A 222,345-nucleotide genomic window follows, 5' to 3' on the forward strand; every position below is an offset into this window, starting at 1 on the left:
CTCGATCGCGGTCTGATCGGGCTCCGGGTCCCGCCGATCGACGGTCACTCGCCGTCGTCGTCTCGGGGCAGCGCGATCACCGGGACGGTCGCGTTCGTCACGAGCTTCGCCGACAGATCGCCGGAGAGGAACCGCATGAGGCGGTTCCCGTCCCGCGATCGGTAGGCGATCGCGGTCGCGCCGACCTCGTCGGCGGCGTCGAGGATCGCGCTGACCACGTCACGATCGTACGCGGTGTGGTCGCCGGCGTCGGGAAACACGGTCCGGACCGCGGCGTACGACTCCGCCGCCAGCTCCTCCGACTGCTCGACGGGCGTCTTGTCCGGGACGCCGCCGCCCTTCTCGACAACGTGTAGTGCCGTTACACGTTCCGGGGCGTACGGTTCGAGCGCCCGCGCCGTCGACAGCGCGTCCTCTTCGTTGGCGATCGGGAGGAGGACGTGACCGAGCAGGTCGGTAGCCTCGCCGTCGTCGAGTGAACTCATACGACGACGTTCGGCGTCGCGGGTTAAGAAGGTGCCCGCCCGTCACCGGTCGTCGAATCCGGCGACGAACAGCGCGAGCACCGGAACGATCTCCAACCGACCGATCCACATGAGGCCGATCATCAGCAGCTTCGTCGTGTTCGGAAGCAACTCGTAGGTTCCGAAGGGACCGAGCGGACCGAACCCCGGTCCGATGTTCCCGATCGTGGCGAGCGACGCGGCGAGCGCCTGCGTTCCGGTGAGCGACACTCCCGCGACTCGGCTCGTATCGATCTCGATGAAGACGGCCGAGAGCGCGAACAGGAGGAAATACAGCAGCGTGAACACGAAGATACCGCGGATCACGTCCTCGTCGACGACCTCTCCTCCGAGCCGGACGGGACGGACGACCTCCGGGTTCGCCGTGGTGTACAGCTCGCGGTACAGCGCCTTCGCGACGATGAGCCACCGGATCACCTTTATGCCGCCGCCGGTCGATCCCGCCGAGCCGCCGATGAACATCACGAACAGGAGGAAGAACTTGGTCTGGGTGTCCCACTCCGCGAAGTCGGCGGTCGCGAACCCGGTCGAGTTCATCAGCGACGCGATCTGAAAGGCCCCCTGTCTGAGCGCGTTCTCCCCGACGCCCTCGGTGGCCCCGCCGATCGCCGTCGCGGGCGCCCCGCCGTAGAACAGGCCGGCCGCGAGAACGGCTGTCAATCCGGTCACCAGCCCGAGGTACATGCGGAACTCGGTGTTCTTGTACATCCGCATCGGATCGTCGCGGAGCACGAACCAGAACAGCGCGAAGTTCACGCCCGCGATGACCATGAACGGGACGAACACCCACTGGACGACGGGGCTGAACGCCGCGATGCTCTCCGCTTGCGGCGAGAACCCGCCAGTCGGCAGCGTCGAGAAGCCGTGCGCGATCGCGTTGTACAGGTTCATCTCCGGCGCGAGCGGCGTGAGCCCGAGGCCGAACAGGATCGCGATGAGGGCCGCCGTGAATCCGGCGTAGATGATCCAGAGGGCCCGCGCGGTCTGGGCGATCCGCGGGGTGAGCTTCTGAAGCCCGGGGCCGGGGGCCTCCGACTTCATCAGCTCGGCGCCGTTGACCGCCAACTGCGGGAGGATCGCGACCATCAGCACGATGATCCCCATCCCGCCGAGCCACTGCGTGAGCTGACGCCACATCAACACCGCGTGCGAGTGCTGCTCGAAGCTGATCTCGGTGGTCACGGTCGCCCCCGTCGTCGTGAACCCGCTCATCGATTCGAACAGCGCGTTCATCGGGTGACCCAGCGCGGAGGCCGTTCCGTATCCCGCGATGATGTACGGGATCGCACCGACGACCGCCGCCGCGAACCACGCGAGCGAGACGACCGCGAGCGCGTCGCGGGGACCGAGGTCTGGGTCGTCGTGAAGCCGTTCCATCCCGGCGCCGATCGCGACGGCGATGATCATCGAGACGGCGAACGCGAGCGCGTCCTCGCCGTAGATCAGCCCCACGACGAGCGGAACGGCCATCGACGCCGAGAGGATCTTGACGATGGTTCCGGTGTAGCTGAACACTGCCCGGGGGTCGATCGTCCGCGTCACGGCGCCACCTCGTACATCACGATATCCGTCGTAGCTTCCCGACGCGGTAAGAAGCCGTCGATAGACGGAATCGCCCGATCGCGTATGGCGGCCTCGGTTCCGACGTCACGACGTCCAGAACGCCTTCGTGAACAGCACGAGCACCGGGATGATCTCGATCCGGCCGATCCACATTAAGACGATCATCACGGCTCGGGTGCTCATCGGGAAACTCGCGAACGTCCCGTAGGGGCCCGCGTCGCCGAAGGCGGGACCGATGTTGAGGAACGTCGTCGCCGCCGCCCCGAGCGCTTCGAACTCGTCCACCCGGAGGTTCGCTCGCTCGGCGTCGACGACGATGAACACGGCGAGCAGGAAGAAGATGATGAGCGACAGGAGGAGATACGCGTAGATGTCTCGGATCGCGCCCTCGTCGATCGATTTCCCCGAGATCCGGACCGGGCGCACCGCTTCCGGATGGATCGCGGTGTAGAGGTTCCGCCGGAACGACTTCAGCGCGACCAGCCACCGGAGCGACTTGATCGAGCAGGTGGTCGATCCCACCATCCCGCCGATGAACATCCCCATGAACAGCATGTGCTTCGCCGCGGGCGCCCACAACACGTAGTCGGTGCTTGCGTACCCCGTGGTCGTCACGATCGACGTGACGTTGAACACGGCGTGGCGTATCGTCCCCTCGGCGCCGAAGTTGGTACCCGGATCGAGGAAGAGGCCGACGGCGACGATCGTCGCGAGCGTCCCCATCACGCCGAGGTAGAAGTGGAACTCCTCGTTCCGGAGGAGTCGCATCGGCTCCCCGTTGATGGCGAAGTAGATGAGGACGAAGCTGGTCGAGCCGATCACCATGAACGGGACGACCGCCCACTGAATGATCGGATGGAACGCGCCGACGCTCAGCGGCTCCGGTGAGAACCCGGCGGTCGCGACCGACGTGAACGCGTGTGCCACCGCGTTGTACAGGTCCATCTGCGGGTCGAACGCGAGCCCGAGCAGGAAGTAGACGACGACCGCGAGCCCCGTGAGCCCGAAGTAGATTCCCCAGATGAGCTGCGCCGTCTGCGAGATCTTCGGCGTGAGCTTGTTGACGTCCTGCGTCTGCGACTCGGTCTCCATGAGCTGTGCCCCACCGACGCCGACTTCGGAGAGCACCGCGGTCGCGAGAATGAGAATACCGAGCCCCCCGAGCCACTGGATCACCTGCCGCCACATCATGACGGACCGGGAGTGGATCGAGAACTCCTCCAGCACGGTCGCCCCGGTGGTGGTGAGCCCGCTCATCGACTCGAACATGGCATTCACCGGGTGTGCAACCGTCCCGACGCCAGCGACCACGAACGGGATCGCACCGATTGCGGCGACGAGGAACCAGATCAGCGCCACCGCGAGGAACGCCTCACGCGGCCCGAGGTCCACCGACGGGTCCTGCACCCGCCGGAACGCCGCCCCGAGCGCGAGCGAGACCGCGATCGCCGCGAGGAACGGCAGCGGCGACTCGCCGTAGTAGATCGCGATCAGCAGCGGGAACGCCAGGGGGACGGGAAGGGCTGCGAGGACGTCGCCGGTGAGTCCAACGCTCGCCTGCCAGCCGACCCGGATCCTCGTGTTCGTGGGCATCTCACGCCATCGACGTGATCGCGCCCACGGAGTCGGACTCCACGAGCAGGATCACGTGGTCACCGGCTTGGAGCACGGTGTCTCCGCGGGGGGTGACCAGTTTGTGATCGCGGGTGATGGCGCCGATGACGAACCGCGCGTCGGTATCGGCGACGATCTCCGAGATCGGTCGGCCGGTGAGCCCGCACCCCTCCGTGAGTTCGAGTTCGAGGACCTCGGCCTGATCGTTTTCGAGCACGGCAATGTTCTCGGCGACGCTCTCGTAGGTGAACCGCGTGATCTCCTCGGCGGTCACGGTGCGGGGGTTGATCGCGATATCGATCCCGATCTCCTCGAAGACGGTGACGTAGTCGGGGCTGTCCACGACCGCGATAACGCGGTCGACCCCGAGCCGTTTGGCGAGCACGGAGACGAGCAGGTTCTTCTCGTCGGACTGGAGCGCGGTGACGAGAATGTCCGCGTCGTCGACATGCTCGCGGGAGAGAAACTCGGTGTCCGTGGCGTCGTGTTCCATCACGACCGTATTCGGGAGATTCTCCGCGAGCCACCGCGCGCGGTCGGTCTCCCGCTCTATCAGCCGCGGCTTGAAGTCGCGTTCTTCGAGTAGTCGGGCGGTCTGATACCCGATCTCGGTCCCACCGACGACGACGATCTCGTCGGCGCGACCGGGGGTCGTATCGGGCGCGACGTCGGTCGCGAACGCTTGGACGCTCTCCGGACTCCCGATCACCACCGCGCGATCGCCGGCCTCGATACCGGTATCCCCGCGCGGGATCGTCATCTCGCCGTCGCGGAACAGTCCCACGAAGGTGAGCGACTCGAAGCGATCGGCTTCCAAGACCGTCTGTCCCGCAACCGGACTCTCTTCGTCGATTTCGAACTCGGCCATCTGGACGAGCCCGCTGGCGAAGGGGTCGACGTCGATCGCGGCCGGCAGACCGATGACCCGAACGATGTTCTCGGCAGTCAACAGATCGGTACACACCATGAAGTCGACACCGAAGGCGCCCTCACTCCCCTCCCACGTCCGGAGGAAGTCCGTGCTCTTCACGCGGGCGATCGTGAACCCGTCACCGAGCGTTTTCGCGGTCCCGCACGCGACGAGGTTCGTCTGGTCGTTGTCCGTGCAGGCGATGACCATGTCCGCGCGGCCGACATTGGCAGCGGTCTGGATCTCCGAGGCGGTCCCGTCGCCGGCGATCGTGAGCACGTCGAGCTCGTACTTGAGCTGGTCCGCGCGGTCCGGATCGACATCGATGACGACGACCTCGTGGTCCGAGGCGAGGCTCGCAGCGATGCTCGTCCCGACCTCGCCGGCCCCGATGATGACCACATGCATGGGGACAACGAGATACCCGACCCTCAAGTTCGTTACTATCGATGTTGTCGCGAGTTCAGCGGCGTCGGCCTACGAGTCTCCGCCGACGCCGGCCTCCGCCATCGCACTGAACGACGAGGGCTCAGCCCACTCGTTCCGCCCCGAGACGGTGCGCTGCGGGAACGGGATCGAGATACCTTCCTCGTCGAACCGCTCCTTAACGGCCTTCACGTAGTCAGCGCGCGCCTTCACGAAGTCGGCCCGTGAGGGGTCGTCGATCCAGATCCGCGACTGGAGCCCGACGTACGAGTCGGCAAGCTCGGTCAGCCGCACCGAGGGAGCGGGATCGTCCAAGATCGCGTCGCTGCGCTCGGCCTCCTCGACGATGATCTCGGTCGCTTTGTCCACGTCGTCCTCGTAGTCGATCCCAAAGACGAACTTCAGGCGCAGCGTCTTCTTCGCGACGGGGTTTTTCACCACATCGCTCGTCAGGGTGTGGTTCGGCACCGTGAGCAGTTCGTTGTCGAACGTGCGCACGCGAGTGACTCGGAAGGAGATGTCCTCCACGACCCCCGAGTTCCCCTGCCACTCGATCCAGTCGCCGATGCGGAACGGCCTGTCCGTATAAATAAAGACGCCCGCGACGAAGTTCTTGATCACGTCCTGGAGCGCGAAGCCGATCGCGAGCGTCGCCGCGGCGGCGATCGTCGCCAGCGAGCGCAGGAACCCCTGATACCCCGCCGCGCCGAACGCGGCCGTGACGCCCGCGAACAACACGAGGAACGCGACGATCTTCTGGAGCGGGCGCCGCGCGTGCTCGTCGAGACCCTGCCTGTCGAAGAGTCGTCCGACAAGCGGTGCGATCGCCGCCTTATAAAGCACGTATGTCGCGACGACGACGACGAGGAAGATCGCGGCGTCGACGACGAGACCGGTCAGCGGGCCGAGGAACGGTTCCAGCGTGCCCGCGACTGCGACGGTTCCGAGCGTCCCTGCGTGGGCTCCCATCAGTGCAGCACCGCCGTGTTTCCGCGCGTTTCGATCAGGTCGGCATTGACGGCGTCGGCGAGTTCCGCGGCGAGCTCGTCGGTCGTGGTTCCGCCCCGGGCCGCTCGGAGGAACTTCACCTTCACGAGCTTGGCGTCGGCGAGCTGGTCGGCCGTTTCGTCGATGACCGAGTCGATGCCGTGTTTCCCGACCCAGACGGTGACGTCGAGGTCGTGCGCCTCCTTGCGAAGCTGTTGGTCGCTCATACACGGTGGAGTCGGCCGCGCGCATTGAAGCTTGAGGTTCGCGGGTCGGCTGAGAGGGGTTGCGGCCCACGAAAGGGAGCAGGGGTGATCCGGGTCGCTCTGTCTCGGGTCAGCGCTCGCGCTCGATGTCGCGCTCCGAGTCCGGTCTGTGCCGGCGGCTCCGTTCGACGAACTCCGCCGCGTCTTCCGGCGTCTCCGTCTCTAACAGCCGATCGAGCTTCTGCTCGAACTGCGTATCGGTGAGCTCGCCGTTCGCGTACCGAGTTCGGAGTCGATCGAGCGCGTCCTGCACCTGCTCAGGCCCTTCCTCGACCTCGGTCTGGCCGGGCGATTCGCGCTTGACCTTCTCGACCCGCTCCTCGTCCTCGTCGAACAGCATCGCGACTACCGGCACGATCACGATGTAGCCGAACAGCATGAACGGCAGCCACCAGCCGAAGTCGAGCAGCAGCGCCGCAAGCCACGTCCCCGTCACCACCGTCGCGGCGATGCCGCTTGCGTTCTGTCTGAACTGCTGTGTTGAATAGGTGCTGAGTCACGGTTACAGCGGTTCACACAGTGGTTCTATGTTGGTGATGGCGAACATCAAGACGATTTCACGGAACTGTCGATACCAGCCCAGCGCTCGCACGGCGTCGCCGAGCGAGCGCTTCGTTGTCGAATACGATGTTTCGGCCATCCACCGCTGAGAGTAACCTTTTGCCCGGTTGAGAGCGTTTTTCGCGGCTGCGTTCGCTGACGAGCCGCGATAATGAACGAGGTAATCGATGTCGTGTGCGGCGATCTCGTACTCGGTGTGCCAGTCTTGGAAGCCGTTGTCGGCGGCAACCGACTGCAGGTCGTCCGCGTTTCGGCGGACGACCTGCGGTCCCGTCTTCGTGTCGTGCTTCCACCGAGCTGCAATGTGCACGTCAAGAACAGCCAGCGATTCCACATCAGTCAATGTCGTCACTTTTAGCGTCTGTATCGTTCGTCCTGCCCGCTGACGAAAGTACGATGACGCACGTCGCCGGTCGAAGAACGTGCTGTCGAGCGCAGCGTGTTCGGACTGCGGGTGCTGCTGCGCGGAAACGCGCAGCAGCGCCCGCCATACCCACATTTTCAGCCGATCAAACGACTTGTAGATCGTGCTGTAGTCTGGGAGATCGTCTGGATCTAAGCCGAGTGCGTCACGAATCTCGGCCATATACTTCAGCCGATTCGGCGTTTCTCGGTAGCTGTGGCCGTCTTCGAGCCGAAGACAGTGTAGCACAACGTGTTTCCAGCGGGCGAACCCGCCGCTGGCGGGCTCGCCCGCGTGCTTTCCCAACGCTTGTTTGACTAGGCGACGACACTGCTCAACGAAGTCGAGGAGATCGACTTCCATGGACAGAATCGATTTCCTCGGCTTCGTCCTTCTGCCCCGTGATAACAGCTGATTAGATCGCTATTCAACACAGCAGTCTGAACCGCTCTCGCGTGGAGGTGTCCGCCATCGATGTATCAGTCCGCGCGGGGTCACAAAGTCGTGTCGGCGCGTCGAGTCGCTGCGTCGAATCGACGCGCTGGGTCGGTTAGCTCCCTCCCCGCCGAAGCGATCGCATTGGATTAGACAAGTCTAATCTTTTTCTTCGACCAAAAGGGTATTATATACTGACACACTAAACACCGCCATGCACACGGACGCGAACGGCTTGTCACGGGTCTCACGTCGCCGGTTCGCTGCGCTCGGCGCCGGCGCTCTCGCGGGAGGGCTCGCGGGTTGCACCGGGAACGCGACCAACGCGGGCTCGACCGGAGATGGGGACGGCAACGGCGACGGCTACACCGTCGTCGCCTCGTTTTTCACGTTCTACGACTTCGCCGACTCGCTCGCCGAGGGAACGGACGTTACGGTCGAGAACTTGGTCCCGACCGGGCTCCACGGGCACGGCTGGGAGCCGGACCCCTCGATCCAGCGCCGAATCACCGACGCCGACGCCCTCGTCCACGTCGGCCCCGATTTCCAGCCGTGGGTCGACCGCGCGATCGACGCGCTCGCGGCCGAGTCGACCGAGACGGCGCTTATCAACGCCCGAGCGGGCGTCGACCTCATCGATCTCGCCGACTCGCTGACGGAAGACGAGGCGGTCGAGGGGGCGAAGGACCCGCACTTCTGGCTCGACCCGCAGCGCGCGAAGATTGCGGTCGAGAACATCGCCGACGGGCTGGCCGCCGTCGATCCCGATCACGAGGCGACGATCCGGGAGAACGCGACCGCGCTCAAGGCCGAACTCGACGCCCTCGACGACGAGTGGCAGGCGGTCTTCGACGCGGCCGAGCGCGACGTGGCGTTCCTCGCCGCACACAACGCCTTCGCGTACGTCTCTCACCGATACGACGCGACGATCGAGCCGCTCGTGGTGAACCTCGCGGCCAGCAACGACGTCCGACCGGCCGACATGCAGCGAGCGCAGGAGACGATCGCCGACCACGGCATCGAACACATCGGCGCCGCCGTCTTCGAGCCGATTCGGCCGGCACAACAGCTGCTGGCGCAGACCGATGTCGAGGCGTACTACCCCGTGACGCCATACGCGGGCACCGCCGAGTCATGGGTCGAGCGCGGGTGGGGGTACTTCGAGATCGCCCGCGAGGTGAACCTCCCGACGTTCCGGATCCTTCTCGGCGTCGACGACCCCGAGGACGTAACGTTCGCCGACTACGGTCGGAACTTCCAGCCATGAGCGGGGAACCCGAACCGACCGACACCGACCGATCCCCCCTCGTCGAGGCCCGAGATCTGACGTTCGGGTACGCCGCGGTGCCGGTCGTCGAGGACGTGAATCTCCGGGTCGAGCGCGGCGAATACGTCGGAATTGTGGGGCCGAACGGCTCGGGGAAGAGCACGCTGCTCCGGCTCCTCTTGGGGCTCCATGAGCCTGATTCGGGGACTGCGGAGCTGCTCGGACATCCAGCTCGGGCGTTCGCGGAGCGCGAGCGCGTCGGCTACGTCGCACAGGACGTGACGGAAGACGAGAAACGGATGCCGATCACGGTGAGCGAGGTCGTCTTAATGGGCCGGTTCCCGCACGCCGGGTTCGGTCGCGTGACCGAGGACGACCGCAAGCGCACGCGCGAGGCGCTTCGGACCGTCGGGATCGAGCACCTCGCCGACCGCAAGATCACCGCGCTCTCCGGCGGCCAGCGCCAGCGGACCTACATCGCCCGGGCGCTCGCCGGCGAGGCGGAGCTACTCGTCTTGGACGAGCCGACGGTTGGCGTGGACGCCGAGTCCGTCGACGCCTTCTTCGAGCTCCTCGACGGACTCGTCGCGGACGGGATGACCGTCCTGCTGGTCGAACACGACATCGGCGCCGTCATCGAACACGCCTCGCGGGTGATCTGTCTCAACCGCGAGGTGTACTTCGATGGCGACCCGGTGGCGTTCGCCGAGAGCGACGCGTTGGACCGCGCCTACGGGACGAACGTCCGCCGCGAGGAGGGAGGGATCGTCACGTGACGCTCCTGCTGTCTCTGTTGACCGCGTCGATTCTCCTCCTCTCCGCCCCCTACGATCTCCTCGCCCGCCTCGTCGGGCTGTGGAGCGACGGGCTCGGCTGGGTCGGCGAGCAGCTTGGGATCGCGATGCTCGACTACGTGTTCATGCACCACGCGTTTCTCGTGGGCGCGCTCATCGCGGTGATGGCGCCGCTTATCGGCACGTTCCTCGTTCACCGCCAGCTCGCGCTGATCGGTGATGCACTCGCGCACACCGCGTTCGCGGGCGTCGCCGTCGGGCTGTTCGTCAACTCGCTTCTTGGGACCGGGATCTCCCCGTACGTCACGGCGATCGTCGTCGCCGTGATCGCCGCGCTGGCGATCGAGCTGATCTCCGAGACCACCGACGCGTACAACGACGTGTCGATGGCGATCGTGCTCTCGACCGGGTTCGCGCTCGGCGCGGTCCTCATCAGCCTGAACACCGGTGGGCTCGCGGTCGGCATCAACCAGTACCTGTTCGGCAATCTCTCGACGGTCTCGCGGGAGAACGCCGTCCTGTTGGTCGTCCTCTTCGCGGTCGTCGCGCTGGTCGTCACGGTCACGTACAAACAGCTGCTGTACGTGACCTTCGACGAGACCGCGGCCCGCGTCGCCGGCGTCAACGTCCCGTGGTACAACCGCCTGATGACGACGCTGACGGCCCTCGTCGTCGTCGGCGCGATGCAGATCATGGGCGTCATTCTGGTCGCGGCGATGCTCGTCGTCCCCGTCGCGGCCGCCGCTCAGCTTGCGCGCGGGTTCCGCGAGGCGCTGCTCGCCTCCGTCGTGCTCGCGCAGATCGCCGTGCTCGCGGGAATCACGCTGTCGTTCCACTACAACACGACCGCGGGCGGCACCATCGTACTCGTGGCCGTCGCGGTCTACATCGCGGCGGTGCTCGCCGGGAAGGCGCAGTCGCGGCGGGGCGAGGACGGAGCGCCCGCCACGACAGAATAAGTCGCTACTCCGCCCGCCTGCTCGTCGACCCGCGGAGGTTCCCGTCGAGCCCGAGTCCGACTCGGTCCCCGTACCGGTCCCAGACGACGACGAGCGAGGGGACGAGCAGGATCGAACAGAGGTACGCGTACAGCACGCCCAGCGCGAGCAACACGCCGAAATCTCGCAAAAGCGGGATCACGGCGAGCCACAGGACGCCGAGCCCGCAGACGGTCGTGAGCATGCTCCCGGTGAGCGCGCCCCCGGTGCCGGCGATGGTGATGTCCAGCGCCTCGTCGATCGCGTGTCCCGTCTTGAACTCGTCGACGAACCGGTGGACGAAATGGACGGTGTAGTCCACCCCGAGCCCGATCGACACCGAGAGGATCGGGGCGTTGATCGGCGTCAGCGGGATGTCGAACAGCCGCATCGACCCCACGAGCAGCCCGACCGTGACGAGCACGGGCACGAGGTTGAGGAGCCCGTACACGGCTTTCCCCTCCAGATAGGCGTACGATAGCGCGAGGAAGACCGCCGTAAGCCCGAACGCGGCGAAGAGGCTCCGGATCGCGGACTCCGTGAGGAGGTCGATCACGGCCTCGTTGACGACGAGACTCCCGGTCGGTACCGCTTCGAGCGGTGTGCGCTCGGCCAGTTCGCGCACGTCGGCGACCGCCTCCGAGTTGTCGACGTCCGGCCGGATCGTGTAGTCGATCCGCGCGCTCCCGCGGTCGGCGGCGAGGTAGCCGCGAGCCTGCCCCTCGGCCGGGGAGTCGAGCAGGGCGTCGTACACCTCGTCGACGTTGCGGTCGGGCACCCCAGTGCCGAGTCGGTCGTTACGGTTGACGACGGCAGCGAACTCGGGATCCCGCGCCGCCTGATCTTCGATGACGGTGACGACGCTCGTCGAGGCCGCCCGCCGCTCGTCGGTCGTCTCGAAGGTGTCGGGCGGGTTGCGCGTGGTCCGGTCGATCAGCTCCAAGGAATCGTCGTCTCTGACCGACTGATCGACGTACAGCGTCACGCTCCCGACGAAGCTTTGCTCGAACTCCTCCTCGAACAGCGTGAGCACCCGCAGGAACGTGTAGTCGGTCGGCGCGAACGGCTCCGGGAGGTTCGAGTACGTCTCCAGCCGGTCCTCGTCGGGGAAGAACGCCTCCTCGGAGAACTCCGTGTTCACGCCGGTACCGTACGCGCCCCCGACCGCGCCACCGACGAGGAGCACGACGACGACCGCGACGGGCGCGACCTTGGAGAGGTCGACGCCGACGCGTAGCACGCGGCCGAGCCGCGAGCCGCCAGTCCCGAGCGCGGTCGTTCCGAATGCGGGGATCGGGAGCCGCTCACGCCAGCGGTCCGCGAGCACCTTTGCAGCGGGGAGGAACGCTCCAAAGACCACGAGCGTGAACACGATCCCGGCGGCGGCAACGATCCCGAAGTCCCGGTTGGGATCGAAGGGGCTCACCACGTTCGAGACGAGTCCGAAGACGGTGGTGATCGTCACGAGCAGGAAGGCGATGAGCAGCTGGTCAGTCGTCGTCCGCATCGCGTCCCCGATCCCCAGTCCTTCGCCCCGCTCTTCGCGATACCGGTTGACGATGTGAATCCCGAAGTCGATCCCGACCGCGAGCAACAGCGGGAAGACAGTGATGAGGGAGTCGGAGAAGGGGATTCCCGCGTATCCCATGAACCCGAAGGTCCACAGCAGCGCCATCAGGAGCGACACGAGCCCGATCGTCATGTCGATCGGGTCGCGGTACGCAAACACGAGGAAGCCGAGGATGAGCAGTAGCGCCGCGGGGAACACGATGATCGCGGTGTCGCCGAGCAGCGCGGTGATCTCCGACTGGAGCACGCCGTCACCGAAGAGGATCGCGTTGTCGCCGGCCTCGTTGCCCGGCACCGAGTCGACGACATCGACGCTGCGCGTCTGCAGCTCCGTCACCCGGGCGCTCGTCGCCGCGTCGGGAACGTCGTAGGTGATCCCGACGATGGCGGCGCCGGCGCGCTGGGCGGTCGGGTTGTAGTCGACCGACACCTGCGCCTCGATCGCTCCCGTCGCGTCCGCATCAGCGATGGCCGCTTGCAGCTCTCGCGGCGTCGACTCGGCGACTGCGTCGCGGCGTTGGGCGGCCGTCTCCGCTGTCGGGTCGAGCTGGCGGGCGATCGCGTCGGCGTGGCTCGACGTCGATCCCACCCGAAGCGTCGACCGCGACTCCAGCCGGTCTTGGGTCTCCAAGATTCGGATCAGCGTCGACCGGGAGAGCACGTTGTCGTCGGTGACGATCACCTGTGCGGCGGTGGGCGACCCGCCGATCGACGTCTCGAACTCCTCGTCGATGTCATCTAACGCCTGCTGAGCCGGGATGTCCTGCGTGAACTGGTCGGCGCCCGCGCTCGTCTCGATCCCCCCGATCCCTCCGACGGCGACGACGCTCACGAGGAGGAAGACGACGATCACCGCGACCGGGCGCTCGGTGACGAACTCGTCGACGCGCTCAACGAACCGATCGGCGGCCGTCACGGTCGCCTCCGGTGGTCGAACCGTGGTCGCCTCCGGCGGTCCAGGCGGGGACCGTCGGCGATCGGCGGGCTCGGCTTGCGCGGTCGTTCGGACGTATGGTCCGTCATCCGGTTACCGCCGCCGGTACCAGACCACTGTGCCCGCGACGCCGACCACGACGAGCAGGCCGACGACGAGCGCGGTGATGGGGAGCCCGCCGTCGTCGGTGGACTCGGTCACGTCGATCGGGAACTGCGTCACGTCCGAAATCCGGTCGTTGCCCCGCTCGTCGTTGTACCGGAAGTCTAACTCGACCGGGTGGGTCTCGACGCTGGCGCCGGGCGCGGCCGACACCTCGAACCATATCTCCGTCGACTCGCCCGGTTCGAGCTCGTCGACGAACGCCTCGTCGTTGGGAGCGGACAGCGGACTGTCGGCGTACAGCCCGGCGTTGATCGACGAGAGCGTCTCCGGTCGCTGGTTCGTGATCTCGAAGGAGACCCGGCGCGTCTCGCCGGCCGGCACCGTCGTGTTGTCGGCGACGAGGTCGAACTCGGGCTGGCGCGGCGCCACCTCGATCCGGCGCGTCTCGTCGACCGCGATCGTCGAGTCGCCGCTCGTGTATTCGGTCGTGAACCGGAACTGCCGCGGTCCGGGGTCGGCGTTGCCGTTCACGTCCGCGTCGAAGGAGAACTCGACCGACTCGCCGGCCGGGATGTCCGGGAGCGCGTACCGGCTCTCCCCGAGGCTCACCCGCTGGCTCTGCGGGTCCGCGACCAGCACCGCGTCGTCGACATCGAGCGGGCCCTCGTTCGTGAGCGTCCCGGAGACGGTCCCCGAATAACCGACTTCGAGGGTTCCCTCGACGTTCTCGACCGAGAACGACTGCTCGGGTGCCGGGACGACGCCCGCCCGCGAGGACGGCGCGGTCTCCTCGATCCCGTCGCGGTCGCGGTAGTCGACCGTCGAGACGAACGCGTACGCCCCCCCGCCGAAGTCGGGCGAGATCGTGGAGTCGAACGTCACGGTCCGGTTCTCACCGGGCTCCCAGTTTCCGACGAACGTCTCACCGCTGCCGTCGCTGCCGATTACGGCCCCGCTCCCGGTCGTGGTCCCCGTGACGATCGCGTCGCGGGCGACCTCGTCGCCGACGTTTCGGAGGGTCGCAGTTACGTCACCGCTCCCGCCGACCTGCGCGTCCGTCTCGGTGTCGAGGATCGCGAACCGGGCGCCGTCGTCGACGACGATCGTGACGTCGAAGCGGTCGATTCCGCGGTAGTCCTTGTGGTTGTTGAACTCGGGGATCACCTCGTAGGTGTACCGGTAGCGGGCGGTCACCTCGACCTCGTACTGCCCATCTGGCACGTCGTCGGGGACCGTGACATCGAGCGGGACCTGAACGGGACTCGCGTCGGTTCGAACGTCGCCGACCACCGTCGTGCCGTCGCCCACCTCGATGGGCACGTCGCCGTCGTCGACCTCCAGCGTGAGTCCGCGGGCGGTCGTCACGCGGTCGTCGAGGTCGTTGCCCATGTCCATCTCACCCGTGTTGAGGATGTCGACCATCACCTGCGACTCGGTGCCGCTCGAGACGGTTCGCTGCGAGAGGAAGAGATCGAGAACGGGCGAGCCGCGGACCTGTCCATCGGTCGTCTGAGCGGCCACGTCGACCCCGACCGCATCGCCGCCGATCGCGTTGCTCCCGACCAGCGCCGCCTGCCCCCGATCGAGCGCGTCGCCGGATCCGGGCGCGGCGGCCCCGGAGAGCGCGACGCCGGCGACGAGCGCCCCGGCCGCGACGAACGCGAGAACCAGCGTGCCAATCTTCGCGGCCCGGCTCATCTCCGTCCCCCGACACCGGGTCCACTGACCGCGGCGCCGTAGCAACCACCGGATCGTCCACCGACCGCGTCGAGTCGAGTCATACGTTCGTGTCGGATGCTCTCAACATAAGCGTATTGAATGAACGTTCAATCAGGAGCGCTATATACGCGGCTCCGGTATGTGGCGCATGAAGGACCCGTTCGCGGAGCCGGCCGACACGCGTCAGGCCATCCTCGGAGCGGCGTTCCGCGCGCTCTGTGAGCACGGGTACGCAGATCTCACGATCAAACGGATCGGCGAGGAGTTCGACAAGAGTCCCTCGCTCGTCTATCACCACTATGACGGAAAAGACGAGCTGTTGGTCGACTTACTCGAGTTCCTGCTCGACGGTTTTGAGGAGTCCGTCTCCTCGGACGCGTTCGACTTGACACCCGAAGAGCGGCTCGACGCTTACGTCGCGGCGACGATCGACCCCGACTCGATCGCCGGCGAACACGGCCCCGACGGCCGGTTCATGACCGTTATCGTCGAGCTCCGCGCGCAGGCAGCGACCGACGACGCGTACCGCGACCACTTCGACCGCAGCGACCGGGTGTTCGGCTCGTTTCTCGAACGCGCGGTCCGTGAAGCGGCGGCCGAGGTTCGGGAGGGGGCGCAGTCCGAAGCGCCGGCCGGGGCCGAAGCGCCGTCACCCGGTGACGATCCGATTCCTCCCGCCGAGGTGGCGTCGACACTCCAGACGCTCGCGACCGGCGGGATGTTGCGGTGGGCGACGACGACCGACCGCGAGTGGATCGACGGTACCCGGAAGGGGATCCGCCGATACCTAGAGTCGGTACTGCCGAAGGTCGATCCCGACGGCTGAGCGGGGACGCTCGGATCGACGGGATCGGCGGAATCAGCGATCGGTGACGCCGTCGGCGTCCATTCGCGACACTTCCTCTTCGAGCCACTCCCGGAGCCACTTCACGCGCTTGATGCGCTGGTGAGCGATGCCCTCGGCGGTGTCGGAGACGACACGTTCGGTGTGGTCGTTGGCACGCTGGAGCACCCGATCGACCATCTTCGCGGAGTCCATGTGGGTCCGTGACTCGTAGCCCATCCGGAGTAACATTAACACCGCGCCGTTCGCACCGACCTTGTCGAGCAGGTCGGCTTCCATCAGACACCGGCTCTCCAGGGGCACGTCCGTGAGATCGCCGGTGTAGGAGTGGTCGACGACCGCGCCGCACACCTCTTCGATGAACGATTCCGGGTAGTTGCCTCGGCTCTGTAAGTACTCGCGGGCGACACGCGCGCCGGCCTCGGCGTGCACGTCCTGTTCGGCCTCCAGTTTCGCCACGTCGTGGAACACTGCAGCCACCCGGACCACGTCCACGTCGGCGCCCTCCGCCTCGGCGATGTCGGTCGCCAGATCGACGACGTTGAGGATGTGGTTGAACCGGTAGTCCGACGAGTGCCACGGGTACCAGCGCATCCGACCGCCGTCCTCCTCGCTCTCGACGCTGGCTGCGAGGTAATCTCTCACAAACCCTTTCATCTCTTCGAAGTCCTCGTCGCTCACCTCCGTTTCCTTAATCTCGACGCCCACGGGAACCACCTCGGGCAAAAAACTCGTCGTTCATTAGCGTAACCGAGGAGCGTTTCGTTCTTAGTCGTTACGACGGGGCTACCGACCGTCGATCGCTCGGATCGGTCGCCGATTCCGGTAGTCTCACGAGTCCAACGAACCGACGTCGGTCTCACCGATCGAAATCAACCTCGACCACGTTCTCGCTCACGTGGAGGTAGGTGATGGGATTTTGCCCCGATCCGCCGGTGATCCGGATCTCCAGACCCCTGAGGCTCTCGTCGTACTGGACCTTCGCGTTCCCGCCGGTCGAGAGCGACTTCGTGACGAATGCGCCTCTGAGCGTCGGGTTTCCGTTGGTCACGACGTTCGCGTTCGGGGCGTAGACGATCGCCTCGATGGTCGGGTTTCCGTCCCCCGCGCTTCCGTCGAGGAACCCCCCGTTGACGTAGAACACGTTCCGGCTCGCGGAGTCGACACTGACGGTCGGGCTCCCCTGCAGATCGAGCGAGCCGTTGATGTAGTAGGTGACGTTGTTGCGTCCGTCTTCAACGGTGATGTCGTTGTCTCCGATATCGAAATCGCCGTCGACAGCGACGACGATGTCGCCATCGGTAGTGTTGAACGTGAGGTCGCCGATGACCTCGGCGTCGCCGCCGAAGTAATACACCCCGGACCCGACCGTCCCGGATCCGACCGTCCCACACCCGTTGAATCCGCTCGCGGTTACACAGGTCTCCGTGCCGTTGTCGTTGTCGTCGGCGGCTGCGGCGATCTGATCGGCGATCAGCGATCCCGGGGACGGGAAGCTCTCTCCCTCGACGTAGTCGCCCTCACTCAGTTCGTTATTTTTGTTCCCGGAGTGGGAGTAGCCGTCAGCCTCGCTGACGGCCAGCGTCCTGTCGAAGCTCACCTCCTCCGGGACCACCAGTCGGGCGGTCGTCGTCTGGTTCGCGTCGTCCTTCGTTACGGTGCCGTCGGCGCGCCGGGTGAAAAAGTCGTACCACCCCTCGTAGTACTCGCTTTCGACCTCGACGACGACGGTCCCGTTCCGGAGCGGGTTCGCGGTTTCGGTGACTGCACCGGGATCGTTTGCAGTCCGGCGGACGATGCCGGTTCCGCTCGTGGGCGACGACTCGTCCCCGATCAGCCGAACGATCGGGAAGGTGAGTGTCTCACCGCGGTAGTGGTACTCCGGCGGTGAGATCATCCGCCCGCGGCCGCCTTCCATCGCCCAGACGCCGCCACCCTGCATCGCGACGTTGCGCCGGTCGCCGACGTACTCCAGCGTTCCGATCGAGCCGTTGTACGTGGTGATGGTGTCGGTCCCGTTCTCGATGCGCACCTCGACGCGCCCCGCCTCCTCGTCGAGGCGGAGCTGTCCGCCGTCGACGGACCCGAGGTCGAACCGGCGCGCGTCCGTCCCGCCGAGCGCGACGAGACTCGACTGAGAGCTGAGCTGTGACATCCCATTTTCCACGCTCGCCGAGCGGGCCTCGTCGGTGACCAACCCGAGCGCCGCGCTTCCGGTCGCCACCGTCACCGTCACGGCGGCGATCGTTATCCCCAACAGGAGCACGACCCCGATCACCTCGCTTTGGCCGCGCTCGCTGCGTTTCATACCGAAACGTTCGTCGCCGAGGTATTTAAGCGTCGACCGCTAACAATCAGTTCTGATACCCGACGAGACGGCGTCGATCCGGCTCATTGTGAGCCGGACGACGAGGTCCTTAAGGTCGGGCGGTGACCACCGACACGTATGTGGCGCCCCTGGGGGAGCGACGAGAAAGCGCGGTTCCAGCGCACCGCGGGGGTGAACGTCATCGGTAACGCGGTGAAGATCATCGTCGAAGGGTCGGTGGGCGTCTACTTCGGGAGCGTCGCGCTGGTGGCCGACGCTGCCCACTCTGTCGCCGATCTGGTCGCCAGCGCAGTCGTCTTTGTCTGGGGCGGGTCGCGGTACGACGCCGCCGACGAGACCCATCCGCACGGCCACCAGCGGATCGAGCCGCTGACCGCGTTACTCGTCGGTGCGACTATCGCCGTTCTCGGGCTCGTATTGCTACGCGAGTCGATCCGCGGACTGATCGGCGCCCACAGCCCCCCACGTCAGAGTCTCCTCCTTATCGGCGCGCTGCTGTTCGCGATGGCCGACATGTACCTGCTGTACTGGTACACGGAGCGGGTGAACGCCGACCTCGGATCGACCGCGCTCGATGCGCTTGCCGTAGACTGTCTCAACGACATCTACACCACGATTGCCGCGCTCGTCGGCGTGTTCGGCGTGTTCTTAGATGTCCCGATACTCGATCCGATCGCCGGCGCGCTCGTGAGCGTTTTCGTCGTCTATCAGGGGATCGATATCGGCCGCGAGAACGTCACGTACCTCGTGGGCGCGGCGCCCCCGGTCGGCGACCGCGAACGTATCACCGCCGCGCTCCGCGAGAACCCCGCCGTGGAGGGCGTTCACGACCTAACCGTGTACTACGACGGAACCGACCTCGAGGTCGAGGTCCACGTCGAGGTCGACGGCCAGATGACGCTCCGGGAGGCCCACGATATCGAGACGGAACTGGTCACGGGGCTCCGGAACCTAGAGGATGTCGGCGACGTTCACGTCCACCTCGACCCGTCGGGGCTCGGCGAGTGGAAAGAGGCCGCGGACGGCGGCGACAGGGGCGATAAGGACGGCGACGACGAGGCCTAACACCCTGTCCGATCCCGGCCCCGTCCCGCCCGATCTCGTCCCGTTCCGGCGTGCGGATTAACCCACTAGCGTCCCTACCGGTTGTATGCTCGAACGGCGCGTACTGGAGATGACGTGGCGCGACGGGCTGTTCTGCCACTGGCCGGTCGATCCCGCCGTCGTGTCTGGGACGCTTCCCGACAGACTCTCGGTCGCCACCCATGGGGGCGACGCGTACCTGAGCGTCGTCGCCTTCGTGATGGACGATATCCGCCCGCGTGGGGCGCCTGTCGGGCTCTCGTTCCCGGAGCTCAACCTCCGGACGTACGTCGAGGGGCCCGACGGTCCGGGCGTGTACTTCTACAACCTCGACGCGGACGACCGGATCGGCGTCGAACTCGCGCGGCGGCTGTTCGCGCTCCCGTACTACCGCGCGGAGATGGACGTGTCGCACCCCGCGACCGCCAAGCGCTCCGAAAGCGCGGGTGGCCCCGTTCGGTTCACCAGCCGCCGGGCTCACCCCGGCGTTCCTCACGCACGGTTCGACGCGACCTACGAGCCGACGGGCGAGGCGCTCGCCGCTGAGCCGGGATCGCTCGACGCGTTCCTCGTCGAGAACTACCGGTTCTATGCCGAGGGGAACCGGCTGTACCGCGGTGAGATCACGCACGAGCCGTGGACGCTTCGGGCGGCGACCGTCGATCTCCGGGCGAACACGCTGTTCGAGGCGAACGGGTTCGATCGACCCGACGGCGACCCGATCGTCCGCTACGCGGAGCCGATCGACGTGAGCGCGGATCGGATTCGATCGGTCTGTTGAGATCGCATTCAGCGGACGTATTCTCGTCCGAAACAACCGGCTTCTGAAGGCTGCCTCTCGATCGACAGCGGGAGTGGGTATTGCAGTTTGTTGGCAACGATACGATATTTAAACATCTGTGAGCGACGACGACGATTGCTTATAAATAAACGAGGCGGTGGGCGCGTGCCTCCGAGCGCCCACGGGGCGCGAGTAGTGAGGGACCGAAGGTCCCTCTGACAGCCGGCGGCGAAGCCGCCGGCGAGAGCACCGCGCGAGGGAGTCGTGAACAGAGAGGGACCAGAGGTCCCTCATGCAGCCGGCGCGCAGCGCCGGCGACGAAGTGAGCGACGAGGCTGGGGAGGCGTGAGGCTGTGCTGTGCGGGCGGGTGGGACTCAAAGGGGCAGTCGGCGGCGGAGCCGCCGGCGACACCGCAGCGAGCAGCGCGAGCGAGGAGCGCACCGAGCCGCACGAGTCCTCGCGACTGGGGCTTTGGAGGCGTTCACCATGCTGTCTGAGACTTATAAACAGCCGACAGCAACGCCACTCGATCACTTATAAATGGTCGATCAGTCAACCTACTTCACCCACTCCCGCTATTATTCGTCGCTCAGGGGAACAGCCCGCGGTATTCGTGGGCGCTCGCGGTGCGTTCGAGCGCGAGCGTGTACGCCGCGGTCCGGAGGTCCGGCAGGTCCTTCTGGTCGTACTGGTCGATCGTCTGGTCGAACGCCGTGCCGATGCGGCGCTCCAATTCGGCGTTGACGGTCTCCAGCGGCCACGAAAACTCCTGCGCGTTCTGGACCCACTCGAGGTACGAGACGATGACCCCGCCGGCGTTCGCGAGGATATCGGGGACGACCTGGATGTCCCGCTCCGTGAGCACCTCGTCGGCGGCGACCGTCGTCGGCCCGTTGGCCGCCTCGACGATCGCGGAGGCTCGCAGGTCGCTGACGTTGTCCGCGGTGATCACGCCCTCGACGGCGGCGGGGATCAGCACGTCGACGTCGAGCGTCAATAGCTCCGCGTTCGAGATTGCGTCCGGGTCATCCCAGCGGGATCCGTCGTCGACACGCCGCTCGTCCGGAGTCGCTCGGATCTCACCGCCGACGTACTCATCGATCAGGCCGCCGGCGTCGACGTGGGCGGCCAGTGTTGCCACGTCGAGCCCGTCGGGATCGTAGGCTGCACCGGTCACGTCGGAGGTGGCGACGACCCGCGCGCCCGCCTCGTCGAGGAGCTTTGCCGCGTTCGACCCGACGTTCCCGAATCCCTGAATCGCGACAGTCGCATTCGAGAGGTCGCGATCGAGGTATTCGAAGAGACGCTCGGTGACGATGGAGACGCCGCGGCCGGTGGCTTCCACCCGCCCCGGCGTCCCACCGATCTCCAGCGGCTTCCCGGTGACGACCTGCGGGACGGAGTGCCCCTCGTACATCGAGTAGGTGTCCATCATCCACGCCATCGTCTGCGGGTTCGTGTTCATGTCCGGCGCGGGCACGTCGGTCTCGGGTCCGATCATCCGGCGGATCCCCTCTGTGTACCGCCGGGTGAGGCTTTCCAAGTCGTTCTGAGTGAGGTCCTTCGGCTCACAGATGACGCCTCCCTTCGCGCCGCCGTACGGGAGATCGACCAGCGCGGTCTTCCACGTCATCCACCCGGCGAGCGCCTCGACTTCGCGCTGTGTGACCGACGGGTGGAATCTGACGCCGCCTTTAAAAGGTCCGCGAGCGCTGTCGAACTGGCAGCGATACCCCTCGAACACCTCGACCTCGCCGGAGTCCAGCTCGACCGGGAGCGTGACCTTCAGCGTACGTTCCGGGTGTTTGAGCCGCTCGAAGATGCCGTGATCCACGTCGGCGTACTCCTCCGCGCGGTCCATCTGTGCGAGCATGTTCTCGAACGGGTCGTCTGCCATGATCGGCTCGACTCGACCCCACGTGATATCGGTTTCGGCAATTATGTCCTCTGGTAGTAAATGACACGCATACAGGGGTGACGTGGCGACTGCGCGGCGACGGTTGTCGAGCTCTCGTCGGTGAGCCCGTTCACGGCCGAACTCGAGCGGCGATCGAGACGGCCCGTGACGAACCCTCGACACATTTTTCGTCTCACTGACGACAATACGGGATGGAGATCATGTTGGGGCTGGAGTCAATCACACCACGCGCGTTCCTGTACCCACTGGGCGTCTGGGCGGTGATGGCGGTCGTCGCGGTCATTAACGGCGGCCTTCGAGAAACCGTCCTCATTCCCCGTGTCGGCGAACACACCGGACACGTAGTGAGCACGGCGCTACTGGTCGCTGCGATACTCCTCGTTTCGTTCGCCTACTTCTCGTGGACGCCCATCGACTACGCGCAGGCCGAACTCGTCCTCATCGGAGTTCTCTGGACGGTACTCACCGTCGGCTTCGAGTTCGTCGTCGGGTACGTCGAAGGAACCCCGGTTTCGGTCACACTCGGGCAGTACAACGTGCTCGCGGGAGAGGTGTGGATCGCAGTCCCGTTTGCGCTGCTGGTCTCCCCGCTGCTGTTCGGCTGGTATCTCTCCACCTGACTCAGTGTTGGCACCGCCGCTAGACTGGCCAATCCGAGTGTCTAGAGAGGGATCTAATGAGCGAGGGCTCTCGCTGCGGACCTCCTCCATTTCGCCCGGACTTATACGTCGGCGCCGACAACGACGGCGCATGACACTCGGATGCACGCCGGGGGTGCGCCGATGACGATGCAGACGCTTCACCCCCGCGTTCAGGTCGTGTGGGTCCTCCGTGCGGTTCTCATCGCCGCGGTGTTGACGGTGCCGTTCGCCGGCGGGGTATACCTCAATCGGCTCCCGGAGTGGGCACCGGTTGTCGCCGGCGCGGTCTTCCTCGTGCTTGGCGTAGGGCACGCGCTCCTCCGATACCGTCGCTGGAGCTACGAGATCCGCGAGGACGCGCTGTACCTCGACCGCGGCGTGATCACGCAGGTCCGGACGACGGTACCACTGGTCCGGATTCAGCACGTCGACTCCCGTCGCGGTCCCGTCGAGCGCGGCGTCGGGCTCGCCTCCTGCGTGGTGTACACGGCTGGCTCCCGCGGCGCAGACGTCCGAATCCCGGGACTCACGCCCGACGGGGCGAGCGACCTCCGCGAAGAGCTGAAGCGACTGGCCATCCGCGCGGACGGGGAGGACGCGGTGTGAAGCTCGCGCCCCAATCGGTCCCGTACCGTGCGCTCCAGAAAGTGTCCGGGATCGTCGTCCTCCTCTTTTTCATCGTGAACAACAACCCCGACTGGGGGTTTGCGGTCGCGGCCGCCATCGTCGGCGCTGTCGTCCTCGCCGCGATCGCGTACGAGGTCGCGTACTACCGGCGGTTCGACTACGAGCTGACCGAGGATACCCTCGATATCTCTTCCGGCGTGATCTCGCGGCGCGAGCGGGAGATCCCCTACCGCCGGATCCAGAACGTCGACGTGAGCCGGAGCGTGATCCAGCGGGCGCTCGGCGTCGCTGCGGTGGATCTGGAGACCGCCGGCGGCTCAAGCACCGAGGGGTCGATCCGCTTCGTCACCCCCGACGAGGCGACCCGGCTCCAGCGCGAGGTCCAGCGCCGCAAGTCGGCCGGATCGACCGGGCCGAACGGCGAGACCGGAGCGGGAGCCGAGACCGGAACCGGCGACGAGACCGGGAGAAGAACCGGCAGTGAGGCGGGCGCCGGGCCGGGCAGGGTCGGTCCCGCAGAGGAGGAGCTGTTCGCGATCTCGCCGGGCGAACTCGCCTTAGTGGGGGCGCTGTCGTTCGACGGCCGCCTCATCGGATTGCTGGCGTTTTTGGGCTCCGGGTCGGTCCCGGTGCTTTCCAGCTTCGTCCCGGACGCGTCGGCGATCGCGCTCACCGCGACCGCGATTGTCGGCGTCGGCGCGCTGTTCCTCGTGTCGTGGGTGCTCGGCGCGGGGGTCGCCTTCTCGAACTACTACGGGTTCCGGCTCTCCCGCGCCGGCGACGAGCTTCGGTACGAGCGCGGGCTGTTTCGCCGGTACAGCGGTTCGATTCCGACGGAGAAAGTGCAGGCGCTCCGGATCGCTGATAATCCGGCGAAGCGGGCGCTCGGCTACGCGAGCCTCTCGATCGAGACCGCCGGCTACGCCCCCGGACAGGGTGGCGAACAGGGAAGTCAGGCAGCCGTCCCGATAGCGACGACGGACCGGGTGTACCGGCTGGCGCGCGAGGTCGAGTCGTTCGGCGACCCGCGCTTTACCCGCCCGCCCAAGCGGATCCGATGGCGGTACGCGTTCCGGTACGCGCTCGTCATCGGCGTCGTCGTCGCGGTCGCGTTCGGGATCGACTGGTTCCTCGGCACCGGCGCCCCCTGGTACGCTCCGGCCGCACTCCTGCTCGCCGTGCCGCCGGCGGCCCACCTGAAGTGGAAGCACCGCGGCTACTGGCTCGGAGAGGACCACCTCCTCACCCGAAACGGGTTCTGGAGCCGCACGGTGACCGTCGTCCCGTACTACCGGATCCAGAACGTCATCGATGCCCGGACCATCTTCCAGCGTCGCTGGGACGTGGCGACGATCATCGCCGACACCGCCGGAAGCAGCTCTATCGCCGGCAACGACGCCGCCGCCGTCGACTTCGCGACCGACGAGGCGGTCGACCTCCGCGAGACCCTCCGAGAGCGGCTCCGCGTCGCCGTTGCGAAGCACCGCGATCGACGGGACCGGTTCGAGTGGTTCGACGGCGACGCGGAAGGATCCGGTGAGATCGACGATTCGACTCCCGGTGTTGACGAGCCGACAGCCGACGACGAGACGACCTCCGACGAGGACGACGAAAGCCGGTCGGATGTTCCGGACGACGGCGTGATCCGCCCCAATTTCTCGGGGAGCGACCGCGACTACTCCGAGCCGGCCGAGCGGATCGACACCGGCGAGTACGCGGTGGACCGCAGCCCGTCGGACATGGACGGAGAGAGCGGAAGCGGAACTGAAGAGGCAGGTAGCGGCAACGATGAGAGAGACGAAAAAGACGACATTGACGATGCCGAGGACGGTGCGGACAGCGCTGACAACGACGCGAACGACGCCGAGAAATAGGCGTCGCTTGCGGCGGTCGCGCCGTTCGCGTCGCCCTATTCGTCGAGGAGCTTTTGAGCGATCGTGTTCCGCAGGACTTCACTGGTCCCCTCGTAGATCTCGTTCAGCTTCGCGTCGCGGTAGAACCGCTCCGCGGGGAAGTCCTTCGTGTAGCCGTAGCCGCCGTGGATCTGGATCCCCTCGTTAGCGACCTCACGGGAGATCTCGGAAGCGTACAGCTTCGCCTGCGCGGCCTCCTTGATGTAGTCCTCATCGCGTATCTTCAGGTCGGCCGCCTCGTGCATCAACAGCTCCGCGGCCCGGGCCTTCGTGTCCATGTCGGCGAGCTTGTGCTGGATCGCCTGGAAGTCGGCGATCGGGCTGTCGAACTGCTCTCGCTCCTGCGCGTACGACTTTGCCTCGTCGAGCGCGGCCCGCGCGATCCCGACCGAGCGCGCCGCGATGGTGATTCGGCCGCCGTTCAGCGTCTTCAGCGCCTGCACGAACCCCTCGCCCTCCTCACCGAGCCGGCGCTCCTCGGGGATCCACAGGTCGTCAAACCGGAGCTCGGCGGTCGGGCACCCCTTGTCGCCGAGCTTGTCCTCCGTACCCTCCACGATGAATCCGTCGTCCTCCTCGGGCCGGACGACGAACGAGGAGATTCCCTTTCGGCCCGCGTCGGGGTCGGTCTTCGCGAACAGCGTGACCGTGTCGGCGACGGAGCCGTTCGAGATCCACAGCTTGCCGCCGTTTACGAGGTAGCCGTCGCCGTCGCGCTCCGCGGCGGTACTCATCGCCGGCACGTCAGATCCAGCCTCAGCCTCAGAGAGCGCGAAGGCGCCGATGTCCTCGCCGGTGTTGAGCGCGGTGAGATACGTCTCCTTCTGGCGCTCATCGCCGAACTCGTACAGCATGTTGCCCGCGAGCGACGTGTGGGCGGCGACGATCGTTCCGAGCCCGCCGGAGCCGCGCGCGATCTCCGCGAGTCCGATCGCGTAACTGTGGTAGTCGAGCCCGGCGCCCTCGTACTCGACCGGGAACGGCATCCCCATCAGTCCCAACTCGGCCATCTCGTCGATCAGGTCGGCCGGGAACTCGTCGGTCTCGTCGATTTCGGCGGCCCGAGGAACGACCTCCTCGTCGACGAACTCCGCGACTGTGTCCCGGATCTGACGCTGCTCTCCGGAGAGAGTGAAGTCCATGATCGTGAGTGTTCGTACGGAAACTTAGCCGTTTCCACACGATTGTACACGGGTCCGGTGTTGGGCGGAGCACGGAATGGGTGAACCGCCTCGGGGTCAAGCCCCGAGGCACTCGGCCTGCTCAGCCTGTAGAAACGCACACCGCGAAGCCACGATCGGCTCCGTGAGCACTCCCGTCGTTCCACGAGGCTTTTTATGCGTTGTGCCGTAAGTGTTGGTAACTGAATGAGCGGACGAGCACACGGTCCCGCTGAGCCCGACCTCTCGTGGTGTCACGAGGCGGTTCAGGGCGTTTCTCGGACCTTCGCGCTGACGGTCGACGTGTTGGAGGAGCCGATGGCCTCGCATATCTGCGTGGGATACCTCCTCTGTCGGGTCGCCGATACCGTCGAGGACGCCGGACACATCCCTCCTGAAGCTCAAAGCGACGTGTTGCGGACGTACCGGCGCGCGATCGACCCCGACGACGACACCGACATTGTGGCGTTCCGCGACGCGGTCGACGAGTGGCTCCCGGCGCCCGCCGACCGCAACGACGACTGGGAAGTCGTCGCCGAGGTACCGACGATCGTGGCGACGTTCGCGGAGTTCGAGCCCGAGGCCCGCGACGCGATCGTCCCACCCGTCTTGGAAATGGTTGACGGGATGGCGATGTTCGTCGATCGGCACGCCACCGAGGGCGGGCTCCGTATCGACGACCGCGACGAACTAGAGCAGTACTGCTACTACGCTGCCGGCACGGTCGGGAACCTCATCACGAACCTGCTCACCCGTGGCGACGTCACCGAGGACCGCGCGCGGCAACTACGAGACACAGCCGAGGAGTTCGGACTCCTCCTCCAACTCGTGAACGTCTCGAAAGACGTGTACGACGACTACACCGAGGAGAACAACGTCTACCTTCCCGCCGAGTGGCTCGCCGACGAGGGGGTCGACCAAGAGCGCGTCGTCCACCCGGAGAATCGGGAGTCGTCCGCCCGCGTCGTCAGCCGGACCGCCGAGTACGCCCGGTCGTTCCTCGACGACGCGCAGGCGTACTTAGAGACGATGCCGCTCTCGAACGGAAACACGATGGAGGCGTGGACCGTCCCGTACCTGCTCGCGGTCGGTACCCTCCGCGAACTCAGTTCCCGTCCCGAGGACGCGCTCACCGAAACCGGCGTGAAAATCTCCCGCCAGGAGGTGTTCGCGGTGATGGCCGTCGCCGGCGACGCCGGCCGCGACTCCCTCGCAGATCTCCGGCAGACGATCGCGCGGACTCCCTTCCACCGGGCCGTCGAGCCTGCGGACTGACCGGCACGCTCACTGCGTCCCACTCTCTCCGTCTCTCTCGCTCTCTCGCCCGTCACAGTCGCGAGCGCGCCCTCGTGATCGCCGGTACGCGCACGCCGATCGTCTCGGCGAGCGCCTCGGCCGCGCTCAACAGCCACTCGGCGCGCTCAACGCGGGAGTCGAGGTCGCCCGGGCCGATCCGATACGACTCCACCAGTTCCTCGACGGTCGCACCGCCGATCCACTCGTCGAGGATCCGCGCCGTCTTCACCGACTCCAGCCACTCCTCGAAATTATCTGTCTCGTCCATCGCCGTCGTCAGCGTCCCCGCGTTCGCCCGCGCGAATCGATAGATTTCAGCACGCTCTGCGTTGCCGAGGTAGGTGTCCTGCATGTCGGGCGTGTCGCAGATCACCTCGAAAACGGTGAGCGTCGTCGCGTTCGACATTCCCGCCGCAGTCCGGAGCCCGGAGACGATCCGTTCGGCGGTCTCCGGCCTAACGTACTGCTTCGAGGCCGTCTCCCCGACCGGCGTGGCGACAAGCCGGTACGCCTCGACCCCGCCCGTCTCCCGGCGGACCAGCTCGGCCGCCGCGAGGTCGTCGACCGCGACGCCGACGGCGTCGGCCAGCCCACCGGCGCCGGCCTCCCGGGCGTAAAACGTCCCCTCGAACACATCGAGGATCTCGGCCTCCGTCTCCGCGAACCCGGTCGCGACCGCCGAGAGGACGTGGGTCCGCAGCGACGCCGGGTCGGCGAGTTTCGACTCGACCGCCTCCGGTTCCCCGTCGAGGTACCGTTCGACGAGGTCGCCCTCGGTGTCCCGGTTCCCAACGAGCACGGCCTCCCCGTACGGATCCAACCCCGGACGCCCGGCGCGCCCGCACATCTGGTGGACCTCCAGCGTAGGGAGCCACTCCATCCCCGACCCCGCGTACCGCTTCTGGTCGCGGACCACGACCCGCCGCGCGGGGACATTGATGCCGGCGGCCAGCGTCGGTGTCGCGCAGATACAGGCGACCTCACGGTCGCGGAACGCTTCCTCGACGACCGTCCGGTGGCCGGCCCGGAGTCCGGCGTGGTGGAACGCGACGCCGGACCGCAGGCAGTCGGCTAGCTGGCGGCCGGTGGCGGTGCCGTCCACGTCGGCGGCCTCGTCGCCCGCGGCCGCGGCGGCCGACTCCACCCCCAGCCGCTCGGCGAGCCCGTCGGCCGCGAGCCGCTCGGCCAGCCCGACCGCCTCAGTCCGCGACCGAACGAATGCGAGACACTGTCCGCCCTGATCGACGGCGTCGGCGACGAGGGCGGCGGTGATCTCGGTGTCGTCGGGGGGATCGTCTGCGTCACCGCTGTCGCCGTCGTCCCCGTCGCCGCTCCCGTCCACAGCGACGCTCCCGACATCGACCGTCATCGTCGTTCCGTCGTCGAACGTCACGTCCCCATCGACGGCGACTCCGGTGCGAAGGTCGACGGGGCGCCACTCGGATTTCACGAGAGTCGCGTTCAGCCACTCCGCGATCGCCTCCGGGTTATCGACGGTCGCCGACAGCGCGACGACCTGTAGCTCGGGGTTCCGTCGGCGGAGCGTCGCGAGAGTCACTTCGAGGGTCGGGCCGCGCCGCTCAGCGCCGAGGAGGTGGACCTCGTCGACGGCGACGCAGGCGAGGTCGTCGACCCACGACGCGCCGTTGCGGATCGCGGAATCGACCTTCTCGCTCGTGGCGACCACCACGTCGTTGCCCGCGAGCGCCTCGCCCGACGCGTCGAAGTCGCCGGTCGAGATAGCGGCGTCGACGCCCGGCAACGCCGCGAACGCCTCGTACTTCTCGCGGGCGAGCGCGCGGAGTGGACAGACGTACAGCCCGGGTCCGTCGGCGGTCAGCAGCGCTAGCTCGGCAATAAACGTCTTTCCGGAGGCGGTCGGCACCGCCGCGACGACGTTCTCGCTCTCGCAGACGCCGGCGTCGACCGCGGCCGCCTGCGGCGGGTACAGTTCGCGGATCCCCTGTTCGGCGAAGTGATCGACGAACTGCTCCGAGAGCGGGAGATCGCGAACGCGCATTTGATTTGCGGGTTCGACGGGATCACACTTAAAAAGTCGCGCGGAACGTCGTTATCCGCCGGCGTCGGTGTTGGCGTCACTCGTCGGCGTCACTCGTCGGTGTCGACATCGGCATCGGTGTCGAACTCCTGAAACAGCTTCTCAAAGTCGTCGTCGTCTTCGGTCACCGCCTCCAGCGACTGGTCGGCCTCCGACCGGAGTTCCTCGATCCGGTCGGTGAGGCGCTGGTACTCCTCGTTGTCTGCGAGCTCGGTGGCGCTCTTTTCGGTCTCCAGCATCGCCTTCTTCGAGGTCAGCGAGAACAGCTCCTGCATCTCGGTGTCGTACTCGCCGCGCCGGAGGAGCCCCTCGACCGTCTCGCGGAGGGTGTCGCTGGTGACCGGTTTCACGAGGTAGTCGTCGAAACCCATCTTCAGGATGTCGAAGTCGGGCTTAACCGCGGTCACCATCGCGACGCGACAGTCGATGCCGCGCTCGCGGACCGCGGCGAGAACCTCGTCCCCGGAAAGCCCCGGCATCCGCCGGTCCAACAGGATCGCGTCGACCTCGTCGTCGGCCTCGTCGAGTTCGTCTAACGCCTCCTGGCCGCCGTACGCGGTCCGGACGCGATACTCGTCGCCGAGCCACGCGGCGTACAGGTCGGCCAGGTCGGGTTCGTCCTCCACCACGAGGACCAGCGGCGGTTGCTCACTCATGGATTCTCGGAGCGACGACGTGTTCGCTCACACGTTTCGTCTCTGCGCGGACTATATTAAAATACCTCTTCGGGTTCACGTCACCGGTTTCGGATCGGGTTAGACTCGACGCGGGATCGGCGCGGATTCGTGATCCGGCCCCGCTACCGCGGCGTCACTCGTTCGGGCTGTAGTTCGGCGCCTCGTCGGTGATCATCACGTCGTGGGGGTGTCCCTCAGTCTGTCCGGCGCTGGAGACGCGGATGAACTCGGCGCGATCGTGGAGCTCCGGGATCGTCTCGGCGCCGACGTACCCCATCCCGGAGCACATGCCGCCCGTGAGCTGGTGGAGTTCGGAGGCGAGGCTCCCCTTGTAGGGGGTCGCGGCCTCGACGCCCTCCGGGACGAACTCCTCGTCTTCGTCCTCCTCTTTGAGGTAGCGGTCGCCGCCGCCGGACTTCATCGCGCCGACCGAGCCCATCCCGCGGTACTGCTTGTACTTCTTCCCCTGCATCGTGATGACGCGGCCCGGTGCCTCGTCGGTGCCAGCGAAGTAGGAGCCGAGCATGACCGCGCTTGCGCCCGCGGCGAGCGCCTTGATGGCGTCGCCGGAGTAGCGAATCCCGCCGTCGGCGATCACCGGGACGCCGTGTTCGGCGGCCACATCGGCCACCTGCGAGACCGCGGTCATCTGGGGCATCCCCGCGCCGCTCACCACGCGGGTGGTGCAGATCGACCCCGGCCCGATACCGACCTTCAGCCCGTCTGCGAAGTCGACGGCGGCCTCGGCCGCCTCTCGCGTCCCGACGTTGCCGACGACCACGTCGGCCTCGACGGTCTCTTTGATCGCCCGCGCCGAGTCGAGTACGTTGAGGTTGTGGGCGTGCGCGCAGTCGATGAAGATCACGTCGACGTCGGCTCCGTCGGCCGCGACGGCACGCTCCTCCTCGAACGGACCGACCGCGACGCCGGCGAGCAGGCGTCCGTCCTCGTCGCGGGCGGCCTCCTCGTGCTCGCGGCGCTGGAGGATTCCCTGCATCGTGACGAGACCGACGAGTCCGTCGTCCCCGTCCACGATCGGGACGCGCTCGATCTTGTGGTCGTACATCAGCTCTAACGCCTCGCGCGCCTCGACGTTCTCCGGCGCGGTGATGACCTCGTCGGTCATGGCCTCGCTGACGGCGTCGTCCTCGCCGACTTCCAGGTACGGACGGATGTCAGTGCCCGAGATGATCCCCAAAACTGCGTCGTCCTCGTCGACGACCGGGGCGCCGGAGACGCCCTGACGCTCCATCACGGCGTCGGCCTCGCGGACCGTGTCGTCGGGCGAGACGGTCACGACGTCCTCCCGGCGAATGACGAGCTCGTGTGCGCGCTTGATGCGCTCGACCTCTTCAGCTGTCTCTTCGACGGTCATGTTACGGTGAAGGACGCCGAGCCCGCCCTCGCGGGCCATCGCAATCGCGAGGTCGCTCTCGGTGACGGTGTCCATCGCTGCAGAGAGGACCGGGACGGTCAGTTCGACGTTCTTCGAGACGCGCGCGGAGAGGTCCGCGTCGTCGGGCTCGACACGGCTCTCTTTGGGCTTTAAGAGTACGTCGTCGAACGTTAACGCTTCCGGGACGTCGAGTTTCGCTGAGAATCGACCGGAGTCTGTCGCCATATAAACCGTCATGAGTGGCCGATAAAAAGCGTTGCGAGTCAGCACAGACGTGTACGTCGTTGTCATCCAGATTCACGCAATATGCAGCTTTGTGGATCAATAACGGATCGGCGTCGGTTTGTGTGTCAAGGTCTCGGCGTCCGGAGTCACTGTTTGTTCGACACGCCACCAGCGACATCGACGAGCAGTGTCTGGACAAGGGTAGAACCGATCGCTCGTTCGCATAACTGCCGAATTCACGCGATACGATCGCCGTTCGTGGTTCGCTTGCTCGCTCTCGAAACGATCGTACACGAATTAGCTATTGCGACCGAGGTATCTCCGACAAATTGTCACCAGTTCCGTCGTTCATCCGGCACATCTACGATGGGTATATAAATGTTGTCTGCTGATCTTTCGTTCCGTGCGGACACACCTCACACAACCTTTAACGCAACCGAAACGCATATATGAGGTATGGACTCCGACAGTCCCGTGAACACGCGCATCGCCGGTCAGCCGATTCTCAACCTCGGCACCCGCTTTACAGCCGGCAGTCCGCGTAAACCCTTTACATGGACTCGTCGGGCCGCTCGCGGATTCGACTCCGTACGCCGGACCCTCGGCTATCACGGGTCGCCCGCTTCCTACCGTGTACCCGTTGGTCAGGGTTATCGCCCCTGAATGAGCGTCTCTCGTCATCCAGTCGCTCTCCGACTGGAGCAGCGGGTGGGCAGCGCGACGAAGCTGCTCGCGACCGTGATGGTGCTGCCGCTCGTCGACGGAATCTTTCCCGCCTTAGTCGTCGCCGGCGTCCTGACGACCGCGACGGGCGTGATCGAGACGGGCATCCTCATCTTCGGTGGCTCCGCGACCGCCGCAGTGATCCTCGCGGAGATGGACGGCAGCCGCCGGCAGATGGCCGGATCCGTGCTGCTGATCGGCGCGATCATCATCCCGCTCGCCGCACTGGAGGCCGCATTCGCCCCCACGTTCAGGGAATTCCTGAACCTCCTCGTCTTCGAGCGCTTCGCCGGACTGGTGATCCTCACGATCGCCGCCAAAACCGCGAGCTCGGAGATCGGCGAGTACCTGCCCAGCCCCGGTGTCATCATCTCGCTCGGACTTGTCGCCAGCTTCGAGCCGTCGGGGTTCGCCCTTCGAACCTCCCCGGAGTACGTGCTCAACGGCGCCGCCGCGGCCGGTGTCGGTGTCGCGTTCGCGTTGGCGATCGCGCTGCTGTCGCCGCATCTCCGCGGGCGCGTGGACATCGATCGGTTCCGGTTCGGCTCGGCCGTCGCGCTGGGCGTACTCGCACTGCCGATCCTGCTCGGTCCCTTCGATATCATGCAGACCGAAGCGCCCATCGCGCTGGCGGTACTCGGCGTGACGACCCTGTTCGCCTACGATCCGAACGCCGGGCCGGCCGGCGATTCCGCGGATGACGGGGCCGGCGACGACCCCGACGGCGATGACGCCCCAGACATCGACGACGCGGACGAGATCGACGACGGGATCGTGACTGACGACGACGCAGAACGCGACGGGGACACGGAGCCGACCGAGCCGCCGCTCGACGCGCCGACCGCGCCCGCCCCCATCGTCGACGACGACGTGGCGGTGATCGCCAACGGCGGCGATCCCTCTGGAAGGAGCGACGACGCGGACGACACTGACCCCTTTGCGGATGACGACTCCCGGGCGCCCTGGCTGTAGCAGCGGAGGCGGACCCGGGATCTGAGAAAGGGAAGTGGCTGTCTCTGTCTCCACGTGTCGCCGGGGTTTAGGTACTCGGCGGTAAACGGCGGGTATGTCCAATCGCGTCGTGCAGGGGCGGATGGTAACTCCCGAGAAGCTCGCGGAGCTGATCGAGGGCGATTCAATCCTCGAAGCCGAATCGATCACGAATGCCGACCGCGACTGCCCGGAGTGCGGCGGCGACGTCATCTCCGTCGGGTATATGCCGAGCGTGACCGAGTTTATCACCGGCTACAAATGCCAGGAGTGCGACTGGAGCGCCGACGATCGGGAGGAGTGACCTCGCGACGTCGCTGTCTCCTCCCCATCCCGATCCACCGCCCCGTCGCCCGATCGTTCGCGATCGAAACCCCTTTATCCGCGTTTCGGCAAGCACCTGATGCGAGATCACGCGGGGCTGTGGCCAAGCCAGGCATGGCGACTGACTCCAGAGGCTTGCGCCCGGGACGACACTCCAGACTGATATACCGAGCGGCCGACTGATCATCGGTCGTGTTGACGACCCTCTGGAGTTCCGAGGCGCGCCGGAGATATCAGTCGATCGGGGGTTCAAATCCCTCCGGCCCCACTACCTTGTTCCTCAACCGCTGAGCGTGCCGAACAGAAGGGTCTTAGCGGGTGACTTATAAAGAAGTTTCGGGATATCAAGAATTGACTTGTACCCCTCATCGATTGCACCCCGACGCCGTGTTGCGGTGAACCGGGTTCCACTTTTGGCAATTATTGCTTGTAGTTAGTGCGGGTGCTGTTGACGGACGATTCGCGCTCGGAACGTTCGGAAAGCAGACAATATTGACCGTCCATGAGGGTGTCATAGAATAGTTCTCATAGCGTGATGACGGTGCTTCCTGGATTGTCTCCGCGTTCGTCGTTGGTGATCGCAATAACGAGACGAAGGCACAGCGCGAGGAACACTTGTGCTCGTGCGTGGACGCGGCCTCGGGCGCGAACGTGCCCGAGGCCGCAGTCCTTGACGGCGTCGTTGGTTCGTTCGACTCCACTCCGGCGGTTGTACGTCTCGTCTAGCGTCGATTGCTTCAGCTGAACGTCCTCGCTGTGTTCGTCGATGCGGGCTTCGACCCTGTACTCGATGTCTTTCGGATCGTCGGTGTTTCGTGCGTTGTACGGAGCGACTGGCACGACCCCTGCGGCCAGCAGGTGGTCGTGCCAGCCGAGCGTGTCGTAGGCGCTGTCTCCAAGCATCCAGATCGGTTTCTCGACGGCGAGCGCGTCACACGTGACGCGCATCGCCGTCTCCTCTGGCGCTTGCTTGCTCTCGGTGAACTCCGCGGCAATCGGGATCTTTTGCCCGGTCGAGACGATCGTACAGCCGTAGCCGTGGTAGTACTCTTCGGCGGTTGGATCGTAGCCTTTCGACGCGTCTTGGTCGGCGGGCATCGTCCTCACGTCGGTGGAATCGATGGAGTAGGTCAAGTCGAGCAGGCCGCGGCAGGCGGCCTGCTCGACGAGGCGGTCGAAGACCTCGTCGACGACGTGTTCGAGGTCGGTGAGGAAGCGATCGACCGCGTCTCTCGACGGCGGTCGATCGAAGCCACAGCTGAGCCAGACGACCGTGTTCTGGAGTTCTCGCGTGACTGGACGGATGCCGTAGACGTTCTTGTAGTAGCAGTGCAGGAACGCTCGGAAGAGTGCTGGTGGGTGATGATCTCGTGTTCGCCCCCGGCGAGCGGGGGCGAACACATCGAATTCTTCGAGAAAGTCGAACTCAAGATGCTCGAACAACGCGAGCGTCTCGGTCGCCATTACATTGAAGAACTCGTCGATAGAAGTCTCCTCTTGCAGGATGCTGGCGCTCGTAGACACAGTTCCAACATCCTGCGTCTTCGTGTGTGACGCTTTCTATGACACCCTCCGTCCATACCAAACAAGAAGCGCAGCTCGGAGAGATATATTTCGGCAAAACAGTTTGAGGTTCGAATTAGAAGGCGTTTTTTGTCGTTCGGTCCTGTTGTCGGGAGCCCTAAGATGAGGAACTCCGCCTCTCCTGACCGGAATCTCGTAGAGTGCGAGGCTATCTCTTGGAACGCCTCGTGCAAGTGTCCCGGCCCGGTCAGCCCGCTCGCCCTGAGTCTGGGCTACGTCACGGCGGCACGGAACGCGGGACAGCCCAAGGACGTGACCGGGGAGCGAGTCAATATGAGTGAGAAGGCTCTTGTCAAAGGTTATCGCGTGGAGTCAAGCGCACAAAATGCCGATAATATCAAGATTGTATTATGCCTACCAATGGTGGAAGCATCTATAGACTGTCTAACAATTTTTGTCTCTTTTCCTCAAACTCAGCATTAGTTATCAGTCCTTCGTCATTAAGTTGCTTGAGCTTCCGGATGAGTTCAATGGGGTCGCTTTCATCACTTTCCCCATTTGACGAGTTGGTGTCATTACCCACCCGTAATACAATCCGTTGTTTATTGCGCTTCTTGGACAACTTTCCGTAGGCAACGTTCCCCAAGCCAGCGGTCCATATTGTGAGGGCCCCGGTTAATGCGTACTGGAGCGGGGAAACCGTCCGCGTCACGAAGCAGGGAGACCGGCGTATCACGGATCACCGGCTAGCGGCAACCGAGAGCGGAAGCATCGTCTGTACAGCCCAAGATATTACCGGAGAGCGGACGACTGCGTCGACACAACACGGAGAGTTTTACTTCCTCTTCGAGGGGGAAGACGAGAGCGCGTTCTATACCCTCGACCACGAGGGCTACGTGACCCGCTGGAACGACCGGGTTGAAGACGTGCTGGGGTATTCGATCGAAGCCAGTCTCGGGACACATCTCGGGGCACACCTTTCCGGAGACCCAGCCGGCAAACAGCGTGCAGAAGAGCTCACCGAGGCTGCCGAAGCCGAGACGGAAGTCACGGCAAATCTGAAGTTCCAGCGAGACGACGGGAGTACGTTCACAGCCACAACGACCGTCGTCGCCAGTTACACGTCGGCAGGGACTCTTCGCGGGTTCGGTGTCGTGCTCGCATCGGCCGACGCACCAACGACACCCGCGTAGCGGTCAGTCAGCGAGTTTGACGCCGCGTGACGACGACCCGGACTTCCTTATAAGGGCGGAGCCGCACATGCCACCGTCGCTGTCCGTCGAATCCGGCAGTGTTTCCGTCTCAATCCGCGGCGTCCGGCGCGCTGGTCGACCCCTCGAATCCGTCCTTGAGTGTCGGCGGTAGCTCGCCGTCGTATCCGTCGGGCACGTACGGGCAGAGCGGATCGCTCTCCAGCGGGTCCCCCGTCGTCGCGAACGCTCGCGATCGGCTCCCGCCGCATACTTGGCGGAACTCGCAGGCACCGCACTTCCCCTTCAGCCGGTCCGGCTCGCGGAGCGACTCGAACAGGTCCCCGTTCCGGTAGATATCGACGATCGACCGATCGTGGACGTTACCGGCGGACTCCGGGAGGAATCCGGACGGGTACGCCTCTCCGGTGTGGCTCACGAACGCGAACCCGCGGCCGGCGGTGATCCCGCCGCGCCGCCGGGTCGCCTCCTCGTCGCCGTCAGACTGAAGCCCGACCCGGCGGTAGAACGGCGCCTCAGTCGTCTTGACGCCGAACGGCTCTGACTCGGCGACACCGTGGAGCCACTCCATCACATCTTCAGCACGCTCCGGTGCGATCGGCTCCAGGATCCGCCCTCGGCCGACGGCGACGAGGAAGAACACGCTCCAGAGGACAGCGCCGAGGTCCCGCACGCGGTCACGGATTGCAGGGAGTTCGTCGACCGTCTCCGCGCAGACGGTTGTGTTGATCTGCAGCGGCAGCCCCGCCTCGGAGGCGGCCTCAGCCGCTTCCAGCGTGCTCTCGAAGCTCTCTTCGCCCCGGAACCGGTCGTGGCTCTCGCGCGTCGCGCCGTCGAGGCTGAGCGCCATCCGCCGGATCCCGGCGTCAGCGAGATCCTCGATCCGGTCGGCCGTCAGCGACTGCGTCCCGCTGGGGGTAATCGTCATGCGGAGTCCCTGATCGTCGCCGTACGAAACCAGCTCTAGCAGGTCGTCTCTGGCGAGCGGATCGCCGCCAGAGAGCACGACGAGCTGGCCGTCCCCGAACGTCGCCGCATCGTTGAGGAGCCGCTTCCCCTCCTCGGTCGACAGTTCGTCGGGGTGACGCGCCGGCTTCGCGTCGGCGCGACAGTGGCGGCAGGCGAGTCCGCACGCCTGCGTCACCTCCCAGATGAGAACCAGCGGCCGCCGGTCCGTGTCGAGGTTGTCGAACATCGGCTCACTCAGTCCTCCCCGTCCTACCCGCTTGGGTCCTCTCCCGAACGTGTTCACGCACGCGGTAGAGCGGTGAATGTCGCCACCGCGTCGCTGAAGCCGTCCTCTGGGAGACCACGATCCCGACGACGCTGGTGAAGTGAACAAATCAGATCGACGCCTGCGCGACGACACCGACGTAGAGCCATCGTCGTCACCACAACCGTCGGTACTGAGGGCGCCCCTCCACCCGATTGGGAGAACCGGTCGATCGCGAGAAGGGGAGTTATTGATATAGCGGCATGGGGTTTATTTGGCTACTATCGAACACGGAATCCGTCGTACTATCGACGACGAAACTGTACTAGAGCCGACTCGCGCCCAATCGCTACCTCAACAGCTGGTACACGTTCGCTTCGTACGTCTCGCGGACCTGATCACCCCAGTTGTGGGTGTACGTGTCGATTACGTCGTCGGCGACATCACCGCGTAGGTACTTGACGACGCCGCGATCGCCCGTCCGGTCCCGGAGATGCGTCGTGAAGAAGTGCCGGAAGTAGTGGGGCGTGACGTTCTCGGCGGCACCGCCACCCGTACGGTACCACCCCGCCTCGCGGGCGTATCGTTCGACAACGTGTCTGACCGCTTGCGGGTCAAGCCGCTCGCCCCATCCCTCCGCGGTGCCGACGAACAGTGGATCCGCCGAGGAGGGACCGTCCGGGCGCACCGCAAGCCACCGTTTCAGCGTCCCCATCAACTCGTCGTCGATAGGGATCACGGTGGCGCGCTTGCGCTTGTTCGACGCGGTACGGGCCTCCCCGTTCAGCTCCTCGCCCACCGTCGCGTCCGGTGTGACGTACAGCGAGTTCGGCCGGTCCGCGAGGGCCGGTCGCGTTCCCAGTGCGAACGTCTCCCTGACCTCCTCGTCGTCGATCGCGAGATCGCGGAGATCGAGGTTACAGAGCTCACCCACCCGCATTCCGGTCTTCAACAGCGCGACGACGAGCGCGCGGTGGAGCGGATGCCGAATACCGGCGACAAATTCGCGCATCGCGGGGATCGAAACATCTCGCCGCGCCGGGTCCTTATCGACCGTCTCGTCCATCTCTTCCATCACGAGCGTCATCGGGTTCCCCTCAAAGACACCGACTTCAGTCATATACCCGTAGAACCGGTGGAGATACGCCGCGTACGTCGCCACCGTGCTATCGGCCGCGTCGCCGCGAAGCGAGTGGACGAACGCCATGCAGTCGCGGTGGGTAGCCGACGCCGGCGTCATGTCGTGATCGAGAAACGACTCGAACCGGCGGAGCACACGCTCGTAGGAGTCGCGAGTTCGTTCGGTCTTCCCGTGGTAGGTGAGGTCCTCGATGAAGTATCCGATCGGGTCGTCGACCTCGTCGGGGGCTCGCGTGCTACTCATCGATCAGCGTGTACCCTCCCTCCCGTCCGTTGTACCGGACGCGGTTGCGATCCTGGAGCGAATCGAGCGCGCCCTCCAGTCGTCCCTCGAAGTCGTCGAACACGGCGTCGACGAGTTCCTCCCACGAAAGCACTCCGTCGGAGAGCGCTGCTTCCACCCGCCTTTCGAGGTCGCTACCCCCGGGGTCAGACCCCGACGGATCGGGTTCGACAGGGTTATCGGCTCCGTCGATCGAAAAACCGCGTCTCCCGGCCTGTACCATCGTTCTAACGAACTCGCTTTGCGACATCCCCAGATCGTCGGCGTGATCCTGCCAGATCGCCTTCTGGTCTTCGGGGACATACGTCTTCACCGAGCGGCGGTCGTCGCTCATCTCTCGTCCGAGGCTTCTCGGGCCGCCATCTTCAATCTATCCCACAATTCGGGATAAGGTCACTTATACAGTACTATAGTACTATCAAAGCCGGGGAAGACGTAGAATATATGGTTTTCTGGTACCAAATATATCTGAGTGTAGTACTAGAAAAGCAGATATAAATACTACCGGTCGATTCGATCGATCCGGTTCTCCCCCTTCGTCGGCGGGTGGTGTACCGGGCGGTATCACGTCGATCGAGATGGTGGCAGCGAGGGGTCGGGGTGGTTTTCCCGGACCACTGGCGATCGATGTTCGTCTCATCCGGTACCGTCATCGATCGAATCCGATCGACAGCCACCGCCTCGCGTGTACAGTGACCGACACCCACTTTCTGTGGTCCGGTTGCCACGGCTCCGTCGAGGCGGATCGAGACATCGGGATCGACGGTGCGGTATCTACTGCAGAACAGTCAGAACAACGCGTCTCATCTCACATCTCTTCGGGGCGTTGAGGGCGATCGATCGCAAACGCGTATATCTCATACCGCTATAGAAAGCGCCGAGAGTCAGACTCGGATCTCGGAGGACGATTTCTCGACCGCAATCGCATCGAGCGCGCGCCCGACGGCTGGGTCGTGTTCGGCGGCGTTCCGCATCAGCACGGTTTCGCTCGGGAACAGGTGCTCGCCGACGTCGAGCCCGTGTTCGCGGGCCGTCGACCCGGTGACCGTGAGGTAGACGCCGAGTCCAGTCCGGGCGATGGCGGCCTCCTCTTCCTCGTTCGCGTTCGGATAGACGAACTCGACGCCCTCCAGCGCGTCTGTTCCCAGCACCGCGGTAACGAGCCGTTCGTATCGCGGCGAAATACACAGCGACCCCTCGTACTTCGCGACGAAATCCCGATCGAAGTCAGTCCCCGGCTCGATTCCCTCCGGTCGCCCCATCAACGTGTGATAGACGGTGTCTCCGAGCCCGTTGACCACGCGCACGTCGGTGTCGACGGGGTCGATCCGCTCGTTGATGTCGGCGATCTGTCCGAGGCCGCCCGGTCGGATTCCGACGACCTCCTCCAAGACGAGGTCGGCGGAGTCGAACCCGACCGCGAACTCGTGGGTTCGGAGCGCTCGGAACGGCTCCTCACGGCCGACGAGCTTCAGCGTTACCTCGCCAAGGTCGACGGTGGCCGCGTCGAAGACGATCCGTCGGGGTTTGCCGTCGCGGTCGTCGCGCAGCAGCGTGAACTCGGGCTGGCGCGGGTTGTCGGGATCCGAGTACTCGATCAGCCGCTCGTACGGGCCGTCTTCGGCGTCGACGCGCCCCTTCGTGACGGCCTTCTCGTACCGGAGCGTGTTGCTCACGCGGTCCGCAAGCCCGTCAAGCCGGTCGTCGGGGCCGACGGCCGCGATCCGTTCGAGGACTGCTTCGAGCGGTCGGCCTTTCCGCGGCACGGCGACCGGTACCGGTTCGCTCATTGTCGGATCTGGGTCACCGCGGGTAAAACGGGTTGCGCTTTTCTCTCGGGGGGATTTCGATGCTGTCGTCGCGGTCCGCCGTTATGGACCGAAAGCCTCGTTGAGCCGCTTTCTGAAGGCTTCGAGCTCTTCGAGGTGATCGTTGATCGCGTCGAGTTCCGCCTCCACGTCGTCGAGGTCCTCGCCGAGGCGGTCCTCGATGTCGGTCAGGCGGGTGTCGACCTCCGCAAGGTCGTCCCAGAGGTCGTCGAATTCCTCGTCGAACCGTCCGATCCGGGCCTCCACGTCGTCCACCCGATCCTCGGTTGCCTCCAGCCCCGCGGCGGCGTCGTCGACCTCCTCGTACAGCGTCTCGACGTCGTCGCCCAGGTCGTCGACCGCCTCGTCGAGGCCGGTCGTCTCGTCGTCGAGTCGAGACACATCGTCGGTGACCCCGTCGACGGTTTCCTCGACGCTAACGACCGTATCCCCGAGGTCTGCGACAGTTCCGTCGAGATTCGTGACCGACTCCTCGACGTTCGAAACGTCCGTCTCCACGCCTTCGACCCGGTCGTCGACGCCCTCGATCTGGCTGTCGACGCCATCGACGCGCTCGCTGACAGCATCAATCTCGTCGGTCGCGGCCGACACCGACTCGTCGACGCGCGAGACCTCCTCGCGCAGGTCGTTCCGGTCCGCGTCGGCGGAGATGACCCGGTCGTCGATTGCAGCCATCTCGGACTCGACGGCATCGACCTTCTCATCGAGGTCGTCGAGGATCTCGCGGGCGGTCCCCTCGCCGTCGATGAACTCCGCGAGCGCGTCGGCGTACGCCTCGATATCGGCGACGCTCGACTGGAGGCGGGCGATCCGCACGTCGACGCTTCGGGGAACGCCCACGTCGAGTTCGGAGCGGAGGGTTTCGAGGTCGGCGTCGTCTACTCCGCCTGCGCGGATCTCCGCGGCGAGCGCCGCGGCGAGACCTTCGTCCGGGGCCGTGGCGGGCGCTGCGTCCATCGGTTCGCGGCTCTCCCCGGTGGCGTCGGGATCGACCTCCTCCGGTTCGGCGGACTCATCCGACTCGCCTTCTTCGTCGGCCTCGATCGTCGCATCTTTCGGCTCGTCGACGGCTGGCTCGCCCGCATCCGGTTCGTCCGCGTCCGGCCCCTCGGTGTGTGAGGTGACCGCTGCGGTTCCCGCAACGACCTCTCGCGGTTCGGGAGACTCCGTGTCCTCGGATTCTTCGTCGGCTTCGGCGGCTTCCGGGGGGTCGTCGATCACTTCCGGTTCGGCAGTCGGTTCGTCGTCGACCGCCGCGGGCTCCGAGTTCTCGCCCTCGGCCGTGAGCGGCTGCTCCATTCCGGGGAGCGTCGCGCGGTCGCCCGAGAGCACCTCCCTGACGGCGTCGGTGTCGCCGGCGCCAAGGACGTCTTCGATCTCCTCGCCGACCGGGACGTGCTCGATGACCGGCGTTCCGAGGAAGCCCTCGAGGTCGGGGTCGTCGTCGCGGATGCCGAACACGGTCTCGATCTCGTCGCCGGGGTCGACGACGCGCTCGAACTCGACGCGGTGGTCCTTGTAGGCGGTCCAGTTCTCGCTCTCGTACTCCGGGTGGAACCCGATCCGGTCCATCGGGAACGACTCGGGGATTCGGTCGACGATGCGCACGCGCACGGGGTCCTCGCGGGTCGAGGAGAGCTCGTACATCACCGCGGGTACGGGGAACGCGTCGTCCGTGAAGGACTTCTCGACGCGAATACCGTCCTCGTCGACGGTCGTCGTCGCTTCTGCCGTCCGTTCGCTCATACGGAGACCCTCCCGGAGCAGGGGCTTAAATTCCACGGGCCGGGTTTCGGTGTTGATAACCACCTGCCGGCGAAAAAACGCGGATCGGCTCTACTGAGGCCGAAATTCTACAGATCGATCCGGTCGCCGATCTCGACTATCTCCAGTTGGTTCGGGTGCGAGCGGCTCCGAACGTGCTCGTGGAGCGCGGTCGGGTCCGCGGTCAGCCCCTTCCACATGTCCCAGTGAGTCGGGATGAGTCGGTCGAGCGCGAGGTCCTCGGCGGCCGCCGCGATCTCGTTTTCGTCGCTGTACCACTTCGTTTCGACCGGTTCGCCCGTCTCCTTGTCCGGGACCCTGCCGACGGACCCGAACGCTAAGATTCCGAGGTCGATGTCGAACTCGTCGGCCAGCGCCGGGAACGACGCCGAGGGCTTGCTGTCACCGGCGTGGAACAGGGTACCCGAATCGTGTTCGATCACGTATCCGACCGGGTGCGTCGCGTCCGCGTCCTCCGTTTCAACGACGTGTACGGTGAACTCGCCGATCTTCAGCTCGTCGCCCTCGGTCACTTCGAGGAACGCCTCCTCGTCGACCTCCCACTCCTCCGTCCACCGCTCCTCCTCGCGGGCGACCGCGAGCGAGTCGTCGGGCGCGACGAAGTCGGCGTCGGTGTTTGCGAGGATCGGCGCCTGTGAGGGACCGTGGACGTGATCCGTATGCTCGTGGGTCGCCAGCACCGCGTCCGCCTCGTCGATGTCGTCGGGGTCGAACGGGACCGGGATCATCCGGACCGTGCGCGGCGGGTCGCCGGTCCCGACGTACGGGTCGATCCAGAGAACAGTGCCCTCGCTCCCCTTGATCGCGAAGCCGTTGCAGCCGAGGTACCACAGCGCCACCGTGTCGGGGTCGGCGTCCGCCACTGCGCGCGGCAGCCAGTCGCTCCAGTCGGAGTCGGTCATGTCCGACTCTTGCGAGTGCATATGGGGTAATCGTTCCGGAGTTGGTGAGAATTAGGTCGTATTTGAGACAACACAAGAGTACTCGAAATCGGACGTATAAACCGCATATCGCAATACAGAATTTCCACTCGGCAGACCCTCACAATACCGCACTACAGCACTCAATACCGCTTTGAAGCAACGACTATAGCCGTACCTCCCGCACAACGGGTTGTGACCCGACACAGCGAGCAGACAGACCACCGGATCGCGTTCGTCTGCGTTCAGAACGCGGGACGGAGCCAGATGGCAGCCGCGTTCGCCGAGCGCGAGCGCGACCGTCGCGACGTGGGCGATCGGATCGAGATTGTCACTGGTGGGACGCGGCCGGCCGATCACGTCCACAACGTCGTGGTCGAGGCGATGGGAGAGCTGGACATCGACCTCAGCGACCGAACGCCACGAGAGGTGACGCCCGACGAGCTACAGGCGGTCGATCTCGTCGTCACGATGGGTTGTTCGGCGTCGGACGTGTGCCCGGCGACGTGGAACGGGGAGAATCGCGATTGGGGGCTCGACGACCCTCACGGCCGTCCGATCGAAGAGGTTCGTGCGATCCGTGACGAGATCGAAGGGCGAGTCGTCGCACTGTTCGACGAACTCCTGTCGGAGACGCCGTCCGCGGAGTGACGCGATTGGGAGGGTAGTCAGCCGGCACAGCCCTACCGAACGCCGCTAACAGCAGCCGTTGTCGTCGGCGCCACAGACGCTGCCGTAGTCGATTCCGGTTTCGTCGCTGATCGCGTCGTTACACTGCATTACCATCGTCGTGAACGCGAACTCCGACGACGACTCCTTCGCCGCCGCGAGTTCCTCGCTGAGCGCCTCGGCGACCGCGACGATCTCGTCGTCTGTGACCTCGCTCTCGACGGCGTCCTGATCGGAGGCGCTCAACAGCAACCACCCCCGGTTGATCGCGCGAACTCCTCGTCGATCTCGTCGCTGACCGCGTCGTTCGTCCGCTGGAGGACCTCGACCAGTTCTGTCTGTGCGGCCTGCTGACGCTGGATCGTCTCGTTGCTGGACAGCTCCGTCTGGAGCTGTTTCAGCTCCGCCATCACCGACTCGTCGAAGCCGCCGCGTTGCATCTGCTGTTGCTTCCGCTGGTACTCGCGGAGTAGCGCCATCGCGTCGCTGTCGTCCTGTAACGCCTCATCGGCCTCGACGAACCGCCGGTACGTCTCCGACTCGCCGAGGGCGTCGAGGAACTCGCGGAGCGCCGTCTCGACGTTCGCTTCCACGTCCTCCTCGACAGATGCGCTGGTGTTACCCTCGGCCATATCGTCCGCGTCCTGTGCGTCGCTCATGAGGGAGTCACCTCCGGCGCATCCGCCTCAGCGATGTCCGCCAGCCCAGTGATCTCCTCGCCGAATGCGCTCTGCTCGTCGAGTCCGATCGGCTCGTCTTGCCGGAGTGGCGCCAACATGAGCGGCGCGTCGAACCGATCGCGGATCTCGTCGAGGTACTTCGCCTGCTGAGCGCGCCGATTCGCGAAGAAGGCGTTGTTGCCGTACTCCTCGGGAAGGAGATAGTTGGCGACGACCAACGAAGTCTCGATGCCGACTTGGTCTTCGAGGTCGGCGGCGGCCCGGTACGCCTCCATCATGGGGGTGTACTCGGGGTACATCACGAACGCGAAGGTACTTTGGTTGGGATCTTTCATCGTCTCGATGACCTCGTCATACTGGTCGCCCTTCGCGGGCGCGGCACCCTTCGTCAGCGAGCCGAGGTCCATGAACCCCTTCCAGTCGGACGGGAGTTCGAGCAGCCGAAGGGTGTGCCCCGTCGGGGCCGTGTCGAAGACGACCACGTCGTAGCCGTCCTCGTCGAAGTAGCTCACGAACTTCTCGAGGGCGGCCATCTCCTCGGCACAGGGAGACTCCAGTTCCTCTTCAACGTTCGCGATCGCAGCGTCGACGTCGATCTGCGTGTTCTCCTTCTCCTCGTACATCTCCGTGACGTGGTCGAGGACCTGCTCACGGTACTCGGCGAGCGCCTTCTCCTGGTCGATCCGGGCCGCGTCGAGGTTGTCCTGCCCGACCGAAGTCGGCTCGTGGCCCACGGGCTCGCCGAAGATGTCCTCCAAGTGTGCGGCCGGATCGGTCGTAACGACGAGCGTTTCGTGGCCCGCTTCGGCGAGCTTCGTCGCCGCCGTTGAGGCGACCGTGCTCTTCCCGACACCGCCTTTCCCGGTGAAGAAAAGGTACTGCGTCTCCTCGCCCGGCGTCAGTTGGTCGACGACCGCGTCGGCGTCCGCCACCGCGTCGAAGTCGGTCGCACCGTCGGCGTCAGCGTGGCCCGCGCCATCAACGTCGGTCGCCGTCCCGACGTCGAGTTGCTGTCGGCGCTCGGGAACGAGACGCGGTACAAGATCGTTCGGATGCTTCATGCGGCCGACGGCGACGAATTGTGCGTCTGCGAGCTCTCGCCGCTTCTGGACGTGAGCGACAGTGCGATCAGCCACGCCCTCTCGAAGCTCACCGACGCCGGTCTCGTTACGCGCCGGAAGGAGGGGAAGTGGCGGATGTACCGAGCCACGCCGCGCGCGAACGCCGTCCTCGTCGCGCTCGACGGCTCGCGGTCGCTGTAGAAGAGCGAGGAGCCAGCGCAGGCGTTCCGCGAACTCGCCGATCGGACGATGGATCAGGTCGGTCGAGAGCGGCGACGCTCGCACGCCGACGGTGCCGCCGAACTCGAACCGGAGCCGTAGTCACACGGGACAGTCTCAGGACTTCGATCGGCGGTCGATGGCCGTCCGACTCGTTGCCGTAATCGGACTCGATAGCACGTGACGTGGATTTTGTTGATGATGTAAGTCTAAAGCATTACATCTCAGAAGATAGTAACGAGAGTAGGTTATATCCCGCTGGTAGCTGAAGCATTCTACATGCAATCGCGTTCCCGACGGTCGGTCCTCGCGGCGCTCTCTGCCGGGAGTGGACTCGGGATCGCCGGCTGTCTCGGCGACGACGAATCCGTCTCGGTCCTCGCCGCCGGGAGCCTCGCGGTCGTCCTCGACGATCACGTCGGGGGGCAGTTCGAAGCCGAGACGGGGATCGCCTGCCACGCGGAATACTACGGCACAAACGCGGTGATGCGGATGGTAAGCGACGGCCGGAAGTACCCCGATGTTGTCGTGAGCGCGGACGCCGGCCTCTTGCGCGACCGGCTCTACGACACGCATACCACGTGGGATGTCTCGATCGCGTCCAACGCCGTTGGGATCGCCTACGCCTCCGACACGCGGTTCGGGGAACGCCTCGAGGCGGGCGATCCGTGGTACGAAGTCGCCCGTGATGCCGACCCCGGTGCCCTCGCGATAAGCGACCCCGACCTCGACCCCCTCGGATACCGTGCCATCCACGCGTTTCGACTGGCAGAGCGGGAACACGGACTCGACGGCTTCGCCGAGGCCGTCACCGACGCCGCCTATCGGGAACCGCAGGAGCCGCAGTTGCTCGCCGGCGTCGAAACGGGAAACCGCGCCGCCGCGGTCGTCTACCGGAACATGGCCGCGGACCACGGGCTTCCGTTTCACCCGTTCCCGGAGGCGTACGATTTCTCGAACCCGGAGTACGCCGATCGCTACGCCGAGGCCTCGTACACGACGGACGGGGGGTACACGGCGACCGGTGCGCCGATCGTGTACAACGCGACGGCCCTCGAGAGCGCAGATTCACCGGACGCCGGACGCAAGTTCGTCCGGTTCCTCGCGAACGCCAGCGATCTCCTCCGCGAGAACGGGTTCGAGACGGCGGGATTCCCGAGGACTCACGGCGACGTTCCCGCCGAGGTGACGGACGGATGAGTCTCGTCGATGCGACCCGCTCGGCCACGAGATCTCGGCGACTGTCGCCGCTGTTGGTCTTCGGCGTCCTCGGGGGAATCCTGCTCGTCTACTTCGCGCTCCCCTTCGTGGTGTTTCTCGGCAGAACCGGATCGGTTCCCGTCGCCGAGACCCTCTCCCAGACAGCGAGCCGGACGGCGGTCCGGAACTCGCTTCTCACCGCGCCGGTCGCCACCGCGATCGCGACCGTCCTCGGCGTTCCACTCGCGTACGTCCTCGCTCGCGAGACGTTCCCGGGGAAGCGGCTCATCGAGGCGCTCGTCGTGCTCCCGCTCGTCGTCCCACCGGTCGTCGGCGGGGCGATGCTGCTCAGCGTGGTGGGCCGGTTCACGCCGATCGGGGCCGCCGCGACGCGCGTCGGAGTACCGCTGACGGACAGTCTCCTCGGCGTCGTCCTTGCACAGACGTTCGTCGCCGCGCCGTTCGTGGTGATCACCGCTCGCGCCGGGTTCGGCGCCGTCGACGAGCGCCTCGAACAGGCGTCCCGATCGCTCGGATACGGGCCGTTAGCCACCTTCAGACGCGTGTCGCTTCCCCTCGCGAGCCGAGCGATCGTCGCCGGCGTCGTACTCACGTTCGCGCGAGCCATCGGCGAGTTCGGCGCCACGATGATGGTCGCGTACAACCCTCGGACGATGCCGACGCGCATCTGGGTCGACTTCATCGCCGGCGGTATCGACGCGATCGTCCCGCTCGCGCTCGCCCTGCTGGCGATCACGCTCGTCGTGGTCGTCACGGTACAACGGTTCGCCGGGGTTCCGACCGTGGTGGAGCGATGACCCTCGAACTCGACGGACTGAGTCATCGGTACAGGAGCGAGCGTGCCCTCGACGACGTGTCGCTCGCCCTCAACGATGGAGAGCTCGTCGCGCTGCTCGGGCCGAGCGGCTGCGGGAAGACGACCGTCGTCCAAGCGATCGCCGGGCACCTCGACCCGACGGCCGGTCAAGTATCACTCCGCGGGGCCGATGTCACCGGTGTCCCGCCGGAGGACCGGAACGTCGGGATCGTCTTTCAGCGATCGACGCTGTACCCGCACATGACCGTCGGCGAGAACGTCGCGTACGGACTGCAAAGCGGAGATCTCACGGCAGACCGAGTGAGCCAGCGTGTCGACCGGTACCTCGAACTGGTCGAACTCGCCGACCGACGTGATGCGTCTCCGGAGTCACTGAGCGGGGGCGAGGCCCGCCGCGTCGAACTCGCCCGCGCCCTCGCTCCCGAACCGGACGTCCTCCTGCTCGACGAGCCGTTGTCGGCGCTCGACAAGGGGCTCAGAGCGCGACTCCGCGAGGAGATCGTCCGCATCCAGCGGCAGACCGGCGTGACGACGCTGTTCGTCACCCACGATCAGGAGGACGCGATGTCGGTCGCGGACCGGCTCGTCGTCCTCCGCGATGGGGCGATCGTCGCGGCTGGAGCACCTCGGCAACTCTACGAATCGCCGCCGGCCCGCTTCGTCGCGTCGTTTCTCGGGCGCTCGAACGAGCTCTCGGCGACTGTCGACGGCGACGGGTCGACGGCGATGAGGATCGGCGGGACCGAAGTCGATCTCGACGCCGTACCGGGCGAGGTTGCCGACGCGCCTCGAGCCATCGTGCACATCCGACCGGGCGACCTGACGGTCAACCCCGCGACGCTGTCCAATAGGAGGTCGAACGACGCCGGTACCGCGCCAGATCGATCGGACGCGTCGGCTGATGGGGAGCGGTCCGACAACCGAACGAAAACGATCGAGATGCGAGGGACGGTAACACACGTTCGTGACGTGGGACGCCGCTACGACGTCCGCGTCGAGGTCGACTCCGGCGAGGAGGTGACCGTCGAGCGGCATCGCGACGGGCTCGGTGAGGCCGATCGCGTGACCGTTGCCGCCGCGGCGAGCGACCTCACGGTGTTTCCCGTCTCGAAGTGAGTTGTCGAAGTAAGTCGTCGAAGTGAGAGCCAGACTGCGTCCCGAGCGGGCGCGTGCCGGTCGCGGTCGACAATCAGGAGCTACCGACGACGGCTCACACCGACTCGTACAGCGACCGGTACCGCTCGGCGATCGCGTCGAGGGAGAACGACTCGCTGCGCGCGGCCGCGTTCGACCCGAGTCGCTCTCGGAGCGTGGGATCCGTCAGGCGACGTATCGCGTCGGCGAACGCCTCGGTCTCGTCGTCCGCGGCGGCGGGATCGACTTTTAAGCAGTCCTCGTCGTGGTCGAGCCACGAGAACGTCTCGATGTCGCGGACGACGACCGCCTTGCCGGCGGTCATCGCCTCCAGTAGCGCGATCCCCTCGTTCTCCTCGTGGGTCGGGAACAGGAACACGTCGCCGGCGGCGAACGCGCCCCGAATGTCGTCGACGAACCCGGTGAACGTGCAGTTCTCTGGCGACTCCTCGATGAGCCGGGTGGTCTCGCGGCCTTTTAAGGAGAGGTCGAGCGGCCCGAACCACGCGAAGTCGATGTCGGGTAGTTCGCGGGCGAGGTCGACGAACGTCTCCAACCCCTTCCGCTTGATCACGTGCCCGACGAGGAAGACGGTCGGCGGGGACAGATCGTAGCGCTCGCGGTACTCGTCCTCCAGCGACTCGAAGCCGGCGAGCTTCTCGCGGTCGACGCCGTTCGAGATGACGGTCGTCGGAGTGTCGGTGTACTCCTCGATCACGCCGCGGTTGTACTCGGAGGGACAGACCAGCGCGTCGGCGAGTCGATACGCCCGGCTCAAGTAGGGCTTGAGCGGCTTCGCGAGCGCGTTGGTAAAGCGGAAGCTGTCGCCGAAGTCCTCCGCGGTGACGTGGGTGTGCGCGACCACGGGAATCCCGCGGTCGCTCGCGCGCTTCGCGTACCAAACGGAGCGCGGCCCCATCAGGTTGCAGTGGAGCACGTCGGCGTCGAGTGTCGCCTCGGTCGTGTACTCGATCCCCTCGCGGTCGAGCATCTTCCGCTGGTGGACGACCGACTCGTGGATGCCGCCGGTGACGTGATCCTCGAACTCGAAGTAGTGGCTGACCTTCATCGCGGGGTCGTCGCGGAGTCGCGATTGGGGGCGGCGACGATCACTCCACTTCCAGCCACGGGACCTCCATCAGCGGCGGGATGTGCGTCTCGATGTGGTGTTCCCACACGCCCTCCTCGCCGAACGCCTCGCCGTGGTCGGCGGTGACGACCACCGTCCCGTCGAGCTCGTCGGCGAGCTCGGCGACGGACTCCAAGGCGATCCGGAGGTTCTCCTCGTAGAGCTTGAGCGCGGTCACGCGAGTGCCGTCTTTCACGAGGTCCTTGGGATCGAGTTCGAGCCACAGCCCCGCCTTCTGGGCGAACTCGCTGTCGTCGAGCCGGCTCTCGATCTTCGGCCGGACCGAGTCGCTAAGCGACGAGAGGAGGCCGCCGCCGTCGTCGTTGTCGCCGTTCTCGGCCTCCTCCTCCTGCCGTTTGATCCCCTTCTGGATCTGCTTGAGCTTCTGGCCCTTCCCGCGCGAGAGGTACGGCGCGTGCGGCTGCATGTAGTGCAGCACGGTCCGGTCGGCGCGCTCGACGGCGTCGAGGTTGTTCCGATACGCCTCCGCGAGGCTCTCCGGCGGGACGGTACCCAGATCGTCGTCCCAGCCGGTCTTCCAGACGTCGTGGATGTCGCTGATGTGGTCGGAGGCGGTCCACTCGTAGTCGCAGCTCGCGCCCCACTTCAGCTCGTTCAGCGGGATCCCCAGATCGTTGATAAAGGGGTTCCCCGAGAAGTAGGCGATGTCGTGGTCGCCGGTGAACGTCCGGTAGGCCCACTCCGGCGTCGACGACCCGACGCTCCGGCGCTTTTCGAGGTTGCCGTCGAGGTACTCGTCGTACACGTCCTCGAACACGTCGTAGCGGCACGCGTCCAACACCAGACAGTAGTCCCACTCCGATTCGAGGAACCGCTGATCGTCCATAAGTACGCCACCGTTCCCAGCCGACGGTTGTATTCTTGTTGATGCCGTCTCAAGAGACGAATCCGGCATATATCCGGTTTAAATGCCGGATTTGCGGCTATCTCATCTTCTGTTTCCCGGTCGAATCTGTGCTCGTCCGGGGGTGAGAACGATCAGACATTTAAAGTCCGCCAGCGCGTCATCTTCCCTATGGACGGGCGCCAGCGGCGGGGGCTGATCATCGGCGGGATCGCGGCGATAGTGATCCTCGCCGTCCTCTTCGTCGTCGTCGGAGCGGACCGCGTGATCGAGACGCTGCTGGCGGCGGATCCCGCACTCGTCGCGGCAACGTTCGGGCTCGCGCTCTGCTGGCTGATCGCGTGGAGCCTCATGCTCCGGACCGTACTCGGGTCGCTCGATGTCGATCTTTCGGTCACCACGTCCTTTCTCGTGTACTCTGGGGCCGTCTTCGCCAACAACGTCACCCCGTTCGGGCAGGCGGGCGGCGAGCCGGTGGCGGCGGCGCTTATCTCTCAGGCCTCCGGGTCGCGCTACGAGACGGGTCTCGTCGGGATCGCCAGCGTCGACGTGCTCAACGTCGTCCCATCCATCTCGATCGTGTTCCTAGGCGTCGGCTACTACGCGACCACCGCCGCGATCGGCGAGCGCCTTGAAGTCGCCGTCACGGTCGCCGTCGCGCTGATTGCGGCGATCGTCACGGCGATCGGCCTCGGCTGGCGGTACCGGCGGGTCGTCGTCGACCGCCTCCCGAGCGCGGTCGGCGGGCTGGCCGGGCGGCTGGACCGGTTCGACGCGGCGACGGTCGAGGCCGGGATCGCCGATAGACTGCAGAACTTCTTCGAAGACATCGAGCGCGTCGGAACGAGCCCCGGGCGGCTGGCCGCCGCGGTCGGCCTCTCGCTTTCCGGCTGGCTGTTCCAGGCGGCCGCACTCACGGTCGCGTTCGCCGCCGTCGGTCACGAGGTGGCACCGGTGGTCCCGCTTTTCGCCGTCCCGCTGGCGTACGTCGCGGGCGCGACCCCCCTCCCCGGCGGGCTCGGCGGAATCGAGGCGGCGTTCGTGGCGCTGCTCGTCCCGACGACCGGTGTTCCGGCATCGGCGGTCACCGCTGCCGTGCTCGTGTTCCGCGGCGGCGTCTACTGGATGCCGATGGCGATCGGCGGCGTGTCGGCGTCGGTGCTCGGCGTCCGGACGGTCCGGTAGCGGCGACCGATCGCAACAGCGCCACTTTTATCTGGGGAGCCGCTACCTCAGACGTTATACATGGGTGACGACGCTCTCAGCGCGATGGAAGCCAGAGAGCGGCTCTACGAGGTGATGGACCGAGATGTCCCTTTTGAGGAGAAGGCGACGCTGGCGCTCTCCATCGGGGAGGCGTACCTGGGCGTGGAGAACGGACATCTGACGCGGATCGACGTCGAGAGCGACTACTGGAAGGCGATCGCCAGTACGGACTCGGTGGACGGACGGTTCCCGGTCGGGCTCCAGTTAGACCTCCAGAACACGTACTGCCGGCGAACGATCGACGGCGAGAGCCCGGTTCGACTGTACGACGCACCGAACCAGGGGTGGGACGACGACCCCGCGTTCGAGCGGCACGGACTCCACTGTTACCACGGCAGTACGATCACCATCGACGACGGGGTCTGCGGAACGCTGTGTTTCGTCTCCACGGAGCCGCGTCCAGAGCCGTTCGCCGACGAGGAGACGCTGTTCGCTGAGCTTATCGCGCGGCTGTTGGAAACGGAGCTCCAAGCGGAACGGACGGAGGCAAAGATCGACCGGCTCGATCAGTTCGCCAGCGTCGTCTCCCACGACCTCAGAAGCCCGTTGAACGTCGCACAGGGCCGCGTCGATCTCGAACGATCGACCCGCGACAGCGACCACTTGGGGATCGCCGCGAGATCGTTGGACCGGATGGAGGACCTGATCGCCGACGTTCTCACGGTGGCCCGACAGGGACAGGAGATCGGGGACACGGAACTCGTCTCGCTCGACGCGATCGTCACAGAGTGCTGGGACGCAGTGCAAACCGACGGCGCGAACGTGACCGTTACCGACGATCTGTGGTTTAAGGCGGACCGAGGGCGCGTCCGCCACCTCTTCGAGAACCTGTTCCGGAACGGTGTCGAGCACGCGGGCCCGGACGTGTCGATCCGCGTCGGACCGCTCGACAACGGAGACGGATTCTACGTCGAGGACGACGGCCCCGGAATTCCGGCGGCCGATCGGGAGCAGGTCTTCGAGTCGGGGTACACGACGGGCACGGACGGGCTCGGACTCGGCCTCTCGATCGTCGGGGGCGTCGTCGACGCTCACGGGTGGACGATCGCGGTCGGAGCGGGCGCCGACGGCGGCGCGCGATTCGAGGTTTCCGGCGTGGTCGTTCCGTAGATCGCCGTTCCGACCTAACTTCTATATCCGAGGGTGTCGTATGTACTCATTCGCCATGGGAACTACTGTCAAAACAATCGAACTGATCGGTAACTCCCCAAAGTCGTGGGAGGACGCCGCTCAAAACGCGCTTGACGAAGCGAACAAGACGATCGAGGACATCAGAGGTGTCGAGATCGAATCGCAAACCGCAAACGTGGAGGACGGCCAGATCGAGCGATACAAGACGACTCTTCACGTGGCGTTCGAACTACAGGGTCGGTAACACTGGCTACAGTCGGTGGGAACCGACTGTCGCCGAGATGAGCCGATCAGTACGCCGTTTTTTAACTGTCTACCGTCTGTGTATCTTGCAGGCTATTCCCGTCCGATCTAAGAATTTCAACAGAGCCGAATACAGAAACCCAGTCGTCAGAAGAACAGCCAGATGACGAGCAGCGCGTACAGCATCGCGAGCGAGATGACCGTCAACCGGATCAGGATGTTGACGCTGAACACGAGCCCGTTGTAGTCGTTTTTCAGTAGCTTGAGCGGGCGGGTTGTCCGGCTGGTCAGGCCGATCGTCGCGGGAGCCACCGCGTCGGTGGCGTGTTCGATCGCCTCGGTCAGCGACTCGGTGTCCGACCGCGTCGTGTTCGCGAGCTCGTGGATGGACGCATGGGTGTCCGTCGAGAAGACGAGCACCTCATCGAACGACTCGCGGTAGTCGGCCGCTAGCTCCCGCACGTCTGGCGTGATTCCGTTGGTGTCGATCCCCATTAACAGGACCTCCTGTCCGTCGACCGACTCGACGATCGCCGCGACATCCTGATCAGTGCGGCGAACCGCGAAGCCGGCCGCGTAGTCGTAAAGCGGCGCGTCGTCGAGGAGATCACGGAAGTCGTCGAAGTGCCGTTTCAGCAGATCCGCCTCGGACGAGCCGTACAGCACCTCTTTTTCGGGCCCGTTCTGGAGGTCGTGTTTGTGGAGGTCCACGAGCAGCACCTCGGACTCGTCGACATCGCTCATGAACACGCCCGTGTCGTAGTCGTCGATCCCCTCGCCGTGAAGGAAGATCACCTGCTTGTCGCCGATTCGTCGGCCGTGGAACTCGATCTCTCCGTAGTCGTGGCTCACCAGCCGCGACGCGCGGTCGACGCGCCCGGGATCGGCGACGGCATCGAGGATCGTCTCGGCGTCGCCCGGGTTCGAGAGGTCCTCCTTGTGCGTGCACGGGACGTGGAGGAAGAACCCGCTATCTCCTTCATCGCCGTCGTTCAAGGCGTCGATCACGTTCCCGCTCAGCTGGCCGCCGCCGAACCCGCCGAGCGGGCCGGGGTGGACCCACGGCGCGGCGAGCGTCAGCTGGTCGCCGTTGTCGATCGCGAGCGTCTCGACGGCGGGTTCAGCCTCGATGCCGAGATCGAGCGAGGCGCGGTCGTTCTGCAGGATTCCGGAGGTGAGTTCGAACGCGGAGACGTCGGTGTTGCTCCTGATGAGGTAGTCGACGATGGCGAGCACCAACACGAGGAACGCCGCCGCGATGAGCAGCGAGGCGAACGCGAACACGTGTCGGTACGTCGTGAACCCGAGGTCACCGCCGGCGAACGCGTAGAACGCGACGATCAGCGCCGCCGGCTCCGCGAGCGCGACGAGGAGGATGCGCTTGTAGCGGTCGATCCCCGTCGAGACGACGAGCACGAGGATGTTGATCAGGTAGATCGTGATAAACAGGAGCCAGACAATGCTCCACGCGTTTCCCACGTCGTTGGCTCCGGAGAGAACCAAGGCGTGGACGAACAGGACGAACTGGTTGAGCAACGCCAGAAAGAAGCTCCACGTCCGCGGATACTCCGGGAGAACGCGGTGGAACAGCTCCCCGGCGAACAGGAAAGGGAGCAAGAAGAGCAGCACCGCGATCGGAAGGAGGGTCGACAGCTCCGGGGACAGCGGCGTGAACGCCGAGAAGGCGGCGAACGCGAGGACGCTGTAGGCGACAGCGAGAATCACCATCGCGGGGAGCTGTCGCGAGAGCGGCGGCACGCTGAACACCAGCCGCTGGAAGACGTCGACGTTGTCCGCGCCCATCTACGACACCCCGTATATCTCCTCTAAGTCGTCTATCGTCCGCTCGACGGAGAACCCCTCGACCGCCGCACGGGTCGGCCTGTCGCCGTCGAGACAGTCGACGACGGCGCGCTCCATGTCGTCGAGGTCGCCGTGGTCGAACCGGGTGCCGTTGTCCGGCCCAATGGTCCGGTCAAATGGGGGCACGTCGGCGGCGGCGACCGGGGTCCCGCAGGCGTTCGCCTCCAGCGTCGAGAGCCCGAGCGTGTCGCAGGTCGAGGCGGTGACGAAGACGTCGAGCGCGGAGTAGAACGCCGGAAGATTCTCGCGCGGGAGGAAGTCGCGGAACCGGACGTTCCCCGGGGCGCCCCGTTCGAGGTCGTCCCGGACCGGTCCCTCGCCCACCAGTTCGAACCGCACGTCGGGCAGCCGGTCGGCCAGCCGGAGGATCTCGTCGACGTGTTTTTTTCGAGTCATCCGACCGCTGTATCCCACCGTCGGCTCGTCGCTTGCGAACTGCGAGTCCGTCACCGGGCGGAACGTGTCCATCTCGATGCCGACCGGGAGCTTCCGCGGTGTCACGTCCCGCCGGATTCGCGAGGTGGACGCGGTGACGCAGTCGAACGACTGGAGGAACCGGTTTTCGTAGGCCACGTACGCCCGGCCAGCGATCCCGGCCAGCAACTCCAGTTTCAACCCCTGGACGAAGTAGTCTTCCACGGGCGTGTGGTGGGTGTACACCGACTTCACGTCGCGCTTCTTCGCGTATCGGCGGCCCATCAGACCGGTCGACGCCGGCCCGTGGCAGTGGACCACGTCCAGATCGGGAAGCGTCGAGATCCGGCGGTACAGCGGAACGCGGTACTGACTGTAGAAGAGATTCGGCAGCGACGGCACGGGAATCTCTCGATCGTCGGGCTCGTGGCTGCTCGCCGGGTAGACGACGTACACCTCGTGGCCGCGGTCTTCGAGCCGATCCCGCCACGCGCGGATCGTGTACGTTACCCCGTCGATACCGGGGAAGTAACTGTCGGTGAAGAATCCGATGTTCATGCGAGGGCTTGCCGTCGCCGTGTCGTCTGTTTCGCGCCGCCGGAACACTCGCCGGGGTCGGGTTGCTGCGCCGATCCGCCGCGGACCGTGTCCGCGACCGCTACCGTGCCCGCGACGGCAGTCGCACCGCCGTCGCGCTCGGATCGCCCCGCAGCGCCGTTGTCGTGTCCAGGCTGTGCCACGGTTGTCAAGTCGCGGGTTCCCCTCGGACGTGCATCAACATTTTCATTCCGAGCTGCACTCATCCCGAGCCTCTGTCGGCGGGCACGGCCCCACAGTTAATCATCCGGCGTGCGAATAGCCGGGCATGATAACCACCGACCGAATGGCGGCGGTCGACGCTAACGCGGCCGCCCTCGGCGTTCCTCGGAAGCAGCTGATGGAGTCGTCCGGCAACGCCGTCGCCCGCGAGGTCCGAGCGATCGCGGACCCCGGCGCGAGCGTCGAACTGCTCTGCGGACGCGGGAACAACGGCGGAGACGCGTTCGTCGCGGCGCGCTTCCTCTCCGCGTACGACGTGACCGTCCGCCTGCTCGGGCGCCCCGAGTCGATCCGGACCGAGATCGCTCGCGAGAACTGGGACGCCCTCAAGAGCGCCGCGATCCCCACCGAGACCGTCGCCGACGCCGCCGACCTCGCGCTCGACGATCCGGACGTGATCGTCGACGCGATGCTCGGAAGCGGAATTACCGGCGCGCTCCGAGAGCCGGAACGGACCGCGGCGCGGCTGGCGAACGAGAGCGACGCCGCGGTCGTCGCCGTCGACGTGCCCTCCGGGATCGACGCCGACACCGGCGAATCGACCGGGAGCGGCGACGACGACGTGGTCCGTGTCGAGGCCGACCGCGTCGTCACCTTCCACGACGAGAAGCCCGGACTGACGGCGCTCGACGCCGACGTGACCGTCGCGGACATCGGTATCCCGGCGGCCGCCGAGCGGTTCACCGGTCCAGGCGACCTGCTCGGGATCGCGCGCGACCCGAACTCTCACAAGGGCGAGAACGGCGAGGTGCTCGTGATCGGCGGCGGCCCGTACACCGGCGCACCCTCGCTTTCGGCCCGATCGGCCCTCCGGACCGGCGCCGACCTCGTGCGCGTCGCCTGCCCGGAGACCGTCGCAAGGACGGTTCAGGGCTACTCCGCAGACCTGATCGTTCGCGGGCTGCCGGGCAACCGTATCGGCCCCGCCCACGTCGACCGCGCGCTAGAACTTGCCGCCGGCAACGACGTGGTCGTGCTCGGCCCGGGGCTCGGCGACAGCGACGGCGTGAGCGAGTTCGTCCGTGAGTTCCTGTCGCGGTACGACGGGCGGGCGGTCGTCGACGCCGACGCACTCCGGGTCGTCCCCGAGATCGACACGGACGCCGAACTGATCTGCACGCCGCATCAGGGCGAACTGGTCGGGATGGGCGGCGAGACCGCCGACGACCCCGACGAGCGCGCGGCGCTCGTGCGGTCGTTCGCCGACGAGATCGGTCACACGCTGCTGGTGAAGGGCGCGGTCGACGTGGTTAGCGACGGCGACGGGGTCCGGCTGAACCACACGGGGAACCCGGGGATGACCGTCGGCGGGACCGGCGACGTACTCGCGGGCGCGGTCGGCGCGCTCGCGGCCGTGACCGACTCGTTCCACGCGGCCGCGGTCGGGGTGTACGCCAACGGGCTGGCGGGCGACGCGGCGGCCGACGATATGGGGTACGGCCTCGTGGCGACGGACTTACCCGACCGGCTTCCCGAGGCGATGCGTGATGAGTGACGACCCCGAAGACGGCTCCACCGGCGAGCCCACCGACGAGCTGACTCACACCGACGCGTCCGGCGAGGTCAGGATGGTCGACGTGGGCGACAAGCCCGACACGAGCCGGCGCGCGGTCGCGCGCGGCGAGATCCGGCTGACACCGTCGACGATCGAGGCGGTCGAGGCCGACGAGGTCGGGAAAGGCGACGTGCTAGCGACGGCGCGGGTGGGCGCGGTGCAGGCCGTCAAACACACGTGGGAGACGATCCCGATGTGCCATCAGATCCCGATCACGAACGTCGACACCGACTTCTCCGTTGGCGACGACGGGATCGAGCTAACGGTCGCGGTCGAGACGACCGGGAAGACCGGCTGCGAGATGGAGGCGCTGGAGGGCGTGACGACCGGCCTCAACGTGGTCTGGGACATGGTGAAGGCCGCGGAGAAGGACGACGACGGTCAGTATCCGGACACCGGAATCACGGATGTTGGTGTCGTCGAGAAGGAGAAGCGGGCGCTCGGCGAGTAGCCGAACCGCAGGCAGCGCCTCAGAACAGCCCGCTCAGGTTCCCGTCTGCGTCCACGTCAATTTCTTCGGCGGCCGGCTCGGCCGGGAGCCCCGGCATCGTCATCACGTCCGCAGTCTTGACGACGACGAAGCCGGCGCCCGCCGACGGCGACACCTCCCGGACGGTGAGCGTCCACCCCTCCGGAACGCCCGTCAGCGAGGCGTCGTCCGAGAAGGAGTACGGCGTCTTCGAGACGCAGACGGGGAGGTCGCCGTACCCCCACGCCTCGACGCGGTCGATGTCCTCGTCGGCGCCGTCGACGTACTCGACGCCGTCGGCGCCGTACACCTCGCGGGCGACGGTCTCGACCTTCTCGCGGAGCGGTGCGTCGAGGTCGTACAGCGGCGCGAATTCGCCGGTGCCGGCACGTTCGCGGACCAGCTCCGCGAGCGGCATCGCCCCCTCGCCGCCGTCGCGGTAGGCGGTCGAGCGCGCGACGGGAATCCCCGCGTCGGTCAGCGTCGACTCGAGGGCCGCAAGCTCCGACTCCGCGTCGTCGGGGAAGACGTTGATACCGACGACCGCGGGGATCCCGAGCGATTCCACGATCTCGACGTGCCGTGTCACGTTGTCGACGCCGGCTCGCACCGCCTCGGGGTCAGTCTTCGCCAGCGCGTCGAAGTCGGCCGGCCACATCTCCAGTCCGTGGCGCTTCGCGCCGCGGACCGTCGCGACGACGACCGCTACGTCCGGGACGATCCCCTCGCGCGCGACGATGTGCGCGAACTTCTCGGCACCGAGGTCCGCCCCGAAGCCGGCCTCGGTGACGAGGTAGTCGGCCAGCGAGGCACCGACGCGGTCGGCCACGAGCGTGTTGGTCCCGTGCGCGATATTGGCGAACGGACCGCCGTGGACCAAGGCGGGAACGCCTTCGATAGTCTGGACGAGGTTCGGGCGGAACGCGTCGCGGAGGAGCGCCGCCGCGGCCCCCGTGACGCCGAGGTCGTCGGGTGTGACCGGATCGCCGTCGGCGTCTTCGGCGAGGACGATCCGTCCGATCTGCGTCTTTAGGTCCGACAGGTCCTCAGCGAGCCCGAGGACGGCCATCAGCTCCGAGGCGGCGGTGATGACGAACTCGTCTTCCCGCGGCACGCCGCGCGCGGGACCGCCGAGTCCCACGACGGTCTCGCGGAGCGCGCGGTCGTTGACGTCGAGCGCGCGCGGCCAGTCGACGCGGCGCACGTCGACACCCTCCTCATTCCCCTGATGGAGGTGGTTGTCGAGCGCCGCGGAAAGCAGGTTGTGCGCGGCCGTGAGCGCGTGGATGTCGCCGGTGAAGTGGAGGTTGATCGACTCCATCGGAAGCACCTGCGAGTACCCGCCGCCCGCGGCGCCGCCCTTGATCCCGAAGACGGGGCCGAGCGAGGGCTCTCGGACCGCGACAGCCGTCGACTCTCCCAGTCCCGCGAGCGCCTGCCCGAGCCCCACCGTCGTCACGGTCTTCCCCTCGCCCTTCGGCGTCGGGGTCATCCCCGTGACGAGCACGGTCGTCCCATCGGGTTCGCTCGCAGTCGCCGAGCGAACCGCCGACTGCGTGAGCTTCGCGACCCCGTCGCCGCGGGGTTCGATCTCGTCGGGGGCCAGCCCGAGGTCGGCCGCGACCTCCTCGATGGGACGGGGAGTCGCGGCGCGGGCGACGGCGAGGTCGGACTCCGGTGCGTCGGCCGTATCGGCTCCGTCGATTGCCGGATCTGCATGCACCATACCGGAGCCTTCTCTCGGGGTGCTAATCAGTCTTGGAGGCGTTCTCGGCACCTAAAAAACCGTCCGGGGTCGCCGATCAGTCGTCGCCCGGCTCCGAACCCGCGTCGGGCTCAGCGTCGTCCACGCGTTCCCCGCCGTCAGAGACGGTGACCGCGATGTCCGCCGCCGCGGCCTTGTACTCGGGTATCTTCGCCCGCTCGTCGAGCACGTCGTTCGTGAGCCGGTTCGCGGAGGCGGCCGCGAAGTGCGGCGTCGTCCAGACGACGCCCTCCTTGATGTCCTCGGTCACCTGCGCTTTCACTTCGATCTCGCCGCGTCGCGACCGGAGCGTCACCATGTCGCCGTCCTCGATCCCGTACTCTTCGGCGTCGTTCGGGTGCACGTCGACGAAGTTCTCCGGGTGCTGTCGCATCAGCGTCGGCGAGCGCCGGCTCATCGTCCCCGTGTTGTAGTGCTCTTCGAGCCGCGCAGTGGTGAGGATCAGCGGGTACTCCTCGTCGGGCACCTCCGCCGGTGGCTGGTGGCGGACGCCCTCGATATGTCCGAGCCCGCTCTCTGTGTCGAAGGAGTCCTCGTAGAGGTACTGGTCGCCCTGGTCGCCCTCCTCGTAGCAGGGCCACTGGATCCCGGTCTCGCCGAGCGCGTCGTAGGTCATCCCGTGGTAGATCGGACACACCTCGCGCAGCTCCTCGAAGACGGCCTCCACGTCGTCGAAGCGGAACTCGTCTTCGCTAAAGAGGCGGCTCCCGACCTCCATCAGGATGTCGAGGTCGTGTTTCGTGTTCTCGTGGACCATCTCGGCGCCGCGCATGCGTTGGACTCGGCGGTCGGTGTTGGTGACTGTGCCGCCGCGTTCCGCCCACGTCGTCGCCGGGAGGACCACGTCCGCGAACTCCGCGGTCTCGGTCATGAAGATGTCCTGTGCGACCATGAACTCCAGCGACTTCAAGCGCTCTTCGACCTCGTTGCCGTCGGGCTCGCTCATGATCGGGTTCTCGCCCATCACGTACAGCCCCTTCACCGAGTGACCCGCCTCGTGGGAAATCTCCACGTTGGTGAGCCCGGGCTCGTCGGGCACCTCGAACCCCCACACGTCCTCGACGCTCCCGCGGGCCTCGTCGTCGTTGACGGGCTGGTAGCCGGGGAGGACGTTCGGCATCGCACCCACGTCGCTGGTCCCTTGGACGTTGTTCTGTCCACGAAGCGGGTTGACGCCGGTGCCGGGCTTCCCGAGGTTCCCAGTGATCAGCGCGAGGTTGATCTCGTTCTGCACGTTGTCGACGCCGCAGGTGTGCTGGCTCATCCCCATCCCGGTGAAGATGGCGGCGTTGTTCGCCATCGCGTACTTCTCGGCGGCGAGTTCGATGTCTTCGAGGGGGACGCCGGCCTCCTCCGCGGCCGCCTCCTTGTCGAAGTCTTCGAGGGTCTCTTTCAAGTGATCGAACCCCTCGGTGCGCTCGTCGATGAACGCCTCGTCGATCCAGCCCGCGTCCGGCTCTTCCTCGTGGCGTTCAAGGATCGTCTTCAAGACGATGTTGAGCAGGGGAATATCGGCGCCGGGGTTCACCTGAAGGTGCATGTGCCGGTCGGTCTCGCCGATCTTGAACGACCGGGTGGTCTTGTTGGCGTGCGGGTCGACCTGGATGACGGTCGCACCCTCCAAGACGGCCTGCCGGAAGTACTGGCTGTTGGCGATCGGGTGTTGTTCGCCGGGATTCGCCCCTTGGATCCAGAACACGTCGGCCGATTCCTCTAGGTCGACCATGCTGTTCGTCATCGCGCCCGCCCCCAAGCTCCTCCGGAGCGCCCACACCGTCGAGGCGTGGCACATCCGCGTGCAGTTGTCGACGTTGTTCGTGCCGTATCGGCGCGCGATCTTCTGGAGGAGGTAGTTCTCCTCGTTCATCGTCTTCGAGGAGCCGAAGAATCCCATCGCGTCTGGGTCGTTCTCGTCGCGGATCCGCTCCATCTCCGAGACGATCCGCGAGTAGGCTTCCTCCCACGTCGCCTCGCGGAACTCGCCATCTTCCTTTATCAGCGGCTCCGTCAGGCGGTCCTCGTGGTCGACGACCTGCGTCGCCGCGCCGCCCTTGATACACACCCGCCCCTCGTTGACCGGCGCCTCCCCCCACGGCATGAAACTCACGTCGCCGGGGTCGTCGCCCTGGTTCACTTTGATCCCGCAGCCGACGCCGCAGTACGGGCAGATGGTCTTCACCGGCTCGTCTCCCTCAGTGGACATCGCGCTCACCCTGGTGTGCGTTCATGTGTCATGATTTGTGACGCCTGCTGCAAGAGTGTATCGGTGGTTCTCGGCGTCGAGCAGGCTTACACCGTTGAACGGGCGAGACGCGAACGAGCGTCGATCCGCCGAACCGTTTTGTCGCTCCCGACCGTTCGACGGGCATGGACCGCTCGCTCGCCGACATCGAGGACCGAACGGCCGAACACGTCGAGGCGTACCGCGATTCGGCCCCGTTTTACCCCGTCGAGGAGGAGGCGATCGGCTCGCTGTCCGACGCGTTCCGCGCCGGCGAGTACGGCAAACGCGACGTCGAGTGGGTCGTGCGGTGGTACTTCCGTCGACGGGTCGGCGACGTCGACCACGGGGGCCGTCGCGAGGTCGAGGAGGCAATCGCCGACGCGGACCGACGGGAACTTCGGGGTCGGCTCTGGGACGCGATCGACGCGCTGGACGGGACCGACGGCGAGACCGGCGCCGGCGACAGCGCAAGCGACGGTGCGGTCGATAGTGATCGCGCGAGCAAGGGAGACGGTGCGAGCAAGGGAGACGGCGCGAGCGAGAGTAACAGTGCGTCGCCCGCCCATCACCGGGCCCTCGACGCGCTCACGGAACTGCCGGGCGTCGACGTTGCCGTCGCCTCCGCGCTGCTCTGGTTCCTCGATCCGGACCGGTACATGGTCGTCGGCGACCGGGAGTGGCGGGTCGTCGCGGCGCTCGCCGATGACGAGCGCGGTGTCGACCTCGACGACGACTACCCCGAGCCGATGACCGTCGACGCCTACGACCGGTATCTGGACGCGGTCCGAGCGCTCGCGGATCGGCTCGGTGTCAGCCACTGGGAGCTGTACATGGTCCTCCAGCGGGTGGCTGCGGAGACGATCGTCGAGGGGTGACGGCGGCGTCCTCGTCGAACCCTACCGGTCGATAAAGGGCGGGATCACGACCTCGGCGCGCTTCTCGTCACCGCGCACGACGACGCTCACCTCGGTGCCCGGTTCGACGTAGCGCTCGTGGAGGTACCCCAACCCGATCGGCTCGTCGAGGGTGGGGCTCATCGTACCGGAGGTCAGCTGGCCGATCCGCGTGAGATCGCCGTCGGTGACGGCGTATCCGTTTCGGGGGACGCCGCGTTCGAGCAGGCGGATCCCGACGAACTGCTCGTCGACGCCCTCCTCTTTCTGGGCTTCGAGGGCGTCACGGCCGACGAACTCCGTGTCGAGCTTCACGATGAACCCGATCCGGGCCTCGTAGGGGCTCCGCGGCTCGGTCTCGGGGTCGAAGTCCTGCCCGGAGAGGAGAAAGCCCATCTCGATCCGGAGGGTGTCGCGCGCGCCGAGCCCGCAGGGCTGGGCGTCGCGCGGCGCATCAACGAACGCCCCCCAGACGGTCTCGGCGTCGCCGGCCGGACACATCACCTCGAAACCGTCCTCGCCGGTGTAGCCGGTCCGGGCGACCCAGCTGTCGACCTCGTCGACGGCGGCGACCGTCGCCTCGAACTTCGAGAGGTCGACGACTCGGTCAGTCGGGGTCGCGTCATCGAGGGCGTCGGCCGCGTCCGGCCCCTGCACCGCGAGCATGGCCCAGTCGTCGGTCGCGTTCGCGACCGCGGCGTCGATCCCCTCGCTGTCCCGGTAGTCGACCCACCGGTCGTACATCTGCTCGTCGTGGCCGGCGTTGGGCACGAAGAGGTACGCGGGGTCGCCGGCGCCGGCGTCGAGGTCGCGGTCGAGTCCGGCGAGCGCGCCGGCGCCGTCGCCCGCCTCGATCCCGTCCGGGAGTCGGTAGACGACCGTGTCGTCGAGCATGACGCCGTCCTCGTTCGTGATCGCGGCGTACTGGGAGTCGCCCGGGTCGAGCGCGGTTACGTCGTTGGTCGTGAGGCGGTTCATCAGCCTCGTCGCGTCCGGCCCCGATACCTCGATCTCGCCCATGTGCGACACGTCGAAGACGCCGAGCGAGTCGCGGACCGCCGCGTGTTCTTCGCTGATCGACGCGAACTCGACGGGCATCTGCCACCCGCCGAAATCGGTGAACTTCGCGCCGCGTTCCTCGTGGACCTCGTGGAGAGGGGTGCGTCGGTCTGACATGCCGAAACCGTCTCTCGGCCCGACCTAAGGTCTTGCCATCGGGCCGCCTTTTGGGGGATTGATCGCCGAGAGATCGCCGTCGCGAACCTCACCCACCGGCGACAACCTCAAGCCGTTTCCATCCCCGATACCGTACGTGACGCGGAACCTCTCCGGCCTGCTCGCGCCCGCCGCCGCGGTCCTGTTGGTCGCGGTCGTCGTCGCCGCGGTCGCTGGAGCGTGGCCTCCGTTCGTCGCCGTCGAGAGCGGGAGCATGGCTCCGGAAGTCGAGCGCGGCGACCTCGTCGTCGTCACGTCGACGGACCGGTTCCCGTGGGGCGGGCTCGTCGGCGCGGCCGAGTCCGGCGCGCCGACCACGTTCGGCAGCGCCGGCGACGTGATCGTGTTCGACCCGCCGGACGACGGCCAGCGACCGATACTGCACCGGATCGCATTTCCGGTGACCGACGGTGAGGACTGGACGGACCGGGCCGATCCCGCGCTGCTCGACGGCGACTGTTCGACGATCGCGGCCTGTCCCGCCCCGCACGACGGGTACATCACCTACGGCGACGCAAACGGCGAGTACGATCAGAGCGCCGGGATCGCGCCCGTCGTCCGCGAGGAGTGGATCACCGCCAAAGCGCTGTTCTCCGTCCCGAACCTCGGCTGGTTTCGGATCGGCGTCGACGCCGCGATAGCCCGGTTGGGAGTCCTCCCAACCGCCGTGGGGTTCGGCGGTCTCGCCGCCGTCACCGGCGGATTCGGAGCGGTCCTTCTCGGTCGGATCACCGCGCGACGCGACCGGTCCGACCACGGTGAGCGCGGTGGTCGGAATCGCTAGGGACAGTTGCGAGGGGCCGTTGGTCTCACTCCGCCGACGCGGCGGTTTCATCGTCGTCGTTGCCTCCGTCGCCGTTTCGGTCGCCGTCGAGCGTCACCGAGTCGTTCGTGGCGTTTCGGAGGGCGTCGGACCGGCCGAACTCGCCGGGCGCGATCGCGAGCGTCCGGATCCCGTAGCTGTTTGCGATCTCGACGACCGGCTTGAAGTCGGTATCCCGCGAAGCGATCGCGAGCGTCGACATTCGGCCCTCGGCCGCGAAGCGCGCGGCGTCGACCGCGAGCTTCACGTCGACGTCGCCGCTCGTGACGACGACCTCGAAGCCGCGGGCCTCCGCGGCCTGTATCAGTCCCGGAGTCGCGTGCTCGTCGAGGTAGAGCCGCGTCGTCACGAGTTGGCCCTCCGCTTCCGCCGCGATCCGCACGTCGTCGAGGTCGACGTCGAACTCCTCGCGCAACACGTTCGGCCCGTCGACGAACAGCGCCACGCCGACTGGGTCGTCGTCCGCCCGGCTGGATTCCATGCCTCCCGCTCCGGGATCCGCGGAGATATGCGTGCTGGTCTGGCGCGGCGGTGTGTGTCCCGGTCGGGTATGACGCTCCCGGTCGGGTATGACGCAGCGTCCTGTCTGTAACGGCGACGAGGGAAGGAGACGATTGATCTGTGAGGGCAGGTCACTTATCACCCCGTCGAGCATAGATCAACCATGATCTCTCGCGTGCTGGTACCGATGGACGAGTCGGAGATGGCGGAGCGGGCGCTCCGGTTCGCGCTGGAAGCGCACCCGGACGCAGAGATAATCGTGCTCCACGTGGTGGGCCAGCCGTCGTCGATGATGGGGGGCGCGGCCGGACTCGCGCTCGCCGACGACACCGAGGAGGCGGCGCGGGAGCAGGCGAGCGACCTGTTCGAGCGCGCCCACGAGATCGCCGCTGAAAGCGGGACCGAGATCAAAACGGACGTGATGGTCGGCCACCCGGCGCGGGCGGTCGTCAACGCGAGCGGGGAATTCGACACCGTCGTCATCGGGAGCCACAGCGGGAGTCTCGCGGACCGACTGCTCGTCGGTAACATCGCCGAGAAGATCGTCCGGGGCTCTGCGGCGCCCGTGACGGTCGTCCGGTAGGTCACCGGTGGCCGTGCCCATCGTTCGGTGAGCTACCGAGGTTCGACGAGCGGAGTCGGGAGAGTGGGTGACGCGCCGCCGTCGGTTCGATTTCTAAACACCTTATATTCGTATTACCACCTGATCGACGACTGTAGTGAATATACGGAGTATTGAAGTAGAATATCCAAGAATAACGGAATATGATGTCGGGACCCAACGTATACACCGTCATTTCCGAACAGAACGATCACGATTGTACCACGGTACGTGCGCATCCGCGCAACGAGACGTTCCACGTCGTCGAGTACGCCGACGAGGACGCGCGGGAGCGCGTCGCGGACCTGCCGGTGGGTTCGGTGGTCAAGTTGGAACTGTCGCGCGCGGGCCGCCGGAGCAACGTCTGGCGCGCCGAGTCCGTCCGGATCGCACACACCGACGGCGGGGTAGCGGGAGAGTAGGAGCGAATCGGCCAGAGGAGCGAATCGGCTAGACGACGATCCCGTCACCCTTCGGCCGTTGCCTTTTGCCTCCCAGTTCTCGGCGTCGACCGTCGCTGTATGCCGTCCCGAGGCGAGCGGTGAGGCCGTTCAAATCGCACCGAAATAGCTATATTAGAGAACCCTTATATTAGCAGATATAAATATGACTGACAAACTGTCCAGCGCCGAACCGAACGAGGGTTCCACGGCGCAACGCGGGTGCTGTGCGGGTGTCGATCACTCGCTGTCCGACCGCGATCTCGAGGTCGACGTCGAAACCCTCGCTGCGGTCGGCAGCGAGACGCGGTACGGGGCGCTCAGACTCGTCGCCGCGTCCGAGGGCGGCACCTGCGGCTGCGAGCTGGAGCCGGCGCTCGGCGTGAGTCAGGGAGCAGTCAGTCAGGCGCTCTCGCGGCTGTACGACGCCGGGCTCCTCACGCGGCGCAAGGAGGGTCGCTGGCGGTACTACGACGCGACCGGGCGAGCCGAACGACTGCTGGCGCTCCTCGACGAGACGCGATCAGCCGGTGAGACAGGATCCGCCGACGAGAGGCGATCGACCGACGAGATCGAAGCGGGGTCGCAGTCGTGACCGACGACGTCAGTGCGGAGGGTGGCGAGATCGACGCGGCAGAACAGCGACACGCCGTTCGCGAGCGGTACAGCGACATCGCGACGGAGGGATCGTCGTCATCGTGTTGCGACGGCGACGTCGACGCCGCCGGAGACACAGGCGGCTCGACGGCCTGCTGCGGCGACACGGCACCGGAGTCGATGACCCCCGAGGACGAGTCCCGCAGACTCGGCTACGACGAGGACGACATCGACGCCGTCGCGTCCGGGGCGAACCTCGGACTCGGCTGCGGGAACCCGACGGCGATCGCGAGCCTCGAACCCGGCGAGACCGTCCTCGATCTGGGCTCGGGCGGCGGGTTCGACTGCTTCCTCGCGGCGCGGGAGGTCGGGCCCGACGGCCGCGTCATCGGCGTCGACATGACCCCCGAGATGGTCGAGCGGGCTCGCGAGAACGTCGAGAAGAACGACGCCGACACCGTCGAGTTCCGCCTCGGCGAGATCGAGCACCTCCCGGTCGCCGACGAATCCGTCGACGCGATCATCTCGAACTGCGTGATCAACCTCTCGCCGCGGAAGCCGCAGGTGTTCCGCGAGGCGTTCCGCGTCCTCGGTCCCGGCGGACGGCTCGCGGTCTCCGACGTCGTTCAGACCGCACCGTTCCCCGACGACGTACGGCTCGACCCGTCGTCGGTCTCGGCCTGCGTCGCCGGCGCCGCGACCATCGACGAAGTCGAGTCGATGCTCACGGACGCGGGGTTCATCGAGATCGCGATCGATCCGAAAGCCGAGAGCGAGGCGTTCATCCGTGACTGGGACGACGACCGCGACCCGAGCGAGTACGTCGTCTCGGCGACGATCGAAGCGCGAAAACCGCGGTGACCGAACGACGATCGGTCGTGCGTTTATAAGGATTCGAACGCCGCTTCGTCGATCTTTATAAATCCCGCGTGAGCCGCGGGTTCGTCACCGCGCCGTCGGAGGCGGAGGCGAAGTCGCGCGCGTACTTCGCGAGGACGCCGCCCTCGTACTGGGGCGCCGGCGCCTCCCACTCCTCGCGGCGCTCGGCCAGTTCCTCCTCGGAGAGGTCGACCGTGAGGTCGCGCTCCGGGATGTCGACGGTGACGTGGTCGCCGTCCTCGATGAGCCCGATCGGGCCGCCGTCGGCCGCCTCGGGCGCGATGTGGCCGATCATCGGGCCGCGGGTCCCGCCCGAGAAGCGGCCGTCCGTGAGCAGCGCCACGTCCTCCTCGTGGCCCGCGCCGACGACGGCGGCGGTGACGCCGAGCATCTCGCGCATTCCCGGGCCGCCGGTCGGCCCCTCGTTGCGGATCACGATCACGTCGCCGGAGTCGATCGCGCCCGACTGAACGTACTCCATCGCGTCCTCCTCGTTCTCGAAGATCCGCGCCGGCCCCTCGTGGTAGAAGGCGTCGTCGCCGGTCACCTTCAGGACGGCGCCCTCGGGCGCGAGGTTGCCGTCGAGGATCTTGATGGCGCCCTCCGCCTGCTTGGGGTCGTCGACGGTGTAGAGGAAGTCCGCCTCGATCTCGTCGTCGTCCGGGAGCGCGCCGCGGTCCTCCAACTCCGCCAGCTCCTCGGCGAGGGTGCGTCCGGTGACGGTCATCGCGTCGCCGTGGAGCAGGTCGGCCTCCAAGAGGCGTCGGAGTACAACGGGGACGCCGCCGATCTCGTGGAGGTCGTTCATGACGCGGCTCCCGCCGGGCTGGAGGTTCGCGATCTTCGGCGTGCGCCGCGAGATCTCGTCGAAGTCCTCGATCGAGAGGTCCACGTCGGCCTCCGCGGCCAGCGCGAGGAGGTGGAGGACACCGTTTGTGGAGCCGCCGATGGCGGTCTGGAGCGCGATCGCGTTCTCGAACGACTCCCGCGAGAGGATGTCGGAGGGACGGCGGTCGTTCTCGATGCAGTCCACGGCGAGTTCGCCGGCGCGCTCAGCGACCTCGTAGCGCTCCCGGTTCTCGGCGGGCGCGGAGGCGGAGCCGAGCGGGGCCATCCCGAGCGCCTCGGCGATAGAGGCCATCGTGTTGGCGGTGAACATCCCGCCACAGGAGCCCGCGCCGGGGCAGGCGTGCCGCTCCAGATCGTCGAGCTCCTCGCCGCTCATGTCGCCTTCGGCGTAGGCGCCGACCCCCTCGAACACCTGCACGATGGTCACGTCGCGGCCGTCGTGCTGGCCGGGCATGATCGAGCCGCCGTAGAGGAACACCGACGGGAGGTCGGTGCGGATCGCGGCCATCAGCATGCCGGGTAGGTTCTTGTCACAGCCCGCCACCGTCACCAGCGCGTCCATCCGCTCGCCGAAGGAGACCAGCTCGACGGAGTCGGCGATCACCTCGCGGGAGATGAGGCTCGCCTTCATCCCCTCGGTCCCCATCGAGATGGCGTCGGAGATGGTGATCGTCCCGAACTCGATCGGCATCCCGCCCGCCGCGTCGATCCCCTCGATCGCGGCGTCCGCCACGTCGTCGAGGTGGACGTTACACGGCGTGATGTCGGCCGCCGGGTTCGGCACGCCGATGATGGGCGAGGAGAGGTCCTCGTCGTCGAACCCCATCGCCCGGAACATCGCCCGGTGCGGGGCCTTGTCCGCCCCCTCCGTCACGTCTCTGCTCCGCAGGTTCTCGTCCTTCTCGCCCGCGAACCGGTCCGCGTCGTCGCGGCCTCGGGAGCCGTCTCCCTCCGACCGCGGCTGCTGTTCGCTCATACTCGATCCTGTCGCTCGGGGGTCTTAAACGGACGCAACGAAACAAGGGTTGCTCGGTGGGGCGAACCGGTTCGGTGTGGGTCCGATCCAAGGCCTTCGTGCGCTCACACCGCCGTTTTCAGCTCCACCCGGTACCCGAACGGGTCCCGAACGTACACCGCGGGCGACTCGCCGGTCGCGCCGAGCGGCGCGTCGAGCGACTTCTCGATCTCGATGCCCGCCGCGTCCAGTTCGGCCTCGATCTCGTCGGCCGAACCCTCGACGACGACGGCGACGTGGTCGTAGTTCGTCGCCGTCGGCGGCTCGAACTCTTCGCTCGGCCAGCAGTGGATCACGGCGGTCGGGGACAGCCGCACGTCGAAGAACGGCTTGTCTCCGGCCACGTACGGCGCGTCCTCGATGCCGAACCCGAGCTTCTCGCCGTAGAACTCCTGGGCGTCGTCGACGCCGTCAGCGGGGATCCGGAGGTTGACGTGATCGATGTGGCGTGCCTGCATGCGGTCGGATTCGGCGGCAGATCGCAAAAAGGTAGCAGTCAGACGAAGGCGCGCAAGATTCCCGCACCGTCCGTGCTCCGGCCGAGGTCGGGGAGCGTCGCGCGCTCGGGGTGGGGCATCAGGACGGCGACCGACTCACGCTCGCCGAGGACGCCGGCGACGTTGTCGGTAGAGCCGTTGGGGTTGGCCGCGTCGGTAACGTTCCCGTCGGCGTCGCAGTAGCGGAAGAGCACGCGGTCGTCGGCGACGAGGTCGGCGTGGGCCTCCTCGCCGATCTCGAAGCGCCCCTCGCCGTGCGCGATGGGGACCTCGATCACGTCGCCCTCGTCGTAGGCGGCGGTCCAGGGTGTGTCCGCGCGCTCGACGCGCAGGTGGACGGGTTCGCACTGGAACCGCGCGGAGGCGTTGGTGGTGAACGCGCCGGGGGTGAGCCCGGACTCCGAGCCGATCTGCGCGCCGTTGCAGACGCCGATCACGGGGACGCCGTCGGCGGCGGCCTCGCGGACCTCGGCCATGATCGGGGCGCGAGCGGCCATCGCGCCGGCGCGGAGGTAGTCGCCGTAGGAGAACCCGCCGGGGAGGACGATCCCCTCGGTGTCGGCGGGGAGCCCGTCCTCGTGCCAGACGCGCCCGGCGTCGACGCCGACGTGTTCGAGCGCGCGGACCGCGTCGCGGTCGCAGTTCGAGCCGCCGAACTGGACGACGGAGACCGTCACGCCGACCACCTCGAGTGGGCGGCCGCGAGAGCCGTGCCGGTGACGATCGGCGTCGTCTCGACGACGGAGACCGTCATCGCTCCGCGACCGCGACTTCGTAGTCGTGGATCGTCGGATTCGCGAGCAGCCGCTCGGCCATCTCGTCGGCGCGATCGGCGGCCTCGTCGGCGTCGGCGGCGTCGAGGTCGACCTCGAACCGGTCGGCCGACCGGAGGTCCGACAGCTCGAACCCGAGCCGTTCGAGGGCCTGCTGGGTCGTCTCGGCCTCCGGGTCGAGGACGCCCCGCTTCAGGCGGACCGTCACCGTCGCGGTGTATGCCGTCATGTCCGGTAGTGCGGAGTCGTGTGTAAAAACCGTTTTGGAATGCCTTTTATATCCATATTCGTGGATATATATCGGTCGATCGTGTACGTGACAGGGCCGGCACGGAGCGAAAGGGGCAAACCCCTCCGCGTTCTGGATGGGATGTATGCAGCCGCTCGAACCCCTGGAGGTGATCGTCGCATGACCCGCGAACTGACCGAAATTACGGTCGTCGGAGGAGACAAGACCGGACTCATCGCGCGGGTCACCTCCCTGCTGTTCGAGCGGGGAATCAACATCGAGGACCTCGATCAGGCGGTCCGCGGGGGCGTCTTCCGGATGACGACCCGCGTGGACGCCTCGGAGATGGAGACCTCCCGGGGCGAGCTCCGGCGCGCGCTCGCCGAGCTCGGGCGCGAGCTCGACGTGGACATCCAGGTCCGGTTCCCGAGCGACCGGGACGCCCGCCGGATCGCGCTGTTGGTCACCAAGGAGACGCACGCGCCCGAGGCCCTCCTGGAGGCGGAGGCCGCGGGCGATCTGGCCGACGACGGCGAGGAGGCCGAGATTCCGGTCGTGGTCGGCAACCGCGGCGACCTCCGGTCGCTCGCGGAGCGCTACGACAAGCCCTTCTACGACGTGGGCGACGGCAACGGCAACACCGACGAGGAGCGCCTGCTCGACCTGTTGGCCGAGTACGACGTGGACCTGATCGTCTTGGCCCGCTACATGCGCATCCTCTCGCCGGAGGTCGTCTTCCGCTACGAGGGCCGGATCATCAACGTCCACCCCTCGTTGCTGCCGGCGTTCCCCGGCGCGGAGGCGTACCGACAGGCGAAGGACGCGGGCGTCCGCGTCGCCGGCGTCACCGCCCACTACGTGACCACCGACCTCGATCAGGGGCCGGTGATCGCTCAGCGTGCCTTCGACGTGCCTCCGGGCGCCGACGTCGCCGAGATCAAGCGCCGCGGGCAGCCCCTCGAAGCCGACGTGCTGCTCAACGCGGTCCGGCTCCACCTCGCAGACGCGATCGCGATCCACCGCGGCACGGTCCACGTGCGCGAGGACACCACTGTCGACGCCCAACTAGGGCTGAGCGAGGCCGCGGTCGACGCGAACCCGGACGAGCCGGTCGACGGGGAGCCGCTGTCGCAGTCGGGGGCGTCGACCGCCGAGAGCGACTGAGTCGGTTCGTTTTGAGTGCGTCGGCGGGAAGCGCCCGCCTTTTTAAGCGCTCGCGAGACGTATCGTCGTCTATGCAGTCGCACAGGGCTTTCCGGCGGTTCGTCGCCGACGCCAGCGCCGCGGTGCGCAGCGACGAGCGGCTGGTTCTGCTCTTTTTACTGCTCCTGTCTGTCGCCGCGCTCGCCGTGTTCCTCCACTACACCGTGTCCCTCCTCGACGGGCTCCCGGAGGTACTTCCCCTGGAGATGCCGCGGCCGGGGAGTTCTACGCCGTCAGATTTCCCTCTTCAGACAGAGTTTTGACTGACTCCCCGCGAGGCCTCTTGATAAAAAAATATTATCCAACCAGTGAACAAATCAATATAAATGGACCCACGGCTAGTATCATTTCTTCTAGGGAAGTCGTTGAAACTATCCCTTCGGTATCTCGGGTACTCGGTCATTCTCATGGCCTTGTTCTTCGGTCAACTCTATCTTGCTGGGAATTTCGAGATGGGAAAATCATCTATTTTATTTATGAGTCCACTTGGTGTCACAGTATTAGCAATTATCCTGGCAGGAATACATACATATCGAAATGACGGAATACTGACGAGCATCGCCGTCGCCGTCATTATCATGAACGGCTATACCCTGTATGGTGTCATTTCGCTTAATAACCCCCAACCTGACTATAGGCTTTTAACCAGTGTGGGGACAGCGATTATGTATGGTGCACCAATTGGGATTATAACATCCACTATTGCGTATGTGTTACGGCGATTTGCCCGAAGCCCATCACCTGCAGCATCTAAGGAAAAATAGGATATAGGTACTCCTCTACTGAGTAAACTCTGGGTACCGTTCTAGTTCACTTGTATTGATCACAGCCGCGGCAGTATGTATCACTTTAAATATATTTCAACAGCGCTGAGAGCCCTTAAGAATCGTCGATCGCCGCCCGCACCCGGTCGTGGAACTTCCGGAGCGTCGCCGACTCGTCGCCCGCGAGCACCGCGTCCGAGTCGACGAGCGTCGCGAGCCCGAACGCGAGGGGAGTCGGCGAGTCGACCGTCTGGTCGGCGACTGCGAGGTCGCCGTCGTCGATCCGCTCTGCCACCTTTCGGATACGGGGCGCGTCGAGCCGGTCGTCTAACAGCTCGCGGTACGTCTCCTCGATCACCGCGAAGTCGTCGAGCCCCTCCGCGAGCGATAGCAGCGTCTCCGCGGACACCTGCTGTTCGGCGGCCGACTTCTCGTACCCCTTGTACCGCTTGAGGATCATGAGCGAGCGCGTCGCGTTGATCCGGAAGTAGCGCTGGAGGAGGTCGGTCCCCCGCAGCGCCGCCCGGAGGTCCTCGCGGACCGTTTCGGGGTCCAGCTCGCGGATGACCCCCGCTACGTCGACCTTGCGGTTCAACGGGAGCGCGAGGCTGAACCCACGGTCGGCGACCGCGACCGTCGGATCGGCGTCGGTTCGGGCCGCGCATTCGGCGGCGACCAGCCGCGAGAGCCCCTCGTTGAACCGCCGGCCGTACGTCGCGTGGACGTGGAACCGACGCTTGTACGCGTCGCGGTCGAGCACCTCCTCGACGGCGAGCCGCGACGGGGTCGACACGCTCTCCGCGCCCGCATACGCGACCTGCTCGTCGTAGGTCCGAGTGATCGCCCGCACCGAGTTCCCGTCGATCGGAAGCTCGCGCAGCCACGCGCGGACCGCGGGGGGACCGCCGCGCTCCAGTCGGTCGAGCAGGTCGGCCTGAAACGCGAGCACCTCCGCCGCCAGATCGGCCGACAGCGGGAGCCGCTCGGCGTACCACGTGGGGACCGTCGGGCGCTCGCCGGTCCGGTCGACGTACACCTTTGAGCCGCGGCGGTAGCGGAACGCGAACCGCTCGCCGCCCAGCGCGAACACGTCGCCCGGCGCGAGCGTGTCGAGGTAGTTCTCGTCGAGCGTCCCGACCGCCTCGCCGTCGCGGGTGACCACGTCGCAGCCGAACGAGTCCGGGATCGTCCCGACGTTGGTCATGTAGATGACCCGCGCGAGCCGGCCGCGCTTCCCGACGAGCGTCTCCCCGACCGGATACTCCTCGTGGTGGTGTTCGCCGTCCGGCGGGTCGTTCGCATCGCGCCACACCTTCGGGTAGACGTTCCGCTCCGCCAGCCCCTCGTAGTCGCCGGTGAGGTACCGCATGAGTCGCTCGTACTCGCCGGTCCCGAACTCGCGGTACGGGTGCGCGCGCCGGAGAACTTCGCGGATCTCCCGGTCGGGGCGGATCTGATTGATCGCCATCCCGTAGACGTGTTGGGCGGCCACGTCGGCAGCTCCCTCGGGGAGCGACACGCCGTCGACGAACCCCTCCTCGGCGCGGGCGAGCATCGCCGCGCACTCGACCAGCTCGTCGCGGTCGAGCGCGAACATCCGCCCCTCGACGGTCTCGCCGGGGCTGTGGCCCGCCCGCCCGACGCGCTGGAGCAGCGCCGCGACCGACTTCGGCGACCCCACCTGCACGACCAGATCGAGGTGCGGCATGTCGATACCGAGTTCGAGGCTCGTCGACGTGGTCACCACGTCCAGCGTGCCCGCCTTCAGCCCCTCCTCGATCCGAGTACGCTGGGCCTCGCCGAGGCTCCCGTGGTGACAGCCCGAGTCCGACTCGTCGTAGCCGAACCGCTCGCGAAGCTCTCGAAGGGTGCGTTCGGCGCCCGACCGCGAGTTCGCGAACACTAGCGTGTTCTCGTGGTCCTCGATCAGCCCGTGGAGCGCGTCGTAGAACCGGTCGGTGACGACCGAATCAGGTGTGTGGATGAGGTCGGCCGCCGGCGTTCGGAGTTGCAGATCGAACTCGCGGCCGAACCTGGCGTCCACGACCTCGCAGTCGCGGGGGGCGAAGCCGTCCGGGTCGCCCACCTCGCCGGCGACGCGCTCGCAGCCGACGAGGAAGTCGGCGACCTCGTCGAGCGGCTCGACCGTCGCGGAACAGCCGATCCGGGTCGGAGAATCGTCGGCGATTTCCGTCAGTCGCTCCAGCGAGGCCGAGAGGTGGGTCCCGCGCTTGTTCCCGGCCAGCGCGTGGATCTCGTCGACGACGACGTACTCGACGGTGCGGAGCTTCTCCCTGAACCGTGGGGCGTTGAGCAGGATCGCCAGCGTCTCCGGCGTGGTGTTGAGCACGTGCGGCGTCTCCTCCAGCATCGCCCGCCGGTCGGCCTTGCTCGTGTCGCCGTGGCGGATCGCTTGGCGGACGCCGGGATCGACTTCTTCGTCTTCGTCGCTCTCGCTCGCAGCGGTCATTTCCGCTGCGATCCCATTGAGCGGCGCTTCGAGGTTCCGCTCGATGTCGTTCGCGAGCGACTTCAGCGGGGAGACGTACAGACAGTAGACGGAGTTGTCCAGCGTTCCGGCCCGATCGCGCGCGAAGAGGTCGTCGAGGACCGCGGTGAAGGCGGCGAGCGTCTTCCCGCTCCCCGTCGGCGCGGCGACGAGGCAGTTCTCCCCGTCGTCGACGCGGGGAATCGCCCCTCGCTGTGGCGGCGTGAACAGACCGCCGTTCTCGCCGACGTGCGCCGCGAACTCCGAGACCCACCAGCGGCGGACCGGCGGCGAGAGCCGGTCGAGCACGTCGGCGTCGGATATCGGGACCGTCTCCGGGTCGAATTCGACGGCGGGCGCGTCCTCGCCCGCGAGCGCCTCGCGGAGGAGCGCTCGCGCCGACGGCTCGGCACCACCCTCCCCGTCCGAGCCGCTGTCCGTGAGTTCGCTCACTGTCGGTCTCTGGGCGCGGTGCGGGAAATCGGTTACGTCGGGTTCGACGCGGAGGCGCTCCGCGTTCGCGCGAATGCGGGTCAGTTCGCGTGAACCGGCCCGTTTATCCGGAGTCCGCCCGTGGCGGGGCACATATGAGTGGAACCTCGGTGGCGGCAGAACGGGAGATCGACCGAAACCTCTTCGTCACCGTCTCGGGGCCGCCGGGCTGCGGCGCGACGACGCTGGTGGAGGGGATCGCGGCCGCACTCGACTGCGGCTACGTCTCCGGCGGCGAGCTGTTCCGCGAGATCGCCGCCGAGCGCGACATGAGCCTCTCGCAGTTGATCGCGAAGGCCGGCGAGTCCGAGGAGATCGACCGTGCGCTGGACAAGCGGCTCCGTCGGATCGCCGAGAAGTGGGGGGCCGCGAACAAGGCCTTCGTCCTCGAATCGCGGCTCGCCGGCTGGATCGCCGGCAACCGCGCCGACATCCGGATCTGGCTCGACGCGCCCGACGGGGTGCGCGCCGACCGTACCCTCGACCGCGAAGAGATGACCTCGGAGATGCAGGTCCGCGAGGTGATCGAAGAGCAGCGCTACCAGTCGTACTACGGGATCGATCTGTCCGACCGCTCCATCTACGATCTGGCGATCAACACCGGTCGCTGGAACACCGAGGCGACGCTGGACCTGGCGCTCACGGCGATCGAGGGGTACGACGTGGAGTCCGACGAGGGGGCGTTCGACACGCCCGACTTCGAGATCTAGTCGGGGTGGAGATTCGGCCGGATAAGCCGGCGGCCGCTCAGAACGTGATGATCTCGTAGTCGTCGTCGACGAGCGAGCGGACGCTCGGGTGTCCGTCGTACTCGTCGAGGGTGACGAGTCCGGAGTCGGCGACGGCGTCTTCGACGCCGAACGCGCCGGAACAGTAGTCGCAGACCGCGGCGTCGTCGCGGACCGCCTGATACAGCTCGTGGTAGTCGCTCTCCTCGTCTTCGAGCTCCGGGATCCACTGGGTCCCGGCGCCGTCGAAGATGAGTTCGAGTTCGTCGCCCTCGGTCTCGGCGAACTCCTTGGCGGCCTCCAGTCCGTTCGCGAGGCGACCGTAGTCGGCGTGCGATTCGTTGCCAGCGAGAATCACGATTGCTGCTTTTGCCATCGTACTCTCTTATAAACGCCCCCCGTACAAAACCCACCCGCGGATGTGTGTCGCCGACGCCGAGTCGCCATGCGATGACGTGTTACGAATGGTGGTGGTGGTCGTGTCCGCCGCCGCCGCGCGAGAACTGCCCGGAGAAGGCACGGTCGACGACCTCGGAGAGGGCGGGATGGATGTGGACCGCGTCGCGGATGTCCGCGACGGTCCCCGATCCCGCGGTCATCGCGACGACGACCTCCTCGATCAGGTTCGACGCCTCGGGGCCGACGATGTGACAGCCCTCGATGTTGCCGTCCAGATCGATGAGGACCTTCACGAACCCCTCGGCGTGCATCGCGCTCCCGCGGGCCGTCTCGTCGTACGCGTAGGTGCGGGTGGCGTACTCAGCGTCCGACTCCCGGAGATCCTGCTCGCGCGCGCCGACGCCGGCGACCTCGGGCGAGGCGAACACCGCGAACGGCATCGCGCTGTAGTCGACCGGCTCCGGTTCATCGCCGAGCAGGTTCCGGATCACGGCTCTCGCCTCGTGGTTCGCGCTGTGTTTCAGCAGGTACTCGCCAACCACGTCGCCGAGCGCCCACACGCCCTCGGCGTCCGTTTGCAGGTACTCATCGGTCTCGACGAAGCCGTCCGCGTCGGTTTCCACGCCCGTCGCGTCGAGGTTCAGCGCGTCCGTGTTCGGGCGGCGACCCGCCGCGACCAGCAGCGCGTCGCCCGCGACGGTCACGTCCTCGGCATCCTCGGGAGCGCCGACCGTCTCGCCGCCCGCGCGTACCGATTCCGCCTCGGGGTACGGCCGAGCCTCGACGGTCACCTCGCCGCCGGACTCGTCGGCCGCGACGGCCTCGTACCCGGAGTACACGTCGAAGCGGTCGGCGTAGCGGTCGGTGAACGCCTCGCCGACCGCCTCGTCCGCCTCGGGGAGGAGGTTCTCGCGCCGGCCGACGATCGTCACGTCGCTGCCGAAGGTCCCGAAGAAGTGGCCGAGTTCGGCCGCGATGTACCCGCCGCCGACGATGACGAGGTGGTCCGGCGCCGTCTCCAGCCGGAGCGCCTCCGTGCTCGTGAGGTAGTCCACGTCCTCGATCCCGTCGATCGGCGGGATCGAGGGGCGCGTGCCGGTGGCGATCAGGACGGTGTCGGCCCGCAGCGTCGCACCCTCGTCGTCGCCGTCGACGATCTCGACCGTGCGGTCGTCGACGAACCGCCCGGTCCCCGAAAACAGGTCGTGGGCGTCAGAGGACGTGAGGCCCTTTCGGATCGACTCGGAGCTGCCCGAAACGTCCTCGTTGACCGTCCGGACGATCTCCGCGAAGTCGACGCCGTTCACCTCGGCGTCGATGTCGAACTCCCCGGCCCGCTGGACCGTCTTCATCACATCCGCGTGGTACAGGAGCTTCTTCGAGGGAATACAACCGCGGTTGAGACAGGTGCCGCCGAGCCGCCCCTCCTCGACGATCGCGACCGAGTTCCCCTGCCCGGCCATCGCGTTCGCCACGTCCAGTCCCGATCCCGACCCAATAACGAGGAAGTCGAACTCCTGCATGGGCCGAATAACGGGATCCGTCGTCATCAAACTCCGCACTGACGGACGAGACGCACGACCGGGCCGGAGAACGGCTCGCGCGACTCCGGTAGGGCTCCCCACGATCGGTGACGCTCAGCGAATGCAAGGTGGAGCCTCCGACCTCAACGAAGCGAACGGCGAAGCCGTGAGCGAGTAGGGCGGGGGAGTTCACACCACGACCGATCCGAACGGGTACGCCGGCGATTTCGCCGTCCAGACGGTCCCTGACTCGACGTCGACGAGAGAGACGCGGTCGTCGTCGTAGTGCGAGATGGCGATTCGACCGCCACTCACAGGGGTTGCGACCAGTCCGGGCGCCGACGTCTCGACGACCGCGCCGTCGAGCGACCGAAGTCGCGGGGCGCTCGCGTCAAGCACCCACCAGTCGTCGGCGACTTCGAGAACGTCGACAGGGCGGGAGAACCCGTCGTGGACCGCGATCGGATCCAACTCCCGGTCGAACTCGTGGACGACACCGTCGCCGCGGCCGGGGACGAACACCCGGTCACCGGTCGCGACGAGGTCGTACGGGTCGGCGCCGACCGCGGCCTCGGCGTGGATCGGCTCTTCGACGGAGAGAGAACCCGAATTGTCACCGGTCTCGAAGGCGACAACCCGCGCGCCGCGCTGGTCGACCGCGTATCCCCTGTCCCCGTCCGGCGAGAGCGCGACGCCCTGCACCCGGGCGTCCGGGCCGGCGTCGATCGCGCCGATCCGCTCGTGGCGCTCGGTGTCGACGACGTCGACGACGCCCTCGCGGCGGCTCCCGGAGTAGAGCCGGTCGCCGTCCGGGGCGACCGCGACCTCGTGCGGCTCCGCGCCGACCGCGACGCGGTCGACGAGCGTCAGGCGCTCGGAGTCGATAACGGCGAGGGCGTCGCCGGCGGAGCAGGAGACGTACAACTCCCCGTTCGCGGCCGCGAAGTGCGACGGCCCCAACACACCGGTCTCAATCTGGGTCACCTCGCCGCTCGCGTCGACCGCGGTGACGGCTCGGTCGCCCATGGTCGCGACGACGGTCCGCCCGCGGCACGTCGTCGCGTGGACCGGATGGCTCCCGACCGGGACTTCACCGAGCCGCTCTCCCGTGTCGAGCGCGAACAGCGCCAGGAGGTCGTCGCCCTCGCAGGGGACCGCGAGAACGCGGTCGGCGGGGGAGGGGGCGTCGCTCTGCTTGTCCCACCCGGTCATCCCGTACAGGAGAAGTCGCCGCCGTCGTCATCGCCGCCGACGCTTCCCTCCGTCTCGATCACGACGTTCGTCGCCGTCTCGACTGGGTATCGGCCGCGGTCGCCCTCGACGTTCGCCCACTCGCCGAAGCCGCCGTCGTACAGCCGCACGTCCTCGAAGCCGATCGCCTTCAGCGTCAGCCACGTCGAGGTCGGGTCCACGTTGTCGTCGCCGTAGACGACGACAGGCTCGCTCCGGTCCAGTTCAGCGTCGACCTCGTACAGCCGGACGAGCCGGCCCGGATCGGTCATCCGCCGGCCCGCGACGTTGCCGACCCAGTGCACGTCGACCGCGCCCGGGAGGTGGCCGTGTCGGTCGTGGTCGGCGTTGAGGGCGTCAGAACCCGCGGCGGCGAGGTACGCCTCCGGCACGCGCACGTCGACGAGCCCCGGACCGTCCCCGTTGAACGTCCCGATCCGGTCGGCGAGCCACTCGCGAGTGACCCACGTCGACGCCGCGGGGTCCGGCTCGTACTCTGTCGGCGAGACGCGATCTCGCGACCCCGTCCCGAGTCGACCGTTCCAGGCGGAGAGCCCGCCGTTGAGGACGCGGATCGACCCCTCGTGGCCGACCGCGGCGAGCGCGAACGCGACGCGAGTGACGCGGGACCCCACGCTCGCGCCGTAGACGAGCACGTCGTCGTCCGGGGTCACGCCGATCTCGCCGAACGCGGACGCGATCGCGTCGGTGTCTGGCACGTCTCCCTCCCCGACATCGTCGGTCGCCTCGCGAGCCGTGATCGCGTCGAACGGCACGCGCCGAGCCCGGTAGATTCGCTGCTCACGAAACCGCTCTGGGTCGCGCGCGTCGAGGACGACGGTGTCTTCGCGGTTGTCGGCGAGCCAGCTCGGCCCGACGAAATGCGCCACGTTCCCCGACACGTCGTTTCGCGCCGCCACGTCTGCGGGGGTGGTGACACTGAGACAGCCGGCCGTGCTCGCCGCGCCCGCGACGGTCGCGCCCGCGGCGGCTCGAAGCAGGCCGCGGCGGGTCGCGTTCTCCGCGTCGCCGTCGGCGTTCGGTGTCTCTCGCGTCATCTATCCACAGTAGCAGTGGTCGTCCATGCACCACGACGCCTCCATCTCACCGAACGTGATCCCGAGCGAGGCGAGCGACGCCTGCACCCGCGACACCGCGTCGCTCTCCGGGCGGACGGTACCGGCGGCGGCACCCGTGGGCGCCTCGCCGACCCCGATCGTCTCGACGACCTCGCGGCTCGCGTGGTCGATCACGGCGACCTGGTTGGCGTCTTGAACCGGGACGTACAGCTTCTCGCGGTTCGGCCCCCACGACGCGGAGATACTGCTTCCGCCTACGTCCAGCGTCGCCTCGTACTCGAAGCTCTTCAAGTCGATCACACCGACGCCTTCGCCGGGGATGAGGAGGTACGCGGCCTCGTTGTCCGGGGACACCTCGCTCGTGACCGGCGCACCGGGCAGTCCGTCGTCGCGGGTGATCTTCCCGACCTCCTCGGGGTTCTCGGGGTCGGAGATGTCCCACAGGCTCTCGGAGCCCTCGCGGGGCACCTCGGGGTCGCCGCCGAGCGTCCCCTCCCCGTTCTCGACGAGGAGGTACTCGCCGTCGAATGCGGCGGTACACATGAACGGGAGGACGTTCCCCTCGGTGACCGGTTCGCCCGAGCCGACGCGCGCGACCGTCTCGAACGGGTCGACGGTCAACACGCGGATCGCCTCGTCGGCCACGTCGACGACGAACGCGTAGTCGCCGTCGGGCCCGAGCGTCATGTCGCAGGGGCCGACGTAGCCGGTCTCGATCTGCGCGGTCACCTCGCCGAAGGTGTCGCTGTCGCGGTCGGCGTCGACGCGGAAGATCGCGTGGTTCTCGTCGCCCTCGGGCTCCATCCCGGTGGTGCCGCCCGAAGCGATCAGCAGGTGGTCGCCGTCGGGAGTCACGTTCGGGTAGTTCGGACCGTAGCCGGTCTCGACGTACGCGACCTCCTCCAGCGTTCGCTGGTCGATCCCCCGGACGCCGCCGGAGACGTTGAGCCAGAGCACGTCGTGGTCGGCGTCGATCCCGGTGGAGTACTGGTTGGCTGGAAACGAGGCGGTCGTCCCGAGAAACGCGGAGGTGACCAGCTCGTCCGACTCGGTGTCGATCACGCTGACGGTTCGGTCCCCGTTGTTGAACACGAACATCGTCGGCTGGGGGTCGTCTCCGTCGCCTCCCCCACCTCCGCCCCCGGAACAGCCCGCGAGCGCGGTCGTCGCGCCGACGACGCCGGACGTTCGGAGCAGGCGCCGCCGGTCGATCCCCTCGGCGAAGGGGTTTCGGCGGTCGTCGTTCGCCAGGTCACTCCCCTTCGCGGGACGCGGACCCACCGCCCCCTCCGAGGGGCGCGAGTCCGCGTCGGTCGTCCCGCAACCGCAGTCGTCGCTCATACCCGGGCGACGCGTCTCGCGGCTAAAGGCCCCCCGGACGCCCCGTTCGTTGCCCCGTGTGTCGCGTAGCGGCGAGTGTTGCGTCTTCCTCCGACCCGAGGGAGCCGTTACCGTCTCCAGCGACGCTTTACGTGCGGGTGCGGTGAGTTCCGGTAATGTTGCTGTCGCCCGTCGCCTACGTCGGCGTCTCCATCGCGGTCGGGTTGTCCTTCGGAATTCTGCTCCAGAAGGCGCGGTTCTGTTTCGTCAGCGCCTTCCGCGACTTCGTCGCGTTCAAAGACACCCGCGTGCTGAAGGGGCTGCTCGTCGGGATCGCGGTGATGACCGTGTTCTGGAGCGTGCAAGCGACGTTCGGCTACTTCCGCGGCTTCTGGACGCCCGCGTGGGGGCTCGGATCGCTGTTCGGCGGGTTCGTCTTCGGGCTCGGGATGACCCTCGCCGGCGGCTGCGCGTCCGGGACCCTCTACCGCGCGGGACAGGGGTACCTCCAGTTCTGGCTCGTCCTCCTGTTCATGTTCGTCGGCTACGTCCTCTTCGCGTTCGCGTTCCCCGTGGCCGAGACGTACTACTTCCAGACGCTGAACCCGTTCGAGGGGCAGACGCTGTACCTCTCCCTGCCGTTCTCGCCGGCGGTTATCGGGGTCGGCGCCGTCGCGCTCGGCACCCTCGCGTACGCGTTCGTGAAGGGTCGCAGTCAGCTCCCCGACGACCCCTCCGGCGGGACCGGCGTGGGGACCGACACCCGCGCACAGGCGGCGATCGGCGCCTCCCGGACGCTCTCGGCCGTCTCGCTCGGGCTGCGCGGCATCGCCGACGGCACCGTCGAATACGGTCGTGCGCTCGCCAGCGACGACCGGCCGGTGACGGTCCGGCTCCGCGACTCGTGGGACGCGCGGACCGCGGGCGTGGCGATGGCGCTCGTCGCGAGCCTCTGGTTCTACGTGCACGGCCATTGGGCGATCACCGGCAGCGAGGCGCGCTGGGCCGGCTACCTGTTGGCGGGGGCCGGATTCGACGTGGCGAGCGTCGACTACTGGGGGTCGATCCTGTTCCGCGACGGCAACATCTCGCTGACCATCGACATGGTGATGATCGCGTCGCTGATCGTCGGCTCGTTCGTCGCCGCGTACGCCTCCGGCGACTTCCGGATCCGGAAGCCGAAGCTGAACCGGGTTCCGAACTACGCGATCGGCGGGCTCCTGATGGGCGTCGGCTCGCGGCTCGCGGCCGGCTGCAACATCGCGAACCTCTTCTCGGGGATCGCGCTGCTGTCGGTACACTCCTTCATCGCCGGCGCGGGGATCATCCTCGGCGTCTACGTGATGACCCACTACATGTACCGCGAGGTCGGCTGCGCGATTTAAATAGGACTCGCGATCGGGTTCAGATTCGTCGACTGAGACGGTAACACGAGGTGTTCCAGGGCTGTAAGGTTACTTGAAGCACTAGCCAGCCACTTATAAACGATTACCGGAAGATCGACGCTGAAGACCTCCAAAGCCCCAGCCGGCGGCAAAGCCGCCGGCGACTGCCCCTTTGAGTCCCACCCCGCACCGCACAGCACCGCCGGAAGACGATCCTGCTCGCTTCGCTGCGCGGGCTGCGACTTCCATGCTCCCGCTCGCGTTGCTCGCGGGACCGCAGCCTCACACCTCCCCAGCCTCGTCGGCCGCCCTCTGCGTTGCTACGGGCGACCGACTCCCTCGCGGGCTCCTCGCGGGCTCCTCGCGGCTGTCGGCCGCTCGGAGGCGCGCCACCGTACCGCGTCTCACTAATAAACCAGCGTCGACGCCGCTCGACCACTTATAAACATCCGGCTCTCAAGGGTTCACAGCATCCCGCTATGAAGCCACTCCAAAATGGGTCAGCTGCGAAAAAACCGATCGCCGCTCAGGCGTCCGCGGGCGCGCCGGTCTCCAGTTCGAAGTCCCACTCCTCGTAGCCGCCGGCCATGCTGGCGACGAGCACGTCCTCTTCGACGCCCTCGTAGCTGCTGATCAACATCGCCGCCTGCTTCGACGACTGGCCGACTGGACACGCACAGACCACGTCGGTGTCGTCCCACTCGATGTCGGGGACCTGGGAGGGGAGATCGCCCAGCGGGACGTTGATCGCGCCGGGGATGTGGCCCTGCTCGTACTGTGCGGGCGGTCGCGTGTCGATGACGCGGATGTCGCCCGTCTGGACTCGCTCGTTGACTTCGTCGGGGGTGAGTTCTTCGACCATGATTACTCCTTCCGCAGGAAGATGCGGTAGCGACCGTCGCCCGATTTCCACACCTTCGCCGTCGCGTCGTCGCCGACCGCCTTCGGGACGTTCTCCGTGCTCGGGACGTGGTCGGTCTTCTGGACCAGCACGTCGCCCGCGTCGAGCCCCGCGATGCCCTTCTTCGCCTCGACCTGCGGGTACGGGCACACCTCGCCGGTCATGTCCTGTACCTCGGTCGCGTCTGCCAAGAGCGCCTCGGCGGTCTCGTCGTCGAGCTCGTCGGGCATCTCGACGACGTCGTCCCACGATGGTTGACTCATGGGCACGGGTACGTCCGTGACGGGGTAACGGCTTTCGTGACCGGCAGACATCTCCCGTATCTCTGACGGGGATCGTCGCGCACGACCGCGGTAGCCACCGAGAACGCCGTTTCCGTCGGACTCTTATCGGACAGCGATCTACGGGACGCATGAGCGAGTACGCCGTCGACGAATCGACGATCTTCGAGACGCCCCTCGTGAAGCTCGATCTCGACATCGAGTCGGACGCGGACGTGTACGCGAAAGCCGAGTGGTTCAACCTCTACGACGCCCCGCACGGCGGGGGGTCGATCAAATCGCGGATCGCGAAGGGAATGATAGACGGTGCCGAGGAACGCGGCGACCTCGATCCCGGCGTCACCGTGATCGAGCCGACCTCCGGCAACACCGGCAGCGAGATCGCGCGCCTCGCAGGGTCCCGGGGCTACGACGTGGAGATCGTCATGCCCGACAACGCCGCGGGCGGGAAGGTCGACGCTGTCCGCGACGCCGGCGCGGAGATCCACTTCGTCGACGCCAATCTCGGCTACGACGCCGTCATCGAGCGCTGCGAGGAGATCATCGCCGAAGACCCCGAGGCGTACTTCCGGCCGAACCAGTACGAGAACCCCGACAACCCCGGTACCCACGAGCGCACGACCGCTCGAGAGATTTACGGGGCGACGGACGGCGAGGTGACCCACTTCGTCGCCGGCGTCGGTACCGGGGGAACGATCACCGGAACCGGTCGCGGGCTGACCGACCTCAGCGACGGCGCGGTCGAGATCGTCGGCTTCGAGCCCGACGAACAGCTCCACGCCATCGACGGGCTGAAATACCTCAAATCGGGCGACCACTACCACCCCGACACGTACGACGAGTCGGCCCTCGACCGGACAGAGTACGTCACGACCTCGGACGCGTACGACCGCGCTCGGGCCCTCCGCGAACGCTACCTGAACCGCGAGATCGAGATCGCGGATCCCGGCCAACACGACGAGGCGACGATCCGAGAGCATCTCCGGGTCGACGACCAGTTCGTCGTGGGCACGTCCGCGGGCGGCGGTGCGGCGGCGGTCGCGGGACTCGACGAGGCCGGCGCCCTCGCGGACGACGACGTGGTCGTGTTCATGCTGTGTGACCGCGGCGACAAGTACGCGGACATCCCGCTCTGGGAGGAGTACTTATAAGCGAAGAAACCTCGTCGCCGCAGAGCTTCTACTGCCCGCCGCTGGCCGCCGGGATGACTCGGACCTGCGCGTCGTCGGGCACTTCCGCATCGAGGCTGTCGACGGGCGTTCCCTCGACGTACACGTTGATGAACTCCTTGATCTCGCCGTCTTTGATCACGCTGTCTCTGAGTTCTGAGCCGTGTTCGTCCGCGTGGTTCTCGAACAGCTCGCGGACCGTCTCGCCGTCGACGTCGACCTCGGAGGTCGAGGACCCTCCGACCAGCACGGCCGGCAGTTTGATCGTTGCCATACGCCCGATTCGCCATCCATCTCAAAAAGGAACCCGCCGACGGCAAGCTCCACCCCCGTCTAATACGCGTTCTGAGAGGCGATGAACGGATCAGTTCGGGTGTCGCCGTCGTCTGGGCGATGGCAGATGAAGGGGTCGGCCGGTCGTGCGCCGCGCTCGCACCTCCGAGAAGGCGGCAGTACCTCCGGTGGACGGCCGGCTTATGCGTTCCCGGCGGTAAGGGGCGACAATGAGCGATCTCGACCTCGATCCCACCCAGCTCGACCGCTACTCCAGACACATCATCATGGACGACGTGGGCCCCGAGGGCCAGAAGGCCCTGCTCGACGCCGAGGTGCTCGTGCTCGGCGCGGGCGGGCTCGGTGCGCCGATCATCCAGTACCTCGCGGCCGCCGGCGTCGGCACCATCGGGATCGCCGACGACGACGAGGTGGAGCTGTCGAACCTCCAGCGACAAGTCATCCACGGGAACGACGACGTGGGGCGCAAGAAGGTCGACTCCGCCGCCGACTTCGTCGCGCAGCTCAACCCGGACATCGACGTGCGAAAACACGAAATGCGGGTCACCGCCGACAACATCGAGGAGCTCATCTCCGGCTACGACTTCGTCGTCGACGGGACGGACAACTTCGCGACCCGGTACCTCGTCAACGACGCCTGTACGCTCGCCGGCGTCCCCTTCTCGCACGGCTCCATCTTCAAGTTCGAGGGGCAGGTGACGACGTTCGCGGGCGGCGAGGACTCGCCGTGTTACCGCTGTCTGTTCCCCGAGGCGCCGCCGGCGGGGATGGTTCCGAACTGCTCGACCGCGGGCGTCCTCGGCGTCCTCCCGGGTACCGTCGGCTGCCTGCAGGCGACCGAGACGGTCAAACACATCATCGGCGAGGGCGAGACGCTCGACGGCTCCATGCTCTTCTTCGACGCGCTCGACATGGAGTTCGACAAGGTGGAGATCCCCAAGCGCGACGACTGCCCCGTCTGCGGTGACGACCCCGCCATCGAGTCGGTCCACGACGTGGAGTACTCCGCCTCCTGCGCCATCGACATCGGCGACGACGACGAATCCGAGCCGGAGATCGAAGCGAGCGACTGAGCGATCACGACCCGACATCGGCTCGGCCACGTCTGCTCAACCGCCGCCTCGCCGCTAACGCTTATCAACCGACTGTCCGAACCCAGACACATGACCGACGAGCCGAGCGGTCGCAACCTCGACGGTGACGCTCCGGTCGCGGAGACCGTCGTCGAGACCGACGAGGCGACGATCACCGAGGGCGCCGAGCTCGAACGCACCATCGGGCTGACGGGGGGCCTCGCAATCGGAATCGGGACGATGATCGGGGCCGGGATCTTCGTGTTCCCCGGGCTCGCCGGCGGGGAGATTGGGACGGCAGCGACCGCCTCGTTCGCGGTCGGCGGGGTGATCGCGCTCCTCGTCGCGCTCCCGACCTCGGAGCTGGCGACGGCGATGCCGCGGAGCGGGGGCGGCTACTACTTCATTTCGCGAGGGCTCGGGACGCTCCCCGGAACCGTCATCGGGCTGTCGCTGTGGCTCGGGCTGGTGTTCGCGACGGCTTTCTACCTCGTCGGGCTCGGGTTCTACGCGCTCGACGCGCTCGCTCAGATTGGGATCACGGTCGGCGTCGGTCCGAACGCGATCGTCTCCGTCATCGCCGTCCTCGCCGGAGTCGCGTTCACGGTCCTGAACGTCACGGGTACCGAGAACGCCGCGAAGCTCCAGAACGGCATCGTCGCGCTGCTGCTCTCGATGCTGGTCGTATTCCTCGGGTTCGGCCTGTTGGAGGCGTTCGGGGTCGTCGCCGTCGACACGCCGCCGGGACAGGCCGCGGACGTCTGGGAAGCCGTACCGATCCTCTCGGTCGCCGCTCTCGTGTTCACCTCCTACCTCGGGTTCGCACAGATCGCGACGGTGGCCGGAGAGATGAAGGACCCCGGACGGAATCTCCCGCTCGCGATGGTCGGCTCCGTGGTGATCGTTACGGTCCTCTACGTGCTGACCATCTTCGTCGCGACGAACATCTTCACCCGGGACACGCTGCTGGCCGCCGGCGAGACCGCGATGGTCGAGGTCGGCCGAGCGCTCCTCGGTCCGGCCGGAGCGCTCGTGATCATCGTCGGCGGGCTGCTCGCGACGATGTCGTCGGCGAACGCGTCGATCCTCAGCACCTCGCGGGCGATCTACGGAGTCTCGAAGGACGCGCTTCTCCCGCGGCGGGCGAGTCGGATCAACCTGCGATACGGCACACCACACGTAGCGCTCGGCATGGCCGGCGGACCGATCGTCGTCCTGGCGGCGACCGGACAGGTCCAGCTGCTCGCCGAGGTTGCCTCCTTCCTCCACCTGATCATGTACGGGCTGATGTGCGTCGCGCTCGTCTCCATCCGCCGGGACCGACCCGAGTGGTACGACCCCGACTTCAGGGTGCCCGGCGGCCCGGTGATCCCCGTCCTCGGCGCGCTCGCCAGCTTCGGGCTGATCGCGTTCATGAATCGGCTCTCGATCGCCGTCGGGATCGCGGTCATCGCCGTAACGGCCGGGTGGTACTTCTATTATGCCCGCGACGTGGAACTCAAGGGGGCACTGTAATGACACACGTACTCGTACCCGTCGCGGTACTGGAGGGAGAGACAATCTCGCCCGGCCTCATGTCGCTGCTCGGCACCGTCGACGTGACGGTGCTCGGCTACCACGTCCTTCCGGAACAGACGCCGCCGGATCAGGCTCGGCTCCAGTTCGAGGAGCGCGCGACGTCTGCGCTGGCGGATCTCAGCCAGGAATTCCGTGCCGCCGGCGGTGCGGCCGACCACCGCCTCGTGTTCACGCACGACCGCGAGCAGACGATCCAGCGGGTCGCCGAAGACGTGAATGCGGATGCGTTCGCCATCTCCGGAACGACTGGCGACGTCGACCGGATCCTCGTGTCGCTCTCCGGTGACGTTGACGTCGACCGAGTCCTCTCGTTCGTCGAGGCGCTCGTCGGCGATCTCGACATCGGCGTCACGCTGTTCCTCGCGACCGGAGAGCGAACTCCCGCCGCCGACGCCACCGCCATCGACGCCGCCGACACCATCGATGCCACCGACGCCACCGCCATCGACGCCACCGACGCCACCGACGCCACCGATGCCACCGATGCCACCGACGCGGCCAACGGACGGCTAGAAGCCGCAGCCGACCGACTCCGCGAGGCAGGGATCGACGTGGCCACGGAGCGGGCGACAAAAGGGTCGGCGTTCGACGCGCTGATCGACGCGGTCCCCGGCCACGACGCAATCGTGATGGGGGAACGCGCGCCCTCGTTCCGATCGTTCGTGTTGGGCGACGAGAGCGACCGAGTCGCGACCGCCTCGGTCGGCTCGGTTCTCGTGGTCCGAGACCGTCGGGAGTCCGACGGGGACGACGCGAACGCGACGCCCGGCACCGAAGAGTAGCGCGGACGTCGTCGCGTTTCCGAGCCAGCGTCGCGTTCCCGAAGCGAACGCCTACCGCTCACTCCGCACCGCGACCGTCTCCTGTTCAAACCCGTCGTCGTCCCCACGCCAGCGCCACGAGCCGACGAACGGGTAGCCGTCGAGCGCGCAGATGACGTACGAGTGGCCGGGCCACGTCGCCCGCGCGGCGTCCGTCTCGCTCGGGTGGGTCGGCCCGGTCGGGTGCGAGTGGTAGAACCCAACTACGTCGAGTCCGTCGTCCTCGACCCGCTCGATGAGTTCGAGCTGTTCCTCGGGATCGATCAGGTACCGTATCTGGGGGGTTTCGGCGACGTTCTCCGCCTCGTAGGTCTCCGTGACGACGCTCGCCCCTCCGTCGGTCCCGTGGGTGCCAGCGAGGACGCCACAGATCTCCGCCTCCCCACCGCCGTACGCGCGGTATACGATGTCGTCGTAGGCCGCTCGGCTGAGTTCGATCATGGTCGGTGACAGGCGGGTCCGACCGATAAGTCCGTCTCGTCCGGCAAGGGGTGCGTTCCGTCCGAGGTAGCGGCAGCGGTTGGGCAGCGCGGATCATTTTTACCGGCGCCCCCGGAAGCGCCTCCATGAGCGACACAGCGGCCGAATCGCCCGCGCCGACTGCCGACGAGGCGCTCCACACGACCCTCGACGTGCCCTTCGACGACGCGGTCCCGTTCGTACAGATCGAACACGAACTCGCCGACTTCGAGACGGTCCGCGTCACCCGACTCGATCAGATGATCGAGGGCATGCTCGGCCACGACAACGTCGAGCGGACCGCCCTGATCGTCGTCTGCCACCCCGAGATCGCGTACGACGCGCTCTCGATCGACCCGACGCTCGCAGGGATGTTACCTTGTACCACGATCGTCTACGAACGCGAAGGTGACGATCTCGTCCACGTCCATCACGTGTCGGCGACGAAGGCGATCCGCGATCTCGGCTGCGCGCCGGGCGACTGTGACGACGCCGTCGAGGATCTCGTCGAGAAGACCGGCGAACTGATGACCGTCGTCTGGGAGAACATCGAGGAACACGGTCAGGAGTAGCAACACACTGACCGCCCGCCAGACCGCTACAGCCCTTCGACGCGCCGAAGCTCCGCCCGAACCTCGCCCGGCGTGGCGTACGGCCCGCCCTGCACGCGGTGGTCCGGGAAGAGGATCGGGATAGGGTTCTCTCGGAGGGCGTCCGTCACCAACTCCAGATCGTCCGGATCGTCGGCATCGAGCGCGGCCAGCCCCGTCAAGCGACTGACCGACACCTCCTCGCCGTACGGAATCGTTTCGAGCGCTTCGAGGACCTCCCGGCGGTCGGTCGGCACCGTGAGCCCGGTGGCGACGCCGTCGAACGCGTCTCGCTCGCCCGCGAGGTACGCCTCGATCCGGTCGAGCAGGTCGTGGTCCGCAGCCGCGTCCGCCGGCGCCGTCGTCGGGAACGACACCGAAATGACGCGGCCGCCGGCGAACCCGACCTCGACCGCCCGTCCGATCTCGTCGACCTCGCGGGCGAAGACGCCCGACGTTCCCGTCGTATCCATACCTGCAATCCGTGACCGCGACGGTTAAATCGACGGGACCCGCCCGGGTCGAGGGCCGCGATCGAGAGGGAATTCGTCGGGGGTTCATTGCAAGGTTCGTCTCGCAGCGGTGACCCCGCCCGCAAGTCTTATGAACAGATACGTGCATTAGTGTACAGTAATGGACGATCAAACCGAGCTGGCCCCGGCGGTCAGATCGATCCTGTCGGCTGCACGCAACCGCGCGACCGAGGGCCGATCCGGCGAGGTCGCCGTCGAGCCGCGCGATCTGCGGGCGGCGTTCGACCGCGCCGAGGCGGACGGGCGCGTCCCGCTGATCGCCGAGGTGAAACCCACCAGCCCGACGACGGAGGGCACCCGCGAGGACGACCCGGTCGCGCTCGCACAGGGAATGGTCGCCGGCGGCGCGGCCGCGCTGAGCGTGCTCACCGAGCCGGCGCACTTCGGCGGGAGCACCGACACGCTCGAACGCGTGCGCGAGGCGGTCGATGTGCCCGTCCTCCGGAAGGACTTCCTCGTCGCCGAATCGCAACTCGACGCCGTCGAGAGCGACGTCGTCCTGCTGATCGCCCGGTTCGTCGGCGACGACCTCCCCGACCTGCTCACCGCTGCGCGCGACCGCGGCTTCCAGGTCCTCGTCGAGGTTCACGACCGCGACGAGCTAGAGCACGCACTCGACGCCGGCGCGACGATCATCGGCGTGAACAACCGCGACCTCGCGGAACTGGTCGTCGACCTCGGAACCTTCGAGTCGGTGGCGCCCCATGTTCCCGACGACGTGACGCTGATCGCCGAAAGCGGGATCGGCTCGCCCGCCGACGTTCGGCGGATGCGCGCGGCGGGCGCCGACGCCCTCCTCGTCGGGAGCGCGATCATGGACGGCGACGTGGAGGCGAACACGCGCGAGTTGGTGCGGGCGGAGGCAGACGACGAGAGCGACACCCGAGACACCACGGAGACACCCACATGAGCGAGACGGAACCCACGACGAACGAGGCGACGAGCGCGAGAGACGGAGCCGACGCGGCGACGCCGTCGCGACGCCCCGGCCGCGAGCGCGGCCGCGACGACGGGAAGTTCGGCCGCTACGGCGGCCAGTACGTCCCCGAGGCGCTGATGCCCGCCATCGAGGAGCTGACGGACGCCTACGAGCGCTACGTCCTCGGCAACGAGGACGGATTCATGGACGAGTTCCGCGATCGGCTCGCGGACTTCGGCGGCCGACCGACGCCGCTCCAGCGCGCCGACCGGCTCTCGGAGCGCTACGACCGCGAGGTGTTCCTCAAACGCGAGGACCTCCTCCACGGCGGCGCGCACAAGCTGAACAACGCCCTCGGGCAGGTCCTCTTGGCGAAGTACATGGGCAAAGAGCGCATCATCGCGGAGACGGGCGCCGGCCAGCACGGCACCGCGACCGCGATGGCGGCCGCCCACCTCGACATGCCCTGTGAGATCTACATGGGCGAGCGCGACATCAACCGCCAGCGCCCCAACGTCTTCCGGATGAAGCTCAACGGCGCCGAGGTGAACCCGGTCACGACGGGCCGAGGCACCCTGAAGGAGGCCATCTCCGAGACGATGCGCGACTGGGCGACCACCGTCGAGAACACCCACTACGTCATCGGCTCGGTCGTCGGCCCGCACCCGTTCCCGGTGATGGTCCGCGACTTCCAGGCGGTCATCTCCGAGGAGGCGCGCGAGCAGTCGATCGAGAAGACCGGCGACCTCCCGACCGACGTGGTCGCCTGCGCGGGCGGCGGCTCGAACACGATGGGCGCGTTCGCCGACTTCGTCGACGACGAGGCGGTCGATCTGCACGCGGTCGAGGCGGGCGGCTCGACGCTGGAGGTCGACGAGGAAGCGGGCGTCGCCCCGAACTCGGCGTCGCTGTACGCGGGCGACGAGGGGGTACTCCACGGCGCGCGCACGAAGCTCCTGCAGGACTCCGACGGCCAGATCATGGAGAGCCACTCGATCTCCTCCGGCCTCGACTACGCCGGCGTCGGCCCAGAGCTCGCGTACCTCGTCGACGAGGGGCGCGTGGACCCGGTCGCCGTCGACGACGACGCGGCCTTGGAGGGGTTCCACCGGCTCTCGCGCACGGAGGGGATCATCCCCGCCTTGGAGACCGCGCACGCGTTCGGCTTCTTGGAAGAGTTCCACGAGGAACTGGGCGAGAGGGTGATCGTGAACGTCTCCGGGCGCGGCGACAAGGACCTCGACGCCGCCATCGAGGAGACGGACAAACGGGACATCGCCGGGGCGCCGGACATGTCGATGTTCACGGGGGGGATCTGAATGGCGGACCGGACCGCGGAATCGGCGAAGACGGGCAACTCCGAGGCCATCGCGGCCGCCTTCGCCGACGGCCCCGCCTACATCCCGTACCTCGCGGTCGGCGATCCGGACTACGAGTCCTCGAAGGCGTACGTCGAGGCGCTCGACCGCGGCGGCGCGGACATCATCGAACTCGGACTCCCGTTCTCGGAGCCGATCGCGGAGGGGTCGACCATTCAGGGGGCGCTGGTCCGCGCGCTCGACGCCGGGATGACGCCGGACCGGTTCTTCGCGTTCGCGGAGGAGGTGGACGTTGAGGCGCCGCTCGTCTGCATGACGTACTACAACCTCATTTACCAATACGGCGGCGAGGCGCGGAGCGCCTCGGATGCGAGCGGTGAAACCGCGAGCGCCGGCCCCCGTCCCTTCGTCGAGCGCGCCGCTGCGGCCGGCATCGAAGGGCTCGTCGTCCCCGACCTCCCGGCCGAGGAGGCCGACCCCCTGCGAGAGGCGTGCGACGAGTTCGGGCTCGACTTGGTCTTCATCGTCGCGCCCACCACGGTCGACGACCGGCTCGATCGGATCATGGACAGGGTGTCCGGCTACGTCTACGTGCAGGCGCGCCTCGGGACCACCGGCGCGCGCAGCGACGTGTCCGACCAGACCACGCAGAGCTTAGATCGGCTCCGTGAGTACGACGTGCCGAAGGCCGTCGGGTTCGGCATCTCATCGGGCGAGCACGCGGAGCGCATCGTGGGCGGCGGCGCCGACGGGATCATCGTCGGCTCGGCGCTCGTCGACATCGTCGCCGAGGGCGTCGAGGACGACCTCTCGACCGCCGAGGTCGCCGACCGGCTGGAGGCGCTCTCACGGGAACTGAAGGCGGGCGCCGAACGCGGCTACGCCGCGCGCATCGAGGCGGCGGAGTCGCGGTGATCGCGGCTTCGAGCCAATACGTCCCCGAACGAAACCCACTTACCTACAATTGCCACACTCTCACACAACGACCGACACCATCATGACAGCAGGACTCTCGGCACGACTCAACCGCATCTCCACAAATGACCGATACCTCATCGTCCCCATGGACCACGGGCTCACGATGGGCGCCGTCGACGGCCTCGTCGACATCGAGTCGACGATCGACGGCGTGACACGCGGCGGCGCGGACGCGGTACTCACCCAGAAGGGGATCGCGCCGCGGGTTCATCCGAACAAAAACGACGCGGGCTACATCGTCCACGTCAACGGATCGACCACGATCGGTCCCGACGAGAGCGACAAGCGCGTCACCGCCACCGCCGAGGATGCGGTTCGAGCGGGCGCTGACGCGGTCTCATTCCACATCAACGTCGGCTCCGATCACGAGCCGGACCAGATCGAAGAACTCGCGGAACTGACCGCCGACGCCTCGCGGCTCGGGCTCCCCGTGCTCGCGATGGCGTACGCGCGCGGCCCCGGCGTCGACGAGACAGATCCTGAATCGCTCGGACACGCGGTGCGGCTCGCCGAGGAGCTCGGCGCCGACGTGGTGAAAACCGGCTACTCCGGCGACGGCGACTCGTTTGCCCGCGTTACGGAGTCGACCCGGCTCCCGGTCGTCATCGCCGGCGGCTCGAAGGGAACTGATCGCGACACCGTGGAGATGGTACGCGGCGCGATGGACGGCGACGCCGCCGGCGTATCGATGGGACGGTCGATCTTCCAGCACGAGGACCCCGAGGGGATCGCTCGGGCAGTGTCGGCAGTCGTCCACGACGACGCGAGCGTCGACGAGGCGCTCACCGCGGGCGGATTCGTCGAGGCCTGAGGGCACCTCGCCTCGTAACGGTCACCTCGCCCCGACGTTCTGCTCCCCTTCGAACGAGTCCGGATCGGGCTCGATGTCGGCGTACTGCACGGCGCGACGCCCCAGCGTGAGCACTCGCCCGTCGAGGTCCTCGTCGACGAGGTCCCCGTCGTCGAACTGCGCGTGGGCGCGGGGGACGGCCACCTGATGGGGGATCACCCACGCGTTGAGGGCCCGACAGACGGAGCGGAGGTGCTCTAACGCCGTCACCGGAAATCCGCCGCCGGCGACCGCGAGGAGCCCGACGGTCTTGTCCTCGAACTCCTCGAAGCCGCAGTAATCGAGCGCCGTCTTCAGCGTGGACGAGTACGAGCCGTGGTACATCGGCGTGCCGAGGGGGACGGCGTCGGCCTCACGGATCCGCGTCTTGAACGCGTTCGCGTCCCCCGCCTCGTCGTGATCGGCGTCGTACGTCGGGAGGTCGTACTCCCGGAGGTCGAGCAGCTCGGCGGTGCCTCCCGCACGGCGAACGCCGTCAAGCGCGCGACCGACGCCGAGTCGGGTGTAGCTCCCGTCTCGAAGGCTGCCGACGACGCCGACGACGTGTGCTGAATCGGACATGTTCCACACGACACGCCACCACCACTAATACGATCGGGCCGATCCGGCCCCAGATACGCCCTCGCCCGCAACGCCCGACCCGTTCGCAGATTCCGATTTTCCGCTCGGACGTCGTCGGAGCGAGCAACGCGAAGCGGAGTGCCACCGATATCAGCAGGCGGCGCTGATCCGCTCGTGCGCCTCAGGCTCCCCCACCGGTCCGTTCGGATCGACCGCCTGCTCGACGTGGAAGACGGTCACGGACTCCAGGCTGCGGTCCGATCGCTCACAGACGTACGCCGCCACCGGTCGATACCGAGACTCTCCGGCGTACCGCATCCTGAATCCGAACTGATGCCACAGTGTCGTCGGATACGTCTCCGCCGCGTCCGGCGGTCGGTCGTACGTGGCCGCCTGCCCGCCGCGCACGTCGATCGATTCGCCCGATTCGAGCGTCCCCCGAACGACGTACCAGCTGGAGGAGTCCGGCGGGTTCGGCGCGAAGAACGACCAGCTCACCTCCGACAGCTCGCCGGCCGATTCCGACGCCGGGAGGTCGACGAGCCCGACTCCCGCGGCCTGCCACCACACGAGCGCGAGGAAGAAGCCCACGAGCAGCAGGGCGGCTCCCGTCCAGATCACACGGCGAACCCGCGACGGCGACGGAATCGGAGACGCACTCTCGTTCGCGCTTCCGCCGTCACTTCGGTACGCGCGCTCCGTGGGTCGAGAGGAGCCGTGGAGCTTCGACGTGACGGCCTCGACGAGGTTCCAGACTCCGGTCGGGAAACACAGGAGAAGGATCGTGATCATAATAAATGGGAACACGCCGAGTCGCATCGTCGCGGCCATGCCGAGGTGTGCGGAGACGAACGCGAGGGCGATCCCAGCCCTGAGCCAGCCAGTCGTGGCGATCAGCAGGACGGACGCTGACAGGAGCGCAATCCAGAGCCAGTTTATCGTCGCGAGAACCACAGTGTGTTCCGAGACGAACGGTCCCAGTCGCACGATAAACTCCTCCAACTGGAATATTTGAGGGACTGCGCCGCCCGACATCCACGTGTCGCTCCGGTACTTGGAGATCGCGTTCGCCGTGTATATCGACACGAGCGTCAGGAGCGTGACAGCCGTCCCGAGCGAACAGACCCGCCGATCGGCGCCGCCGTCTCGCTCGGCGGCTTCTCGTCCGTCGACGTCGTCCCGACCGTTACTGTTGCTCCAGCGGCCGGCATCGAGCGACCAGCGGGCGTCAAGCGGGAGAAAGAGGCTCAAAAAGAGGAACACGGCCAGAATCGTGTTCCCCCCGTTGATCACGTACGGGTTCCGAGCGTATAGCGACGCGAGCAGGACGAGGGAGACGCCCGTCGACACTCGCGTTCGATAGCCGACGAGCAGGCCGACGGCGGCACAAGCCGCGACCGCGAGCAGTCCCGTTTGCACCCACGCCGAACCGGATATAGCGTGGATCGAGACGGCCTCTAACAGTGGGGAAATCTCAGCGAGCGTCGAGCGCGGAAGGACGCCGTCGTCCGTGTAGAACGCGCTCACACCCGGAAGCCGGTAGAACAGCAGATCCCCGAGAAGGAAGAGTGCCAACGCGATTCGGAACGCGCCCAGCGCTCGCGGATCGATCCCAAAATACGGTGTGGCGCGCTCGCGGAGGGACTCGCGTGCTGCCGCGTATCGGGAACCAGCTTTCGAGAGCCGCTGAGGTAGTGGCGTCATTCGGTGGTGTACGTCGAACGATGTGATCTCAGTGATAAGTGCTTTGTCGTCTTCCGCGTCGTCACCCGCAACGCCCGACCCTTTCGCAGTTTTCAAGCCCGCCCGCCGTGAGGTTCCGACAATGACACGCACGGTCTGGGTGAAAGCCGACGGGGATGTCGGCGACTGGGAGGCGCGCAAGAGACGGATCACGGCCGCCATCGAGGCCGGCGCGGACTGGGTACTGGTCGACGAGGCGGACGTGGGCCGCGTCCGCGACCTGGGCGACATCTCGGTCGCCGCATTCCGCTCGGAGGCGGACGTGATCGACGACGCCGAGAGCGACGCTGAGGCCGACGCCTACTTCGTCGGGAAGGGCGGCGAGGGAGACGGCACCATCGACATGCCCGAGGATCTGTCGGGCTCCGCGGACCTCACGACGGTTCGCCGGCGCGACGACCGCGCGCAGGGCGTGTACGTCCGGGTGCTCGGCACCGAGTACGAGCGCTTCGCCGAGGAGGCCGCCAACGACGCCGAGTTCACGATCGTCGTCGGCGAGGACTGGTCGATCATCCCGCTTGAGAACCTGATCGCGCGGGTCGGCGAGGAGACGCACCTCATCGCGGGCGCGACGACGGCAGCGGAGGCGCAGACGGCCTTCGAGACGCTGGAGATCGGCGCCGACGGCGTCCTCCTCGATTCTAACTCGCCCGACGAGATCCGCGGCGCGGTGGAGGCTCGCGACGCCGCCGACCGCGAGACGCTCGACCTCCGGCACGCCGAAGTGACCGCGGTCGAGCGAACGGGAATGGCCGACCGCGTCTGTATCGACACCGGGTCGCTGATGGACGACGACGAGGGGATGTTAGTCGGGTCGATGTCGCGCGGGCTGTTCTTCGTCCACGCCGAGACCGCGGAGTCACCGTACGTCGAGTCGCGCCCGTTCCGCGTGAACGCTGGTGCGGTCCACGCGTACGTCCGCAACGCCGAGGGCGGAACGAACTACCTCGCGGAGCTGTCGAGCGGCGACGAGGTGCAGGTCGTCGACACCGCGGGCCACACCCGAGAGGCGATCGTCGGGCGCGTGAAAATCGAGAAGCGGCCGATGTTCCGGATTCAGGCGGAAGTCGAGACGGAGGAGGGAATCGACCGCATCGAGACGCTCATTCAGAACGCCGAGACCGTGAAGATCGCGACGAGCGAGGGCCGGAAGGCCGTTACCGATCTGGAGGAGGGCGACGAGGCGCTCGTCTACTACGAGGACGTGGCGCGCCACTTCGGCGAGGCGGTTGAAGAGAGCATCATCGAGAAGTAGCGGGATCGAGCAACGCGAGATCCCGTATGCGAACGGCGAAGCCGCGAGCCGAGTCGTCGATCGTGCTCGGCGCGGGCTGGGGGCTGTTCGAGGCCGTGACAATGCTCGACCTCATCGTCCTGATGACCGGGTTCCGACTGGGGGTGTAACGGCGCTGTTGACGGTATGAGTTAAGAGTGCGTTACAGCTGTAGCCAACGAAAAGCACCTCAAAGCGTGTCGGGCAGTTGGTTAATCCCGATGGACGACAAAGGAGTTGTATGAGACCGCTCGCGAAAACGATACTCGTTGGGGGTGGTGTGGTATTTGCTGGCTGGGTTGGGTGGGGCATCTACTCGACCAGGAAGACAAAATCAGTACCGTATGAACAGCTACGAACGCTAAACGGCAGTGAACTTCGTCGCTATCCCCAGACGATTCTTGTCGAAACGACGGCACCAAATCAGCGGATCGCATTTCGACGACTCTTCAACTACATCTCGGGAGCCAACCAAGCTAACGAGTCGATCTCGATGACGGCCCCTGTCGAAACTCAATCCGGGGAATCAATCGCGATGACGACTCCTGTTCGGTCAGAGGCGTCCGAGACTGAAGCTGAGACGATCCGGATGGCGTTCTATCTGCCCGCAGAGTATACTCCTGAAACGGCACCAGAACCGACGGAAGCGGATGTCACACTCGTCACCGAACCACAGAAGACAGTCGCTGTGGATCAGTTTTCTTGGTACGCCCCAGAGTGGCGGGTCACGCGACGGACGCAGAAGCTTCTTTCCACACTCGATCGTGAAGGCATCGAACCGGAGGGAGATCCCTATCTCCTCCGATATAACGACCCGTGGACACCGCCGTTTATGCGGCGAAATGAAGTGGCGGTAGCGGTGGTTAACGAGGACTGACTGTTGGTATGATCGAGTCGTTCAGAATAGGATATCAACAGATAATGAGTAACAGAGCCGAGACGACTTATATACCGTACAGCTCGCCGTACTTCTCCTCGACGTAGTCGGTAAAGGCGTCCGCCGAGAAGTCCTCGCCGGTGGCGCGTTTCACCAGCTCGTTCGTCTCGTAGCGGGAGCCGTGCTGATGGACGTTCTCACCGAGCCACTCCCGAAGGTCGTCGAACTCGCCCGCGGCGATCTGGTCGTCGAGGTCGTCGATCTCCGATTCGGCGGCCGCGAACAGCTGGGCGGCCATCACGGAGCCGAGCGAGTAAGTGGGGAAGTAGCCGAAGTTGCCGTGGCTCCAGTGGATGTCCTGCAGGCAGCCCTCGGCGTCGTTGTCGGGGCGGATTCCGAGGTACTCCTCGTACTTGTCGTTCCAGGCCTCGGGTACGTCCTCAATCGCGAGGTCGCCGCGGACCAGGTCGCGTTCGATCTCGAACCGGACGACGATGTGGAGGTGATAGGTGAGTTCGTCGGCCTCGACGCGAATGAGGTTGTCCTCGTGGACCTGATTGAACGCCTGATAGGCGTCCTCGACGGTGGCGTCGTCGGTCTCCGGGAAGTGCTCTTGGAAGGTCGGGAGGAACAGCTCCCAGAACGCCCGGCTGCGACCAACGTGGTTCTCCCAGAGCCGCGACTGCGACTCGTGGACCGACAGATCACGGGATTCCCCGAGCGGGGTCCCGAACTGCTCCTGCGGGAGCCCGAGGTTGTACTGCGCGTGGCCGAACTCGTGGATCGTCGAGCCGATCGCGCCGAGCGGGTCGGACTCGTCGAATCGGGTGGTCACCCGGCAGTCGAACTGGTTTCCCGCGGTGAACGGGTGCGAGGAGACGTCGAGCCGGCCGCGGTCGAAGTCGTAGCCGACCAGTTCGAGCGTCTCGCGCGCCAGCGCCTCCTGCTCCGCTTCTGGGAAGGTTCCCTCGAAGGTGTCGACGGCGAGGTCGGCGTCGGACTCGCGGATCGCGTCGATCATGGGGACGAGCGTCTCGCGGAGCTCCTCGAGGATCGACTCCGCGCGCTCCATCGAGAGGCACGGCTCGTAGTCCTCGAAGAGCACCTCGTAAGGGTCGCGGTCGGGGTCGATGTGCTCGGCGTACTCGCGTTTCAGTTCGACGTGCTTCTCCAAGTAGGGTGCGAACGCGTCGAAGTCGTCCTCGGCTTTCGCCTCCTCCCACGCCTGTAGCGCTTCCGTGCCCGTCTCGGAGATCTCCTCGACGAGCTCGACGGGGACGGCGTCGGCGCGTTCGTAGTCGCGGCGGATCTCGCGCACGACCGCCGCCCGCTCGTCGGTGAGGTCGGCGTCGGCGAGTTCGTCGAGCAGGTCGCCCGTCTCCTCGTCGGTGACCATGTCGTGGCGGATCGAGGAGAGCGTCGAGAGCTGCTTCGACCGCGCGGGAGTGCCCCCTTCGGGCATCATCACCTGTTGGTCCCACCCGAGCACGCCGGCGGCGCTCCCGACCGCGTTCCAGCGTCGAACGCGGTCCAGGAGGGCGTCGTACGCCTCGGGGGCGTCGGCTGCGTCGTCGGCCGCGGCTTCCGTTGCCATACGCCGCAGATCGGCCGCGTCGGTTAAGAAGGGACCGGACGCGGAACCCGCCCCTCGACCGCCACGGGGGGGCCAGCGCACGAGCCTCATGTCGGAACCGGACGAACCGGCCCCCGAGCGCGACCTATTTCCGGCCGGCCGCCGAACCGCCGGCAACGAATGGAGATCGACGAGGACACCATCGACCTGCGATCCGACACCGTCACGACTCCCTCTGAGGCGATGCGCGAGGCCGCCCGCGACGCCGAGGTCGGCGACGACGTGTACCGGGACGACCCGACTGTCAACGAGTTAGAGCGCCGCGCCGCCGATGCGGTCGGCACCGAGGCCGCGCTGTACGTCCCCTCCGGGACGATGGCCAACCAGATCGCCGTCCATGTTCACACCGAGCCCGGACAGGAACTCCTCTTAGAGCGCGAGTCTCACATCTACCGGTGGGAGCTGGCGGGCGCGTCGAAGCTCTCGGGCACCCAGACCCGAACGATCGATGCGGGCGATCGCTGCGTCCCGACGCCCGAGTCGGTCCGAGAGGGGCTCGTCGAGGAGGACCTCCACCGGCCCGGCACCGGACTCCTGTCGCTGGAGAACACCCACAACTACCGCGGCGGGACGGCGATCCCCGTCAACCAGATCACCGCAGCTGCCGAGGTCGCTCGCGACGCCGACGTGCCGGTCCACCTCGACGGCGCGCGCGTGTTCAACGCCGCGGTCGCGCTCGGCGTCGACGCGAGCGAAATCGTCGCGCCCGTCGACACCGTCACCTTCTGTCTCTCCAAGGGGCTCGGCGCGCCCGTCGGCTCGATCGTCGCCGGCGACGAGGCGTTCGTCGAGGACGCCCGACGCGTCCGCAAGCTGTTCGGCGGCGGGATGCGACAGGCCGGGATGATCGCCGCGCCGGGTCTGCTCGCCCTCGAAAACGTCGACCGGCTCGTCGACGACCACGCCAACGCCGAGCGACTCGCGACCGGCCTCGACGCGCTCGACGGGATCCACGCGCCCGAACCCGACACGAACATCGTCGTCGCGCACACCGAGGACGCCGGAATCACGGCATCCGACCTCGTGACGGCCTGTAAGGATGCGGGCGTCGGCTGCGTGGAGTTCGCCGAGTACACGACGCGATTCACCACCCACCTCGACGTCGACGGCGATGACATCGACGCCGCGATCGACCGGATCGGCGACGTGATCGCGGAGCTGGCGTAGTGACGAGTTTATAGGCCTCTCTACGGTTATTTATAAGCAGCTTCGGAGAATCAATCGACGAGCCGACGGCTCAGCACTGTAGGGCGACCGCCGCTACGGTGCGGACGTTGAAAGGTGACCGCCCCGCGCGAACGCGAGACGACCAGTGTGTCGCACACCGGCGGCCGGTCGAGTAAGCATCAGCCGCTCCGGTACTTAAACCCTCGTTCGTGCGGCTCCGATCGTGTCGGTCGGGTCGACGGAGTCGGTTCGGCCGATGGAGTCACTCCGGCCGGTGAACCTCGCCCTCGCGCGCGTCGGCGTCTTTCCGACGCAGCGCAGCGGCTGCGTTGTTGGCGTCATAGCCGAAAAACACGTCTTTCGCGTACGTCTCCGCGACCTCCGCAGCGTGAATTAGGTCGTCGACCGCGACGTCGACCGCGTACAGCTCCAGCGAAAACGGGGTCTCCGGCGGCGCGCCGTGCACGTCGTAGTCGCCGCCGAGCCGCGAGCGGAACCCGCGGGCGATGGTCTCCAGCCAGTAGGTCGTGGCGTACTCAGTGTCGTACAGTGGGACCACGAACTCGTCGACGTGCTCGGCGAGGCGGTCGAGGTCGAGGCCGGCCCGCGCCCGAAGATGGCCGGGGTAGGGATCGGGGTACAGCGTGAGCAACACCCGACCGGGGACCCGATCGGCGGCGTCGGCGACGAACTCGGTGATTACGTCTGCTCGCCAGTCGCCCCGGTCCTCGCGGTCGCTCTCGGCGAACAGTCGCTCGCAACGGTCACAGCGACAGAACCCCTCTCGCGGGAACCCCACGTCATCGAGGCGCACGTCGTCGTTTTCGGTGGCGCAGTCCTCGATGATCTCCAAGAGTCCCTCGCGGTACTCCGGGTGGGTCGGGCAGATGTACGCCCAGTCGAAGTAGTCGCGGTCGCGAGTTGCCGGCTCACCGCGCTCGTCGACCGGGACGAGGTCGGGATTTTCGCTCGCCGCGGCGTTGTCACCGAAACACGACACCATGTTCACGGCGTTCGGCAGGGGAGCGGCCGCCCGCCCCGTGACGTCTTTGACCTCGTAGAAGCCGAGATCGAACGGCTCCATCTCGACCTCGTCCGCGTTGCGCGTGACGACCCCGTACATACGCGCCACTACGGGAGTGACGGGTAAAAACGGCGGGCATCCGCCCGCGAGGAGTTCGTCATCAACGGCGGAAATGGTTGGCAAGCGATTCAGCCGAGGAGTGCGCGGCGATCCGGTTACTGGACTTCGACCGGCTCCTTATCGCCGGCAAACAGGAAGTACGCGAGCGCGACCAGCGACAGGACTACGACGAGCTTCAGTTTCTTGCTCATATCCGACACGTCGGGCGGCGGGCGCTAAAATCTACCGGAGCCCTCGTCGATCGCTGACGGTGCCCTCCCCCGTCAGACGTCGATGTAGTCGGCGATGTCGCTCCGGAGGATCGTCGAGCAGTAGTCGCAGCGGACGCCGTCGGCGACCACGTCGAACCGGGTGTCGATCGGCTCGCCGGCGTTCGTGATGCAGTTGCGGTTCGGACACGAGAGCACGCCAGTTACGCTGTCGGGGCGGGTGACGCGGTTCTTCTCGACCACCTCGAAGTCGCGGACGATGTTGATCGTCGCCTCGGGCGCGATCAGCGAGAGCACGTCGACCTCCGACTGCGAAAGTTCCCGTTCCTCCACCTTCACGATGTCCTTGCGGCCGAGTCGGTCCGAGGGGACGTTCATCCCGACCGAGACGCCGTACCCCTCGGAGCCGTCGATGCCCAAGATCGCGAGTACGTTGAGCGCCTGCCCGCCCTCGACGTGGTCGATCACGGTGCCGTCGCGGATCTTCGAGACGCGCAGCTCGTGGTCGCTCATCGGTCCACCTCCATCCCCTCGTCGCCCTCGGCGTTCTCGAGGAGGATGTCGAGCAGCGCCATCCGCACCGGGATCCCGTTGTGCGCCTGCTCGAAGTACGTCGCGTGATCGGTCTCGTCGACGTCGGGCGCGATCTCGTCGACGCGGGGAAGCGGGTGCATCACGGTGAGGTCGTCGGGCGCATCTTCGAGCGTCTCGGCGTCGATCTGGTACTCGCCGGCGACGCGGTGGTACTCGTTTTCGTCCGGGAACCGTTCCTTCTGGATCCGGGTGACGTACAGCACGTCGAGCTCGCCGAGCACGCCCTCCAGATCGGTGTGTTCGCGCACCTGTGCGCCGGTTTCGTGGAGGTCGAAGCGCACGGAGCGTGGGAGCCGCAGCGACTCCGGACTGATGAAGTGCTGGTTGGCGTCGAACTCCGTGAGCGCCGCGGCCAGCGAGTGGACCGTGCGGCCGTACTTCAGATCGCCCATGATCCCGACCGTGAGGTCGTCGAGTCCGTGGTTCTCGCGGATCGTGTGGAGATCGAGGAGGGTCTGTGAGGGGTGTTGGCCCGCGCCGTCACCGGCGTTGACGACGGGGACGGAGACGCGCTCCGCGGCCAGTGTCGCGGCGCCCTCGCTGGGGTGGCGGAGTACCAATGCGTCCGCGTAGCCCTCGATGACGCGAACGGTGTCCGAGAGCGACTCCCCTTTCGAGACCGACGAGGAGTCGACGTCGCCCATGCCGATCGTATTCATCCCGAGGCGTTTGGCCGCGCTGTCGAAGCTCATCCGGGTGCGCGTGCTCGGCTCGAAGAAACAGAGCGCGAGTACGCTGCCGGCGTGCCGGTCCGCGTAGGCGGCGGGGTCGTCGGCGACCTCCCGGGCCCGGTCGAGCACCGCCTCGATGTCATCCCGCGAGAGCTGGGTCGCGGTGATGAGGTGGTCCTGACGCATTGTCGAAGAAGGGGGTCGGCAGTATCTTGAATCCCTCGGCTCGGCCGCCGACAAGGGTGTTCACGTCTGTGTGGATCGTCACGAGCGACCGTTTCGAGATTCGCAGAACGTGAGGCGCGTCAGCACGTTTCAGGTCCCGCCTGCCGTCGGCCGCGCTTATAAACCGATCCGCGCCCAACAGACAGATATGTCCGCCAACGATCCCGCCGACCTGCTCCCGAACGATCGCGTGAAACAGGCTGCGCTCGACGGCGACGTGACCCAGCTCCACCGCGGGAACCGGTACGGCGAGGAGGGCGACGCCTTCGAGGTCGACGGCGTCACCTTCGAGCTGACCGAGGTCACCGAGCGCACCCTCGGCGACATGACCGACGAGGACGCGAAACGAGAGGGGTCGCCGTCGCTAGAGGCGTACAAGGAACGAATGGTTCACGCGCACGGCGGGAGCTTCGACTGGGACGACGACGCCGACGTAGTCCGACACCGGTTCCGGCGGGCGGAGTGAACGGATGAGCGGCGGGAGAACTCGACGCGTCGAGAGTCACCCGCCGAACGCGCCCAAACTCGACTGGAGCTCTCGATCCGGCACTTCCTCGGTGAGTTCGTAGCCGACCAGATCGCGGGCGTCGACCGCGTAGGTCGACCCGCCGCGATCGAGCACGAGCACGCGCCCCTTCCAGCCTCGGACCGTCCCGGCCGCCATCGTCTCCGCGACGGGACGGTCGTCGAGGTCGAGGCCGTAATCGAACGCGAACCGCTCGATCGGATCGAACCCGTCCAGCAGCGACTCCCACGCCGCTGCGTCCACGCTGCGACCGAATCCCCTGAGCTTCGTCGGGACGCGTACCCGATCGACGAGATTGTCGCGCTCAGCCAGTTCGGCCTCGACCTCGCGCGCGATCTGCCCGTCCGGGTACGTCCGGATGTGAGCCGCGCGGTCGGCGCCCTGCTCGCGGAGCCGGGTCTCCAGCCGCCACAGGCGCGTGACGCCCACCTTCCACACGTCGGGCGCGAACGCCGCGAGGTACACCGCGTGCTCCTCGTGGCAGTCCATCTCGTCTTTTAAACACGTCCCCGTACAGCGGGCGCAGACCCAGACGCTCCCATGGGCATCGCAGTAAGGGGTGTCGGCGGCGTCGCAGGCGATATGTTCGCCGTTGTGGACGGTTCCCGCACAGCGGCGGTCGCCGAGCCCGAAGGCGAGCTCCGTACCGGCGGTCGCCTCGACGAACTCGACCGCGCCGCCGCTGGCGACGGTGAACCCTTCGCCCGACTCGTAGCCGACGACCTGCACGCGATTCCCTACGGGGAGCCGCGACTTAGGCACGTCGTCGGAGCGATCGAATCGGCGGCGGCCCGTCGTTCGACGAATCGGCGCCGACTACCACCCGTCCGAATCGCCCGCGAACGACCCTCTCGAGATCCTCGGCAGACGAGACAGTTCGGATCGATTGACCAGTACGGGCCGAGGCTATAACAGCGGTGAAGCCGATGAATTCCGCACGAACATGTTCCCAGAGGGCCGCAGTATCGGAGTCACCGAGGCGCTCCACGGGTCGGTACCGGACCCGGTTCTCGTGCTCTTCGCACTGCTCACGCAACTCGGTGACGTTTGGTTCCTCTTTCTGCTCGGGGGCATGCTCTACGTCGCCGGCGACGAGCTCCCCCGGTGGGGAATCGACCGGCGGCGCGGTCTATTCATCCTCGGCCTCCTGCTCACGTACGTCGCCCTCATCGGGGTTCTCAAAGGGTTCTTCCTGTTTCCGCGCCCGGTCGGAGCGGGTGACCCGCCCGTTGTACGGTGGGTTCCGTCCGTCCTCCAATGGGTGTTCGCCGATATCACCACGGCGGACGGGCCGGGGTTCCCGAGCGGTCACACCTTCGGAAGCACGCTGGTGTGGGGCGGGTTCGCGCTCATTGTTGGAGAGGGAAAACGGTCGCGTGCGTGGCTGGCATTCGCGGGCGCCGTCGTCGGGATCGTCTCGCTCTCGCGGCTCGTCTTAGGGGTCCACTACCTCGTAGACGTCGTGGTCGGAGTCGGTCTCGGGCTGGTGGTACTGGGGGCGCTCTACGTCGTCGCCGACCGCGGTACCGTCCCCGGTCGGGTGCTCCTCGTTAGCGTCGGCGTCGGGGTGTTAGGGTTGCTGCAGGGGGCCTCCTTCGAGAGCGTGGCCGCGCTCGGAAGCGCCGTCGGCGCGTGGCTCGTGTGGCGCGGCGTCGCCGATTCGACGCCGGCCCACCCGTCGAACCGCCGAGAAGTCGGTGCCGGATCCGTCATCCTCGGACTCGCAGGGGGTTTCTTCGCGCTCCTGTACGTCATCGAACCACCGCTGCTGGTCGCGTTCTTCGGTTCCGCCATCGCCGTCGGCAGTACGGTCGCCGCCCCGCTGGCCGGTGAGAAACTCGGCGGGGAGTACGGTGCTTGACCGCACAACAGTGAGGGGACCACGGAGGTCGTATCCACCGACTCTCACGGACTGGAGAGACCGGACGCGGTTTTAACTCACGTCGTGTGCGATCCGATCGCATGCTCGATGCAGCGTTGACGACCGCCGCGGGCAACGAAGGGGTCGACCTCGTGCTTACCGTGGCGAACGCGGGCGACGATCCGGTTACGCTCCGGTTCCGAACCGGACAGCGCGTCGACTTCGCGGCCTACCGGATCGGCGGGAAGGACGGGAGAGACGAAGCAGATAGCGACGCCGACCCGGTCTGGCGGTACAGCACCGGCCGGATGTTCACGCAGGCACTCGGCAGTGAGACGCTGGAACCGGGTGATTCGGCCACTTACGAGGCGAGGTGGCGGGATCCGCCACCGGGTCGGTATCGATTCGTCGGCGAGGTGATCGCGGAGGAATGCGACCTGACCGCGACGGGGGCCGCCGAGGTCGACTGAACCGCGTCCGGCTATTCCGCTTCGTCGCCGTGGACCGCGCGATCGACGGCCGCTTCGAGGCGCTTGCGGGTGCGGTGGCTCGACTCGGCGTCCGTCCGCACCTCGATCAGGTGCGAGCCGTCAGCGTCGCGGGCTCCCGTGTACGCATCCGCGAGGTCGTCAGCGACGTTCCCAGCAGACTCCACGGAGTCCGGTCGCGCGTCGATCCGAGTGTACGCCAGCCCGTGGAGATCGGCCATCGGCTCGAACTCGATGCCGTGCGGCGTTTTGAACGACTCCGTGAACTCCGGTTCGAACGACTCGATCGGGAGCTCGTGGAAGATCCCGCCGCCGTCGTTGTTGATCAGCACGACCGTCGCGTCGACGTCGCAGCGATCGAGCGCGAGGAGGCCGTTCGTGTCGTGGTAGAGCGCCAGATCGCCGACGACGAGCGTGAGGTCGTCGGTCGTCGCGGAGCCGGCGCCGAGCGCGCTGGAGACGATCCCGTCGATCCCAGAGACGCCGCGGTTGCCGAGGGCGGTGACGCTCGTCGTCGTCGGCCCGACGAAGCGGTCGAGGTCGCGCACCGGCATCGAGTTGGAGACGAACAGCGTCGCGGGGTCGGGAAGCGCGTCGGCCACCACGCGGAGCGCGTCGCCTTCGTGGAACTCGACCGGCTCGTCGTCGGCCGGGATGTCCCCGTCTCGCTCTCGACCGTGGATCTCTTGGGCGACTCGGTCAGCGTCCTCCCACTGCGCGCGCCAGTCAGCGTCGCCGTCGCCGCCAGCAACGAGCCGGGACAGGCGAGCGCAGAGGCGGCTCGGCTCGGCGACGACGAGGTCGGTCGCCGCGAACTCCGCCTCGCGCCAGCGCCCGGCGGGATCGACCTGGTACTGGTCGGCGCCCGTCTCGGCGAGGTACTTTCGGAGGCGCTTGGAGGTAGGCGACGCGCCGAGTCGGAGGACGACTTCGGGGTCGTTCCAGCTATCAGACGCATCGGCGTCGCCCGCCTCCCCAGCGACTTCCGCCGAGAGGTACGCGTCGTAGGCGCCGATCACGGGCGCGACACGGGTGTGGCCGCCGAACCGGACGCCGGAGAGCGGGTCGGCGAGGATCGGGAACCCCGTCGCGTGCGACAGCGCCGTGACGGCCTCGGCGTCGAGCCCCGGCGGGTCCGCGGGGCCGGCGACGATCAGCCCGCGGTCGGTCGTCATAAGCTCGTTGCCGAGCCGCCGGAGTGCGTCGTCGCCCGGCTCGGGCGACCCGGGCGTCACGTCGACGTAGGGGCCGTCGCGACCGCGTTCGGCGACTGGATCGAGGTCGGCGGGCACGTCGTCGAGGACCCGGGTCGGCTCCAGCGGCTTTTTAAAGGGAACGTTGAGGTGGACCGGCCCGGGATCCGCGCCCTCGGCGGTCCCGACGGCGCGGGCGACGGTGGTCCGGAGCGAGCGGAGCGCGCGGTCGTTGGGGGCGGGCTCCGGCAGATCCTTATAAAACCGGACGGCGTCACCGTACAGCTTCTCCTGATCGGCGGTCTGGTTCGCGCCCGAGTCGCGGAGCTCCGGCGGGCGGTCGGCTGTGAGCGCGAGCAGGGGGACGCGGGCCTCGCTCGCTTCCATCACGGCCGGATGGTAGTTGGCGGCGGCGGTGCCGGAGGTGCAGATCAGCGGCGTCACCTTCCCGGTTCGGCGCGCGCGGCCCAGGGCGAAGTAGGCGGCCGAGCGCTCGTCCAGTTGGGAGAAGACGCGCAGGTCGTCGGTGCGCGCGGCGGCCACCGTCAGCGGCGTCGAGCGGCTCCCGGGCGAGGCCACGACGGCGTCGACGCCCGCGGCGACGAGCTCGTCGATCAGGGCGCGCGCCCACAGCGTGTTCCGGTTCGGCGCGGTCATGACGACCGCTTGGGGGTGCCGATTTAAATACTCCCGCGGGTCGGCGGTGACACCGTCGAACGCATTTTTGATCGAGGTTGAGGCGGGCCCGTTACGTTCTGCAACGCTTATGCACGCCGAACGACTTCGATCGGACATGAGCGACGACGACGCCGTCGACGTCGAGGTCGAATCCCCCGACGCCGCCGCCGACGCGGCGAGGACGAACGGCACCGCGGACGCGGCTGCCGAGGAAGCGAGCAGTGACGCCCGCGCCGACGGTGAGGCGCTGGCCGCCGCCGTCGCCGAGCACGACGAGGCCCTTGCTCGGGAGGTCGCGGCGCTGGAAGCCGATTTCGCCGAGACGCGCGACGAACTGCTCGCGGCCGAGGAAGAGGTCGAGGAGCTGACGAGCAAGCTCGCCCGCGTGAAGGCGGACTTCAGCAACTACAAGCAGCGCGCCAAGCGGAAGCAGGACGAGATCCGCGAGCGCGCCTCGGAGGCGCTCGTCGAGCGCATCACACCGGTCCGCAACGACCTCCTCCGCGCGCTCGATCAGGAGGAGGGAAGCGATCTCCGCCCCGGCGTCGAATCGACGCTGGAGAAGTTCGACGAGGTGCTCGCCGACGAGGGCGTCGAGGCCATCGATCCCGAACCCGGCGAGGAAGTCGATCCCGCCCGCCATCAGGTAATGTTGCGGGTCGAAAGCGACCAGCCCTCGGGGACTGTTCACGAGGTGTACGAGCCCGGCTACGAGATGGGCGATCGCGTGGTCAGCGAGGCGAAGGTCACCGTCAGCGCCGACGAGGAGTAGTCTCGGAGCAGTTAGTCATCGAACGTTCTCGGTCACGCGTCCGTACGCCGCCGCCAGCTCGTCGAGCCCCGCGTCTGGCTCGGCCGCGTGCGGCACCGACAGCGGGGAGACGGAGACTTCCCCATCGATGACCGCCCGGCGATCGGTGCCGACCGAGTCGGGCACATCGCCCTCGTTCATTTTTCCCCAGATCGGGTCGGAGAAGCTCACGCGACCGTTTCCGTCGTGTGCCGCCTCCATCCCGTACCATGTCGAGGGCGCGGTGACGCGCATCGGCGCTGGGGTGTCGCGCTCTCCGTCCGGATTCGCGATCGGGGCGTTAACGTTGAGGTAGTCGGCGCGGTCGAACGCCCCCGACGCGGTCGCCTCCGCGACGAGGTACCGGGTCGCGCGGGTCGCGTTCGCGAACTCCGCCGGCTCCAGCTTCCGCTTCCACCAGTCTTCCCCGCCCGGGACGTACATCGAGGTCGCCACCGCGGGCACGTCGAAGAAGGCCGCCTCGACCGCGGCGGAGACGGTCCCGGATCGCCCGAGCGTGTACGCGCCGAGGTTCGCCCCCTTGTTACAGCCCGCGACCACGACGTCGGCGTCCGGGACCAGCGCGTCGAGCCCCGCGACGACGCAGTCGACCGGAGTGCCGTCGACGGCGTAGCCGAGCTCGTGGTCCGCGATATCGACGCCGTCCGAGAGCGCGCGCCCGGCCGACGATCGGTCGCCGGTCGGTGCGACCGTCACCACGTCGTAGTCGGCCGAAAGCCCGTCGTAGAGCGCTCTAAGTCCGACGGCGTCGATCCCGTCGTCGTTCGTCAACAGGACGCGCTCGACGCTCATACCGTTACCTCGGGCGGTTCGGCCAAAAGTCCACCGTCCCGCTTAGGCGCCGGGAAATGCCAAGGAGACCGCGAGCTCACCGCGCCGAACGGAAAAGCCCACGTATCTCGAACCCAATCGCCCGATATGGGATTCGGGGACACGGCGAAGAAGATCCAGACGCTCGCCGACAAGGCCGAGCGAACGTACCAGAAGATAAACGAGCTCCGCAGCGAGGTCGAGGAGACGCAGACGACCGTCCTCGACACCTCCGAGCGGATACAGAAGCTGGAAAACGAGATGGCCGAACAGCGGGCCGTTCTCGACGCGGTCGCGACCGAAGTCGGCGTCGACTTAGAGAGCGTGAGCACCGAGGCGCACATCACCGACGCCGAGGAAGTGACCACGTCCGAGGGAGGCGACGCCGGGGACGTGAGTGGTACCGAGAACGCGGGAGGCGCCGCCGAAAGCGACGGCGGCGAGTCCGCGGACGCCGGAAAGTAAGTCCGAGACGGCCGGATTAGTCGTTGTCTTCTCTCCGTTCTTCGCGCTCTGCATCCGCCTGCGAGACGACCTCGGCCGGCACGCCGGCGACCGTCGTCCCGGGCGGCACGTCCTCGGCGACGAGCGAATTCGCGGCGACGCGGGCGCCCTCGCCGACCGTGACGCCCGGGAGGACGATCGCGCCCGCGCCGATCATCGCGCGGTCCTCGACGACCACGTCGCCGAGGCGGTACTCGTCTTGGAGGAACTCGTGGCAAAGCAGCGTGGCGTCGTAGCCGATGATGGCGTCATCTTCGACCGTGATCCGCTCGGGCCAGAACACGTCCGGGGTCGACTCCAACCCCCACGCGACGCCGGCGCCGACGGTGACGCCGATCCGGCGCAACAGCCAGTTTTTCAGTCGGAGGCTCGGGCAGATCCGCGCGAGCACGATCACGACGTAGTTGCGGACGACCGCGAGCGGTGACTTCGCGTTGGGCCACGACCACAGGGAGTTGCGTGGCCCGGGCGTCGGGTGGCGCTCCAGCCGGTCGCCGCGGTGGCCGTCGCTCTCCGTGGCGTCAGTCTCCGCGGCGCCGAGACGCTCGTCCTCGTGAGTCACGGGAGAGCGTTCGGGCGGCTCCGGTAAAAGTATCGCTGACGGCGCGAGCTACTTTCGGATCTCGGCCATGTGCTCGATCCGCCGCTCGACGAGGTCGGCCGTCCCGATGTCGTGACGGATGCGGACGCGGTCGCCGGCGGCGGCGAGCGCGTCCTCGGCCTCAGCCTCTGCGGCCGCGATGGAGTCGCCGCGACCGACGACCGCGAACGCCCGAGAGGTGGTGGTGTAGAGCCCGTCGTCGCGCTCGTCGACGCTGGCGTAGTAGAGGAGCGCGTCGCCGACGCTCTCCTCGTCGACCGCGATCTTCGCACCCGCGTCGGGGTCGGTCGGGTACCCCTCCGGCACCGCGTACTTACAGACCGTCGCCTCGCCGGTGAAGGAGAGTTTGGGGAGGTCGTTTCCGTCACGCGCGGCCGTGAGCACGTCGATGAAGGGCGTCTCCAAGACCGGGAGCGTGTTCATCGCCTCCGGGTCGCCGAAGCGCGCGTTGAACTCGACGACTTTCGGGCCCTCGGCGGTGAGCATGAACTGGCCGTAGAGGACGCCCTTGTAGTCGGGGAGCGCGTCGACGACTGCCTCCAGCACGTCGACGGCGTCGTCGTAGTCGCCCTCGGCCATGAACGGCAGCGAGAGGCCGGTGTCGGTGTACGAGCCCATCCCGCCGGTGTTCGGTCCCTCGTCGCCCTCGTAGGCGCGCTTGTGGTCCTGCACTGCGGGGGTCGTGCGGAGGTCGCCGTTCGCGACGAACGCCTGCACCGTGAACTCCTCGCCGACGAGCCGCTCTTCCAACACGACCCGGTCGTAGTCGGAATCGCGGAGGTACGTCTTGGCCTCCTCGGCAGTCACCTGATCGCCGATCACCTTCACGCCCTTGCCGCCGGTGAGCCCGGCCGGCTTCACCGCGAGGTCGCCGTCGTACGCGTCGATGTGGTCGCAGGCGGCCTCGATGTCGTCGAACACCGCGTAGTCCGGACAGCCGGGGATGTCGGCCTCGTCCATGAACTCGCGCTGGTACGCCTTGTCCGTCTCTAAGCGCGCCTCCTCGGCCTGCGGGCCGAAGGCGTACACGCCGGCCTCGTCGAGCGCGTCGGCGACGCCCGCCGCGAGCGCGGATTCCGGTCCGATCACAGCCAGATCAGCGCCGACCGCGGTCGCGTAGTCGGCGACCGCCTCGGCGTCGGTCTCATCGATCGTCTCGAACCCGTCTGCGAGTCGGCGGATTCCCGGGTTTCGGTTGCTCGCGCAGGCGTACAGCGCGCAGTCGTCGGCGACGGCGCGGGCGATCGCGTGTTCGCGCCCGCCGCCCCCGACCAAGAGTACGGTCTCCGTCATGTGCGACCGATCACTACACGGTAGTGTAAGCTTTACTCTCTATCTGCACAGAGATGAACACGTTCGTGGACACATGCGGCGGCCGTCGCTCGTGTGACGGGTTTTTGCCGCACCGGATCGAATCGGGCGTATGTCACAGCCGACCGAGCGGAACCGCCTCGACGGGGAGGCGAGTCCGTACCTCCAACAGCACGCCGACAACCCCGTTAACTGGCAGCCGTGGGGCGAGGAGGCCTTCGAGCGCGCCCGCGAACACGACGTGCCGGTGTTCGTCTCGATCGGCTACTCCTCGTGTCACTGGTGTCACGTGATGGCCGAGGAGAGCTTCGAGGACGAGTCGATCGCCGCCGTACTCAACGAGAAGTTCGTCCCCGTGAAGGTCGACAGAGAGGAGCGGCCCGACGTCGACAGCACCTTCATGACCGTCTCACAGCTCGTCACGGGCGGGGGCGGGTGGCCCCTGTCGGCGTGGTGTACGCCGAAGGGGAAGCCGTTCTATGTGGGGACCTACTTCCCGCCGGAGCCGCGCCGGAACCAGCCGGGGTTCCGCGACCTCTGTGAGCGCATCGCCGACTCGTGGGCAGATCCGGAGCAGCGCGAGGAGATGAAGCGGCGCGCCGACCAGTGGACGACGAGCGCCCGCGACGAGCTGGAGTCGGTGCCGGAGCCGGACGCTGCTGGCGACGCGAGCGGTACGGGCGGCGCGGGCCCCCCGGGCCCCGACCTCCTTGACGAGGCCGCGGCCGCGGCGATCCGCGGATACGACGACGAGTACGGTGGGTTCGGAAGCGGGGGCGCGAAGTTCCCGATGCCCGGTCGGATCGACGTCCTCCTGCGGGCGTACGCGCGGAGCGGCGGCGACGCCGCCCTCACGGCCGCAACGGGTACCCTCGACGGGATGGCCCGCGGCGGGATGTACGACCAGATCGGCGGGGGGTTCCACCGGTACGCGGTCGACCGCCAGTGGACGGTCCCGCACTTCGAGAAGATGCTGTACGACAACGCGGAGCTTCCGATGGCGTACCTCGACGGCTATCGGTTGACGGGCGACGCTTCGTACGCCCGCGTCGCGAGCGAGACACTCGGATTTCTCGACCGCGAACTCCGCCACGACGACGGCGGATTCTTCAGCACGCTCGACGCTCGGAGCCGACCGCCCGAGAACAGGCGGGGGAACGCGGGATCCGACGAGAGCGACGACGCCGACGACGTCGCCGACGTCGAGGGCGCGTTCTACGTCTGGACGCCCGCCGAGGTCGACGCGGTCCTCGACGAACCCGCGGCGTCGCTCGCGAAGGACCGGTACGGGATCCGCTCGGGGGGGAACTTCGAGCGCGGGACGACCGTCCCCACGATCGCGGCGTCGATCGCGGAGCTCGCCGATGAGCACGACATGTCGACGGAAGCGGTCCGAGAAGCCCTGACGGCGGCCCGCGTCGCGCTCTTCGAGGCGCGCGAGTCGCGGCCGCGCCCCGCTCGCGACGAGAAGGTGCTCGCGTCGTGGAACGGTCGAGCGATCTCCGCGTTCGCCACCGCCGGGCAAGTCCTCGGCGAGCCGTACGCCGACATCGCGAGCGACGCGCTCTCGTTCTGCCGCGAGCGCCTGTACGACGAGGAGACCGAGACCCTCGCGCGGCGCTGGCTCGACGGCGACGTGCGCGGGCCGGGCTACCTCGACGACCACGCGTTCCTCGCGCGCGGCGCGCTCGACGTGTACTCGGTCACCGGCGACCCGGAGGCGCTCGGATTCGCGCTCGATCTGGCGGCGACGGTCGTTTCGGACTTCTACGACGAAGCGGACGGGACGATCTACTTCACGCGGGATCCGGACGGAAACGCCGGTCACGGCGGCGACGATACCCTCTTCGCCCGGCCGCAGGAGTTCACCGACCAGTCGACCCCGTCGAGCCTCGGCGTGGCGGCGGAGACGCTCGCGCTCCTCGACGGCTTCCGGACCGACCGCGAGTTCGCCGAGGTCGCAGAGACGGTCGTGACGACCCACGCGGACCGGATCCGCGCGAGCCCGCTGGAACACGTCTCGCTCGTGCGCGCCGCCGACCGCGTCGCCTCCGGCGGGATCGAAGTGACCATCGCCGTCGACGCAGTGCCGGACGCGTGGCGCGAGACGCTCGGGGAGCGCTACCTGCCGGGCGCGCTCGTCGCCCCGCGCCCCCCGACCGAAGACGGGCTGGCGGCGTGGCTCGACCGACTTGATATGGACGAAGCGCCGCCGATTTGGGCCGACCGCGACGCGGTCGACGGCGAGCCGACCGCCTACGTCTGTGAGGGGCGCACGTGCTCGCCGCCGGAGACCGACCTCGACGCGGCGCTGGAGTGGCTGGCGGCGCGGCGCAGATCTGAGTAGCGACGCCGGAACGTCCATCGTTCGAGCGGGAGGCGGCACGTTTTACGCACCTCGGTTCGGAGGGGCGATCATGGAGCGGCACGATCTTCTCTATCGCTTATACGACGAGTTCGACGTGGAGACCCTCCGAGAGTACCAGTCGCTCGTGGACCTGTTCCCGCCGGTCGACTCGCGGGTAGCGCTGGAACACTGGGAGGACGCCGGCGAAGAGCTCGCTCGGCTGAAACGCGAGATTCGCGAAGCGCTGCCCGCGGGCGCCACCTTCGCGGAGGTCGCGGCCTACGCTGACCGCGAGGCGGCGTTCACTGCGCTCGATCTGCACGCGCGCTACGACCGCGCCGTCAACGCCCTCGTGTTGGACGTCGACGAGACGCTCCGGTCCGCGGGCGGCACGGACAACGAGATCCCCCGCGAGACGCTCCACATGCTGACGGAGCTGCACGACGCCGGCGTGCCGATCGTTATCTGCACCGGTCAGACGCTGGAGAATGTGAAGGGGTTCATGATCCAGGGGCTCGGCAACGAACTCGTCCACTCCGGGCGCTTCTCGATCGTCTACGAGGCCGGCAACGGCGTGTTCACGGCCGGGCACGGATCGCGCACGAAGTGCCTGCTGTACGAGGACCTCGACGAGGCGGTCCGGGGGGTCTTCGGCGCGGTGCGGTCGCGCGTGCTCCCCGATGCGCCCGAGAACGTCCGACGCGGCTGTCACCTTCAGGGCAACGAGTTCAACGTCACCCTGAAGCCGAACTTCGAGACCGGCGGCGCGGACGCCGAGGCCGTGATCGACGACGGGCTCATCCACCTGATCGACCTGCTCGGCGAGGTGGTCGTCGATCGGATCGCTGAGGACCTCGACCCGAGTGACTTCGACACTGAGGGCGACGCGACCAACGCCGACCTCGCGGACCGCGGCGCGGCGTGGGCGCGCGCTCATTACGCGGCGGCCGACCCCGAGATCCGAGAGGTGATCGAGGCGACCGCGGTCGATAACCCGATCGACGACCCGGCCGAAATCGAGGACGTGCCGGAACCGGTCGCCGCGCTGTTCGACCGGATAGACGTCGGTTACTACCGCGCGGACGCCGCGGAGATCAGCTCGCTAGAGTTAGACAAGGTTGCAGGCGTCGAGGCGGCGCTCGACGTGCTCGATGTGCGGGATCCGTTCCTACTCGTGATGGGCGACAGCAAGTCTGATCTCCGCGTGATGGAGTGGGCTGCCGAGCACGACGCGGGGATCGCCGCGGCGCCGGAACACGCCTCTGCGGACGTGCTCTCGCACGTACTCGACCGCGACGAACTGGTGTTTGGCAGGGGCCAATCCGCGACAATACTTCGGACGGTCTACGTCCTCAACCTGCTGGCTCAACTGGAGTAAGTCACATCGTAATTATAAGTCCCCGTCACGACGCTGCGCCCATGCATGATTTCGTCGTCGTGGGCGCGGGGCCGCCGGGGTCGCGGTTCGCCCGCCGCGCGGCCGCGGCCGGTCGCGATGTCGTCGTTTTCGAGAAGGGGTCGATCGGGACCCCGCTGGCCTGCTCCGGACACGTCTCGGACGACGTATGGGAGTACGTCCCGGACGACGCCCGCGACGAACTCCTCCAGAACCGGGTGTACGGCGCGCGCTTCCACGTCGGTGGCCCCGGGTCGAAGGCGTACCCGTTTTATAAGTCCGAGCCCGTCTCGAACGTGATCGACCGCGTCGGACTCGATCGCACTCTCGCCGACTGCGCGCGTGAGGCCGGCGCCGATGTCCGAGAGAACCACACGGTCGTCGGCGTCGACGAGCGTGACGACCGGGTCGTCGTCGAGGTCCGGACGCCCGCGGGCGACGTGGAGACGGTCGAGGCGCGCATGGTCGCCGGCTGCGACGGCCCCACGTCGCGCGTCCGACGGTCGCTCGGTCTCCCGGAGCCGGACGAACTGCTCCACGGTGTGCTCGCGTTCGACGAGGCTCCCGACGACGGCGACCTCGTCGACGTCCACCTCACCGCGCCGACGTTCTTCGCGTGGCGGATCCCCCGCGGTGACGCCGGCGTGGAGTACGGGCTCGCGGCGCCGCCGAGCGACGACGTGTCCGCGATGTTCGACCGGCTCACCGACGCGTACGACGTGACGACCGACCACTTCTGCTCCGGAGCGATCCCCGTCGGTCCGCCGGAGCGCGTGACGACGGACCGGGCATTTCTCATCGGCGACGCCGCCGCGCAGACGAAGCCGTTCACCGGCGGGGGGATCCTCTACGGGATGACCGCGGCCGACGTGGCGGCCGAGGTGATCGACCCGAGGGATCCGGCGACGCTCGCCGACTACGAGTCGGGGTGGCGGGACGCAATCGGCACCGAAATCCGGCTCGGCTCGGCGATCCGCCGGTGTTACTCCCTCCCCGAGCCGGTCCAGCGGACCGGGCTGTGGGCACTATCCGGCGAGATCGGCGTCCACATGGACCGGCCGAGCTCCTTCTTCTCGCCGGCGCATCTCAAAAAACTGTTCTCGCGGAGCAACCGCGAGAATGCGCCGCGGTAGTCGGCGTCGGCAGGGAGAACTACTCCTCGACGATGTCCGCGAACGAGACGTTCTCGCGGACGCTGGTGATCTCGACGGTCGGCTCGTCGCCCGGCTGAGAGTCCGGAACGATGACGACGTACCCTCGCTCGATCTTCGCGATCCCGTCGCCCTTGTCGCCGAGCGTCTCGATCGTCACTTCCCGTACGTCGCCCTCGGAGACCGGCGGGCCGGACGCTACGGGGTCGTTCGTCGGCCGCGTCGTCGTCGACGTGGGGGTCCCGCCGGTACCGTTACCGGCGACGGTTCGGTCCGCGGCGCCGTCGGTCGCGACGGTCGCGCCGTCGCCGTCCCCCTCGCGTTTGATAAGCGCCACGCGGTACGACTCGCCCGCCTCGATCGTCCCGTGTTCGATCTCCGTGGCGGGGATCTGAACGACGTGCTCGTCGCCGCGCTCCTCGATAGTCCCGGTAAACAGACACTTCAGCGAATCCGTGAGTTCGACCATACTGACAGTAATGAGTACGCCAATGAAAAACTCCCTATTTGTGCAGCGGCGAACCGAAGCATTCCCACCGCTGCGAACCCCTCCCCAGAAGAACATAAACGTTTACCCTGTTCCGAATGAATCGGGAGCCATGAGCCGAAACTACGAGTCGCTCCACGATCCGAACGCGGAGTACACGATGCGAGAACTCTCCGCCGAGACGATGGGAACAACGGGCTCGCGCGGCGGCGGGCGCGACGTCGAGATCACGGACGTGCAGACGACGATGGTCGACGGGAACTTCCCGTGGACGCTGGTTCGCGTGTACACGGACGCGGGCGTCGTGGGTACCGGCGAGGCGTACTGGGGCGCCGGCGTGCCGGAGCTCATCGAGCGCATGAAGCCGTTCGTGATCGGCGAGAACCCGCTCGACATCGACCGGCTGTACGAACACCTCATCCAGAAGATGTCGGGCGAGGGCTCCGTCGAGGGCGTCACTGTCACCGCGATCTCCGGGATCGAGGTGGCGCTGCACGACGTGGCCGGCAAGATCCTCGACGTGCCCGCCTACCAGCTGCTCGGTGGCAAGTACCGCGACAAGATGCGCGTCTACTGCGACTGCCACACCGAGGAGGAGGCTGACCCCGAGGCGTGCGCCGACGAGGCCGAGCGCGTCGTCGACGAACTCGGCTACGACGCCCTGAAGTTCGACCTCGACGTGCCGAGCGGCTTCGAGAAGGACCGCGCGAACCGCCACCTGCGCCCCGGTGAGATCCGCCACAAGGCGGAGATCGTCGAGACGGTCACCGAGCGCGTGAAGGACAAGGCCGACGTGGCCTTCGACTGCCACTGGACGTTCTCGGGCGGCTCCGCGAAGCGCCTCGCGGACGCCATCGAGGAGTACGACGTGTGGTGGCTCGAAGACCCCGTGCCGCCGGAGAACCTCGAAGTGCAGGAGGAAGTGACGAAGAACACGGTCACGCCGATCGCGGTCGGCGAGAACCGCTACCGCGTCACGGAGCTTCGCCGCCTCATCGAGAATCAGGCGGTCGACATCGTCGCGCCCGACCTGCCGAAGGTCGGCGGGATGCGCGAAACCCGCAAGATCGCGGACGTGGCGAACCAGTACTACGTCCCGGTCGCGATGCACAACGTCGCCTCCCCGATCGCGACGATGGCGGCGACCCACGTCGGCGCCGCGATCCCGAACTCGCTCGCGATCGAGTACCATTCCTACGAGCTCGGCTGGTGGGAGGACCTCGTCGAGGAGGACGTCATCGAGGACGGCTACATCGAGGTGCCGGAGAAGCCCGGTATCGGCCTCACACTCGACATGGACACCGTCGAGGAGCATATGGTCGAAGGCGAGACGCTGTTCGATCCGGCGTAAGCCGGAGCGAGCTCGATAGACGAGCGCAGCGAGTCTATCGGTGTTTGACGAGGCGTAAGCCGAAGTCAAGCGCGGAAATCGAAGATTTCCGCAGTTCGACGAAGCGTAGCGTCGCTTCGTCGGGCGCTACTCCTCGGGCATCCACGCTGGCCGGGCCACCGTCGCGTTTCCGAACTCAGAAACGCCGTATCTCGTCTGCCGGGAGAACTCGTCGTTTCCTCTCGTGATGTTGAATTCCGCGATGTATCCCGTCTCAGTAACGACGACGTGCCCGGTCGCGTTATTGGCTGGAACGCGGATGGGGTCTCTGATGCCGGTCACGTTGTACCTGACAGCTGTCGTCCCCTCAACGGTGACCGTCTCAGTCGCGTTTACATCGAGTTCCAACAGGGGTCGTTGCAGCTGCAACCGCTCGTGCGAGGCGACGCGAGCTTGTGTCCAATTTTCGTCGGGATTCCGATTCAGCTCTCCCGTCGTTCGATCGTACTCGAACACGCCCTCGGCGCTGAAGTAGTAGTGAACGTCACTACCGAATAGCGTATCGCTCCATCGCACTGAGGCGGTGCCGGCATCGGTGTCTACCGTTCTCACTGTCGTGCGATTGCTGTCCTCGTCGGTTATGCTCAACCGACTTCTGCGGGAGGTGTTGTTCACTGTCTCATCGTGCGTTTGCAGCGCAACGGAGAGATCTGCGATCTCCTCCTGTGACCACCCCGATGGATACGAAAAATTCTCCACTGTCGGTTCGGGGGTCGGTTCCTGTTGGTCTGTGGCAGGCAACCCAGAACAGCCAGCCAAGAGGATGACAAGGGCCAGCGTTATCGCGGGGAGGGGGCCTCGGATCCGGCGGACCATACCAACACTGACTGGCGTCCGGTGAAGATGTTTGTGGCTACTCTCGCCGCGCAAGCGACGATGCCGACCACGGAAACGTTCAATTCGGCGGGTGGCCTACCGGGGCGTATGGAGGCGACAGCCACGAAACCGGAGCAGAGTCCCGATCGAACCGAGGTGGCAGGCGCCCGTCCCTGAGGTCGTCGGCGTCGACATCAGCGGCCGCCACGAGGAGGCGGGTGAGTACCTGATGGTCGCGGCCGCGGTCCACGCGCGGATCGACGCAACCCGAATCCGATCGGTCGAGGGGGTGGGCTTCGCCGCCGTGCGCGGAGGGCCGACCCTCGATGCGACCGTCGCACTCACGGCCGAGGCGGTCGGGAACCTCCCGGAGCCGCCGGACGGACCGATCGTCGCGGAGGGCGGTGAGTTCTACGAGGAGCCGGCCGGGCGAGTGGGACTGAGCTTCCAACCCGAGTTTAAATACGTCGAGAGCATAGGGGAACGCGAAACAGTGCAGGCAGCACACCACGCCGCGTACGCCGCTCGCGATCTCCTGTTATGACCGGGAGCGTCGAGGGGCGGGACACCGACACCGAGCCGACCGCCGCCGAGCGGCGCGCGGTCGTCGCCAAGCGCGTCGAGTCCGGATCCGCGGACTTGACGGAGATCACCCAACTCGCGGCCGCCGCGGGCTACGACGTGGTCGGCGAACTCACCCAGACTCGCACCGAGGACGCCGCGTTCATGTTCGGAGAAGGGAAGGTCGCGGAGCTCCGCGATCTGGTCCGCCGGACCGACGCCAACGCCGTGATCATCGACAACGACGTTGGGCCGTACCAGACGTTCAACATCGGCGGCGAGCTTCCCGAGGGCGTCGAGGTGATCGACCGGTTCGCGCTCATCCTCGAGATATTCGGACAGCGCGCCAACACCCGGAAGGCCCAGCTCCAAGTCGAACTCGCGGAGCTGCGGTACGAACTCCCGCGCGCCGAGGCGAAGGCGAGCCTCGCGAAGCGCGACGAGCGGCCCGGGTTCATGGGACTCGGCGAGTACGACGAGAGCGTCGAGCGCGACATCAAACGCCAGATATCGGAGATCCGCGACGAGCTGGCGTCGATCGCGGAGAAGGAGGAGGCGCGCCGCGAACAGCGCCGCGACTCAGGGTTCGATCTGGTCGCGCTCGCGGGCTACACCAACGCCGGCAAGTCGACGCTGATGCGGCGGCTCGCCGCCGAGATTGACGTCGACGAGAACGCCGAGCGCCACCCCGACCTCGACACGACCGCCGAGTCCCAAGACATGCTGTTCACCACTCTCGGGACGACCACCCGCCGGGCAGAGATGGAAAAGCGCGATGTCCTCCTCACCGACACGGTCGGATTCATCGCTGATCTCCCCCACTGGCTGGTGGAGTCGTTCGAGTCGACGCTCGATTCGGTGTACCGCGCCGACCTTGTACTACTCGTCGTCGACGCCAGCGAGCCCGTCGAAACAATGCGCGAGAAGCTCGTTACGAGCCACGACACCCTCTACGAGCGCAACGAGGCGCCGGTCGTCACCGTGTTCAACAAGGTCGACCGGCTGGCGCCGGGCGAGCTGGCGGACAAGCGCGCCGCGCTCTCGGGTGTCGCGCCAGATCCCGTCGCCGTTTCGGCAAAAACGAGCGCCGGCGTCGCGGAGCTCCGCGACCGCGTCGAGGCGGAGCTACCGGACTGGGAGCGCGAGCGGCTCGTCCTCCCCCTCTCCGACGACGCGATGAGCCTCGTCTCGTGGATCCACGACCACGGCCACGTCGAGGCGGAGACGTACGCGGACGATCAAGTCACCCTCGACTTCGAGGCGAAGCCGTCGATCGTGGCGCGCGCTCGGTCGAAAGCGGCCGGGCTCGCGCCCGCAGGGTCGACGTAGGCTCCTCCCGCACGCCGGAGTTTCGGACAAAGTATACGTTCCTTCGCTTGCGTGGTAGTATCATGGATTACGCCGGAGTTGACGGCCGGCGGACGAACGGGCTCGAAGACGGCGACGACGCCGTCGAGCCGCCGGCCGGGTTCAGCGATCGGGCCGTCGCCAGCGACGCGGGACTGTACGAGGCCTTCGCCGAGGAAGGACCTGAGGCGTGGCGCCGCGCCGCCGACCTGCTCGACTGGGAGCGTCCCTCCGAGACCGTCCTCGACGACAGCGATCCGCCCTTCTACGAGTGGTTTCCGGACGGGCGGCTCAACGCCGCGGCCAACTGCGTCGACCGCCACCTCGACGAGCGCCGGAACCAGCTCGCGATCCGCTGGTTCGGCAAGCGCGGAGAGCGCCGGTCGTACACCTATCTCGACCTCCACCGCGAAGTGAACGCGCTCGCGGCCGGCCTCCGCGATCTGGGGGTCGAAGAGGACGACGTGGTGACGCTGTACCTCCCGATGGTTCCCGAACTGCCGATCGCGATGCTGGCGTGTGCCCGGATCGGGGCGCCTCATAACGTCGTCTTCGCGGGGCTGTCGGCGGAGGCGCTCGCGACCCGGATCGACGCCGCCGACTCGGAGTACCTCGTCACCTGCGACGGCTACTATCGCCGTGAGGACGCGTTCAACCAGAAGTCGAAGGCGGACAACGCCCGACTCCGGGCCGACGTCGACCTGTCCGAGACGGTGGTCGTCGACCGGCTCGGCGACGCGCTCGACGTGCCGCTGGGCGACGACGAACACGAGTACGAGGCGATCGTGGACGCACACGACGGAGAGACCGTCGAGCCGGTCGCGCGCGACGCCACCGACCTCCTCTTCGTGATGTACACCTCCGGGACCACGGGTCGTCCGAAAGGCGTCGAGCACGCGACCGGGGGGTACCTCTCGCACGTCGCGTGGACGACCCGGAACGTGCTCGACGTGCGCCCCGACGACACCTACTGGTGTGCGGCCGACATCGGCTGGATCACGGGGCACTCCTACGGCGTGTACGGTCCCCTCTCCGTCGGGACCACGACCCTCCTCTACGAGGGGTCACCCGACTACCCCGACCGCGACCGCGTGTGGGACCTGATCGAGCGCAACGCCGTCAGCGTCTTTTACACCTCGCCGACCGCGATTCGCTCGTTTATGAAGTGGGGCGCGGAGTACCCCGAGGCCCACGACCTGTCGTCGATCCGCCTGTTGGGGACCGTCGGCGAGTCGATCACTCCGAAGGCGTGGCACTGGTACCGCAAGCACGTCGGCGGAGGCGAGGCGCCGATCGTCGACACGTGGTGGCAGACCGAGACGGGCGCCATCTCCCTCGCGACCCTGCCGGGGATCACGCCGATGAAACCCGGCAAGGTCGGCCCGCCGCTGCCGGGGATCGACGCGCGCGTCGTCGACGAGGACGGCGATCCGGTCGAGCCCGGCGAGCCGGGGTACCTCACGATCGCCGCTCCGTGGCCCGGCATGCTCCGCGGGCTCCGCGAGGGCGACGAGCGGTACCGCCGGGAGTACTGGCTGGAGGGCGACGACGGGTGGCGGTACCGCACCGGCGACGGCGCCACCGTCGACGAGGACGGCTACGTGACGATCCTCGGCCGCGTCGACGACGTGATCAACGTCCGGACGCACCGATTCAACACCGCGGAGCTGGAGTCAGCCATCGTCGGGGCCGACGGCGTCACCGAGGCCGCGGTCGTCGGCGACGACGACGGGAAGATCGTCGCGTACGTGACGACTCGGGGCGACATCGACCCCGATGAATCCCTCCGCGAGACGATCGGCGAGCGGCTGGCGCAGGCGGTCGGCGACGTGGCGCGCCCCGACCGGATCGTGTTCACCCCTGACCTCCCGAAGACGCGGTCCGGGAAGATCATGCGCCGCCTTCTGGAGGACATCGCGCGCGGTGACGAGTTTGGCGACGTGAGCGCCCTCCGCAACCCCGAGGTCGTCGGCGAGATCGAGTCGGCGGTTCGCGAGGAGTAATCACGAGCGCCTGTGGGACCACGTCGCGTGGGGCGTTGCCGAGACGGGGTGAGCCGGCCAGCACGATAGCGGACCTGCGTTCACAAGGGGATCCGGTGATAGATTTTCGCCTTCAAATACATCCCCGAAATCGATTCGTGGGTTTCGGGGGAAAGAATGATGGAGAGACGATGGCAAAGAAACGAAATCGAACTAATTGAGTCGGTTATAGCCTTTTCGGGGGAAAGATTTATTTCGTTTTTCTAAGTGTATACGAAACGAATGGTCGAGGGACTTGACGCCGAGGAGTATGAGGCGCTCGTGACCGGGGCGGAGACGTACCGCGCCGCGCTGGTCGTCCGTCTCGGCGGCGAGGCGGGGCTCCGAACTGGCGAGATTACGTGCGTCACCCCGGGACACCTCCGTGAGACGGAAGGCGACGCGGATCTCTCCCTCCTCGCGGTTCCATCGGACGACACGGAAGGGGAAACCAAAGCGGGCGACGATCCCGAGACGGAGGGCGCACCACGGGACCACAGCGGGATCGACCGCGAAACGGCGATTCCGGCGTCACTGGCAGCCGAGCTGCGGCGGTACGCAGAGAGCGCCGACCTCCGCGAGTCGGAGCCATTCGTCGACGTGTCGCCCCGCCGCGTCCAGATGATCGTGAGCGAGACCGCAGAGCACGCGGCCGCGCGGACCGACGGCCTCGTCGACCCCGACGTGACCCCGCGAGATCTCCGACGGACCTTCGCGCGACGACTCCTCGTCGACCGCGGCGTCGACCCCCACGCGGTTCGCGAGGCCGGCGGCTGGGAGACGATGGCGACGCTCGACGGTTACCTCGGGGCGCTCGACGGGGACGCAATCGCCGAGGCGATCGCCGGCGATCGGGCCGGGTCCTCGGACGGACCGGCGGCAGAATCTGCGCCCACCACCCTTGGCGGGTTCGAGGCGCTCGCCGACGGAGACGACCGGAAGACGCCCCTCGCGACGGTTCCCGGCGGCGTAGTTGAGGCCGATCGCTGGGCCGAGGCGTGGGTCGCCCGCGGGATGGGGGACCGAGACCGCGTCGAGATCGCGGGCGCGGCCGGGGCCGACCGAGAGACCCTCGTCGATCGCGGTGCGACCGCCGACGGTCCGTGTCGTGACGCGGTCGAGGCGGGAGAGCCGGTCGCGACCGAGGGATCGCCCGCGACCGCGGGTCGACCGGCGATCGCGGTTCCCGTTCGGTACCGCGACGTGACGCACGGCGCGCTGTGCGTCGTTGCCGGCGGAGAGCCGCCAGTCTCTCCCGTCTCGCCGGCCGAGCGCCGGGAGATCGCGGCGCTCGGCCGGTGCCTCGGGTGGGCCGTGACTGCGGGGCGCTGGCGCGACCTGCTCCACTCCGACGCGGTGACCGAGGTGGAGTTCCACACCGGCGACGAGGGTGCGTTCCTCTCCCGCGCGAGCGCGGCGCTCGGCTGTCGGATCGATCTGGCCTCGACGGTGGCGGTCGACGACGACGCCTCTCGCTTCTACCTCTCCGTCGAAGGGGCGCGCCCGCAGGCGCTGGCCGACGCAGTCGCGGGTGCGTCCGGCGTCTCGGATCTCCGCGTGATCGAGACCCGAGAAGACGGTTGCGACGTGTCCGTGCGCGTGGAGGGCGGGTCGGCGGTCCGAGCGCTCACCGAGCACGGCGCGACCGTTCGCGACGCGACCGCGGAGGACGGGCGGGTCAGGGTCGTCGCAGACCTTCCGGAAGGCGCCGATGTCCGCCCCGTCGCCGACGGGTTCCGGGCTACCTTCGCCGACGCGCGACTCGCGAGCAAGGAGTCTGTCGCGCGGCCGGCCCGTAGCGAGGACTCGTTGCGAGACGGAGTCGCGGAACGGTTCACCGACCGCCAGTGGGCCGCGCTGTCGGCTGCGTACCACGGCGGATATTTCGACTGGCCGCGCGGGAGCACCGCCGAGGAGGTCGCCGACGCCATGGACGTCTCCTCGCCGACGTTTCACAATCACCTCCGGAAGGCCCAACGCAGACTGCTCGACGAGCTCTTCGAGGACGGCCGGCGGGCCCGTCGCCTCGATCAGGGGTGAATTAGCCCAGAGCGATTGGAACCCTCCAAATCGCAGGCCAAATCTATCACGATTTTTCGTATTTAGCGCCAGCGTTTATATGGTGAGATCGGTTGGGTATGCCCGTACCATGACAGAGGGAGACGGTCAACTTGAAGCGAGATTAGCAGAGCAGGAGGTGTTCGAGCCGCCGGAGTCCTTCGTTGAGCAGGCGAACGTCTCGGATTCCGGCGTCTACGACGAGTTCGAGGAGAACTGGCCAGAGTGCTGGGAGGGGGCGGCTGACCTGCTCGACTGGGAATCCGACTACGACCAGGTGCTCGACGACAGCAACCCTCCCTTCTACGAGTGGTTCACGGGCGGCGAGCTGAACGCGTCGGCCAACTGCCTCGACCGACACCTCGACGACCGCGGCGACGAGGTCGCCATCGAGTGGATCGGTGAGCCCGTCGACGAGGACGACCGGTCGTACACCTACGCGGAGCTGCACCGCGAGGTAAACGAGTTCGCGGCCGCGCTCCGCGATCAGGGCGTCGAGGAGGACGACGTGGTGACGATGTACATGCCGATGATTCCGGAGCTGCCGATCGCGATGCTGGCGTGCGCCCGAATCGGCGCGCCCCACAGCGTCGTGTTCGCCGGATTCTCGGCGGACGCGCTCGCGACGCGGATGAACTCCGCGGAGTCGGAGTACCTCGTCACCTGCGACGGCTACTACCGCCGCGGCGATCCCCTCGACCACCTCGACAAGGCGAACCAAGGGCTCGCGGGCGTCGAGCACGACACGACCACGGTCGTCGTCGACCGGCTCGGCCCGAACGGCGACGACTTCGGCCACGACCTAGGCGACGATCAGATCGACTACGGCGACCTCGTCGCGGACCACGAGGGCGCCGAGGTCGACCCGGTCACGCGCGACGCCGAGGACATGCTGTTCCTGATGTACACCTCGGGAACGACCGGGAAGCCGAAGGGCGTGAAACACACGACCGGGGGCTATCTCTCGTGGGTATCGTGGACCTCGCAGTCGGTCCTCGATATCAAGCCGGATGACACGTACTTCTGTTCGGCCGACATCGGCTGGATCACGGGTCACTCGTACATCGTCTACGGGCCGCTCTCGCTCGGGACGACGACGATGATGTACGAGGGGACGCCCGATCACCCGGAGCGCGATCGCCTCTGGGAGATCGTCGACGAGTACGACGCGACCCAACTGTACACCGCACCCACCGCGATCCGCGCGTTCATGAAGTGGGGCGCGAAGTACCCCGACGCCCACGACCTCTCCTCGCTGCGGCTGCTCGGCACGGTCGGCGAGCCGATCAATCCGCGCGCGTGGAAGTGGTACTACAAGCACATCGGCGACGAGGAGTGCCCGATCGTCGACACGTGGTGGCAGACCGAGACCGGCGGGATGATGATCACGACGCTGCCCGGGATCAAGGATATGAAACCGGGCGCCGCGGGGCCGCCGCTCCCGGGCCTCGACGTACAGATCCTCGACACGCTCGGCGACGAGGTCGAGCCGGGGAAGGCCGGCTACCTCACGGTACAGAAACCGTGGCCCGGCATGCTCCGGACGCTGTACAACAACGACGAGCGCTACATCGACGAGTACTGGGCGGAGTACTCCGACACCGACAGCGACGATCCCGACGACTGGGTGTACTTCCCGGAGGACGGCGCCAAGATCGACGAGGACGGGTACATCACCGTTCTCGGCCGCGTCGACGACGTGCTCAACGTCTCGGGCCACCGGCTGGGGACGATGGAGATCGAGTCCGCCATCGTCGGCGTCGAGGGCGTCGCCGAGGCGGCCGTCGTCGGCGGCAACCACGACATCAAAGGTGAGGCCGTCTACGCGTACGTGACCACCGAGGACGGGTACGAGGGCAACGACGAGCTCCGCGACGCGATCATCACGGGCGTCGAAGACGCCATCGGCCCGATCGCCCGGCCGGAGCAGGTCGTGTTCACGCCCGACCTGCCGAAGACCCGATCCGGAAAGATCATGCGCCGCCTGCTTGAGAACATCGCCGACGGGGAAGAGCTGGGTAATACCAGCACGCTCCGGAACCCGGAGATCGTCGAAGAGATCCAGCAGAAGGCCAAGGGCGAGTAGCCGAACGGCGGCTCCGTTTTCGAGGTGCCAGACGAGAGACGAAGCGCGCGGCACCACGAATAAATATCACGATAAAATCGTACAAATATACCACGATAATACACACCACAACACATGACAGATAATAACTCACGAAATTCGGACGACGCGGTCACCGATGGGGGCGTCGCCTCGGGCGCGGCACAGAAGCACCGACAGACCGACTACCTCGGAGCGGAAGTGAACATCCTGAATCCGAGCACGCCGTACATGCGTGATCACCTCCGAATCGTCTGGACGGGATTCGCCATCTGGGTCCTCGCGGTATGGGGCCCGGTGACCCTGACGCGGCTCGCACCCGATGTGATGACGACCCAGATGCCGATCCTTGCGTTCCCGCTCCACTACTTCCTCGTCGCGTTCGGAGCGCCGACCAGCGCGCTGATCCTCGCGTTCTGGTACTCGCGCAAGCGGGACGCGCTTGACGAAAAGTACGGTATCGATCACGCCACTGTCACGGAGACAGAGAGCGGTGCTGAGGTCGCAGCGGCCGACGGAGGGGTAGACGAATGACGGGGAGTTCGGCCCTCCTGCAGAGCGAGCTCCTTCCGGAGGCGCTCGACATCTCGTTCAAGCTGGTGCCGTCGATCCTCGTGATCGGGATGTTGGGGCTGTTCCTCACGATCGGCTACGTCTTCCGCGTGGCCGACACCGATAACATGTGGGTCGCGGGCCGGTCCATCGGGAACGTCGAGAACGGGATGGCGATCGGCGCCAACTGGATGTCGGCGGCGTCCTATCTCGGGATGGCCGCGTCCATCGCGCTGGCCGGCTTCTACGGACTGGTGTTCGTTGTCGGCTGGACGACCGGATACTTCATCCTGCTCATCTTCCTCGCCGCGCAGCTGCGCCGGTTCGGGAAGTACACGGCGCCGGACTTCGTCGGCGATCGATTCAACTCCGACACCGCGCGCGCCATTGCGGCGGTGACGACGTTCCTCATCGGCTTCGTCTACGCCATCGGGCAGGCGAAGGGGATGGCGCTCGTCGGCCTGTACATCTTCGGCAATTACGGGGCGTACGTCCCCGGCTTAGACGGGTACCAGGTGATGGTCGTCGCCATGATGGTTGTCACCGTCGGCTACCTGACGCTGTCCGGCATGCTGGGCGCCACGAAGAACCAGACCGTCCAGTACACCATCCTCATCTTCGCGTTCGTCCTCGGGCTGTTCGCCGTCGGCTACACCAACGGCTACTCCACGGTGTTGCCGCAGCTCGAGTACGGTGCGCTGATCAGTCAGCTCGGCAGCGAGTTTTCCGAGCCGTTCGCGTCCTCGAGCTACTACCTGTGGGTCGCCACGACGTTCTCGCTGATCGTCGGCACCTGCGGGCTGCCGCACGTGCTCGTGCGATTCTACACGGTTGAAAGCGAACGGACGGCCCGCTGGTCGACGGTCTGGGGGCTGTTCTTCATCTGTATCCTGTACTGGAGCGCCCCGGCGTTCGCGGCGTTCGGTACCGACCTCTACTCGCAGAACGTCAACCCGACCTACGGCGATCCCGGGATGACGGGCGCGGCCAGTGAGGTTATCGTCGTGCTGGCGGCGCAGCTATCGAACCTCCCCGAGTGGTTCGTCGGCTTCGTCGCGGCGGGCGGTATCGCCGCCGCGATCGCGACTGTCGCCGGGCTGTTCATCGCCGGCTCGTCGGCCATCAGCCACGACATCTACACGAACATCATCAACGAGGATGCGACACAGCGCCAGCAGATCTTCGTCGGCCGCCTCTCGATCGTCGCGCTGGGCGCGCTGACTACGTTGGCCGCACTCAATCCCGCATCCTCGATCGCCGCGCTCGTGGGATACGCGTTCTCGCTCGCCGGCTCCGTTCTGTTCCCGATGTTCTTCCTGGGTATGTGGTGGGAGAACGCCAACCGACAGGGGGCACTCGCCGGCATGACGACCGGACTGACCCTCTGGTCCATCCCGATGATCAACCAGATCGTTCCGACGTACATCGGCTCGCTTGAGGCGCCGCTGTCGGCGGGGCTGGCCCAGTGGATGCCCGCCATCGGCTCGGCGCTCATCACGCTCCCGATCGTGTTCATCGTCACCATTGCCGTTTCGATGGCGACCGACGAACCGTCGCTCGAAACGAAGCGGATCGTCCGGCAGTGTCACAGCCCCGAGCCGATGGGGCAACAGGAGACTGCCGAGGATGTCGTCGCCGACGGCGGCGAGGAGGTGGCGACTGATGGTGGCCGCGCAGCGGACGACGCGGGCGCCGATGGTGGCCGCGCAGCGGACGACGACGCGGCCACGGAGGAGTAATCCATGTACGAACACATCCTTGTTCCCACAGACGGAAGCGATGTCGCAGAGGCCGCCGTCGACCACGCGCTCGACCTCGCGGAGAAGTACGATGCCGAGGTCCACGCGCTGTACGTGGTCGACATCGACTCCGTAAACTACAGTCTCGGAACCGAACAGGTCGACCGGCTCAAACAGGGCCGGTTTGACGAGATGGGGGAACTGAAAGAACAGGCGGACGAGGCGACCGGCGTGGTCGCCGAGCGCGGAGCCGAACGCGGCGTTGCTATCGTCGAGCACGTCTCGGGCGGTCGGCCGCACAAAGTGATCGGCGACTACGCCGAGAATCACGACATCGACCTCATCGTAATGGGGAGCCACGGGCGCGCCGGCGTCCGGCGAGCGCTGCTCGGGAGCGTCACCGAACGGACGCTACGTTCGACACACGTTCCAGTTCTCGTCGTCGACTACCTCGACGAAGACTGAATCGCCGCCGAACGCGCACCCCACCCGGGCCCGTTCGAGAGCTGAACCGTTCCGGAACACCGACGTATTTCGACGCTGACGTTCATCCATGACCGACGCCAATCAGATCGACGAGCCCGATGCGGACGAGAGCCTCGCTGACCGGGTCCGGTCTCACATCAAGGGGAACCGGACCGGAATGATACAGGATCTCGCGTTCGCGGTCGTCTGGGTGACGATCGTGTCGGTGCTGTACGATTTCGTGTTTTCCGCCTCGCCGCGATGGGTGTTGTACATGTTCATGCTCGCCGGTATTCCGGCGTACTTCGGCTTCTTCATCTCGCTAGAGATGGCGAGAGCACAGTAGTGATCTGACGCGTAGTGGACGCGTATTGGCTCGCAACGGGCACGTATTGTCTCGCAGTGGACACGTACTGGAGTTTCACTGACCGAGTTGCCGAATGTCTTCGACATCGAGAATCGACGCCCCCGGGTCGATCGTCGCCCGGTATGCGGCCCGCGCGACCGTTTCGACGGGGAGCGGCCGCGACTCGCCGAGACGATCCGCTATCGGAGAGGCGGAGTCTGCGAGTCGGAGTCCAGCGTTCAACAGCCGAGAGCCGTGGGACCGATCGGCACCGTACACGGGCCCCGGACGGAGCGTAACCTGAGCGAACGCTAGGTCAGCGATTGCTGCCTCGGCGCGTCGCTTGGCGGTTAGGTACGCGTGGCGGGTTCGCGGCGGCGCCACCGCCGCCGAGAGGAACACGTACGTCTCGACGCCCGCGCGTTCGGCTTCCAGCGCGGTGATAATGGCGCTGTCACCGTTGAGTCGCTCGAAGGTGACCCCCGAAGCCGGTGTTTCGTCCATCGTACCGACTGCGTGGATGACGGCGTCGACATCGACGAGCCGATCACGCCAGGCGTTCGGTCGGAACAGGTCGGCGCTGGTCCACGAGACGCTATCGACCCACGGCGCGTCGGTGGCGGGACGGCCGCCACGAGAGACGCTCCGGACGTCGTGTCCGTCTCGGACCGCGAGCCGGCAGATCTCGCGACCGATGAACCCGCTACCGCCGACGACAAGGAGGGTCGACATGGCTACCCGTTGTCGCGCATCATCCTTGCCGTTTCGGTCACTGGGCACAACTGGGCGACCCACACAACACTTATGATGCAGTCGGGAGTTTGTTGAAGTGCGATGGCGACAGGCAAGGTCGATTTCTTCAACGACACTGGCGGCTACGGATTCATCGAGACTGACGACGCTGACGATGACGTGTTCTTCCACATGGAAGACGTCGGCGGCCCGGATCTCGAGGAGGGACAGGAAGTAGAGTTCGAGATCGAGGAGTCCGATAAGGGCCCGCGCGCGACGAACCTCACCCGACTGTAATCGGTCGGCGTCGACGCCCTCGGACAGCTCTCGAAATGTGTTCTGCGTATATCACACGCACTAGCAACGGCGCCGTCGAGTGCGGTGGTACTGATCGGGTTTAAAACCGATGGCGCGCGCCACCGCTCCTTTTAAACCGAAAAATCGACGCCGGTGGCCTCTGTCGAGTATTCCCAGAGTTCCCGCGCGTCATCGCGGTCGTAGGAGGCGTCGTTCGACCGACCCACGGTCGGGTGCCCGCGCATGTTCATCAGCCCGCCGGGCTCGATGTAGGCGCCGCCGTCGACGTCGGCGGTCGCGGCGTACAACATCGGTTCGGCCCCGATCGCGGCGTCTTGTCCGAGCACAGCGTTCGCCAGCCGCATGCCGATCTTCAGCAGGGGGTTCCCGCTCTCCGCGGCGGTGCGCAACTGGAGATTGGTGTCGGTGTAACCCGGGTGGCAAGCAGCGCTGCGGACGTTGACCCCCGTGTCGGCCTCGCGGTTCGCGGCGTCGATCCGGTGCTGGAGCTCGTAGGCGAACAGCAGGTTCGCGAGTTTGCTCCGACCGTACGCCTTCCACTTGCCGTACGACTCCTCCCAGTTGAGGTCTGAAAAGTCCATTTCACCCTGCTCGTGGGCACCCGACGACTGCGTGACGATGCGCGCGTCGCCGTCGATACCCTCGGCACCTTTTAAAAGGGAGAACAAGCGACCGGTGAGCGCGAAGTGCCCGAGGTGATTGACGCCGAACTGCGTCTCGAAGCCGTCCTCGGTCTCGCTCCGGGGGATCGCCATCACGCCCGCGTTGTTACAGAGCACGTCGACCGCGTCGTAGTCGGCGGCGAGCCTATCGGCGAAATCTCGCACCGAGTCGAGCGACGCGAGGTCGCACTCTCGCACGTCGAGTTCGCCGTCGATGTCGCCGCCGGCGTCGGCGCGGATCTCGTCGGCCGCGGTCTCGGCGCGTTCGGCGCTCCGACACGCCATCACCACCGTGGCGCCCTTCGCGGCGAACGCGCGCGTACCCTCGTAACCGAGCCCGCTGTTCGCGCCGGTGACGACCACCGTCTTCCCGTCCAGTCGCGGCATCTCCTCGGCGGTCCATTCTGCCATAGATCACGAAAGGGGCGTCGCGGGGAGAAACCTGTCGACGGGATCGAACGTTTCCGTGTTGTGCGATTCGTTCCCGAATAGGGCGACGAGACGCGTTCTCACGTCGGGATTCACTTTCACTTCGCCGGCGGTGCGTTTTTAGGTGCCTCGGTGGAAGGGGAGGGTACCGAATGACGTCCTTCCAGTCGACGATCGGCGACGAGGAGGGGATCGCGGAGGAGCTGGCCGAGGGCCAGCGCGAGATCTCCATCGCCGAGTTCTTCGAGAAGAACAAACACATGCTCGGGTTCGACTCGGGCGCCCGCGGGCTCGTCACCGCCGTCAAGGAGGCGGTCGACAACGCCCTCGACGCGACCGAGGAGGCCGGCGTCCTCCCCGACATCTACATCGAGATCGAGGAGGTGGGCGACTACTACCGGCTCGTGATCGAGGACAACGGGCCGGGCATCACGAAAGAACAGCTCCCGAAAGTGTTCGGGAAGCTCCTGTACGGGAGTCGTTTCCACGCCCGCGAGCAGTCTCGCGGTCAACAGGGAATCGGGATTTCGGCGGCCGTGCTGTACTCGCAGCTCACGTCCGGCCAGCCCGCGAAGATCACCTCGCGCCCCAAGGGGCAGTCCCGGGCGCAGTACTTCGAGCTGATCATCGACACCGACACGAACGAGCCGGAGATCAAGGCGGACGAGGAGACGACGTGGGACCGCCCCCACGGCACCCGCATCGAACTGGAGATGGAGGCGAACATGCGCGCCCGCAACCAGCTCCACGACTACGTGAAACACACCGCGGTCGTCAACCCCCACGCGCGGTTCGAGCTGCGCGAGCCGGGACTCGACGAGCCGCTGAAGTTCGAGCGCGCGACCGACGAGCTGCCGGCCGAGACCGAGGAGATTCGCCCGCACCCCCACGGCGTCGAGCTGGGCGCGCTGATCAAGATGCTGGAGGCGACCGAGTCGTACTCCGTCTCCGGATTCCTCCAGGAGGAGTTCACGCGAGTCGGCAAGAAGACCGCCGACAGCGTCATCGACAACTTTCGCGACGTGTACTACGGTCGCGAACTCGCGTGGTCGCCCCCGCGCGCCCACGACGATCGCGACGTCGCGGCCGCGGTCGCGGGCGCGGTCGCCAACAAGGGCAAGGCGGCGACGACCGACTTCGCCGACGGCATCGCCGAGACGGTCGCAGGCAACGACCGGCTCTCCCGGTCCGAGCTCGCGACGATCGTCGACAACGTCGCGGAGACCGTCGAGGACGACACCGGCAAGACCTTCGGCGGGACCGTCCGCGAGAACGCGGTCGACGCCGCGTGGCAGGCGATTTCCGGCGCCGGAGATGACGACGGAGCGGGCGACAGCGAGGACGGCGAGAACGTCGATCCGAGCGAGTCGTCACTCGTCGCCGACGCCTACGCCTTAGTCGACGACGCCACCTCGACCCGGAAGGACGACGCCGCGGTGCGGGCGATGGCCGAAGCGCTCGCGCGCCGGTTCGAGAACCTCGACGGCGACGCGTTCCGGATCACTCGCGACGACCTCGAACGCCTCGTCGCGGACGCCGCCTCGTTCGTCACCGAGCAGCACGACGTGACGTTCGGCGAGACTGCCCGCGAGAACGTCGTCGAGACGTTCTGGTCGCGGGCGCGAACGGTCCCGGACGACCCCCCGAAAGTAACGGCGATCGCGGGCGACCGCGACGCCTCGGCCGACCTGCTCGAAGCGATGCGGACGACCGACATTCTCGCACCGCCGACCGACTGCCTCGCGCCGATCACGGCCGAGCTGGTCGAAGCCGGGCTTCGGAAGGAGTACGACGCTGACTTCTACGCGGCCGCGACCCGCGATGCCGAGGTCCACGGCGGCGACCCGTTCATCGTCGAGGCCGGCATCGCCTACGGCGGCGAGATCCCGGCGGAGGGGTCGGTGGAGCTGCTCCGGTTCGCGAACCGCGTCCCGCTCGTGTACCAGCGTGGCGCCTGCGCGACGACGGACGTGATCAAGTCGATCGGGTGGCGCAACTACGGGCTCGATCAACCCGGCGGGTCGGGGCTGCCCAACGGCCCGGCCGTCATCAGCATCCACATCGCGTCCACGAACGTCCCCTTCACGAGCGAGTCGAAGGACGCACTCGCGAACGTGCCGGCGATCGAAGACGAGATCGAACTCGCCGTTCGCGAGGCGGCCCGCGAGCTGAAGTCGTACCTCAACAAGCGGCGCTCGATGCAGCAGCGCCGGGAGAAACAGGACGTGCTCGGCCGGATCCTCCCGGAGATGGCGGACAAGGTTTCGGAGGTCACGGGCCGGCCGCGCCCCGACATCGACAGCGCGCTCGCGCGGATCATGAACAACGTCAGCGTCGAGCGCGAGGTGAACGACGAGACGGTGACGCTCGTCGTCGAGAACCACTCGGACGTGAACGAGCAGCTGGAGATCACGGACATCGTCTCGGCGGAGCCGACAGACCTCTCGGACGGGACGGTGGTGGACATGGACGGCGAGTGGTTCGTCCAGTGGAAACCCGAGGTACCCTCGGGCGACGAGCGGGAACTGACGTACGCGATCGACGGCGACGCAGACTTCGAGGTCAGCGTCGGCGGCGTCGAAACGGAGAAACTCACGGTGAACGCGTAAATGACGACAGAAAGCGACGCACGAGACGAGCTGATCGACCTGGCGGCCGACTTCTACGACCAGTTCGCCGACGGGAAGATCCCGGAAATGAAGCTTCCCACGCGGACGAAAAGCAACATCGAGTACGACACCGAAAGCGGCGTCTGGACCTACGGCGACCGCACGTCGACGCGAAGCGCCAACTCGGTTCGGGGCGCGCGCAAGCTGCTGAAGGCGGCGTACACGATCGAGTTCCTCGCGGACCAGCTCGACGAGGACCGCTCGTCGACCCTGCGGGAGCTGTACTACCTCTCGGAGTCGTGGGACAACGACGAGGCGCAGTTCAAGAGTCAGGACGAGTCGAACGACCTCGTGGAGGACTTGGAGATCGTCACGGGCGTCACCCGCGAGGACTTCCACATGCGCCCGGAGGAGTCTGGCGCGACCCTGATGGGACCGCTGTTGATCCGCGAACAGACCCGACGCGGGGAGCGCGAGATCCACTGTCAGGAGGACGTTGGCACGGGCGGCTACCAGATCCCGAACAACCCGGACATGATCGAGTTCCTCGACGACGACATCGACTTCGCGCTCGCCGTCGAGACCGGCGGGATGCGCGACCGACTCGTCGAGAACGGGTTCGACGAGGCGTACAACTGCCTCGTCATCCACCTCAAGGGCCAGCCGGCGCGGGCGACTCGCCGGATCACGAAGCGCGTCCACGACGAACTGGACGTTCCGGTGGCCGTGTTCGCCGACGGTGACCCATGGTCCTACCGGATCTACGGCTCCGTGGCGTACGGCTCGATCAAGTCCGCGCACCTCTCGAAGTATCTCGCGACGCCGGAGGCGCAGTTCGTGGGGATCCAGCCGGAGGACATCGTCGAGTACGACCTCCCGGCTGATCCGCTCGCCGACTCCGACATCAACGCCCTCGAATCGGAGCTGGAGGATCCCCGATTCCAGACCGATTACTGGGAAGAACAGATCGAACTACAGCTCGACATCGGGAAGAAGTCCGAACAGCAGTCGCTCGCGAGTCGCGGGCTCGACTTCGTTACCGACACCTACCTCCCCGAGCGGCTCGACGCGATGGGCGTGATCTGAGCCCTCCCGGAGATACCTCGCTACTCGTCCGCTTCGTCGAGTTCGCCGATCTCGCGGCGCTCACCGTCCGCGTCGTCGTTCACGTACTTATAAATGACCCCGTCCTCCTCGTCGGCGGTCGCGTTGTGCGAGCCGTCACAGAGCGGCTTCGAGTCCGAGAGGCCACACTGACAGACGTAGATCATGCCGTCGTCACCCATGTCGGACTCGTCGAGTTTGGCCGGTCCGTTCTCCTCGTGTGTGACTTCGCGTGCCATGGTCGTCAATCGACGCCCACCCGAATACGGTTTGTGGCCGCAGATCGGGAGCGACCGGTGCGGGCGTGACCGGTCTCCGCGTGACCGCCGCAACCGCCTTGAGCGTGGGCGCCGTGTATCGGGTATGAGCGAGACCGACGGGCACGACGAACTGACCGACGAGGAGTGGCGAGAACGACTCTCCGAGGAGGAGTACCGCGTGCTCCGCGAGAGCGGCACGGAGGCCAAGTTCTCCGGCGAGTACGTCGACCACCACCCCGAGGACGGGGAGTACCGCTGCCGGGCCTGCGGGACGGTACTGTTCGAGGCCGAGACGAAGTACGAGTCCGGCTGCGGCTGGCCGGCCTTCTACGCCGCCGAGGAGGAGTCGGTGACGACGACGACCGACACGAGCCACGGGATGCGCCGCACCGAAGTCCGGTGTGCGAACTGCGACTCGCACCTCGGCCACGTGTTCGACGACGGTCCCGAGCCCACCGGCAAGCGGTTCTGCATCAACTCGGTCGCGATGAAATACAACGAGGAGTGATCGGTCTCAGCGAATCCGGCCTCATACCCCCTCGTCGAGGAGTTCGCGGGCGATGATGTTCTTCTGGATCTCCGTGGTCCCCTCGTAGATCTGGGTGATCTTCGCGTCGCGGTAGAGCCGTTCGACGTCGTGGTCGTTGACGTAGCCGGCGCCGCCGTGGACCTGGACCGCCTCGTTGGCGACCTCCACCGCGGTCCGGGAGGCGAACTCCTTGGCCATCGACGCGAGCGCAGTGAGATCGCCCGATTCGTTGTCGACCGCCCACGCGGAGCGGTAGGTGAGCCAGCGAGCGGCCTCGGTGTTCGTGTGCATCTCCGCGAGCTTGTGTTTGATCGCCTGGAAGTCGCTGATCGGGCGGTCGAACTGCTCGCGCTCCTCCGCGTACTCAAGCGCGCGCTCGGCCGCGCCGCGGGCGATCCCGACGCCCTGCGCGGCGACCGCGGTGCGCGTCTCGTCGAAGAACTGCATGAGCTGGAGGAATCCCATCCCGCGCTGGCCGATCAAGTTCTCGTCAGGAACGCGCACGTCGTCGAACCGCAGTTCGGCCGTGTCGCTCGCCCGAATCCCGAGCTTGCCGGTGATCTTATCGCGGGTGAGCCCGTCGCGGTCGCCCTCGACGAGGATCTGCGAGTAGCCGGAGTAGCGGTCGTCGATCTCGGGGTCGGTCTCGCAGACGACGACGAAGTAGTCGGCGACGGTCCCGTTCGTGATCCACATCTTCGACCCGTTGATCACCCACTCGTCGCCGTCCTTCTCCGCGCGTGTGGCGACCGAGGTCACGTCAGAGCCCGCCTGCGGCTCCGAGATGGCCGAGCCCATCACCGCGTCGCCGGCGGTCACCTCGGGCAGGACGCGCTCCTTCTGCTCGTCCGTGCCGAACTCCATCAGCGCCTCCGCGCCGAAGCCGGCGCTGGAGACGCAGAGGCCGATCCCGGGGTCGGCGGCGAACAGCTCCTCGGTGAGGATCGCGTTCTCCACCGACGAGTAGCCGACGCCGCCGTATTCGACGGGGACGTGCGGCGCGAGCAACCCCATGTCGGCGGCCTTGTCCATGACCTCGTAGGGATACTCCTCCTCGACGTCGTACTCGGTCGCGACCGGGCGAATCTCTTCTTCGGCGAACTTCCGTACCTCCTCGCGTAGCTGCTTCTGTTCGTCCGTTAGCTGGAACTCCATACGTCGCTCTTCCGCAGAGTTGTTAATAATCGTTCGTAAATGTTCAAGAATTTGGATCGCGTTTACCGTTTCTCCACTTGGCGAAGTGAGCGATAGCGGGAGTACGTGAATCGATATGACTGAGCGATTGTTTATAAGTGAGAGAGTGGTGTTGCTGGCGGCTATTTATACGTGATCGACGACTCTACGATGAACTCCTCCAAAGCCCCAGCCGCGAGGCGCGAAGCGCCTCTGGCAGCCGGCGGCAAGGCCGCCGGCGACTGCCCCTTTGAGTCCCGCACCGCAACCGCAGCCTCACACCTCCCCAGCCTCGCCGCTCGCGCTTAAAAGCGCTCGCGGCGTCTCTCGCGCGTGCGACTCGCAGCCTGACGACTGCTCGTCGGCACGCAGGGCGAGAGCGAAGCTCTCGCTTGCAGCCGGCGCGTAGCGCCGGCGACGCCACCGCGCCGGTTGTTTATAAGTGAACGTCGGCGTCGCTCACGGCTATTTAAATAGTGTATCGTCGCTGACCAACTGCAACACCCACCCCGCTATCGATCACGCGGCGGGCCCGATAGCGGCCGCTACGACCGATATCGGTCGCGGTTCCCCCGATCGAGCAAAATTCGACTGCGTCCCGTCAGTCCCGTCCTTCCACGAACGTCGCGATCCGGTCGGTGGCCTCCTTCAGTTCGCGCATCGAGGTCGCGTACGACACCCGAAGGTGTCCCTCGCCGCCTTCACCGAAGACGGAACCGGGGACGACCGCGACGCCCTGCGCCTCCAACAGCTCCTCGGCGAAGGCCTCGTCGTCGCCACCGCAGTCCGGGAACGCATAGAACGCGCCACCCGGTTCGAATGTGTCGAGGCCCATCTCGTTGAACCGGGAGACGACCAGCCGTCGCCGGCGGTTGTACTCATTGACCATCTCCGCGACCTCATCGTCACAGCGGTCCAGCGCCTCGCAAGCGGCGTACTGCGGCGTCGTCGGTGCCGACAGCATCGTGTACTGGTGGATCCGGTTCATCGCGTCGATCGCGTCTGTGGGCCCCAGCGCGTACCCGAGTCGGAGTCCCGTCATCGCGTACGCCTTCGAGAACCCGTTGACGACGACCGTGCGCTCGCGCATCCCCGGCTGGGTCGCGATCGAAGTGTGCTCAGTCCCGTAGGTGAGCGCGGAGTAAATCTCGTCGGCGATCACCCGGAGGTCGTTGTCGCGACAGAACGCGGCGACCTCGGCGTACTCCTCCTCGGTCATCGTCGCGCCGGTCGGGTTGTTCGGGTAACAGAGGACGAGGAGATCCGCATCGGCGGCGCCCGACGCCTCCAGCGACTCCCGAGTGAGCGCGAAGTCGTCTTCGGCCCGCGTTGGGACCGTCAGTTGCTCGCCGCCCGCCAGCTCGATCCCGGGGCCGTAGGAGATGTACGTCGGCTCGTGGACCGCGACCGTGTCACCGGGGTCGACGAGCGCGCGGAACGCCAGATCGACCGCCTCGCTCGCGCCGGTCGTGACGAGGATCTCGTCGGTCGGGGCGTACGTCTGGTCGTAGCGCTCGTGGTGGACCGCGATCCGCTCGCGGAGCGCGGCCATCCCGCGGTTCGAGGTGTAGGAGGTCTTCCCGCGTTCGAGCGAGTCGATCGCGGCGGTGCGGGCGGCCCACGGCGCGGAGAAGTCGGGCTCGCCGACCCCGAGGGAGATCACGTCGTCGCGCGCCTCCGCGAGCTCGAAGAACTTCCGGATCCCCGACTCGGGGAGGTCGCGAGCGCGGTCCGAGAGTCTCATGGCGAGACGGAGAGGCGGTCGTCGTCGTCGCCGTCCTCGAACCGTATCCCGCCGTCCTTGTAGGTCTCCATGATGTAGTGGGTCACCGTCTGGGTGACCTCCGGCATGGGCGCGACCTGCTCGGAGATGAACCGCGAGACGTCCTGCATCGTCTCGCCGAGCACCTCGACGGCGAAGTCGTAATCACCGGAAACGAGGTGGAGGGCGTCGACCGCGGGGAACTTCGCGATCCGGTCGGCGACCTGCTCGTAGCCGGTCTCGCGGTCGAGTTCGACGTTGATCTCGACGAGCGCCCGGATCTTCCCCTCGTCGACGCGGTCCCAGTCGACGACCGCTTGGTAGCCGTGAACCACGTTATCCGCCTCCAGCGCGTCGATCGCTTCCGCTACCGCTGCCGCGTCGAAGCCCGTCTGGGCCGCGATGTCGTCGATGTCTTCGCGGGCGTTCCGCGCCAACACGTCGAGTACCTCGCGCTCGGCGTCCATACCTCATGATCACGCGGGGGCGGTTTATCAGTAGCGACGGGCGCAAGACGGGCGAGACCTCACGGCATGGAAGAATCACGGTCGACGCACACCCCCCTTCCGCCACCCCCACCGCTTTCCGCGTGGCGTGCGATCGGTCGACCATGGCTTCAGACACCACCAGCCGGAGTGACACGTTCGACATCGGCGGCGACCTGACCGTCAACCGACTCGGCTTCGGCGCGATGCGGATCACGGGCGAGGACATCATCGGCCGACCCGACGACGAGGTCGACGCGAAGGCCGTCCTCCAGCGCGCGGTCGAACTCGGCGTCGACTTCGTCGACACCGCCGACTCCTACGGCCCGGGCGTCTCGGAGCGCCTCATCGGCGAGGCGCTCGGCGACCCCGACGACGTGGTCGTCGCCTCGAAGGCCGGCCTGCTCCGCAACCGTGAGGGCGAGTGGCTCCCCCACGGCGACCCGGACTTCCTGCGGAATCAGGTGCTGTGTAGCCTCGACCGGCTCGGGACCGACACGATCGACCTGTACCAGTTCCACCGTCCCGACCCGGACACCGACTTCGAGGAGTCCGTCCACGCCTTTGCGGAGATGAAGGACGCCGGGCAGATCGCCCACGTCGGGCTCTCGAACGTCACCGTCGAACAGCTTGAGACCGCGATGGAGATCGTCGACGTCGCGACCGTCCAGAACCGCTACAACGTCGGCCATCGCGACGACGAGGACGTGCAGCAGGCCTGCGAGGGCAACGACGTGGGGTTCATCCCGTGGGGGCCGATGTACGCGATCGATGGAGACGAGACTCCCGGCGCGCTCGACGATGTCGCCGACCGCCACGACGCGACGGCCCGGCAGGTCGCGCTCGCGTGGCTGCTCAACCACTCCGACGTGACGCTCCCGATTCCGGGCACGTCGAGCGTCGATCACCTCGAATCGAACCTCGCGGCCGCGGAGCTGTCGCTGACGGACGAGGACATGACCGCGCTGAACGAGATCGATTCACAGTAAGAACGGAAGGCTCGCCGTACTGCGAACGGTCACTCGACGGTCTCGATGTCGGCCATTTTAGCGACTTTCAGCGCGGTCGCGACGTTGAACGCGAGCCCGATCGGCGCGGCGACGACCGCGGCCAACACCGCCCCGATCGGCCCGGCGTGTGTCAGGAGACTCAGGGGGACGGAACAGACGGCAGTCACGACCGCGACGAAGAGGAAGAACCCGAGCGGCTGGTGGCGCCGCACGAGTTCGCGCGCGCGCCGCGCCGCGGACTCGATGCCGCGGTCCTCTAACACGAGGATATACACCGTGGGGAAGAACAGATAGGAGAGTACCAACGCCGCGAGGATCGCAACCACGAACAGCAGTGGGACCACGAGCAGCGGGAGGAAGACGGCTGCCAGCGCAACGATGACGAGCGCCTCCAGCGCGATCATCCGAACAGCGAACCGGCGGACGCCGGCGACAAAATCGAACCGACCGGTCGTGAGCCCGTCCGCAATGCTACCGAAGTACCCCGCGCTCAACGCCCCCGAGACGACGACGTACGCCCCGAGCAGCGGAACGAGGAGAACTAGCGACTCCAGCGTCCCGAACGGGACCGACACCGACAGCCCGCCGCCGGTGGGCGATTCGACGAAACTCCAGAGGTCGTACCGGTAGATGGGGAACGACGCTCGGATCGATATCCCGTCGGTCCGCGCCGCCGCCAGCAGGTCGCTGGTGTTTAACAGGGCCGTGGCGAGCGGGACGAGCGCGAGTGGGAGCAACCGAGAAAGGTGCGCGAAGGTACGTTCGAAAATCGGTTCCGTCGGAGACGGCGCGCCGTCTGACGGGCCATTGGAGGGCTGGGCCATATCGGCGATTCGCGTTCGACTGTCAAAAAAATCACCCGAATCTCTGGATATCCGGGCTCGCGTCGCCCCGCCCCGACTTCCCGGGTAGCTGCCTCCCTTCTCGGGCGACCCTACTCGTCGAACGGGTTCGTCAGTTCGACCGTCTCCTCGCGGTCGGGACCGACGCCGACCGCGTAGATCGGGGTGTCGATCTCGTCGGCGACGAACTCCAGGTACTCGCGGGCCGCTTCCGGCAGCGCGTCGTAGCCCCCCTCAGCGACCGCGGCCGAGTCGAACGACTCCCACGTGTCGAGGGTCTCGAACACCGGCTCGCAACGCTCCCACCGCTCGGTCGTCGTGGGAACGGTGTCGATCTCCTCTCCATCAAGCTGGTAGCCCGTACACACCTTCAGATCGTCGAGCCCGGCGAGCACGTCGACGTGGTTGACCGCGACGCCCGTGAACCCGGAGACGCGCGCGGCGTGCCGGAGCATCGGGAGGTCGAGCCAGCCGATTCTGCGGGGGCGCCCGGTGACGGTGCCGAATTCGCCGCCCTTCTCACGGATGTCGTCAGCGAGCGCTTCCTCGTCGGCGTCGCCGTCGAGTTCAGTCGGGAGCGGTCCCTCGCCGACTCGCGAGAGGTACGCCTTCACGATGCCGACGACTTCGCCGTCGCCGACCGTGGTGACGCCGAGCCCGGAACCGACCGACGCGGCGCCGGCGGTCGGGTTCGAGGAGGTGACGAACGGGTAGTTCCCGTGATCGATGTCGATGTGGGTGCCCTGCGCGCCCTCGAAGAGGATCTCGTCGCCCGCCTCGTGGCGGCGGTGGAGGTAGTCGGAGCAGTTGACGGTCATCCCCTCGTCGGCGAGGCGCTCGCCGATCGCGGCGAACTCCTCGTGAAGGGCGTCGACGTCGAACGCCGCGGCGCGATCGTCCTCCCCCTCAAGCTTGAGCCCGTACACGTCCTCGACGAGCGCGCGCTTCTGCGGGACCGCGTACTCGAGCTTGTCGCGAAGTACGTCGGGATCGAGCAGGTCGGCGACCCGGATTCCCCGACGCCCGGCCTTGTCCTCGTACGTCGGACCGATGCCGCGGCCGGTCGTGCCGACCTCGTCGCCGGCGTCGTCGTCCGCCTTGACCTCCTCTTCGATGCCGTCGAGCACGCGGTGATACGGGAGGATGACGTGCGCCCGGCGGGCGACCCGCACGTCGGGGTCGAGCCCGCGTTCGCGCAGGTCGTCGATCTCGGTGAACAGCGTCTTCGGGTTGACGACGCAGCCGTTGCCGAGGATACCGGTCGTCCCCCGGACTGCGCCGCTCGGCACTAACGACAGCTTATACTCGACGCCGCCTTCGACGACGGTGTGGCCGGCGTTGTCGCCGCCCTGATAACGGACTACGACGTCCGCGTCCCCTCCCCACCGGTCGACGAGCGCGCCCTTCCCCTCGTCTCCCAGCTGGGAGCCGACGATGGTGAGTGTCATACGACCCGGTGGTTCCGGGCGAGAGGTAAAACCGATTACGGTCCAGCGTCGAGAATACACCACGAAGGTGCATTAGACGCGTGGCGTACGCGCGTAGCTATCGTCGTTCGTGCAGGTACTCTCGCGTTCGGCGACGGAGCGGCTTAATCGGCATGACACCGCCGCGATCGAACGCGTTAACTACTGCCACGTCAAAGCGTCGGGTCGAGCGATTCCGGGTCGGCCCCGACAGCAACTTTTAAACCGGGGCATGACTAGTTAACATGTGCCATGATAGATCGATTAGAGAAGGAGGTAGACATGCTGGAACGTCACCTCCAGGTCCTGCGGATGGTCATCGAAAACGAGCCGATCGGCATCGTGAAAATGTCGAACGAGACTGGCTACCCCCATCACAAGGTCCGCTACTCGCTGCGCGTGCTCGAAGAGGAGAACCTCATCGAGCCGTCCAGCCAGGGCGCGATCACGACCGAGCGCACCCACGAGTTCGTCGACGAACTCGACGAGAAACTCGACGAGACGGTCGAGAAGCTCGGCTCCATGCGGATCGACGACGCCGCAGAACTCGAGAACTGAATCGGTTTGACTTCACGCGAGGCGAGTACGGTATCACGTTAGGCTGCGTTTAAGCCGCGTTTAGACGCGTTTGAACCGTATTCGAACGGTGTTTGCTCAGTTCTTCCGCGTTGCCCGTACTGCCTCGTTCACTCTCCTAACTTCCTCCCGACATCCTCCCGAGTCGTTCCGGCCGCATTTCGAGAGCCTTCCAGCGATCGCTGGCCAGTTCAGGAGATCGCGCGAAAGCGGGAGCGGACCGATCGGCCCGGCGGTTACAGGTCCGGGACCGTCATGTGGAAGCCGCCGTCGCGGGCTTCGACGAGACAGAGGTGGTACCCCTGCTTGCGTGAGAGCTTCACGAAGCTCTCGCGCTTCGACCGGCTGAACAGTCCGCCACCGACCGCGTCGCTCGCGGTCTCTAACGCGCCCGGCTCGAAGAAGCTCTCCGTTACCGCGAACGCCGCGGCGAACGGCTCGTTCGACTCGGCGATGTCGCGACCGTTCTCGACAAGCGACTCCAATGCCCCCTCGGCGGTCGGGTCGCGGCTGTCGTTCAGGTCGGCGACGAACAGCGGGTTCCCCATCCGGTCGCGCAACACCAGATCGAACGAGCGCTGCTCGCGGGTCTCCTCGCCGTTCTCTCGGATCACGATCGACACGGAGCCGCCGATCTCCGCGCGGTCGATCTCCGGGATCGCGTCGTAGAGGTCGCGGAGCACGCTCTGGTTGCCGGTGCTGCTCACCTCGAACGGGAGGTCCTCGACGAGCCACCGGGTGAAGCCGTGTTCGATCGTGTCCTCTAAGAACTCCTCGTACGGGCGACCGTCGACGGCCAGCCCATCCGTCTCGAAGCTGGTGTGGTGCTCGATCCGGAGGTTCTCGCGGAGCGCGTCGCGGTCGACCGCTCCGTCGTGGGCGTCTTCGAGCGTCGCGCCGCCCTTGGACTCGTACCTGACGAAGAGGTTCGTCCCGCTTCGCGCCTCCGCCGCCGAGATCGTCCGATCGCTCTCCGGGAGCCGGTCGCGAGCGGCCGACAGCTCCGACTTCAGCCGGTCGCGCTCCTCACGGAGCGTCGATAGTTCCGACTCCAGTCGGTCGACCTCGGTCGCGAGTTCGTCCCGCTCGTCGGCTATCTCGTCGCGGTCGGTCGCGAGAGTGTCGCGTTCCGCCTCCAGCGACTCCCGTTCTCGTGTGGCGGCTTCGAGTGCGGCTTCGAGTTTTTCGACGCGCTCGTCGACCCGCTCGCTCGCGCCCGATCCCGACGCGCGCTGCGAGACGGCCGACCGGTTCGACCGATCTCCCTCAGTCGAACGCGGCTCGGGGGACCGGTCATCGACGGGCGCGGCGGCCGAGCCGGTGTCTCCGCCCCGGCCGGCACTTCTGGAGCGCCGACGGTCGCCCGCCTCGCTCGTGGATCGTCCGCCCGCATTCGGATCGGTCTCATCGCGGCTCCGGCTACCCGGCGGATCGCTCGCCTCTGACGGGTCGAGCGCGGGGATCGACTTCTGCTCGCGCCACTGCTCCTCCTCGGAGAACACGTCGTCGTTTGGATGGTCAACATCGGACTCGGGCGCGTCGGAGGCATCGTGTGCGTCGGGGGAATCAGATCTGTCGGATACGTCGGATCGATCGCCGACTGACTGGGGTGACGGCGCGTCGTCGGTTCCGTCGTCGGTCGACCGCGCCCCAACCCGTCCGGCCGGCCCGCGCCCGGTCGAGGCGTTTGTCTCGGTGCTTGCTTCCGATTCCCCGGTAGCCGCCGTCTCGGCCGTATCCGTGGCCCCTCCGATTTTGCTCGGTTCGTTCGGCTCGTCGGGCTCGCCCGCTCGTTCTCGGGACGGGGACGGTGCCTCGTCTCCTCCTTCGCCGTCGTGTACGCCTCGTGCCGGCTCTCCGCCGTCGTCGTCCGTCTCGCTCTCGAGAGTTGCGTCGCGGACGAGATCGTCATTGACCGGGTCGTCCTCGGTGGGATCGTCTTCGGGCGTTTCGTCCTCGGAGGCCTCGTCCTCGGCAGTTCCCTCGTCAACGACCTCATCTTCGACGACGACCGCATCCCCGGCGGCGGTCACGTCGCCGGTCGCTTCGGGATCTGGAATCTCGCGCACGTCTAGATCAACCTCGTAGACGGTGTATATTCCGACCTCTTCGTCGGCCAGTTCGAAGGCGTCGTCGTCGGTTTCGAGCCGGCGCGAGTTGCCGACGTACGCCGCGGCCATCGACTCACCGGCGGTGTAGGTGACGTAGTAGTCGCCGGAGAGCACGTTCTCCGACAGTTCGATGTAGCCGGTGAACCCGCCCTGTGAGAGCTTCCGGTCGGCCTCCGAGAGCGACGTGTCGTTCGTGTAGTACTGCGCCCGCGGCTCTCCGCCCTGCTCCTGCATGGCGAATAAGACCGGGAGGACCTCGGCCGGTGACTGATAAACTGTCCCGGAGGCGTCCGCGAACGCGTCGAGGTCGGCGTCGGCGGTGCCGACGACGCGGCCCTCGAACACGAACAGCCACCCCGTGCCGTTCGTCACCGCGCCGGAGAATCCCCGGTCAACGAGACGCCTGAGCCCCGCGAACCCGTCCGAGAACTCCCGGGCGTCCCACCCGGTTATCTCCGCTCTTCGCTCTGCGTCCATTCTTGCGTTTACGTCGCCTGCAACGACCCAAATACCTTCCGGAGCGTGAGACGGTCGTCTGACGCCGGTCGTCGGTCGATCCGGGCCCGGTCGGGAGGACGCTCCCCGCCTCACCGATCGCGGCTATTCCTCATCGACCGCGGCGATCGCCTCGCGGCCGAGTTCGATCACGTCCCGCTGGAGGTCGCTCTCGGCCAGTTCCCTCGGCGTGTACCAGCGCCAGCCGTCGGCGGCGACCTCGTCCGCGCCGCTCGGCGCGATTTCGCGAGAGTCGACCCGGGCGTAGTAGAGGTGGTCGACGTGCTGGTGGCCGACCGACCCGTCCTCGTGGACGTTGATGTCGTGGAGCATGAGGTGCGCCGGCTCCGGGAGCCCGCGCGTGTTCGGCCCCTCGATCGACGACTCGGTCGCAACGAGTTCGGCCTCCAGTCCCGTCTCCTCGCGGATCTCTCGGAGTGCGGCCTCGTGAGGAAGTTCGTCGCGGTCGACGTGCCCGCCCGGCGGAAGCCGGATCCCCAGCCGCTCGTGCGCGTGGAGCGCGGTCGCGCCGTCGTTGACGACGTACGTCGTCGCCGTGAAGTGGCGAGTGGTCTCCATACCCGTGGCTCGGCCTGTGACGGCTTGGGCGTTCGGAAAAACGGCGGGCGTCGACGGCTTCGCGCCGGTTCCTCTCAGGGAGCGCGTCAGTTCAGTGTGGCGCCGTCCTCGGCCTCTAACAGCTCGTGATAGCGGTTCCGGATGGTGACCTCGCTGATGTTCGCGACATCGCTGACCTCGCTTTGGGTCACCTTCTCGTTGACGAGCAGCGAGGCGGCGTAGACGGCGGCGGCCGCGAGCCCCACGGGCGATTTGCCCGAGTGGAGCCCCTGTTCCTTTGCCGTGTTGAGCAGGCTTCGGGCCCGACGCTCGGCCTCGTCGGAGAGGCCCAGATCGGAGGCGAACCGGGGGACGTAGCTCTCGGGGTCTGCGGGCTGGATCTCCAGTTTGAGCTCGCGAACGACGTAGCGGTACGTCCGGGCGATCTCGTCCTTCTCGACGCGGGAGACGGCCGCGATCTCGTCGAGGCTTCGGGGAGTTCCGGCCTGTCGGGCGGCGGCGTACAGTGACGATGTCGACACGCCCTCGATGGATCGGCCGGGAAGCAGGTCCTCGTCGAGTGCGCGCCGATAGATGACCGAGGCGGTCTCGCGGACGTTGTCGGGGAGCCCGAGCGCGCTGGCCATGCGGTCGATCTCGCCGAGCGCCTGCTTCAGGTTGCGTTCCTTGGAGTCGCGGGTGCGGAACCGCTCGTTCCAGGTGCGCAGCCGCTGCATCTTCTCGCGCTGGCGGCTGGACAGGGACTTGCCGTAGGCGTCTTTATCCTGCCAGCCGATGTTCGTCGAGAGCCCCTTATCGTGCATCATGTTCGTCGTTGGGGCCCCAACGCGGCTCTTCTCGTCTTTCTCGCTGGAGTCGAACGCGCGCCACTCCGGCCCGCGGTCGATCTCGTCTTCCTCGACGACGAGTCCGCAGTCGACACAGACGGTCTCGCCGTGTTCCGTGTCGCTCGCGAGCTGACCGCTGCACTCCGGGCAGCGCAGCTCCTCGTCAACCGATTCGGTCTCGGTTTCGGATTCGGTCTCGTCGACGTGCTCCGCCGTGTACGTTCGAACGTTTTCGCTCATTGGTTAGTTCAAGTGGAGGGAACGAAGGGACCGAGAGACGCATCTCGGTTGGTTTCCTCACCGTCATGTAAGCGTCGAACGTATTTAAATTCTTGGGGCAGTTTCGGATCGGAGAACGCACGATAGATCGGTTTAAAGGCCAGTTACGACGGGTATTCCCGGTTTTTTGGCTGACCTTAACGCCCACCGAATCCCATCGTCGATCGGCGACACGTACCTATATAGCTATTTCGCGGGAGAGCTGACCGACAGTCGGCCTCGCAGTTTCCGCGAGGACAACGGATTTGGGGGTCGGCCGAGCAGGTGCCGTATGAACCGCGCGCGACTCGACGACCGGCTCGCCGATCTCGACACGGACGGGTACCTGATCGACGCCTCGCAGGACGACGCCAACCAGCTGTATCTCTCCGGGTTCACCGGCCCCGACCCGTTCCTCACGCTGTACGCCGACGGCGAGATCCACGTTCTCGTCGGCGGACTGGAGTACGGTCGCGCCCGCAAGGAGGCGACCGCCGACACCGTCGAGCGCCACGCCGACTACGACTACGAGTACGGCGGCCGCGAGGCCCGCAACGACATGTACGCCCGGTTCGTTCGCGACAAGGGCGTCGAGTCCGTGTCGATGCCGCCGCGCGGCCCGGTCGGCACCGCGGACGCGCTCCGCGAGCGCGGGATCGAGGTCGCCGTCGACACCGACGACCGGATCCGCGAGGTCCGAGCGGTCAAGACCGACGAGGAGGTCGACGCGATCCGCGAGGCCCAGCGCGCTAACGAGGCGGCGATGCGGGCCGCCGAGGCGCTGATCGCCGGCGCCGAGGTGGCCGGCGAAGGTGACGACACAGAGACAGGTGTCCTGCTTCACGACGGCGATGCCCTCACCAGCGAGCGAGTGACCGAGGAGATCGAGGTGACGCTGCTGCGGCACGGCTGTGCGCTCGATCAGACGATCGTCGCCGGCGGCGTGCAGGCCGCGGACCCCCACGACCGCGGTTCGGGGCCGCTCCGGGCGGACGAGGCGATCATCGTCGACATCTTCCCGCGGTCGAAGGCGACGAAGTACAACGCCGACATGACCCGGACGTTCTGCGTCGGCGAGCCGCCAGCGACGCTCCGCGAGTGGTACGATCTCACCGAACGCGCGCTCGACGCCGCGCTCGACGCCGTCGAGCCGGGCGCGACCGGCGAGGATGTCCACGCGGCGGCCTGCGAGGTGTACGAGGACGCGGGCGAGCCGACGTTCCGGACCGACCCCGAGACGGAGACCGGATTTATCCACTCCACCGGCCACGGGGTCGGCCTCGACGTCCACGAGTCCCCGCGGCTCGCGAGCGGCGGCGAGGAGCTGGAGCCCGGCCACGTGATCACCGTCGAGCCCGGGCTCTACGACCCCGAGGTTGGCGGCGTCCGGATCGAGGACATCGTCGTCGTCACCGAGGACGGCTACGAGAACCTCACGGCGTACCCGATCGAGTTTGAGGTCTGATTGCACATCACACCCGGCCCCGCTGGCCGCGACCGGAACCCGCTTTGACCCGCGTCGAGAACGGCGACCGTGAACTGGCGGTACAAACACACCGCGCTCGCCCTCTGTACGCTCGCGTTCACCGCGACGATGGTCGCGCGGCTGGTTATCAGCCCGCTGATCCCGCAGATCCGCGCCGAGTTCGGCGTCACGAACGCGACCGTCGGGTTGGGGCTGTCGGGGATGTGGCTCGCGTACGCGCTCTCGCAGTTCCCCTCCGGCGTGCTCGGCGACCGCTACGGCGAGCGCACCGTCATTCTGGCCGCCGTCGGCGCCACCGCAGTCGCCTCCCTGCTCATCGCCGTCTCTCCGTCGATCCTCGCGTTCATCGTCTTCGCCGTCGTGCTCGGCGCGGGCGCCGGCCTCCACTACTCGGTAGCGACCACGTTCCTCGCCAAGCAGTTCGACAACATCGGCCGCGCCATCGGCGTCCACGTCGCCGGCGGCCCAATCGCGGGGCTCGCCGCCCCGCCCCTGGCCGCGCTCGTCGGATCCCGGTACGGCTGGCGCGCCGGTATCGCCCTCGGCGTCGCCGTCGCGGTCCCCGTGTTCGCCCTGTTCGCGTGGCGGGTGCGTCCCACCGAGCCGCTCCGGCCCGACCAGCCCGTGCGCGAGCGGTTCGCACTCGGGCCGCTCGCGGAGTTGCTCTCCCGGCCAGAAATTCTCTACACGACCGCGCTGTCGACGATGGGCGCGTTCACCTGGCAGGCGACCGCCTCCTTCCTCCCGTCGTTCTTGGAGTTCGGGACGGAGCTGTCCGCCGGAGTTTCGGCGCTGCTGTTCTCGCTGTACTTCCTCGTCCACGGCGCGACGCAGCCGGTGACGGGGTCGATGTCAGATCGGATCGGCCGCGACGCGACCGTGATGGCGACGATGGCCGCCGGAGTCGTCGGCTACGGGCTACTCGTCGCGGCGGCGGAGTTCGACTTCGGGCGTCCCATCACCGTCGTCGGCGTCGGCTTCGTCGGCCTCGCGATGTCGTGGGGCGCGCCGCTGCAGTCGCGGTTCATGGACCTCCTCTCCGACGCCGAGCGCGGCGCCGGGTTCGGGCTCGTCCGGACCGCCTACATGGTCGTCGGCGCGTCGGGAAGCGTCGTCGTCGGCGCGGTCTCCGACGCCGCCGGCTGGTCGGTCGCGTTCGGGCTGCTCGCTGGCGTGATGGTGCTCGGGCTGGCCGCGCTGCTCGCGAATCGACTGTTGCGGCTCGGGTATTAGCGGGCTGTCGCCAGTTTACAAGACGGAGTCAGTTAACGAGGAGAACCCGACTACAGCCGGTCGTCTTCGAGGCTTCCCGGGTCCTGCGCCGTGTCGAACATGTTGTTCTCGGCGCCATCAAGCATCTCGTCGCGGGGCTCGTCGTCAACGATGGAGACGTTGTACGCCTCGATCCCGGAGGCGATCAGGTCCTCAGCGGCCTGCTCCTCGGAGACGAACTCCTGTTCGGCGAGCTGCTGAAACTCCGCGTACACGTCGTCGGACAGATTCAGCTCGAAGGTGGGCATACGCATTCGTTCCGGCCGGACGCTTTTAAGCATTCCCTCGCCGGCGACCACCGCCTGCGGGCCGAAGTCGCGCCTCTGAGCCCAGACACCGGCAACAGGAGATCGGACGCGGTCCCGATCGACCTCGATCTGGCCCCGTCGACCGTCTCGGGATACCTCCGGCTCGTGACGGCGACCGTATTTAAACCGCCGAACAGTTCGGGAGTAGCTAGTTGTTTGTTTCTGGTCTAACAGTACGGTATGTCACGGCTCAGGAGAGCGTAATTAACATCTCCAGACGCCCAGAGGCATCGGGAACTCACGAGCGATCGCCGCGGCGGACGGCGGGCCGGCGCCGCGGAAACGCGTCCGTACCGCCGAGCCGGCTCATCGACACGATACACGATACACACAATGGATCGACGAACGATTGCCATCCTCCTCATCGTGCTCGCCGTGCTGCTACCGACGTGGTACGTCGGACTGCACGGTGAGCCGCCGTCGGAGGAGGTCAGGATCGACCAGAGCGTGAGCGAGATGCAACCGCTGGAGGGGTTCGTAGACACGCCGAACAAGCTCTCGCCGAGTCAGGTCGGCGTGATCGTCTGGATCGCGCTGCTCGGGCTTCTGGGAGCCATGGCGTTCTTCCACCGCTTCATGAATCGGGCCGCACGACCCGACCCGAGCGGCGGCGGCCCGGGTGATGCAGCCGACGCGACCGAAGCGGCCGCCACCGACGGCGGCGGGCTCGACGGACCGCCGCCAGAGGGGATGAACCGGGCGACGTTCCCGTGGTTCGAGACCGAAGACCGGTGGGTCGTCGAGTACCACGACGCGAGCGACGCCATCGAGGGGCTCGTCGCGATGGGCGGACTCACTGTCCTCGCCATCGTGTTCTCGGCGCTGCTCACCGCCGAGTACCTCACCTTGGCGCGGACCCAGTACTTCGGGGTCTACGCCTTCGGGCTGTTCATGTCGCTGCTGGGCTCGACGGTGTCGTACTACGCCTGGTTCATGCCCCACGTCGAAGTCGCCGAACGGAGGGACCACTGATGGGAGACGACGCAACCGATCCACGACAGACGCGAGCAGGAACCGACACTCATCTCGGCGACCGCGAGCTGTGCGACGCCTGCCCGGAGAACGACGACGGGCTCGCCGTCGACCCGAGCATCTACCGGCCGTTCTGGAAGGACGCGCGCGCCGAACTCAAACGGCGCGACTACGCGAAGGTCCTCGCGACGGTCGGCGGGATAACGGCGGTCGGAAGCCTCGTCGCCCCCGTCGCGGGGCTCACGCGGGTGTTCGACACCAAGTATCGGGGACCGGTGTACGAAGACGGGATCCCCCTCGTCGACGACGCTGGCGAGCGGATCGCGGAGGACCGCATCGCCCCGGGCGAACAGCTCACCGTCTTCCCCGAGCCGCGTCCGGGGATCGAGGACGCCCCGACGCTGCTCGTGCGCTTCGAGGAGTCGGCGTACGGCGACGAGGTGCGTGACGAGTACACCGTCGGCGGATACGCCGCGTTCTCGAAGGTGTGTACCCACGCGGGCTGTATGGTCGCCGACCGCGACGGCGACGTGCTCGTCTGTCCGTGTCACTCCGGCCGGTTCGATCCGGTGACGGGCGGGCAGGTCGTCGGGGGGCCGGCGCCACGAGCGCTCCCGCAGCTGCCGATCACGCTCTCGGGCGACGGGTACCTCGTCGCGACCGGGGACTTCCAGGGGCCGATCGGCCCCGGAGGCGAATGATGTCCCGGATCGACGCCGCGGTCGACCGAGCCGAGTCGGCGTACGACTGGGTCGACTCGCGGCTGGACCTCGACGACGCGAACGACTTCCTCGGGAAGGCGTTCCCGGCGGAGGATTCGTTCCTCCTCGGCGAGGTCGCGCTGTTCTGTTTCGGTATCCTCGTCTCGACCGGAACGTTCCTCGCGTTCTTCTACGAGCCGAGCACGGCCGCCGTCGAGTACGGCGGCAGCGTCGCGCAGTACCAGGGTCAGGAGATGCCGGCCGCGTTCAAAAGCGTCCTCAACATCACCTACGACGTGCCGTTCGGGATGTTCCTGCGGCGCATGCACCACTGGGCGGCGCACCTGTTCGTCGCGTCGATAGCGTTGCACATGCTCCGCGTGTTCTTCACCGGGGCGTACCGCAACCCGCGCGAGCCGAACTGGCTCGTCGGGACCGGCCTCGCCGGGCTAGCGATGTTCGCCGCGTACACCGGCTACTCGCTCCCGTACGACGAGTTCGCGAGCACGGCGGTCGGTATCGGCTACAACGTCGCCGCCTCGATCCCGATCGTCGGCGACCCGCTCGCGAGCATCGTCTTCGGCGGGCAGTTCCCGACGAGCGCGACGATCCCGCGGCTGTTCTTCCTCCACGTCTTCCTCATTCCGGCCGCGATCGCGGGGCTCATCGCCGTCCACATGGCCATCCTCGTCCGGCAGAAACACACCGAGGCGCAGCGCGACGAGGACGTGGCCGCCGCGGGAGGGGGCGGTGGTACCGCGAAGACGGGCGGGAGCGCCGAGGCGACCGACGGCGGCGCCCGCCTGATCGACCGCGACGATGACAGCGTCGTGATCGGGCTCCCCGCGTTTCCGAACCAAGCCGCGGTGAGCGCGGTCGTGTTCTTCCTCACGATGGCCGTGCTTTCGCTGCTCGCCGGCCTGCTCCCCGTCCACAACATCGCCCAGTACGGGCCGAACGACCCGGCGTCGACGCCGTCGCTCGTCATGCCGGACTGGTTCCTGATGTGGGGGTACGGATTCTTGAAGCTCACCCCCTCGTGGATGAGTTTCGACGTGCTTGGCGTGCACATTAGCTCGGAGTTCGTGGGCGGGCTGTTCCTCCCGAGTCTCGTGTTCGTCGCCGTGGCGGTCTGGCCGTTCATCGACCGCGCGGAGAAGCCGGAACACTTCACCCGGAACTATCTCGACCGGCCGTTCCCGACCGCGGTCGGCATCCTCGGCGTCACGCTCGTCATGGTCGCCTCCATCGCCGGGATGGACGTGATCGTCGCCGAGATTCTCGGCACGTCGACGGCCGTGCTCCGGCCGTACCTGATCGCGGCGCTCGTGCTCGTCCCCGCCGCGGCCGGCACGCTCACCTACGCGATCCTCGGCGGCTTCGAGGACGGTTCGGGGGCGGGCGGCGAGGAGGCGACGACAGACGATCGACCGTCGTCGGCCACGGAGGGATCGAGCGATGACTGAGTCGAGCACGTTCCGGCTGGCCGAGCTGTCGCCGCGCCGGTACCGCTGGGCGGATCGAGCGACGAAACTGGCCGGCGTGGGGCTGATCGCCGTCGGACTCGACGCTGGCGGCGGCACGCCCGCGGGCGTCGCGTTCGCGGCGCTCGGCGTCGCGCTCGGCCTCGCGACCGTTCTCATAGAGAAACAATGACTGACACGACAAACACGTCCGACGAATCGACACGCGACGAGTCCGGTACCGCGCGCCGCGACTTCCTGAAGGGGGCCGGGGTGGCGGCCGCCGTCGGCGCCACCGGCTTGGGCTCCGCGCAGGACCTCACCGAGATGACCGCGCTGGAGGTCGTCGACGACCCGATCGGCAACTACCCGTACCGCGACTGGGAGGACCTCTACCGCGAGGAGTGGGACTGGGACGGGAAGGCCCGCTCGACGCACAGCGTCAACTGCACGGGCAGCTGCTCGTGGCAGGTGTACACGCGGAATGGGCAGGTGTGGCGCGAGGAGCAAGCCGGCGACTACCCCCGATTCGACGAGTCGCTCCCGGATCCGAACCCGCGGGGCTGTCAGAAGGGAGCGTGTTTCAGCGACTACGTGAACGCCGACCAGCGCGTCACGCACCCGCTCCGTCGGACCGGCGAGCGCGGCGAGGGGAAGTGGGAGCGGATCTCCTGGGACGAGGCGCTCACCGAGATCGCCGAGGAGGTCATCGACGCCGTCGAGGACGAGGAGTACGACGCGATCAGCGGCTTCACCCCGATCCCGGCGATGAGCCCGGTCTCGTTCGCCTCTGGGAGCCGCCTCGTCAACCTGCTCGGCGGCGTCAGCCACTCCTTCTACGACTGGTACTCCGACCTCCCGCCGGGACAGCCGATCACGTGGGGGACCCAGACCGAGAACGCCGAGAGCGCGGACTGGTACAACGCCGACTACATCATCGCGTGGGGCTCGAACATCAACGTCACGCGGATCCCCGATGCGAAGTACTTCCTCGAAGCCGGCTACGACGGCGCCAAGCGCGTCGGCATCTTCACCGACTACAGCCAGACGGCGATCCACTGCGACGAGTGGATCGGCCCGGAGCCCGGCAGCGACACGGCGCTCGCGCTCGGGATGGCGCGCACCATCGTCGACGAGGGGCTCTACGACGAGGAGCATTTAAAAGAGCAGACGGACATGCCGCTGCTCGTCCGCGAGGACACCGGGAAGTTCCTCCGCGCGAGCGAGGTGTCCGGGCTGAGCGTCGACGCCGACCGGCCGGAGAAGGTGTTCGTCATGCAGGACGCCGACGGCACCCTCCGGACGGCGCCCGGATCGCTGGGCGAGCGCGACGGACAGCACGACCACTCCGTGAGCATCGAGCTCGACTTCGACCCCGAACTCGCCGTCAAGCGCACGGTCGGCACGACCGACGGCGACATCGAGACGCGCTCGGTGTGGCTGAATCTCCGCGACGAGCTGTCGGAGTACACCCCCGAGCGCGTCAACGAGATCACGGGCGTCGGCCGGCAGACTCACCAGAAGATCGCCCGCGAGTTCGCCGAAGTCGACCGCGCGAAGATCATCCACGGGAAGGGGGTCAACGACTGGTACCACAACGATCTGGGGAACCGTTCGATCCAACTGCTCGTCACGCTCACGGGGAACCTCGGCCGACAGGGAACGGGTCTCGACCACTACGTCGGCCAGGAGAAGATCTGGACGTTCAACGGGTGGAAGAACCTCTCGTTCCCGACCGGAAGCGTCCGGGGCGTCCCGACGACGCTCTGGACGTACTACCACGCCGGGATCATGGAGAACACCGACCCGGACACGGCGGCGAAGATTCGGGAGTCGATCGACAAGGGGTGGATGCCGCTGTACCCGAGCGAACGCGACGACAGCGGCCGCCCGGACCCCCGAGTCATGTTCGTCTGGCGCGGGAACTACTTCAATCAGGCCAAGGGGAACATCGCGGTCGAAGAGGAGCTGTGGCCGAAGCTCGATTTGGTCGTCGACATCAACTTCCGGATGGACTCGACGGCGCTCAACAGCGATATCGTCCTGCCGACGGCGAGCCACTACGAGAAACACGACCTCTCGGAGACGGACATGCACACCTACGTGCACCCGTTCACGCCGGCGGTCGAGCCGCTGGGCGAGTCGAAGACCGACTGGCAGATCTTCCGCGATCTCGCCGCGAAGATACAGGAACTGGCCGCGGACCGCGGTACGGAGCCGGTCGACGATCGGAAGTTCGACCGCCAGATCGACCTCCAGTCGGTCCACGACGACTACGTCCGCGACTGGCTCGACGACGAGCCCGGTGCGCTGTCCGAGGACAAGGCGGCCGCGGAGTTCATCCTCGAGAACTCCGAGGAGACGAACCCCGAGGGGACCGACGAGCAGATCACGTTCGACGAGATCGACGAACAGCCCAAACGGCTCCTCGAAACCGGCGACCACTGGTCGTCGGACATCGAGGAGGGCGAGGCGTACACGCCGTGGAAAGACTACGTGCAGGACAAGAACCCGTGGCCGACGTTCACGGGGCGACAGCAGTACTACATCGACCACGACTGGTTCTTGGAGCTCGACGAGCAGCTTCCGACCCACAAGGAGGCGCCGGTGTTACAGGAGAAGTCGGAGTACCCGCTGGGGTACAACACGCCCCACAGCCGCTGGTCGATCCACTCGACGTGGCGCGACAGCAGCAAGATGCTCCGGCTGCAGCGCGGCGAGCCGACCGTCTACCTCAACCCCGACGACGCCGAGGAGCGGGGGATCGAGGACGGCGACACCGTGCGGGTGTACAACGACCTCGACTCGGTCGAGGTGCAGGCGAAGATCTACCCGAGCGGGGAGCCCGGCACCGTCCGGCACTTCTTCAGCTGGGAGCGGTTCCAGTACCCCGACCGCAACAACTTCAATTCGCTCGTCCCGATGTACATGAAGCCGACGCAGCTCGTCCAGTACCCCGAGGACACGGGCGAGCACCTCCACTTCTTCCCGAACTACTGGGGTCCGACCGGCGTGAACAGCGACGTTCGGATCGAGGTCGAGAAGGTCGAAGAGGGGGCAGCGTCGCTCGACGCCGGTTTGCTCGGAGAGTCGGCGACGGAGTTGGAGTCGCCCGATTCGGGCTCGAAATCGCGCGGCGCGTTGGGTCGCGTCTCGGACCTGCTCGGAGGTGACGACTAATGAGCAAGACCACCGAGGATGCGACCCGCCAGACCGACGACGACGCTCGCCAGACCGACGACACGGTCCGCCAGACCGACGACGGCGACGTGTCGCTCGCGGAGGGCGTCGATCATCAGGTCGCGATGGTGATGGACCTGAACAAGTGCATCGGCTGCCAGACGTGTACGATCGCGTGTAAGACCAACTGGACCGAGTCCGGGGGCCGCGAGTACATGTACTGGAACAACGTCGAGACGAAGCCCGGCGCCGGCTACCCCCGCGACTGGGAGGAGTTGGGCGGCGGCTGGGACGAGGAGGGGCAGTCCCGAACGCCCGGCGAACTCCCGGAGAAGGAGGACTACGGTCGTGCGTGGGACTTCAACCACGAGGCGATCATGTACGAGGGGAGCGACGAGCCGCTCCGCCCCATGGAGAACGCCGACTGGGGGCCGAACTGGGACGAGGACGAGGGTGCCGGCGAGTACCCCAACTCCTACTACTTCTACCTCCCCCGGATCTGCAACCACTGTACGCACCCCTCCTGCGTCGAGGCGTGCCCGCGCTCGGCGATCTACAAGCGCGAGGAGGACGGGATCGTCCTCGTCGATCAGGACCGCTGCCGCGGCTACCGGTACTGCGTCGAGGGGTGTCCCTACAAGAAGGTGTTCTACAACGCACAGACGAAGACCAGCGAGAAGTGCATCTTCTGTTACCCCCGGATCGAAGGAGAAGGGCCGGAGGGCGAGGTGCGGCCCCCGTCCTGCGCCGAGGACTGCCCGCCGCAGCTCCGGCACGTCGGCTTCCTCGACGACGAGGACGGTCCGATTCACAAGCTCGTCAACGAGTACGAGGTCGCCTTACGGCTCCACCCCGAGTACCGGACCGAGCCGAACGTCTACTACATCCCGCCGTACGCGCCGCCACAGACCTCCGAGAGCGGCGAGACGGTGGACGCCAACCGGATTCCGCGCAACTACCTGGAAGAGCTGTTCGGCCCGGAGGTCGAGTCGGCGCTCAACACGATCACCCGCGAGCGGGAGAAGGCCGAGCGCGGCGAGGAGAGCGAACTCATGGAGATCCTCTCGACCGTGAACAACGACGACCAGTACCGGTTGGAGGTGTTCGACGATGACGGCTGACGACGCGAGAGCCGGCAGCGGACTCCGATCGCGGGAACTCGCCGTGGCGGCCGCCCTCGCGCTCGCCGTCGTGGTCGCGACCGCGGCGTTCCCGATGATCGTCGACGCTCGCGCGGCCTACGAGATTCCGGTCGAGCAGCAGGCGGGCGCCGGCGACCTCGCGGAGCCGACCGGGGACGCGTGGGAGTCGGTCGAGACCGTGAGCGTCCCGCTGAGCAGCTCCGGCGCGGCGGTGCCGGGCGGCACCGAAACCACGGTCGAGTCCGCCAGCGTCGCGGCCGCGCGAACGGACGAGCGGCTCTACCTCCGAATGTCGTGGAGCGACGGGACGGCGAACACGTCGACCGATTCGCTGCGCGAATTCGCCGATGCCGCCGCGGTCCAGCTTCCGGTCTCGTCCGAGGAACGGCCCCCGATCGCGATGGGATCGACCGACAACCGGGTGAACGTCTGGTACTGGAACGGAGCCGACGGAACGGAGTCGCTACTCGCCGGCGGCGCCGGCAGCACGACACAGATCCGGGAGTCGACGGTGGAGACGAACGCGACACACACCGGCGACCGATGGACCGTCGTGTTCAGCCGGCCGCTCGCGTCAGACCGCGCGAACGTGACCGACATCGACGCCGACGAGGACATGAACGCCGCGTTCGCGGTCTGGGAAGGGTCGAACGACGAGCGCTCCGGCCAGAAGGCGGCCAGCGAGTGGTACTACCTCTCGCTCGGCCCGAACGAGGGCGGGGCGCCGTACGAGACGGTGCTGTGGGGGATCGCCGGCATCGCCGTCGTGTTCACCACGCTCGTGACCGTCGAGGGCGTCCGCCGAACGAGGGGTGAGTGACCGTGTCGGAACCGATCTCCGAACACGACGGGCCCCGATTCGACGAGGAGTTACCGAGCGGCGCGATCGACGACGAAACCGTCGCCCGCGGGAGCGTCTACGCGCTCGCTGCGGCGGCGTTCACCGAGCCGAGTCAGGGCGTCTACGAGCACTTCGCCGACGGCTCGCTCGACGACGCCGTCGCGACGCTCGTCGAGCAGAGCGGCCTCGACGTCGAGCCGCCGGACCTGACCGTCGAAGACGACCGCGAGACGCTCGCGGCTCGGTACAACGACCTGTTCGTCGTCGGCTACTCCGAGGTGATCGACGGGACGGACGGGACGGTCGAGAATCAGGGGCCGCCGGTGTCGCTGTACGAGTCGACGTACCGCTCGGACGTGTCGTGGAACGACGTGAACCTCGATCTCGCCCGGGCGTACGAGCACTTCGGATGCGAGATCGGCGGCGACGAGCGCCGCCACCACGACCACGTCCGACTGGAGCTCGAGTTCGCGGGGTATCTCTGTCGGCTGGCCGCCGCGGGCGACAACGCAGACAGCGGTGCCGACGCCGCCGAGCCAGCCAACCTCGACCGGGCGCGGCTCGACTTCCACGACCGACACCTCTCCGTCCTCGCGTCGGGGCTTCGAGACGCCATCGACGAGGAACCCGGAACGAGCGTCTACGGACGCCTCGCGCGCTTCCTCGACGCGTTCGTCGCCGCCGACGTCGACGATCTGGCGGTCCGGCTCGACGCCGGCGTCGGAAGTGATCGCGAGCACGCGGTCGCTGACGGTCCGGACGGAGACGGGGCCGACGGAGGTGGTCTGTCGTGAGTTCGCCGACGAAACGCGCGACTGCGCGAGCGACCTCACCGCGGTCCCCCGGTCGCTTCGGCGGTCGCGTGGGCTCGGTCGGCCTGCTCGCCGCCGTCGCCGTCGGGGTCGCGACCGCGATCCGCGTGCTGTACAACGCGCCGTTCGAGCCGGTCGCGTTCCCGCCCCGACTGGTCCCGGCTGTCGGGACGGTCGCGGCGCTCGCGTCCGGGGTCGCGCTCGCGGCCGTCGGGCTCTCGACGGAGCGTCCCGTCGTTCGCGTCGGACTCCTGTTCGCCGGGGTGTTCGGCGTGCTCGCGACGGTCTCCGGTGCGGCGACGGTCGCTGCGGCCGTCGCGATTCCGGTCGGCGCGGCGCTCGCGTTCGCCCGCGCAATGGGGCCGCCAGAAACCTACTTCGAGCTTCGACGGGGCGTCATCGCGCTGACGTTCGCGCTCGCCGTCGGGCTCTCGCTCGCCGCGACGGCCGGACTCGTTGGGTCCCCCTTCCGAGCGGCCGGATCCGCCGCGTTCCTCGCGGGGGTGACCCTCCTCGCGGTTCGGGCCGAGGGCGACCCGGTCGCCCTCGGTGCCGGCGCACTCGCGTTCGCGGGGGTCGTCGCCGCGAGCGCCGCCGCGCCGTACGTTACCGGGAGCGCGCTGCTCGCCGGATTCGCCGTCGTCGGGAGCCCGCACCTGCTCGTCGCGACCGCCGCGTTCGGCGGGGTCGCTGCCGCCGTTTCCGGGTTCCGCGGCGGCGACGCGCGGCTCGCGATCGGCGCGGTCCTCCTGCTTCTCGCGGGCGTCCCCGCGACGCCGGGGGCCGCGACCGCCGTCTGTCTCGGCGCGGCGCTCGCGGTGCTCGACGCGGACGAGTTCTTCGGGAAGGCGGACGGGCCGGACGAACCGAACGCTACCGAGGTGAATACCCGATGAGAGACCCTGACGAGGCGACTGACGGACCCACCGACCCGCGCGTCCACCCCGAGGAGAGCCCCGGATTCGGCGAGGAGCCCGACGGGCTCGAAGACATCGAGGTGAGTCGCGACGTGACGATCGGCGACGCGAGCCCCCGGGAGCTACAGGCGACCGACACCGCGCCGCTCCGCGGGACCGACGCCGCCGAGAAGATCGCGGACCTCGTCGACGGCGATCCCGTCGAGCGCCGGCGGGCCGCGCTGGCGCTCGGCGAGGGCCGACCCACCGAGGCCTCCCTCGACGCGCTGATCGAATACGGCCTCGCGGACGACGACGCCGACGTGCGCCAGTTCGCAGTCGAGGCGCTCGGCGAACTCGGCGGCGAGCGCGCCGGCGAAGCCGCGGTCGCAGCGTGTGACGACCCCGACCCGTGGGTCCGCGCTGAGGCCGTCGTCGCGCTCGACCGGATCGGCCGGAGCGAGCACGCGCCGACCATCGAGACGGCGCTCGACGACGACCACCACGCGGTCGTCAGGAACGCGATGGTCTCGCTGTTCAAGCTGCGCGGCGAGGCGCTGTGCTCCGTCCTGCTGGAGCTGTCGCACGCGGACAGCGAGCGCCTCCGAGAGTGGGCGGTCCACCTGCTCGCCGGCGTCGACGACGAGCGCGCCACATCCCGCCTCGACGCGGTCGCGAACGACGAGACGCAGTCGAAAGTCGTCCGGAGCACCGCCGTCCGCGCGCTCGACGCCGACCCCGGGAAGTTCCGGCGGCAGTTCAGCGGCGGCACCGAAAACGACAGCGCGGACCTACCCGGCGAGAGCACGCTCAACCGCCGACCGGACCTGTGAACCGCTCGGGTCCGGAATCGGCGACGACACTGACACCGACACCAATACCATGACAGATCCCACCGCAGATATCTCAGACGACGCCGTCGACGCCGACGAAACCGACGAAACGGACGAACCGAACGCTCAGAAATCATCCGCCGATGCCGTAGAGGTGGCGCTCCGGAAGGTCCGGGACCCGGAAGCCGGCGTGAGCGTATTCGAGGCCGGCGTCGTCGAGGACGTGACGGTCGCGGATGAGACCGCAACGATCACCGCGGACCTGCGGGAGTTCCCGCGGGACGCCGTCGAGCGGGTGTCGGCCGCCATGGTACGCGCCGCCTCGGACGCGCCAGGCGTCTCGAACGCGCGCGTCGAGCAAGTCGACCCGAGTCCGGACCTCGACGGGCGGTCGTCGGGGATCGAGACCGCGGACCGGGTGATCGCGGTCGCGAGTACGAAGGGCGGCGTCGGGAAGACGACGGTCGCGACGACGCTGGCGTGCGCGCTCGCAGCGGGTGACAGCGACAGTCAGGGTTCCCCCTCGGTCGGACTCTTCGACGCCGACATCTACGGGCCGAACGTCCCCGAGGTGATCGGTGCGAGCGGCCCCGTCTACAGCGACGACGACGGAAACCCCGTCCCGGTCGACGCCGGCGGGCTGGAGGTGATGAGCATGGCGCTGCTCTCGGACGACGGCCCGCTCGCGTGGCGGGGTGCGATGGCTCACGCCGCGCTCTCGGACCTGTTCGAGACCACCGCGTGGAGCGGCCCGGACACCGTCGTCGTCGACATGCCGCCGGGAACGGGCGACGTGGCGCTGACCACCTTACAGGAGGTGCCGGTTGACGGCGTCGTCCTCGTCACCACGCCGTTTCACGCCGCCGTCTCCGACACCGGTCGGGCGCTGGAGCTGTTCGAGGAGAACGACGTGCCCGTGCTCGGCGTCGTCTCGAACATGGGCGAGTTCGTCTGTGACGAGTGCGGCACGCCCCACAACCTGTTCGGCGGCGACGACCCCATCGAGGCGCTCGATATGCCGATCCTCGCGGAGCTCCCGTTCGATCCGGAGATGCAGTCGACGCCGGCGCCGAGGGCCGACGCGCTCCCCGAGCACGCCGACGATCTGGCCGCCGCCGTCGACGAGCGCTACGAGGAGGTCTGGTCGGTCGATCCGCCCGCGGACGCCGTCGACCTGCGCGGGCTCGACCCGGAGACACGCACGGAACGCGTCGAAGAACGGTTCCGCGAACTCGACGCCGGTGAGGAGTGTTTCATCGTGAGCGATCGCGACCCCGCGCCGGTCCGGGGGTTCCTGCTGGATCTGGTCGACGCCGACGAACTCCCGAGTTTCCGCGTCAAGCGGCAGAACCCGGAGACGTGGTTCGCGCGAGCGACGCGACCGTAATCCTTCTTCGCGGCTCTGTTGGGAGTATCCGGCTCTATTGAAATCCTATTCTTCAAACACATTATCGCCTGAAACAGCCGGTCGGTGGGGACTGCGAACTACACGAGGAGACCTGCAAGAGCAGTTACAGCGATGACCAGTCCACCAACTGCTTCTTCGTAATTCCGTTGGTATCCGCTATACGAAGATAGCGCGAGAGAACCAATAGCGGCGACAAGTAGGTGGATCTGTGGAGATGTAATCACGTCCACTAATATTCAGATGACCCGTATATATCTTTTCCAAGGCCAGAATCAAAGCGTGAGGCAGATCCTCTGTACTGACCGCAGGGGAAACAATACATGTCACTTTCTAAGGGTTTCAACAGAGCCGAGTATCCGTAATTGATCCATTTCCTCCCGGTCCCGATCGATACAGGCACAGCGGTGAACGATAGCGGGAGTGGGTGTTGCTGTTCGTTTGCGACGACAGGGTGTTTAAATAACTGTACGCGACGGTGACGGTCACTTATAAATGACGACGCGGTGGCGTCGCCGGCGGCTTTGCCGCCGGCTGCAAGCGAGAGCTTCGCTCTCGCCCTGCCGCGAGTCGTCGCGGCTGGGGCTTTAGAAGAGTTCACCGCGTCATCGATGAGTTATAAACAGTCGATAGCGACACCATTCCACGGAGCCGTCTTCCCTTATAAATCGCTCCAGGCACCGAGGAACCGCTGGACCGCGGTCAGGTGTCCGACGGCCGCGAACAGCGCCAGCAGGAGACCGACGACGTTCAGGCCGGCGACGATCGGCGCCGAGTAGACGGCGGCGACGACGCCCACGATCCCCATCAGCGCGAGCCGGTCGGCGCGCCCGAGCAGGCCGCCGTACTCCCGACCGATGCCGACCGCCTGAATCTGCGTGCCCATGTACGATGTCATCAGCACGCCGGTCACCGCGGCGAAGCCGAGCGCGTACGACTCGATCCCGACCGTGAATCCGGCGATCACCGCGATGTCGGCGTAGCGGTCGAGGACGTGATCGAGGAGGTCGCCGCCGTCGGAGGAGACCTCGAGGTGGCGCGCGAGCGCGCCGTCGACGAGGTCGAGCCAGCCGTTGAGCAGGACGCAGAGCGCCCCGACGAGATAAAAGACGGGCTCACCGACCGCGAACGCACCGGCGGCCGCGACCGCGACGCCGAACGCGAGGACGCTCACTTGGTCCGGCGAGAGCCCGATCTTTGCCGCGGCGCGCACCCACGGCCCGAGCAGGCGGTCCGCGACCGAGCGGTACTGGTCGAGGGTCATCTATCGATCCGACGGTCGCGGCGGGCTCATATATAATCCATGAAGTCGACGGTCCCCGCGCTCGGCTCGCGATCGCCCTCGATCGCCGCGCGGATCGCGTCGGCCACGGACTCCGGGTCGCGGTCAGTGGTGTCGATCTCGTAGACGTTGTCCATGCCGTGTTCGGCGACCGCCTCCGAGAGGATCACGTCGAGCGCCTCGCTCTCCGCATTTTCCTCGGCGGTCGCGTCCGACTCGCCACGCTCGCGGAGCCGCCGCTCGATCGTCTCCGGGTGACACCGGAGGACGACCACGCGGTCGACGTCGAACCGGTGCGCGAGGTGGGAGTCGAGCACGCCGGACCAGTCGCCGAGGTGCTCGCGGACCGCGTCGAGGTCGGCGACGAGCGTGTCCCGGTCGGCGTCGCGCTCGGTCCAGAGGTCGTCGTCGCCTTTAATGCGGTCGTTAAGATGGATCACGTCGTACTCGTCAGCGAGCAGTGCCGTCGCGGTCGACTTGCCGGTTCCCGGGGTGCCGGTGACCGCGACGCGGATTGGGGAGTCAGCTTCGTCGCGCTCGGTCCCGCTCACGCTCGAACACCCAACCCGAGGTCCGCGAGCGTCTCGTTGAGCCGGGCGACGGCCTCGCGGGTCCCCTCGCGCGTCCCGGTCGAGATCCGGACGTGGTTCGGGAGCCCGAAGGAGGTACAGTCGCGGATGATGACGCCGCGCTCCTGCGCCTCCTCGGCGACCCGCTCCGCGTCGCCGACCTCGGCGAGCACGAAGTTCCCGGCCGACTCGACCGTGGGGGCGTCCAGTTCGTCCGCGATGTACTCGCGCGCCCAGCGTGCCGTCTCGACCGACTCCGCGACGTGCTCCTCGTCGTCGAGGGCGGCGAGCGCGGCCCGGCACGCGAGTTCGTTCGCCGCGAAGGGAGTGTTGACCCGAGCGTACGCCTCGCCCCACGCCTCCGGGACGACGCTGTACCCGATCCGGAGCCCGGCGAGGCCGTACGCCTTCGAGAAGGTGCGCAGCACCGCCACGTCGTCGCGCTCGTCGACCAGCGGGATCGCGCTGTCGACCTCGGCGAACTCCCCGTACGCCTCGTCGACGACGACGAGCGTCTCCTCGGCGGTCGCGTCCGCGATCGCCCGCACCTCGTCGAGGGGCATGACCGAGCCCGAGGGGTTGTGCGGCGACGTGAGGTAGACGATCCGCTCGCCGCCGTAGGCGCTCAGCACCGTCTCGGCGTCCTGCGCGAAGCCGTCGTCGGGAGAGAGCGCGTACTCAGAGACCTCGCCGTGGTGGTACCGGGCGGACATCGCGTAGTAGGCGAATCCCGGTTCCGGCACGAGCACCTCGTCGCCGGGCTCCAACGCGGCCCGCGAGAGGTAGTCGATCGAGCCGTCGGCGCCCGGCGAGACCCACACCTGCTCGGTCGACACGTCCCACTTCTCGGCCAGCTTCGCGGTGAGGTCGGTGTGCGAAGATTTCGGGTACTGGTGGACGCGGTCGGCGTGCTCGCGGATCGCGTCGACGGCCGCCGGGCTCGGCCCGTGGGGGTTCTCGTTCGAGGAGAGCTTGATGAGGTCGTCGGGGTCGAGCCCGCGGTCGCGGGCGACCTCCTCGACGCCCCGACCCGGCACGTACGGCGAGTGATCGGAGAGATCCCGTGGTTGCATGGGCGTCGATCCGGGCGGGGCGCTCTTAAGAGTGACCGAACCGATCGTTCACCGGAAACGCGGTGTGTAATCCAGCGACACGGGGCAAGGAGGAGCGGTCGCCTAGTCGCGAGAAAACGTCCGCGTGGTCGGCGAGAAACGGTCGCGTTCTCAGGGCACGCGCACGTCGTGTTCGAGCGTTCCGACGCCCTCAATCTCGACTTCGACGGTGTCGCCGTCTGAGAGGGCGCCGACGCCCTCTGGCGTCCCGGTCGAGATCACGTCGCCCGGCTCTAAGGTGAGGTAGGTCGTGATCTCCTCGATCAGCGTCGGCACGTCGAACATGAGGTACGAGCGGTCGCTCGACTGCTTCGTCTCGCCGTTGACGCGGAGCTCGACGCTCGCGTCGGCCGGCACCTCGTCGGGGGTCGCCATCACGGGGCCGAGCGGCGCGGCGCCGTCGAACGCCTTCCCGCGCACCCAGTTCTGCTCGCGGTCCTGGTCGTCGCGGTTCGACACGTCGTTCATGCAGGTGAACCCGGCGACGACGTCCATCGCGTCGTCGGCGTCGACGTCTTTGCACTGTTCGCCGATGACGACCGCGATCTCGGCCTCCCAGTCGATCCGGTCTTTCCCCGCGGGGACCGTGATCTCGTCGCCGTGGCTCGCCAGCGCGTTCGGCGGCTTCAAGAAGAGGAGGGGCCGGTCCGGCACGTCGTTGTCGAGCTCGGCGGCGTGGTCGGCGTAGTTGCGGCCGATACAGACGATCTTCGTCGGCTCCGCGGGCGGGAGCACGTCGATCGCGGGGTCGTCGAGGGCGTACTCCTCGCCCGCGAAGGCGACGGTGTCGGTCTCGGGGTCGTACGTTCCCTCGCGGATCGAGCCGGCCGGGTCGCGGAATCGCGCGTGGTGCATACCGGCCCATCGAACGGACTGATAAAAGGATTGCCGGAGGCCGTTCGGTGCGAGCGGGCGGGTCGATCGATCAGCGCTCTCGCTCCCGCTCCCGCTCCGTCTCCTCGTCCCGTCCGAACTCGGAGTCGTCGAATTCGGAGTCGTCGAACTCGGAGTCGTCGAGGCTGACATCCGGATCGATCGCCGTCTCGTCGGCGTCGCCGCCGAACAGCTCCGCGCGGGCGCAGCCGGCGCAGTAGTGGTTGCACCGCAGCGAGTGGGTCCGAATCGGGACGCCCGCGACGACCGTCTCGTCGCGGCGCCGGCGGACGACGCCGCGCTCGAACGCCTCGCCGCAGACGACGCAGGGCGCCTCGGTCCGCTCCGTCGACGGGGTGATCCGGTGGTCGACGGTGCGGATTCGGCCGAACCGGGAGAGGCCGTGTCGGCGGTCGAGCCGCCGCTCAGCGGGCGGAGACAACGCCAGCCCGAGCGCGGCGAACGCGAGCCCGAACAGCGCGCCGAGGCGCGCTCCCTGCCCGACCGCGACGGCGGCGATCCCGAGCCCGACCAGCAGGAGAATGCCGCCCAAGAGGTAGCCGGAGAGGGCGACGAGCGGGTCGCCGTCGCCGGGCGCCCCCAGTTCGCCGTCCGGGAGCGGGCCGTCGGAGACGCTGAGCCGACGCGTCTCCGCCAGCTCGGCGTAGTTGTACCAGCCGTACAGCAGGTTCCCGACGCCGCCGGTCGTCAGGAGGAGGAGGACGTGGGCCGGGATCGAGCCGATGTCCCTGGCGACAAGCACGACCCGGTCGCCGTGGTCCTCGGTGAGCTCCCAGCCGTCGTCGAGGTGGTCTCGTACTCGGACGCGGAACTCGCGTCGGGCGTCGGAGTCGGCGGTGGGATCAGGGGGGCCGGCTGTCGGGGGCTCGGCCCTCCCGCACCGCGTTCCGCAGTTCGCGCAGAACTCGGCGGCGGGCGCGACGGGCTCGCCGCACTCCGTGCAGTAGGCGGCTGAGGCGTCGTCCCGCGATTCCGCGGCGCGCAGGTCGGCGCCACAGCCCGGACAGAAGTTCGCGCCGGGCGTGACCGCCCGATCGCACTCGCGACACCGATCGGTCCGCGACGGGGCGTCGTTCCGCTCGGAGGGCATCGACAGGCGGTTCGTTCGGTGAGCGGTTAACTCCTCTCCCGGAGAGAGCCGGCCGCGGCGTCGGTTTTTATTACGACTCGCCGAGATGTTCAAGCCGTATCATGGAACTTACTTGGCACGGCCACTCGACGTGGCACGTCGTCGTCGACGACACCGAACTCCTGATCGATCCGTACTTCGACAACCCGAAGACCGACGTCGATCCGGAAGAGCTCGACCCCGACTACCTCCTCTTGACCCACGGTCACTCCGATCACATCGGCGACGTGGACCGCTACGAGGGCGCGACAGTGGTCGCCACCCCGGAGCTGACGGGGTACATCCAGGAAAACTTCGGCCACGAGAACGCCGTCGGCGGGATGGGGATGAACATCGGCGGCACCGTCGAGTGCGGCGACGCGTGGGTGACGATGGTCCGCGCGGACCACTCGAACGGGATCGACACGGGCTACGGCACCTCCGCCGGGATGCCGGCCGGGTTCGTCATCGGCGACAAGAAGCCGACCCAAGAGTCCGACCCCGACTGCACGACGTTCTACCACGCCGGCGACACCGGGCTGATGTCCGAGATGGTCGACGTGATCGCGCCGTACCTCGAACCCGACGCCGCCGCGCTGCCGACGGGCGACCACTTCACGATGGGGCCGGCCGGGGCCGGCATCGCCGCCGACTGGGTGGGCGCCGACGTGGTGTTCCCGATGCACTACGACACGTTCCAGCCGATCGAGATCGACACGCGCGAGTTCGTCAACGAGGTGAAGGCGGCCGGCGCCGCGGCCGAGCCCGTCGTCCTCGAGGGCGACGAGACGTACGTGCTGGAGAACGAATTCGGTAGCGACGGCGACTGATTCGGCACGGCGAGCCGCGAGTCGGTCCGCAGCCACGACCGTTTTTTCGCGTGACAGCGCGACCGAAGAGTCGCAAGACATCGGGGTTCGAACGACGATCCGGAAGTCGCTCGCGGACCTCGCCGTGGCGCTGTCGTTCCCCCTGCTGCTCGACGGGACCAGGTCGGCGGCGGACGTTCGCGGCGACGACTGAGCGAGCAGGCGACGACCGAGCCCGTCGGTAACGGTGCGCCGTCCCTCGACGCGCCTCACGACGTGCCGATGCCGGTAACCTTTATCCTCGCGAGACCGAACCGGAGGACGACTATGGCAGACATCGAGACATCCACCGTTTCCGAGGAAGGCTACGCCTGCACGAGTCAGGTCGGCGAGTTCGACCTGCAGATCGACGCGACCGACGAGACGGGGCCGAACCCGAACGCCGCGCTCGTCGCGACATACGCCTCCTGTTACCTCCCCGCGTTCCGCGTCGGCGGGAGCCAGCGCGGCGAGGAGGAGCTCGGTAAGGTCCAGATCGACGCGAGCGCGGTGCTCGACGACGACGACGACCTCGAGTCCATCGCCTTCGACGTCCACGTCGCGGCCGACCTCGACGACGAGACCGCGACCGACATCGCCGAGCGCGCCGAGGGCATCTGTCACGTCCACAGCGCGCTGCGCGACGACCTCCACGCCGACGTCAGCGTCTACCCGGGCGCGTTCTGAGGCGGCGACTCGACACTTCAACCGGTTTTTTCGCGACGGCGTCCTCCGGCCAGCCACGCGATCAGCGGGACCGCCGTCGGCGAGGGGTCACGGTCGCTCGACGCCGGTGAACTCGAAGCGAGCGCCGCCGTCGGCGCCCGCCGTCAGCGTCACCTCCCAGCCGTGGGCCTCCGCGATGCGCTCGACGATGGCGAGCCCGAACCCGGTTCCCGACTCGGAGGTCGTGTGACCGCTTTCGAACACCTCATCGCGCCGGTTTTCAGGTATTCCGGGACCGTTGTCGGCGACGTAGAACCCGTCCGAAAGGTCGCCGACGACGACGCGGTCCCCGCCGTGTTCGGCCGCGTTCCGGAAGAGATTCTGGAGCAGGCGTTTGAGCCGGCCGGGGTCCGCGAGCACGTCGCCCTTGGTCTCGACGGCGACCTCGACCGAATCGTCTGCGTCGTCTCCGGCGTCGGCTCCATCGCCACCTCCGTCGTCGCCGATCGAGCCGAACGCGTCGGTCGCGTGCCGGGTCGCCAGTTCGCCGAGGGAGACGGGGTCGACCGACCCCACGGCGTCGCCCTGCCGGGCGAGGGTGAGCACGTCGGCGATCAGTCGCTCCATCTCGTCAAGCGCGGTGTCACAGCGCTCGAAGTACGACTCGTTACCCGTCTCCCGGGCGAGACGGAGGTAGCCGGAGAGCACGTTGAGCGGGTTCCGGAGGTCGTGCGAGACGATGCTCGCGAACTCGTCGAGCCGCTCGTTTTCGCGTTCGATCCGGCGCTCGTACGCCTTCCGCTCCGAGATGTCGCGGCTGGTGGCGAGGAACCGGTCTTCGCCCTGCACGTCGACGCGACGGATCTGCACCTCCACCGGGAAAGTCGTGCCGTCGGCACGCCGGAACGTCGTCTCCAGCCGGTGCGTCTCGCCCATCTCCAAGCTCTGCCAGACGTCGATCGCCTCCGCAGGGTCCATGTCCGTGTCGATCTCCCAGACGTCCATCTCCACGATCTCCTCACGGTCGTAGCCGAGCTCGGCCGCCATCACCGGGTTCGCGTCGACGATCTCGCCCGCCTCATCGTGGATGTTGATCATGTCCGGCGAGTCCTCGTAGAGGGCCTCCAACCGAGCCGAGGTGCGTTCGAGATCCCGCTGACGGCGGCGTTTTTCGGTCACGTCGCGGGCGATGCCGAGCACCCCGTCGAACTCGCCGTCGATAACGAGCCGCTGGAAGCCGAAGTCGACGATCGCGTCGGACCGGACGGGAAAGTCGAGTTCGACCGTTCCAGACAGGGTCTCGCGGTCGCCCGCGACCAGCGCCGCGAACGGATCGTCCTCGCTCCTCTCGCGGAGCCGCGCGACGAGCGGGCTCTGCCGACCGATGAGTTCCTCGGGGGTCGAGTCGTACACGTCGACGATCCGGTCGTTGACGACCGAGAACCGCCCATCGGCGTCGTAGACGGCCACGGAGTCGGGGAGCTCGTCGACGAGCCGCCGGTAGCGCTTCAGGTCGCGTTCGCGCTTTTTCTCCTCCGTCACGTCGATGTGGATCCCGACGGCGCGAACCGGCTCTCCCTCGTCGTTGCGCTCGACAACGCGGCCGCGGTCTCGGATCCACTTCCACTCGCCTCCCTTCGTCTCCATCCGGTAGTCGCACTGGAATTGCTCCGTCGCACCGGAAAAGTGCGCCTCCAGCGCCGACCACACGGCGCTGAGGTCGTCGGGGTGGACCCGCTCTTCCCACCCCGCGAGATCGAAGGCGATCTCCGACCGATCGTAGCCCAGCATGCTGGCCCACCGCTCGTCGAACCGCACCTCATCGGTGCGGATGTTCCAGTCCCACACGCCCGCATCGGCGCCCTCGACGGCGAGCCGGAGCCGCTCGGAGAGTTCGCGGAGTTCGCGCTTGCGCTCCTTCTCCTCGGTCACGTCGCGGAAGTACACCGAGAGGCCGGTGTCGGAGGGATACGCGTCGATCGCGAGATCGAGATCCGGGCCGGCGAAGTGGAACTCGAAGGCGGTCGGTTCCCCGGTAGCCATCGCGTCGCGGAACTGCTCCTCCAGTTCGGTCCCGCGAAGAGCCCGGAACCGGTCCCAGATCTGGTCGCCGAGCAGGTCCTCGGCGTCGCGTGGGAGCAGCTCTGCCGCCCGCTTGTTGAGGTAGGTGAGCCGCCAGGACTCGTCGATACCGCAGAACGCGTCCGTCATCCGGTCGAGATGCTCCGTCACTCGACGCTCGGTGTGGGACCGAGACACAGCGTAGTCGACACGGGACGCGAGTGTCGCGTAGGGGTCGTCGTTGCTCTCGTTGTCGTCGGGAGCGTCTGGGGCGTCGGGGGCGTCGGGGGCGTCGTTGTCACCGCCCACCGGAAGGTACTCGTCGACGCCCGCAGCGACCGCCTCGCTCGCGATCGCCTCCGATCCACGGGCCGTGAACAGCACGAAGGGGAGGTCGCCGACGCGCTCGCGGACGGTACGAAGGAACTCGACACCGTCCATCCCGGGGAGGTCGTAGCCGCTGACGACGCAGTCGACCGGCTTGCGATCGACGACGCTGAGCCCTTCGGCCGCGTCCTCGGCCCGCGTCACCTCGAACCGGTCGGCCCGATCCTCGATGCCCGCTGCCGCGCGGTCCCCGACCGCCAGTTCGTCAGCGACGAGGAGCACCCGGGCCGGCTCGGACCGCGCGTCCGCCGCGAGCGCGTTCGACTGTTGTCCATCCCGTTTCGTCATTCGTTCGTGTGTCTATTACCCGACATAGTAACTATGTTCATTTCACATGTCAGGTCGCATCCGTCACGCCGACGCGTACGCGACGACGGCGCTGGACGCCGCGTACCCGATCGCCGCCGCGACGACGCCCGCGACGAGCGCGACCGCGAACTCCCGGGCGACCGCGAACGCGATCAGGAACCCGGCCATGCCGACCGCGTTCGCGCACAGCAGCCGGAGCGTTCGGTAGGACGGTTCTCGGGGAGACATACCCGGCGTATGAGGTCGCGAAGCAAAAAGGCACGAGTCACCGGCAGGTCGCGAGTCGCCGACGGAGCACGGGCCGTCGGCCGAGCGCCCGCGGCTGACCGCAACCCGGGACGGTTTCGGACAGGGAACGGCCCCGGGTCGAAGCGTGGAACGGTTTAGGGCAGATGGCGCGGCCAGCGGCTCCATGCGATCGCGAGACGATCCGACTGAGCGGCGGCGACGACCGAGCGCCCGGGAGCCGACGCGTCCTCACCGAGGAGCGGGACGGGGATGGCGCGGCCTCGAGTCCCGAGAGGAGGTATCGCAGACGGTCGTTCCGGGAGCGACGCTCATCGCGGTCGCGGCCCTCGCGGCGGTATGGGCGGCGAGCGGACTCCTCCGGGAGCGGTCCCTCGCGATCGCGGTGCTCCTCGTCGCGGCGGGGTGCTGGCTGGGCGCCATCGTCGTCGCGCACGTCGCGGCCGGGGTCGCGGCCAGGGTTGCGCATCGCTCCGGGACGAGTCGATGACTCCCACCGGCGCGAGACCCGCGGAACGATTTTGGGGTCGGCGCCGGAATGGGCGTGTATGGTCGCGATGGAATCCGACTCGGAGCTCGACCGCGGCGACGCCGCGCCGGCGTTCGAGCTACCGGGCACCGACGGCGAGACGTACACGCTCGACTCGTTCGACGCGGACACCCTGCTCCTGGTGTTCACCTGCAACCACTGCCCGTACGCGCAGGCGAAGTTCGACCTCCTCAACGATCTGGCGGCCGAGTACGACGACCTGGCCGTCGTGGGCATCAACCCGAACGACGCCACGGAGTACCCCGACGACTCCGTCGAGGCGATGCGCGAGCGCGTCGCCGACGGCACGATCGCGTACGACGCCTACCTCCGCGACGAGACCGGCGAAGCGGCGGACGCGTACGGCGCGGTCTGTACCCCCGACCCGTTCCTGTTCGGCCGCGACGGCGATGCGTTCCGGCTTCAGTACCACGGCCGGCTTGACGACGCGTTGAACCCGGACGACGAGCCGACCGAGTTCTACATCCGTGACGCCGTCGACGCGGTCCTCGCGGGCGAGGAGGTCGAGGTCCCGGACCGCCCCTCGCGAGGCTGTTCGATCAAGTGGCCGGATGAGTGAGGTAGGGAGATCGGCGGCGCTTTTTAAGTGAATGATGGTGCGTCGGAGCCGCCGGAAACGGGGACGTTGGAGACGACTACCGTCGATCTGCCGACGGGATTTATAAGAGATCGAAGCGGTTTCGAGCAGCCGTCGCCAGTTCAGTGTCAACTGCGAACGAACGAGCGCCAACGACTTCTGCGAACGAACGAGCGCCAACGACTTCTGCGAACGAACGAGCGCCAACGACTTCTGCGAACTTCCCGATGCCGTCGTCGACTACTCGTCAATACCGCAGCGAGAACGTGTACTACGTGTTGGGTGGTTCGATCTTGGTAGAGTCTGGCAGTTCTTTCAAATCTCCCTCGAAGAGGAGTGCCACCCGTTCGTTGGGCTCAAGACCGTCAACGAGGAGACCAAACTCATTCTTCCCGAAGAACGCACGGACGTCGGGTTCGGTCTGATCTGCCGTTGACCGTTCACAGACGAGTTCGAGTGTTCCAGTTTCGTCAGCGCGGATGATCATTTGTGTGAGTTGTGTCATCAACCCACGTACGATCGCTGGTTGTATATCTCCTTGGGTCTGCTGCCTCCTCGTAGCAGAGTACCCGCATCTGTCCGAAGATCATTCGCACGCGATCCCAGTCAGTTCCTGAGAGGGTCACCAAGACCAGATAGCTAGCTACGCATCGACAGCCGACGGTACCGATCCGCCCCGAATACGATCCGCCCAAGTCGGTCCGGCGGGGAGCGGACGCATGGCACGCGTCACGGTCTGGAACGAGTACCGCCACGAACAAGAGAACGACGCGGTCGCCGACGTGTACCCCGACGGGATCCACGCGGTCATCGCGGACGCCCTCCGCGAGGCCGGCCACGAGGTCCGCACTGCGACCCTCGACGAGGGGCCGGATCACGGGCTCATCGAGGCGGTGTTAGACGACACCGACGTGCTCACGTGGTGGGGCCACGCGGCCCACGACGAGGTGCGCGACGAGGTCGTCGAGCGCGTCCGCGAGCGCGTCCTCGACGGGATGGGCCTCTTGGTGCTCCACTCCGCGCACTACTCGAAGATTTTTAAGCGGCTGATGGGCACCAGCTGCTCGCTCAAGTGGCGGGAGGCCGCCGAGACCGAGCGGCTGTGGGCCGTCGAGCCGAGCCACCCGATCGCCGACGGGATCGGCGAGTACATCGAACTGGAGGAGACGGAGATGTACGGCGAGCGGTTCGATATCCCCGCGCCGGACACGCTCGTGTTCAACTCCTGGTTCGCCGGCGGCGAGGTGTTCCGGTCCGGCTGCTGTTACCGTCGCGGCAACGGCCGGGTGTTCTACTTCCGCCCCGGCCACGAGACGTACCCGATCTACCACGACGACGACGTGCGGCAGGTGCTCCGGAACGCGGTCGAGTGGGCGACGCCGGGGGACGGCCCAACGCCCGACTTCGGCAACGCCGATCCGATCGAAGACATCGACATCGACGACGACCGCACAGTCCACTGATCGACCGGTCCCAAAGCGAGACCGCCTGCGCTCCGATTAGTCCTCGGCGAGTTTGTCCAGCCGGACGGGGTCGAGCCCGCGACGGTCCATTTCGGCCTCGATCTCGTCGATACGGGGCGCGATGACGCCCGGCTCGTGGCTGTCGGTACCGACGCTCACCCGGACGCCGGCGTCGACGAGCCGACTGAGGAAGGCGGGCGCCGGATGGAACTCCCCGTAGTCGTCGAGCAGGCGCCCGGCGTTGATCTCCGGGATGGTCCGCGAGTCACGGAAGGCCTCGGCGACCGCCGCATAGTGGTCCGCGGTCGCGAATCCGCGGAGATGCGGGTTACGCTCGACCAAATCCGGATGCGCGGCGATCGCGAACAGCTCGGAATCGATCAGCGCGACCAGCTTCTCGAAGTATCGGTCGACGAGCGCCCGCCGCTCCGAGGCCGGCTTGTCGGCGAAGTGCGAGCGCGTGTGGACGTTCGCACCGTCGAGTTCGTGAACGCTCCCGATCGCGTAGTCGAACCCCGCCTCGGCGAGGAAGTCGGCGATCGCCGCCTCGTGGTCGGGGTCGTAGTCCATCTCCACGGCGTCGAACACGTCGATTCCGACGTCGGGGTCCGCGCGGAGCCGCTCGATCGCCTCGCGCCGTCGCTCGTAGGTCAGATCGAGATTGAAGCCGAACGTCCGCTTGAACCGCTCTGCGGCCGGATCGGGAGAGACGTTGCAGTGGTCGGTGATCCCCACTCCGTCGAGTCCCGCGTCGGTGGCGGCGTCCACCATCCGGCTGAGGAACGCGCCGTCCGAGTAGTTCGTGTGAACGTGGTAATCGTACACACTCCGAGTTCGTTCCGGATCGACTCGTAGTTTTGGGTCGGCGGGAATCGCGCGCCGCGTCATCCTGTTCCCGCGTCGCGTCAGTACCCCGTCCCGAGCGCCCAGTTCACCACGAGCACGGCGAACGTGACTCCGAACAGCACCGCCAGAATCGCGAAGGAGACGCCCCAGCCGAACAGGTCCGCCGCGAGCCCGACGCCGACGGAGCCCGCGGAACCGATCACGGTGTAAACCGTCCGGATGAGCCCGAACCCGGCGCCGCGCTCTGCGTCGCTAAGCGCGTCCATGAACCGCGGATCGATCGCCGAAAAGAAGCTCGCGCCGGAGCCGGCCAGTAGCACCGCGACCGCGACGCCGGCGGTCCCGGGACCGAGAACGAAGGCGGCGGTGCCGACCGCGCCTGCGAGCATCGCCGCGCCGATAGTGACGTCGCGGCCCGCGCGGTCGGAGAGGCGCCCGAGCCCCACCTGCGCGACGGCGCGGACGACGAAGAACGCGGAGAAGACGCCGGCAGCGACCGACGGCGAGTATCCGCGGAACTCGACGAGGAACGTCGGGAGAAACGACATCACGCCCTGCACCACGTACGTGCCGACCATCGCGACGAACAACGGGAGGAGGACGCTCGGGCGCGAGAGGAGTTCGACGAGTGGCGCGAGCGCGAACCGCTCCCGCATCGGCTGGTCGGGACGCCGGGGCTCAGTCGGGCGGACACGCCACGCGAACAGCAGGAACACCGGCGCGCCGACCAGTGCGGCCAGCGCGACCGCGGGGCGCCAGCCGTACCGGAACCCGACCCACGCGGCGGCGACGGGCGCCACGAGCCCGGCGAGCGGCCCGCCCACGGAGTGAAGCCCGAACGCCGTCCCGATGTCGTCGAAGGTCCGGGAGAGCAGCGTCGTCGCCACCGCGTAGTGGAGCCCGGCGACGAGCCCGAGACACACCGCCGCCAGCACGAACGCGGGGAACACGGGCGCGAGCGCGAGCACGACGCTCATCGCCGTCGTCCCGCCGACGGCGACGAGGATGACGCGCCGCTCGCCGTACCGGTCCGCGAGCACGCCGCTCGGGAACTGGGCGGCGCCGTACGCCAGCCACATCCCGGAGAGCGCGACCCCGATCGCGGTGTTCGACACCGTGAAGTCGTCGACGATCAGCGGGACGACGGGGCTGATCGCCAGCCGAGCGAAGTACGTCACCAGGAACGCGAGCATACACAGCGACAGCACCGTGTGGCGGTACTGCCAGCTCATCCGACCGTCACTGGCGACTTGTCGGTCCGGTCTGGGCTCAACGCTTTCGGTTCCGGACATCACCGCGAGCGGCGGTCACTCTCCGTGCGAATCGGAGCGGTGGTGGTCGTCGGATGCGCGCGCCCGCAGCCGGTCCGCGATCGCGGCGCCCGCGGTCCGGGGGTCGGCATCGCGAATCGCGACTCGGTTGCCGACCGCGACGCGGCCGGGTTCGATCACGTCACAGCAGAGCCCACCGCGCTCTGTCAGCGCAGACGCGAGTCCTTCTTCGCCCGCCAGCGACTCGACGTGCGCGCAGGGCGGTCGCCGGCGGGTCGGCCGGAGGAGCGCGTCGCCGACCGCGACGGTCGCATCCAGCAACTCGTCTAGGCCCGTTCCGAACCCCTCCACGACGACGTTCCGTCGATGGCGACCGTCGGAGACGTCGATTCCGGTCTCCTCGCGCACCGCGTCGAGCGCCTCCACGGCGACGAGCGTGACCGCGCAGGCGTCGAGCTGGAAGGTCCCCTCGCCGAGCTGGTAGCGATCGCCCGCGACCCCTCCGGGACGGATCTCGACGGCGTCCCGCAGTTCGGGCGGTGCGCCGCTCTCGGGGGCAGTGACGAGGCTCCGGACCGTGCCGACCGCGGCGTCGTCCGTCATGGAGGGCCTCCGAGCAGGGACGGATCGCCCGGTTTCAGCCACTCGCGGTGCGCGTAGTAGACGATCGCGACCGGCGGGGCGATCAGTGCGACGACCGCGTACAGCCATTTAAAAAGGCCGAAGTCGGCGATCCCCCGCTCGGCGAGCGAGAGCGCGTCGAGCAGAATTGCGGCGGTCGCGAGCGGCGCGAGGAGGTAGCCGTGTGCGAACCCCACGGCGGCGCCCGCCGGGGTGCCGGCCGAGAGCAACGCCCAGTCGATCGCGTAGAGGACGGTCCACCCGCCGGTGGCAACGGCGAGGACGAGGAGCCACGGGCCGTCGAACCGACGGGCAGGCGGCTCGGCGGCCGACCCGTCAGGGTCGTCGTCGGAGGCTGCGGCGTGCGTGCTCACGGTCGAACTGAGGACGCGACGGTACTCAACGTTCGGGTCGCAGGCGAGTCGGTGGCGGCTCGCGGGCGGTTCGTGGGGGAGCGCCGGCCGCCTACTCGTCGAAGGTGCCGGCGGTGAGGTAGCGCTCGCCGCTGTCCCAGAAGACGGTGACGACGAGCGGCTCGTCACCGACGAACGTATCCGACTCACGGAGCTCGGCGGCGGCGTTTTTGGCCGCGAGGTTGGAGGCACCGGAGGACTGGCCGACGAGCAGTCCTTCCTCGCGCGCGAGCCGGCGGCACTCGGCCTCGGCGTCCTCGATGTCGACGGTATGGACGTGGTCGAGCAGGTCCGTGTCGAGGTTCGGCGAGACGAACCCCGGTCCCATCCCCTGGAAATCGTCGATTCCGGGCTCGCCGCCGGAGAGGACGGCGTTGTCGCTCGGCTCGACCGCGTCGATCCGCACGTCGGGGAACGCCTCGCGGAGCCGGCGCCCGATTCCGGTAAGGGTGCCGCCGGTGCCGACGCCCGCGACGAAGGCGTCGACGGTGCGGTCGTCCACCTGATCGAGGATCTCCGGTCCGGTTGTCTCGTAGTGGGCCTGCGGGTTAGCGGGATTCTCGAACTGGCGGAGCTGGACCATCCCCGCGTCGCGTTCGAGCGCGTCGGCGCGGTCCTTGGCCTCGGAGATGTCGCCGTCGACGAGCTCCACGTCGGCGCCGTACGCGTGCATGAGCCGCCGGCGTTCGATCGACTTGCCCTCGGGCATCACCAGCGTCACGTCGTACCCCTTCACCGCGCCGACCATCGCCAGCCCGATCCCCGTGTTGCCGGAGGTGGGCTCGACGATCCCGTCGCCGGGCGTCAGGTCGCCGGCCTCCTCGGCGGCCTCGACCATGTACAGCGCCGGGCGGTCCTTCGCGGAGCCGCCCGGATTGCGCGACTCGACTTTCGCCGCCACCGTCGTCTCGGTCGGAGCGTCGACCCGCACGAGCGGCGAGCCGAGCGTGTCCAACACGTCCTCGTCCATGGACGACCCAGGGGTGCGCCACTCAAATGCCCGACGGACTCCGGCAAGCCGCGTTCGGCGGGAGCCTGCCCAGTGGTTGCCACCGACGCGGCGTTTACAAGCGTCGCCGGCGTACGATCGGGTATGACACTCGAAACGCTCGATCCCGACGCCGCCGACGCCACCGAGTTCGACCCGGCCGTACTCGACGCGCTCGCGGCCGACGACTACCGATTCAAGGTGTGGGGCGGCGACTGGTGTGGCGACTGTCAGCGACAGCTCCCGGCGTTCGGCGCGGCGCTCGCCGCGGCCGGCGTCCCCGACGACCGGATCGAAGACTTCCCGGTGACGAAGGGACCGAACGGCAAGGAGGGCGAGGGCGTCGACGAGTACGAGATCGAACTGATCCCGACCGTCGTCGTCGAGACCGCAGACGGCGAGGAGGTCGCGCGGTTCGTCGAGGAGGCAGACGTGTCGATCGCCGAGTACCTCGCGGGCGAGCTTGCGGGCATAGAAGTGAACGCTTGAGGACGAGGTGGTGAAGTCGAGTTTAACGGGGGAGGAGTCATTGCCAACGGGTGGCGTGCGAGCGCAGTGCGCCACAGGCAAGCGGTAGTTTAAAAATGGATGCTTCGTGCTTCCAGTGTACATGCACACAACAGGTGGCGGGACAGGGACCGCCAGCATTGTTCTTAGCACACGAGAAAGTCAATCTCTTGAAACCGGGTGTCGGGCGTGAGCGACGATCGGAAGCAACTCACCCCCACCCAGCAGGCGATTCTCTATAAGAAAGGTGCGAATCCGAACTGGCAGAACACCGAGATTGCGAACGCGGTGGGCTGTTCGGACTCACACGTCTCTGACACCCTCAACCGCTGGTCGCCCGACGAGATGGACGAGGACGGAACCGTTCCCGGCCAGTCGACGATCAGCCTCGGCTCGTTGATCTTCGGGTCCGTTGAGGACGTCGACCGCGACAGCCCCGCACCGTTTTCGGTCGGCTTTGGAGTCGTCGCAATCGGGATCGGACTCTGGGTCTGGTGGATCCTCGTACTGATGAATCCTGGCGAGTTCTCGGAGACGATCGGGAACGCGGTCATGTTCACGTCGCTCTTCTGGCTGCTCGTGTTCCCCGTCGGGGTGTTCCTCGACTCGTGGGTACTCCATCGCGTCGACGCTGCGTGGCGACCGAACCGAATCGTGTGGCCGTCGATCGCATTTTTCGTCCCCGTCATCGGAGCATCCATGTACGCGCTGTACCGGCTTTCGCGTGCATGAGATGATGACTTCGCGTAGTTCGTGTGCCATGCTACCATAAGAATTTGTCAATTGAGCGTGAAGTATAGGATCGTGGCGCTACTAACAGACAAGACGGCAGTTATCACGGGAACAGCGAGCGGGGTCGGACGAGCGATCGCCGAGCTATTCTCCGACCACGGTGCGGCGGTTGTGGTGGCAGACATACGGTCCGAGCCTCGGGAAGGCGGAGAGCCCACACACGAACGAATCAACGACCAAGGCGGTGATGCGACGTTTGTCGAGTGTGACGTGACGAGCTACGACGACTGCGTCACAGCAGTCGAGGCAGCCGAGGAGTTCGGTGGGATCGACGTGATGGTGAACAACGCGGGGATCGTCGGGCCACAAACACCTCTCGTTGAGCTCGATTCGACGAGTACCAGACGCTCATGGACGTCAACCTCAGCGGCGTCTTCCACGGCTCGAAAGCCGCGGCCATCGAGATGATCGAGCAAGGAGACGGTGGAAGTATCATCAACATGTCGAGCGTCGCCGGGATGCAAGGGTACGGTGGTATCACGTCGTACTCGACGTCGAAAGGTGGCGTTCGTCTGTTTACTTACGCCCTGGCGAGCGAACTCGGCCCCGATGGGCTCAGGGTAAACGTAGTCCACCCGGGTGTGATCGAGACTGCGATGACGACCGAGGATTCACCGACCGTGGGGACTGAAGAGGGCGAACAACTCAAGCAGACGATTCCTCTCCGCCGGTTCGGTAAGCCTGAAGACGTCGCTGGCGTCTGCGGATTCCTCGCTAGTGACCTCGCGTCGTACGTCACTGCAGAGTCCATCGTCGTCGACGGCGGCGACCTGAACAGCGCGTGACCCTGGTCGCAAGTGAGTGTTGAGGCTTTGACCAAGACCGTTCCATCTAGCCCAGACGGAGCGGTTACTCGACGCCGAGCTCTCGCGCGGCGTCAGCCGAGATCGTGATCCCGGTGTCCGACGCGGTAACCCGCTCGTCGAGCACGTCGGCGAGCACGTCCTGTAGCTCCTCGATGAAGGAACCCGGGCGGTCGACTTGGACTCGGGTCGTCGATTTCCCCTTGTAGTTCAGCCCACGGTGACGGATGTAGATCTGCGCGAACGACCGCCGGACCGGGCGCGGCACCTCCCATACGACCGCTGGGATCCGGTCGAGCGTCGTCTTCACGCCGGTCGGAGCACCCATCGTGACGAGACACCGACCGAGGATCGTCCCGTTGCAGGTGGGCACGATCTCGGTCGCGCGGCCGGAATTGTCGTCGTTGCGAGTGCGGGTCTCGACGCCGACGCGCTCGAAGGCGCGGCGGATCTCCGCCGCGCTCACCCGTTCACCCGGCGTCACTGCGGGGACGTAGCTCTTCGCGGCGATGCTCCCGCCCGCGAGGACGTGCGCGAGCAGCTCGACGAGCGCGGCGGCGGTCTCGCTGTCAGGGTCGGGATCGAGCCAGCCGTGATCGATCGCCGTGTTGATCGCTCGGACCGGGTCGGGGATCATGTCTTCGAGCCACCCACGGATGCGTTCGTTTGGGAGGTCGAGGGCGTTGCCGACGCGCACTCGACCGGCGTTCGGATGCTCGGCGGCATAGTCGAGGACGCGACGGTGGTCGAGGACCTTCTCCCACGGGTCCGGATACACGCGATCGCTGTAGGTCCGGGCGAGGGCCTGAGCCGTGGGTTGCATTATCACTCATTATACATCAGCGGATTTGACCTTGTGCACCTAATTTTCACCGCTGATATTCATGCCAGTAACTACATAAGCCAGTCCTACTTAGTGAACAATAACCAGCTAACCGATCGGAACGGAGAGCCCGTTTCATCGGTGGAGCGCTGGGTTCAAACTATGAAACCAAGCAACCTGTTCAATTCGGACGACCGTGCAGTGAGTCCCGTTATCGGAGTCATACTCATGGTCGCAATCACCGTGATTCTGGCCGCCGTCATCGGGACGTTCGTCCTCGGTCTTGGCGACCAGTTAGGCGACAGTGCACCGCAGGCATCATTCTCGACGGACAACGTGTCGGGATCTACCAACGGTCTGACGTTCGATGTTACCAAAACTGGCGGCCAAGCACTTGACCCCAGTAACATTATAGTTGCCGTGGATGGGCAAAGATACGGAACTGTCGCAGATAACACTAGCATTACAGATCCATGGCAAACGGGGGTTTCGGGTACCTTCACGGATCTCACCGGCAATGATTACAGTGGCTCTCATTCAATCGATGTCAGCCTAATCCACGAACCGAGTGGAAATGCAGTCTTCCAGACTACGCTAACAACTAACTAGATCAGTAACAAACGTTTTTTCAACGCCAACGGCTCGTCACTTGAGTTCGGTATCTCAGCCCTATTATATCGGTATTGAACTGCTGAATTGTGGCCGGATCTAACTCCTCACGAGCGTCGTGAATATTCTCTTCTGATTGAATTAGGTGAGCGAGCGCGACATCGATCACCACGCTCATCGGCGGATCGTCTTCGGGGCCGCTCGACACGATCTCGCTCGCCTTTTCGATCTGGTGCTCGCGGTCGTCGGTGAGTTTGAGGCTGATACGACGGCTCATTCATTACCCTCCGTATGCACGGGGGCGCGATTCCGTCGATCTCGACCGACTGACTCAGCTCTGCTCTTATAGTCCCACCGTTGACGACGGCGGGAGGCACCAAGCGGCTCGAAAGCCCGCCCGATTTGATGCACCTTCCGCGCCCGTCATCCACGGCGAAGTGCATAGATCGCGGATCGTAAATACATCCGCGTCGGATCCCACGGGGTCGCGTCGAGCACGCTGTGGCTCGTGAAGATCGCGGCGGCCTCTCCGTACCGATCACGCATCGGTATCACCCAGCAAGTAGGTTTGAACGCAGTAGGGCCGCGAGCAGCCGGCGATCTTGCCGATCTCGTCGAAAGTGAGATCGGTTTGCTCTCGAAGACGAACGATCACCAGGTGTCGATCGATCGTCGCCGGATCGTCGTTCACGCCAATCCCCTCTGTTCGGCGTCATGCTTTCAACGAAGGTGGGCGGCGTCAACGACGTGGGCGCGTGGGTCGTGGGTCGGATCGTACAGCTCGGAAGCCCGAACGAACGGCGTCGTCCTGACAGCCCTCCGTTCCACGGCTCGCCGGCGTTGCGGGCGGGGCTCGTCTGCGGGTCCGGCGTCGGAACGTCCTTCCCGGCCGCGCTTCCCTCACAGATCCGCACCCACGAGCCACACTCGGGGCAACGGTGGGCGCGATCGTCGGCGTCGCCGTGAACCCGACCGAATCCCGGCGGGAGGTGGGCGTCACACTGGAGGCAGTTGCTCCGGCTACTGTGAGATCGGAGCAACATCACGTCGACACCACCTCGGCTAACGCAGATCGGGGGACGGTGGTGATTACTGGCTTACTTCTTGCCCGGACAAGACACGCTAGCGGTGCCTCTTGAGGTGTAGAATACCGAAATTGGGTGGCTGGGGAGTCCCAGCCCACCAATCCCGCACGGCCAGAGGCCGTGCGCGCAGTAGGTGGGCCAACACGGATTTGAACCGTGGACCTCCCGGTTATCAGCCGAGCGCTCAACCTGACTGAGCTATTGGCCCAGGTGAGCGCATTTATTCGTTGCGCTGGTAGGATTTTAAGGGTTTCCTTTCGCGATTCGCCCGCCGTCAGTCGGTTTTCGGTTGCCTCAGAAACAGATCGAGTCGGTAACGGATCGCGTCGGAAGCGACTCACGGTGAGGCGAGAGCGCGTAGAAGGCGGAGCCTCAGTCGCTCCGGTCCGTCTCCTCGTCTTCGACCGTGAAGTCCACGTCGACGACATCGTCCGCGTGGTCCGCGTCGTCGAAGCGGTCGCCGTCGGAATCGTCACCGGGGGAGTTCCCGCCGGCGACTTCGTCATCGCTGCCGAACCCGTCACCGTTACCGAAGTTGCCGCCACCGAATCCGCCGCCCATCGTGAATCCGGCACCGGCGCCGTTTCCGTCGCCGTCGCCGTTCCCGGGGAATCCGCCGATATACACGTTTCCGGTGGTGAACCCGTTGGTCTCGCTGTCGAGGTACGGGATCACGACGTACTTCTTGAGAGCCATGCGGATCGGGACCCGCGAGAGCGGGAGCGCGAGCAGGAACCCGACCGCGTCGGTGACGAGTCCCGGCGTGAGCAGGAACGCGCCGGCGGCGATAAGGAGGCCGCCGTCGAGCAGTTCATCGGTCGGGGGCTCGCCGCGAGCCAGCTTTCGCTGGACCCGTGCGAGCGTCGCGCGCCCCTCGGCGCGGAGGAGAAGCATCCCGAGGACGGCCGTCAACACGACGAGCGCGACCGTGATCGCCCATCCCAGCCGCGTCGCGACGACGATCAGGAACAGCGCGTCCACGAGGGGGACGACGAGGAGCAGCGCGAGCAGCGTTCGCGGGCGCATACCGTCGTCTTTCCGCCGGGGACCCATAGCCCTTTTCGTCCGGTGCTTCGAGTCCGTCCGTCTGCAGTCGTCCACCTCACCGCCCCGCGACCGCCACGGCTTTGACCGGGCGGGGTGAGCCGACCGTATGAACATCGTCGATGCGCTCGGCCGCGACCCGCCGGACCGCGAGTCGCTGCCGCGGTGGCTCGCCCCGCTCCCGAAGGCGCTGGAGGATATCGCCTTCCGGTTCGTTTGGGTCATCGTCGCCATCAACCTCCTCGGTACCGCGTTCGGCTTCTGGTACTACCGGTTCCAGTTCCGCGAGCTTCCGGTCGAGATGTGGGCGTTCATCCCCGACAGCCCGGGCGCGACGCTGCTGATCGCGCTGGCGCTCGCGGCATGGGCCCTCGGCCGGTCGAGCGACACGCTCGCGACGCTCGCCTTCTTCGGAAACGTCAAGCTCGGGCTCTGGACCCCGTACGTGCTCGTCGTCTTCTACCCGGCGTTCCTCGCGAACTCGGGGCCCGCGATGTACGCGTTCCTCCTCGTGAGTCACCTCGGGATGGTCGTGCAGGCGTTCGTCCTCCACCGGATCACCGACTTCCCGCTGAAGGCGGTCGGGATCGCGACCGCGTGGTACACGGTCGACCTGCTGATGGACTACTTCGTCCCCGTGATCGGCGAGGTGACCCACACATCGATCCCCTACCTCGATACCGAGCCGTGGTTCACGACGACCGTGTTGCAGGTCGCGGCGGCCGGCGCCGTCGCGCTCACCGTGATCCCGCTGTTCTGGGCGCTCGCGACGCGGGTCGCCACGCTCCAAATCCGGCTCGATCGCGGCGATGGCGCCTGATCGCAGCCCCGTCGACTGCGTCTTCCGTTTAAGTTCCCACGGACCGTCAGGTGCGCCATGAGCGCGTACGAGCAGATTTCGGACCTACCGATGACGATCGAGTCGGTGGAGCGCCGCCGGTACACCGAGAAAACGACCAGCGGGTTCGATCGGACGACCACCGAGTTCCGCCTGGCCGGCGACGGCGTCATCGGCCGCGGCGAAGACGTGACCTACGAGACCGAGGACCACGCCGCGCTCGTCGGGACCGACCCGATCGACGTCGAGGGCGAGTGGACCATCGACGAACTGTCGGCGCGTCTCGACGAGATCGACCTGTTCGCGCACAAGCCGCCGGAACAGGCGTACTTCCGCAACTACCGCCGGTGGGCGGTCGAGAGCGCCGCCCTCGACCTCGCGCTCCGCCAGCGCGGGGAATCGCTCGGCGAGTGCCTCGGTCGCGAGCCCGAGCCGGTCCGGTTCGTCGTCTCGACGCGACTGGGGGAGCCACCGACGACGGACCGCGTCGAGGAACTGCTCGCGCTCGACGACGAGTTGGAGTTCAAGCTCGATCCGACGCCCGACTGGCCGGAAGAAGCGTTCACAACCCTTAGAGAGACCGGCGCGGTACGGATCCTCGATCTGAAGGGCTGGTACGAGGGTACCGACGTCGATGTCGAGGCCGACCCGGAACTGTACCGCGACGTGTTCGCCGCGTTCCCGGCCGAAATCGTGGAGGACGCCGCCTTCACGCCCGAGACCCGACCACTCGTCGAGCCGCAGGCCGACCGGCTCTCCTTCGACTACCCGATCGACGGCGTCGAGAGCCTCGAATCGCTCCCGGTCGAGCCGGGGTGGTGTAACATCAAACCATCCAGATTCGGTACTCTCGAATCGCTGTTCGAGACGATAGCGTACTGCGAGGAGCGCGGCATCGAACTGTACGGCGGCGGCCAGTTCGAACTCGCCAGTGGGCGGACCGCGATCCAGACGCTCGCCGCGCTCTTCTACCCCGACGGGCCGAACGACGTGGCTCCCCGCGAGTTCAACGACCCCGAGTCGTCGCCGCCGTACCCGATGAGCCCGATCAGGCCCGATCGCGACGCCGTCGGCTTCGAGTTCTAGGTGGGAGGCGGACCAATTTACGGGACACTCTCGCTACCGCTCGCGTTCTGTGATCCGGGCCGACGATTGCGACGCCTCGTCGGCCTCGCGCTCTCGGGTGTCGGCGATCCGCTGAGCCGCGTCGGCGAGCGCGTCAAGCGCGGCGAACAACCGGTAGCTGAGGTACAGGCCGACCGACAGCCCGACGGCAACGATAACACCGAGGAGGATCTGCGCGACGATCACGAGCGAGTACACGAACGCGAGGAAGGAGACGACGGCCACCGTCGCCCCGACCGGTGTTCGGAGGGCTTCGGAGGGAGAGAGCGGGTCGTGCGTCATACGCAGCGCTACCGGCGCGCATCACTTAAAAATGGCCGGCGCTACTCCGCGTAGATCGTGTCGCAGGTCGGCTCCAGTCCCACCCCACCGTCGGGGAGGAGGTACACGTCGACGCCGCCCGCCGATCGGGTTCCCTGCTCCTCGCAGTTCGGGTTCGGCCACTCGCGCTCGATCGGATCGCGGTCGTCGACCGTCACGACGACCGCCGTCGGCGTCCCGGTGAACGGCTCGGTCCCCTCTCGGACGCGGTCGCCGTCGATCTCGAAGGTCCGGCGGTACAGTGCGTCGGCGTCGGCGTTCTCGATCCGGACTGAGAGCGTGTGGGCGGTGTCTCGGCGGTTATAAATCTCGACCTCGTGCGCGAGTTCTTCCGAGCCGGGGAGATCCGCGCAGCCAGCAAACCCGCTCGCCGCGGCGGCACACACCGTGCCGAGGAGGGATCGACGGGACTGGCCAGACGGGGATCGACGGGACTGAGACTGGCCAGACGGGGATCGACGGGACTGAGACTGGCCAGACAGCGATCGATGGGACAGCGAACGGGGAGCCGGATTCGGGGACATACGCAGGCGGTGCGCGCGGCTCCGTAATACTGGTTGCGGTCCAAAAAAATCCGACTGCGGGCAGTGAGCGTTCAGTCGTCGGCGGGGGCTGCGGAGTCGCCGGCGGAGACACCGGTACCGGGGCCGATGTCGATGCCGAGCGCCTCGAGCTTCTCGTCCGGGACGACGCCGTCGACCCAGCCGCGGGTCTCGTAGTACTCCGCCTTCATCTCGTCGAGCTCTGCGAGCTCGCCCTCGCTGGCGCCCGTGCCGGGGATGGCGTCCGGGTGCCCGTCGATGAAGCGGTTCGGCAGCGTGTCGTCCGCGCCGTCGAAGCCGACGAGGTTGTTGTAGTAGCGTTCGAGGTTGTACACGCGCTCGCCGGCCTCGAACAGCTCGTCCTCGGTGACGTCGCGACCGGTCATGCCGTTGTACTGGAGCACGTACTCTTCGATCCCCTCCGCGAACGCGCTGAACTTGCAGATGTCGAAGGAGTCGGAGACGGCGTGTAGGTTCTGGAAGGTGGCGGTGAGCTCGCCCTTACCCTCCCACTCGTACGGATCGACCTTCTCCGGAATGCCGAGGATCTCGGCGGCCGGCGTGTAGCCGCGCAGGTGGCAGGCACCGCGGTTGGAGGTCGCGTACGCGATCCCCATGCCCTTCATGCAGCGCGGGTCGTAGGCGGCCATCGTCTGGCCCTTCACGGAGAGCTTGTTGCCGTGAGCATCCTTCGCGTCGGCGATGCGCTCGGGCCCTTCCGCGAGGAGGTCGCCGAGGTCCGACGATCGGTGACCGATCTCCTCGATGAGGTCGATCATCGTCTCGGAGTCGCCCCAGTCGAGGTGGCCGACGCCGTCGAGTTTGCCTTCTTCGCTCATCTCCATCGCCATCGCCATCATGTTGCCGGCCTCGATGGTGTCGATGCCGAGGTCGTTACAGCGCTGGAGCATCAGCGCGATCTCGTCGCGGTCGGAGTGCCCGGAGTTCGGGCCGAGCGCCCACGCGGACTCGTACTCGTACGACTCCGTGCGGACGTTCATCTCATCGCCCTTGTGGGTGACGTCGACCTCGACCTCTTTCTTACACGCGACCGGACAGGAGTGACACGTCGGCTCGTCGACGAGGATGTTCTCGCGGACGTTCTCGCCGGAGACGCGCTCGGCGTCAGTGTCGACGCCCTCCGCGTCGCGGTACGCCTCCGTCGAGGTGTACTTCGCGTTCTTCGCCGGGAGCCCATCCATTTCCTCGGTCGCGTTCATCAGGACGTTGGTACCGTACATCGAGAGCCCACCCTCGTTGGGCGCGGTCACGTCGGACTCGCGAATGACCTCCATCGCCTGCTGGTAGCCCTCCTGGAACGTCTCCGGATCGGCGGGCTTCGGCATGTCGGTGCCGCTCTTCACGACGACCGCCTTCACGTTCTTCGAGCCCATCACGGCACCCGTGCCGCCGCGGCCCGACGCGCGGTCGTCTTCGTTGATGACGCAGCCGTAGCGAACCTCGTTCTCGCCTCCCTGTCCGATCGCCATCACGGAGACGTTTCGACCGACCTTCCCGTCGACCTCTTCACCGATCTGGTCGATCGTGTCGTGGACGCCCTGCCCCCAGAGGTGGGAGGCGTCGCGTACCTCGACGTCGCCGTCCTCGACGAGCAGATACACCGGCTCGTCGCTCTCGCCGTCCAGCAGGAGTCCGTCGAGCCCGGCCCATTTGAGCCGTGCTCCGGACCAGCCGCCGTGGTGCGAATCGGTGACCGTCCCCGTCAGCGGTGACTTCGTCACCAGCGCGATCCGACCGCTCATCACGGTCTGGGTCCCCGTGAGGGGGCCCGTCATGAACGCGAGTCGGTTGTCCGGCCCCAGCGGATCGACGTCCGGGCCGGCGTCGAAGACGTACTTGACGCCAAGCCCGCGCGCGCCGATGTACTTCTCCGCGTCCTCCTCGTCGATTCCTCGGTAGTCGACCGCTCCGTCCCCGAGATCGACCTGTGCAACTCGGTCTCTGTAGCCACCCATTTCAGTCATGTAATGCTCGTTCATTATAGAGGGACCACAGTGTGTTAGTTGTTCACCTCTTCGCGAAACAAGTATCGGTTACATTGACGACCGGCGGTCGCCGTCACGATATATAAGCGGCGGGAGTGAAAATCCGGGCAAAAATAGCCGACACGACGGTGTTCGCATGACGTTCGAACGCCTGAACCGGCGGCCGTACTGCCGAGCGGTTTCGGTGCGGCAGGACGTGAGCCCCGACGTGCTCGCTTCGTGACCGATAACTTTGCGGGCCGTGAACAGGCGTGTGTGATCGGGACCGACCGCGAAGCCGACCGCGACGACCACGCCGATCGAAGCGATCGTGTCGATCGGAGCGGCCGGTGGAACGGCGTCGCCGCGTTCGCGCTCGCGCTCCTCGTCGCGTCGCTGATCCCGGTGTCGTGGGTCGTCTCCGATGGTACCGGTGGCAAACGCGTCGGCGGCACAAGCGACACGGGTGGCGGCACAGGCGTCGAGATCGTCGACGCGCTCCCCCTCGACGTCGGGCTCACCGACCCCTCCACCTCGTCGGCTACGCGATTCTGGCAGTCCTCGCGAGCCGCGTGATCGGTCGAGGCCGACGGGGGCTCTTCCTCGCCGTCGGCGCGGCGGTCGCATTCGGGTTCGGGATCGAACTTCTGCAGGCGCCGATCCCGTGGCGGTCGTTCGCGTGGAGCGACGCCGCGGTCAACGCGATCGGGGCGGTCGTCGGTCTAGTCGCCGTCGTCGCGGTCAACGCGATCGGGGCGATCGTTGCGACCGCCGAGCGCCGCCCACGATGACGACACGGCTTTACGCGCTCGGCCGCTTTTTCCGGTAATGAGCACGCCGAGCCCCGACGCGTACGAGCAGGGGCGCGGGATGGACGCGCACAACGCCGTGATGCGCGACATCCGCGCCGAGCGCTCGGAGACGTACGACCCGACCCAGCCCACCCGGGTGTGGATCGACGAGGACAACACGCCCGACGGGGTGGTGAACTCGCTCACGATCATCCTCAACACCGGCGGGTGCCGCTGGGCCCGCGCCGGCGGCTGCACGATGTGCGGCTACGTCGCCGAGTCCGTGGAGGGCGGCAGCGTCGCCCACGAGGACCTGATGAACCAGATCGAGGTCTGTCTCGATCACGAGACCGAGAACGCGGATGCCCCCGCCGAGCTGATCAAGATCTACACCTCCGGCTCGTTCCTCGACGAGAGGGAGGTTCCCGCGGAGACCCGGCAAGCGATCGCGGAGACGTTCGCGGACCGGAACCGGATCGTCGTCGAGTCGCTGCCGGACTTCGTGAGTCAGGAGAAGATCGGCGACTTCGCCGACCACGGGATCGCGACCGACGTGGCGGTCGGGCTGGAGACCGCGACCGACCGCGTCCGCCACGACTGCGTGAACAAGTACTTCGACTTTTCCGACTTCGAGGACGCCTGCGCGGAGGCGGCCGCGGCCGACGACACCTTCGACGCCGACGTGGGGATCAAGGCGTACCTCCTGATGAAGCCGCCCTTCCTCGCGGAGCCCGAAGCCGCCGCCGACATGATCGACTCCATCCGTCGGTGTGGCGACGTGGACGGGTGTCACACCGTCTCGATGAACCCGACGAACGTCCAGCGCTACACGATGGTCGACGAGCTGTTCTTCAAGGGCGGCTACCGCCCGCCGTGGCTCTGGTCGGTCGCGCACGTCCTCAAAGAAACCGCCGATGTCGACGCCATCGTCGTCTCCGACCCGGTCGGGCACGGCTCCGATCGCGGCGCGCACAACTGCGGCGAGTGCGATGACCGCGTCCAGACCGCGATCAAGGATTTCGACAAGCGACAGGATCCGAGCGTCTTCGAGCAGGTGTCCTGCGAGTGCGAGGCGACGTGGGAGCTAGTGATGGACGAGGAGACGAGCTACAACATGCCGCTCGCTCGATAGGAACGTCCGGAACTGGAGCGATCGAGGCCGGTAGCGATCAGGTTGTTCCAGAATATCGAAACGCTTGATCTGTTCTCACCCGATTTTTAAACGATATATCCGTGCCAATGCGGATCATACCGAACGATCAGGTCGAAAAAGACCCTTATACCTCCGGATACTGAGAGGAGGTATGAACGCAGACGCCAGCGGTCCCCGGTCCTCCCGCGGGAAGTCGGTCCTGTTCTGTGCGCAGTGCAGCTTCGAGAACCCCGTCTCCGAGGGGTGGCTCGTCGTCAGCGACGGCAGCGAGCGCACCATCGTTTGCCCCGAGTGCGGTCACGTCGCCGACCACCGGACGGAGCGATCGGCGCCGGCGCCGCGGGCGGACTGAACCGGGGCGGCCGGTTGAGCGCCGACCCGCTTCACTTTCTCCCCGGCGCGCGCTCGGCCAACACCGGAATCGCGGCCAGTTTGTCGTCGTCGAGCGCGTCCCAGTCGATCCCCTCCGGACGCGCGTAGGGCGTCTCGGTCCGAATCGTTCGCTCGGGAGTCACTACCAAGTCGAGCGGCACGTCGTGAGCGTCGGGCGCGGGAAGCTCGGCGGGATCCGCGATCGGCGACTCAGGCCCGTCGAGGACCGACAGCTCGTGGACCGTGGTCGCGACAGTGGTCGCGCCGTCGTCGGGCTTCGCCCGACTGTCACCGGGCGAAGCCCGGTTGCCCGAGGGACTCTGTCCCTCGCTGCCAGAGGCGCTTTGCGCCTCTCTGTCGACGGCGCCGAGTTCGCTGAGTACGCCCCACTCGAGGTCGCTGTACCCCTCACCCTTCCCGATTCGGGCGCCGTCGGTCGTGACGCCCACGGAGCCGGCGACCACGAGGTCGACGTGCGGCACGTCCTCGGGAGCGACGGGCGTGCCGTGCGTCGAGATGCCCGAGACGGTGGTGGCGTCGTCGACGGTCGGGCCGTCGGCGTCGACATCGGCGGATTCGGAGTCGACGGACCCGACGTCGACGAGATCGGCGGGGTCGATCCGGAGGAACGGGTCGGCGTCGCGGAGCCGCGGCTGCGCGACGTACACCGTTTTTCCGTCCCTGAGCGCGGCGCGTCGCACGGGGAGCTGCGGCGCGTCCGGATTGCACTTCAGCGTCGACGCCGACGCCCACGCGTCGGTGTCAGTTAGGCGGTCGCACGCCGCGTCGGCGCCCGCGAAGTTCGGGATTCGGTCGTGGGGTGGGAACGGAAACCGGGCCTCGCCGCGCTCCTCGAACGCGTCCCAGACGGTCTCGCGGACGGCCTGTTTGTCCATGCGAAAGAGACGGTCGGGGACCCCAAGTAAGCCCCGAACGCGACCCCGAGAAGAGAACGTCTCCCGTCACGGCTCGGTCCGTCCCGTCTGTCGATTGCTCGGGATCTACCGTCGCGTTTATATATCAGATCGGTGTTGATTCGACGTATGTTGGAAGACGGACTCTCGTACCCGATACGCGGCGACTGGATCGGACGGATAATCATCGGCGGCGTGTTGGGGTTCCTCTCGGTACTCCTCCTCCCGGCGTTCGTCATCGTCGGGTACCTCGTTCGCGTGCTCGAACAGACGATCGACGGCGAGGACGTGCCGCCGGAGTTCGACGACTGGGGTGACCTCCTGATGAAGGGGGTAATCGGATCGGTGATCACGATCGCGTACACGGTGATTCCGGTAGTTCTGTACGCCATCGTCGTCGCGGTCGTGGGCGGGACGAGCGGTGCGATCGGCGGCGACGCCGGCGCGTTCATCGGTGTGGTCGGCGTGCTGCTCACGCTGGCGTTTATCCCCGTGCTGTTCCTCATCTACTACGCCGTTCCCGCCGCGCTGTCGGCGTACGCGGCCCGCGACGAGATCGGCGCCGCGTTCGACCCTGACCTGCTGAAGCCGGTGCTGTTCAGCACCGAATACCTCGTCGCGGTACTCATGCCCATCGTCGTGGCGGTGATCACGTGGATCGCCACCGCGGTGCTGGCCGTCACCGTCGTCGGTCTCTTGCTCGTCCCCTTCGTCCAGTTCTACGGGCAGGTCGCGGTGTTCCGGATGTTCGGATCGGCGTTCGCGAGCGTGAACGACCGGATCGATTCCGGTTCGGTCCGCGGCGCCGGCGACGTCGTCGACGACGACGCCGGTTCAGCGGTCTAATCGGGTGTCCGGGAAGCGACGGCACCGACCCGGCCGTCGCTACGACGTTTTTTTGAATCGGTCAATCCTCCGAACGCGGTTATGAACCGGTCAGTCGTCCACGTGCGCGTTCGAGAGAACGCTGGACCGCAACGGGGAGGTCCTCCCCGTTTGGGCCGCACGACCTCGTCGACGGTCTGCCGCACGCTCGGGTCGACCGCAGGCTCAGTCGTCGTCGGTGGCCGACCGGTTTCCGACTCGAACCGTGCGGGTCGCCTCCACGTCCTTCCGGTTCGCGTCGAACTCGGAGAGTACGTACACCAGACCGCCGAGCATCACCACGCCAACCGGGAGCAGCACCAGCGGCGTTATCCGGGTGGCGCCCCACACCGTCAGCAGCGAAGCGGCCACCACCAGCACCGTCGTGGCGTAGTACATCTGGGTGCGGACGTGATCGATGTGGTCGGCACCGGTGAACGTCGACGAGAGGATCGTCGTGTCGGAGATGGGTGAGCAGTGGTCACCGAAGATGGCGCCGCTGAACACGGTCCCGATCGCGACGGGGAGCAGTGCCGGCGTGGCGCCGCCAACGCTCCACGCCAGCGGGACCGCGATCGGCGTGACGATCGCCATCGTTCCCCAAGAGGTGCCCGTCGAGAACGCGATGAACGCGGACGCCACCAGCACGACGACCGGGAGCAGCGTCGGCGTCACGAAGTTCTCCGCGATGTTCGTGACGTAGATACCCGTGCCGAGCGCGGTGGTGACGGAGCCGATCGTCCACGCCATCACGAGGATCGTGAGCGCGGTGAGCATCATGCTGAAGCCGTCGATCACGGTCTCCATCGCCTCGTCGAGGTTGGCGATGCCGCTCCCGACGCCCATGACGAGCGCGACGGCGACCATAGTGAACGTTCCCCACAGGAGCGCGTCGACGAACGCGGCGTTGCCGGCGATTTCGAACACCGACGCGCCGGGCTCCGAGCCCCCAAGTCCCGTGTAGGCCGCGCCGCCGACCACGACCGCCATCAGCGAGAGGGTCGGCACAGCGAAGTACCGGAGCTGCGGCGAGTCGGTGAGCACCTCTCCGAGGCTGTCTTCGGCGCTTTGCATCGGAATCGCCCCGTCCCGCAGGAGCTTCCCCTCCGTCGCGGAGCGGTGCTCGGCGTCGAGCATCTCGCCGAAGTCACGCCCGGAGAACACGATGATTCCGACCATCACGACCGCAAACAGGCAGTACATGTTAAACGGGATACTCTGTAAGAACAGCGCGAACGCGCCGGGAACCTCGCCGGCCTCGACGGAGACGCCCGCGGCGCTGTACCCCTCTCGGATCATGCTCAGTTGGTACGCGACCCAACTCGAGATGCCGAACGTCGCGACGGGAGCGGCCGTCGAGTCGATCATGTACGCGAGCTTCTCGCGAGAGATCTGCACCTCGTCGGATATCTCTCGCATCGTGGTGCCGACGATCGCCGTGTTGGAGTAGTCATCGAAGAACCACAGCATGCCGAAGAGCCACGTCGCCCCGCCGACCTTCCGTTGGGTGTCGAGGCTGGAGGTCACCGTGTTGGCGATGGCGTTCGCCCCGCCGAGCCGCCAGATGAGCGCCACGCCGGCGCCGAGGAACAACACGATCAGCATGATCTTCGCGTTGAATGTGCTCTCGCCGATCGAGGAGACGAGCCAGTCCAGCGTCTGCGCCACGCCGTGGCTCGTCGTGAAGATCACGCCGCCGGACCAGATCCCCAAGAACAGCGAGAGGATCGGTTTCCGCGTCACGATCGCGAGAACGATCGCCAGAAGCGGCGGAACCAGGGAGATGGCGCCGAACGTCTCGGCTCCCGTCATGCGCCTACCCCCGAGCGATCCGGGACGGACGACGGAGACGAGCGGCCCTCGACGGACGATCGCAACCCTCGCCGCACGCGTTCCGGGGCGTCGACACGAGTTTTTGTCGGCTTCGTCGGGCCGATACGACGGTTCCGAGTCCTCGTCGGGAGAACCATGGTACAGTGACCCACACTATGCCAGAGTACATAATTATAGAGCGCCTACATAATTTACATTATACATGTTTGAGATGGGATATCCGTTTGACGTAGCGACTGGTTTGGTCCTCGACCGACAGACCAGTCGAGAATCTATTCAGCAGCGTCCACCGTCGCCGCCCGGCCGGTGCGCATCCGCTCTCCGTCGGGAACGCATCCGAGACCGACGACGCGCCTTTTAAACCGTTCAGCCGCCCACGTACGGGTATGTTCGAAGACCGGCCGGACCGCGACGCCGAGGTCGTCCTCGTGGGGCGCTCGAACGTCGGCAAGTCCACGCTGATGCGCGAGCTGACGGGCCACGACTTCTCGACCGGCGGCAAGCCCGGAGTCACCCGCCAACCGAACCACTTCGACTGGGCCAGCGAGAGCTTCATGTTCACGGACCTGCCCGGGTTCGGGTTCATGTCTGGCGTCGAAGAGGAGCACCGCGAGGCGATCAAAACGAACATCGTCCGCTATCTAGAGGAGAACGCCGACTCGATTCTGGCGGGCGTCGTCGTGATGGACGGGAAAGCCGCCGTCGACATCATCGACCGCCACGCCGAGCGCGGGAACATCCCCCACGACGTGGAGATGTTCGGCTTCTTAGAGGACGTGGGCGTCGAGCCCATCGTCGCCGTCAACAAGACCGACAAGATCGACGACCTCGACGAGCGGCTCGACGAGATCTGTGATCGCCTCGGGCTGTACCCGCCGTGGCAGCAGTGGTCTGACCAGATCGCCCCGATCTGCGCGAAGCGAGGCGACATCGAGGCGTTAGAGGAGTGTCTTCGGACCCGCTTCCACGAGCACAACCGCGACGACCTGCTGAAGTTCGTTTCGTGAGGGAGGCCATCGCCAGAGCAGTCGTCTCGTGAGCGGCCGCACGCTCTTTTAAGTAGCGAGCCGACGATCGCATCCGCATGAACGCCCGTCCGGTCGCGGCGCTCGGCGTCGCGCTCACGACGTTTCTCGCCGTCGCCGCGCTTCTCACCGACCTCCTCGCGGCTCGGATCGCGTTTTCCGCGATCGTCGGGCTCCCGGTCGGGCTCATCGCGGGCGCCGCGGCGGGGATCGCGACGTGGGCTCGCCTCTGGCACTCTCCGGGGACTCGGCCGCCGCTCCTCGGAACCGCCGCGTTCGGCTACGCGCTGCTCGGCGCCGCCGCGGTCTCGTACGCCGTGCCGCCGGCTCGCAGTTTCGTGAGCGTCGGCACAGCCCTTCCGTTCGGCGTCGTTTGTGCGGTCGTCGCGTTCCTACTCGCGCGCCGGTACGACGACCGGATCGCGTGAGCCGACGGGAGAAACCGAAAAGTCACCGACCTCAGGCGAACACGACGAACCGGAACAGCCACAGCGTGACCATCCCGCTCGCGATGGTCGCCATCACGTTCTCCGTGCGCCATGCGACCGCGCCGGCGACGACGCCCGCGATCAGCCGTTCGTCGACGAGCGTGGCGGCGACCGAGGGTCGGATCGTCACCAGATCGGGGAACACGAGCGCCGCGAGTACCGCCGGCGGAACGTATCGGAGCGGGCGCTTGATCCGGGTGGGCACCTCGTCGATCCGCCCGAACAGGTGGATGAAGGAGAGCCGGAACCCGTACGTCGCGATCCCGATGAGGACGATGGCGAGCCAGACTTCGAGCGAGCCGCCGATGGGAAGTGGGGATCCGCCCGTCACTCGCCGAACACCTCCGTTAGCAGGCCGACGAGGATTCCGGAGACTGCCCCCGTGAGCAGGCCGAGATTCAGGGGGAGCCCGGCGGCGACGACCGCGATGGTACCGCCGGCAACGGCCGCGGCGGTGGTCGGCCGGTCCTTCATCGCGGGAACGAGGAGCGCGAGGAACACCAGCGGGACCGCAAATGTCAGCCCCCACGCGTCGGGGACGCTAGCGCCGACGACGACGCCGACCACCGTCGCGATCTGCCAGACGACCCACAGCGTCGCGGCCGCGCCGAGGTAGTATCGCCACCGGCTCCGCTCCGGGTTCCGCTCGAACTCCGCGACCGAGAGCGCGTACGCCTGATCGGTGAGCACGTACGCGAGTCCCGCCCGGAGCCTGCGACCGTAGTCCGCGAAGTGCGGTGCGATGGAGGCCGAGTACATCACCATCCGGACGTTGATCACGACCGCGGTGCCGACCACGACCGCGAGCGGCGCGTTCGATCCGATCAGCTCGATCGCGGCGAGTTGAGAGGCCCCCGCGAACACGATCACGGACATTCCGACCGCCTCGGCCAGTCCGAGCCCGGCGTTGACGGCGGCGATGCCGGCGACGAGTCCGAACGGGACGATCCCGAGCAGCAGCGGCGACACGTCTCGGACGCCGGCCCAGATGTCACCGTCAAAGGAGTTGCCGTCGAGGAGGTCTCCGTCCACGGTCACTCTCGGGGGTAGACGGGTTCGTCGTACTTCGCCGCGAGGTGGTCGGCGTGTTCCAGCTTCACGTTGGCCTTGCGGAACGTGCCGAGCAGCGAGTGAATCTCGCGTTCGGTCGGGTGCGCGCGCCCGAGTAGCCGGCGCACCAACAGCGCGTTCTTGTCGCGGTGGTGTTCGCGCTGGCCGGTGGCCTCGAGGAAGTCGCCGAAGAACTCGTGGAAGCGCTCCACGTCGGGCTCGGGTGCGCGAGTGACCGCGGTGTCGGGCAACTGCGTCTCGTCGACAGTGAGATCGCGAAGCTCGTAGAGGAGCACGGTCGCGGCCTGCCCGAGGTTCAAGACGGGGTAGTCGTCGTCGGCCGGGATCGAGCACACCTCGTCGAGCTGCGAGAGCTCCTCGTTGTTGAGCCCGCGCCCCTCTCGGCCGAAGACGATCGCCGTCGGTGCGTCCACGGTCTTCAGCGACTCCCGAAGTTCGACGGGCGTCTTGAAGGGGAACCGCTCGTGGCTCTGGTCGTCCTCGCCGGTGATCGCGGTGGTGCCGACCGTGTGGTAGTTCGCCACGATCTCGTCGAAGGTCACCTCGTCGGCGTTCGGGAGCACGTCCTCGCGGGCGTGACCCGCGAAGCCGTACGCCTCGCCGTCCTCCTTCAGCTCCGGCGGATCGACCAGCTTGAGGTCCGAGAGGCCGAAGTTCTTCATCGCTCGGGCGATGGTGCCGACGTTGCCGGGTGTCTCCGGCTCGACGACGACCACGACCGGCTTGCGGCGGGTCTGCGGGTCGGGGTCGGTGTTGGCTCCGGCGTCGGCGTCGGTGCCGGCGTGGGTCGGGTCCTCGGTGCGGTCGGTTTCGTCGCCCTCGTCGACTCCGCTCATCGGTTCGACGGGTAGTCAGTCGAGAGATCGACACCGGACTCCGCGAGGTCGTCCTCGCTCAGTTTGTCCGCTGCGTCCTCCTCCTTGTCGTCGCTCTCTCCGGCGAGTTCGAGGATGTCGATCCGGTCGCCCTCGAAGCCCTGCTCGACGCGCTCCTGGATGTCCTGCTGGTCCGGCAGGTCCGGGAGCCCATCGGGGTCCTCCTCGACGTGCTCGACCGGGGCGTACCCATCCGGAGCCTCGTTGCCCGCGGCGACCCACTCGTGAAAGCGGTCGCCGAAGTCGAGGTCGCCGGCGTGCTCGCTACCGCCCTCCTCGCGGAACCAGTAGATCAGATCCGGCTCGTGTTCGGGACAGAGTAGCACCTCTCCGTTGGGCTCGCCGTAGACGATCTCGGCCTGATTACAGCGGTGGACCTCGGCCTCGCCGTGTTCGAGGTAACAGACATCGCAGGGCTCCTCGACGAGACCGACGAGCCTGACGAGGCGCTCCCGTGGCTCCTCGGGGATCTCGTCGAGGGGTTTCAGCTCCTCGTCGTCGGTGAATATCTCCTCCTCGTCGAACCGCCATCCGCGGAGGCCGACGCTCACTTTCGCCATGCGCGAGGCTACGCGAGGCGCAGATAAAAGCGCGTCCTTCCGGGGACGAGCACCCCGTTCGCGAGGCATATACGGATGCAGCCCGTACCACCGCCAATGCGACGACGGGGAGTCCTCGCGGCGATAGGTGTCGCGTCGATCGGCGGGCTCGCGGGGTGCGGCGGGAGCGCCCCTACGGAGGACGATGGGGGAGAGGACGGCGAGGGCGGCCGGAACGACACCGGCACTGACGACCTCCCGACCGACTGGCCCTCCGGGACGTACGCCGACTACGACGCGGCCACGGTCACGGTTCGGAGTCCCGAGGACGACGATTTGGGTGCGGTTCGGGCCGCGATCGCGGATACGAGGGAGAAGCGCTATCTCGGCCTGAGTGATGCGACTTCGCTCCCGGAAAACGCCGGGATGCTGTTCGTCTTCTCAGAGCCGCGAGACTCGCTGCGGTTCGTCATGCGCGAGATGGACTTCGGGATCGACATCATCTACGCCGACGCCGAGGGAACGATCACTCGGATCCACAACGCGCCGGAACCGGGGCCGAACGAGGACGGGAGCGAGCAGCGGTATCCGGGCTCGGGTCAGTACGTGCTCGAAGTCCCGTATAAGTGGACCGACCGCAACGGGATCGAGGTCGGCGATACGCTTGCGTTCGATCTGTGACTCCGATTACGGAGAATCGAGGAGAAAGCCTCGCGCTTCAGCGGGGATGAATCCGACAGTCAATGACACAACCCACCGACGATAGCACGGCCTGATATTCCAACAGACACTTGAGTAAGTATAGATTATTACACATGTAATGATCACGGTGTCTGTCACCGCGAAGTTCCACAACCCATCCCTCTCACGGCGGAAAGAATGGCAACAGGGCACTCGTCTCTACCGTGATTCCAAGCAATTCTGTATCGACGGATGGGAGAACGTCGACTTCGGGAAGTCCGTGACCACAGCCAGTACCGACAATGCACTCTACTCGGCCATCCAGAACCAAGCCATCCGAGAGGCAAAATCCAACCACAACAAGGATGGAGAGGTTTGCTACCGAGAGAGTCAACCATTCGCCGTCAACAACCAGAACTGGGAGATCGACACGACCGAGAACGGCACAGTCGTCGTCGGCTTCCCGTGTGTCTCCCAATGGTGGTACACTCCTATCGAAGTGTACGACGACATTGCCGACCCCGTAGACAGGCTGGTTGAGGGTGACGCAAAGAAGACACGTCTTCAAGTGTACCGTCGCGGGGACGACTGGTACTGTTCATTCAATATCGAATATGACACTGACACGTCGGGTGAGACGCCCATCGGTGTTGATATTGGTGAACGACATATCCTTGCGGTGACTGCCTACGATACAGGTGAGTCCATGCTGGTGTCTGGTGGTGAGGCGAAGTACGTTCGACGCAAATATCATTCCCTACGCGATTCGCTATCAGAAGCGGGTTGCGCTTCGCGCACGCAACCGTGAGAACAGCGTCGGATTAAGGACTTGAACCACAAACTCTCCCGTCGCCTCATCACGTTCGTGGAACAATTCGAGAACCCTGTCATTCGGATGCAAGACCTCAAAGGCATCCGCGAGAACAGTTCATGGTCGGGCGTCCATTCGTGGCATTTCCACCAACTCCAACAGTTCATCACGTACAAAGCCGAACGTGCTAGTATCCGTGTCGAGAAGGTCGATGCATACCATACCAGCCAGCGATGTTCGGCGTGTGGTTCGATGGGAACCCGTGATGGTGACTACTTTTGGTGTTCGGAGTGTGACCGTGGACGCCATGCTGACCTGAACGCATCGGAGAATATCGCACAACGGGAGGGTGAACCATGCACGGCGTAGCAGTTCGGCTGACGCGAACCGTGCTACCTCGCTGGTCGAATAGCCAGCCGTCGTTGACGCCTGCTGTATGCAGGAAGGAAGGCCCCCTTGACAGGGCTACACGCGCTGTAACGCACGTCCTTGGTCACAACTGGACGGCTACCTTTGACGTTCCACGCGAAAGCGTACTTGAGAACCGAGAAAACGCGCAACCGGAATATTCCCTTTGGGGAATCCTCGCCCTTTAGGGCGGGGAGGATGTCAACGAACTCTTTCAGTGACCGTCGGGTCGGGGGCGCTCATCACCGGCGTTCGAGCGACGCCCACTGCGAGCACGACGCTCATGACCGCGAACAGCGCGAGGAGAGAGATGACGAACCCGACAGCGCCGACCGTGATGAGCAGTTGACTCCCGAGTAGTTCGCCGCCGATCGTCGTGACGAGGGCTGCTGACGCGAGCCCGAGCAATCGATCTTCTGATTTCGTGTTCATACAATACGACCGTGCTGGACGGTATTAACGCGTGCCCGACTGCTGCCGTCATGTCTCACACTGACACGTCTCGTCGCGAGTGCGGACCGATCGACGACCCGCCACCGGTCCGACGACCCGCCACCGGTCCGACGACCCGCCACCGGTCCGACGACCCGCCACCGGTCCGACGACCCGCCACCGGTCATCTCTCGGTCATCCAATCTATCGGCGGTCCCGCCCGCCCGCGCCGTTCGTCCACTTCGTGCACTCGTCCCGTTTATATCGCTCGCGCTCGTGGTGAGCGTATGCGAAACGTGGACGCCGCGGGGCTCGAGATCGGCGACGACCACCCGCCTCGGATCATGGGCGTACTCAACGTCTCCGCGGAGTCGCCGTACGACCCGAGCGTGTACGACGACCCGGGCGAGGCCGCCGAGTACGTCGACGAGGAGCTGATCGGCGAGGGCGCCGACATCGTCGACGTCGGGCTCGAATCGGCCAACAAGGACTTAGACGTGCTCTCGGCCGAACAGGAGTTGGATCGGCTCGACACCGCGATCGAGACGCTGGAGTCGACCTCGGGCGACGCCGTCTGGTCGATCGAGACCCGCTACCACGAGGTCGCCGACGAGGCGCTTGCACGCGGGTTCGACATGGTCAACGACATCTGCGGCTTCGCCGATCCCGAGATGCCCCGCGTCTGCCGCGAACACGACGCGGCCGTCTCGAAGATGGCCTCGCCGCCAGATCTGGAGCGACCGGGTGCCATCGAGGACGTGGACGAGATCTACGAAGCGCTGTCGATGAACGGCCTCACCGACAAGACGATCCTCGACCCCGCGTTCGGTGGCTGGTCGAAGGCAAAAACCCACGCCGACGACCGCGAGACGTTCCACCGGCTACGGGAGTTCCGCGGCTACGGTCGCCCGCTGCTCGTCTCGATCAACCGCAAGAGCTTCCTCAAGACGATCGCGGGACGGAGTACCGAGGAGGCCCTTCCGGTGTCGCTCGCCGCCACCTCGATGGCAGTCGAGCGCGGCGCACACGTGATCCGCACCCACGATGTGGCCGAGACGCGGGACGCGGCACTCGTCGGCGCCGAGTTCGCCCGCGATCGGGTCCGTTCGGACGACGGGCCCAGCGACATCGCCGTCGAGGAACTCGACGTGACGACCGTTCGGGAGGCCGAGCGCCACCTCGACCGGCTGGACGCCGACCAGTCCGTCGCCGGCGACGCGGCCGTTCGCACCTACGAGCTACGCGGGCTCACCGACGAGGCCGTCGGCGCGCTCCGAGCGGCGACCGCCGAGCCCGGCGTCGGCGCGGCGTTCGCCCTCGCCGGTTCCGACGCCGCCGAGACCGCGGTTCCCCCCTCGGCCACCGACGGCGGGGCCCCCACAAATGGCGAATCCGGACTGCTCGTCGGAACAGTAGCCGCGCTGTCTGCGGTTCGATCGGCCGTTTCGGGCGTTTCAGACGCGCTCGACGCCGCGCTGGAATCGATCGACGACGGCTCCAAGTAAGAGAAAGTTTATGCCGTCGTGCAGACAACCCGTTCACTGGACGCCGGAGGGGCACGCGGGTAGGGGTACTCTGTGCTACTCCGGCCCATACCATATACGACCCCGCCAGCGGCGGCGCCGTCCGCCGCTGCGATCGGGCGGTAGCAATCGCTGCAAGATCGCCGCACCGACAGCGGGGACTCACGAATGAATTTCCAGATCTTTGAACCCGTCTACGAGGCGATCCTCTCCGACTTCGGCTTCGACCGAGCAGCCGACGAACGCGCTCGCGACGTCGCGGCCGATATCGCGACGCCGTTCCCCCTCGACCGGCTCGGCGACTGGCGCGGCGAGACCGTGGCGATAGCCGGCGCCGCCCCGTGCCTCAGCGACGAAGTCGAAATCGCCCGCAACGCCGATGTCGTCGTCGCCGCCTCCACCGCCGCCGACGCCCTCCGCGACCGCGGCGTCGACGTCGACTGCATGGTCACCGACCTCGACAAGAACCCTGAGACCGCGGCGGCGTTGACACACGAGGGAGTCCCGGTCGCGGCCCACGCCCACGGCGACAACATCCCCGCGGTCCGCGAGTGGCTCCCCCGGTTCGCCGACGAGGCGACGCTGGCGACGACGCAGGCGGCCCCCGTTGGCCCGATCCGAAATCTTGGCGGGTTCACCGACGGCGACCGCGCCGCCTTCCTCGCGGACCACGTCGGCGCTGGTCGCCTCGTGTTCCCGGGGTGGGACTTCGACGACCCGGACGTGGACCCGATGAAGGCGCGGAAACTCGACTGGGCCGCCCGGCTGCTGCGGTGGCTGGAACGGCGCCGCAACGAGCGGTTCGGGATTCTCGACGGGCGTCGCCCGGAACTGGACGCCGCGCTCGATCCGATTCTCCCCGGCCACGACGACGTGATTTAAAAGGAGACAGGGAGCGCTACTCGACGCGATCTTTCGGCAACAGCTCCGCGCGGTCGCGGGCGTCGAGCCACTCGACCAACTGGACGAGTTGGTCGCTTGCGGCCTCGAACAGGCGCTCCGCTTTCTCGGGAGTCACGTCGGTCGGGTCGCCGAACGCCCCGTTCGCGGAGTTATCGACCGCGTCGTAGTAGGTGCGAGCGCCGTGGACCACCGCGTCCGACTCGTCGAGGTGGACGAGTCCGTCGTCGCGAGCGTCTTCCAGTCGGTCCGTCTTGACCAGCTCCGGGGCGATGTGGGTGATCATCGCGGTCTCCTTCGGTCCCGCGTGGGGTCCGTTGTGCTCGAATAAGTCGTCGACGAGTTCCGGGATCGACTCGTCCCACATCCACTCGATCGCGTAGGCCGTCTCGTCCTCGTGGAGCCGGCGTCCGACCTCCCGGAGGTGCTGGACGTTACCGCCGTGGGCGTTCACGAACACGACGCGGTCGATCCCGTGATACGCGAGGTTCCGGGTGAACCCCTCGACGTAGTCGCGGAACTCCGGCGGGTCGACCCACATCGTGCCCGGGAACTGCCGGTGGTGCGGGCTGACGCCGACGGTGACCGTGGGGGTGCGGACGGCGCCCGTCTCCTCGGCGGCCGCGCTCGCGAGCGCCTCGGCGATCAGATGGTCGGTCGCCAGCGGCAGGTGCGGGCCGTGCTGTTCCGTGGAGCCGAGCGGAACGAGCGCAACGGATTCGTCCGACAGCGCCTCCCCAAGTTCCGGCCACGTGTGGTCGGCGAGATACATACCCGACCTCGAATTCGGGGACGTATGAAACCCGCTCTCTCGGTCGCGTTCGCCGGGAGCGGTAGTCGCGTTTGCCGGGGGGAGTACTCGCGAGCGACCCCGATCGCCACCTCCTCGGCCCGTGTCGCCACCCTTTTTGTGTCGTCCCGCCGAATTCGGGCGTATGTTCGGAGGAGGCGGCATGAACCCGCGAAAGATGAAACAGATGATGAAACAGATGGGGATCGACGTCGAGGAGCTCGACGCCGAGCGGGTCGTCATCGAGACGGCCGACGGCGACGACCTCGTCTTCGACGACGCCCAGGTGACCAAGATGGACGCTCAGGGTCAGGAGACCTACCAGATCGTCGGGTCGCCCGAAACCGTCGCCGACGCCGGTGCCGGCGGGAGCCCCTCGGCGGTCGAGGGCGGGGACGGGTCGGTCGACGCGACGGAACGCGACGCGGGCGTGACCGACGCCATCCCCGACGAGGATGTGGCGCTCGTCGCCGAGCGCGCTGGGGTCCCGAAGTCGACGGCCCGAGAGGCCTTGGAGGACGCCGACGGCGACCTCGCGGCCGCGATCGCGGATCTGGAGTGACCGACGCCGCGTACCTGCTGGTCCACGAGGACCGGGAGTACCTGCTAGAGCCGGGCGAGGAGTTCGGCACCGACCTCGGCGTCCTCGAGGTCCCCGAAGACGTCGAGGGCGGCGACACCGTCGAGACGCATCTCGGCACCGTCTTCGAGGTCCGCGAGCTTCGCGGCCCGGACCTGTTCAACCACCTCGAACGCACCGGCGCGCCGATGATGCCCCGCGACGTGGGGCTCGTAATGGGCCACACCGGCGCCTCCGGCGGCGATCGCGTGCTCGACGCCGGCACGGGGTCGGGAATCCTCGCAGCATACCTCGGTCGCGCCGGCGCCGACGTGACCAGCTACGAGATCGACTCCGAGTTCGCCGAGGTCGCCCGCGGGAACATGGTGACCGCCGGCGTGGCAGACCGCGTCGAGGTCCGCACCGGCGACCTCACCGAGGAACTGGACGCGCTCGCCGACGAGGACCCCTTTGACGTGTTAACGCTCGATACGGGCGACGCCCCCGAAGTCGTCGAGCGCGCGGACGACCTGCTCGCGCCCGGAGGGTACCTCGCCGTCTACTCCCCGTTCGTCGAGGGGACCCGCGAGGCCGCCCTCGCCGCCCGCGAGGCCGGCTTTGAGGGCGTCGAGACGCTCGAAACGATTCAACGGGAGATGGACTTCTCCGACCGCGGCTCCCGCCCCTCGACCGCGGGCGTCGGCCACACCGGGTACCTGGTGTTCGGCCGGGCGCCGTAGTCGGCAGCGGCGCAACGTTCTTTCCGACTCCGCCGCCACAGAGCGTATGGCTCCGCCGACGGCTGGCGAAGACACTTCGAATCCCGACAGCGACGACCCCTCCGAAGTCGCCGTCGCGCTCGATGAGGCCGATGACGGGCTAGCCGACGCGATCGAATCGGCGCTTGCCGGTCGGTCCGCGATCGTCGCCGTCGGCGTCCCACTTGCGCTTCTCCCCCCGATACTCGCCGCGAGAGAGCGCACAAGGGGAGGAACATGGCGGGTCGCCTGTCGGCCGGGCGTCGCCGACGCGCTTGGCCGGGCGTTCGTCCTCGGCACCGCGGTCGCCGAGGCGGTCGCGGAGGGAGCGATCGAGCTTCGGACGGTCGCGGACGAACCAGACGTCCAGCGAATTCTGTTCGCGTCGCCGGACCGAATCGACGCGGTCGTCGGACCGGAGAAGGATCGAACACTCGTTACCGAGGAGGCGCCGAAACGAGTCACGCCCGCGGGCCGAGCGGTGCGCGAGCGGTTCGCGGCGGCGACGCCCGAGACCGTCGATATGCCCGCGCGAAGCCGCCTGCTCGCGGCCGCCTGCGAGACGCTCGACGACAGGTTCGCGGACGACGTGGCGGCGGTGCTCGACGCGCTCCCGTACGGCGCGGTCGGACGGACCGGTGAGGTCACCGACCGGACGCTCCTCGTCGCGCTGGCGGCGCGCCACGATCACCTGCTGTGGGACCTGCGGCGGTGGATCGGCGACGGAGCAGACGGGGGGAGCGCCGAAGGCGTCGGGATCGCCGCTGGACAGGACCTCACCGACGACCGGCGAGCCCTCGTGCGGCGCGGCCTGATCGAGGCGATCAAGATGCCCGCGGGCGACGGCCGCCCGCAGCTCCGGCTCCGGGCGGTCGACGACGCGCTGCTCCGCGCGACGCCAGAAGAGGTGCTCAGCGTGCTCCGCGGGCGGTTCGCGCTCCCGGTCGACGAGGACGGGCGGGTCCGACAGCCGCCCGGCCGCGACGAGCGGCGACCGGTCTGGGAGCGGACGCGACGTGACAAGAACTAACTCCCGGCAGCGCCCCCGAACGGGTATGCCGAACTTCTCCGACAGGGTCGAACGGATCTCCATCAGCGGGATCCGCGAGGTGTTCGAGGCGGCCGGCGACGACGCGATCAACCTCGGGCTCGGCCAGCCCGACTTCCCGACGCCGGACCACGCGCGGCAGGCGGCGATCGATGCCATCGAAGCCGGGAAGGCCGACGCCTACACCGAAAATAAGGGCACTCGGTCGCTTCGCGAGGCGATCGCCGAAAAACACCGGACGGATCAGGGGATCGACCTCGACCCGAGTAACGTGATCGCCACTGCGGGCGGCAGCGAGGCGCTCCACATCGCCTTAGAGGCGCACGTCGACGCCGGTGACGAGGTGTTGATTCCGGACCCGGGGTTCGTCTCCTACGACGCGTTGACGAAGCTGACCGGGGGCGAACCGGTCCCGGTCCCGCTGCGCGACGACCTCACGATCGACCCCGCCGCGATCGAGGCGGCGATCACCGACGACACCGTCGCGTTCGTGGTGAACTCGCCCGGGAATCCCACCGGCGCGGTCTCCTCCGAGGAAGACGTGCGCGAGTTCGCGCGGATCGCCGACGAGCACGACGTGCTCTGTATCTCCGACGAGGTGTACGAGTACACCGTCTTCGAGGGGGAACACTACTCGCCGATGGAGTTCACCGAGACCGACAACGTCGTCGTGATCAACTCGGCCTCGAAGCTGTTCTCGATGACTGGCTGGCGGCTCGGATGGGTGTACGGCTCCGAGGAGCGCGTGGAGCGCATGCTGCGCGTCCACCAGTACGCGCAGGCTTGCGCGTCGGCGCCTGCCCAGTACGCCGCTGAGGCTGCGCTGCGGGGCGATCACGGGGTCGTCGACGAGATGACCGCCTCCTTCGAGCGCCGCCGCGACCTCCTCCTCGACGGCTTCGACGAAATCGGCATCGACTGCCCGACGCCGCAGGGAGCGTTCTACGCGATGCCGCGGGTGCCCGAGGGGTTCGTCGACGAGTGTCTTGACCGCGGCGTGGTCGTCGTTCCCGGCGAGGCGTTCGGCGAGCACGGGCGCGGCCACGCTCGGATCTCGTACGCGACCGACGAAAGCGAGCTCCGCGAGGCGCTCGACGTGATGGCGGACGCCTACGAGGCGGCGAAGTAGGGGGGAAGTAGCCGCGAGGTAAGGGCAATACCTGCCAAACGATAACTAGAGAGCATTACCCGGTCCCGGGAGGTTTCCGCAAGTTATACTGCCGCCGGCCAAGTACCGAAACGTAATGGACCGGAACATTCAGGTTAGCCGCCTCGATCGTCGAGCGGTCGAGGACCAGGAGGTCGAGATCGTCGAGCGGAAGGGTATCGGACACCCGGATTCGATCTGCGACGGTATCGCGGAGTCGGTGTCGCGGGCGCTCTCGCAGCTCTACTTGGACCGCGTCGGGAAGGTGCTTCACTACAACACCGACGAGACGCAGTTGGTCGCCGGCCGCGCCGCCCCCGCGTACGGCGGCGGCGAGGTCGTCGAGCCGCTCTACGTGCTCATCGTCGGGCGCGCCACGAAGGAGTACGAAGGCGAGCAGCTCCCGGTCGACTCGACCGCGCTCGCGGCCGCCCGCGACTACCTCTCTGAGGCGATCCCGGAGCTGGAGTACGGTACCGATGTGATCATCGACGTGAAGCTCGGCGAGGGGTCGGGCGACCTCCAAGACGTGTTCGGCGAGGAGACCCAGCAGGTGCCGATGGCCAACGACACCTCCTTCGGCGTCGGCCACGCGCCCCTGACGGAGACGGAGACGATCGTCTACGAGGCCGAGCACGAACTCAACACGACCTACCACGCGGATCATCCCGAGCTCGGGCCGGACGTGAAGATCATGGGCAAACGCGAGGGCGACCGGATCGACATCACCGTCGCGGCCGCGATGGTCGACCGGTACGTCGACGGGCTCGACGAGTACGACGACGCGGTCGAGAACGTGCGCGAGTTCGTCACCGAACTGGCCGAGTCGCGCACGGACCGGGAGGTCCACGTCGACGTCAACACCGCCGACGACTACGACGAGGGCTCCGTCTACCTCACCGTCACCGGCACCTCCGCGGAGCAGGGCGACGACGGGTCCGTGGGACGCGGCAACCGCGCGAACGGGCTCATCACTCCGAACCGGCCCATGTCCATGGAGGCGACCTCCGGGAAGAACCCCGTCAACCACATCGGGAAGATCTACAACCTCCTGTCGACCCGGATCGCGGAGTCCGTCACCGAGGAGGTCGACGGGATCCGCGACCTGCAGGTCCGCCTGCTCTCGCAGATCGGGCGCCCGATCGACGAGCCCCACGTCGCCGACGCGCAGCTCGTCACCGAGGACGGCGTCGCGCTCGGAGACATCGAACCGAAGGTCCTCGAAATCGTCGATCGCGAGCTGGCAAACGTCACCGACGTGACTCGCAGCGTCATCGACGGCGACGTGTCGACGTTCTGAGCCGGCGACGACTCTTCTGGACCGCCGAGACGAACGACCGCAACCGATTTGTGGAGCGGCCGAGTCCGGTAGCGTGTGACGCGGGTGTGTCTCCTCGGCGATCCGGACGTGAATCTCACCTACGAGCTGCTGTCCCGCGAAACGGCCCGGGACGCGCTCGCGACCTACGAGATTGAGGAGCCGTTCGAGAACAGCGTCGCCGTCGACACCGTAAGCCTCGGCGCGGCGGTGTCGCTTTTAAATGACCTCAACTGGTACCTCGTCCGCTTCGTCGACGAGGCGCTCGTTCGCGAGCCATCGGTCTCCCCCGACGAGTGGCTCTCTCGCGACCTCGCCCGCGAGGTGCGCGACGGCGCCGTCCCCCCCGAGGAGACCGATCAGCGACTGAAGGTGTTCGGGCTCGTCGACGGCCGGCCGGTCGAACCCCTCTACGTTCGGCGAACGCAGGGCGAGACGCCCGAGTACGACCTCCGCGACGTCGACGAGACGGTGATCGTCCGGGTGAGCGAGTCGGAGTTCTCAGGATAGGCTTGAGCAATTCGGCGTTTCAGCGGTCCCGCCGGAGAGGGTTGAAAAGGATCCGGACTAAATACGTGTTATGGAACTGAAAGCTGACGGCGACGCGGACCTCCACGAGATCGATCGCTTCGACCGCGGCGTCGGCTGGATCGCGTACCCGGGCGAGGCGATGGAGCGGGCGAGCCACGCGATCGCGGTCCCGAACGAGGAGAGCGAGACGGACGACGTCTGGGTGTTCGACCCGGTCGACGCGCCCGGCGTCGACGACCTCTTGGCGGATCTCGGGACGGTCGCGGGCGTCGTGGTCGGGCTCGACCGTCACAAGCGCGACAGCGCAGCGATCGCGACCCGACACGACGTTCCCGTCTACGTCGCCGACTGGATGACCGGTGTCGCAGAGGAGATCGACGCCCCCGTCGAGCGGTTCGGCTCGCGGCTGGCGGACTCGGGGTTCGAGGCGTTTCGGATCCGCGACTCCATGATCCCCCCGTGGCAGGAGGTCGGCTTCTTCGACGGCGAGACGCTGATCGTCCCCGAGTCGCTCGGCTCCGCCTCGTACTTCCGTGGCGATCGTGAGCGCCTCGGCGTCCATCCGATGCTCCGGCTGATGCCGCCGATCGAGGCACTCTCCGGACTGAACCCGGAGCGGGTGCGCGTGGGCCACGGCGTCGGCGTGGACGAGCGGGCCGCCCTCGCCGTTGAGGACGCGCTCTCCGGGTCGCGCCGCAAGGCACCCGGACTGTACGCGCGGACCCTGCGCTCGGCGCTCGGGATCTGACCGTGTCGGCGCCCGTTTGCTCGTGATCCACATCACGCGCGACCTGTTGACGGTGTTGCTCGACCAAGCCGCCGAGCGCGATCCCGACGCGACGAGCCTGCGGCTTTCGGCTACTCGTGCCGGCGAGTTCGACGAAGACACCGGTCTCGACCCGTCGATGCCGGTGGTGACCCATTTCACACCCGCGGGGGTCGGCGGGTCGGTGAACGCGGTGTTCGGGGTCGATATCGGGACGCCCGCCGGACGAGGCGGGGCACGGTTCATCTCGCACCCGAACGGATTCCTCGGCGTGTCGAAGAGGGACGACCTCGCGGCGGTCGTGCTCGTCGCCGTCCCGCCGTACGACGACGACGCGGTCGCTGCGTTCGACCGCGCCGGCAACGGGATCGAGCTGGCGGTCCTCGACGCAGCGCCGCCGGAGGAGTCACTCCCGGAGTGACCGCATCTGCGACGTTGAGCGGAGCGGTCGGAGCGGCCCACCGGCCGCTCGCCGAACATGGGTTTAAAAAGGCCAGAGCGAGTACCACGCCGCAATGGCAGCACGCCCACCCGGCGGCGGCGGATCGTCGGAGCCGGACGCGATCGAGTTCGGCATCGCCGTGCTCGACGAACAGATCGGGAAGGCGGACGTGTCGTTCCCGGCGACGGCCGAGGAGGTCCGCCACGCTCTCGGCGACCGCGAGATTCCCTACGACGGCAAAGGGCGGACGATCACGCTCGGCGAGGCGCTCGATCAGGTGCCACAGAGCCGGTTCGAAAACAAGACGGAGTTCCTCGACGCACTGTACCCAGTGTTCGACCGCAAGCGGCGGGAGGGCGGTGGGCTCCTAACGAGCCTGCGGGACGCGCTTCCCTTCTGACGCCGCGAGAGCGGCCCAGCGATCTCGGACTGGCGGTCCTCCGCTAGACTTCTGCTTCCGCCTCGGCCTCGGGTTCGTCGGTCCCGGTGTCGAGGCGTTCGATGACATCGTTTATCAGCACAACGTCGCCGACGGCACGGACCCAGCGGTACGGGACGATGACGCCCGTGTTCCTGTCGACGCGCCCAGCGAACAGCTCATGGTTGAGCTCCGCGAGCGCGAGCCCGGTCACGGCCTGCGCGTCCAGATCGAGGCGTACGTCCTCGATCTCGCCGACGAAGACGCCGTTGTTCGAATACACCTCGCGACCGACGAGAGACGTGATCTCCTCCGGAACAGCGTTCATATTCGATACGGTCACGAGCGCGCCTAATAAGCGTTCGTTGTCGAACGACGCCCGTCAGACGGTGCCCGCGACGTTTTCGGTTGCCCCCGCGTCCGGCTCACCTCCGCGATCCGGGAAGGCAGGTTCTCATGATTCGACGACTGGGAGAGGTTTTTCACGGTCCGACCGTGAGGGATTCGCATGGCGACCAACACGCCGGATCCGGATCCGCGGGACGGGGGGGACTTCGATTACACTGGCGGCGCGGTAGAGCGCCCGGGCCTCGTCGACGCGCTGGAAGACCGGGTCGATGGCAACGTGCGGTTCGACGAGTACTCGAAGCGGCTGTACGCGACCGACGCCTCGGCGTACGAGGTCACACCGATCGGCGTCGTGGTGCCGGAGTCGACGGCGGACGTGGCGGCGGTCCACGAGTACTGCTACGAAGAGGGGATTCCGGTGTTGCCCCGCGGGGGCGGCACGTCGCTCGCGGGCCAGACCGTCAACGAGGCGGTCGTCCTCGATCTCACCGGTTCGATGGACGAGGTGCTGTCGACGGATCCGGAGGCGGGGACCGCCCGAGCGCAGGCGGGGGCGTACGTCGGCGACCTCAACGCCGCGGTCGAGCCCCACGGGCTGAAGTTCGCGCCCGATCCGGCGTGGCGCGACAAGTCCGCGATCGGCGGCGCAATCGGCAACAACTCCACCGGGTCGCACTCGCTGAAGTACGGGAAAACCGACCACTACGTCGAGGAGCTGGAGGTCGTGTTAGCCGACGGGACGGTGACGACCTTCGGAGAGGTCGCCGTCGAGGAGCTACGAGAGTCCGCAGACGCCGAGAGCGACGACCTCCTACCGCGGATCCACGCCGAGATCGTCCGGATCCTCGACGAGGAGGCGGGCGCGATCGACGAGCGCTTCCCGGAGATGAAGCGGAACGTCTCCGGCTACAACCTCGACCGCCTGCTCGCCGAGTACCGCGGCGAGTACGGCGAGGCGGGCGTCGTCAACCTCGGTCGGCTCATGGCCGGCAGCGAAGGGACCCTCGCGACGGTCACGGAAGCGACCGTCTCGCTTGTCGAGATTCCAGAGACGAAGGCGGTGGCGCTGCTCACCTACGACGACCTGCTGGACGCGATGGAGGATGTGGCGCCGATCCTCGACCACGACCCCGCCGCCGTCGAGGTGATGGACGACGTGCTCCTCGGCCTCGCGGCCGACACGCCCGAGTTCGAGGGCGTCGTGGGGATGTTGCCCGAGGGGACCGACTCCGTCCTCCTCGTCGAGTTTTACGCCGACAGCGACGTGGATGGGAAACAGAAGGTCGCGGACCTGATCGCGGATCGGGTGGGTGCGACGGCCGACCGTGCCCGCCCGGCGACGATGGCGGAGCCGAGCGACGGCGCGGCCGAGACGACGAGCCAGCCCCGCCGCGCGGTCGACGCGATGGAAGCGCACGACCCCGAAAAGCGCGACCGGTTCTGGAAGATGCGCAAGGCCGGACTCCCGATCCTCCTGTCGCGCACCACAGACGAAAAGCACATCTCCTTCATCGAGGACTGCGCGATCCCGCCCGAACACCTCCCCGAGTACACCCGCGAGTTCCAGGAGATCCTCGACGACAACGACACCTTCGCGACCTTCTACGCGCACGCCGGCCCGGGCGTACTCCACATCCGGCCGCTGATCAACACGAAAGACGTGGACGACGTGGACGCGATGGTCGACATCGCCGACCGCGTCACCGACGCCGTGGTCCGGCTCGGCGGGTCGGTGTCGGGCGAACACGGGGACGGCCGCGCCCGGACCCAGTGGAACCGGAAGCTGTACGGCGACGACCTCTGGGACGCCTTCCGCGACCTCAAGACCGCCTTCGACCCCGACTGGCTGCTCAATCCCGGAAACGTCTGCGGCGACCACGACATGCGCGAGAACCTCCGGTTCGACTCGGAGTACGAGTACGACGCCGGCTTCGACCCCGCGATGGAGTGGGCGATCGACAACGGGATGCAGGGGATGGTCGAGCTCTGTCACGGCTGTGGCGGGTGTCGCGGCCCGCAGGAGACCACCGGCGGCGTGATGTGTCCGACCTATCGCGCCTCCGAAGAAGAGATACAGGCGACCCGCGGCCGGGCGAACATGCTCCGCGGAGCCATGAACGGCGAACTCCCCGACGACCCGACCGACGACGAGTTCGTCACCGAGGTGATGGATCTGTGTGTCGGCTGTAAGGGCTGTACGAAGGACTGTCCGAGCGGCGTCGACATGGCGAAGCTCAAAGCCGAGGTCGAACACGCCCACCACGAGGAACACGGGATCGACCTGCGGACCCGACTGCTCGGCAACTTCGAATCGCTCGCGCCGATCGGCTCGACGCTCGCGCCCCTCTCGAACCTCCCCGGGAAGATCCCCGGCGCCGGCCTCGTCATGGAGAAGGCCCTCGGGATCGCGAAGGAGCGTGACCTCCCCACGTTCCGCTCGGAGAGCCTGACCGACTGGTTCGAGGCCCGCGGCGGCGCGGGGATTCCCCGAGCCGAGGCCGACCGCGACGTACTGCTGTTCCCCGACGTGTACACCACCTACACGAACCCCGGTGCGGGGAAGGCCGCGGTGCGCGTGCTGGAGGCCGCGAACTGCCACGTCCGAATCCCCGATGTGGACGGGAGCGGGCGCCCCCCGCACTCGAAGGGGATGCTCGACGAGTCGCGCGCGGCGGCGAGAGACGCCGTGGAGACGCTCGTACCAGATGTGGCCGACGGCTGGGACGTGGTGGTCGTCGAGCCCACCGACGCCGTGATGCTGCAGACCGACTACCACGACCTGCTCGACGGCGACGCCAGCGACGTGCCCGACGCCGACGTGGCGACCGTCTCGGCGAACACCTACGGCGTCATGGAGTACGTCGACGCCCACCGGCTCGACGAGGATATCGACCTCGACGCGCCCACCGAATCGCTCACGTATCACGGGCACTGCCACCAGAAGGCGACGAAGAAGGACCATCACGCGGTCGGCGTGCTCCGACGTGCGGGGTACGGGGTCGATCCGCTCGACTCCTCCTGCTGTGGGATGGCGGGCTCGTTCGGCTACGAGGCCGAGCACTACTCGATGAGCAAGGCGATCGGCCGGATCCTCTTCGATCAGGTCGCCGAGAGCGACGGTGACGAGGTCGTTGCTCCCGGTGCCTCCTGCCGGAGCCAACTGAAGGAGCGCGACGGCGGTGCCCCCGAGCCGCCGCACCCGGTCGAGAAGCTGGCGGCGGCGCTGGCGTAGGACCGACCTAGTCGCTCTCGCCGTCGCCGTCGGCGACCCGGTCGCGCTCTCGCTCTCGTCGGCGGTCGAGGACCAGTTCGAGCCCCTTCCCGGGGCCGCCCTCGATGGGCCACCCCTTCGTCCGCCACTGGGGCGGTTCGGGCGAGAACGACGCACAGGATCCCGAACACTCTCGTGCGGTCGGGACCGTCTCCTTGGCCGCGCAGTACGGGACGAGCGCTTGCCCGTTGCGGCGAAGTTCGAAGTGTCGGCAGTCCGGCCGCATCGTGTCGGCGAAGGAGCGCCACCCCTTCCCGTAGGCTCGCTCGGCTATCTCCAGCCGGCGGGTCACCGTCTCAGGGTCGCGGCGCTCGTGTTCCGCGGGCGCCAGATCGCTCGGATGCCACGCCACGTCGGCCGCATCGGCGCCGACGCCTCCCTCGAAATCGGTCGCGAGGATGCCGGCCTCGACGGGCATCTCGCGGAGCAGGGCCGGCTCGACGCGCTCGCCGGTCGTCTCGGTGGCGAGCCACGCCTCGTCAGCGAGGCAGGTTTCGACGTCGTGAGCGAGTTGGTCGGCGAGCCGGTCGGCCGCAGAGCGATCGAGATCCGGCTTGTTCTCGATCGCGACGATCCGCTTGACCCAATCGGGATACGGTCGCTTCCGGCGGAGCTGAATCCGGTTGTTCCGCCGTCGCTTCTCGATCAGCTCGCGGCCGGCAGCGCGGTGGACCGCCTGTCGAACGTAGCGCCATGGATAGCCGGGATGCGGGAGCGCGTCGCGGTACCACGCCCACTCGGCGGGGGCGTGGCGAACCACGTGGAGGAGGTCGGAATCGATGGTCCGATCGCCGAACGCACGGCGGGCTGCGAACGCCGCCGGATCGACCTCTATCACGACCGTGTCCCAGCGGCGCTCTTTGGTGCCGAGCTGGCGGGCGACGACTGCCGGACGCGGACCCTCTCCGGGGTACCACGCCAGCTCGGCGTACCGACAGACCAACAGCTCGTAGCCGAACTCGGCGTCCGGAGTCACGGTTGTGGTAGTCGGCGGCAGTTTAAAAGTGAACGGGGCGGAATGGAACGAGAGTATCCGCTTAGACGTACTCGCCGGTGTCCCCGTCTTTCCGCTCGTCGAGGTAGTCGTGGGCGTCCTCTAAGATCTCTCGGGGGCCTGTTTGCGTGATCGTGTTGAGCGCCTGATCGTAGTCGCGCCACTGCAGGTCACGGTGTTCGTTCGAGATTTCGGCGCTCGCTTCGAACGAGCG

At 67.1% G+C, this 222,345-nt stretch carries 223 protein-coding genes, 2 tRNA genes and 3 pseudogenes (1 of these 228 cut by a window edge); 118 read left to right on the forward strand and 110 right to left on the reverse strand.

Annotation, left to right across the window (positions count from 1 at the left end; genetic code table 11):
• Positions 1 to 44 precede the first annotated feature (44 nt).
• The 8 genes from HLAC_RS05860 to HLAC_RS05895 all read right to left on the reverse strand — a co-directional run bounded on the left by HLAC_RS05860 (position 45) and on the right by HLAC_RS05895 (position 7,617).
• Positions 45 to 485 carry a universal stress protein gene (locus HLAC_RS05860; protein ID WP_015909922.1) on the reverse strand — a complete coding sequence of 147 codons (441 nt, stop codon included), beginning with the start codon at positions 483 to 485 and terminating at the stop codon, positions 45 to 47.
• Positions 486 to 527: 42 nt separating this feature from the next.
• Positions 528 to 2,066: a TrkH family potassium uptake protein gene (locus HLAC_RS05865; RefSeq protein WP_015909923.1), complete on the reverse strand. Its 1,539-nt coding sequence runs from the start codon at positions 2,064 to 2,066 to the stop codon at positions 528 to 530.
• 105 nt (positions 2,067 to 2,171) lie between these two features.
• Complete coding sequence (locus HLAC_RS05870; protein WP_015909924.1) at positions 2,172 to 3,680, reverse strand: TrkH family potassium uptake protein; 1,509 nt, start codon at positions 3,678 to 3,680, stop codon at positions 2,172 to 2,174.
• 1 nt (position 3,681) lies between these two features.
• Complete coding sequence (gene trkA / locus HLAC_RS05875) at positions 3,682 to 5,019, reverse strand: Trk system potassium transporter TrkA (protein ID WP_015909925.1); 1,338 nt, start codon at positions 5,017 to 5,019, stop codon at positions 3,682 to 3,684.
• A gap of 69 nt (positions 5,020 to 5,088) precedes the next feature.
• Complete coding sequence (locus HLAC_RS05880; RefSeq protein WP_015909926.1) at positions 5,089 to 6,006, reverse strand: mechanosensitive ion channel family protein; 918 nt, start codon at positions 6,004 to 6,006, stop codon at positions 5,089 to 5,091.
• Positions 6,006 to 6,251, reverse strand: coding sequence for a YhbY family RNA-binding protein (locus tag HLAC_RS05885; protein ID WP_015909927.1), 246 nt, complete (start codon positions 6,249 to 6,251; stop codon positions 6,006 to 6,008). The genes HLAC_RS05880 and HLAC_RS05885 overlap by 1 nt, the downstream gene beginning before the upstream one ends.
• Before the next feature lie 109 nt (positions 6,252 to 6,360).
• Positions 6,361 to 6,729, reverse strand: a complete 369-nt coding sequence (locus HLAC_RS05890; protein ID WP_015909928.1) for an SHOCT domain-containing protein — start codon at positions 6,727 to 6,729, stop codon at positions 6,361 to 6,363.
• A 63-nt stretch (positions 6,730 to 6,792) separates the two neighbouring features.
• Complete coding sequence (locus tag HLAC_RS05895) at positions 6,793 to 7,617, reverse strand: IS5-like element ISHla3 family transposase (protein WP_014053535.1); 825 nt, start codon at positions 7,615 to 7,617, stop codon at positions 6,793 to 6,795.
• A 286-nt stretch (positions 7,618 to 7,903) separates the two neighbouring features.
• On the opposite strand from HLAC_RS05895, the gene HLAC_RS05900 reads away from it, so the two are divergent.
• Genes HLAC_RS05900 through HLAC_RS05910 form a run of 3 tightly spaced genes read left to right on the forward strand, consistent with a single transcriptional unit; the run spans position 7,904 to position 10,709 of the window.
• Positions 7,904 to 8,956 (forward strand): metal ABC transporter substrate-binding protein, encoded by a 1,053-nt coding sequence (locus HLAC_RS05900; protein WP_015909929.1) that lies wholly within the window; start codon positions 7,904 to 7,906, stop codon positions 8,954 to 8,956.
• A complete protein-coding gene (locus HLAC_RS05905; RefSeq protein ID WP_015909930.1) occupies positions 8,953 to 9,732 on the forward strand; it encodes a metal ABC transporter ATP-binding protein in 780 nt (259 codons plus the stop codon). The genes HLAC_RS05900 and HLAC_RS05905 overlap by 4 nt, the downstream gene beginning before the upstream one ends.
• Before the next feature lie 8 nt (positions 9,733 to 9,740).
• Positions 9,741 to 10,709, forward strand: coding sequence for a metal ABC transporter permease (locus HLAC_RS05910; RefSeq protein ID WP_079892114.1), 969 nt, complete (start codon positions 9,741 to 9,743; stop codon positions 10,707 to 10,709).
• A gap of 4 nt (positions 10,710 to 10,713) precedes the next feature.
• Here HLAC_RS05910 and HLAC_RS05915 read toward each other — a convergent pair whose 3' ends face one another.
• Both HLAC_RS05915 and HLAC_RS05920 read right to left on the reverse strand, forming a co-directional pair.
• A complete protein-coding gene (locus HLAC_RS05915) occupies positions 10,714 to 13,212 on the reverse strand; it encodes an efflux RND transporter permease subunit (protein ID WP_015909932.1) in 2,499 nt (832 codons plus the stop codon).
• 111 nt (positions 13,213 to 13,323) lie between these two features.
• Positions 13,324 to 15,033 (reverse strand): COG1361 S-layer family protein, encoded by a 1,710-nt coding sequence (locus HLAC_RS05920; protein ID WP_015909933.1) that lies wholly within the window; start codon positions 15,031 to 15,033, stop codon positions 13,324 to 13,326.
• Between the two features lie 169 nt (positions 15,034 to 15,202).
• Between HLAC_RS05920 and HLAC_RS05925 the strand changes: the two genes are divergently transcribed.
• Positions 15,203 to 15,880 (forward strand): TetR/AcrR family transcriptional regulator, encoded by a 678-nt coding sequence (locus HLAC_RS05925; protein WP_049933666.1) that lies wholly within the window; start codon positions 15,203 to 15,205, stop codon positions 15,878 to 15,880.
• Between the two features lie 33 nt (positions 15,881 to 15,913).
• Here the strand turns inward: HLAC_RS05925 and HLAC_RS05930 are convergent, their stop codons facing one another.
• Together HLAC_RS05930 and HLAC_RS05935 are read right to left on the reverse strand one after the other, a co-directional pair.
• A complete protein-coding gene (locus HLAC_RS05930; protein ID WP_049933331.1) occupies positions 15,914 to 16,615 on the reverse strand; it encodes an HD domain-containing protein in 702 nt (233 codons plus the stop codon).
• Between the two features lie 142 nt (positions 16,616 to 16,757).
• A complete protein-coding gene (locus tag HLAC_RS05935) occupies positions 16,758 to 18,206 on the reverse strand; it encodes a DUF7289 family protein (protein WP_015909936.1) in 1,449 nt (482 codons plus the stop codon).
• 138 nt (positions 18,207 to 18,344) lie between these two features.
• Here HLAC_RS05935 and HLAC_RS05940 point away from each other — a divergent pair, with 138 nt between their 5' ends.
• Positions 18,345 to 19,292 (forward strand): cation diffusion facilitator family transporter, encoded by a 948-nt coding sequence (locus HLAC_RS05940; RefSeq protein WP_015909937.1) that lies wholly within the window; start codon positions 18,345 to 18,347, stop codon positions 19,290 to 19,292.
• 85 nt (positions 19,293 to 19,377) lie between these two features.
• Positions 19,378 to 20,091 carry a YqjF family protein gene (locus tag HLAC_RS05945; protein WP_015909938.1) on the forward strand — a complete coding sequence of 238 codons (714 nt, stop codon included), beginning with the start codon at positions 19,378 to 19,380 and terminating at the stop codon, positions 20,089 to 20,091.
• A gap of 590 nt (positions 20,092 to 20,681) precedes the next feature.
• On the opposite strand, the gene HLAC_RS05950 is transcribed toward HLAC_RS05945, so the two are convergent.
• The gene (locus HLAC_RS05950; protein ID WP_015909939.1) at positions 20,682 to 21,989 is read right to left on the reverse strand and encodes a Glu/Leu/Phe/Val family dehydrogenase; all 1,308 of its coding nucleotides are present in this window, start codon (positions 21,987 to 21,989) and stop codon (positions 20,682 to 20,684) included.
• A gap of 212 nt (positions 21,990 to 22,201) precedes the next feature.
• On the opposite strand from HLAC_RS05950, the gene HLAC_RS05955 reads away from it, so the two are divergent.
• The 3 genes from HLAC_RS05955 to HLAC_RS05965 all read left to right on the forward strand — a co-directional run bounded on the left by HLAC_RS05955 (position 22,202) and on the right by HLAC_RS05965 (position 25,152).
• Positions 22,202 to 22,630, forward strand: a complete 429-nt coding sequence (locus HLAC_RS05955) for a hypothetical protein (protein ID WP_141104760.1) — start codon at positions 22,202 to 22,204, stop codon at positions 22,628 to 22,630.
• Positions 22,631 to 22,792: 162 nt separating this feature from the next.
• The gene (locus HLAC_RS05960; RefSeq protein ID WP_049933668.1) at positions 22,793 to 23,257 is read left to right on the forward strand and encodes a PH domain-containing protein; all 465 of its coding nucleotides are present in this window, start codon (positions 22,793 to 22,795) and stop codon (positions 23,255 to 23,257) included.
• Complete coding sequence (locus HLAC_RS05965; protein ID WP_015909942.1) at positions 23,254 to 25,152, forward strand: PH domain-containing protein; 1,899 nt, start codon at positions 23,254 to 23,256, stop codon at positions 25,150 to 25,152. Before HLAC_RS05960 ends, HLAC_RS05965 begins: the two co-directional genes overlap by 4 nt.
• Positions 25,153 to 25,187: 35 nt before the next feature.
• Here HLAC_RS05965 and HLAC_RS05970 read toward each other — a convergent pair whose 3' ends face one another.
• Entirely contained in the window at positions 25,188 to 26,333 is a 1,146-nt protein-coding gene (locus tag HLAC_RS05970) for an acyl-CoA dehydrogenase family protein (RefSeq protein ID WP_015909943.1), read from the reverse strand.
• 225 nt (positions 26,334 to 26,558) lie between these two features.
• Between HLAC_RS05970 and HLAC_RS05975 the strand changes: the two genes are divergently transcribed.
• Positions 26,559 to 27,626 (forward strand): phytoene/squalene synthase family protein, encoded by a 1,068-nt coding sequence (locus HLAC_RS05975; RefSeq protein WP_015909944.1) that lies wholly within the window; start codon positions 26,559 to 26,561, stop codon positions 27,624 to 27,626.
• 52 nt (positions 27,627 to 27,678) lie between these two features.
• Here the strand turns inward: HLAC_RS05975 and HLAC_RS05980 are convergent, their stop codons facing one another.
• The 3 genes from HLAC_RS05980 to guaB form a co-directional block, all read right to left on the reverse strand.
• Positions 27,679 to 29,667: a DEAD/DEAH box helicase gene (locus HLAC_RS05980; RefSeq protein WP_015909945.1), complete on the reverse strand. Its 1,989-nt coding sequence runs from the start codon at positions 29,665 to 29,667 to the stop codon at positions 27,679 to 27,681.
• An 89-nt stretch (positions 29,668 to 29,756) separates the two neighbouring features.
• A complete protein-coding gene (locus tag HLAC_RS05985) occupies positions 29,757 to 30,362 on the reverse strand; it encodes a HalX domain-containing protein (RefSeq protein ID WP_015909946.1) in 606 nt (201 codons plus the stop codon).
• A gap of 154 nt (positions 30,363 to 30,516) precedes the next feature.
• Positions 30,517 to 32,004, reverse strand: coding sequence for an IMP dehydrogenase (gene guaB / locus HLAC_RS05990; protein ID WP_049933336.1), 1,488 nt, complete (start codon positions 32,002 to 32,004; stop codon positions 30,517 to 30,519).
• Positions 32,005 to 32,460: 456 nt separating this feature from the next.
• Here guaB and HLAC_RS20100 point away from each other — a divergent pair, with 456 nt between their 5' ends.
• From HLAC_RS20100 to HLAC_RS18730, 4 genes are all read left to right on the forward strand, one after another.
• A complete protein-coding gene (locus tag HLAC_RS20100) occupies positions 32,461 to 32,667 on the forward strand; it encodes a DUF8099 family protein (protein WP_079892091.1) in 207 nt (68 codons plus the stop codon).
• Positions 32,668 to 33,699, forward strand: a complete 1,032-nt coding sequence (locus tag HLAC_RS05995) for a DUF5794 domain-containing protein (RefSeq protein WP_015909948.1) — start codon at positions 32,668 to 32,670, stop codon at positions 33,697 to 33,699. It begins immediately after the preceding gene.
• A 94-nt stretch (positions 33,700 to 33,793) separates the two neighbouring features.
• The gene (locus HLAC_RS06000) at positions 33,794 to 34,021 is read left to right on the forward strand and encodes a DUF5795 family protein (protein ID WP_015909949.1); all 228 of its coding nucleotides are present in this window, start codon (positions 33,794 to 33,796) and stop codon (positions 34,019 to 34,021) included.
• A gap of 113 nt (positions 34,022 to 34,134) precedes the next feature.
• A tRNA-Trp gene (locus HLAC_RS18730) sits at positions 34,135 to 34,309 on the forward strand.
• A 257-nt stretch (positions 34,310 to 34,566) separates the two neighbouring features.
• Here the strand turns inward: HLAC_RS18730 and HLAC_RS06005 are convergent.
• Together HLAC_RS06005 and HLAC_RS19940 are read right to left on the reverse strand one after the other, a co-directional pair.
• Positions 34,567 to 35,505: a transposase gene (locus tag HLAC_RS06005; RefSeq protein ID WP_015911568.1), complete on the reverse strand. Its 939-nt coding sequence runs from the start codon at positions 35,503 to 35,505 to the stop codon at positions 34,567 to 34,569.
• A 493-nt stretch (positions 35,506 to 35,998) separates the two neighbouring features.
• Complete coding sequence (locus tag HLAC_RS19940; protein WP_141104761.1) at positions 35,999 to 36,301, reverse strand: SHOCT domain-containing protein; 303 nt, start codon at positions 36,299 to 36,301, stop codon at positions 35,999 to 36,001.
• Between HLAC_RS19940 and HLAC_RS06010 the strand changes: the two genes are divergently transcribed.
• The gene (locus tag HLAC_RS06010; RefSeq protein ID WP_015909950.1) at positions 36,228 to 36,758 is read left to right on the forward strand and encodes a PAS domain-containing protein; all 531 of its coding nucleotides are present in this window, start codon (positions 36,228 to 36,230) and stop codon (positions 36,756 to 36,758) included. The genes HLAC_RS19940 and HLAC_RS06010 overlap by 74 nt on opposite strands.
• Positions 36,759 to 36,867: 109 nt before the next feature.
• Here HLAC_RS06010 and HLAC_RS06015 read toward each other — a convergent pair whose 3' ends face one another.
• From HLAC_RS06015 to HLAC_RS06040, 6 genes are all read right to left on the reverse strand, one after another.
• On the reverse strand, positions 36,868 to 37,971 hold the full coding sequence (locus HLAC_RS06015; RefSeq protein WP_015909951.1) for a radical SAM protein: 1,104 nt from the start codon (positions 37,969 to 37,971) through the stop codon (positions 36,868 to 36,870).
• A gap of 367 nt (positions 37,972 to 38,338) precedes the next feature.
• A complete protein-coding gene (locus HLAC_RS06020) occupies positions 38,339 to 39,373 on the reverse strand; it encodes a tyrosine-type recombinase/integrase (protein WP_015909952.1) in 1,035 nt (344 codons plus the stop codon).
• Positions 39,366 to 39,746, reverse strand: coding sequence for a DUF5805 domain-containing protein (locus tag HLAC_RS06025; RefSeq protein ID WP_015909953.1), 381 nt, complete (start codon positions 39,744 to 39,746; stop codon positions 39,366 to 39,368). The genes HLAC_RS06020 and HLAC_RS06025 overlap by 8 nt, the downstream gene beginning before the upstream one ends.
• A 550-nt stretch (positions 39,747 to 40,296) precedes the next feature.
• On the reverse strand, positions 40,297 to 41,202 hold the full coding sequence (locus HLAC_RS06030) for a phosphoribosyltransferase HisG-related protein (protein ID WP_015909954.1): 906 nt from the start codon (positions 41,200 to 41,202) through the stop codon (positions 40,297 to 40,299).
• Positions 41,203 to 41,283: 81 nt separating this feature from the next.
• Positions 41,284 to 42,987, reverse strand: coding sequence for a coiled-coil domain-containing protein (locus HLAC_RS06035; protein WP_015909955.1), 1,704 nt, complete (start codon positions 42,985 to 42,987; stop codon positions 41,284 to 41,286).
• A 107-nt stretch (positions 42,988 to 43,094) separates the two neighbouring features.
• Complete coding sequence (locus HLAC_RS06040) at positions 43,095 to 43,928, reverse strand: MBL fold metallo-hydrolase (RefSeq protein WP_049933670.1); 834 nt, start codon at positions 43,926 to 43,928, stop codon at positions 43,095 to 43,097.
• A 246-nt stretch (positions 43,929 to 44,174) separates the two neighbouring features.
• Between HLAC_RS06040 and HLAC_RS06045 the strand changes: the two genes are divergently transcribed.
• Entirely contained in the window at positions 44,175 to 44,597 is a 423-nt protein-coding gene (locus HLAC_RS06045; RefSeq protein ID WP_275039386.1) for an arsenate reductase/protein-tyrosine-phosphatase family protein, read from the forward strand.
• A 45-nt stretch (positions 44,598 to 44,642) separates the two neighbouring features.
• Here the strand turns inward: HLAC_RS06045 and hcsS are convergent, their stop codons facing one another.
• From hcsS to HLAC_RS06060, 3 genes are read right to left on the reverse strand one after another with little or no spacing between them, the layout of a single operon-like run.
• On the reverse strand, positions 44,643 to 44,867 hold the full coding sequence (gene hcsS / locus HLAC_RS06050) for a halo-CC-star protein HcsS (RefSeq protein WP_049933342.1): 225 nt from the start codon (positions 44,865 to 44,867) through the stop codon (positions 44,643 to 44,645).
• Positions 44,858 to 45,274: a halo-CC-star protein HcsL gene (gene hcsL / locus HLAC_RS06055; RefSeq protein ID WP_049933344.1), complete on the reverse strand. Its 417-nt coding sequence runs from the start codon at positions 45,272 to 45,274 to the stop codon at positions 44,858 to 44,860. Before hcsL ends, hcsS begins: the two co-directional genes overlap by 10 nt.
• Positions 45,271 to 46,227, reverse strand: coding sequence for a TRC40/GET3/ArsA family transport-energizing ATPase (locus tag HLAC_RS06060; protein WP_394296230.1), 957 nt, complete (start codon positions 46,225 to 46,227; stop codon positions 45,271 to 45,273). Before HLAC_RS06060 ends, hcsL begins: the two co-directional genes overlap by 4 nt.
• Between HLAC_RS06060 and HLAC_RS17750 the strand changes: the two genes are divergently transcribed.
• The 4 genes from HLAC_RS17750 (at position 46,174) to HLAC_RS06075 (ending at position 49,729) form a co-directional block, all read left to right on the forward strand.
• Complete coding sequence (locus tag HLAC_RS17750; protein ID WP_394296231.1) at positions 46,174 to 46,557, forward strand: ArsR/SmtB family transcription factor; 384 nt, start codon at positions 46,174 to 46,176, stop codon at positions 46,555 to 46,557. The genes HLAC_RS06060 and HLAC_RS17750 overlap by 54 nt on opposite strands.
• Positions 46,558 to 46,854: 297 nt before the next feature.
• On the forward strand, positions 46,855 to 47,775 hold the full coding sequence (locus tag HLAC_RS06065; RefSeq protein WP_015909961.1) for an extracellular solute-binding protein: 921 nt from the start codon (positions 46,855 to 46,857) through the stop codon (positions 47,773 to 47,775).
• On the forward strand, positions 47,772 to 48,593 hold the full coding sequence (locus HLAC_RS06070; protein ID WP_015909962.1) for an ABC transporter permease: 822 nt from the start codon (positions 47,772 to 47,774) through the stop codon (positions 48,591 to 48,593). The genes HLAC_RS06065 and HLAC_RS06070 overlap by 4 nt, the downstream gene beginning before the upstream one ends.
• Positions 48,590 to 49,729, forward strand: a complete 1,140-nt coding sequence (locus tag HLAC_RS06075; protein WP_015909963.1) for an ABC transporter ATP-binding protein — start codon at positions 48,590 to 48,592, stop codon at positions 49,727 to 49,729. The genes HLAC_RS06070 and HLAC_RS06075 overlap by 4 nt, the downstream gene beginning before the upstream one ends.
• 94 nt (positions 49,730 to 49,823) lie before the next feature.
• Here the strand turns inward: HLAC_RS06075 and HLAC_RS06080 are convergent, their stop codons facing one another.
• Complete coding sequence (locus tag HLAC_RS06080) at positions 49,824 to 50,816, reverse strand: glycosyltransferase family 4 protein (protein ID WP_015909964.1); 993 nt, start codon at positions 50,814 to 50,816, stop codon at positions 49,824 to 49,826.
• 40 nt (positions 50,817 to 50,856) lie between these two features.
• Positions 50,857 to 51,723 carry a hypothetical protein gene (locus HLAC_RS06085; RefSeq protein WP_049933347.1) on the reverse strand — a complete coding sequence of 289 codons (867 nt, stop codon included), beginning with the start codon at positions 51,721 to 51,723 and terminating at the stop codon, positions 50,857 to 50,859.
• A 189-nt stretch (positions 51,724 to 51,912) separates the two neighbouring features.
• Here HLAC_RS06085 and HLAC_RS06090 point away from each other — a divergent pair, with 189 nt between their 5' ends.
• Genes HLAC_RS06090 through HLAC_RS06100 form a run of 3 tightly spaced genes read left to right on the forward strand, consistent with a single transcriptional unit; the run spans position 51,913 to position 54,382 of the window.
• Entirely contained in the window at positions 51,913 to 52,926 is a 1,014-nt protein-coding gene (locus HLAC_RS06090; protein WP_015909965.1) for a lysylphosphatidylglycerol synthase transmembrane domain-containing protein, read from the forward strand.
• A 60-nt stretch (positions 52,927 to 52,986) separates the two neighbouring features.
• Positions 52,987 to 54,117 (forward strand): GAF domain-containing sensor histidine kinase, encoded by a 1,131-nt coding sequence (locus tag HLAC_RS06095; protein WP_015909966.1) that lies wholly within the window; start codon positions 52,987 to 52,989, stop codon positions 54,115 to 54,117.
• 55 nt (positions 54,118 to 54,172) lie between these two features.
• A complete protein-coding gene (locus tag HLAC_RS06100) occupies positions 54,173 to 54,382 on the forward strand; it encodes a dodecin domain-containing protein (protein WP_049933673.1) in 210 nt (69 codons plus the stop codon).
• Positions 54,383 to 54,528: 146 nt separating this feature from the next.
• Here HLAC_RS06100 and HLAC_RS06105 read toward each other — a convergent pair whose 3' ends face one another.
• Genes HLAC_RS06105 through HLAC_RS06115 form a run of 3 tightly spaced genes read right to left on the reverse strand, consistent with a single transcriptional unit; the run spans position 54,529 to position 57,398 of the window.
• Positions 54,529 to 56,184 carry a DUF2070 family protein gene (locus HLAC_RS06105; protein WP_015909968.1) on the reverse strand — a complete coding sequence of 552 codons (1,656 nt, stop codon included), beginning with the start codon at positions 56,182 to 56,184 and terminating at the stop codon, positions 54,529 to 54,531.
• Positions 56,185 to 57,216, reverse strand: a complete 1,032-nt coding sequence (locus tag HLAC_RS06110) for a glycosyltransferase (RefSeq protein ID WP_015909969.1) — start codon at positions 57,214 to 57,216, stop codon at positions 56,185 to 56,187. It lies immediately after the preceding gene.
• A complete protein-coding gene (locus tag HLAC_RS06115) occupies positions 57,213 to 57,398 on the reverse strand; it encodes a hypothetical protein (RefSeq protein WP_049933349.1) in 186 nt (61 codons plus the stop codon). Before HLAC_RS06115 ends, HLAC_RS06110 begins: the two co-directional genes overlap by 4 nt.
• A gap of 125 nt (positions 57,399 to 57,523) precedes the next feature.
• Here HLAC_RS06115 and HLAC_RS06120 point away from each other — a divergent pair, with 125 nt between their 5' ends.
• Together HLAC_RS06120 and moaC are read left to right on the forward strand one after the other, a co-directional pair.
• Positions 57,524 to 58,972 carry a bifunctional ADP-dependent NAD(P)H-hydrate dehydratase/NAD(P)H-hydrate epimerase gene (locus tag HLAC_RS06120; protein ID WP_015909970.1) on the forward strand — a complete coding sequence of 483 codons (1,449 nt, stop codon included), beginning with the start codon at positions 57,524 to 57,526 and terminating at the stop codon, positions 58,970 to 58,972.
• The gene (gene moaC / locus HLAC_RS06125; protein ID WP_015909971.1) at positions 58,965 to 59,483 is read left to right on the forward strand and encodes a cyclic pyranopterin monophosphate synthase MoaC; all 519 of its coding nucleotides are present in this window, start codon (positions 58,965 to 58,967) and stop codon (positions 59,481 to 59,483) included. Before HLAC_RS06120 ends, moaC begins: the two co-directional genes overlap by 8 nt.
• A 19-nt stretch (positions 59,484 to 59,502) precedes the next feature.
• Here moaC and HLAC_RS06130 read toward each other — a convergent pair whose 3' ends face one another.
• Together HLAC_RS06130 and fdhF are read right to left on the reverse strand one after the other, a co-directional pair.
• Positions 59,503 to 61,227 (reverse strand): formate--tetrahydrofolate ligase, encoded by a 1,725-nt coding sequence (locus HLAC_RS06130; protein ID WP_015909972.1) that lies wholly within the window; start codon positions 61,225 to 61,227, stop codon positions 59,503 to 59,505.
• 76 nt (positions 61,228 to 61,303) lie between these two features.
• A complete protein-coding gene (fdhF, locus tag HLAC_RS06135) occupies positions 61,304 to 63,469 on the reverse strand; it encodes a formate dehydrogenase subunit alpha (protein WP_015909973.1) in 2,166 nt (721 codons plus the stop codon).
• Positions 63,470 to 63,633: 164 nt separating this feature from the next.
• Between fdhF and HLAC_RS06140 the strand changes: the two genes are divergently transcribed.
• Positions 63,634 to 64,365 (forward strand): hypothetical protein, encoded by a 732-nt coding sequence (locus HLAC_RS06140; protein WP_015909974.1) that lies wholly within the window; start codon positions 63,634 to 63,636, stop codon positions 64,363 to 64,365.
• A 21-nt stretch (positions 64,366 to 64,386) separates the two neighbouring features.
• Here HLAC_RS06140 and gcvT read toward each other — a convergent pair whose 3' ends face one another.
• Positions 64,387 to 65,559 (reverse strand): glycine cleavage system aminomethyltransferase GcvT, encoded by a 1,173-nt coding sequence (gene gcvT, locus HLAC_RS06145; protein WP_015909975.1) that lies wholly within the window; start codon positions 65,557 to 65,559, stop codon positions 64,387 to 64,389.
• Positions 65,560 to 65,695: 136 nt separating this feature from the next.
• On the opposite strand from gcvT, the gene HLAC_RS06150 reads away from it, so the two are divergent.
• On the forward strand, positions 65,696 to 66,382 hold the full coding sequence (locus tag HLAC_RS06150) for a S26 family signal peptidase (protein WP_015909976.1): 687 nt from the start codon (positions 65,696 to 65,698) through the stop codon (positions 66,380 to 66,382).
• A 25-nt stretch (positions 66,383 to 66,407) separates the two neighbouring features.
• Here HLAC_RS06150 and HLAC_RS06155 read toward each other — a convergent pair whose 3' ends face one another.
• A complete protein-coding gene (locus tag HLAC_RS06155) occupies positions 66,408 to 66,902 on the reverse strand; it encodes an NYN domain-containing protein (RefSeq protein WP_015909977.1) in 495 nt (164 codons plus the stop codon).
• Positions 66,903 to 67,085: 183 nt separating this feature from the next.
• Between HLAC_RS06155 and HLAC_RS06160 the strand changes: the two genes are divergently transcribed.
• The 4 genes from HLAC_RS06160 (at position 67,086) to HLAC_RS06175 (ending at position 69,421) form a co-directional block, all read left to right on the forward strand.
• The gene (locus HLAC_RS06160) at positions 67,086 to 67,505 is read left to right on the forward strand and encodes a universal stress protein (protein WP_015909978.1); all 420 of its coding nucleotides are present in this window, start codon (positions 67,086 to 67,088) and stop codon (positions 67,503 to 67,505) included.
• A 185-nt stretch (positions 67,506 to 67,690) separates the two neighbouring features.
• Positions 67,691 to 67,945: a DUF7999 family protein gene (locus HLAC_RS06165; protein ID WP_015909979.1), complete on the forward strand. Its 255-nt coding sequence runs from the start codon at positions 67,691 to 67,693 to the stop codon at positions 67,943 to 67,945.
• Positions 67,946 to 68,129: 184 nt separating this feature from the next.
• Complete coding sequence (locus HLAC_RS06170) at positions 68,130 to 68,558, forward strand: ArsR/SmtB family transcription factor (RefSeq protein ID WP_015909980.1); 429 nt, start codon at positions 68,130 to 68,132, stop codon at positions 68,556 to 68,558.
• Positions 68,555 to 69,421 carry an arsenite methyltransferase gene (locus tag HLAC_RS06175; RefSeq protein WP_015909981.1) on the forward strand — a complete coding sequence of 289 codons (867 nt, stop codon included), beginning with the start codon at positions 68,555 to 68,557 and terminating at the stop codon, positions 69,419 to 69,421. The genes HLAC_RS06170 and HLAC_RS06175 overlap by 4 nt, the downstream gene beginning before the upstream one ends.
• 55 nt (positions 69,422 to 69,476) lie before the next feature.
• Here HLAC_RS06175 and ilvD read toward each other — a convergent pair whose 3' ends face one another.
• From ilvD to purS, 4 genes are all read right to left on the reverse strand, one after another.
• Positions 69,477 to 71,264 carry a dihydroxy-acid dehydratase gene (gene ilvD / locus HLAC_RS06180; protein WP_015909982.1) on the reverse strand — a complete coding sequence of 596 codons (1,788 nt, stop codon included), beginning with the start codon at positions 71,262 to 71,264 and terminating at the stop codon, positions 69,477 to 69,479.
• A gap of 104 nt (positions 71,265 to 71,368) precedes the next feature.
• Complete coding sequence (locus HLAC_RS06185; RefSeq protein ID WP_015909983.1) at positions 71,369 to 71,761, reverse strand: VOC family protein; 393 nt, start codon at positions 71,759 to 71,761, stop codon at positions 71,369 to 71,371.
• Between the two features lie 38 nt (positions 71,762 to 71,799).
• Entirely contained in the window at positions 71,800 to 72,477 is a 678-nt protein-coding gene (gene purQ, locus HLAC_RS06190; RefSeq protein ID WP_015909984.1) for a phosphoribosylformylglycinamidine synthase I, read from the reverse strand.
• A gap of 73 nt (positions 72,478 to 72,550) precedes the next feature.
• Positions 72,551 to 72,802: a phosphoribosylformylglycinamidine synthase subunit PurS gene (gene purS, locus HLAC_RS06195; protein ID WP_004045690.1), complete on the reverse strand. Its 252-nt coding sequence runs from the start codon at positions 72,800 to 72,802 to the stop codon at positions 72,551 to 72,553.
• Between the two features lie 180 nt (positions 72,803 to 72,982).
• Between purS and HLAC_RS06200 the strand changes: the two genes are divergently transcribed.
• A complete protein-coding gene (locus HLAC_RS06200; RefSeq protein WP_015909985.1) occupies positions 72,983 to 73,966 on the forward strand; it encodes a formyltetrahydrofolate deformylase in 984 nt (327 codons plus the stop codon).
• Between the two features lie 71 nt (positions 73,967 to 74,037).
• The gene (locus tag HLAC_RS06205) at positions 74,038 to 74,268 is read left to right on the forward strand and encodes a hypothetical protein (RefSeq protein WP_015909986.1); all 231 of its coding nucleotides are present in this window, start codon (positions 74,038 to 74,040) and stop codon (positions 74,266 to 74,268) included.
• Between the two features lie 616 nt (positions 74,269 to 74,884).
• Here HLAC_RS06205 and HLAC_RS06210 read toward each other — a convergent pair.
• Positions 74,885 to 77,710, reverse strand: a complete 2,826-nt coding sequence (locus HLAC_RS06210) for an ATP-dependent helicase (protein ID WP_015909987.1) — start codon at positions 77,708 to 77,710, stop codon at positions 74,885 to 74,887.
• Between the two features lie 134 nt (positions 77,711 to 77,844).
• Between HLAC_RS06210 and cmk the strand changes: the two genes are divergently transcribed.
• Entirely contained in the window at positions 77,845 to 78,459 is a 615-nt protein-coding gene (gene cmk / locus HLAC_RS06215; protein ID WP_015909988.1) for a (d)CMP kinase, read from the forward strand.
• A 37-nt stretch (positions 78,460 to 78,496) separates the two neighbouring features.
• On the opposite strand, the gene HLAC_RS06220 is transcribed toward cmk, so the two are convergent.
• From HLAC_RS06220 to HLAC_RS06245, 5 genes are all read right to left on the reverse strand, one after another.
• Positions 78,497 to 78,853, reverse strand: a complete 357-nt coding sequence (locus tag HLAC_RS06220; protein WP_015909989.1) for a DsrE family protein — start codon at positions 78,851 to 78,853, stop codon at positions 78,497 to 78,499.
• Positions 78,854 to 78,935: 82 nt separating this feature from the next.
• A complete protein-coding gene (locus HLAC_RS06225) occupies positions 78,936 to 80,399 on the reverse strand; it encodes a dihydrolipoyl dehydrogenase (protein ID WP_015909990.1) in 1,464 nt (487 codons plus the stop codon).
• Positions 80,400 to 80,588: 189 nt separating this feature from the next.
• The gene (locus HLAC_RS06235) at positions 80,589 to 81,611 is read right to left on the reverse strand and encodes a YncE family protein (RefSeq protein ID WP_015909991.1); all 1,023 of its coding nucleotides are present in this window, start codon (positions 81,609 to 81,611) and stop codon (positions 80,589 to 80,591) included.
• Positions 81,608 to 82,687, reverse strand: coding sequence for a sulfurtransferase (locus HLAC_RS06240; protein ID WP_015909992.1), 1,080 nt, complete (start codon positions 82,685 to 82,687; stop codon positions 81,608 to 81,610). Before HLAC_RS06240 ends, HLAC_RS06235 begins: the two co-directional genes overlap by 4 nt.
• Entirely contained in the window at positions 82,688 to 84,049 is a 1,362-nt protein-coding gene (locus HLAC_RS06245; RefSeq protein ID WP_015909993.1) for a twin-arginine translocation signal domain-containing protein, read from the reverse strand.
• A gap of 155 nt (positions 84,050 to 84,204) precedes the next feature.
• Between HLAC_RS06245 and HLAC_RS06250 the strand changes: the two genes are divergently transcribed.
• Positions 84,205 to 85,413, forward strand: coding sequence for a YeeE/YedE family protein (locus tag HLAC_RS06250; RefSeq protein ID WP_015909994.1), 1,209 nt, complete (start codon positions 84,205 to 84,207; stop codon positions 85,411 to 85,413).
• 526 nt (positions 85,414 to 85,939) lie between these two features.
• On the opposite strand, the gene HLAC_RS06255 is transcribed toward HLAC_RS06250, so the two are convergent.
• Together HLAC_RS06255 and HLAC_RS06260 are read right to left on the reverse strand one after the other, a co-directional pair.
• Positions 85,940 to 86,275, reverse strand: coding sequence for a rhodanese-like domain-containing protein (locus HLAC_RS06255; protein ID WP_015909995.1), 336 nt, complete (start codon positions 86,273 to 86,275; stop codon positions 85,940 to 85,942).
• Positions 86,276 to 86,277: 2 nt separating this feature from the next.
• A complete protein-coding gene (locus tag HLAC_RS06260; protein WP_049933355.1) occupies positions 86,278 to 86,577 on the reverse strand; it encodes a sulfurtransferase TusA family protein in 300 nt (99 codons plus the stop codon).
• Between the two features lie 149 nt (positions 86,578 to 86,726).
• Here HLAC_RS06260 and HLAC_RS06265 point away from each other — a divergent pair, with 149 nt between their 5' ends.
• Positions 86,727 to 87,746, forward strand: a complete 1,020-nt coding sequence (locus tag HLAC_RS06265; RefSeq protein WP_015909997.1) for a PLP-dependent cysteine synthase family protein — start codon at positions 86,727 to 86,729, stop codon at positions 87,744 to 87,746.
• 28 nt (positions 87,747 to 87,774) lie between these two features.
• Here the strand turns inward: HLAC_RS06265 and HLAC_RS06270 are convergent, their stop codons facing one another.
• Complete coding sequence (locus HLAC_RS06270) at positions 87,775 to 88,038, reverse strand: MoaD/ThiS family protein (protein ID WP_015909998.1); 264 nt, start codon at positions 88,036 to 88,038, stop codon at positions 87,775 to 87,777.
• A gap of 229 nt (positions 88,039 to 88,267) precedes the next feature.
• On the opposite strand from HLAC_RS06270, the gene ubaA reads away from it, so the two are divergent.
• From ubaA to HLAC_RS19405, 3 genes are all read left to right on the forward strand, one after another.
• Positions 88,268 to 89,131, forward strand: coding sequence for an SAMP-activating enzyme E1 (gene ubaA, locus HLAC_RS06275; RefSeq protein WP_015909999.1), 864 nt, complete (start codon positions 88,268 to 88,270; stop codon positions 89,129 to 89,131).
• 90 nt (positions 89,132 to 89,221) lie between these two features.
• On the forward strand, positions 89,222 to 90,646 hold the full coding sequence (locus HLAC_RS06280) for an APC family permease (protein ID WP_015910000.1): 1,425 nt from the start codon (positions 89,222 to 89,224) through the stop codon (positions 90,644 to 90,646).
• The gene (locus HLAC_RS19405) at positions 90,646 to 91,491 is read left to right on the forward strand and encodes a universal stress protein (RefSeq protein WP_015910001.1); all 846 of its coding nucleotides are present in this window, start codon (positions 90,646 to 90,648) and stop codon (positions 91,489 to 91,491) included. Before HLAC_RS06280 ends, HLAC_RS19405 begins: the two co-directional genes overlap by 1 nt.
• 51 nt (positions 91,492 to 91,542) lie before the next feature.
• Here HLAC_RS19405 and HLAC_RS06290 read toward each other — a convergent pair whose 3' ends face one another.
• Positions 91,543 to 91,971: a desampylase gene (locus HLAC_RS06290; RefSeq protein WP_015910002.1), complete on the reverse strand. Its 429-nt coding sequence runs from the start codon at positions 91,969 to 91,971 to the stop codon at positions 91,543 to 91,545.
• Between the two features lie 125 nt (positions 91,972 to 92,096).
• On the opposite strand from HLAC_RS06290, the gene HLAC_RS06295 reads away from it, so the two are divergent.
• Complete coding sequence (locus tag HLAC_RS06295; protein WP_015910003.1) at positions 92,097 to 92,561, forward strand: DUF302 domain-containing protein; 465 nt, start codon at positions 92,097 to 92,099, stop codon at positions 92,559 to 92,561.
• A gap of 26 nt (positions 92,562 to 92,587) precedes the next feature.
• On the opposite strand, the gene HLAC_RS06300 is transcribed toward HLAC_RS06295, so the two are convergent.
• On the reverse strand, positions 92,588 to 93,052 hold the full coding sequence (locus tag HLAC_RS06300; RefSeq protein WP_015910004.1) for an MGMT family protein: 465 nt from the start codon (positions 93,050 to 93,052) through the stop codon (positions 92,588 to 92,590).
• A 160-nt stretch (positions 93,053 to 93,212) separates the two neighbouring features.
• Between HLAC_RS06300 and trpC the strand changes: the two genes are divergently transcribed.
• From trpC to HLAC_RS06320, 4 genes are all read left to right on the forward strand, one after another.
• Complete coding sequence (trpC, locus tag HLAC_RS06305) at positions 93,213 to 94,022, forward strand: indole-3-glycerol phosphate synthase (protein WP_015910005.1); 810 nt, start codon at positions 93,213 to 93,215, stop codon at positions 94,020 to 94,022.
• Positions 94,019 to 95,350: a tryptophan synthase subunit beta gene (gene trpB / locus HLAC_RS06310; RefSeq protein ID WP_015910006.1), complete on the forward strand. Its 1,332-nt coding sequence runs from the start codon at positions 94,019 to 94,021 to the stop codon at positions 95,348 to 95,350. Before trpC ends, trpB begins: the two co-directional genes overlap by 4 nt.
• On the forward strand, positions 95,351 to 96,265 hold the full coding sequence (gene trpA, locus HLAC_RS06315; RefSeq protein WP_015910007.1) for a tryptophan synthase subunit alpha: 915 nt from the start codon (positions 95,351 to 95,353) through the stop codon (positions 96,263 to 96,265). It abuts the gene before it with no gap.
• 82 nt (positions 96,266 to 96,347) lie between these two features.
• Positions 96,348 to 97,139, forward strand: a complete 792-nt coding sequence (locus tag HLAC_RS06320; protein WP_015910008.1) for a 2-amino-3,7-dideoxy-D-threo-hept-6-ulosonate synthase — start codon at positions 96,348 to 96,350, stop codon at positions 97,137 to 97,139.
• Positions 97,140 to 97,160: 21 nt separating this feature from the next.
• Here the strand turns inward: HLAC_RS06320 and HLAC_RS06325 are convergent, their stop codons facing one another.
• Positions 97,161 to 97,739, reverse strand: coding sequence for an NADPH-dependent FMN reductase (locus HLAC_RS06325; RefSeq protein ID WP_015910009.1), 579 nt, complete (start codon positions 97,737 to 97,739; stop codon positions 97,161 to 97,163).
• Between the two features lie 150 nt (positions 97,740 to 97,889).
• Complete coding sequence (locus tag HLAC_RS06330) at positions 97,890 to 99,443, reverse strand: HTTM domain-containing protein (protein ID WP_015910010.1); 1,554 nt, start codon at positions 99,441 to 99,443, stop codon at positions 97,890 to 97,892.
• Positions 99,444 to 99,564: 121 nt separating this feature from the next.
• Here HLAC_RS06330 and HLAC_RS06335 point away from each other — a divergent pair, with 121 nt between their 5' ends.
• The 3 genes from HLAC_RS06335 to HLAC_RS06340 all read left to right on the forward strand — a co-directional run bounded on the left by HLAC_RS06335 (position 99,565) and on the right by HLAC_RS06340 (position 101,632).
• Positions 99,565 to 100,737, forward strand: coding sequence for a 3-dehydroquinate synthase II (locus HLAC_RS06335; RefSeq protein WP_015910011.1), 1,173 nt, complete (start codon positions 99,565 to 99,567; stop codon positions 100,735 to 100,737).
• A 26-nt stretch (positions 100,738 to 100,763) separates the two neighbouring features.
• Positions 100,764 to 100,886 carry a hypothetical protein gene (locus HLAC_RS19805; RefSeq protein ID WP_015910012.1) on the forward strand — a complete coding sequence of 41 codons (123 nt, stop codon included), beginning with the start codon at positions 100,764 to 100,766 and terminating at the stop codon, positions 100,884 to 100,886.
• Between the two features lie 110 nt (positions 100,887 to 100,996).
• Positions 100,997 to 101,632 (forward strand): SOUL family heme-binding protein, encoded by a 636-nt coding sequence (locus tag HLAC_RS06340; RefSeq protein ID WP_015910013.1) that lies wholly within the window; start codon positions 100,997 to 100,999, stop codon positions 101,630 to 101,632.
• Positions 101,633 to 101,699: 67 nt separating this feature from the next.
• Here the strand turns inward: HLAC_RS06340 and HLAC_RS06345 are convergent, their stop codons facing one another.
• Positions 101,700 to 103,226 (reverse strand): carboxypeptidase M32, encoded by a 1,527-nt coding sequence (locus HLAC_RS06345; protein ID WP_015910014.1) that lies wholly within the window; start codon positions 103,224 to 103,226, stop codon positions 101,700 to 101,702.
• Between the two features lie 159 nt (positions 103,227 to 103,385).
• Between HLAC_RS06345 and HLAC_RS06350 the strand changes: the two genes are divergently transcribed.
• Entirely contained in the window at positions 103,386 to 104,432 is a 1,047-nt protein-coding gene (locus HLAC_RS06350) for a threonine aldolase family protein (protein ID WP_015910015.1), read from the forward strand.
• 262 nt (positions 104,433 to 104,694) lie between these two features.
• Here HLAC_RS06350 and HLAC_RS06355 read toward each other — a convergent pair whose 3' ends face one another.
• The 3 genes from HLAC_RS06355 to pyrB all read right to left on the reverse strand — a co-directional run bounded on the left by HLAC_RS06355 (position 104,695) and on the right by pyrB (position 107,236).
• Positions 104,695 to 105,555, reverse strand: coding sequence for a glycoside hydrolase family protein (locus HLAC_RS06355; RefSeq protein WP_015910016.1), 861 nt, complete (start codon positions 105,553 to 105,555; stop codon positions 104,695 to 104,697).
• A 284-nt stretch (positions 105,556 to 105,839) separates the two neighbouring features.
• Entirely contained in the window at positions 105,840 to 106,298 is a 459-nt protein-coding gene (pyrI, locus tag HLAC_RS06360) for an aspartate carbamoyltransferase regulatory subunit (RefSeq protein WP_015910018.1), read from the reverse strand.
• Entirely contained in the window at positions 106,295 to 107,236 is a 942-nt protein-coding gene (gene pyrB / locus HLAC_RS06365) for an aspartate carbamoyltransferase (RefSeq protein ID WP_015910019.1), read from the reverse strand. Before pyrB ends, pyrI begins: the two co-directional genes overlap by 4 nt.
• A gap of 187 nt (positions 107,237 to 107,423) precedes the next feature.
• On the opposite strand from pyrB, the gene HLAC_RS06370 reads away from it, so the two are divergent.
• Entirely contained in the window at positions 107,424 to 107,741 is a 318-nt protein-coding gene (locus HLAC_RS06370; protein ID WP_015910020.1) for an ASCH domain-containing protein, read from the forward strand.
• Between the two features lie 36 nt (positions 107,742 to 107,777).
• Here the strand turns inward: HLAC_RS06370 and HLAC_RS06375 are convergent, their stop codons facing one another.
• Positions 107,778 to 108,530, reverse strand: coding sequence for a DUF2797 domain-containing protein (locus HLAC_RS06375; RefSeq protein WP_015910021.1), 753 nt, complete (start codon positions 108,528 to 108,530; stop codon positions 107,778 to 107,780).
• A 214-nt stretch (positions 108,531 to 108,744) separates the two neighbouring features.
• Between HLAC_RS06375 and HLAC_RS06380 the strand changes: the two genes are divergently transcribed.
• Together HLAC_RS06380 and HLAC_RS06385 are read left to right on the forward strand one after the other, a co-directional pair.
• Complete coding sequence (locus HLAC_RS06380) at positions 108,745 to 109,662, forward strand: phosphatase PAP2 family protein (RefSeq protein WP_015910022.1); 918 nt, start codon at positions 108,745 to 108,747, stop codon at positions 109,660 to 109,662.
• A 101-nt stretch (positions 109,663 to 109,763) separates the two neighbouring features.
• Positions 109,764 to 110,132, forward strand: a complete 369-nt coding sequence (locus HLAC_RS06385; RefSeq protein WP_015910023.1) for a BsuPI-related putative proteinase inhibitor — start codon at positions 109,764 to 109,766, stop codon at positions 110,130 to 110,132.
• A gap of 11 nt (positions 110,133 to 110,143) precedes the next feature.
• Here HLAC_RS06385 and menD read toward each other — a convergent pair whose 3' ends face one another.
• Positions 110,144 to 112,000 (reverse strand): 2-succinyl-5-enolpyruvyl-6-hydroxy-3-cyclohexene-1-carboxylic-acid synthase, encoded by a 1,857-nt coding sequence (gene menD / locus HLAC_RS06390; protein WP_015910024.1) that lies wholly within the window; start codon positions 111,998 to 112,000, stop codon positions 110,144 to 110,146.
• A gap of 136 nt (positions 112,001 to 112,136) precedes the next feature.
• On the opposite strand from menD, the gene HLAC_RS06395 reads away from it, so the two are divergent.
• A complete protein-coding gene (locus HLAC_RS06395; RefSeq protein WP_015910025.1) occupies positions 112,137 to 112,793 on the forward strand; it encodes a nucleotide exchange factor GrpE in 657 nt (218 codons plus the stop codon).
• A gap of 15 nt (positions 112,794 to 112,808) precedes the next feature.
• Here HLAC_RS06395 and surE read toward each other — a convergent pair whose 3' ends face one another.
• A complete protein-coding gene (surE, locus tag HLAC_RS06400; protein WP_015910026.1) occupies positions 112,809 to 113,624 on the reverse strand; it encodes a 5'/3'-nucleotidase SurE in 816 nt (271 codons plus the stop codon).
• A gap of 126 nt (positions 113,625 to 113,750) precedes the next feature.
• Here surE and HLAC_RS06405 point away from each other — a divergent pair, with 126 nt between their 5' ends.
• Positions 113,751 to 114,107, forward strand: a complete 357-nt coding sequence (locus HLAC_RS06405) for a DUF5798 family protein (protein ID WP_015910027.1) — start codon at positions 113,751 to 113,753, stop codon at positions 114,105 to 114,107.
• Between the two features lie 16 nt (positions 114,108 to 114,123).
• Here the strand turns inward: HLAC_RS06405 and HLAC_RS06410 are convergent, their stop codons facing one another.
• On the reverse strand, positions 114,124 to 114,708 hold the full coding sequence (locus HLAC_RS06410) for an acyltransferase (protein WP_015910028.1): 585 nt from the start codon (positions 114,706 to 114,708) through the stop codon (positions 114,124 to 114,126).
• 48 nt (positions 114,709 to 114,756) lie between these two features.
• Positions 114,757 to 116,040: a phosphoribosylamine--glycine ligase gene (gene purD / locus HLAC_RS06415; protein ID WP_015910029.1), complete on the reverse strand. Its 1,284-nt coding sequence runs from the start codon at positions 116,038 to 116,040 to the stop codon at positions 114,757 to 114,759.
• A 130-nt stretch (positions 116,041 to 116,170) separates the two neighbouring features.
• On the opposite strand from purD, the gene HLAC_RS06420 reads away from it, so the two are divergent.
• The 3 genes from HLAC_RS06420 to HLAC_RS06430 all read left to right on the forward strand — a co-directional run bounded on the left by HLAC_RS06420 (position 116,171) and on the right by HLAC_RS06430 (position 120,934).
• Positions 116,171 to 118,405, forward strand: a complete 2,235-nt coding sequence (locus HLAC_RS06420; protein ID WP_015910030.1) for a thioredoxin domain-containing protein — start codon at positions 116,171 to 116,173, stop codon at positions 118,403 to 118,405.
• A 70-nt stretch (positions 118,406 to 118,475) separates the two neighbouring features.
• A complete protein-coding gene (locus HLAC_RS06425; protein WP_015910031.1) occupies positions 118,476 to 119,783 on the forward strand; it encodes an HAD hydrolase family protein in 1,308 nt (435 codons plus the stop codon).
• Positions 119,784 to 119,824: 41 nt separating this feature from the next.
• Positions 119,825 to 120,934: a geranylgeranyl reductase family protein gene (locus HLAC_RS06430; protein ID WP_015910032.1), complete on the forward strand. Its 1,110-nt coding sequence runs from the start codon at positions 119,825 to 119,827 to the stop codon at positions 120,932 to 120,934.
• Positions 120,935 to 120,953: 19 nt separating this feature from the next.
• On the opposite strand, the gene HLAC_RS06435 is transcribed toward HLAC_RS06430, so the two are convergent.
• On the reverse strand, positions 120,954 to 121,421 hold the full coding sequence (locus HLAC_RS06435) for a TRAM domain-containing protein (RefSeq protein ID WP_015910033.1): 468 nt from the start codon (positions 121,419 to 121,421) through the stop codon (positions 120,954 to 120,956).
• Positions 121,422 to 121,551: 130 nt separating this feature from the next.
• Here HLAC_RS06435 and HLAC_RS06440 point away from each other — a divergent pair, with 130 nt between their 5' ends.
• On the forward strand, positions 121,552 to 122,790 hold the full coding sequence (locus HLAC_RS06440) for a mandelate racemase/muconate lactonizing enzyme family protein (RefSeq protein WP_015910034.1): 1,239 nt from the start codon (positions 121,552 to 121,554) through the stop codon (positions 122,788 to 122,790).
• A 126-nt stretch (positions 122,791 to 122,916) separates the two neighbouring features.
• Here the strand turns inward: HLAC_RS06440 and HLAC_RS06445 are convergent, their stop codons facing one another.
• Positions 122,917 to 123,645 carry a DUF7537 family lipoprotein gene (locus tag HLAC_RS06445; RefSeq protein WP_015910035.1) on the reverse strand — a complete coding sequence of 243 codons (729 nt, stop codon included), beginning with the start codon at positions 123,643 to 123,645 and terminating at the stop codon, positions 122,917 to 122,919.
• 193 nt (positions 123,646 to 123,838) lie between these two features.
• On the opposite strand from HLAC_RS06445, the gene HLAC_RS06450 reads away from it, so the two are divergent.
• The 9 genes from HLAC_RS06450 to HLAC_RS06490 all read left to right on the forward strand — a co-directional run bounded on the left by HLAC_RS06450 (position 123,839) and on the right by HLAC_RS06490 (position 134,838).
• Positions 123,839 to 124,189, forward strand: a complete 351-nt coding sequence (locus HLAC_RS06450) for a DUF2209 family protein (protein ID WP_079892116.1) — start codon at positions 123,839 to 123,841, stop codon at positions 124,187 to 124,189.
• Positions 124,186 to 125,535, forward strand: a complete 1,350-nt coding sequence (gene hflX / locus HLAC_RS06455; RefSeq protein WP_015910037.1) for a GTPase HflX — start codon at positions 124,186 to 124,188, stop codon at positions 125,533 to 125,535. Before HLAC_RS06450 ends, hflX begins: the two co-directional genes overlap by 4 nt.
• 62 nt (positions 125,536 to 125,597) lie before the next feature.
• On the forward strand, positions 125,598 to 127,556 hold the full coding sequence (acs, locus tag HLAC_RS06460) for an acetate--CoA ligase (RefSeq protein ID WP_015910038.1): 1,959 nt from the start codon (positions 125,598 to 125,600) through the stop codon (positions 127,554 to 127,556).
• Between the two features lie 261 nt (positions 127,557 to 127,817).
• Positions 127,818 to 129,614, forward strand: a complete 1,797-nt coding sequence (locus HLAC_RS06465) for a bacterio-opsin activator domain-containing protein (RefSeq protein ID WP_015910039.1) — start codon at positions 127,818 to 127,820, stop codon at positions 129,612 to 129,614.
• A gap of 109 nt (positions 129,615 to 129,723) precedes the next feature.
• A complete protein-coding gene (gene acs / locus HLAC_RS06470; RefSeq protein ID WP_015910040.1) occupies positions 129,724 to 131,718 on the forward strand; it encodes an acetate--CoA ligase in 1,995 nt (664 codons plus the stop codon).
• Between the two features lie 114 nt (positions 131,719 to 131,832).
• Positions 131,833 to 132,270 (forward strand): DUF4212 domain-containing protein, encoded by a 438-nt coding sequence (locus HLAC_RS06475; protein ID WP_015910041.1) that lies wholly within the window; start codon positions 131,833 to 131,835, stop codon positions 132,268 to 132,270.
• The gene (locus tag HLAC_RS06480) at positions 132,267 to 134,027 is read left to right on the forward strand and encodes a VC_2705 family sodium/solute symporter (RefSeq protein ID WP_015910042.1); all 1,761 of its coding nucleotides are present in this window, start codon (positions 132,267 to 132,269) and stop codon (positions 134,025 to 134,027) included. Before HLAC_RS06475 ends, HLAC_RS06480 begins: the two co-directional genes overlap by 4 nt.
• A 3-nt stretch (positions 134,028 to 134,030) precedes the next feature.
• Positions 134,031 to 134,492 (forward strand): universal stress protein, encoded by a 462-nt coding sequence (locus HLAC_RS06485; protein WP_015910043.1) that lies wholly within the window; start codon positions 134,031 to 134,033, stop codon positions 134,490 to 134,492.
• A gap of 88 nt (positions 134,493 to 134,580) precedes the next feature.
• On the forward strand, positions 134,581 to 134,838 hold the full coding sequence (locus tag HLAC_RS06490) for a DUF8119 family protein (RefSeq protein ID WP_015910044.1): 258 nt from the start codon (positions 134,581 to 134,583) through the stop codon (positions 134,836 to 134,838).
• 75 nt (positions 134,839 to 134,913) lie between these two features.
• Here HLAC_RS06490 and HLAC_RS06495 read toward each other — a convergent pair whose 3' ends face one another.
• Positions 134,914 to 135,570 carry an NAD-dependent epimerase/dehydratase family protein gene (locus HLAC_RS06495; RefSeq protein WP_015910045.1) on the reverse strand — a complete coding sequence of 219 codons (657 nt, stop codon included), beginning with the start codon at positions 135,568 to 135,570 and terminating at the stop codon, positions 134,914 to 134,916.
• A 102-nt stretch (positions 135,571 to 135,672) separates the two neighbouring features.
• On the opposite strand from HLAC_RS06495, the gene HLAC_RS06500 reads away from it, so the two are divergent.
• Complete coding sequence (locus HLAC_RS06500) at positions 135,673 to 135,867, forward strand: cold-shock protein (RefSeq protein WP_015910046.1); 195 nt, start codon at positions 135,673 to 135,675, stop codon at positions 135,865 to 135,867.
• A 131-nt stretch (positions 135,868 to 135,998) separates the two neighbouring features.
• Here the strand turns inward: HLAC_RS06500 and HLAC_RS06505 are convergent, their stop codons facing one another.
• Positions 135,999 to 136,961, reverse strand: coding sequence for an oxidoreductase (locus tag HLAC_RS06505; RefSeq protein WP_015910047.1), 963 nt, complete (start codon positions 136,959 to 136,961; stop codon positions 135,999 to 136,001).
• A gap of 170 nt (positions 136,962 to 137,131) precedes the next feature.
• Between HLAC_RS06505 and HLAC_RS06510 the strand changes: the two genes are divergently transcribed.
• Both HLAC_RS06510 and HLAC_RS06515 read left to right on the forward strand, forming a co-directional pair.
• A complete protein-coding gene (locus tag HLAC_RS06510; protein WP_015910048.1) occupies positions 137,132 to 139,588 on the forward strand; it encodes a DNA topoisomerase VI subunit B in 2,457 nt (818 codons plus the stop codon).
• Positions 139,589 to 140,674 carry a DNA topoisomerase IV subunit A gene (locus HLAC_RS06515; protein ID WP_015910049.1) on the forward strand — a complete coding sequence of 362 codons (1,086 nt, stop codon included), beginning with the start codon at positions 139,589 to 139,591 and terminating at the stop codon, positions 140,672 to 140,674.
• A gap of 20 nt (positions 140,675 to 140,694) precedes the next feature.
• On the opposite strand, the gene HLAC_RS06520 is transcribed toward HLAC_RS06515, so the two are convergent.
• Positions 140,695 to 140,931: a CDGSH iron-sulfur domain-containing protein gene (locus HLAC_RS06520; protein ID WP_015910050.1), complete on the reverse strand. Its 237-nt coding sequence runs from the start codon at positions 140,929 to 140,931 to the stop codon at positions 140,695 to 140,697.
• Between the two features lie 124 nt (positions 140,932 to 141,055).
• Between HLAC_RS06520 and msrB the strand changes: the two genes are divergently transcribed.
• Positions 141,056 to 141,460 carry a peptide-methionine (R)-S-oxide reductase MsrB gene (msrB, locus tag HLAC_RS06525; protein ID WP_015910051.1) on the forward strand — a complete coding sequence of 135 codons (405 nt, stop codon included), beginning with the start codon at positions 141,056 to 141,058 and terminating at the stop codon, positions 141,458 to 141,460.
• 21 nt (positions 141,461 to 141,481) lie between these two features.
• On the opposite strand, the gene HLAC_RS06530 is transcribed toward msrB, so the two are convergent.
• From HLAC_RS06530 to HLAC_RS06540, 3 genes are all read right to left on the reverse strand, one after another.
• Entirely contained in the window at positions 141,482 to 142,636 is a 1,155-nt protein-coding gene (locus tag HLAC_RS06530; protein WP_015910052.1) for an acyl-CoA dehydrogenase family protein, read from the reverse strand.
• Between the two features lie 619 nt (positions 142,637 to 143,255).
• On the reverse strand, positions 143,256 to 144,398 hold the full coding sequence (locus tag HLAC_RS06535; protein WP_015910053.1) for a pyridoxal phosphate-dependent aminotransferase: 1,143 nt from the start codon (positions 144,396 to 144,398) through the stop codon (positions 143,256 to 143,258).
• Positions 144,395 to 144,883, reverse strand: coding sequence for an Lrp/AsnC family transcriptional regulator (locus HLAC_RS06540; protein WP_015910054.1), 489 nt, complete (start codon positions 144,881 to 144,883; stop codon positions 144,395 to 144,397). The genes HLAC_RS06535 and HLAC_RS06540 overlap by 4 nt, the downstream gene beginning before the upstream one ends.
• A 143-nt stretch (positions 144,884 to 145,026) precedes the next feature.
• On the opposite strand from HLAC_RS06540, the gene HLAC_RS06545 reads away from it, so the two are divergent.
• On the forward strand, positions 145,027 to 145,890 hold the full coding sequence (locus HLAC_RS06545; protein WP_015910055.1) for an aldo/keto reductase: 864 nt from the start codon (positions 145,027 to 145,029) through the stop codon (positions 145,888 to 145,890).
• A gap of 29 nt (positions 145,891 to 145,919) precedes the next feature.
• Here HLAC_RS06545 and HLAC_RS06550 read toward each other — a convergent pair whose 3' ends face one another.
• Complete coding sequence (locus HLAC_RS06550; RefSeq protein WP_015910056.1) at positions 145,920 to 146,735, reverse strand: hypothetical protein; 816 nt, start codon at positions 146,733 to 146,735, stop codon at positions 145,920 to 145,922.
• A gap of 110 nt (positions 146,736 to 146,845) precedes the next feature.
• Positions 146,846 to 148,201, reverse strand: a complete 1,356-nt coding sequence (locus tag HLAC_RS06555; RefSeq protein ID WP_015910057.1) for an adenylosuccinate synthase — start codon at positions 148,199 to 148,201, stop codon at positions 146,846 to 146,848.
• A gap of 270 nt (positions 148,202 to 148,471) precedes the next feature.
• Here HLAC_RS06555 and HLAC_RS06560 point away from each other — a divergent pair, with 270 nt between their 5' ends.
• Positions 148,472 to 148,777, forward strand: coding sequence for a hypothetical protein (locus HLAC_RS06560; RefSeq protein WP_004595838.1), 306 nt, complete (start codon positions 148,472 to 148,474; stop codon positions 148,775 to 148,777).
• A gap of 254 nt (positions 148,778 to 149,031) precedes the next feature.
• On the opposite strand, the gene HLAC_RS06565 is transcribed toward HLAC_RS06560, so the two are convergent.
• From HLAC_RS06565 to HLAC_RS06575, 3 genes are all read right to left on the reverse strand, one after another.
• On the reverse strand, positions 149,032 to 151,383 hold the full coding sequence (locus HLAC_RS06565) for a DUF7527 domain-containing protein (protein ID WP_015910059.1): 2,352 nt from the start codon (positions 151,381 to 151,383) through the stop codon (positions 149,032 to 149,034).
• A 123-nt stretch (positions 151,384 to 151,506) separates the two neighbouring features.
• Positions 151,507 to 151,980, reverse strand: a complete 474-nt coding sequence (locus HLAC_RS06570; RefSeq protein WP_015910060.1) for an NUDIX hydrolase — start codon at positions 151,978 to 151,980, stop codon at positions 151,507 to 151,509.
• Between the two features lie 86 nt (positions 151,981 to 152,066).
• Positions 152,067 to 153,047, reverse strand: coding sequence for a transcription initiation factor IIB (locus HLAC_RS06575; protein WP_015910061.1), 981 nt, complete (start codon positions 153,045 to 153,047; stop codon positions 152,067 to 152,069).
• Positions 153,048 to 153,357: 310 nt separating this feature from the next.
• Here HLAC_RS06575 and HLAC_RS06580 point away from each other — a divergent pair, with 310 nt between their 5' ends.
• Together HLAC_RS06580 and HLAC_RS06585 are read left to right on the forward strand one after the other, a co-directional pair.
• Positions 153,358 to 154,530, forward strand: a complete 1,173-nt coding sequence (locus HLAC_RS06580) for a M24 family metallopeptidase (protein WP_015910062.1) — start codon at positions 153,358 to 153,360, stop codon at positions 154,528 to 154,530.
• Between the two features lie 69 nt (positions 154,531 to 154,599).
• Positions 154,600 to 155,784, forward strand: coding sequence for an MFS transporter (locus HLAC_RS06585; RefSeq protein ID WP_015910063.1), 1,185 nt, complete (start codon positions 154,600 to 154,602; stop codon positions 155,782 to 155,784).
• A gap of 50 nt (positions 155,785 to 155,834) precedes the next feature.
• On the opposite strand, the gene HLAC_RS06590 is transcribed toward HLAC_RS06585, so the two are convergent.
• Entirely contained in the window at positions 155,835 to 156,071 is a 237-nt protein-coding gene (locus HLAC_RS06590) for a DUF7120 family protein (protein WP_015910064.1), read from the reverse strand.
• 393 nt (positions 156,072 to 156,464) lie between these two features.
• Here HLAC_RS06590 and HLAC_RS06595 point away from each other — a divergent pair, with 393 nt between their 5' ends.
• Genes HLAC_RS06595 through HLAC_RS06645 form a run of 11 tightly spaced genes read left to right on the forward strand, consistent with a single transcriptional unit; the run spans position 156,465 to position 168,358 of the window.
• Positions 156,465 to 157,103 (forward strand): hypothetical protein, encoded by a 639-nt coding sequence (locus HLAC_RS06595; protein ID WP_015910065.1) that lies wholly within the window; start codon positions 156,465 to 156,467, stop codon positions 157,101 to 157,103.
• Positions 157,103 to 157,804, forward strand: a complete 702-nt coding sequence (locus HLAC_RS06600; protein ID WP_015910066.1) for a QcrA and Rieske domain-containing protein — start codon at positions 157,103 to 157,105, stop codon at positions 157,802 to 157,804. The genes HLAC_RS06595 and HLAC_RS06600 overlap by 1 nt, the downstream gene beginning before the upstream one ends.
• Positions 157,804 to 159,270 (forward strand): cytochrome b, encoded by a 1,467-nt coding sequence (locus HLAC_RS06605; protein WP_015910067.1) that lies wholly within the window; start codon positions 157,804 to 157,806, stop codon positions 159,268 to 159,270. Before HLAC_RS06600 ends, HLAC_RS06605 begins: the two co-directional genes overlap by 1 nt.
• The gene (locus HLAC_RS06610) at positions 159,263 to 159,460 is read left to right on the forward strand and encodes a DUF8120 family protein (protein WP_015910068.1); all 198 of its coding nucleotides are present in this window, start codon (positions 159,263 to 159,265) and stop codon (positions 159,458 to 159,460) included. Before HLAC_RS06605 ends, HLAC_RS06610 begins: the two co-directional genes overlap by 8 nt.
• Positions 159,457 to 162,447: a nitrate reductase subunit alpha gene (gene narG / locus HLAC_RS06615; RefSeq protein ID WP_015910069.1), complete on the forward strand. Its 2,991-nt coding sequence runs from the start codon at positions 159,457 to 159,459 to the stop codon at positions 162,445 to 162,447. Before HLAC_RS06610 ends, narG begins: the two co-directional genes overlap by 4 nt.
• Complete coding sequence (gene narH / locus HLAC_RS06620; RefSeq protein WP_015910070.1) at positions 162,447 to 163,568, forward strand: nitrate reductase subunit beta; 1,122 nt, start codon at positions 162,447 to 162,449, stop codon at positions 163,566 to 163,568. Before narG ends, narH begins: the two co-directional genes overlap by 1 nt.
• Positions 163,558 to 164,409 (forward strand): ethylbenzene dehydrogenase-related protein, encoded by an 852-nt coding sequence (locus HLAC_RS06625; RefSeq protein ID WP_015910071.1) that lies wholly within the window; start codon positions 163,558 to 163,560, stop codon positions 164,407 to 164,409. The genes narH and HLAC_RS06625 overlap by 11 nt, the downstream gene beginning before the upstream one ends.
• Complete coding sequence (locus HLAC_RS06630) at positions 164,406 to 165,224, forward strand: molecular chaperone TorD family protein (RefSeq protein WP_015910072.1); 819 nt, start codon at positions 164,406 to 164,408, stop codon at positions 165,222 to 165,224. The genes HLAC_RS06625 and HLAC_RS06630 overlap by 4 nt, the downstream gene beginning before the upstream one ends.
• Entirely contained in the window at positions 165,221 to 166,138 is a 918-nt protein-coding gene (locus HLAC_RS06635) for a DUF8068 family protein (RefSeq protein ID WP_015910073.1), read from the forward strand. Before HLAC_RS06630 ends, HLAC_RS06635 begins: the two co-directional genes overlap by 4 nt.
• Positions 166,135 to 166,971, forward strand: a complete 837-nt coding sequence (locus HLAC_RS06640) for a HEAT repeat domain-containing protein (RefSeq protein ID WP_015910074.1) — start codon at positions 166,135 to 166,137, stop codon at positions 166,969 to 166,971. The genes HLAC_RS06635 and HLAC_RS06640 overlap by 4 nt, the downstream gene beginning before the upstream one ends.
• Positions 166,972 to 167,020: 49 nt before the next feature.
• Positions 167,021 to 168,358 carry a P-loop NTPase gene (locus HLAC_RS06645; protein ID WP_015910075.1) on the forward strand — a complete coding sequence of 446 codons (1,338 nt, stop codon included), beginning with the start codon at positions 167,021 to 167,023 and terminating at the stop codon, positions 168,356 to 168,358.
• Between the two features lie 679 nt (positions 168,359 to 169,037).
• Here the strand turns inward: HLAC_RS06645 and HLAC_RS06650 are convergent.
• From HLAC_RS06650 to HLAC_RS06670, 5 genes are all read right to left on the reverse strand, one after another.
• Positions 169,038 to 169,640 carry a CDP-alcohol phosphatidyltransferase family protein gene (locus HLAC_RS06650; RefSeq protein WP_015910076.1) on the reverse strand — a complete coding sequence of 201 codons (603 nt, stop codon included), beginning with the start codon at positions 169,638 to 169,640 and terminating at the stop codon, positions 169,038 to 169,040.
• Between the two features lie 26 nt (positions 169,641 to 169,666).
• Positions 169,667 to 170,209, reverse strand: coding sequence for an adenylate kinase family protein (locus HLAC_RS06655; protein ID WP_015910077.1), 543 nt, complete (start codon positions 170,207 to 170,209; stop codon positions 169,667 to 169,669).
• Positions 170,206 to 171,300 (reverse strand): histidinol-phosphate transaminase, encoded by a 1,095-nt coding sequence (gene hisC, locus HLAC_RS06660; RefSeq protein WP_015910078.1) that lies wholly within the window; start codon positions 171,298 to 171,300, stop codon positions 170,206 to 170,208. Before hisC ends, HLAC_RS06655 begins: the two co-directional genes overlap by 4 nt.
• Before the next feature lie 150 nt (positions 171,301 to 171,450).
• Positions 171,451 to 172,194: a fumarylacetoacetate hydrolase family protein gene (locus HLAC_RS06665; RefSeq protein ID WP_015910079.1), complete on the reverse strand. Its 744-nt coding sequence runs from the start codon at positions 172,192 to 172,194 to the stop codon at positions 171,451 to 171,453.
• A gap of 70 nt (positions 172,195 to 172,264) precedes the next feature.
• Positions 172,265 to 173,323, reverse strand: a complete 1,059-nt coding sequence (locus HLAC_RS06670) for a zinc ribbon domain-containing protein (RefSeq protein WP_015910080.1) — start codon at positions 173,321 to 173,323, stop codon at positions 172,265 to 172,267.
• Positions 173,324 to 173,424: 101 nt separating this feature from the next.
• On the opposite strand from HLAC_RS06670, the gene HLAC_RS06675 reads away from it, so the two are divergent.
• Together HLAC_RS06675 and HLAC_RS06680 are read left to right on the forward strand one after the other, a co-directional pair.
• Positions 173,425 to 174,171: a metal-dependent hydrolase gene (locus tag HLAC_RS06675; RefSeq protein ID WP_015910081.1), complete on the forward strand. Its 747-nt coding sequence runs from the start codon at positions 173,425 to 173,427 to the stop codon at positions 174,169 to 174,171.
• Between the two features lie 306 nt (positions 174,172 to 174,477).
• On the forward strand, positions 174,478 to 174,876 hold the full coding sequence (locus HLAC_RS06680) for an OsmC family protein (protein ID WP_015910082.1): 399 nt from the start codon (positions 174,478 to 174,480) through the stop codon (positions 174,874 to 174,876).
• An 87-nt stretch (positions 174,877 to 174,963) separates the two neighbouring features.
• On the opposite strand, the gene HLAC_RS06685 is transcribed toward HLAC_RS06680, so the two are convergent.
• Positions 174,964 to 177,591, reverse strand: coding sequence for a response regulator (locus HLAC_RS06685; RefSeq protein ID WP_015910083.1), 2,628 nt, complete (start codon positions 177,589 to 177,591; stop codon positions 174,964 to 174,966).
• 63 nt (positions 177,592 to 177,654) lie between these two features.
• Positions 177,655 to 177,840, reverse strand: a complete 186-nt coding sequence (locus HLAC_RS06690) for a hypothetical protein (protein ID WP_015910084.1) — start codon at positions 177,838 to 177,840, stop codon at positions 177,655 to 177,657.
• A gap of 184 nt (positions 177,841 to 178,024) precedes the next feature.
• Between HLAC_RS06690 and HLAC_RS06695 the strand changes: the two genes are divergently transcribed.
• On the forward strand, positions 178,025 to 178,348 hold the full coding sequence (locus tag HLAC_RS06695; RefSeq protein WP_049933372.1) for a hypothetical protein: 324 nt from the start codon (positions 178,025 to 178,027) through the stop codon (positions 178,346 to 178,348).
• Positions 178,349 to 178,406: 58 nt separating this feature from the next.
• Positions 178,407 to 178,967, forward strand: a complete 561-nt coding sequence (locus HLAC_RS06700) for a thioredoxin family protein (RefSeq protein WP_015910085.1) — start codon at positions 178,407 to 178,409, stop codon at positions 178,965 to 178,967.
• Positions 178,968 to 179,256: 289 nt separating this feature from the next.
• Here the strand turns inward: HLAC_RS06700 and HLAC_RS06705 are convergent, their stop codons facing one another.
• On the reverse strand, positions 179,257 to 179,490 hold the full coding sequence (locus HLAC_RS06705) for a hypothetical protein (protein ID WP_237583034.1): 234 nt from the start codon (positions 179,488 to 179,490) through the stop codon (positions 179,257 to 179,259).
• A gap of 214 nt (positions 179,491 to 179,704) precedes the next feature.
• Here HLAC_RS06705 and HLAC_RS06710 point away from each other — a divergent pair, with 214 nt between their 5' ends.
• A complete protein-coding gene (locus HLAC_RS06710) occupies positions 179,705 to 180,448 on the forward strand; it encodes a ThuA domain-containing protein (protein ID WP_015910086.1) in 744 nt (247 codons plus the stop codon).
• Positions 180,449 to 180,484: 36 nt separating this feature from the next.
• Here HLAC_RS06710 and HLAC_RS06715 read toward each other — a convergent pair whose 3' ends face one another.
• From HLAC_RS06715 to HLAC_RS06735, 5 genes are all read right to left on the reverse strand, one after another.
• Positions 180,485 to 181,273 carry a PHP domain-containing protein gene (locus tag HLAC_RS06715; RefSeq protein WP_049933376.1) on the reverse strand — a complete coding sequence of 263 codons (789 nt, stop codon included), beginning with the start codon at positions 181,271 to 181,273 and terminating at the stop codon, positions 180,485 to 180,487.
• A gap of 80 nt (positions 181,274 to 181,353) precedes the next feature.
• A complete protein-coding gene (locus HLAC_RS06720; RefSeq protein ID WP_015910088.1) occupies positions 181,354 to 182,526 on the reverse strand; it encodes an MFS transporter in 1,173 nt (390 codons plus the stop codon).
• A gap of 75 nt (positions 182,527 to 182,601) precedes the next feature.
• Complete coding sequence (locus HLAC_RS06725; RefSeq protein WP_015910089.1) at positions 182,602 to 183,168, reverse strand: MOSC domain-containing protein; 567 nt, start codon at positions 183,166 to 183,168, stop codon at positions 182,602 to 182,604.
• Positions 183,165 to 183,560, reverse strand: coding sequence for a hypothetical protein (locus HLAC_RS06730; protein ID WP_015910090.1), 396 nt, complete (start codon positions 183,558 to 183,560; stop codon positions 183,165 to 183,167). Before HLAC_RS06730 ends, HLAC_RS06725 begins: the two co-directional genes overlap by 4 nt.
• Before the next feature lie 91 nt (positions 183,561 to 183,651).
• Positions 183,652 to 184,569, reverse strand: coding sequence for a PLP-dependent cysteine synthase family protein (locus tag HLAC_RS06735; RefSeq protein ID WP_015910091.1), 918 nt, complete (start codon positions 184,567 to 184,569; stop codon positions 183,652 to 183,654).
• Positions 184,570 to 184,692: 123 nt separating this feature from the next.
• On the opposite strand from HLAC_RS06735, the gene HLAC_RS06740 reads away from it, so the two are divergent.
• The 3 genes and pseudogenes from HLAC_RS06740 to HLAC_RS06750 all read left to right on the forward strand — a co-directional run bounded on the left by HLAC_RS06740 (position 184,693) and on the right by HLAC_RS06750 (position 186,671).
• Positions 184,693 to 185,076 carry a hypothetical protein gene (locus HLAC_RS06740; protein ID WP_015910092.1) on the forward strand — a complete coding sequence of 128 codons (384 nt, stop codon included), beginning with the start codon at positions 184,693 to 184,695 and terminating at the stop codon, positions 185,074 to 185,076.
• A gap of 207 nt (positions 185,077 to 185,283) precedes the next feature.
• On the forward strand, positions 185,284 to 185,826 hold the full coding sequence (locus HLAC_RS06745) for a hypothetical protein (RefSeq protein ID WP_141104762.1): 543 nt from the start codon (positions 185,284 to 185,286) through the stop codon (positions 185,824 to 185,826).
• A 69-nt stretch (positions 185,827 to 185,895) separates the two neighbouring features.
• Positions 185,896 to 186,671 (forward strand): annotated as a pseudogene (locus HLAC_RS06750) (SDR family oxidoreductase).
• Between the two features lie 64 nt (positions 186,672 to 186,735).
• Here HLAC_RS06750 and HLAC_RS06755 read toward each other — a convergent pair.
• Positions 186,736 to 187,512 (reverse strand): hypothetical protein, encoded by a 777-nt coding sequence (locus tag HLAC_RS06755; RefSeq protein WP_015910094.1) that lies wholly within the window; start codon positions 187,510 to 187,512, stop codon positions 186,736 to 186,738.
• 162 nt (positions 187,513 to 187,674) lie between these two features.
• Here HLAC_RS06755 and HLAC_RS06760 point away from each other — a divergent pair, with 162 nt between their 5' ends.
• Positions 187,675 to 188,121, forward strand: coding sequence for a type IV pilin domain-containing protein (locus HLAC_RS06760; protein ID WP_079892095.1), 447 nt, complete (start codon positions 187,675 to 187,677; stop codon positions 188,119 to 188,121).
• 19 nt (positions 188,122 to 188,140) lie between these two features.
• Here the strand turns inward: HLAC_RS06760 and HLAC_RS06765 are convergent, their stop codons facing one another.
• Together HLAC_RS06765 and HLAC_RS19240 are read right to left on the reverse strand one after the other, a co-directional pair.
• Complete coding sequence (locus HLAC_RS06765) at positions 188,141 to 188,398, reverse strand: DUF7386 family protein (protein ID WP_015910095.1); 258 nt, start codon at positions 188,396 to 188,398, stop codon at positions 188,141 to 188,143.
• 261 nt (positions 188,399 to 188,659) lie between these two features.
• Entirely contained in the window at positions 188,660 to 188,812 is a 153-nt protein-coding gene (locus HLAC_RS19240) for a hypothetical protein (protein WP_169304921.1), read from the reverse strand.
• 23 nt (positions 188,813 to 188,835) lie between these two features.
• Between HLAC_RS19240 and HLAC_RS19945 the strand changes: the two genes are divergently transcribed.
• On the forward strand, positions 188,836 to 189,087 hold the full coding sequence (locus HLAC_RS19945; protein ID WP_049933378.1) for a hypothetical protein: 252 nt from the start codon (positions 188,836 to 188,838) through the stop codon (positions 189,085 to 189,087).
• Here HLAC_RS19945 and HLAC_RS20070 read toward each other — a convergent pair.
• The 3 genes and pseudogenes from HLAC_RS20070 to HLAC_RS06780 form a co-directional block, all read right to left on the reverse strand.
• Positions 189,078 to 189,164: pseudogene (locus HLAC_RS20070) on the reverse strand (DUF7563 family protein); the annotation flags it as partial. The gene HLAC_RS19945 and the pseudogene HLAC_RS20070 sit on opposite strands and share 10 nt — an antisense overlap.
• A 176-nt stretch (positions 189,165 to 189,340) precedes the next feature.
• Positions 189,341 to 189,414: transfer RNA gene (locus HLAC_RS06775), tRNA-Ile, on the reverse strand.
• Positions 189,415 to 189,578: 164 nt separating this feature from the next.
• A complete protein-coding gene (locus HLAC_RS06780) occupies positions 189,579 to 190,232 on the reverse strand; it encodes an FxsA family protein (RefSeq protein ID WP_049933684.1) in 654 nt (217 codons plus the stop codon).
• A gap of 127 nt (positions 190,233 to 190,359) precedes the next feature.
• Between HLAC_RS06780 and HLAC_RS06785 the strand changes: the two genes are divergently transcribed.
• Both HLAC_RS06785 and HLAC_RS06790 read left to right on the forward strand, forming a co-directional pair.
• Entirely contained in the window at positions 190,360 to 191,070 is a 711-nt protein-coding gene (locus HLAC_RS06785) for a DUF1405 domain-containing protein (protein WP_015910097.1), read from the forward strand.
• Between the two features lie 57 nt (positions 191,071 to 191,127).
• Positions 191,128 to 192,174, forward strand: a complete 1,047-nt coding sequence (locus HLAC_RS06790) for an enolase-like domain-containing protein (protein WP_015910098.1) — start codon at positions 191,128 to 191,130, stop codon at positions 192,172 to 192,174.
• Positions 192,175 to 192,207: 33 nt separating this feature from the next.
• Here the strand turns inward: HLAC_RS06790 and HLAC_RS06795 are convergent, their stop codons facing one another.
• From HLAC_RS06795 to HLAC_RS06805, 3 genes are all read right to left on the reverse strand, one after another.
• Positions 192,208 to 192,495, reverse strand: a complete 288-nt coding sequence (locus HLAC_RS06795; RefSeq protein WP_015910099.1) for a DUF8066 domain-containing protein — start codon at positions 192,493 to 192,495, stop codon at positions 192,208 to 192,210.
• Positions 192,496 to 192,536: 41 nt separating this feature from the next.
• Positions 192,537 to 192,920, reverse strand: coding sequence for a hypothetical protein (locus tag HLAC_RS06800; protein ID WP_015910100.1), 384 nt, complete (start codon positions 192,918 to 192,920; stop codon positions 192,537 to 192,539).
• Between the two features lie 209 nt (positions 192,921 to 193,129).
• Positions 193,130 to 195,061 (reverse strand): aldehyde ferredoxin oxidoreductase family protein, encoded by a 1,932-nt coding sequence (locus HLAC_RS06805; protein ID WP_015910101.1) that lies wholly within the window; start codon positions 195,059 to 195,061, stop codon positions 193,130 to 193,132.
• A 240-nt stretch (positions 195,062 to 195,301) separates the two neighbouring features.
• Here HLAC_RS06805 and HLAC_RS19950 point away from each other — a divergent pair, with 240 nt between their 5' ends.
• From HLAC_RS19950 to HLAC_RS06820, 4 genes are all read left to right on the forward strand, one after another.
• Complete coding sequence (locus tag HLAC_RS19950) at positions 195,302 to 195,637, forward strand: hypothetical protein (protein ID WP_015910102.1); 336 nt, start codon at positions 195,302 to 195,304, stop codon at positions 195,635 to 195,637.
• Entirely contained in the window at positions 195,634 to 195,852 is a 219-nt protein-coding gene (locus HLAC_RS19955) for a VanZ family protein (protein WP_015910103.1), read from the forward strand. Before HLAC_RS19950 ends, HLAC_RS19955 begins: the two co-directional genes overlap by 4 nt.
• A 37-nt stretch (positions 195,853 to 195,889) precedes the next feature.
• Complete coding sequence (locus tag HLAC_RS06815; RefSeq protein ID WP_015910104.1) at positions 195,890 to 196,984, forward strand: archaeosine biosynthesis radical SAM protein RaSEA; 1,095 nt, start codon at positions 195,890 to 195,892, stop codon at positions 196,982 to 196,984.
• A 172-nt stretch (positions 196,985 to 197,156) separates the two neighbouring features.
• The gene (locus tag HLAC_RS06820) at positions 197,157 to 197,357 is read left to right on the forward strand and encodes a DUF8106 domain-containing protein (protein ID WP_015910105.1); all 201 of its coding nucleotides are present in this window, start codon (positions 197,157 to 197,159) and stop codon (positions 197,355 to 197,357) included.
• 31 nt (positions 197,358 to 197,388) lie between these two features.
• On the opposite strand, the gene HLAC_RS06825 is transcribed toward HLAC_RS06820, so the two are convergent.
• Complete coding sequence (locus HLAC_RS06825) at positions 197,389 to 198,273, reverse strand: 5-formyltetrahydrofolate cyclo-ligase (RefSeq protein ID WP_015910106.1); 885 nt, start codon at positions 198,271 to 198,273, stop codon at positions 197,389 to 197,391.
• A 147-nt stretch (positions 198,274 to 198,420) separates the two neighbouring features.
• Between HLAC_RS06825 and HLAC_RS06830 the strand changes: the two genes are divergently transcribed.
• Positions 198,421 to 199,137, forward strand: a complete 717-nt coding sequence (locus tag HLAC_RS06830) for a DUF4013 domain-containing protein (RefSeq protein WP_015910107.1) — start codon at positions 198,421 to 198,423, stop codon at positions 199,135 to 199,137.
• A 204-nt stretch (positions 199,138 to 199,341) separates the two neighbouring features.
• On the opposite strand, the gene HLAC_RS06835 is transcribed toward HLAC_RS06830, so the two are convergent.
• A complete protein-coding gene (locus HLAC_RS06835; RefSeq protein WP_015910108.1) occupies positions 199,342 to 200,967 on the reverse strand; it encodes a Na+/H+ antiporter NhaC family protein in 1,626 nt (541 codons plus the stop codon).
• Between the two features lie 407 nt (positions 200,968 to 201,374).
• Here HLAC_RS06835 and engB point away from each other — a divergent pair, with 407 nt between their 5' ends.
• Positions 201,375 to 201,995 carry a GTP-binding protein EngB gene (engB, locus tag HLAC_RS06840; RefSeq protein ID WP_015910109.1) on the forward strand — a complete coding sequence of 207 codons (621 nt, stop codon included), beginning with the start codon at positions 201,375 to 201,377 and terminating at the stop codon, positions 201,993 to 201,995.
• A 77-nt stretch (positions 201,996 to 202,072) separates the two neighbouring features.
• Entirely contained in the window at positions 202,073 to 202,441 is a 369-nt protein-coding gene (locus tag HLAC_RS06845) for a DUF8147 domain-containing protein (RefSeq protein ID WP_015910110.1), read from the forward strand.
• A 31-nt stretch (positions 202,442 to 202,472) separates the two neighbouring features.
• Here HLAC_RS06845 and HLAC_RS06850 read toward each other — a convergent pair whose 3' ends face one another.
• The 4 genes from HLAC_RS06850 to HLAC_RS06865 are packed head-to-tail and all read right to left on the reverse strand — an operon-like array spanning position 202,473 to position 205,007.
• On the reverse strand, positions 202,473 to 202,832 hold the full coding sequence (locus tag HLAC_RS06850) for an AzlD domain-containing protein (RefSeq protein ID WP_015910111.1): 360 nt from the start codon (positions 202,830 to 202,832) through the stop codon (positions 202,473 to 202,475).
• Entirely contained in the window at positions 202,829 to 203,539 is a 711-nt protein-coding gene (locus tag HLAC_RS06855; RefSeq protein ID WP_170933358.1) for an AzlC family ABC transporter permease, read from the reverse strand. Before HLAC_RS06855 ends, HLAC_RS06850 begins: the two co-directional genes overlap by 4 nt.
• Positions 203,536 to 204,408, reverse strand: coding sequence for an RNA methyltransferase (locus tag HLAC_RS06860; RefSeq protein ID WP_015910113.1), 873 nt, complete (start codon positions 204,406 to 204,408; stop codon positions 203,536 to 203,538). The genes HLAC_RS06855 and HLAC_RS06860 overlap by 4 nt, the downstream gene beginning before the upstream one ends.
• The gene (locus HLAC_RS06865) at positions 204,405 to 205,007 is read right to left on the reverse strand and encodes a DUF8114 family protein (RefSeq protein ID WP_015910114.1); all 603 of its coding nucleotides are present in this window, start codon (positions 205,005 to 205,007) and stop codon (positions 204,405 to 204,407) included. The genes HLAC_RS06860 and HLAC_RS06865 overlap by 4 nt, the downstream gene beginning before the upstream one ends.
• Before the next feature lie 96 nt (positions 205,008 to 205,103).
• On the opposite strand from HLAC_RS06865, the gene HLAC_RS06870 reads away from it, so the two are divergent.
• Positions 205,104 to 205,667, forward strand: coding sequence for a DUF192 domain-containing protein (locus HLAC_RS06870; RefSeq protein WP_015910115.1), 564 nt, complete (start codon positions 205,104 to 205,106; stop codon positions 205,665 to 205,667).
• Positions 205,668 to 205,806: 139 nt separating this feature from the next.
• Positions 205,807 to 206,847 (forward strand): annotated as a pseudogene (locus tag HLAC_RS06875) (RNA-guided endonuclease TnpB family protein).
• A 240-nt stretch (positions 206,848 to 207,087) separates the two neighbouring features.
• On the opposite strand, the gene HLAC_RS06880 reads toward HLAC_RS06875, so the two are convergent.
• Positions 207,088 to 207,318 carry a hypothetical protein gene (locus HLAC_RS06880; protein ID WP_015910116.1) on the reverse strand — a complete coding sequence of 77 codons (231 nt, stop codon included), beginning with the start codon at positions 207,316 to 207,318 and terminating at the stop codon, positions 207,088 to 207,090.
• A 287-nt stretch (positions 207,319 to 207,605) separates the two neighbouring features.
• Here HLAC_RS06880 and folP point away from each other — a divergent pair, with 287 nt between their 5' ends.
• Together folP and HLAC_RS06890 are read left to right on the forward strand one after the other, a co-directional pair.
• The gene (gene folP / locus HLAC_RS06885) at positions 207,606 to 208,823 is read left to right on the forward strand and encodes a dihydropteroate synthase (protein WP_015910117.1); all 1,218 of its coding nucleotides are present in this window, start codon (positions 207,606 to 207,608) and stop codon (positions 208,821 to 208,823) included.
• A 186-nt stretch (positions 208,824 to 209,009) separates the two neighbouring features.
• Positions 209,010 to 209,723 carry a 6-hydroxymethylpterin diphosphokinase MptE-like protein gene (locus HLAC_RS06890; protein WP_015910118.1) on the forward strand — a complete coding sequence of 238 codons (714 nt, stop codon included), beginning with the start codon at positions 209,010 to 209,012 and terminating at the stop codon, positions 209,721 to 209,723.
• Between the two features lie 16 nt (positions 209,724 to 209,739).
• On the opposite strand, the gene HLAC_RS06895 is transcribed toward HLAC_RS06890, so the two are convergent.
• Positions 209,740 to 210,513: a creatininase family protein gene (locus HLAC_RS06895; protein ID WP_015910119.1), complete on the reverse strand. Its 774-nt coding sequence runs from the start codon at positions 210,511 to 210,513 to the stop codon at positions 209,740 to 209,742.
• Positions 210,514 to 210,676: 163 nt separating this feature from the next.
• Between HLAC_RS06895 and HLAC_RS06900 the strand changes: the two genes are divergently transcribed.
• The 9 genes from HLAC_RS06900 (at position 210,677) to HLAC_RS06940 (ending at position 217,500) form a co-directional block, all read left to right on the forward strand.
• Positions 210,677 to 211,093, forward strand: a complete 417-nt coding sequence (locus HLAC_RS06900; protein ID WP_049933381.1) for a nascent polypeptide-associated complex protein — start codon at positions 210,677 to 210,679, stop codon at positions 211,091 to 211,093.
• Positions 211,090 to 211,830 carry a methyltransferase domain-containing protein gene (locus tag HLAC_RS06905; RefSeq protein ID WP_015910121.1) on the forward strand — a complete coding sequence of 247 codons (741 nt, stop codon included), beginning with the start codon at positions 211,090 to 211,092 and terminating at the stop codon, positions 211,828 to 211,830. Before HLAC_RS06900 ends, HLAC_RS06905 begins: the two co-directional genes overlap by 4 nt.
• A 46-nt stretch (positions 211,831 to 211,876) precedes the next feature.
• Complete coding sequence (locus HLAC_RS06910; protein WP_015910122.1) at positions 211,877 to 212,878, forward strand: transcriptional regulator TbsP domain-containing protein; 1,002 nt, start codon at positions 211,877 to 211,879, stop codon at positions 212,876 to 212,878.
• A 25-nt stretch (positions 212,879 to 212,903) separates the two neighbouring features.
• Positions 212,904 to 214,025, forward strand: a complete 1,122-nt coding sequence (locus HLAC_RS06915) for a pyridoxal phosphate-dependent aminotransferase (protein ID WP_015910123.1) — start codon at positions 212,904 to 212,906, stop codon at positions 214,023 to 214,025.
• A gap of 115 nt (positions 214,026 to 214,140) precedes the next feature.
• Positions 214,141 to 215,343 (forward strand): methionine adenosyltransferase, encoded by a 1,203-nt coding sequence (locus HLAC_RS06920; protein WP_015910124.1) that lies wholly within the window; start codon positions 214,141 to 214,143, stop codon positions 215,341 to 215,343.
• A 75-nt stretch (positions 215,344 to 215,418) separates the two neighbouring features.
• The gene (locus HLAC_RS06925) at positions 215,419 to 215,871 is read left to right on the forward strand and encodes a DUF5804 family protein (protein ID WP_015910125.1); all 453 of its coding nucleotides are present in this window, start codon (positions 215,419 to 215,421) and stop codon (positions 215,869 to 215,871) included.
• A gap of 76 nt (positions 215,872 to 215,947) precedes the next feature.
• A complete protein-coding gene (locus tag HLAC_RS06930; protein WP_049933686.1) occupies positions 215,948 to 216,640 on the forward strand; it encodes a hypothetical protein in 693 nt (230 codons plus the stop codon).
• Between the two features lie 22 nt (positions 216,641 to 216,662).
• Positions 216,663 to 217,079, forward strand: coding sequence for a JAB/MPN domain protein-containing protein (locus HLAC_RS06935; protein ID WP_015910127.1), 417 nt, complete (start codon positions 216,663 to 216,665; stop codon positions 217,077 to 217,079).
• Positions 217,080 to 217,173: 94 nt separating this feature from the next.
• The gene (locus HLAC_RS06940) at positions 217,174 to 217,500 is read left to right on the forward strand and encodes a DUF5789 family protein (protein ID WP_015910128.1); all 327 of its coding nucleotides are present in this window, start codon (positions 217,174 to 217,176) and stop codon (positions 217,498 to 217,500) included.
• A gap of 43 nt (positions 217,501 to 217,543) precedes the next feature.
• On the opposite strand, the gene HLAC_RS06945 is transcribed toward HLAC_RS06940, so the two are convergent.
• Entirely contained in the window at positions 217,544 to 217,846 is a 303-nt protein-coding gene (locus HLAC_RS06945; RefSeq protein ID WP_015910129.1) for a PRC-barrel domain-containing protein, read from the reverse strand.
• Positions 217,847 to 218,026: 180 nt separating this feature from the next.
• Here HLAC_RS06945 and HLAC_RS06950 point away from each other — a divergent pair, with 180 nt between their 5' ends.
• Positions 218,027 to 221,098: an FAD-binding and (Fe-S)-binding domain-containing protein gene (locus tag HLAC_RS06950; protein WP_015910130.1), complete on the forward strand. Its 3,072-nt coding sequence runs from the start codon at positions 218,027 to 218,029 to the stop codon at positions 221,096 to 221,098.
• 7 nt (positions 221,099 to 221,105) lie between these two features.
• Here the strand turns inward: HLAC_RS06950 and HLAC_RS06955 are convergent, their stop codons facing one another.
• The gene (locus HLAC_RS06955) at positions 221,106 to 222,113 is read right to left on the reverse strand and encodes a DUF5787 family protein (protein WP_015910131.1); all 1,008 of its coding nucleotides are present in this window, start codon (positions 222,111 to 222,113) and stop codon (positions 221,106 to 221,108) included.
• 61 nt (positions 222,114 to 222,174) lie between these two features.
• Positions 222,175 to 222,345, reverse strand: the end of a protein-coding gene (locus HLAC_RS06960; RefSeq protein ID WP_015910132.1) for a bis(5'-nucleosyl)-tetraphosphatase. Its footprint extends 276 nt past the window's final position; 171 of the gene's 447 nt are visible here — the last part of the coding sequence; the start codon falls outside the window, past its right edge; it ends in the stop codon at positions 222,175 to 222,177.

Origin of the sequence: Halorubrum lacusprofundi ATCC 49239, from assembly GCF_000022205.1 — an archaeon.
GTDB lineage: Archaea > Halobacteriota > Halobacteria > Halobacteriales > Haloferacaceae > Halorubrum > Halorubrum lacusprofundi.

Bases quoted from the DNA above. Each gene is read 5' to 3' on its own strand.
- HLAC_RS06165 (WP_015909979.1), top strand. From the start codon at position 67,691: ATGTCGGGACCCAACGTATACACCGTCATTTCCGAACAGAACGATCAC.
- HLAC_RS05985 (WP_015909946.1), bottom strand. From the start codon at position 30,362: ATGAGTGAGCAACCGCCGCTGGTCCTCGTGGTGGAGGACGAACCCGAC.
- HLAC_RS06555 (WP_015910057.1), bottom strand. From the start codon at position 148,201: ATGACACTCACCATCGTCGGCTCCCAGCTGGGAGACGAGGGGAAGGGC.
- HLAC_RS06395 (WP_015910025.1), top strand. From the start codon at position 112,137: ATGAGCGACGACGACGCCGTCGACGTCGAGGTCGAATCCCCCGACGCC.
- HLAC_RS06535 (WP_015910053.1), bottom strand. From the start codon at position 144,398: ATGAGACTCTCGGACCGCGCTCGCGACCTCCCCGAGTCGGGGATCCGG.
- HLAC_RS06235 (WP_015909991.1), bottom strand. From the start codon at position 81,611: ATGACCGGGTGGGACAAGCAGAGCGACGCCCCCTCCCCCGCCGACCGC.
- HLAC_RS06865 (WP_015910114.1), bottom strand. From the start codon at position 205,007: ATGGCGAAAGTGAGCGTCGGCCTCCGCGGATGGCGGTTCGACGAGGAG.
- HLAC_RS06225 (WP_015909990.1), bottom strand. From the start codon at position 80,399: ATGCAGGAGTTCGACTTCCTCGTTATTGGGTCGGGATCGGGACTGGAC.
- HLAC_RS05940 (WP_015909937.1), top strand. From the start codon at position 18,345: ATGTGGCGCCCCTGGGGGAGCGACGAGAAAGCGCGGTTCCAGCGCACC.
- HLAC_RS06200 (WP_015909985.1), top strand. From the start codon at position 72,983: ATGACCCGCGAACTGACCGAAATTACGGTCGTCGGAGGAGACAAGACC.
- HLAC_RS06780 (WP_049933684.1), bottom strand. From the start codon at position 190,232: ATGCGCCCGCGAACGCTGCTCGCGCTGCTCCTCGTCGTCCCCCTCGTG.
- HLAC_RS05975 (WP_015909944.1), top strand. From the start codon at position 26,559: ATGAGCGGACGAGCACACGGTCCCGCTGAGCCCGACCTCTCGTGGTGT.
- HLAC_RS05950 (WP_015909939.1), bottom strand. From the start codon at position 21,989: ATGGCAGACGACCCGTTCGAGAACATGCTCGCACAGATGGACCGCGCG.
- HLAC_RS06380 (WP_015910022.1), top strand. From the start codon at position 108,745: ATGTTCCCAGAGGGCCGCAGTATCGGAGTCACCGAGGCGCTCCACGGG.
- HLAC_RS06040 (WP_049933670.1), bottom strand. From the start codon at position 43,928: ATGACCGACTCCGACTGGAGCGACTGGCTGCCGCGCGCAGTGGCGGAC.
- HLAC_RS05980 (WP_015909945.1), bottom strand. From the start codon at position 29,667: ATGCGCGTTCGCGATCTCCCGCTCTCGGAGCAGTTCGTCGATCACTTC.
- HLAC_RS06345 (WP_015910014.1), bottom strand. From the start codon at position 103,226: ATGGCAACGGAAGCCGCGGCCGACGACGCAGCCGACGCCCCCGAGGCG.
- narH (WP_015910070.1), top strand. From the start codon at position 162,447: ATGAGCAAGACCACCGAGGATGCGACCCGCCAGACCGACGACGACGCT.
- HLAC_RS06485 (WP_015910043.1), top strand. From the start codon at position 134,031: ATGTACGAACACATCCTTGTTCCCACAGACGGAAGCGATGTCGCAGAG.
- HLAC_RS06735 (WP_015910091.1), bottom strand. From the start codon at position 184,569: ATGGACGAGGACGTGTTGGACACGCTCGGCTCGCCGCTCGTGCGGGTC.
- HLAC_RS06420 (WP_015910030.1), top strand. From the start codon at position 116,171: ATGTCACAGCCGACCGAGCGGAACCGCCTCGACGGGGAGGCGAGTCCG.
- HLAC_RS06020 (WP_015909952.1), bottom strand. From the start codon at position 39,373: ATGAGTAGCACGCGAGCCCCCGACGAGGTCGACGACCCGATCGGATAC.
- HLAC_RS05870 (WP_015909924.1), bottom strand. From the start codon at position 3,680: ATGCCCACGAACACGAGGATCCGGGTCGGCTGGCAGGCGAGCGTTGGA.
- HLAC_RS06830 (WP_015910107.1), top strand. From the start codon at position 198,421: ATGTTGGAAGACGGACTCTCGTACCCGATACGCGGCGACTGGATCGGA.
- HLAC_RS06710 (WP_015910086.1), top strand. From the start codon at position 179,705: ATGGCACGCGTCACGGTCTGGAACGAGTACCGCCACGAACAAGAGAAC.
- HLAC_RS06110 (WP_015909969.1), bottom strand. From the start codon at position 57,216: ATGAACATCGGATTCTTCACCGACAGTTACTTCCCCGGTATCGACGGG.
- HLAC_RS06325 (WP_015910009.1), bottom strand. From the start codon at position 97,739: ATGTCCGATTCAGCACACGTCGTCGGCGTCGTCGGCAGCCTTCGAGAC.
- fdhF (WP_015909973.1), bottom strand. From the start codon at position 63,469: ATGTCCACTGAGGGAGACGAGCCGGTGAAGACCATCTGCCCGTACTGC.
- HLAC_RS06950 (WP_015910130.1), top strand. From the start codon at position 218,027: ATGGCGACCAACACGCCGGATCCGGATCCGCGGGACGGGGGGGACTTC.
- HLAC_RS06590 (WP_015910064.1), bottom strand. From the start codon at position 156,071: ATGCCCACCTTCGAGCTGAATCTGTCCGACGACGTGTACGCGGAGTTT.
- HLAC_RS06245 (WP_015909993.1), bottom strand. From the start codon at position 84,049: ATGAGCGACGACTGCGGTTGCGGGACGACCGACGCGGACTCGCGCCCC.
- HLAC_RS06320 (WP_015910008.1), top strand. From the start codon at position 96,348: ATGACAGCAGGACTCTCGGCACGACTCAACCGCATCTCCACAAATGAC.
- HLAC_RS06820 (WP_015910105.1), top strand. From the start codon at position 197,157: ATGAACGCAGACGCCAGCGGTCCCCGGTCCTCCCGCGGGAAGTCGGTC.
- HLAC_RS06705 (WP_237583034.1), bottom strand. From the start codon at position 179,490: ATGACACAACTCACACAAATGATCATCCGCGCTGACGAAACTGGAACA.
- HLAC_RS06500 (WP_015910046.1), top strand. From the start codon at position 135,673: ATGGCGACAGGCAAGGTCGATTTCTTCAACGACACTGGCGGCTACGGA.
- trpB (WP_015910006.1), top strand. From the start codon at position 94,019: ATGAGCGAGACGGAACCCACGACGAACGAGGCGACGAGCGCGAGAGAC.
- HLAC_RS20100 (WP_079892091.1), top strand. From the start codon at position 32,461: ATGGACTCCGACAGTCCCGTGAACACGCGCATCGCCGGTCAGCCGATT.
- HLAC_RS06595 (WP_015910065.1), top strand. From the start codon at position 156,465: ATGGATCGACGAACGATTGCCATCCTCCTCATCGTGCTCGCCGTGCTG.
- acs (WP_015910040.1), top strand. From the start codon at position 129,724: ATGACAGAGGGAGACGGTCAACTTGAAGCGAGATTAGCAGAGCAGGAG.
- moaC (WP_015909971.1), top strand. From the start codon at position 58,965: ATGAGTGACGACCCCGAAGACGGCTCCACCGGCGAGCCCACCGACGAG.
- HLAC_RS06940 (WP_015910128.1), top strand. From the start codon at position 217,174: ATGGCAGCACGCCCACCCGGCGGCGGCGGATCGTCGGAGCCGGACGCG.
- surE (WP_015910026.1), bottom strand. From the start codon at position 113,624: ATGAGCGTCGAGCGCGTCCTGTTGACGAACGACGACGGGATCGACGCC.
- HLAC_RS19405 (WP_015910001.1), top strand. From the start codon at position 90,646: ATGACACACGTACTCGTACCCGTCGCGGTACTGGAGGGAGAGACAATC.
- HLAC_RS06265 (WP_015909997.1), top strand. From the start codon at position 86,727: ATGAGCGAGTACGCCGTCGACGAATCGACGATCTTCGAGACGCCCCTC.
- HLAC_RS05960 (WP_049933668.1), top strand. From the start codon at position 22,793: ATGACGATGCAGACGCTTCACCCCCGCGTTCAGGTCGTGTGGGTCCTC.
- HLAC_RS06095 (WP_015909966.1), top strand. From the start codon at position 52,987: ATGGGTGACGACGCTCTCAGCGCGATGGAAGCCAGAGAGCGGCTCTAC.
- HLAC_RS19945 (WP_049933378.1), top strand. From the start codon at position 188,836: ATGCTTTCAACGAAGGTGGGCGGCGTCAACGACGTGGGCGCGTGGGTC.
- HLAC_RS06670 (WP_015910080.1), bottom strand. From the start codon at position 173,323: ATGCCCTCCGAGCGGAACGACGCCCCGTCGCGGACCGATCGGTGTCGC.
- HLAC_RS06825 (WP_015910106.1), bottom strand. From the start codon at position 198,273: ATGGACAAACAGGCCGTCCGCGAGACCGTCTGGGACGCGTTCGAGGAG.
- HLAC_RS06490 (WP_015910044.1), top strand. From the start codon at position 134,581: ATGACCGACGCCAATCAGATCGACGAGCCCGATGCGGACGAGAGCCTC.
- HLAC_RS06790 (WP_015910098.1), top strand. From the start codon at position 191,128: ATGAGCGCGTACGAGCAGATTTCGGACCTACCGATGACGATCGAGTCG.
- HLAC_RS06645 (WP_015910075.1), top strand. From the start codon at position 167,021: ATGACAGATCCCACCGCAGATATCTCAGACGACGCCGTCGACGCCGAC.
- HLAC_RS06835 (WP_015910108.1), bottom strand. From the start codon at position 200,967: ATGACGGGAGCCGAGACGTTCGGCGCCATCTCCCTGGTTCCGCCGCTT.
- HLAC_RS06605 (WP_015910067.1), top strand. From the start codon at position 157,804: ATGTCCCGGATCGACGCCGCGGTCGACCGAGCCGAGTCGGCGTACGAC.
- HLAC_RS06255 (WP_015909995.1), bottom strand. From the start codon at position 86,275: ATGGTCGAAGAACTCACCCCCGACGAAGTCAACGAGCGAGTCCAGACG.
- HLAC_RS06600 (WP_015910066.1), top strand. From the start codon at position 157,103: ATGGGAGACGACGCAACCGATCCACGACAGACGCGAGCAGGAACCGAC.
- HLAC_RS06240 (WP_015909992.1), bottom strand. From the start codon at position 82,687: ATGACGCGAGAGACACCGAACGCCGACGGCGACGCGGAGAACGCGACC.
- HLAC_RS06795 (WP_015910099.1), bottom strand. From the start codon at position 192,495: ATGACGCACGACCCGCTCTCTCCCTCCGAAGCCCTCCGAACACCGGTC.
- HLAC_RS06000 (WP_015909949.1), top strand. From the start codon at position 33,794: ATGTCCAATCGCGTCGTGCAGGGGCGGATGGTAACTCCCGAGAAGCTC.
- HLAC_RS05945 (WP_015909938.1), top strand. From the start codon at position 19,378: ATGCTCGAACGGCGCGTACTGGAGATGACGTGGCGCGACGGGCTGTTC.
- HLAC_RS06805 (WP_015910101.1), bottom strand. From the start codon at position 195,061: ATGACTGAAATGGGTGGCTACAGAGACCGAGTTGCACAGGTCGATCTC.
- HLAC_RS05905 (WP_015909930.1), top strand. From the start codon at position 8,953: ATGAGCGGGGAACCCGAACCGACCGACACCGACCGATCCCCCCTCGTC.
- cmk (WP_015909988.1), top strand. From the start codon at position 77,845: ATGAGTGGAACCTCGGTGGCGGCAGAACGGGAGATCGACCGAAACCTC.
- HLAC_RS05970 (WP_015909943.1), bottom strand. From the start codon at position 26,333: ATGGACTTCACTCTCTCCGGAGAGCAGCGTCAGATCCGGGACACAGTC.
- HLAC_RS06170 (WP_015909980.1), top strand. From the start codon at position 68,130: ATGACTGACAAACTGTCCAGCGCCGAACCGAACGAGGGTTCCACGGCG.
- HLAC_RS06030 (WP_015909954.1), bottom strand. From the start codon at position 41,202: ATGAGCGAACCGGTACCGGTCGCCGTGCCGCGGAAAGGCCGACCGCTC.
- menD (WP_015910024.1), bottom strand. From the start codon at position 112,000: ATGACCGCGCCGAACCGGAACACGCTGTGGGCGCGCGCCCTGATCGAC.
- hcsL (WP_049933344.1), bottom strand. From the start codon at position 45,274: ATGAGCGACGCACAGGACGCGGACGATATGGCCGAGGGTAACACCAGC.
- HLAC_RS06035 (WP_015909955.1), bottom strand. From the start codon at position 42,987: ATGAGCGAACGGACGGCAGAAGCGACGACGACCGTCGACGAGGACGGT.
- HLAC_RS19805 (WP_015910012.1), top strand. From the start codon at position 100,764: ATGCGAACGGCGAAGCCGCGAGCCGAGTCGTCGATCGTGCTCGGCGCG.
- HLAC_RS06085 (WP_049933347.1), bottom strand. From the start codon at position 51,723: ATGGACGATCAGCGGTTCCTCGAATCGGAGTGGGACTACTGTCTGGTG.
- HLAC_RS06690 (WP_015910084.1), bottom strand. From the start codon at position 177,840: ATGTCTCCCCGAGAACCGTCCTACCGAACGCTCCGGCTGCTGTGCGCG.
- HLAC_RS06370 (WP_015910020.1), top strand. From the start codon at position 107,424: ATGTCCGCCAACGATCCCGCCGACCTGCTCCCGAACGATCGCGTGAAA.
- HLAC_RS06845 (WP_015910110.1), top strand. From the start codon at position 202,073: ATGAACGCCCGTCCGGTCGCGGCGCTCGGCGTCGCGCTCACGACGTTT.
- HLAC_RS05900 (WP_015909929.1), top strand. From the start codon at position 7,904: ATGCACACGGACGCGAACGGCTTGTCACGGGTCTCACGTCGCCGGTTC.
- engB (WP_015910109.1), top strand. From the start codon at position 201,375: ATGTTCGAAGACCGGCCGGACCGCGACGCCGAGGTCGTCCTCGTGGGG.
- HLAC_RS06330 (WP_015910010.1), bottom strand. From the start codon at position 99,443: ATGACGCCACTACCTCAGCGGCTCTCGAAAGCTGGTTCCCGATACGCG.
- HLAC_RS06860 (WP_015910113.1), bottom strand. From the start codon at position 204,408: ATGAGCGGAGTCGACGAGGGCGACGAAACCGACCGCACCGAGGACCCG.
- hisC (WP_015910078.1), bottom strand. From the start codon at position 171,300: ATGCAACCACGGGATCTCTCCGATCACTCGCCGTACGTGCCGGGTCGG.
- ilvD (WP_015909982.1), bottom strand. From the start codon at position 71,264: ATGAGCGAACAGCAGCCGCGGTCGGAGGGAGACGGCTCCCGAGGCCGC.
- HLAC_RS06540 (WP_015910054.1), bottom strand. From the start codon at position 144,883: ATGGACGCCGAGCGCGAGGTACTCGACGTGTTGGCGCGGAACGCCCGC.
- HLAC_RS06550 (WP_015910056.1), bottom strand. From the start codon at position 146,735: ATGGCCCAGCCCTCCAATGGCCCGTCAGACGGCGCGCCGTCTCCGACG.
- HLAC_RS06680 (WP_015910082.1), top strand. From the start codon at position 174,478: ATGGCAGACATCGAGACATCCACCGTTTCCGAGGAAGGCTACGCCTGC.
- HLAC_RS06785 (WP_015910097.1), top strand. From the start codon at position 190,360: ATGAACATCGTCGATGCGCTCGGCCGCGACCCGCCGGACCGCGAGTCG.
- HLAC_RS06185 (WP_015909983.1), bottom strand. From the start codon at position 71,761: ATGCAGGCACGCCACATCGATCACGTCAACCTCCGGATCCCCGCTGAC.
- HLAC_RS06480 (WP_015910042.1), top strand. From the start codon at position 132,267: ATGACGGGGAGTTCGGCCCTCCTGCAGAGCGAGCTCCTTCCGGAGGCG.
- HLAC_RS06350 (WP_015910015.1), top strand. From the start codon at position 103,386: ATGGAGATCGACGAGGACACCATCGACCTGCGATCCGACACCGTCACG.
- msrB (WP_015910051.1), top strand. From the start codon at position 141,056: ATGAGCGAGACCGACGGGCACGACGAACTGACCGACGAGGAGTGGCGA.
- HLAC_RS06530 (WP_015910052.1), bottom strand. From the start codon at position 142,636: ATGGAGTTCCAGCTAACGGACGAACAGAAGCAGCTACGCGAGGAGGTA.
- HLAC_RS06385 (WP_015910023.1), top strand. From the start codon at position 109,764: ATGCTCGATGCAGCGTTGACGACCGCCGCGGGCAACGAAGGGGTCGAC.
- HLAC_RS06765 (WP_015910095.1), bottom strand. From the start codon at position 188,398: ATGAGCCGTCGTATCAGCCTCAAACTCACCGACGACCGCGAGCACCAG.
- HLAC_RS06755 (WP_015910094.1), bottom strand. From the start codon at position 187,512: ATGCAACCCACGGCTCAGGCCCTCGCCCGGACCTACAGCGATCGCGTG.
- HLAC_RS06625 (WP_015910071.1), top strand. From the start codon at position 163,558: ATGACGGCTGACGACGCGAGAGCCGGCAGCGGACTCCGATCGCGGGAA.
- HLAC_RS06025 (WP_015909953.1), bottom strand. From the start codon at position 39,746: ATGAGCGACGACCGCCGCTCGGTGAAGACGTATGTCCCCGAAGACCAG.
- HLAC_RS06070 (WP_015909962.1), top strand. From the start codon at position 47,772: ATGAGTCTCGTCGATGCGACCCGCTCGGCCACGAGATCTCGGCGACTG.
- HLAC_RS05925 (WP_049933666.1), top strand. From the start codon at position 15,203: ATGAAGGACCCGTTCGCGGAGCCGGCCGACACGCGTCAGGCCATCCTC.
- HLAC_RS06740 (WP_015910092.1), top strand. From the start codon at position 184,693: ATGACACTCGAAACGCTCGATCCCGACGCCGCCGACGCCACCGAGTTC.
- HLAC_RS06900 (WP_049933381.1), top strand. From the start codon at position 210,677: ATGTTCGGAGGAGGCGGCATGAACCCGCGAAAGATGAAACAGATGATG.
- HLAC_RS06440 (WP_015910034.1), top strand. From the start codon at position 121,552: ATGAGCCGAAACTACGAGTCGCTCCACGATCCGAACGCGGAGTACACG.
- HLAC_RS06425 (WP_015910031.1), top strand. From the start codon at position 118,476: ATGGAGCGGCACGATCTTCTCTATCGCTTATACGACGAGTTCGACGTG.
- purS (WP_004045690.1), bottom strand. From the start codon at position 72,802: ATGACGGCATACACCGCGACGGTGACGGTCCGCCTGAAGCGGGGCGTC.
- purD (WP_015910029.1), bottom strand. From the start codon at position 116,040: ATGACGGAGACCGTACTCTTGGTCGGGGGCGGCGGGCGCGAACACGCG.
- HLAC_RS06665 (WP_015910079.1), bottom strand. From the start codon at position 172,194: ATGCACCACGCGCGATTCCGCGACCCGGCCGGCTCGATCCGCGAGGGA.
- HLAC_RS05885 (WP_015909927.1), bottom strand. From the start codon at position 6,251: ATGAGCGACCAACAGCTTCGCAAGGAGGCGCACGACCTCGACGTCACC.
- HLAC_RS05995 (WP_015909948.1), top strand. From the start codon at position 32,668: ATGAGCGTCTCTCGTCATCCAGTCGCTCTCCGACTGGAGCAGCGGGTG.
- HLAC_RS06160 (WP_015909978.1), top strand. From the start codon at position 67,086: ATGATCTCTCGCGTGCTGGTACCGATGGACGAGTCGGAGATGGCGGAG.
- pyrB (WP_015910019.1), bottom strand. From the start codon at position 107,236: ATGCGTCAGGACCACCTCATCACCGCGACCCAGCTCTCGCGGGATGAC.
- HLAC_RS06685 (WP_015910083.1), bottom strand. From the start codon at position 177,591: ATGACGAAACGGGATGGACAACAGTCGAACGCGCTCGCGGCGGACGCG.
- HLAC_RS06220 (WP_015909989.1), bottom strand. From the start codon at position 78,853: ATGGCAAAAGCAGCAATCGTGATTCTCGCTGGCAACGAATCGCACGCC.
- HLAC_RS06570 (WP_015910060.1), bottom strand. From the start codon at position 151,980: ATGGAGACCACTCGCCACTTCACGGCGACGACGTACGTCGTCAACGAC.
- ubaA (WP_015909999.1), top strand. From the start codon at position 88,268: ATGAGCGATCTCGACCTCGATCCCACCCAGCTCGACCGCTACTCCAGA.
- HLAC_RS05920 (WP_015909933.1), bottom strand. From the start codon at position 15,033: ATGAGCCGGGCCGCGAAGATTGGCACGCTGGTTCTCGCGTTCGTCGCG.
- HLAC_RS05895 (WP_014053535.1), bottom strand. From the start codon at position 7,617: ATGGAAGTCGATCTCCTCGACTTCGTTGAGCAGTGTCGTCGCCTAGTC.
- HLAC_RS06720 (WP_015910088.1), bottom strand. From the start codon at position 182,526: ATGAGCTGGCAGTACCGCCACACGGTGCTGTCGCTGTGTATGCTCGCG.
- HLAC_RS06515 (WP_015910049.1), top strand. From the start codon at position 139,589: ATGACGACAGAAAGCGACGCACGAGACGAGCTGATCGACCTGGCGGCC.
- HLAC_RS06880 (WP_015910116.1), bottom strand. From the start codon at position 207,318: ATGAACACGAAATCAGAAGATCGATTGCTCGGGCTCGCGTCAGCAGCC.
- HLAC_RS06475 (WP_015910041.1), top strand. From the start codon at position 131,833: ATGACAGATAATAACTCACGAAATTCGGACGACGCGGTCACCGATGGG.
- HLAC_RS06100 (WP_049933673.1), top strand. From the start codon at position 54,173: ATGGGAACTACTGTCAAAACAATCGAACTGATCGGTAACTCCCCAAAG.
- HLAC_RS06445 (WP_015910035.1), bottom strand. From the start codon at position 123,645: ATGGTCCGCCGGATCCGAGGCCCCCTCCCCGCGATAACGCTGGCCCTT.
- guaB (WP_049933336.1), bottom strand. From the start codon at position 32,004: ATGGCGACAGACTCCGGTCGATTCTCAGCGAAACTCGACGTCCCGGAA.
- HLAC_RS06700 (WP_015910085.1), top strand. From the start codon at position 178,407: ATGGTCGCGATGGAATCCGACTCGGAGCTCGACCGCGGCGACGCCGCG.
- HLAC_RS05935 (WP_015909936.1), bottom strand. From the start codon at position 18,206: ATGAAACGCAGCGAGCGCGGCCAAAGCGAGGTGATCGGGGTCGTGCTC.
- HLAC_RS06405 (WP_015910027.1), top strand. From the start codon at position 113,751: ATGGGATTCGGGGACACGGCGAAGAAGATCCAGACGCTCGCCGACAAG.
- folP (WP_015910117.1), top strand. From the start codon at position 207,606: ATGCGAAACGTGGACGCCGCGGGGCTCGAGATCGGCGACGACCACCCG.
- HLAC_RS06005 (WP_015911568.1), bottom strand. From the start codon at position 35,505: ATGGCGACCGAGACGCTCGCGTTGTTCGAGCATCTTGAGTTCGACTTT.
- HLAC_RS06065 (WP_015909961.1), top strand. From the start codon at position 46,855: ATGCAATCGCGTTCCCGACGGTCGGTCCTCGCGGCGCTCTCTGCCGGG.
- HLAC_RS06155 (WP_015909977.1), bottom strand. From the start codon at position 66,902: ATGGAATCCAGCCGGGCGGACGACGACCCAGTCGGCGTGGCGCTGTTC.
- HLAC_RS06340 (WP_015910013.1), top strand. From the start codon at position 100,997: ATGAGACCGCTCGCGAAAACGATACTCGTTGGGGGTGGTGTGGTATTT.
- HLAC_RS06545 (WP_015910055.1), top strand. From the start codon at position 145,027: ATGGCTTCAGACACCACCAGCCGGAGTGACACGTTCGACATCGGCGGC.
- HLAC_RS05955 (WP_141104760.1), top strand. From the start codon at position 22,202: ATGGAGATCATGTTGGGGCTGGAGTCAATCACACCACGCGCGTTCCTG.
- HLAC_RS06520 (WP_015910050.1), bottom strand. From the start codon at position 140,931: ATGGCACGCGAAGTCACACACGAGGAGAACGGACCGGCCAAACTCGAC.
- HLAC_RS06080 (WP_015909964.1), bottom strand. From the start codon at position 50,816: ATGAAGGTCAGCCACTACTTCGAGTTCGAGGATCACGTCACCGGCGGC.
- HLAC_RS06920 (WP_015910124.1), top strand. From the start codon at position 214,141: ATGGACCGGAACATTCAGGTTAGCCGCCTCGATCGTCGAGCGGTCGAG.
- HLAC_RS06640 (WP_015910074.1), top strand. From the start codon at position 166,135: ATGAGAGACCCTGACGAGGCGACTGACGGACCCACCGACCCGCGCGTC.
- HLAC_RS06495 (WP_015910045.1), bottom strand. From the start codon at position 135,570: ATGTCGACCCTCCTTGTCGTCGGCGGTAGCGGGTTCATCGGTCGCGAG.
- HLAC_RS06130 (WP_015909972.1), bottom strand. From the start codon at position 61,227: ATGGTGCATGCAGATCCGGCAATCGACGGAGCCGATACGGCCGACGCA.
- hflX (WP_015910037.1), top strand. From the start codon at position 124,186: ATGACCGGGAGCGTCGAGGGGCGGGACACCGACACCGAGCCGACCGCC.
- HLAC_RS06910 (WP_015910122.1), top strand. From the start codon at position 211,877: ATGGCTCCGCCGACGGCTGGCGAAGACACTTCGAATCCCGACAGCGAC.
- HLAC_RS06120 (WP_015909970.1), top strand. From the start codon at position 57,524: ATGATAACCACCGACCGAATGGCGGCGGTCGACGCTAACGCGGCCGCC.
- trpC (WP_015910005.1), top strand. From the start codon at position 93,213: ATGGACGATCAAACCGAGCTGGCCCCGGCGGTCAGATCGATCCTGTCG.
- HLAC_RS06565 (WP_015910059.1), bottom strand. From the start codon at position 151,383: ATGGACGCAGAGCGAAGAGCGGAGATAACCGGGTGGGACGCCCGGGAG.
- HLAC_RS06725 (WP_015910089.1), bottom strand. From the start codon at position 183,168: ATGACGGACGACGCCGCGGTCGGCACGGTCCGGAGCCTCGTCACTGCC.
- HLAC_RS05860 (WP_015909922.1), bottom strand. From the start codon at position 485: ATGAGTTCACTCGACGACGGCGAGGCTACCGACCTGCTCGGTCACGTC.
- HLAC_RS06505 (WP_015910047.1), bottom strand. From the start codon at position 136,961: ATGGCAGAATGGACCGCCGAGGAGATGCCGCGACTGGACGGGAAGACG.
- HLAC_RS06335 (WP_015910011.1), top strand. From the start codon at position 99,565: ATGACACGCACGGTCTGGGTGAAAGCCGACGGGGATGTCGGCGACTGG.
- HLAC_RS06015 (WP_015909951.1), bottom strand. From the start codon at position 37,971: ATGTTCGACAACCTCGACACGGACCGGCGGCCGCTGGTTCTCATCTGG.
- HLAC_RS06140 (WP_015909974.1), top strand. From the start codon at position 63,634: ATGGACCGCTCGCTCGCCGACATCGAGGACCGAACGGCCGAACACGTC.
- HLAC_RS06815 (WP_015910104.1), top strand. From the start codon at position 195,890: ATGAGCACGCCGAGCCCCGACGCGTACGAGCAGGGGCGCGGGATGGAC.
- gcvT (WP_015909975.1), bottom strand. From the start codon at position 65,559: ATGTCAGACCGACGCACCCCTCTCCACGAGGTCCACGAGGAACGCGGC.
- acs (WP_015910038.1), top strand. From the start codon at position 125,598: ATGGATTACGCCGGAGTTGACGGCCGGCGGACGAACGGGCTCGAAGAC.
- HLAC_RS06695 (WP_049933372.1), top strand. From the start codon at position 178,025: ATGCGATCGCGAGACGATCCGACTGAGCGGCGGCGACGACCGAGCGCC.
- HLAC_RS06650 (WP_015910076.1), bottom strand. From the start codon at position 169,640: ATGACCCTCGACCAGTACCGCTCGGTCGCGGACCGCCTGCTCGGGCCG.
- HLAC_RS06890 (WP_015910118.1), top strand. From the start codon at position 209,010: ATGAATTTCCAGATCTTTGAACCCGTCTACGAGGCGATCCTCTCCGAC.
- HLAC_RS06300 (WP_015910004.1), bottom strand. From the start codon at position 93,052: ATGGATACGACGGGAACGTCGGGCGTCTTCGCCCGCGAGGTCGACGAG.
- HLAC_RS06465 (WP_015910039.1), top strand. From the start codon at position 127,818: ATGGTCGAGGGACTTGACGCCGAGGAGTATGAGGCGCTCGTGACCGGG.
- HLAC_RS06945 (WP_015910129.1), bottom strand. From the start codon at position 217,846: ATGAACGCTGTTCCGGAGGAGATCACGTCTCTCGTCGGTCGCGAGGTG.
- HLAC_RS06610 (WP_015910068.1), top strand. From the start codon at position 159,263: ATGACTGAGTCGAGCACGTTCCGGCTGGCCGAGCTGTCGCCGCGCCGG.
- trkA (WP_015909925.1), bottom strand. From the start codon at position 5,019: ATGCATGTGGTCATCATCGGGGCCGGCGAGGTCGGGACGAGCATCGCT.
- HLAC_RS06290 (WP_015910002.1), bottom strand. From the start codon at position 91,971: ATGATCGAACTCAGCCGAGCGGCCTACGACGACATCGTATACCGCGCG.
- HLAC_RS06295 (WP_015910003.1), top strand. From the start codon at position 92,097: ATGAGCGACACAGCGGCCGAATCGCCCGCGCCGACTGCCGACGAGGCG.
- HLAC_RS06915 (WP_015910123.1), top strand. From the start codon at position 212,904: ATGCCGAACTTCTCCGACAGGGTCGAACGGATCTCCATCAGCGGGATC.
- HLAC_RS06090 (WP_015909965.1), top strand. From the start codon at position 51,913: ATGGACGGGCGCCAGCGGCGGGGGCTGATCATCGGCGGGATCGCGGCG.
- HLAC_RS06510 (WP_015910048.1), top strand. From the start codon at position 137,132: ATGACGTCCTTCCAGTCGACGATCGGCGACGAGGAGGGGATCGCGGAG.
- HLAC_RS06205 (WP_015909986.1), top strand. From the start codon at position 74,038: ATGCAGTCGCACAGGGCTTTCCGGCGGTTCGTCGCCGACGCCAGCGCC.
- HLAC_RS06250 (WP_015909994.1), top strand. From the start codon at position 84,205: ATGTTGCTGTCGCCCGTCGCCTACGTCGGCGTCTCCATCGCGGTCGGG.
- HLAC_RS06355 (WP_015910016.1), bottom strand. From the start codon at position 105,555: ATGTACGGGGTCGTCACGCGCAACGCGGACGAGGTCGAGATGGAGCCG.
- HLAC_RS06675 (WP_015910081.1), top strand. From the start codon at position 173,425: ATGGAACTTACTTGGCACGGCCACTCGACGTGGCACGTCGTCGTCGAC.
- HLAC_RS06760 (WP_079892095.1), top strand. From the start codon at position 187,675: ATGAAACCAAGCAACCTGTTCAATTCGGACGACCGTGCAGTGAGTCCC.
- HLAC_RS06430 (WP_015910032.1), top strand. From the start codon at position 119,825: ATGCATGATTTCGTCGTCGTGGGCGCGGGGCCGCCGGGGTCGCGGTTC.
- HLAC_RS06260 (WP_049933355.1), bottom strand. From the start codon at position 86,577: ATGAGTCAACCATCGTGGGACGACGTCGTCGAGATGCCCGACGAGCTC.
- HLAC_RS06280 (WP_015910000.1), top strand. From the start codon at position 89,222: ATGACCGACGAGCCGAGCGGTCGCAACCTCGACGGTGACGCTCCGGTC.
- HLAC_RS06105 (WP_015909968.1), bottom strand. From the start codon at position 56,184: ATGGGCGCGGACAACGTCGACGTCTTCCAGCGGCTGGTGTTCAGCGTG.
- HLAC_RS06870 (WP_015910115.1), top strand. From the start codon at position 205,104: ATGCGACGACGGGGAGTCCTCGCGGCGATAGGTGTCGCGTCGATCGGC.
- pyrI (WP_015910018.1), bottom strand. From the start codon at position 106,298: ATGAGCGACCACGAGCTGCGCGTCTCGAAGATCCGCGACGGCACCGTG.
- HLAC_RS06575 (WP_015910061.1), bottom strand. From the start codon at position 153,047: ATGAGCGAAAACGTTCGAACGTACACGGCGGAGCACGTCGACGAGACC.
- narG (WP_015910069.1), top strand. From the start codon at position 159,457: ATGACTGACACGACAAACACGTCCGACGAATCGACACGCGACGAGTCC.
- HLAC_RS06895 (WP_015910119.1), bottom strand. From the start codon at position 210,513: ATGTATCTCGCCGACCACACGTGGCCGGAACTTGGGGAGGCGCTGTCG.
- HLAC_RS06075 (WP_015909963.1), top strand. From the start codon at position 48,590: ATGACCCTCGAACTCGACGGACTGAGTCATCGGTACAGGAGCGAGCGT.
- HLAC_RS05880 (WP_015909926.1), bottom strand. From the start codon at position 6,006: ATGGGAGCCCACGCAGGGACGCTCGGAACCGTCGCAGTCGCGGGCACG.
- HLAC_RS06270 (WP_015909998.1), bottom strand. From the start codon at position 88,038: ATGGCAACGATCAAACTGCCGGCCGTGCTGGTCGGAGGGTCCTCGACC.
- HLAC_RS06560 (WP_004595838.1), top strand. From the start codon at position 148,472: ATGATAGATCGATTAGAGAAGGAGGTAGACATGCTGGAACGTCACCTC.
- trpA (WP_015910007.1), top strand. From the start codon at position 95,351: ATGGCGGACCGGACCGCGGAATCGGCGAAGACGGGCAACTCCGAGGCC.
- HLAC_RS06580 (WP_015910062.1), top strand. From the start codon at position 153,358: ATGAACCGCGCGCGACTCGACGACCGGCTCGCCGATCTCGACACGGAC.
- HLAC_RS06435 (WP_015910033.1), bottom strand. From the start codon at position 121,421: ATGGTCGAACTCACGGATTCGCTGAAGTGTCTGTTTACCGGGACTATC.